The sequence below is a fragment of the Flavobacterium sp. IC2-16 genome (assembly GCF_055521455.1).
This window is the reverse complement of the sequence record NZ_CM145480.1, coordinates 1,384,115-1,614,800: the sequence shown is the minus strand read 5'-3', so window position 1 is coordinate 1,614,800 and position 230,686 is coordinate 1,384,115. Positions and strand designations below refer to the sequence as shown.

The window sequence follows — 230,686 nt, the reverse complement described above, 5'->3', positions numbered from 1 at the left end:
AGCAACCACGAGATTGGTCATTTCTTTACTGAAACGATAAGCGATTGGGATGCACATCTTGAAAAACTAACCGATTTCTGGGAAAACAATCTTTTTTCTGTACGTAAATATTATGGAAATCCCCTCGAGGCTCATGTGGCAGTCGATAAAAAATTCCACCATACTGTGAATCCAAATATTTTTGGTCTGTGGTTAAACTTGTGGTTTGAAACCTTAGAAGAACTGTTTCAAGGGGAAAATGTAGAGTTATTAAAACGTCGCGCTCGAAAAATGGGAACTTTTTTAATGATTTCCATTTATGAAAACCGTTCTAAAGATTAATCGGATTTCAAAGCACAAACCAGCATATAATTCTCAACCATTTCAAAAAAAGCAGTATAGTTCTCAACTGTGTTCTCAAAATGCAGTTGTGCTTTGCATTGTTTATCTGTTAGTAAAAACGCATCTTCAAAAATATGGTCCGGAAAACTGATACCCACTTTATTTTTCAGTTTAAAAACAGATTCCTTTATACCCCAAACCACCGTAGCTTTTTTCATCTGATCCTCTGGTGTTAATCCTTCTAAATGACTAACATTCATGAAACGCGGAGCAATTCGAAGTACTTTTTCTTTAATTTGTTCGATATCGATACCCACATTGATTGTGCTTAAGGCTATGGCAGAAAAATCAAACGAATGTGAAATTGAAATGTGAGTTCCATCTTTCAAATGCGGTTTTCCAAATTCGTCGTAAAACAAATCAAAATCGGTATACCCAACTTCCTGAAGCAACATTCTAACCGAAAGAAATCCTTTTTGATGGCTTTCCGATTTCATTTTTTCCATTCGAGCCATAGACACATCCTGCAGCCTAACATTTCGAAAAAGCTGATTGTAATCTTCGGTTATTTTCCAAAGAAACACCTTAGTGGAAGCATTGATATCGATAACTTTACAAAGCGGCATGAAGTATTTTGTTGTATTTCAAAAGTTTACCCATTAAACAAATCATAAAATAAGCAAAATGCTTTAGGAAAATAAAAGGAAATGCGTAATTTTGCAGTCCGAATTAATCGGATATTTTATTTTAAAACAAATATACTAAATAGATGAGTACAACAACAATTCCGTTTGTAGCCTACAAAGTAAAAGATATCAATCTTGCAGCTTGGGGAAGAAAAGAAATTGAATTAGCAGAAGCTGAAATGCCAGGATTAATGGCGCTTCGTGCTGAATATGGAGCAAGCCAACCTTTAAAAGGGGCACGTATTGCAGGATGTTTACACATGACCATTCAAACTGCGGTTTTAATCGAAACGTTAATCGCTTTGGGTGCTGAAGTTACTTGGTCATCATGTAATATTTTCTCAACTCAAGATCAAGCTGCTGCTGCTATTGCTGCTGCTGGAATCCAAGTTTATGCGTGGAAAGGTTTAAATGAAGAAGAATTTGACTGGTGTATTGAACAAACGTTATTCTTTGGTGAAGATAGAAAGCCATTGAACATGATTTTAGATGATGGCGGTGATTTAACGAACATGGTATTTGACCGTTACCCAGAATTAATTCCTGGAATTAAAGGTTTATCAGAAGAAACTACCACAGGTGTTCACCGTTTGTATGAAAGAATGAAAAACGGAACGTTATTCATGCCGGCCATCAACGTGAACGACTCGGTTACTAAATCGAAATTTGACAACAAATACGGTTGTAAAGAATCGGCGGTAGATGCAATTCGTCGTGCTACTGATGTTATGTTAGCAGGTAAAAGAGTAGTAGTTTGTGGATACGGAGACGTAGGTAAAGGTACTGCGGCTTCTTTCCGTGGTGCTGGTTCTATTGTTACAGTAACTGAAATCGATCCAATTTGTGCTTTACAAGCGGCTATGGATGGATATGAAGTGAAAAAATTAGATACTGTAATCGGAAATGCCGATATCGTAATCACTACTACTGGAAACAAAGACATCGTTGTGGGTAAACACTTCGAAGCGATGAAAGACAAAACGATTGTATGTAACATCGGGCACTTCGATAACGAAATCGATATGGCTTGGTTAAACAAAAACCACGGTGCATCGAAAATTGAAATCAAACCTCAAGTAGACAAATACAACGTGAACGGTAAAGATATCATCATCTTAGCTGAAGGACGTTTAGTAAACTTAGGTTGTGCTACAGGTCACCCATCGTTTGTAATGTCGAACTCTTTCACCAACCAAACGTTAGCACAAATCGAGTTATGGACTAACAGTGCAGCTTATAAAAATGAAGTGTATATGTTACCTAAACATTTGGATGAGAAAGTAGCTGCTTTACACTTGGCTAAATTAGGTGTTGAATTAGAAACATTGAACGCAGAACAAGCCGCTTATATCGGTGTTGAAGTTCAAGGTCCTTTCAAACCAGAATATTATAGATATTAATCAGACTTCTTAGACTGTTAGAAGTTTAGAATATTAGACAACTAGAAACCCTTACAGTGATGTGAGGGTTTTTTAATTTGTTGCATAAAATAAAATTTGAAAAAAATGCAACAAAAAGTGTTGCAAAAAAATATTTGCTATTGTTTTGCAACACAACTAAAACCTAAATTCAAAACATATTACAAACAAAAAACCCACTTCTTTCGAAATGGGTTTTTATATAATTTAAGAGTAATTCTTATGCTTCAAATGGAACTACAGAAACAAATGACTTGTTGTCACCTTTTTTCTGGAATTTCACTACTCCATCAACTTTTGCATGTAAAGTATGATCTTTACCCATGTAAACGTTTTCACCTGGATTGTGCTTAGAACCTCTTTGTCTTACGATAATGTTTCCAGCGATTGCAGCTTGACCACCATAAATCTTAACACCTAAACGTTTCGATTCTGATTCTCTACCATTCTTGGAACTACCGACACCTTTCTTGTGAGCCATGACGTACTAGTTTTTAATGTTACTAATTATTCTTCTGTAGCTTCCGCTTTTTTAGTCGCTTTTTTCTTTGGAGCTCCACCGCCAACGATTCCTTCGATAACGATTTGAGTCAAAGATTGTCTGTGACCATTTTTCTTTTTGTAACCTTTTCTTCTTTTCTTTTTGAAAACGATTACTTTATCACCTTTTAAGTGTTGTAACACTTTGGCTTCTACTGAAGCACCTTCTACAGCCGGGGCGCCTAAAGTTACATTTCCGTTATCGTCTAACAAAAGAACTTTGTCAAAAGAAACTTTCGCTCCTTCTTCAGACGCTAAACGGTGAACATAAACCTTTTGGTCTTTGCTTACTTTAAATTGTTGCCCTGCTATCTCTACGATTGCGTACATAACAATACTATTTAGTTAATTTTTAAGTGTGCAAATATACATCTATTTCTTAATCCCACAATAGCTTTTCTCAAAAAACAATACTAACATCCTAAATTCCAACCTTAAACCAAAAAAAACATCAGATATCTGTAACAAAATCCCGAAATTGCAGACTCATTTCTGAAATATTAAAATAATTAGTAACTCTTATGAAAAAATCTTTAATGGCTTTGAGTTCGCTTTTAATGCTTGGAGGAGCTGCTTCCGCGCAAAAAGTAGTATTTGAAGAATACAACCTAGACAACGGACTACACGTCATCTTACACCAAGACAAATCGGCACCTGTAGTTATTACTTCGGTAATGTACCACGTTGGCGCAAAAGACGAACAACCAAACAGAACCGGGTTTGCTCACTTCTTCGAACACCTTTTATTCGAAGGATCACCAAACATTGCTCGTGGTGAATGGTTTAAAATCGTTACAGCAAACGGAGGAAACAACAATGCCAACACTACAGACGACAGAACGTATTACTATGAAGTTTTCCCTTCAAACAATTTACAATTGGCTATCTGGATGGAATCGGAGCGTTTAATGCACCCAGTTATCAACCAAATTGGGGTTGACACGCAAAACGAGGTAGTTAAAGAAGAAAAGAGACTACGTGTTGACAACCAACCTTACGGAAATTTAATTAAAGCCGTAAAACAAAATATGTTCAAAGTACACCCGTACAAATGGACAACCATTGGTGAAATGGAACATTTAGATGCCGCTACTTTAGAGGAGTTTCAAGCATTCAACAAAAAGTTCTATATCCCTAACAATGCGGTTTTAGTTGTAGCAGGTGATTTCGATCCGGCTCAGGCTAAAAACTGGATTAAAGACTATTTTGGAGCAATCCAAAAAGGACCGGCAATTCAAAGACAAAAATTTGAAGAGGCTCCTATTAACGAAACGATTCATGCTACTTGGCAAGATCCGAACATCCAAATTCCAATGATGGTGGCTACGTACAGAACACCATCTATGAAAACTCGTGATGCACGTGTTCTAGATATGATTTCTTCATATTTATCGGATGGAAAAAGTTCGAAACTATACAAGAAAATAGTTGACGACAAGAAAATGGCGTTACAAATTGGCGCTTTCAACTACAGTCAAGAAGACTACGGTATGTATATTTTATACGGACTACCAATGGGTGACAACACTACAGAAGGCTTACTTAAAGAAGTTGACGAAGAAATTACTAAAATCCAAACCGATTTGATTTCTGAAAAAGACTTCCAAAAACTTCAAAACAAATTCGAAAACCAATACGTAAACAGCAACGCAAGCATTGAAGGTATTGCAGAAAACTTAGCTTCTTTCTATTTGTTATACGGTGATGTAAATTTAATCAACACCGAAATTGACATCTTCCGCTCTATCACTCGTGAAGAAATTAGAGACGTAGCCAAAAAATACTTAAATCCAAACCAACGTTTGATTTTAGATTATGTTCCTGCAAAAGACAAAGCACAAAACTAAGTTGACTAGTACTATGAAAAAATATTTATATATCGCAGCAGGTTTATTTTTAACAATGACAATGCAAGCACAAGACAGAAAACAACCTAAACCAGGACCTTCACCTGTCGTTAATATCGGCAAACCAAGCACTTTTACTTTAAAAAATGGCTTGAAAGTTTTGGTTGTGGAAAATCACAAATTACCTCGCGTTTCTTTTAACCTAACTATCGATAATGCCCCATACGCAGAAGGCGATAAAAAAGGCGTTGCTGATTTAACGGGAGAATTAATCGGAAAAGGAACCAAAAACATTTCAAAAGACGCTTTCAACGAAGAAGTTGATTTCTTAGGTGCTAATATCGGATTTAACGCTAGCGGTGCTTTTGCAAGCGGTTTATCGAAATACACCGGTAGAATCTTGGAATTAATGGCCGATGGTGCTTTAAATCCAGTTTTCACTCAAGAAGAATTAGACAAAGAAAAAGCTAAATTATTAGAAGGCTTAAAATCGCAAGAAAAAAGCGTTAATGCTGTAGCTGGTCGCGTTGAAGACGTATTGGCTTTTGGTAAAAACCACCCTTCTGGCGAATATTTAAGTGAAGCTACAATAAACAATGTAACGTTAAACGATATTACCGTAAACTACAACACGTATTTCGTACCAGGAAACGCTTACTTAGTTATTGTAGGTGATGTAAAACTGAAAGACGTTCAAAAATTAGTTGAAAAACAATTTGGTTCATGGAAAAAAGCAATTGCTCCTGCCTTAACGTATTCAGACCCTAAAAACGTTCAATACACACAAATTAACTTTGTAGATATGCCAAACGCCGTTCAATCGGAGATTGCTTTGGTAAACACTGAAAACCTAAAAATGACCGACAAAGAATATTTTGCAGGTCTTTTGGCAAACCAAATCCTAGGTGGTGGTGGCGAAGGTCGTTTGTTCATGAATTTACGTGAAAAACACGGCTGGACGTATGGCGCATATTCTTCTTTAGGTTCAGGAAAATACGTTTCAAAATTCCGTTCTGGCGCTTCAGTTCGTAATGCTGTTACAGACAGTGCTGTGGTTGAATTCTTGAACGAATTGAAAAAAATCAGAACTGAATTGGTATCGGATGAAGATTTAAAAATCGCTAAAGCTAAATACGTTGGTAATTTTGTAATGCAAATTCAAAAACCAGCTACTATTGCACGTTATGCTTTAAATACTGAAACGCAAAAATTACCAGCTGATTTTTACGAAAATTACTTAAAAAACATCAATGCCGTTACTGCAGAAGATATTAAAGCAGCAGCAAACAAATTTTTCTTAGCAGATAACACTCGAATCATTATCGTTGGAAAAGCTTCTGAAGTTTTACCTAACTTAGAGAAAATGAGTGCTAAAGAAAAATTACCAATCTCTTATTTTGATAAATTTGGTAATCCAACAGAAAAACCTAAAGTTAGCATTCCAATTCCTGCCGGAGTTACTGCTAAAACGGTTTTCGACAATTACATTAAAGCTATTGGTGGAGAAAAAGCAGTAAAAGCGGTTAAATCTGTTGTAACTGTTTCTTCTGGAACTATTCAAGGAACTCCTGTAGAATTGACTACTAAAGTTTCAGACAAAAAGTTATTTTCAGAAATGAAAGCAATGGGGATGTCAATGATGAAACAAGTAGTGGGGGATAAAACAGGATACCGTATTGTACAAGGACAACGTAAAGATTTAACAGCTGAAGAATTAAAAGAGCAAAAAGATGGCGCAATGCCTTTCGAAGAGCTAGCTTTAGCAACTAATCCTGCTGCTAAATTAGAAAGCATCGAAAACATGAACGGAAACGATGTTTATGTGGTTAAAGAAGGTAAAACAACGTATTATTACGATGTAAAAACCGGTTTAAAAACTGCAGAAGCTAAAGAAATGGAAAGAGGCGGACAAAAAATGACGCAAACTACATACTATAGCAACTATAAAGATGTAAAAGGAATTAAATTCCCATTTGAAACTGACATGAATGTTGGTATTGAAATCAAATTATTAACTACTGAAGTTAAAATTAACGAAGGCATAACTGCTGAAGATTTCAAATAAGAATTCGAGTTTACTATACCAATAAAGGCTGTCTTTACCGACAGCCTTTTTTTATTTTTTAGCCGATAAATACACGCCGAACAAAATAATTACAGCTCCAAAAAACTGAACTATCGACAGGATTTCCCCATCTAACAATCCCCAAAAAACCGCCACTATTGGGAACATGTAAGCGGATGATGAAGCAAAAACAGGCGATGTAATTTGAATAAGTTTAAAAAACAATATATTGGCAATTCCGGTTCCTACAATCCCCAAAACACCAACAAACAATAAGGAGTGCTGTACTTTTTCAACATGAACAACATTAAAAAAGCCGGTAAATATCAATATCAGAAGCGCCGGTATAGCCAATACTAAAAAATTACCGACTGTAATGCTTAAGGGCTTTATATCGGACAAATATTTTTTAATAAAATTCACATTAGCGGCATAACAAAAAGTCGCGACCACAACAAACAAGGCATACCAATAATTCTGATTGGGATTGTGCGATGCGCCATTTAATATTAAAACCAAACTACCCACTAACCCAATCAAAACACCTAAAATTTGATTTCGCTGAAACGTTAATCCAAAAAACAAAATCCCAAGCAACAGCGTATTTAATGGTGTTAAAGAATTTAAAATAGCACTAATTGAACTATCAATTTCACTTTGCGCAATGGCAAACAAAAACGCCGGAAAAAAAGTACCGGTAAATGCTGTTAAAGCAATAAACTTCCATTTGTGAAGCGGAATTTCGGCAATACTCTTAAAGAAAAACAACAACAAAAAAGTCGCGGCAAACAACATACGCAACGAACCCACTTGAAACGGTGTTAACCCCACCAAACTGCGCTTAATTAAAATAAACGAACTTCCCCAAATGAGCGCTAATACCGCTAACAATACCCATTTCAAATATTTTGAATCCATAGTTGTAGATTTGAAATGTCAAAATTCTGTTATTTAAGCGACATTCCGATATATTTTTCAATAATTTTGCAAAGACAAAATCGCAATGCATAATCTTAAAAATAAATACTCTATGAAATTTACAAGATCTTTACTTATCATAGCTTTTGCTACATTATCACTAACAAGCTGCAAAAAAGAAACTACAGCAACTACACCAGAAACTGCTGAAGTAGCGGCACCTAAAAAAGAAATTGCTGCCGAAAACCTTGAAAAAGCCACATTTCAAATTGAAGGAATGACTTGTGCTATGGGATGTGCCGCAACGATAGAGAAAAAATTAGCTGAAACCGATGGTGTTCAAGAAGCCAAAGTAGATTTCGATTCTAAAACCGCTACAGTAAGTTTCGACAAAACTGCCAACAACCAAGAATCGTTAACCAAATTGGTTGAAGGTGTGGCCGATGGCAAAACATACAAAGTAACCAATTTCAAATCGAACATTTGAATTGAAGCTAAAGCCACCAATTGTTGGCCTAGAATAAAAAAGGAACTCAAATGAGTTCCTTTTTTACTATCTCTTATTTCCACCTAACGGTTTCCATAATTTTTCGCATATCGTTTTTAATGTACGCAGCTGCGGGAAGTATAGAATCGTAATTCGGTTTTGCATAAAAATACACCGATCCTACTAAAAAATGTTTGGTGCTATCCGTCACATAAAATTGCGCATTGGTAGCAGCGTTACCTCCTACTTGATAAAACATTCCGTATACTTTATTCGGACCGTTAATAAAAGGTTGCTCTGCAATGTCATCTGCCTTAACCACATGTTCATAGGTAAGTTTTTGTGCGTCGCGTAACAGTTGCTCTATATTGCCATTAACCGTTTTATAGTTTACATAGATTGTGGCTTTCATGGTTGGATATTCGATTTCCAAAGAACAATCCTGCTTCATTTTAACTTTAGCACCTTCGTTTACATCAAACGAAAAAGCACAATTATCTGAAGTGTTAGAATACATTTTATACGATGCATTAGGGTAATCCAAACGCAATTGGCTCTTTGGTTTCGGAACCGTTTCGTCTTTACAACTCGTAAATAATCCAAAAAATGTTGCTATACAAAGAAAAAATACAACTCTACTTTTAATCATAACTATTCATTCACACAATTTTAGGTGTAAAGATACAATGTGTAACGTTATTTTTCGAAGATTATTTGCTAACCTTCAAAAATTAAACCTTCAAAAAACGGTTTTATTAAAATGGTAAATCTTCTTCACCGGAACTGGCAGGCGGCACTTCGAAAGAGGAAGATTTTGAAGCATCATTTCCTGGGGTAAACCCGCCTTGTCGTGGTTCAAATTCTTTTTTGGTTGTTAAAAAGGTAAATTCGGTAACTTGAATTTCGGTAGTATATTTTGTTGTCCCATCTTCGGTTTGCCACTGACGCGACTTAATTCTGCCTTCAACATAAATTTTATCTCCTTTTGAAAGATACTTTTCACATATTTCTGCGGCTTTATTTCGTACAACCAGATTATGCCATTCTGTCGAGGCAATTTTCTCACCTGTCGTTTTATTGATATACACTTCGTTTGTTGCCAAAGGAAAACGCCCTATGCAGTTGCCTCCTTCAAAATAATGCATTTTAACATCGTCGCCTAAGTGTCCAATTAAAATAACCTTGTTCAATGTACCGTTCATGGCTTGTAAATTTTAGTTAGTTTCAAATATAATGATTTTAGTTTCATTCGCCCCAATGCTTCATAAGAAAATTATGAATAACTATTGGAAACGGCAACCGAAGCACTTCTTCTATTGGCAGTGCTTCAGAAACCACATTTGGCGAGGTGATTTCCCAAAACCGAATATTCAAATGTTGATGGGATAACTTATGCAAAATAACTTCTTCATGCAAAAGCTTAACATCTGTTACATCAAACGAAAAACCATATTCTCGAACCGCTTCTTGAATTTGCATAAAATCCAAATTAGCTTCAGACTCCACCAAAGGGAATTCGTATAAATTATGCCAAATTCCTTTTGCCGTTCTTTTTCGAATGAGTGTATTACCCATTTTATCGTTCAAAATAAGATAATCAAAAAAACGCGATGAAACTTTTGTTTTCTTGGATTTAACAGGCAAAACAGCCACTTTGTTGTTTTGCAAAGCCCAACAACTTCCATTAAAAATACAAGAAGTACAATCCGGACTTTTAGGAACGCATTGCAACGCTCCAAATTCCATTATCGCCTGATTAAAATCTGAGGCTTTCCCGTTTGGAAGTACCGAAGCAGCCAATTCAAAAAACTCTTTCTTGGCAACCGAAGCAGTAATATCCGTTTGAATTCCAAAATAACGAGACAAAACCCGATACACGTTACCATCAACTACCGGAACGTTTTCTCCAAAAGCAATGGAGGCAATTGCCGCAGCCGTATAATCACCAACCCCTTTTAATTCTTTTAACCCTTTATACGTATTAGGGAAATTGCCCTGACATTCATAAGCAATATATTTAGCTGTGGTGTGAAGATTTCTGGCTCTGGAATAATACCCTAATCCTTGCCATAGTTTTAAAACCGTTTCTTCTTGAGCATCTGCCAAATCTCGAACCGTTGGAAAAGCCTCTACAAAAGCAGTATAATAGGGCAAACCTTGAGCAACTCGCGTTTGCTGCAACATGATTTCGGACAACCAAATATGGTAGGGACTAGTGGTTTTTCGCCATGGCAAATCCCGTTTATTTTGTAAATACCATTGTATTAACGAGTTAGAAAAAATCATGTTAAAAAAATTGGAAAACAAAAATAAAACTTTATGTGACTAAATTTTAATCGATTAGCTTGAAAATTTGTTTTTTTAATTCCTATATTTGCACACTCAAAAAAATACACACATTAATAACAAATAAGAAAGAAAATGACGAAAGCAGACATCGTAGCGAAGATTTCAGAGAAATTGGGACTTGAAAAAGGAGACGTACAAGCAACAGTTGAGTCTTTTATGGAAGAAGTAAAAAGCTCATTAGAAACTGGTGACAATGTATATTTAAGAGGTTTTGGAAGCTTTATCATCAAAACTAGAGCTGAAAAAACAGGAAGAAACATCTCTAAAAACACTACAATTAAAATTCCTGCTCACAACATTCCAGCTTTCAAACCGGCTAAGATTTTTGTTGACGGCGTAAAAACAAACACAGAAGTAAAATAACCAAATTATTAATCACAAACACTTAGAATTATGCCAAGTGGTAAAAAAAGAAAAAGACATAAGGTAGCAACTCACAAACGTAAAAAGAGAGCGAGAGCTAACCGCCACAAAAAGAAAAAGTAGTCTAATGCTACTTTTTTCTTTTTAAAAAAACAATTAAGTTCATTGAAAATGGAAAATCAGTTTCCAGTCTCAGTCTCAGTTAGCAGTTTATCTGAAAACTGAAAACCGAGGCTGTCTACTGAACTTCCTTCGGGTTTATACCTGTAAAAATTGTTTAATCCATCTGTACAAGTAGAATTCAGAATTTAGAATTCAGAATTTAGAATTTTTCTAACTTCAAATTTCTAACTTCTAACTTTATAAGTATGGATAAAAATATACTGCATGAACAAAGAGTTAATTATCAGAACTAGTTCAGACGCCGTAGATTTTGCCTTATTAAAAGATGGAAAACTAATTGAATTACACAAAGAAGAAGGCGGCGATGAAAAAGCCGGGTTTTCGGTAGGTGATATTTTTATTGCCAAAATCCGCAAGCCAGTACCGGGACTTAACGCTGCGTTTGTAAACGTAGGTTTCGAGAAAGATGCATTTTTGCACTATCACGATTTAGGTCCAAATCTTTCTTCGATGATAAAATTCATTAAACTTGTAAGCGCAGGTAAAATAAAAGATTTCACTCTCAAAAATTTTCCTTTTGAATCGGAAATTGATAAAGACGGAGCCATTTCCGATGTGCTTAGTGCTAATCAATCGATTCTGGTTCAGGTAGTAAAAGAACCCATTTCCACCAAAGGTCCGCGCATTAGTTCGGAATTATCTTTGGCAGGACGTTACGTGGTTTTAGTTCCTTTTTCAGACAGGGTTTCGGTTTCGCAAAAAATCGAATCTAAAGAAGAAAAAGATCGCTTAAAACGACTGGTTCAATCTATCAAACCTAAAGGATTTGGTGTTATTGTTCGCACAGTAGCAGAAGGCAAAAAAGTGGCCGAACTGGACAAAGACTTGCAAAACTTGCTCGACAAATGGTCGGCAATGTGCAAACGAATTCCAACTGCTCATCACCCCTCGAAAATTTTAGGAGAAGTTAACAAAGCTTCCTCTATTTTACGAGATGTTTTCAATGATACCTTTACGGGCATTCATGTGGATGATGAGGATTTGTATTACCAAACCAAGGACTATTTGCAAGAAATAGCTCCTTCTAAAGTCTCTATCGTCAAACATTATCAGTCGAAAGAACTTCCTCTATTTGAGAAATATCATATTGAACGACAAATCAAAACATCTTTTGGGAAAACGGTTTCTATGAGCAAGGGTGCCTATTTAATTATAGAACACACCGAAGCTCTTCACGTTATCGACGTAAACAGCGGTAACCGATCGAACAAAGCCACCAACCAAGAAGATACTGCTTTAGAAGTCAATTTGATAGCCGCAGCAGAAATCGCACGTCAATTGCGACTTCGCGATATGGGAGGAATAATTGTTGTCGATTTTATCGATATGCAAAATCCGGAAAACCGTAAAACATTATACGATTTTCTAAAAGAGGAAATGAGTGACGACAAGGCGAAACATAAAATCTTGCCTCCTAGCAAATTTGGATTGATTCAAATTACTAGACAAAGAGTCAGACCGGAAGTAAATATCAAAACACGAGAAGAAGACCCAAATGAAAATGGGGAAATTGAAGCACCAATTCTTATTGTTGATAAAATAGCGGCTGATCTTGAAAGAATTATTAAAGACCATAAAAAGATTGTATTAAACACGCACCCTTTTGTGGCAGCATACCTTACCAAAGGTTTTCCATCCTTACGTTCAAAATGGTTTTTTGAGCATAAGAAATGGGTGAAAATCATACCTCGTGACGCTTACACGTATTTGGAATATCATTTCTTCAATCAAGAAGGTAATGAAGTTAAATAACGATTGAAGTAATTCAATTTAAAAACAAAAACCGCTATCCTTAATTGAATAGCGGTTTTTTTTATGTTTTTTTTTGCAGCTTATTCCTGCTATCACTTTATCTTTTTTTTCGTTTAGAATTGCTAAAAATTAAAAAATTACAAGCAAAAAAGGATACCGTTACCATTGAAAACTGGCTAACGTCTTGATTTAAAAAACTCTTTCATCAACGATGCGCATTCGTTTTCCATTACACCACTTACAACAAGAGTTTTAGGGTGAAGCTGCGTTCCCATTTTCATAAAACCGCGTTGTTCATCTCGGGCACCAAATACTATTTTTGAAATTTGCGACCAATATAGCGCTCCGGCACACATTTGACAAGGCTCCAAAGTCACATAAAGCGTACAATCTTTTAAATATTTACCGCCTAAAAAATTAGCTGAAGACGTTATGGCTTGCATTTCGGCATGGGCAGTTACATCATTGAGCATTTCGGTTAAATTATGTGTTCTGGCAATAACTCTATTATCGATAACCACAACAGCACCTACAGGAATTTCTCCTTTATCAAAAGCAGATTCTGCTTCCTGCAAGGCTTTCTTCATGAAATATTCGTCGGTAAAAATATTCTCCATTTTGTAAAAGTAATGCTTCTTCCCTTTTTATTCGTTAACAAATTCAACCTTTAATCGAATTTCATTCCCTAAATCATCTACAACCGTAACAAGGTGTGTGCCTGTACTTGCTAGTATTGGAAGTTCATGAAATGTTTTTGTTGTTCCTAAATACTTCTCATCTAAATACCAAAACAATTCGGCGTTTTCTACAGAATGAGCCACTTTAAAAATCGCTGGCTGCACTTTCCCTTCAAAATTTTTAGTGAGGTATATTTTAGTCTTCTTTTTAGGATAAATAAAATCCATGCGCGCTTCTTCCATGCCGTCTTGGCAATCTTGTCGATAAGAAGGCAACGGTTTATAATTTGCGTTTTTACTTTTGTAATACCACTCCATAACTGGTGGCAACACAAACCACGAAGCATCAGTTATATTATCAAGACTTTCGCATGTAGAATTTACTCTGTATTGCCCAGTTTTATCCAAATGTATACGCTGATGATACGGACAAACACTGGTTTTTTTATTGGTTTTTGGTACCCATTCTTTGGTTTTCGGACAGTTTTCTTGTGCTAAATAACCCGACACTTTACAAACCTCAACAGCTTCCATATCTCTGTATGGTTTTTCAAACCATTTTCCATTGGGTAGTAAATGAAAAACATCGAATAAAATTGGGGCAGCGCTTTCCACACCAACTATAGAGGGACGACCTTCTCCCGTAGCATTGCCAACCCAAACACCTACAACATAATCGGGATTAACGCCTATTGCCCACGCATCACGACTCCCAAAACTCGTACCTGTTTTCCAAGCAATTTCCAGCGCAGAATCGTAAAAACGCCAAGCTTCATCCCCTTCTGGTCTATTTACTTCTTTCATGGCTGTAAATGTTTGCCAAATAGCCCCAGCTCCCAAAATGTTTTTTTGTTGAACGGATGTGCCAAATTCATTTTTGTTGGCTTGCACATAATTCAAATTTGACATTTCATGAATTCTATAAGCGTTCTTTTCCGTAAAATAATTTAAAGTACCTCCCATATAGGCATACGCTCGGCATAAATCCCATAAATTGGATTCGGCTCCACCTAATATTAATGACAATCCGTAATTAGAAGGTTGTCTATTTATATTTCGCAATTTCAACTGTTGCAGTTTTTCATAAAATTTATTTACAGAATAATCCTGAAGCATTAAAACTGCCGGAATGTTTAACGAACGGGCTAATGCTCTGCTCGCAGGAACTGCTCCATCATAACTCATAGTATAGTTTTGAGGAACGTAGCCCGATATTTGCGTAGGAATATCTGCAACTAATGTTTCAGGCAACAAGTAGCCTTCATCCAACATAGATGCATACAAATAAGGCTTTAATATACTTCCTGTGCTTCTGGGTGCTTCTATAATATCTACATCCTTTTGATGTTGTTTATCGGTTGGGCTATTGCCAACATAAGCCACAATATTTCTCGTTTTAACATCAACAATCAATACCGAAATATTATACACTTGATTTTGCTTATAAGAAGCATAATACTGCGATACGATTTCGTTTGCCCGTTGTTGAATCTCAAAATCTATGGTGCTTCTAATTTTATTTCCTCGATGTTCTTTACCCGTTTTTTGAACCAAATGAGGCGCTATATGAGGAACCTGAAATGGTTTTTGAGGCAAAGGCTCTTTTAACGACAATGCATACGTTTCTGCATCAATTATTTTGTCTTGAAATAACTTTTTAAGCAATCGATTTCTTTTAAGCAGTAATTTTTGCTGATTTTTACCGGGATAAATTAAACTCGGCGCATTTGGCAAAACTGCTAATGTAGCTGATTCTGCCCATGACAGTTGATGTGGCTGCAATCCGAAATACCGCCATGAAGCCATTTCGAGTCCAACAACATTGCTGCCAAAAGGAGCATGAGATGTATATAAATTGAGAATTTTTTCTTTGGGACACCTAAATTCCAATCGAGTAGCCAAAATTATTTCAATTACTTTTTCAAAATACGAACGCGATTTACCATTTCGATGCAATCGAATTACCTGCTGGGTTAAGGTGCTACCTCCACGCACTACTCGATTCGCCTTTCTATTTTGTTGAAAAGCATGAACCATAGATATTGGATTGAATCCGAAATGTTTATAAAAGTGCTGATCTTCAAATGCTATAATGCATTTTTTAAACTTATAAGGCACCGTATCACTTTCGGGAAATCGCCATTGCCCATCAGAAGCTATTTTAGCGCCAAGCAACTGACCGTTAGAGCTTTCTAAAACGGTTGAATAGTTATCGTCGAAAAGTTGTTTTGGAAGTAAAAAATAGTATCCCACCAAAAGTAACAACAAGACAATTGATTTTATCTTATTGTTTTTTACTTTTAGTTTGATGAAATTATAAAATTTTAGAAATAGTTCTTTCACTTTAATTATTTTCAAAAAATTGATCATAAAATTGATTCAACTTTTTACCACGAAACGATTTTTTAAACACCAATTGAACTGAATCTTTCTCCAGACTTAGATTTTCTGAATATTTGATATAATAATCATTATGTATCATGTCGGCTATTTTTAAGCCAACTTCTACTTCTTTAAAAGGAATCAACTTGTTGTTTTTCCAATAATAAATAGCTTTAGAACTTGGCATATACCAACTTCCTTCGTATTGAACTTCAACCCTACTTAATTGAGGTTTAAACTCGTAATTACTTGAAAAAAAACCACCTCCTTCAATAAACTTATTTTCAGCTTTAGAGTATCCATAGAAATTATTCGCATAATTTCCGTTCATATTAGGATAGCCGATTGATAGAATTTCTCTTACACCATCATTATTTATATCGATAATTTCAAAGTAATTGACTTCATTCGAATCAAATTTGGAAACCAAAACCCATTCACCATCTTTAATGGTGTAAAAAAGCACAGTAGGTTGTTGCTCATCATCAAGAGTATTGGGATAAACAATTGCAAACAATTCTTTATTTTCTATTAGTTTCACAAACGCAACTATTTGCCCGTTAGCAGTTCCGTAAAACTCTCTATTCCCTATAACGTAAACCAAACTATCGCTGTATTCTACTTTAATATTAATATTTGCATTTAACAAACTATCAATATTTATAGCCTTTTCTTTTTCAATTGCATCAACTTTTTCATGAATTACAGTTTCAGTATTCACTATATTGGTTGTATCAATAGTAGCATCACTATCAATCTTAGCTAAGTTGGGTTTATTGCTTTTACAACTCACTATTACTACCAATAAAAGTATTCCGATTTTAAGAGTTATTTTCATTTGGAAAGTAATACTACTTCACCATATAAATACAATGAAGTAGTTTTTAAATTTATTTCACAATTTGTACCCATTGCCCTTTGGTTCGAACCAAATAATTATCATCATACATTGCTTCACATTGAATTCCAGGATAGTAGTATGTTCCTAAGAATGACGCATTCAGCAATAGAGTAAACACTTTCGTTTCACCTGGTCGCATTCCGAAGTAAAACTGTGCTCTATCATCGCGAATATCTATGTAATCTGCTTTATTTTCGGCAAAATTTCCAAAATCGGTATATCGGGAATTCATAATTTCAAAACCAGATGGAATAATTTGTGCTAATGCTATATTTTCCAAATACTCGGAAGACTGGTTTTTCAATGTAACCTGAGCCACTATCTCGGTGCCTTGTTTCACCATAGCAAAATTAATGGGTTTACCAGCTCTATCTTTATAAACAATTCCGGCTGCTAAATTTTTCTGAATTTCCTTTTCTTGTCCAACAGGTAATATTCCGCTATTTAAAACGCGTATATAAAGCGTATTGGAATTGTTATTTTTAATTGTGATGCTATTTGAACCCATTCTAACTGCCAATTTTCTATCGGCAAACGATTTAGACGAGGTTATACTATTAGCTTTACCATCAAACGTATAATTTACATTGATTCCTTTTCCGCCATTGCGTAACGCAAACTTAGACATCGCGTACAAACAATAGGATGTGGTTTGCGTACTCATATACTTAGACGACGATAATTCTTTGGCTAGTTTATTCGCCAGTTCAAAAGACTTGGTTTTATTGCCTAACAACAAATAGGTTTCTAAAGCCATTGCTCTGTTACGCTCTGGCGAACCGTAATAATTGTAAAAATTCACTTTTTCTTCTTGAACTGTAATGGCATTCAATAAATTTTGCGAAGCCGACTTTTGACCTGCAATGGCATAAGAAGCAGCCAACCTCATTTTGGTTTCATTAGAAATTCCAATCGTTTCACGCAAACGGTTCATTGAGCCCATATCGGGAGTTCCTGCTAGCGCCAGAGTATACAATCGGTAAGCTTGAGCAAAATCGTTACCCGATTGAGGATTATAACGCCATCTTTTTGCTTCATTCTGCTGATAACTTATCCATTTCGATTTAAAACTAATAGGCAACACATAACCTTTCTTTTCGGCTTCCAACAAAAAGTGTCCTGCGTAAGACGTTCCCCAATCGTCGGCATAATTATTTCCTTGCCAATATCCCAATCCGCCATTACTCAACTGGAAATTTCCTAGTTTTTGAATTCCAGCATTTATGTTCTTTTGAATTTCGACTTTACGTTGTGAATCGATATCCGCCAAATCGGGCAAAAACAACTGTGGAAATACCGACGAAGTAGTTTGCTCTACACATCCGTGTGGGTATTGAATCAAATAACTCAAGCGGCCGTTGAAATTAATAGTTGGGAAAGAAGAAACTTCTAAACGGGAAATGTTGCTTCCGGCTACTCCAAAAGTATTCCAAGGAATAGTTTGAGAACTGTTTGGATCAAGTACCACATCAACAAAATCATTGGTCACAGGATTCGGGTTTGTCACATCGATTTCAACTTCATATTTTGCGGTTTCAGTACCCGATTTTGCTTCAACTACCACTTTACCAATTCCGGTTACATTAGATGTTTCCAAATTAAAATACACCATTTTTTCATCTGGTGATGCGAACGAAACTCCTTGAAATGCCGAGCCAACCACTTTAATCCCTTTAGATGTTTTCAATTGTACGGATACATCTTTCACTTTATTCTCCATTGCAAAAACAGTTACCGGCAATGTAATTTTTTCATTTGGTGAAATTTTTCGAGGCAAAGAAGCCAAGACCATTAATGGTTTTCTAACAAAAGAGGTTTTTTCAACATTTCCATAAGCACTTGTTTTACAATCGGATGCTACAACCATAGTTCGCACCGAACCAATATAGTTTGGTAAAGTAACCACATGTGTTTTCGATTGTCCTTTTTCCAATTTATATGGCCCAAGATAAATAACAACCGGTTTGAAGCGATTTGCTTTTTTAGCACTGCAGCCACCTAAATCTTCATCACCACCAATACTAAATATTTGATTAATTCTTCCTCCATACGCACCAATTACATCGTCATAAACATCCCATGTTTTTACCCCTAATGCCTGATGTGCATAAAATTTAGACCATGGGTTTGGTGTTTTAAAACGAGTTAAATCTAACAATCCATCGTCTACAATAGCAATGGTATACGACATCTCTCTTCCGGATTTCTCACTTACCCGTAATGTCGTTTTTTGTTCAGGTCGTAATACTTCTGGAATTGAAATTTGTGGTTCTAATACAGTACTTTTATCGACAACATCAATTGGCAATATTCCATACATTCGAATAGGAGTATCATTACTGGTTGACGCATGAGGCTTAAGCAATGAAATATGAACATAAACGTTCGGCGCCATATCTGGCGTTATCGGTACTTCTACTTGAGTCTCGCCTTTTTTAGTTTCAGCCCAAAATGTTTTAATTACTTTGGAACCGTTTTCTATAGAAAGTAGCGCTCGTCCACCTACACTTGACGGGAATGACACAATTGCTTTTTCTCCTACATTATACTGCTCTTTATTAGACGTAAACACAAGCATATTTGCTGTTTCTCCATTGCCTTGTTTGGTTTTTCCAGACCATATTGGCCAATCAATAACAGAAGTAATACTAGCAGCATGACCACCCATATTATCTACAACACGAATTAAATAACGGCCCCAATCATTTTCTGGAACACTAAAACGAATGTTTGCTTTACCGGAAACATTTGTAGACACCACATAACTTTTATACGCTGTTGTGGCATTATCTGCATTGTATTGTGACAAATCGTTATCTGATGCGTTCCACCACCAACGCCATTCTACTTTATATACGCGAACTTCAAGATTTTGCACTGGTTTAGGTCTTCCGAACTCATCGATAGTTAAAATATCAAATTGATTTATCTTATTCGTTTCCAACATCCCGTATTTATTAGGTTGCGGACTTTTAATCCCTACATACGTTTTATAAGGTGAGTACGTTGCAGTTGCTACATCGGTACTAAAATCGCCTCCGTTTTCAAAAACTTTCGTCTGCATTACCAATTTTAGCTTGCCGGGAGCTTGACTGGCTACTTTAGGCTGTATTGCAACATTTACTTTTCCAATTTCGTCGGTTTTTCCAGAAAACACATTCATTTCTTCCGTTTCGAAACTTCGCACGTCATCATCAAAATCATAGGTTTCAAAACCTTTAAAAGTGGTTTTTTGTGCCATAAATTTAGCCTGCATTTGCACTTTTAAATTTTTTGCAACAGCGCCATGAAGCCATGCAGCTTCAACAGTTCCGTTATTGGTTTGATTCCCGGAAAGTTGTTTGTCTGCAAAAGAATTTTTTACTTTTAATCGGTTTGGTTTTACCGTTTCAATTTTAATACTCTTATAAAAGTGTACTCCTCCAACAGAAACTTTAGCTTCCCAATTTCCGGTTGGATCGGACGATTTTGTAGCAACTTTAAAACGATAATGATTCCAGTTATTATATTTTTGAACAGCTCTATAACGCACTTTGCCATTAGGGTCTTTCAATTGAAAAGAAACAGGATGGGTTTTTTCTAATTTGCTTTCTAAATCATTCAACATAAAAGCGATATGAAGTGTATCACCAGGTCTCCACACCCCTCTTTCCCCATAAACAAAACCTTTCATTCCTTTTTGCAAGGCTTCACCACTTACATTAAAATTACTAACGGATAGCGACTGCCCTTCGTCTAAGCGAACATAAGTTGTGTTCTTTTCATGAGTAACAACCGCAAAAAAGGCATATTTATTAGGCTCGGAAGTTGCTATCCCTTCGTTGTTTGTACTGATAGATGCTAATTCTTGTTGTTGAAAATTGAACAATTTAACAACCGCTCCTGCCACAGGTTGTGTAGTAATTAAATTATTAACTGCAATAACATAAGAACCGTTTTCACCTCTTTTGGCAATCACACCCAAATCGGTTGCAATAACATTCGTAAATATTTTTTTATTATAATAATACGAGTTACTGCATGGGTCTTCGCGTTCATCCCAGTTGTAATCATCATAATATTCGTCATCATAATAATAATCGTCGCTGGAACGGACTTCTTCGTTGGCTTCATCTTGCTCATCACTGTTGTTTTCTTCAACGTAAGCTGTTGCACATTTGTATAGCGAATACTTACGTTTGAAGTTTAACTCAACTCTGTAAATTGCGCCAGGATTTGGCGTAATAATTTTTGAAAGATCTAACGCATATGCATTCCATTTGCTTAAATTTTGCAAATTATTTTTCTTAAGAATAATTGTTTTTTTAGCTATTGGCTGTGCTACACTTCTTAAATTATTCCCTCCATTCAAATCGTTACTTTGCAAAAACTGAAGGATATTGTTTTTATAGATTTGATACACTTTTACATCGACCGCACTTAAATTAACTGCTTCAAAATTTATTTTCAAGTTGTTGGAACTTGGAAGGATAGTTCCGTTTTTAATGAATCGAACATTAGGAAGCACTTGCTGAAAAGAAATTTTTTCGGCAAAATTTTGTTTCATTTTATATCCTTCATCACTCGAAATTCCTTGAAAAACTTCCACAAGCAATTCACCACTTAAAGGCTCTTGAAAGAAGACTTTTAACAAGTTTCCAGCTGTTGAAAATCTTAAATTTGATGCCGATTCAACCGAAACCAAACCAGAAAAATCTTGATCTCTTTTTAAAGGATCTGTAAAATTTATTAGTAAAACTTGATTGTTATTTTGTTCGACTTCGGCTGAGATAACCTTAAAATTGTTTTTGCCGGGAATTTCGAAATCTTCTTCACCTTTTTGATCGATTCCAAAATCACTTCCGTCCCAAGAAATTTTTATTTTACTATCATCAACAAATCGTTGAATACTGTCTATAACAAATTTAAATTCTTTAGTACCACTTAATTCTTTATCGATTTTAACTTTAAGTTTTTTACCATTTTGTTCTGCAACAACCAATTTTGAAGCAACGTCCAATTCCATATCGTCGCTTGAAGTAATCACCCCATTCAAGTATTGATAATCTTTGCTATACGATTGCAAATCGGCGGTAGTAACCAAAAAATCCTGCTTAATAGTTTTAACCGTGAAATTAAAATCCTTTAACTCCTTTGGCACATTGACAACCTCACTCAAATGAAGCGTTACTTGATACTCTTTATTAGGTTCAAGTTTTTTAGCCGGCACAAATGCAATCGTATTTGATGAAAGTGCAATTACTTTACCATCTACACTCGGACTAATAGAAAACAAATCGCTATCCAAAACCTCATTAGGTGTCCATTCTTTTTTATCAAATGCGAAAACTACCCGAATGTCACTTTTAGCCGGAATAAGTCCCGAGCTGAAATTGAGTATGTAATTTTTATAAAGCGAGAAATCTGAATTAAAATCTTTTGCTTTCTTAGAACAAGAGACAATCAAAACCGCTAAAAACAGCCCGAAAAACAAACGAAGTGATTTCATTTAAAAAAGAATTTGAGATGGAAAAAATTTTGTAGTAAATATACTAATTATAAAACGCGGATGTGGATGAAAAAATTGTTATGAAAAACAGTTTATCGTTGTAGAACTATTAAAATAATCCGATACGATATTGTACCTTTGTGGCATGTCTGAAAAATTGCTTTCCAACATTCAAAATCCTACAGATTTACGGAAACTAACTCCGGAGCAACTTCCTATTTTAGCTAAGGAACTTCGAGACTTTATTATAGATATTGTTTCGAGAAAAGAAGGACATTTGGGAGCTAGTTTAGGCGTTATCGAATTAACTATCGCATTACACTATGTATTTAATACTCCGGATGATTTATTGGTTTGGGATGTAGGACATCAAGCCTACGGGCATAAAATTTTAACGGGTCGCAAATCTGAGTTTCATACTAACCGACAATTGCATGGGATTTCCGGATTCCCGAAACGCGCTGAAAGCATTTTCGACACCTTTGGGGTTGGACACTCTTCCACTTCCATCTCTGCCGCTTTAGGAATGGCAATTGCTTCTAATTTACAAGGTGACACCGAAAAACAACATATTGCCGTTATTGGTGATGCTTCAATAGCCTCTGGAATGGCGTTTGAAGGTTTGAACCATGCAGGTGTTACCGATGCGAATTTATTGGTTATTTTGAACGACAACGCCATAGGAATTGACCCTAGTGTAGGCGCTTTAAAAAAATACTTGACCGCGGTAAAAAAAGGAGAAAACCCAAAAGAAAACAACATTATTAAATCGTTGAATTTTGACTATAGCGGTCCAATTGACGGTCATGATTTCGAAGCACTTTTAAAAGAATTAAACCGATTAAAAAAAACAAAAGGTCCTCGTTTTCTTCATATTATAACTACCAAAGGAAAAGGCATGCAATTAGCCGAAGAAGACCAGGTCAAATACCATGCCCCTGGGAAATTCAATCCAGAAACTGGAGAAATATTACCCAAAACCGAAGATAATTTACCGCCTAAATTTCAAGATGTTTTCGGACTTACTTTAGTTGAACTGGCAAAACAAAATGAAAAAATCATAGGAATTACTCCTGCAATGCCTACTGGTTCCTCCATGAAATTCATGATGGATGCATATCCTAATCGCGCTTTAGATGTTGGCATAGCCGAACAACACGCGGTTACATTAGCAGCGGGAATGGCAACACAAGGCATGACAGTTTTTTGTAACATCTATTCCACTTTTTTACAACGCGCTTACGATCAAGTAATACATGATGTTGCCTTACAAAATTTACCGGTTATATTTTGTCTAGATCGAGCGGGATTAGTTGGCGAAGATGGCGCCACACATCACGGTATATATGATTTAGCTTATTTGAGTTGTATCCCTAACATAGTGATTTACGCTCCAAAAGATGAAATCGAATTACGAAACATTATGTTCACGGCTCAATTGGGATTGCAACATCCTATTGCTATTCGATATCCAAGAGGCAGAGGAATTACTCAGAATTGGCAGCTCCCTTTTGAAAAAATAGAAATCGGTAAAGCGAAAGAACTCAAAAAAGGAAATTCTATTGCGATTTTATCGACTGGTTTTATTGCGAAAAATATTACTGAGGCACTTCAAAAAATTGAAAACGCAGATTTGTTTTCACATTATCACTTTCCGTTTGTAAAACCACTGGATACCGAAGTTCTTGACCATATCTGTCAAAATCATCAAAAAATAATCACCATTGAAGATGGTGCTATTATTGGTGGATTTGGAAGCCAGATTGCTTCATATTGTTCTGAAAAAAACTACGCCATACCTGTAGAAAAATTAGGCATTCCCGACGAATTTATTGAGCAAGGTACTGTAAATGAGCAGCAACAAATCTGTAAAATAGACGTTAATAGTTTAATAACTATTTTTTCAAGTCATTGAAATTGTTGATTTTTGCATCAAATTTAACCTATTCCCTACTATTATGAATTGCTTAAAGAGCTATCTAATTGCTGTTGCATGTTTGTGTTGCATTCAAGGCACTTTTGCACAAAATGTTATTCGCACTTCTCAAGAAGACACTATAAAACACTGGAAAAGTAAAAATACCGTAGGCTTGGATTTAACCCAAGTAGCCTTTTTAAATTGGAATGCCGGAGGTGAAAACTCAATTTCTGGAATTTTAAAAGGTAATTTCATTAGAATCTATAAAAAAGACCGTTTCAGATGGCACAATGAATTAATTGCCCGTTATGGTATTAACAAACAAGATGGCCGTGAAGAACGTAAAACCGATGATGCACTTCAGTTAAACTCTACCGCTGGTTACAAAACAGACACCATTTCCAATTGGTATTACTCGGCTAAATTTAGCTTTAACACTCAATTTACAAACGGTTACAATTACCCAAATACAGAATTAGCCATTTCAAAGTTTTTCGCTCCGGCGTATGTATTTTTAGGTGTTGGTGCCGAATACATTAATAAAGATGAAGGCTTTAAAGCGTATTTTTCGCCTTTAACACAAAAAACCACTTTAGTATTTGATAGCCGCTTGGCCAATCAGGGTGCTTTTGGTGTTGATCCGGCTGTTTATGACATCAATGGTGATATTGTTCGAAATGGTAAACACCATAGAACAGAAATCGGTTTATTATTTACCAATCAGATTAAAAGAGAAATTTTTAAAAATATAATTGTAGACCATCGTTTAACTTTATATAGCGATTACATCAATAAATTTGGAAATTTTGATGTAGACTGGCAACTACAATTCGACATGATTGTAAATCAATATGTACGTGCCAGTATTAACACACATCTTATTTATGACGACGATATTAAATCGAAAGAAGAAGTAGATGGAGTACAGGTAATAAAAGGCCCTAAGGTTCAGTTAAAACAGATTTTAGGAGTTGGGATAAGCTACACTTTCAAATAACAAAAAAGGTTCCGGAAATCCGGAACCTTTTTTTATTCTTTATCTTATCTCAATTAGTTAAGAATAACTTTTTGAGTATAATTTAGGTTTTCACCATTTACTTTGATTAAATACATTCCTGTTTGAAGAGAACTTAAATTGATTGTTTTCTCCATGTTGAACGCATTCACATCTTCTCCGTAAACTTTTCTACCATTCAAGTCATATACTTGAATAGATACTTTCCCGAAATAATTATTAATCGCAACATTTAACTGACCTCTAGTTGGGTTAGGATAAACGCGAATAGCTTTTTCATTTTGGAATTGGTCTACCGCTAATGTACAGTTTGGTCCTGCTGGTGGAACAGTAAAGTCTTCAACCTGATCTTGGATACCTGCTACTCCTGAATTACCTCCTGAAGATGCGTTCATTCCCAGTCCACGTCTTGCAAAAGTTTCCCAAATCATACAGTAATCTTGACCTCCAGTAGTGGCTTGATCAGCTGCAATAATAGCATCACGAGCCGTAACAAATGAAGGCGCACATCCGTCTAATTTAATTCCGTCTAATACCAACTTCATTACTTTGTTATTTCCTCCTGTTCCAGTGTAGATATTTGGATCATATCCGTATTTGTCAATATAATTCCAAGCTAAGTCCCACAACATTACACACCAAACTGAACCTACAGAATGCACATCAATGACATCTGCAGTACCGTTGTTATACCACATATCGTTAGTGTCAGCGAAAGTATGTGGATTTACAGACATATCTGTAGAATACTTGTATTCTCTAATTCCAACTCCGTTTGTTGGCTGATTAGCAGCAAATGTTGCAATACCTCTAGCATCATTACGTGTATCACCTGGTTTAATTTGCATCATCAACCAAAACCAATCTGACCATCCCTCACCTTGCTGCTCTGCACTACTCAAGCAGTTTCCAGATAAACGTGTAGAAATTCCATGACCATATTCGTGAGCAATAATTCCGTTATCAAAATCTCCATCAGAATTAACAAAACTTGATGCAGGTGCAGAAATAATACCTGTCATACTTCCAGAACCTAAAGCTGCAATTAGAGCTTCTCCTTCATCCATATTAATACTAACTGCAGGAATAGTGATTGTAGCATCAGCTCCTGCCATAATTATAGTTCCACTTGCATTATTAACGATAACCGCAGCAATTGCACCAGCATCTTGAGCAAATTTAACTTTCTCAACAAACGTACATGTTCCTCTACGGATTACAGCAATTTTACCGCTTAAAGCAGCAGCATTTACTGCAGCTGTACACGCGTCAGAAGTATCTGGTGTCGCATCTTGAAACAACACAAAAGTACCGCTAATTCCACCTGGAGAAGCAGGTAAGGCAACATGTCCTGGACTAAAATTATTATCTTTAACAGAATAAGTTCCAGCAGCAGGAGACGGTGCATTTATTGTGATTGTAGATGACGGACCTACATCCCACAAATACATTTGCATTCTTGGAGCTGAACCATCATTAGGTGTAGAAAAATTTGCATTATTCAAGTTAGGAGTTGAAAGTTGTGACCCATCTTGAGCATCAGCATTTACAGCATCATTTCCAGAACCACCACGACCATAATTTACAATTTGGAAGTTTTTATTAACTTCGTTAAAACCATATTGATACCACAAATCGTGCATGATATTATTCATGTAAAATAGATTTGTTGTAGCAGCAGGCAAATATGTATTTGCGGCAACTCCTGTGCCACCATAAGTGAAATCGAAAGTTAAATTAGGATATGTTCCTGTTCCAGTTGGATAAGTTCCACCCGCATTGTTACCGTCAACATCATCTTTAGCAAAAACGTTGTTACCTCTAGTATATGAAAATCTAGTAATAGCATCACCTCCACCAATAGTGTTATTGGTATTGTGCCAACCATTAGGTGAAGCATTTAAAACATATTCTGGATTGGTGATTAATTGACGAGCACTATGGTTCGGACTTTCATAATTCCAAGGAATAACACGGTAGTTAGTCGTTCCTGGATTCAACATTGTCATTGTTGAATTTTCTTTAAACAATGACTGGGTAAAGTATTTTGCAGAATGAGAATGAGAACCGTGATTCGAAGTGAAATTACATGAAATCACCATGTCTCTTTTTTCTAAAATCTTTCCATTTAAAGCATCTACTTTTAAATTCCACAAATGCTTCGTATCCTGAGAATAAAACTCATAATCCCAAGCTAACTTTAACGCATTTGGTGTTGTTTGAAAATAAACCAATTCTGCACGAATTGGATCTTCGTTCAAAATTCCATTACTTAGTTTGTAATCGTTTGCAATGTTCTCAATAATTTGAACACCAGATAATTGAGTGTTATCAATTTGAGACAAAACTCCCATCAAAGCGTCTTTTACGTTTAAAATTGGAGTTGATGCATTAACTTTTTGGTTGATGTTTGGAATGAAATCTTCACCTCCATTAATTACCTGACCGTTTTTAATCCAAAAGTTGGAATCGGAATTAAACACTTCAATTCCATTATAACGTTGTTTTACATGGTAATTATTAATTCCTGTATTTTCGGAACTAAATTCGTTTACAACCACTAAATCAGAGACATCTTGGATTGTTAACGAAAATTTCGAGCGATTTTCGCTCATATAGGATTTAATTTTTTCAATTGGCTCTTGAGAAAACCCCAAAAGCGGCATTAGAAAAAACAACCCCAAAGTAATTTTTTTCATACTTCTGCTGTTTTTGTTTTTTAGTTAAGTATCACAAAATTAAACTTTTAATTGAATTAACAAAAAAATAACGTTTTTTTCAACTAATGCCTTGAATAATTTTAAATAACTGCAATGCTTTCCCATCGGTTAACATTGAAACAAAATGACAAATATGCATTAAGCGTTCATAAAGACTCATTTTTTCGGTTACAAATTTTTCGGGAAGTAACTTTAAAATCAACGTATCGTAATTACTTGATTTTCCTTCAAATTTATTGTTATACGCTGTACAAAATTTATCTAAAAGTGTATTGATAACCTGATAACCCACCACTTCTTTTTCGATCACCTCTTTACTTTGGTAGATGTTTTTAATGCTAATTTTAATCACATCATTCATTTGTGCCTTAAACTCACTTTTATCGGTTAAGGCAGCATGAAATTGTCCTTTTAGAATTTCATCTTCGTTTTCAAGAAAAACTTTAACTGCATCATTAATTAAGCTTCCTATGGCCAAAGCTCTTAAATAGCTTATGCGATCTTCTTTTGTGGTTAACGATTTATACTTATCGGAATCAATATTATTTTTAACCAATTTGATAAGATACTCTAAAGCAAATTCTTCCTGTATTAGCCCTAAATTAATTCCGTCTTCAAAATCTATAATCGTATAACAAATATCATCGGCTGCTTCAACTAAAAAAGCCAATGGATGTCTTTCGAAACCAATGTCATCACCAGATTTATTGGGAATCATCCCCAATTCTGATGCTACATCTTTAAAAAAAGCTTTATCCTGCTGGAAAAAACCGTATTTTTTATCGGCTATGTGATGGGTAGGTTTTTTAGGAAGACTCTCTTTTGGGTATTTCATAAAAGCCCCTAAAGTAGCATAGGTTAATCGCAAGCTGCCTTCAACACCAGGGCGAGAACTTGTTACTACCGAAAATCCATTCGCATTACCTTCAAAATCAATTAAATCCTGCCATTCTTTCGCCGTTAATTGATCTTGAAACTGTTTCCCATTTCCTGTTTTAAAATACTCTCCGATAGCTTTTTCCCCTGAATGCCCGAAAGGCGGATTTCCGATGTCATGTGCTAATGCCGCTGCGGCCACAATAGCTCCAAAATCGTTCATATGATAACCGTGAACTTCTTTAAGATACGGATATTTTTCCAAGATTTTTTTTCCAACCAAACGCCCTAACGAACGTCCTACTACCGAAACTTCTAAACTGTGTGTTAATCTCGTATGGACAAAATCGGTTTTAGACAAGGGAATTACCTGAGTTTTGTCTTGTAAACTTCTGAAAGCCGAAGAAAATATAATTCGGTCATAATCTACTTCAAATCCCAATCGGGTATCGTCCTGTTCTTTTCGCAAACGCTTACTGGTATCGCCTTGACGTTTTAACGACAACAATTGTTCCCACTGCATCATAAACTTTATGCTTTTGAATTTTATGTTAACCTTTCAACTCTTTTCTCATACAAACACTACTTTCTACATTCACATATTGTCCGTAGCGTTCTGTGATTCGATATCCATTCTTCAAATACAACGAAACAGCATTGGTAAGCTCTTTGTTGGTATCTAAAATACAAGCTTTAAAATTGTTTTCTTTAGCCCATTGTTCCAATTCCTGCAAAACTCTCGAGGCTATTCCTTTACCGCGATAATCTGGCTTGACAAACATTCGTTTAATTTCGGCAACCTCATCTTCATAGGCTTTAAAAGCTCCACAGCCAACTGCTATATTGTTTTCGTAACACACCACTACATGTTTGATTGTATCGGTCTGATTGAATTGAGATAGAAAATCGAATTGATCCCCGTCAATTACTTTTAAGGTTTCATCTAATAAGAGAATAAGAGATTTGAAATCGGGGTTTTCAGAATTGGTACGAACGAGTTTCATTTTTTATCGTTGGCTAAAAAGAAGTTTCTGGATTTCTTAGGATATTTATCGTAGCTTTTATCACTTGGATTTTCAATCACGGTTTTAATGTTTACTTCATCGCCCACTTTAAAATTGGCAACCGTGTACTGATAATCCAATAAATATTCTCCACAAAAATAATTTCCGTCGGCATCTTTCTCGATTATACCTGTATATACTCCTTTTTTATCTTTTGACATTTTTTCTTATTTTTCCCAAATGTACGTATTTGAAACAAAAAAACCGTTTCGAAAAACGGCTATTACTTATTCTTCTGATTGTCCAATTTCATCGAACGAATAGAACAAAGTCATTTTTTCATCAAGTAAATCTTTACGAACCACATAAGTCTCGGAAATCGAGTCATGCCATCCGCGTGCATTTCCAAGAAATGAAAAATGATTAAACGGAATTATTCTGCATAACGTTCGTTTAATTATAGTAAGCGCATCGGGTTTTGTTCCATCTTCGTTAACCACTACCGTTTTTGTTATAAATTTTGCGATTGAGCGTGAAAAGAATATTTCGGTTAATGAATAATAAATTAACAAGATAGTATAGGCTATAGCATAACTTTCCAATGTAGAAATATTTTCTAACCAATATGCAAATTCATAATTACCTAATGCTTGCGCTATAATTGCCAAAAGAAACCCAAAAGCAAATATTATAATGTATTGAATAATTAAATCGATAATATAATTTCCAAAACGTTGGCTTTGCGAAGCGTATAAATCTGCTGTTACTCTAAACTTTGTTGTTCCCATAGGTATTGCTAATTATGAAAACAGCCATCAATTCAGACGGCTGTTTTTTTTATTTGATTTAAGCTTATTAATTAAGACCCACACATCTCGCAATCTTCCGGACCAGCATTTCTGGCTCTTTCAATCATTGCTCTGTATTCTTCTGCCGACATTTCAGCTGGTTCATCTAAAACCGCAATTGCTTCTACTTTTTTAACCTCTACTTGTGGTGCTGGTTGTGCTTCAATTGGCTCCGCTTTTTTGTCGTTATTCAAAGTAAACTTAATAGCATCAACAGCAGCTTTAGTTCTTAAATAATACATTCCTGTTTTTAAGCCTGATTTCCAAGCGTAGAAATGCATCGAAGTTAATTTTGCATAATTTGCATCTTGCATAAACAAGTTTAGCGATTGCGATTGATCAATAAAATAACCTCTTTGACGGCTCATATCGATAATATCTTTCATCGACATTTCCCAAACCGTTTTGTACAACTCTTTTAAGTCGGCCGGAATTCTATCGATATGTTGTACCGAACCATTGTGGCGCATGATTTCTTGCTTCAATGTTTCGTTCCACAAACCTCTTTCTACTAAATCGTTTAATAAGTGTTTGTTTACAACAATGAATTCACCCGACAACACCCTTCTTGTATAAATATTTGAAGTATACGGTTCGAAAGCCTCATTATTTCCTAAAATTTGAGAAGTTGAAGCTGTTGGCATTGGTGCTACTAATAATGAGTTTCTTACCCCACTTGCCATTACTTCTTTTCTTAAACTTGCCCAATCCCAACGACCAGAAAGCTCTTCATCTTTCAAGCCCCAAAGATTATGTTGGAATTCTCCTTTAGAAATTGGCGACCCTTCAAAAGTTGAATATGGTCCTTCTTCTTTAGCCATTTCCATTGAAGCGGTAACTGCAGCAAAATATAACGTTTCGAAAATCTCTTGGTTTACTTTTTTAGCCTCATCACTTGTAAAAGGCAATCGCATCATGATAAAAGCATCCGCCAACCCCTGCACACCTAATCCAACTGGACGGTGACGCATGTTTGAGTTTTCCGCTTCTTTTACAGGATAGTAATTTCTATCGATTACTTTATTTAAATTACGAGTTACACGTTTGGTTACGGTAAATAACAACTGGTGGTTAAATTCACCATTTTCTACAAACATTGGTAACGAGATAGATGCCAAATTACATACTGCAATTTCATCTGGAGAAGTATATTCTAAAATTTCCGTACACAAATTAGACGAACGGATTGTACCTAAATTCTTTTGATTTGATTTACGGTTTGCTGCATCTTTATACAACATATATGGCGTTCCCGTTTCAATTTGAGATTCTAGAATTTTCTCCCAAAGCTCACGCGCTCTAATAGTTTTTCTTCCTTTCCCTTGTGCTTCATACGAAGTATAAAGTGCTTCAAATTCTTCACCATATACATTATCAAGACCTGGACACTCGTTAGGACACATTAATGTCCAAGCGGCATCTTCTTCTACACGTTTCATGAATAAATCGGAAGTCCACATAGCAAAGAACAAGTCTCTTGCACGCATTTCTTCTTTACCTGTATTCTTTTTCAAGTCTAAGAAATCGAAAATATCAGCATGCCAAGTTTCTAAATAAATAGCAAAACTTCCTTTACGTTTTCCACCACCTTGATCTACATAACGAGCTGTATCGTTAAACACACGTAACATTGGAACAATTCCGTTTGATGTTCCATTCGTACCACGGATGTATGAACCGGTAGCACGTACATTATGAATAGATAAACCAATACCTCCTGCAGATTGTGAAATTTTTGCAGTTTGTTTCAATGTATCGTAAATACCGTCTATACTATCATCTTTCATTGTTAATAAGAAACAAGACGACATTTGAGGCTTTGGTGTTCCAGCATTAAACAACGTTGGTGTAGCGTGTGTAAAGAACTTTTTCGACATTAATTCGTACGTTTCGATAACCGCTTCTAAATCGTTTAAGTGGATACCGACAGACACACGCATTAACATATGCTGTGGGCGCTCTACGATTTTACCGTTGATTCTTAACAAATACGAACGCTCTAAAGTTTTAAAACCAAAGTAATCGTAGTTGAAATCACGTGTATATATAATATGCGAATCTAAAAATTCTGCATTAGCTTTAATTACTTCATACACCTCATCAGAAATTAGAGGCGCTTCTTGATTCGTTCTTGGATTAACATAGTGAAACATTTCACCCATAGTTTCCGAGAACGATTTGTTGGTATTTTTATGTAGGTTAGAAATTGCAATACGAGCAGCAAGTTGTGCGTAATCTGGGTGAGTAACCGTCATGGAAGCTGCGGTTTCAGCTGCTAAATTATCTAATTCGGAAGTGGTAACACCGTCGTATAATCCTTCAATTACACGCATTGCCACTTTAACAGCGTCTACCATGTCATTTAAACCATAACACAGTTTTTTAATCCTGTCTGTGATCTTGTCAAACATCACCGGCTCTTTATGGCCATCTCTTTTTACTACATACATAAGCTTTTTAATTTTTTGAAAACAAGCAATCCCTTCCTTGCTTTCGGTTAGTAATTATTGAACACAAGCACAAGTCTCCCGACATTTTATAGCGCTCTATTAATATTAAAAATCAGCGTCGAAACTAATTTTACTTGATTCTGAATCGGAATTCATAACTCCTGCTTTTTGATATTCTGCCACACGTTTTTCAAAGAAGTTGGTCTTTCCTTGCAATGAAATCATGTCCATAAAATCAAACGGATTTGAAGCGTTGTAAACTCTTTCACAACCTAATTCCACCAATAATCTATCGGTTACGAATTCTAAATATTGTGTCATCAACGTCGCATTCATTCCAATTAAACTTACCGGAAGTGATTCGGTAATAAACTTTCTTTCAATATCCAACGCATTCGTGATAATTTCGGTTATACGCTCTTTAGACACTTTATTTACAATATGGTTTCGATGTAAGTGCACAGCAAAATCACAATGCATTCCTTCATCGCGAGAAATTAATTCGTTAGAAAACGTTAATCCTGGCATTAAACCACGTTTTTTCAACCAATAAATAGAACAGAACGATCCCGAAAAGAAAATCCCTTCTACAGCAGCAAAAGCAATTAGACGTTCCGCAAACGAATCTGACTCAATCCACTTTAAAGCCCATTCTGCTTTTTCTTTAATAGCAGGAAACACTTCAATCGCATGGAACAACTGATTTTTTTCAGCCTCATCTTTCACATACGTATCAATCAATAACGAATAGGTTTCGCTATGAATGTTTTCCATCATGATTTGGAAACCGTAAAAGAATTTAGCTTCCGGATACTGCACTTCGTTCACAAAGTTTTCAGCTAAGTTTTCATTTACAATTCCGTCAGAAGCAGCAAAAAATGCTAAAATATGCTTGATGAAATATTTTTCATCATCATTTAATTTGTTGTTCCAATCAGATAAATCCTGATGCAAATCAATTTCTTCTGCGGTCCAAATACAGGCCTCTTGTTTTTTATACCATTCCCAAATATCTTGATGTTTGATAGGAAAAATTACAAATCGGTCTTTGTTTTCTTGCAATATTGGCTCGACTACTGACATAGTTATTTGAGTTTTACGGAATTATATTATAGATTTTTTAAGCAACTTGGGGATTACAAAGATTTAAATTTGAAACGTAAAAAGAAAGCTAAACTTATTCACAATCGGGGCGAGTTTTTAACAATCCTTATTTTAACCTGTTTAAAAAAATTGAAGTCTAAGTTACTGATTTTTAATAAATTATAAAAGAAGAAAAAACTGAAAAATTAGCCCTCAGCTACTGTAAAAACACTAACTGAAAGCTAATTTTAAAATATAAAATAACGGGATTATTTTTTGAATTCTTCGGCAACTTTTTCCAACTCGGCATACCAGTCGGAACCAAATTTTCGAATCAGAGCTTCTTTAACAAATTTGTATACCGGAACACTTAGTTCTTTTCCTAAGGAACAAGCATCATCACAAATATGCCACTTATGATAATTTACGGCCGCAAATTCGCTATATTCTTTAATACGAATAGGATATAAATGACATGAAACCGGCTTTTTCCAATCCACCAAACCTTGATTATAGGCTTGCTCAATACCGCAAAGTGCCGTTTCTCCATCAAAAATAACATAAGCACAATCGGCTCCGTCAATTAATGGTGTTTCAAGTTCTCCATCATCTCCGATAACAGAGGTTCCTTGCGCTTCGATGGCGGCAATGCCTTCCGAACGTAAAAACGGTTTCACCTTCGGAAAAATAGCCTCTAAAATTTTAGTTTCTTCTTCTGTTAAAGGTGCTCCGGCATCTCCATCTACACAACATGCCCCTTTGCAAGCCGAAAGGTTACATACAAATTCTTTTTCCAGAATCTCTTCTGAAACTATGGTTTTTCCTAATTGAAACATAGCTGCAAAGGTACGTTTTTAGAAAATGAAAACATACAACTGTTTTCGGAAAAATTACATGAATTTATAGTCGGCTTTTTTAAAGCTTTTCGCTTCTTTTTGCAAAGCCACACATTCCATGGTAGTTACTTTCCCACCTTTTTGAATATCTTTCATTTCAACCATCATTGTTAACGGTCGATCGGTTGGTTTAAAATAACCTTTGAAGAAATCTGGAGTAGCCGAACCTTGTTGTGCATTAAAGATATTGCCAAAACTTACTTTAGCGTCGTTGGTGTAATAAAACTTCATCACATAGTTAGCATTTGAAGCCTCAACCCCTTTGCATTTATACCCTAAAATAACTTTGTCTGGTAATGCCTTATAGGTAAATTTAGTGTATTTTGGATCGGTACTTTTTGTTTTAGAATTATCCGGCATTTTTGAAGCCATAGCCATTTTTTGTGCCTCTTGACCAAAAGCTGTTACCATCAATTTGTTTTTTTGATCGATAATCATGAACATGTCGGATTTTGCTTGTTTCATAGAAGCTCCAACATAATCAACATTGGGCTGAAGAAAATAATCGGTAGTCATTTCTTTACCTGCATCGGTTTTAACTTTCATGGTATATTTCCAACTAAACTCATAACTCGTAGGAACTTCAGAAACATCAGCTTTATTTCTTCCATAAGCCATTGCAGCAGCAGGGTTAGCCGTACTACTTCTGCGTTTATGTGTTTTAGACCCAACTTGTGCATCGGCAACAGAAAAAAACATTACGCCTAATGCTACTAGAGACAATTTTAAAGAATTCATATTCAATTGATTTTTAGATTTATAAAATATGTGTTCGACGAAGATACTAGAATTTACTAAATTTTCACCTATCGAAAATTAACGATTTATTAGCTATCTTCGGAATAAAATAAAATAGCTTTGCACCTTTAAAAAAAACACCATGAATTTTGACATCAAAGAAATTTTAACAGTAGGTATGGTTTTGTTTGCAGTTATCGATATTGTGGGCACGATTCCTATTATTGTTGATTTACGAACTAAAGTTGGCCATATTCAATCGGAAAAGGCTTCTCTTGTTGCCGGAGTGATTATGATTGCTTTTTTGTTTGTTGGAGATGAAATTTTAAAATTCATGGGAGTTGACGTAAAGTCTTTTGCCGTTGCAGGTTCGATTGTACTTTTCTTCTTAGCCTTAGAAATGATTTTAGGCATTACTCTTTATAAAGACGAAGAACCAAGCACGGCTTCTATAGTTCCTATTGCATTTCCATTAATCGCAGGAGCCGGAACCATGACAACATTATTATCGCTTAGGGCGCAATACCAACCTATCAACATAGTAGCAGCAATTCTTATCAATATTGTAATTGTTTATGCGGTTTTAAAATTGTCTTCTAAAATCGAAAAAGCCCTAGGAAAAACAGGTCTTGGGGTTATTCGAAAAGTTTTTGGTGTAATCTTATTAGCTATTGCTGTTAAATTATTTGCCGGTAATGTTAAAGGCTTGTTCATTTAAGCTGATTTTTAGTAATTTCACAGCCTGTTAGAACGATAAAAATAATGATGATGAAGACTTTTACCTACATTGTGATTGCCCTTGCTGCATGTTTAATACTTTTCAACATAACTCTTTTAGATTTCTCTAATCTTTTTGAAGGCAAAAGTATGGTTGCCTTAATTGGAATTGCGGCTTCTTTGTGTGCCATTTGCATTCTATTGATTTTCCGTATGTCGAAAATCATTGATGAAAAAACGAGAGACTAACCAATCATTAACTCCTTAGAAAGATGTTTGATGTTTTAATTATTGGCGGTGGTGCCTCTGGAGTTTCTTGTGCTCTGGTTCTAGGTTCTGCACATAAAAAATCGTTTGTAGCCGATAAAAAAATCGGAATTATCACCCATCAAAAAGCATCGTACTTGCAAGATGCCATTTTTCATAACGCTTACGGTATTCCTAACGGTACATTAGGCACTGATTTGTTAACGGAAAGCACAAAACATCTGCATGAGGTTTACCCACACATTACTCAAATCGAGAAAGAAAAAGTAATTTCGGTTTCGGGAGAAAAAGGAAATTTCACGATAACAACGAATAAATCTACATACCAAAGCAAAATTATTGTTATTGCTATTGGCTCTTCTAATCTATTTGCAATTGATGGTTTGATGCAGTATATCGAACCTCATAAAAAATCGCTGGCAGAAAAAAACAGAATTCAATTAATAAATGAAGACCAAAAAGTAGCCGAAGGCATTTATGTTTGTGGAACTTTAGCCGGACACCGCAGTCAACTTTCTATAGCAGCTGGTAGCGGTGCTGCAGTAGCTACCGATATTTTAGTACTTTGGAACAACGGCATTGAAACCCACTCCCACGATAGTATTCGAAAATAATTTTAATGTTCGTTTAAAATTGTTTTTATCATAGGGTCTTCTTTCAAAACAATTTTGAAATAATCTGTTTCCGTAAACAACTGTCGCGCAAACTCTGCCGTTATATATCGCTTTACGACTTCTTTTTGAGTATCTAAATTAAACATCAATCCGCTTTTTGCGATATAGCTTTTAAAATTCGTAAAATACATGTCGGTTGCATTTACTTTTTGAACCATTTGATTAAAAGTTAGGTTTTGAAATGCTTTTCGATTTGCATCCAATTGTTCAAAAACAAAATAACTCATTAAACCGGATTGCATTAACATCCCTAAGGCTTCATCACCATGACTTCCTTCAATAGGAACAAAAACATCGGGAATTATTCCACCGCCACCATATACAATACGACCTTTTTTGGTTTTATATTTTAAACTATCGGCCACTTTAATGCTATCGGCAGCTAACAATTCGCCACTTACAAATCGCTTTTCAAAATCATTAAAATATTCTTCATTACCGTGATCATATGGTTTTTGAATAGAGCGTCCTGATGGTGTGTAATACCTCGCCACGGTTAAACGTACCGCAGAACCATCACCTAATGGCATTTCTTTTTGCACCAAACCTTTTCCAAAAGAACGTCTCCCCACCAAAGTGCCACGATCGTTATCTTGGATTGCTCCAGCTAAAATTTCACTGGCCGAAGCAGAATTCTCATTGATTAAAACAAACAATTTACCGTTTTCAAAATTTCCGGCATCGGTAGCAAAGGTCTCTTCAATCTTACCTTTTTTGTTTTTGGTTTTTACAATAAGTTCTTTCTTCTTAAGAAATTCATCTGCAATTTGAGCCGCCATTTCCATATATCCGCCACCATTATCTCGAACATCTACAATCAGCTCGGTAGCGCCTTGTTTTTTCAAATCAAGCAAACCTTTTTTAAATTCCTTGTATGTGGTTTCGGCAAATCGGTTTATTTTAATATATCCCGTTTTCGGATTCAGCATAATGGCGATATCGACACTTTTTAGCGGAATAACATCGCGCGTAACCGTTACATCGAATTTTTTGTTTTCCAATTTTCGAAAAACCGTCAATTTTACTTCAGAACCTTCCTCCCCTTTTAACTTAGAAAACAAACTATCTGATGGTAATTTTCTTCCAAAAAGTTTTGTTTTTTCTGCAAATAAAATTCGGTCACCCGATTTCAAACCTGCTCGTTGCGAAGGTCCGTTTTCAACCGGTTTAATTATGGCAACCGTATCTTTATACATGTAAAAATTAACGCCAATCCCAACAAAATCGCCTTTCATGCTCTGAGAAACCTGTTCCATTTCGTTTTTGGCAATATAAACAGAATGTGGATCCAGCTTCTCTAAAATACCATTCACCGTTAAATCTACTATAGAATCGGTGTTTACATTATCGACATATTCGCTTTCAATAAGCTCCATTAACTTATTGAGTTTACTCCGACTGGAATTGCTGGCAAAGCCCGTTTTAGGACTTCCTGTATTTAAATACCCCCCAATAAGCACACCTACCGCAATTGCGGTAGCAACAATAATGGGCATGTATACTTTTTTTACTCTCATTTTAATCCAAATCGGCTATAAAATCAACCTCAACACCTGCTTTACGTAAAAATTCCAATCCCGAATCGTCTTTATAACCTTCATGGTAAACCACTCTTTTAATTCCGGATTGATGAATAAGTTTACTACAATCTTTACACGGAGATAAAGTTATATACAGTGTTGCGTTTTCACAAGATTGTGTTGAACGGGCAACTTTAGATATGGCATTGGCTTCTGCGTGAAGCACATACCATTTGGTTGTTCCTTCATCGTCTTCACAACAATTCTCAAAACCAGAAGGTGTTCCATTGTAGCCATCGGAAATAATCATTCTGTCCTTTACAATGATGGCACCTACCTGCTTTCTTTTACAATACGACAATTGTCCCCATTCTTTAGCAATTCGCAAATAGGCTTTATCGTATTTATTCTTTTTCTTTTCTTTCATTCGTATTATCTATTCCAAATAGGATTATTCACTATCATTGGCAAAATTACACCAATTACAAATGCCGACATAACCAAAGTCCAATCGCGTTTCGAAAATCTAAAAAAAGTTTGAACGATGTAAGCTACTATCAAAACCATCAAAACCACTATAATTTGAGCCGCTTCTATACCAACGGCAAACTCCAAGAGCGGCATTAGTTTGTCGGAAGCTGTTCCGGGTAAAATCGCTTTAAAATAACTTGAAAATCCTAAACCATGTATAATTCCAAAAAACGCTGTAACAATTGCAATAAATGTGATGCTTTCATTTTTTCCGGATTTCCCCGCTGTAAACAGATGGAAAAATGCAGTAATTAAAATCGTAATGGGAATTAAAAGTTCCACCAATTGCGGCTTAATATACACCACGCCATAAACCGAAAGCAATAACGACAACGTATGACCAACAGTAAACAATGAGACTAAAATAAACACGCGTTTCCAGTCTTTAAAAGCATACGGAGTAACCAAAGCAATTAGAAAAAAAACATGATCATAGGCCTTAACGTTCAAAACGTGATGCAAACCTATGTTGAAGTATGTTAAAAATTCAGACATTTTGATTTGTTTTTAGATTGGGTTCTCAAACATACAATTTATTTTGCTATTTGTGTTCGCAGCTTAAGAAAAGCTTATCATTTTTTGAAGTAAAATTCGTAAATTTGAGCAACACAAACACACATACATTATGTCTCTTTCCGATTTGTACGACAGCGAATTTAGAAGCAGAAACAAAGGTCATTTTTCTGCTATTGTTAGAGTAGCCATTGCCGATGGAGAATTAAGTTTTGAGGAAAAAACTTTTTTAGACAAACTGGCCATTCAACTTGAAATTTCCCCAGAAGAATACGAGGAAATTCTAGAAAACCCATTAAAATATCCAGTAAATCCTCCTTCGTTATACATACAACGCTTAGAACGACTGTATGATTTGTCTCGAATGGTTTTTGCCGATCACGTTTTGGGACCAAAACAAAAAGAAATTCTTCAAAAATTTGCTCTTGCGTTAGGATTTACGCCTGGCAATGTGAGTTATATTGTTGACAAGTCGCTTTCTTTATTGATTATGAATGTAGATTTAGACACATACATCTACGAAATGCAACACATGAATAAATAAAAAAGGGAGTTAGTTGTTAACTCCCTTTTTATGTTTTTATTTGTATTTAGCCATAAATTCTTCGGCTTTCAAGACCATATTCTTACTTCCGCAAAAGAATGGTACTCTTTGGTGCAATTCTGTTGGTTGAACTTCCATAATTCGGCCGTAACCGTCTGATGCTTTCCCGCCAGCTTGTTCCGCTAAAAAGGCCATCGGATTACATTCGTACAACAAACGCAATTTACCGTTAGGCGCTTTGGAACTGGTTGGATAAATATAAATTCCACCTTTAATTAAGTTTCTATGAAAATCCGACACCAAACTACCAATATAACGTGACGTATACGGTCTGTCGTTTTCTTCCATCTGACAGTATTTAATATAATCCTTCACGCCTTGTGGAAAATGAATATAATTCCCTTCGTTCACCGAATAGATTTTTCCGTCTTCCGAAAACTGCATATTAGGATGTGACAAATAGAATGTTCCGATAGCAGGATTTAAAGTAAAACCATTAACCCCATGCCCTGTAGTATAAACCAACATGGTTGATGTTCCATAAATTACGTACCCCGCAGCCACTTGTTGAGTTCCAGGTTGTAAAAAATCCTCTAAAGTTACCGGAGAACCCATTGGCGTTACTCTTCTAAAAACCGAAAAAATTGTTCCTACTGAAACGTTAACATCAATATTCGAAGACCCATCCAAAGGATCCATCAACACTACGTATTTATTATTATCGTCACCCGATTTTCCGTGAATGGCAATAAAATCATCATTTTCTTCCGAAGCAATTCCACAAACAATTTCACGGTTGATTAAGGTTTGAATAAATACTTCGTTAGCATAAACATCTAGCTTCTGTTGGTCTTCTCCTTGAACATTTTGCTCACCCGCAGCACCCACAATATCAACCAATCCCGCTTTGTTAACCTTGTAATTTACAACTTTAGCAGCCAACCGAATAGCATTGATAATTCGCGACAATTCTCCAGAAGAATACTTAAATTCTTCTTGCTTTTCAATGATAAATTCTCCTAATGTTTTATTACGTTCTTCCATTATTTGTGTGTTGTGTTTTCTAATGCAAATATTATGTTTAATTTTTGATTTTCCTTAAATCTGAAAGAGAAAATCGTTTTAAGCATTAAATCTCACCTAAAGTTATTTTATCTTTGAATCGAAATTCCAAAACCTTAAAAAAGAAAACAAAATGCTGATTCGTAAAGGAAATTCGAACGATATGCCAGCTGTTCTCGATTTGATTCGTGAATTGGCTGTTTTTGAAAAAGAACCTGACGCTGTTGTGGTAACAGTAACCGATTTGGTTCGCGATGGTTTTGGCGAAAACCCTTTGTTTCAAACGTTTGTTGCCGAAGTAGAAGGCGATATTGTTGGAATGGCTCTTTATTATTACCGCTACTCAACCTGGAAAGGAAAAACCATTCATCTTGAAGATTTAATCGTAAAAGAAAAAATGCGCGGGACAGGAGTTGGCATGGCTTTATATACAGAAATCATGAAACAAGGAAAAAAAGATGGCGTTCGCAGAATCGAATGGAATGTTTTGGACTGGAATCAAAATGCGATTGATTTTTATGAAAAATCCGGCGCAAAAGTTTTAAACGATTGGCGTGTGGTACAAATGACAGAAGAAGGAATAATTACTTTTTTAAACAATACAATAAACTCGTAAAATGAGAATTTTTAAATTTGGAGGTGCTTCGGTTAAAGATGCCGAAGGAATTAAAAACGTATATCGCGTTTTACAACAAGTAGGACACGATGATGTGTTACTAGTAGTTTCCGCAATGGGCAAAACCACCAATGCCTTAGAAGTAGTTATTAAAAACTATTTCGAAAAATCGAAAGAACTAAATGCTTCTATTCAGGAAGTAAAAAAATACCACATTCAAATTGTATTGGATTTGTTTGAAGATGAAAACCATCCTGTTTTTAAAGCTATAAACAATCATTTTTCAGATTTAGAACATTTCTTGAATTCAAATAAATCACCCAATTACAATTTTGTATACGATCAAGTGGTTAGTATGGGTGAAATCATTTCGACTACCCTATTGAGCCATTATTTCAATTATGTTGGATTAAACAATACTTGGGTTGACGTTCGTTCTTTAATTAAAACCGACACCACTTATCGCGATGCTATTGTAGATTGGGAGCTTACACAAAAAACGATTTCAAAAAACATAAAAAAGAAAATCTTAAACATCACGCAAGGGTTTTTAGGTTCGGATGAAAACAATTTTACCACTACTTTAGGCAGAGAAGGTTCCGATTATACTGCGGCTATTTTTGCATATTGTTTAAATGCAGAAAGTGTTACCATTTGGAAAGATGTTCCTGGGGTTTTAAATGCCGACCCACGTTATTTTGAAAACACCACACTGCTTAACCAAATTTCATATCGTGAAGCTATTGAGTTGGCGTTTTATGGTGCATCGGTAATACATCCCAAAACATTACAGCCTTTACAAAGCAAAGAGATTCCTTTGTATGTAAAGTCATTTATCAATCCGTTATTACCGGGAACAAGCGTTTCCAAAGGAGCGGCTTTGGAGCCACACACCTCTTGTTTTATTGTAAAGAAAAACCAACTTTTACTTTCGCTTTCTTCTATTGACTTTTCGTTTATTATGGAAGAACATATTAGTGAGATTTTTGCCCTTTTCCACAAATACAAAATGAAAGTGAGCTTAATTCAGAATTCGGCCATCAGTTTTTCTGTATGTTTAGAAGATAAATTCGAGAATTTTGGAGAATTACGGTCAATCTTAGCAAAAAAATTCAAAGTTACTTACAACGAAAACGTATCGCTTTACACCATTCGTCACTTTAGTGATAAAGCTATTAATATGGTTGAAAAAGGAAAAACGGTTTTAGTGAAACAAATGAGCCGTGAAACAATGCAAATAGTAACTAAAGAATAACATATTGAAGCACTTCGCTTAAGTGCATTAATTATTTCATATCAATTATAAATACTACTTTTGATGAATACGAGTTATTACTGTATGCTGAAAAGAGTAGTATTTTTATTTCTGTTCGTTTTTGTTTCTAGAGGTTTTGCTCAAGACAACAACCAACTTTATCATTCCAAAAAAATCACTACGAACGAAACTTTAATTGTAGTAGACAGCACTAGCATTAATAAAGCATTTTTCAAAGTTTTGACTTCTGCCGGAACTGAAATAGACACCACAAACTACAACGTTGATTTTCAAAAAGGAACCTTAACTTTTAAAAACAATTTTCAAACGTCAGATACTTTAACTGTTCGCTATTTAAAATTTCCTGAATATCTTACCAAAAAATACAGCATTTACAACCAGAGTAGAGTTGTTAGTAATGAAGCTGGAAGAAACCTGTACCAACTAACTAAAGAACCCATAAATACCTTCAAACCTTTTGACGGACTTAATACTTCGGGAAGTATTACACGAGGTGTAACTGTGGGGAACAATCAAAATACGGTTGTGAATTCCAATCTGGATTTACAAATTACTGGGAAGATTTCAGAAAAAGTTAGCCTAAGAGCCTCCCTTCAAGACAGCAACATTCCGCTTCAAGAAGGCGGTTATTCGCAGAAACTAGACGAATTCGATCAAATATTTGTGGAATTATTTTCTGAAAAATGGAGTATCCGTGCTGGAGATTTATTTTTAGAAAACCGTCAATCTCGCTTTTTAAATTTCAATAAAAAAGTTCAGGGCCTTTCCACTCACTTTATGTTTGGCGGTCCAGACAATAAAACCGATGTTTTTGCTTCAGGTGCTGTGGTTCGAGGACAATATGCACGAAGCACTTTTAAAGGTCAGGAAGGCAATCAAGGGCCGTACAAACTCAAAGGACCAAATGGCGAGCTTTTCGTTTTGGTCATTTCGGGTTCCGAGCGTGTGTATGTTAACGGAATTTTATTAGAGCGTGGTGAAAACAACGATTACATTATCGATTACAATGCCGGTGAAATACGATTTACTTCTTTATTTCCGATTACTTCCGAAATGCGTATTAATGTTGAATATCAATATTCCGACAGAAACTTCACCCGATTTGTAACCTATGGCGGAGTAACGCACCAACAAAAAGAATGGAATATTGGAACTTTTATTTATTCGGAAAACGATGTTAAAAACCAACCACTACAGCAAAACTTATCGGAAGAACAAACGCAAATTTTAGCAAATGCCGGCGACGATAGCAGTTTAATGACGGCTCCATCTGCCTACGAAGACAGTTATTCGGAAAACAAAATTCTGTATCGAAAAATCATTATAAGTGGCGTAGAAGTATTCGAATATTCCAATGACCCTAACGAAACCTTATACAATGTCCGATTTAGCTTAGTGGGCAACAACCAAGGGAATTATATTTTATCCAGCAATCAGGCCATTGGAAAAATTTACGAATATGTAGTTCCGATAGCCGGAGTACCACAAGGAAATTACGAGCCAATTGTGCGGCTTATTGCACCCACAAAAATTCAGATTGCTACTGTTTTAGGAGGTTATAATCCAAATGAAAAAACGGCCATTGACTTTGAAGCTGGAGTAAGCAATAACGATAAAAACCTCTTTTCTAATCTTGATGATTCAGACAACAAGGGTTTTGCAGCAAAACTAAACGCGAAACAACGATTGTCATCCGGCAAATGGAACATTGATGCTTTTGCAAACTATCAGTTAATCCAAAAACAATTTCGAACAATTGAACGTTTGTTTACTATTGAATTTAACCGAGATTGGAACCTAACCAACCCTATTGGCAATCAGAGTTTACTTATTACAGGAGTACAAGCCGAATTGCCCTCAAAAGGAATTGTAAAATATCAGTTAGAAAAGTTAGATTTTTCGGAAAGTTTTTCTGGAAACCGACACGTTTTAGATGCCAATTTCAATCTTGCTCAATGGCAATTCACAACATTTAACAGCGCTTTAAAAAGTAGTGGAACATATTCGGATTCGAAATTTATCCGAAGTCAAACCCGATCCAAATACCATTTCAATAAAAATTGGGTTGGTGGCAGTTTACGAATGGAAGACAATGAAGAAAAAATTAACGAAACCGGTGCGTTTTCTGCTTTAAGTCAGCGATTTAAAGAATTCGGAGCATTTGTTGGACGAGGCGACAGCACTAAAGTATATATGGAATTAGGCTATTTAAACCGCAGCAATGACAGTTTGCAAAATGGCTTTATCCAAAAGGTTAACACCTCCCATTCTTATTATTTAAAATCGAAAATTTTACAAACCGACAAAAGCGATTTATCGATATTTGTAAATTATCGAAAGCTAAAATTTGAAGACGCATCTCATCCTGATGAACCCTCGTTAAATTCTCGATTATTATATAACGATCGTTATTTCAATCAATTAATACAACTTACTACCGCATACGAAAATACTTCGGGAACCATTGCACAACAAGAATTCACCTATGTAGAAGTTAATGCTGGCCAAGGTGTTTATATGTGGAACGATTACAACGGCAACGGCATCCAAGAACTTCAAGAATTTGAAATTGCTCAATTTCCCGATCAGGCAAAATATGTACGCGTGTTTCTTCCAAATCAGATTTTCGTAAAAACACATCAAAACAAATTTTCACAGTCGGTTATTATTAACCCATTACAATGGCAAAACGATTCTGGATTCAAGAAACTGGCTTCCTATTTTTACAATCAGACTACATTTTTATCGGAACGAAAAATTTTAAGACAAGGCGACAATTTTGATTTAAATCCATTTTCTTCAAATGAAACCAATCTGTTAGGACTAAATTCCACGTTACGAAACAGTTTGTTTTATAATCGCGGAAAACAACACCATTCCATCACCTATACTTTTTTAAGAGCGCGAAACAAAAACCTATTGTCTACTGGAGCAATCGAAAATAAAAATCATGCCCATCAAGTACAATATCAGCATTTAGTAAAGAAAACATGGCTTTTCAATTATGGGATGAAAACTATTTTTTCAGAAACTACTACCGAAAATTACGCGAGTCGCAATTATAAAATTGAAGGCTATCAATTAAATCCGAAAATTTCTTATTTGTTTTCGAACAATGCAAGCTGGGATCTTTTTTACGAATACCAAAACAAAGAAAATAAAATTGGATTATTAGAAGTCTTACAACAACACCGCTTAGGAACTTCTTTTACCTATTCCGGCAAAAAACAATTCACAATGAATGGCGAATTCTCTTTTTACCAGAATCAATTTGATGGGAATGCGCTTTCACCTGTTGCATTTCAAATGCTTGAAGGATTACAACCAGGAAAAAACATGACCTGGAGACTCTTACTTCAAAAAAATCTAACACAATATCTCGATATTAATTTAACCTATCAAGGAAGAAAAAGTGAAACTTCACAGGCCATACACACAGGAAGCGTGCAACTTCGAGCATATTTTTAATGGCACACTATTTGTGATGTTATTTTTCATAACTTTAATATTAAATTAATCTGTAAAACAATGAAAAAAATAGTTCTATTAGGCCTTGCCATGATTATTTCCTTAGGAATCTCTGCACAAGAAGTAGCTGCTAAAAAAAGTAGCGCAAAAACTAAAACTGAAAAAACCACCAAAGAAGTAGAAGCCAAAGTTAAGAGAACAAAAGCTGAGGCTAAAGAAACTGCAAAAAAAGCAGACCCTAAAGTAAAAGAAAACTCAGCATCGGCTACTGGTGTTGTAAAATCTACAGAAGGAAAAACAAAAGCAGCAGCAAATAAGGTTGACGCTAAGATTAAAGACGAAGCACATAGCGGCGAAACCAAAACACATAAGGCAAAAACCATGACCAACAAAGCAGATGCTAAAGTAAAAGATGAAGGTAAAAGCACTGTAAAAAAAGCAAAAGAAAGAGCTAGTACAGAAAAAGCTCCTAATGTAGCCGATAAAGTAACCGGAGAGTACAACGGGAAAAAAGTATATACTGGACCTCGAGGTGGTAAATACTATATAAATGCTAACGGAAACAAAACCTATATCCAGGATTAAAGTATTCCAACCGTACAAAAACCGTACAATTAAAAAGCAAAAACCGTAACAGATTAAGTTACGGTTTTTTTTGTTTTGTGGAGAAGATGGGGCTCGAACCCACTCCATTATCTCTTTATTTACAGCACCTCACAGACATCCCATAAGTTTGTATGCCTATTTGTATGCCTTTTCACTAATATAAACTTCCTATTCCTTCTACAGCTTAAAGATTATTTTTGAATATATAACTGAAAATTAGTTAAGTTCCAACTGTACGATAATTAATAAAATTATTTAAAACACATTATCAATACTTTACTGGACTTGAACCACAATATTTGGATAGTTTGACCAAAATATTTTGAACTTTTTCAGCTTCCTTTTTATCTTTAAAACCATAGTAATTGAACCATTTTTCATTAATAGTAAATGCTTCTGAATGTGTATTAGTTCTTTTGTAGTAATTACCTTTTAAATAGATATTTACATAATAAGACTGGAATTTTTCATTAAAATCAATTACAACTGATTCAACTTTGCTTAAATCAATAGTTTCTTTTTCAACTGGATATTGATTTTTACCATATTTTTCATCATCATATCTTTCCCTAACCAATACTTTCCCATTCAGAGTAGTATTAATCCAAAAAGATTTTTCCATTTTTCTATCCACTGTTTTTAAAAAAAGAACACATTCACTTTTGGTTTGACCTAATGCAAGAGTGCTTGTTAAAATTAAAAAAGATAAAATAAAATACTTTTTCATAGATACATCTTTAAAGATTAGACTTGCCATATATGGCATAAAACAACACAAATATAAAACTTTACTTCACTTGCCAAATATGTCAAGTGTGCAAAAATCTGATTTTCAAAAAGTTTTAGGAAAAAGAATTCAAAACCTTAGGATTACTAAGGGTTTGACTCAGGTGGATTTAGCATCTAAAGTACCTGGAGATTTTGACACAACAAATCTTTCTCGTATTGAGTCTGGAAGAATTGGGACAACAGTTTATACTCTTTACAGGATTTGTATTGCACTTGAAATTTCACTTCACGAAATGATGGACTTCAATCCTGATGATAATTAAATTTGGCTATAATTATATTATCATAAACCATTTCAAAACAAAAAAAATCCATTAAAAAAGCAATTATTTTGCCTGTTGGACACATTCATATTTTCTAAAAACTCCCAACATAATAGATATATAATTGTATCACAGGATTCCTGAATCACTGAAACTATAATATCTTTCTTTTGTAATTACTAAATGGTCTAAAAGTGTCAGATCAAGTAAAGCACAGGCATTTTTCAATTTTTTCGTAATTACTTTATCTTGTTCACTTGGAACAATATTACCACTTGGATGATTATGAACCATAACAATACCTGTTGCATTGCATTTTAAAGCAACAGCAAGAATAATTCTGTTATCTACAACACTTCCTGTGATTCCACCTTTGGACATTTCGTATATACCAATAACTATATTGGCTCTATTGAGCAGAATTACCTTCACTTCTTCTTGCAACTCTATTACCCCCATATCCCATTGCCTTATAATTAGCTCAAATAAAATTTGGCTATTTGTTACTTTTATCCTGTCAGGATTATGATTAGTGTACGAAACTTTAATTTCTGATACTTCCATAAACTTAAAAAATTAAAATGCGCCCAAAAAGAGCGCATTCTTTAGTTATTTACATTGTTTGTTCTTCCAATTGCATACCATTTCGTGATAATTGGATTTCATCACCTAACAATTTTCGCAAAGCTTTATCTTCTTTAGACACAACCCCTTCTTCAGGAGTATACTGGTAAGTAAAATCCAAATTAAAAACTACACCTGTTTCTTTGTTAGTGTATTCGAATGGATCACAGTCTACTTTAACTATACTGCCACGCATTTCAGTTCCAATAAGTGTCTTACAAGCTGCTTCATCAAATGTAGATGATACATAAGCTTTCTTTGCTGTAGCATAATATTTTTGGGTACTTTGGCTTAATACCATTTCAATACCACCCTGAACCTCCAACACGAAGAATTCTTTTCCTTCCTCTGTTGCTCTTTTTTGATAGTTTACAATTTTTACCATTTTGTTTGATTTTTGAGTTGATAAACCCTAAAAAGAAAACACCACATGAACAGCAAAAAATTTCAGCTATCAACTTGAAATTTTAATACTGCAACAATTAATATTTTCTAATGAATTAGGGGCAGGGGGACTTCCTCTGCCAAAATGGGTGGGGGTGCTTTGTAAAGGAATGTCAGACAAGTGCAAACCAACTTTAAAAAATTTTTTTTTACAAAAAAAGTTTATCTTTGAAATTATCCTTATTATATAAGCATGCTATTAGCCAAGAAAGTTGAAATAAAACCATTTTTGAGGTGGACAGGGTCAAAAAGATGGTTTGTAAATCAACATATAAATATTTTTTTACCAGAATCCTTCAACAATTATCACGAGCCATTTTTAGGTGCTGGTTCAGTTTTTTTTCATTTAAAAAATTTAGATGAAAATTCCAATCACAAATACTATTTATCTGACAGTAATGAGGACCTCATAAACACCTATATTCAATTAAGAGACAATCCACAAAAGGTAATTCATTACTTAAAACAAATGTCTAATACGATTGAATATTACTACAAAATAAGAGATGAAAAACCCAGAATAAAAGAAAAAAAAGCTGCTCGTTTTATTTTTTTAAACAAAACCTCCTTCAATGGCATATACAGGGTAAATAGCAAAGGACATTACAATGTCCCATATGGTAAATGTAAAAATGTAGATTTTATAAATGAAAAGCTTCTACTACAAATAAGCAATCAGTTAAAAAATGTTTCATTAAATTCTTGTAGTTTTTGTGACTGTTTAAGTAACATTAAACCAAAAGACCTTGTTTTTTTAGACCCTCCTTATACAGTTGCTCATGAAAATAATGGTTTTATCGAATACAATCAAAAACTCTTCTCTTGGGAGGATCAAGTAAGATTAAAAGCTTTAATTGAACATATTATTAATGTTGGTGCATACTTTATATTAACTAATGCTAGCCACAGTTCTATAACTGAATTGTACAGTAATATTGGTGAAATAAAAACATTATCACGTTATAGCCAGGTTGGTGGCAGAATCAAAACAAGAGGAACGTATAATGAAGTAGTAATTTATAATACAAACAGCTTAAATGAGTAGTGAAAGAAAATTGAAGATTGCAATTATAAGTGATTTACATTGCCACCCAAACAATCCTAATGGAAATCAATCCACTTATTTACTAACTGATAAATTGCGCACACCAGTAAATGATCATCCAGTGGAACATCTTAAACAGATTATAAAAAAAGACAAGTTATCCACAGATCTAACCTTATGTCCTGGAGATTTTGCAGATAAGTCAAATCTTCAAGGGTTAATTTCAGGATGGGGATTCTCGATAGAAATAAGTGACGAACTAAAATCTAAAAACATAATTGCAACAATTGGAAATCATGATGTTGATGTTTTTGGGAACTCTTCAACCTATAGTTTACAAAATGTAAAAGGGTTAAAAAGAGGATTCCCCATTAAGGATGATAAGATATCTGACACTTTATGGTCAAAAGGCTGCGCATTTATAGAAGATAAAAACTATAGAATTTTAGTAATCAACAGTACTCATTTTCATCACAATCCAGCAAATTCACATAAAGGCAAAATTTCAGACGATGCTCTAGAATATATTGAACAATATTTAACCTCAAATAATGATGACAAAATAAAAATTGCTATGAGCCATCATCCTCCAATTTCACATCCAAATAAAAAATTAGGTGAAGATGACAAAATTGAAAATGGGGATGAATTACTTAATATTTTAGGCAATCACAGTTTTGACTTATTCATTTATGGTCATAAACACGACCCTTTTATAAAATACCACAACACAACCATTGGAAGCAACAAAATACCTCTTTTTTCATCAGGAAGTTTTTCTGCTCAAACTAATATTATGTTTGCTGGTCCAAGAAATGCATTCCATATTATGGAGTTAACAAAAAAAGGAAAAATATGTAAAGGTCAAATTTCAACTTGGACATTTTTGCCAAATGAAGGTTGGAAAAAAAATTTTGACGAAAGTGGTTTTGCACCTCAATCAGGTTTTGGCAATGAAAAAACAGTTGATCAAATTTTCGAAGACTTAAAAGTAGCTTTTGGAACACAAAAAAAATTAACTTGGAAAGAAATTTCAGAAAAAATAGAAGATATCAACTTTTTAATTCCTGCTGATTCTGAAAAATTAAATGAAAAATTAAAACAAAACAATTACAATCCTGACGAACATCTTTGGAAAGGTGCTAATGTAATTTATAATTTAAATAGCATCTAATATGAACAACGAAACTATTTTCCCATCATATAATGCTAGACATTATGGACCAAAAGAAGTTGCCAAAACCTTTATTTGGTCAGAAAGTTTTGAACGATTGTTACAGAATAATCACTCTGTAATATTAGGTGCGCGAGGGTGTGGCAAAACTACTTTGATGAAAATGCTTACTATTCCTGCATTACATTCATGGGAATCTGAAAAAGCAAAAAAAATAAAAAAAGAAATTCCATTTTATGCTGTTTATATCTCAACAGATATATATTGGGACGTAAAAAATCACACTTATAATGAACAATTAAAAAAATATGGAAATCTTTCTGAATTAGTTTCAAGATTTTCAGTTTCAACTAATGTTTTTACTTCATTATGTGACACTTTTTCTCATATAATAGAATTTGAACTTAATGAAAATTCTGAAGAAAAAGAATTTGAATTATGTAAAATACTTATTGAATCTTGGAAATTACCCCTTACAATACCTAAAATCAAGTTTATAAAGGAAGAATTAAACAAAAGGATTGATGTTGTTAACCAAATGATCCAAAACATTATCTTTAATTTTGAACCTGATAAAAAAATTGCTTACCCAGATTATTTCAATTTATCCTTTGAAACTTCAATAGAAGCAATTATTCCAATTTTTGAACGAATTTACAAAATAGAAAGCCAAAAAAAGTGGGCTCTATGCTTTGATGAGCTTGAATTTGCACCAATATGGCTTCAATCTGAATTATTCAAATCCTTAAGAAGTAGAAAGCAATTCATTATCTATAAATTAAGTGCTAGCCCAATACTTTCAATTGATCTTGAACTTTCATTACGAGGTGCTTATAGAGCAACTGCAGGAAATGATTATGAGTTAATAAAAATGTGGAATTTGTCTGATCATCAACAATTTTCCAAAGAACTTATAAATTCACTATTAAAACAAAAACATCCTTCTGCTAATGTTGAAAATTATTTTGGCAATAATGAAGTTTATAGTGGTAAATCAAATAGTTATGAAAAAGGAAGTGACTTTTATAAAGAAATTTTAGAATTAATAAAAAAAGATGATTCATTTAAAATATTTCTAAAGAACAAAAGTGTAAAAATCAGCAACCCCATACCAATTAATGATTCTCAAAAAGATACAGTTTTCAGGAAAATTAAGCCTATTGTATATTACAGAAATTTCTTCTTGAGATCTCAAAAAGAGCAAAAACAGAATAGTTTTAGAAGTAGAAAATCCAATGAATTATTATCAGGAATTGAAGTTCTATCTGAAATTTGTGATGGTAATCCAAGGTGGTTAATTGGTATTACAAGTTCTATCTTAAGCAAATCAAATGAACAATTCGCAGATAAAAGCATACAGTACAAAGAAATTATTTCTGCAGCTCAAAGATTCAAAAATGTTATAGAAAACATTCCAGTGGGTGAAGACAACAAACTTTCAATAATGCAAATAATTGACAAGATTGGACAACATTTTAAAAATGAAATCCTTGGGGCTAAATTCAAAATGGACCCCAAAGGCACTTTTGTTGTCAATGAAACAATACCAAAAAATATTATTGATTTATTAGAAAGAGGCATCTCACAAGGAGCTTTCATTTTACTAGATACTAATAATGACGCGTTTGATTTTGAAATTAAAAATCAAAGATTCAAACTTGCATATCTATTCCATGCTTTATATGATTTACCAATTAGAAAATACAACAAAGCACCCTTAAGTGATTGTTTAAAAGGTACTGATTTATCAATTGACCCCAACCAAACATCTTTATTTGAAAGCTATGGAAATTAAATATGGAGCACAAATAGCAATAACAGAATTATCAGAATCATTGATTGATATTTTTATATGTGCTCATAATCATGAAAAACGAGCATTTACATTATATAATAAATTAATTGAAACCAACACAATAACAAAAGCTTTTGCATTTTGTTATAAGGAAGAAGTTGCTAAAGAGACAATTGAAAATTTTCAAAAAAAATTAATAACTGATAACTCTGAAATTTACGCTTTTCTTGATGAGCAATTTGAAAACATCTTCAAAGAAGAAATTAATATTGTCATTGACTATTCTTGTATGACAAAACCTTGGTATTATTCCATGGTACTATACCTAAAAAACAGAAAAAGTAAATTCAAAAAAATAAATGCATTCTTTAGCTATACTCCTTCAAAATTTGTTGAACCAAAAGCCCCAAAACCTAACAAAGAAATTGGACCTCTTCCAGGAAAATATGTTATCCCAACAGATAAGCCAAAAGCACTTTTAGTTTGCCTTGGTTATGAACAAAATAAAGCAGAAGGTATTATTGATCACTTAGATCCAAAAATATCATACTTGTTTTACACAAATCCTGCTTCAGATAAGAAATTTGTAAAAAAACTCGAAAGCAATAATAAAAACCTTTTACAAGAAAGATCAGAAAATGTAATTAAATACCCATTTGATGATTTACTTTTTCTGGAACGAAAATTAACTGCACTATATTTACAATTAAAAAACGAATACAGTATTATTATTGCCCCTCTAGGGCCAAAACCTTTTACATTTATTTCCATAATGATGTCTGTAAAATACAATGATATAGATATTTGGAGAGTAGGTTCAGGATATGATATTAATGAGTACGAAAATGAACATTGTGACAATAAATCCTTCATCATTTGCAAAATAGTTTTTGAGGAAAATGAACATTAATTTTTATTAATAAAAAATTTAAACTACCCTTTTAGTAAGGGTAGTTTTTACAAAAACTCAAAAACCAATGGTAAATATTATCACCATTTAGTGCTTTCATTTTTTAAAATTGGCATTTTATACACATATTAAGCAACTGCTTTTAAAATTTTTATTTGCTTTTTGTCAGTTGTCAGCTTGTCAGTATTTAATAAAAAATGCATCTGTGACATAATTATGCCTTTGGCATAAAATTTGAATTTTCATACTTACCCTGCTTGGGTTACTTCGAAACAACATTTGAGTGCTGACTTTGCCTCAAAACACCACAAGAACTGATATTTTGTCTTGTGAATTTTCAATTTATTATATACCTGTGTAGTTTTCTCACTTGTAACCAGTTTGTTTGCTTTGTAAAAAAGTAAATCTCTCTGTGCATTACTATTTGGATTGGTAGTATATGCAAATATTTTTTTGTTCAGAACCATTTCCTGCTTTATAGCAGATTGACAGTGTGACCCTCGCATAGGAGGGGATATGGTACAAGTAACAAAAGTGGGAACTACTTCTGAAGCCCACTATAATCAGTCCAGTAGCCCAAGCCAAGAAGTAGTGCTTGTTAATGGCTACGAAAGAGTAGGTTCTTTGACATTATGGATTCCTGAGAGTTTAAATATTGACAGGATTTTACGTGAAAACCCTCCTGATTTCAGGTACAAAAGGGATAGAATGGTGTATATACTACATTTGATTTATTCCATTCCTTCTGCAAAGAAAGATTTAATTGACAATTATGCTGGCTACACCCCTATTTCAAGAGAAATACTTGGAGGTGTTGTAAAAAACAACAGGCAGTATATTAATTATTTAAAAAATCAAAACATTGTAGAAGAAGATCATTATGTGGTTGGGGTTAAATCAAGAGGGTTAAGATTTACCAGTAGGTACAAAGGTAAAATAGCACCAATTAAAGTTCATGACTGGTGTTTAATAAAAAACCTTATATACCTAAGGAAAAAAGTTGATAATGAAAACACAAAGAAATTAAGCTTTATGAAACAGTGGTTTTCTAACCTTACTATAGATTTGGAAGGGGCAAAAAAATATCTGGATAAAGAATATGAAAAAGATAAACTAAATCCTGAATGTGAGTATCCAGAATTGAGATACAATAGCAGATTGTTGACAATACAAAATTTGGAAAGCACTAAAAACAGACCTCTTTTCTTTGTTGACAGTACTTCAGGCAGGCTTCACACCTATCTCACACAGCTTAAATCTGAATTACGAAAATTTGTAAAATATAAAGGCAAAACCCTTTATAGCATTGATATTGTTAATTCTCAGCCTTATTTTTCAATATCACTATTAAACACCACAGAATATGAAACTAATAAAATGGTGGAAAGGATAACAACAGTATTAGCTAGACAGGAACATAATCCTGAAGTTATTACTATTATGTTGGGAGTTTTATTGAAAAGCATTGAAAATGAAGAAGATGTTGAACTTTTTAAAAGAATTGTAGAAAGTGGTAATTTTTACGAAGAATTTGGAAAAATACTTATTGAAAATGGAATTATTGAAAATGTTGAAGAAACTAATATTAGAAGTTTGGTTAAGAACATTACATTTCATACGCTTTTCAGCAAAAATTCTTCTGAAAAATACTCAAAAAACATCAAAGCCTTTGCACAGGTCTTTCCTAATGTATTCAAAGTTTTCAAGGCTACCAAAGAAACTCACCATCCAACATTAGCAATCATTTTGCAAAACTTAGAAGCCGATTTAATTTTGCATAAAATTTGTGTTTTTATTAATGCATATAAGCCACACATTCCAATATTTACGTTACATGATTCTATAATCACAACAGCTGAACATGTAAAATACGTGAATAAAATAATGCAAAGAATCCTTAAAAACCATTTAGGTACAGAACCTAAACTAAAAGTAGAGCCTTGGGAGTAATCCAAGGCTTTATTTTTTCAATCTTTCCTGAAGTTTCGAAATGTGCTCACTAACTTTCTTGTTTACAACCTTACCATAATGTTCCTGCGTAATGCTCATTTTGGAATGACCAAGCAATTCAGAAACTATTTCCATTGGAACATCATTATAAAGTAATACTGTAGTTGCAAAAGTTTTTCTTGCAATATGATGCGTGAGCTTTTTATCAATACCTATTATTTCAGCAATTTCCTTTAAATAAGAATTGAATTTCTGATTACTAATACGTGGCAATACATAACTTTCATCCACTTCAGAATATTTATCTATTATGTTGGCAGTTTTTATAAGTATTGGTATTGACAAAGGCTTCAGAGTTTTCTGCCTCTGCATTTGAATCCATGTATTTTCATCAAATCCCTTTACAAGATTTCTTTTCTTCAGGTTAAACATTTCCTGATATCCAAGCCCTGTATAACAACAGAACACGAACAAATCCCTTACCTGTGCTAACCTTACCTGCGCAAACTCATAATTTTCTAATTCGAGTAATTCTTCAGGGGTTAAAAAAACAATCTCTTTTTTAGCTTTAGTCACCTTATATAGCATGAATGGATCTTTTTGTAAATAATCCATCCCAATAGCCATTTTTATTATTTTCCTAAACCTTTGTATTGTCTTGTTAACAGTGGTTTGCTTAAATTTTTTCTCTGTTTTTAAAAAATACTCGAACTCATTCAAAAAGTTCAGGTTTAAATCCTTCAACAGAATATCCTTTTTTTTGAATTTATGCCACACGTATGCTAAAACATGCTTTTGTGTTTGGTCATATTTTTTCCAGCTAGTAAGGACTGTTTCAACTCCAATAAGTTTTTTCATCCTGTTATTGTGATAATTTAAAGCCTCTAGAAGGGTTTTTTCTTCCAAAAGGGGTTTTCCCACGTATTGAAGATAAATTTGCTCTACATCTACTCTTTTGGCTTGCAATTGCAGAAATAAAAAAGCCTGATTAATTTTATTCTTAATCAGACTCAATTCAGCATTTATAAAGTTATTTTCTTCATTTGGTGGCTCAACACACTGCTTTGCATTATTCCATTGCTCTGGTTTAATAAATAATCCAGTTGCAAATGGCTTTCTTTTACCCACATAAGTAAGCCTACAGTAAATTGGAACTTTTTTATCTTTACGCATCCTGCTCTTGGAAATAATGAACAGGATATTAAGTTTTTGAGTTGTAATGTCCATCATTTTATAAGTGTTTAAAAATGAAACAATTAAATAGCAACCCCTTCCAAAAAATAGCAACCCATTTTGTGTGCCTTTTTTGAATTCTTTTTGGGGTTTAAAGATGTAGTAATAAAAATTTAGGATTGGGGGTAATCCCCTGAAACACCAGTAAAATAAAGACATAAAAAAAATCCCAGCAGAATACCTGCCAGGACTTTAATTTAAACTGTGGAGAAGATGGGGCTCGAACCCACGACCTCTTGACTGCCAGTCAAGCACTCTAGCCAACTGAGCTACATCCCCAAAAGTGCCCAAATGTAAACAAAAGTTAGTTAAAAAAATAGCCGGCAGATATTTTTAATGTATTTTAGCATAATTTTTTTACTATGCGATTCAAACTATTCATATTACTCATTTTTACAAACCTTGCTTTTGGACAATTAAGCAAAAAACACTGGATCCCACCTATTCATGCGCGAGCAGGTGAAACTTATGTTTTAGACCATTATATCTACTTATCAACACCCGAAACGACCCCATTTCAGGTTACAATTACTACTGGAAACGGCGTTCCAATTAGCGGAAACCCCTTTACGATATCAAGCGGAAACCCTGTAAGGGTATTAATTGGAAACAACCAACCCTCATCTATGTTTGTTTCGTCTGATGAACTAAGCACTCCATTAAGCAATAAAGGTTTAATATTACAAGGAAGTAGAGAGTTTTATGCAACGTTTAAAGTTCGTGCCGAAAATCATGCCGAAATACTAGTGGCCAAAGGCTATCAAGGCATTGGAACTTCGTTCAGGCTAGGTAGTTTACCTCAAAACACAAACGGAGGCCTTCGTAATTTTTTTGCCAGTTTTATGGCAACAGAAGACAATACTTCAATTCAAATATCAGATTATGATACTGGTGTTGAATTCACAACACCTTTAGGAACAAATTCTGCAGATACCCAAAATTTCAATTTAAATGCCGGTCAAACCATTGTAGTATCAGGTTATACAGATGTGGCTTCAAATTTAGCAGGTTTTATTGGAGCTTTAGTTTCTTCAAACAAACCCATAGCCGTAAACACCGGAAACGCACTTGCAGGAATGTCGGATCCTTCATCAGGACAAGACTTCACTTTCGATCAAATAGTTCCTTTGGAAGAAGTAGGAAACGAATATATTGTGGTTAAAGCAAACGGCAGTGATAATGTAGAAAGACCATTAATTGTTGCAACCGAAGACAACACAGCAGTTTACATCAACGGCAATCCAATTCCCATTGCCACTATAAATGCTGGTGAATCCTATTTGGTTCCAACTAACATGTATCAGGGAACCAACAACAAAAACATGTACATTACCTCTTCTAAACCCATATACTTGTATCAAATTTTAGGAGGATCATCGTACGATGCAACATCTGGTTTAAATTTTATTCCACCATTAAGTTGTTATTTTCAAAAAACTGTCGATTTGATTCCAAGCATAAATGCCATTGGAAATGCAACTTACAATAGCGACATTATCGCTATAACCTACACTGGTTCGATACTTTCCATTAACGGAAGCCATGTAACTGCATTGCCTGAGCCAATTGCCGGAAACCCTCAATGGAGCACATATAGAATTTCAGGATATAGCGGAAACATCAAGATTGAATCTACCGGGCCGTTAGCAGTAGGCCTATTTGGCGCTAGTGGTGCAGTTGGCTTTGCAGGTTATTATTCTGGATTTGGATCCAACCCAAAAGACACTAACGCTTCTGTTTGTTCTGCAAGAAATACCGATTTATTCGACCTCATTGAGGGAAACCCAGATCCGGGTGGAACTTGGACGCCTGCATTAGCGAGTGGAACAGGAGTTTTTAACCCAAATATAGATCCTCCAGGCGAATATGTGTATAATTTTACAGGATTGTGTGAAGTGGTAAATGTTACTGTAAATGTTACTGTTGTACACGCTAATAATCCAGGCACAAGTACTCAAATAAACGTATGTAAAAACAGCTCTAATTTTGATCTTTTCCCGTTATTAGGACCTAATGCAGAAACAGGCGGAACATGGAGCCCTGCCTTAGCTAGCGGCACTAGTGTTTTCAACCCTTCTGTGGACCCTACAGGGGTATATACTTACACAATAATAACAAACGATGTTGTTTGTGAGAGTGTTTCGGCTACCGTTACCGTAACTGTTGATCCGTTACCAATTGTAAGCGCTATTTCAAATTTTGAAAAATGTGACGATGCGATTGACGGGGACGACAACAATGGAATGGTAAATTTTGTGCTAACCAGTAAATCAAGTGAAATTCTTAACGGCCAAACAGGTATTGCAGTTACATATCATTTAACAGCAAATGAAGCAGTGTCTGGAGCGAACCCCATTACAAGTCTTTATTCTGGAAACCGAACGATTCATGTTCGATTGCGAAATACTTCTTCAAATTGCGTATCTACAACATCTTTCAGCTTAATAGTCCGTCCTCTACCTGTTTTATCTCAAATTTCATTAAAACAATGTGACGATAATCAAGATGCTATTACAACTTTTAACCTGACAGAAGCAAATACTCAAATTAGTCCAGATACAAATTTAACTTATACTTATTTTGAAACACAAGCATTTGCTACTGCTAATACAAATCAAATTACAAACCCTATCACCTATACTTCCGGAAACAGAAGTTTATGGGTAAGAGCCACAAATTCTTATGGTTGTTATCGAATTGTTCGTTTAGATTTAATTGTTTCTACCACTCAGATTAGCAATGCTTTTGTAAAAGAATTATATGCTTGCGACGAAAACATTAGCCCTAATGAACCTGCAAATGACGGGTATGACTTTTTTATCTTAAACAATGCTAAACAAGATATTTTAAATCAATTTCCCACAAGCCAACAAGCTAACTTAGTTGTTACATTTTATGAAAATGCCGCAGATGCACTCTCAGAACAAAACGCTATATCTCCAACACAACCGTACAGAAATAGTATTCAAAATGAGCAATTAATTTATGTCAGAATAGACAACAACACCAATAATGACTGCATTGGTTTTGGACAAAATTTAAAACTTATTGTAACGCCAATTCCTGAAATTAATTTAGGTGACGATTTCAATCTTTGTCTCGACCCACAAACTGGTTTAGGCTCACAAAACATTGATGCTACAGTTGCAAATTCTGGAAATTACAGTTACAACTGGACCCCTGCAAACCCTTCTATCGACAGTAACGGAAACCAAAGTGCTGTTTATGATATCACACAAGCTGGAATTTATACAGTTTTAGCTACAAATACAGTAACAGGGTGTACCAATTCCGATACAATAACTGTAACTGCTTCATCTGAACCTTTAGTGGTTAATGTCAATTTGATAACTCCAATTTTCTCTAATGGTTTAGCATCAATAGAAGTTATTGCCAGTGGAGGTTATGGAGAGTACGAATATAGCATTGATGGCATTACTTGGCAAGAAAGCCCTATTTTTAGCGGACTTCAAAACAACAGCTATATTGCTCTAGTAAGAGATACAAAAGGTTGTGGTATTAAACCATCCAACGAATTTCATACAGTAACCTATCAAAACTTCTTTACTCCAAATGGCGATGGATATAATGATACATGGAAAATAAACAATTTACCAAAGTCGTACGATGCTAAAATTTTCATTTTCGATCGTTTCGGTAAACTAATTAAACAAATTTCATCCGACGGAAATGGATGGGATGGAACATACAATGGCAATCAACTGCCTGCAACGGATTATTGGTTTAAAGTTGAATACCTAGAAAACGATGCCAAAAAAGAATTTAAAAGTCATTTCTCTTTAAAAAGATAATTATGATTTCAAATAACGGAACCATCACTACAACTCTAAAAAACAACATTGCTACAATTACATTTGGTCACCCTGCAAGTAATTCCTTTCCTAGTGAGCAATTGAAACGGTTAACAGACGAATTCAATAAATTAAGTCTGGATAATACTGTTTCATTAATTGTACTTCAAAGTGAAGGTGAAGGTGCTTTTTGTGCTGGTGCTTCTTTTGATGAACTTTTAGCAGTTTCAAACTTAGATGAAGGTGCCGCATTTTTTTCAGGATTTGCTAATGTTATCAATGCTATGAGAAATTGCACTAAGTTGATTGTTGGACGTGTTCAAGGAAAAACAGTGGGTGGAGGCGTAGGTTTAGCCGCTGCTTGTGATTATGTTTTTGCAACAAAAAACAGCGCTATAAAATTATCAGAATTAGCTATTGGTATCGGACCTTTTGTAATCGAACCGGCTGTTTCAAGAAAAATTGGCAAAACTGCTTTAGCCGAAATGACTCTCGCCGCACACGAATGGAAAAATGCTACTTGGGCACACGAAAAGGGTCTTTTTTCACATCTAACAGATACGCTTGCAGAATTAGATATAGAATTAGACACGTTCACCGGCAAATTAGCATCATATAATCCTGAAGCGCTTACTGAAATTAAAAAAGTTTTTTGGGAAGGCACTGAAGATTGGAACACGCTCCTTTATAAAAGAGCTGAAATATCAGGGCGCTTGGTGCTGTCTGAATTTACTACAAACGCTTTAAATCAATTCAAGAAAAAGTAAATTACCTAGTTTTTAACCACCCTGTTATACTATATCGCGGCTGCTTTACTGGCTTTACTTCGTGCTCTAAAAGTTGACTTTCAAAAATAACCATTCTTCCTAATTTAGGAGTTATGGCAATTTCTTTTTCCTTACCCGAATCTTGTGGCAAATAAATAACCAATTCACCCCCAAAATCATCTTGCCAATTTTCGGTATTTAAATAACAAACCATCGACAATTTTCGACGCGTATCATTTTGAAAAACATCCAGATGTCGTTTATAAAAAGTCCCTTCCGGATAAAGTGCATAATGAAATTCACTCTCCTGAATTCCTAAAAAACAAGTTCTATTTAAATACGAAACAAACTCATTTATTTTAGAATAATATATCGCTTCAACATCATCCATTTGTGATTCATCAATCCAATGAATAAAATCGCCTCGAACAGCCTCCAATACTTTTTCATTATTCAAATTACCAATGGCCGACTTCTTAAAATCATTCTCGTTGTATTTTTTTAAAAGATTGTCTCTAAACTTTTGTACATCTTCTACTGAAAAAAAATGATCAACCACACTAAATTTTTGATCCATCAGGTCATCAATAATTTGTTCGTATTGTGGAATTAACTGAAACTCGCTCATGAGGTAAAATTATTTCACAAAGATACAAAATGTTGTGGCTTGGTTTTATTTACTAAATTTGCATTCTAATTACCTCGAAATGGCAAACATCCGAATTACAAAGCAGTTTACGTTTGAAACAGGTCATGCGCTTTATGGTTATGACGGAAAATGTAAAAATGTACACGGTCATAGTTACAAATTATCGGTTACTGTTATTGGACAACCCATTGTAGACAATTCCAATGTAAAATTCGGAATGGTGATTGATTTTGGTGATTTGAAAAAAATCGTGAAAGAAGAAATTGTTGATGTTTTTGATCATGCTACCGTTTTCAACAAAAACACCCCTCATATAGAATTGGCTAACGAATTAAAAGAAAGAGGACATCATGTTATTTTAGTCGATTACCAACCTACTAGTGAAAACATGGTCATTGATTTTGCAGAAAAAATAAAAAATCGCCTTCCTAACTCCATCCAATTACACTCATTAAAACTACAGGAAACAGGTACTTCATTTGCCGAATGGTATCAATCTGATAATCTATAAAAAAAGCACCCAATTGGGTGCTTTTTTATTTGCTATTTGGTTTGTGTTATTTCTTAACGATTAAGAATTCCGAACGACGGTTTTTCGCGTGTTCTTCTTCCGTACATTTATCGCAAGCCACTTTCGGTTCGGTTTCTCCAAATCCTTTTCCAGAGATACGATCCTTAGCAATACCTTTAGAGATAATATACTGTACCGTAGATTTTGCTCGTCTTTCCGATAAATCCATATTGAAACTGTCGCTTCCTCTATTATCCGTATGCGATTTAACCATAATTACCATCTCCGGTGAATTCTTCATCACCTGAACCAATTTGTCAAGCTCAAAAGCTCCTTGTTTGGTAATGTTGCTACGGTTGAATTCGAAATAGATATCGTTTAAGATAACTTCTGTTTCCGTAACAATTACGTCTATAGGGTCTAATTCTACCACAATCGGTAACTCTCCACCCTGACTCTTATCTACCGGAACCGTTTTGCTTACAAAGCCGTCTTTAGAGACTTGTAACGTATATGGTTTGTCGCAATCTACTGCATACCCCACAAATCCGTCGGCTGCAGTATATTTGGTTTCGATTAGGTTGTTGCGGTCATCCAATATCGCCACGGCTGCTCCTGAAAGCAATTCTCCTGTTTTGGCATTCTTGGTCGTGGTTTGTATTTCAACCCCACACACCGGAATTGCCATCATGATATCGTCTTGACCTCCGCGGTTACTCGAGAAGAATCCCAGTTTTTGATCTGCATTATAACTAAAGGCGAAGTCGTCTTTTTCCGAGTTTACCGGTTTTCCAACGTTTTTAACCTCCATGCCTTTGTTTAAATCCACCACGAAAACATCCAATCCTCCAAATCCTTGTCTGGCATCTGAAGCAAAATAAAGCTTGTTCTCGTCGGTAATAAACGGAAAGTTTTCTCTTCCTTCGGTATTGATTTCTCTTCCTAGGTTTTCAGGAGTACCATAATCGTTGTTCCCGTTTATGGCTACGCGCCATATATCCGACCCTCCTATTCCTCCAGGCATATCCGAAGCAAAGTAAAGTGTTTTTCCATCTTTGGATAAACTAGGGTTTCCTACGTTGTAGTCTTTGTTATTGAACGGTAGAGCTTGAATGTTACCCCACTTCCCATCGACTTTCGTAGCTTTAAAAAGACCTACGTTACCGTATTTCAACTTTTTGGCTTTGTCTTTGTCGAAAATCTTATCGCGGAACGTTTCACTGGCAAAATACATCGTAGTTCCATCGGCACTTACCGTTGCAGGGCCATCGTGCCATTTGCTGTTTACGCCTTGGGCTTCCGTAGGCTTACTGAAGGTTCCATCGGCATTTCGTGTCGCTTGGTATAAATCCAAGTACGGTTGGTCGTTATACCCGTATGTCTTTCTGCTGGTATTACGTGCACTGGCAAAATACAGGGTGTTATCGCTGGTTAAAACCGCTCCAAAATCCGATTTGTCGCTGTTCACATCCATACTCTTGGTATCGAACAACTTTTGTTGCGAGCTCAATCTCGGAATATAATTCGGCTCGGCTTTAAAAGTTATGGCACGCTGGTCGTTCGGAGCCAAATCGGCAAACTTCTTCATTTGCTTGTTTGCCTCATCGTACTTACCATCCGCTTTAAGCATTTGAGCATAACGGTAGTAGATTTCCGCTTCCTGTTCCTGTTCGGTAGCCTTGGCATACCATTTGGCTGCTTCCTGCGTGTTAAACACATTGTAGTAGCTATCGGCCAACTGACGGTAAACGTAATTATCCGCCTTGTTGGCACTTACCAGTTTTAAATAGGCATCTGCCGCATCAATATATTCGTAGCGGTTGTATAATTTATCCGCTTCCTGTGTGTCTTTGTTTTGTGCTGATAAGGTTAAACCAGCGAGTACAAGACTAAAAGTAATATATGTTTTCTTCATGTTCGTTTCGCTGTTAGGTTAGAAAAATCGTGGTGAGGTAGATACTTTCTTGTAGAAGTTAACATCCCACAACAACATAAACTCGTGTGAGGCCTTGGTTTTTGCCGATAAATCCGATACGATATAGTCGTAGGCGTACCCGATGCGAAGCTCCGGAGTAATCGAAAAGTTAACCATCGCTCCAAAGGAATCTTCCAAACGGTACGTTAATCCCAATTCAAGTTTGTTGTACAACAACGTGTTTAACGAAGCGTCTAATGAGGTCGGTGCATTGAAAGCCGATTTAAGCATCGCAAAAGGCTTTAATTTTACGTTCTCGTTAATATCGAAAACATATCCTCCCGTTAAGAAATAATGCGATACTTCCGAACCGAACTGCCTCCCGTTATAATCCAAATGTTTCGACTTCAATAAATTCGGAACCGAAAATCCAACATAGTATTTATTGGTGTAGTAAAACAATCCCGATCCTATGTTTAAAAACGTTCTGCTGCTGTTTTGAGAAAAGGCAGGGTCATTCAAATCCGGAACGTGGCCGTTACCAATATCGTCATACAAACCTACCTTGTGGAACGTAGCGCCCCCTTTCATACCAAAGGCCAACTTGTGGTCGCCTCCCAATTTCAACGTGTACGAGAAATCAGCATATGCATTGTTCTCCTCAACAGGGCCAATCTTATCCGATATTACAGATAGACCCAATCCCACATTCTTCCCAACAGGACTGTGACCGAAAAATGTTGCCGTGGTAGGCGCATCCTCTATCTCAACCCATTGCTTTCTATATAACAAACCAAGAGATAAACTCTCTTTTGAACCCGCATAAGCCGGATTCATAACACTCATATTATACATATACTGCGTGTAGTGCGGGTCCTGTTGTGAATAGCCCTCTGACAATCCCAAAACACCCAGCAAAACACCTAAATATAGTTTCTTCATTACTTGTATTGTTTAGCTTTTAGTAATACCACTCCCTCCCTTGAAAAGGAGTGGCATCCCTCTTTTTTTATCTCTCTTTGTTTATATATACCCAACCTGTCTTGATTTGTCCGTCTCCTGTCTCAACAACATAGTAATATGTACCGTCTGGTAACTCATGACCAGCATTAGACTGACCATGCCATTGCTTAGTATAGCCCGAACCAAAACTGTAAACCTCCATACCGTAACGGTTAAATATTTTTACGGAGTGAACATTCAAGCCTTCTAGATCCCAAGAATCATTCATACCATCTCCATTTGGTGAAATACCTTTAGGAATATCGCAAAATACTGTAGAAATAGTATCTGAAAATGTAGAAATACATCCATTACCATTATCTACTTCCAAAGTATAAGCTCCCGCTACATCAACAATAACGGAACTAGAAGATCCAACACTAAAACCTGATTCATCAAACCATTCATACGAATAAGATGAATTAATTGGACTAGCCGTCAAAGTATAAGCGCCATTTATACAACCTCCTACGAAAGAAACAGTTACTGGTGAATACATACCTTCAATAGAAAACATAGTACTCATTCCTGATGTACAACTACCATTATCAGCCGAAACGGTATAGTTAGTCCCTACAACCATCCCAGAAACTTCACCAGTTGATAAAACAGTTGGTCCTATAGGGTTAAAGTTATAAGTAAGAGTAGTATCATAATTTGTAATAGTACTCAATCCATCGACTAAACAACCTGCTGGATCAGTCATAATTATTGGAACTGAAGGCTCTAAATTAACTGTAATAGTTCCTATTGTTACTGCAGGTGGACATCCGCCGGTAGTAGTTACCGTATAGTTGAAGGTTCCACTTGCTGTTGGTGTACCACTAATGGTTACCGTATTGGCTGCCCATGAGCCCGTTACGCCTGCCGGTAAGCCCGAGAACGTTGCTCCTGTAGCGCCCGTAGTAGCCAACGTGATTGGCGTGATAGCCGTGTTGATACAAACCGTTTGGCTTGTACCCGCTGCTATCGTGTTTTGTGGTGTAACCGTAATATTGAAAGTACTACTTCCTGCTGCACCACAAGCTGATGCAGGATAAGTATAGGTAACCGTATAAGTTCCCGGTGTACTGGTACTTGGTGTTATTTCTCCTGTTGTTGAATTCAATGTTAATCCTACTGTAGAGGTATACGTTCCTCCAGTAGTAAACCCTGGAACCGGAACAGGCATCTGATTCGTAGCATCATAACACACAGGTGTTGTATAACTGAATCCGGTTATCGGAACAATTAAGGAATTAACCGTAATGGTTCCCGTGGTAGTAGCCGGTGGACATCCGCCGGTAGTCGTTACCGTATAGTTGAAGGTTCCACTTGCTGTTGGTGTACCACTAATGGTTACCGTATTGGCTGCCCATGATCCCGTTACGCCTGCCGGTAAGCCCGAGAACGTTGCGCCAGTAGCGCCAGTAGTAGCCAACGTGATTGGTGTGATAGCCGTGTTGATACAAACCGTTTGGCTTGTTCCTGCTGCTATCGTGTTTTGTGGGGTAATAGTAATATTGAAAGTACTACTTCCTGCTGCACCACAAGATGATGCAGGATAAGTATAGGTAACCGTATAAGTTCCCGGTGTACTTGAACTAGGTGTTATTTCTCCTGTTGTTCCATTCAATGTTAATCCTACTGTAGAGGTATACGTTCCTCCAGTAGTAAACCCTGGAACCGGAACAGGCATCTGATTCGTAGCATCATAACACACAGGTGTTGTATAACTGAATCCGGTTATCGGAACAATTAAGGAATTAACCGTAATGGTTCCCGTGGTAGTAGCCGGTGGACATCCGCCGGTAGTAGTTACCGTATAGTTGAAGGTTCCACTTGCTGTTGGTGTACCACTAATGGTTACCGTATTGGCTGCCCATGAGCCCGTTACGCCTGCCGGTAAGCCCGAGAACGTTGCTCCTGTAGCGCCCGTAGTAGCCAACGTGATTGGCGTGATAGCCGTGTTGATACAAACCGTTTGGCTTGTACCCGCTGCTATCGTGTTTTGTGGTGTAACCGTAATATTGAAAGTACTACTACCTAAAGCACCACATGCCGATGCAGGATAAGTGTAAGTAACCGTATAAGTTCCCGGTGTACTTGAACTAGGTGTGATTTCTCCAGTTGCTGCATTCAATGTTAATCCTACTGTAGAAGTATATGTTCCTCCGGTAGTAAACCCTCCAACTGGTACTGGCATTTGATTCGCTGAATCATAACACACCGGTGTTGTATAACTAAATCCGGTTACCGGTACAATCATAGAATTTACCGTAATAGTACCCGTTGTAGTTGCCGGTGGACATCCGCCGGTAGTTGTTACCGTATAGTTGAACGTTCCGCTTGCTGTTGGGGTACCACTAATGGTTACCGTATTGGCTGCCCATGTACCCGTTACTCCTGCTGGTAAGCCCGTTACCGTAGCTCCTGTTGCGCCCGTTGTAGCCAACGTGATTGGCGTGATAGCCGTATTGACACAAACCGTTTGGCTTGTTCCCGCTGCTATCGTGTTTTGTGGTGTAACCGTAATGGTTCCCGTGGTAGTAGCCGGTGGACATCCGCCGGTAGTCGTTACCGTATAGTTGAACGTTCCGCTTGCTGTTGGTGTACCACTGATAGTTACCGTATTGGCTGCCCATGATCCCGTTACTCCTGCCGGTAAGCCGGAGAACGTTGCTCCTGTTGCGCCAGTTGTAGCCAATGTGATTGGTGTTATAGCCGTGTTGATACAAACCGTTTGGCTTGTTCCTGCTGCTATCGTGTTTTGTGGTGTAACCGTAATGGTTCCCGTTGTAGTAGCCGGTGGACATCCTCCGGTAGTCGTTACCGTATAGTTGAAGGTTCCACTTGCTGTTGGTGTACCACTGATGGTTACCGTATTGGCTGCCCATGACCCTGTTACTCCTGCCGGTAAGCCCGAGAACGTTGCTCCAGTAGCTCCTGTGGTAGCCAAAGTGATTGGGGTAATAGCCGTGTTGATACAAACCGTTTGGCTTGTACCTGCTGCTATCGTGTTTTGTGGGGTAATAGTAATATTGAAAGTACTACTACCTAAAGCACCACATGCCGATGCAGGATAAGTGTAAGTAACCGTATAAGTTCCCGGTGTACTTGAACTAGGTGTTATTTCTCCTGTTGTTCCATTCAATGTTAATCCTACTGTAGAGGTATACGTTCCTCCAGTAGTAAACCCAGGAACCGGAACAGGCATTTGATTTGCAGCATCATAACATACTGGTGTGGTATAACTGAATCCTGTTACCGGTACAATCATGGAATTAACCGTAATAGTTCCTGTGGTAGTAGCCGGTGGACATCCGCCGGTAGTCGTTACCGTATAGTTAAAGGTTCCACTTGCTGTTGGTGTACCACTGATGGTTACCGTATTGGCTGCCCATGATCCTGTTACACCTGCCGGTAAGCCGGAGAACGTTGCTCCGGTTGCGCCAGTTGTAGCCAAAGTGATTGGGGTAATAGCCGTGTTGATACAAACCGTTTGGCTTGTACCTGCTGCTATCGTGTTTTGTGGAGTAACCGTAATGGTTCCTGTTATTGTAGCCGGTGGACATCCGCCGGTAGTCGTTACCGTATAGTTGAACGTTCCACTTGCTGTTGGTGTACCACTGATGGTTACCGTATTGGCTGCCCATGACCCTGTTACTCCTGCCGGTAAGCCCGAGAACGTTGCTCCTGTTGCACCCGTTGTAGCCAAGGTGATTGGCGTGATAGCCGTGTTGATACAAACCGTTTGGCTTGTTCCTGCTGCTATCGTGTTTTGTGGTGTAACCGTAATGGTTCCCGTTGTAGTAGCCGGTGGACATCCTCCGGTAGTCGTTACCGTATAGTTGAAGGTTCCACTTGCTGTTGGTGTACCACTGATGGTTACCGTATTGGCTGCCCATGACCCTGTTACTCCTGCCGGTAAGCCCGAGAACGTTGCTCCTGTTGCACCCGTTGTAGCCAATGTGATTGGCGTGATAGCCGTGTTGATACAAACCGTTTGGCTTGTGCCTGCTGCTATCGTGTTTTGTGGAGTAACCGTAATGGTTCCCGTTGTAGTTGCCGGTGGACATCCGCCGGTAGTCGTTACCGTATAGTTGAATGTGCCTGATGCTGTTGGTGTACCACTGATGGTTACCGTATTGGCTGCCCATGATCCCGTTACGCCTGCCGGTAAGCCGGAGAACGTTGCTCCGGTTGCACCCGTTGTAGCCAAAGTGATTGAGGTAATAGCCGTATTGATACAAACCGTTTGGCTTGTTCCTGCTGCTATCGTGTTTTGTGGAGTAACCGTAATGGTTCCCGTGGTTGTGGCCGGTGGACATCCGCCGGTAGTCGTTACCGTATAGTTGAATGTTCCACTAGCTGTCGGTGTACCACTAATGGTTACCGTATTGGCTGCCCATGATCCCGTTACGCCTGCCGGTAAGCCCGAGAACGTTGCTCCGGTTGCACCCGTTGTAGCCAAAGTGATTGGGGTAATAACCGTATTGATACAAACCGTTTGGCCTGTTCCTGCTGCTATCGTGTTTTGTGGAGTAACCGTAATGGTTCCCGTTGTTACTGCAGGTGGACATCCGCCGGTAGTCGTTACTGTATAGTTGAAGGTTCCACTTGCTGTTGGTGTACCGCTAATGGTTACCGTATTGGCTGCCCATGATCCCGTTACGCCTGCCGGTAAGCCCGAGAACGTTGCTCCGGTTGCACCCGTTGTAGCCAACGTGATATTGGTCATTGGAGTATTAATACAAACTGTACGATTAGAACCAGCCGTAATTGTATTTAGCGGATTAACCGTTACTGTAACAGTTGATGATGCTGTACATGTTGCAGTAGTTCCAGTTACCGTATAGGTTGTTGTTACTGCTGGAGAAGCAGTAACACTAGCACCTGTAGTAGAAGAAAGACCTGTAGCCGGCGACCATGTATATGTTATCCCAGCACAACTTCCCGAACAACTTGCATTAAGGACTGTAGATCCAGAAGGACAAATTGTAGGAGTAACTGCAGATGCAGTTACTGTAGGAGGCGTAACACAAGTACTTGCTGATGCTGAAACTTGAATATTATAGGTACATGATGTTCCTGCATATCCATCCAAGACAATTAAATAACACTGATTAGGATTGGCAGTAAACGTATAATTGTAATTTGTTGTTGCTCCTGGATTTTGACAGACCAGCGATGTAGCTGTTCCGGCAGTAATATCGGCACAGTTGGTTGTATCATCATAAATTGACAACTGTAAACCCTGCGTACTATTACAAACCTGATTATTGACATTTAAAAATGCTGTTTGTCCAGGTGTCCAAGTTGAAGGAGCACACCATTGGTACCAAACGTTATTTTCAACACTACCAGAAGCAGGGTTCTGACATACTGAAGGACCATCTGCAGTACTATCAGCATTTGTTGATGTATAGGTTACATTATTAGCCAAAACAAAAGCACCAGAACAATTGTTATTTGATGGTACATGAGGCACCGTACTTGTAATACAAGTCGCCACTCCATTTGCAGTTGGATAACCAGAATAAGCTGCTGCAGATTGAGACACCATAATATAATATGTTTGTCCTGCAGTTAAACCTGTAACATTCAAAGTACCATTTAAGGCAATACTAGCGCCACATGCTATTTGAGTTAAAGAACTACAAGTTCCAGAAAAAACAACATAATCACGTGTTTCAGCTGTTGCAGCACCAGGCCCAGTATAATCGGTAAGATTTGTAATTGTAAAAGACGTTGTTGTTGCCGTTACAGAAAGCCATTCAACTGGCTGAGTAGTTTCGTTATCTGTGGTACAGGCGGGATTAATTGTAGAAGTTCCCGCTAAAGTAACCAAGGATCCAGCAGCATTCTCCGATTGATAATGCCCAGAATACTGCATTCCGCTTGTATTCCCACAACTTGTGTACGGATACAACTGTAAAGCATTACATGGAGTACTACCCGCTTGTCCAAAAGCAGACTGAAAACCAACAACGCTAAACAAAACAAAAAGTAGTTTTTTTATCATATTAAAACGAGTTAATTAATGAAATTTTCCAAAACCACATACTCCTGTTGTTTGGATCTGTTCGTTTTTTTTAATTCATTCTTAGAAAAAACACGGATCCTGGTTTGGTCATTAATTACCAAGTAAGCATCTTGATCTTCTTTTCTAATAGTTTCGATTTTTTCGAGAATTTCATTGGTAACAGCGATGGGTTGTGTTGCTGTTTTTAGAAATTCAATCTGATAGGTTCCCTCTTTTCGATCAGCAAATTTTGCTTTCTCTTGTGAATACATAAAGAGCGGAAAAAAGAACACGAAGTAAAATAGTCGCCTCATTTTTATAACAATTATGTTGTTTTTGTGTATTTTGTCGATGATTTGTGTTTTTTATCGACAAAAGCAGTACTAATTTACAATATTTTAACAATTAAAAATTTTTTTTGATACTTTTTTTACAAAAAAAGAAATAATTTAAAATTTAGAATTGTATTTCATAGGAAAATAATAATTGAATAATTCGAAAAAAGCATTAAAAAAAGACACATTTTTTTATCTTTGACCTATATCATTATGAAACTGCAACAATCCAAAAAAATATATTTCGCATCCGACCAACACTTTGGCGCACCAACAGCCAAGGATAGCTTTCCGCGCGAGCAAAAATTTGTAGCATGGCTAGAAGAAATTAAAGCCGATGCTGAAGTCCTTTTTTTGCTAGGGGATTTGTTTGATTTTTGGTTCGAATACAAAACAGTTGTACCCAAAGGTTTTGTACGCGTGTTAGGAAAACTTGCAGAACTACGAGACAATGGAATCCAAATTTATTTTTTCGTTGGAAACCACGATTTATGGATGTACGATTATTTCGAAAAAGAGCTTAACATCCCCATTTTTCACAAACCAAAAGAATTCACATTCAACAAAAAAGTTTTTTTAATTGGTCATGGTGATGGATTAGGCCCAGGAGATAAAGGCTACAAACGTATGAAACGCGTTTTTACCAATCCGGTTTCGAAATGGTTTTTCAGATGGCTTCATCCAGACATAGGGGTTCGGCTTGCGCAATACTTATCGGTAAAAAACAAATTGATTTCTGGAGCGGAAGATGTTAAGTATTTGGGTGAAGAAAACGAATGGCTTGTGCAATATTCCAAAAGAAAACTTGAAAAAAAACATTACGATTATTTTGTTTTTGGCCATAGACATCTTCCTCTTGAAATTCTCTTAAAAGACAATGCAAGTTACTTCAATCTTGGCGATTGGATTGGATATTTCACTTATGGTGTTTTCGATGGAAATACTTTCGAATTGAAAAAATATCATTCGTGAGTTAAATGTCCGTCACGATACGTTTTCCCTTTCCAATATTGCATCAACGTAAAAGCCCCGATAGCCGAAGAAGCCAAACCTTCAAAAAGCAAACCAGCGCAATACTGATATACTGAAGGACTTCCACCAAACAAAAAGGCTTCCGATAAGGTTTTCACATATATCTCACCACCTTTTAAATGAATGTAGACATTTAGAGCAATGATACTCAATATCACCCCAACAAAAGCGGTCATGGCACCCGAAGTTAAATTGAACAAATAATCGTTTTGTCCATCGTGAATATTTGCCTTAATTGTTCTATTAATACCATAGAGTACAATAAAAATATTAAGGATTCTAAGATAGAAGTGATGGGACAAGCCCAATACTTCCATTAAAAGGAAATAAATTCCAATACCAACAAAAATTATGGTTCCGTTTCTGAATTCTCTTGACTTAACAAACATAGTATTTCATATTTATAAGGTTAAACACTATTTTTTATGAAGTTTTCAATCGAATGACTTATTCGAAACAAACTTGATATTTATTTAACAAAAATATGAAATATTTATCGAAGCAAAATTTAAAGCGACTTAAATATAAGTTAAATCGACCAAACGCATTAATCTTCGTTATCGTATAGCAAAATCCAATCGGAATGCCCAAAGTAATTCCAATCCGCTGAAGCTAAATCAACTTTAGAATCAATAAGCCGTTTAGCAGGCTGATTATTTATAGAAACCATGCAATCTACATAAACGCGAACATCCTTTCCTTTTTTTAGATATTCCTTTTTGATTCGCTGAGCCATTTGCCAAATCATATCTGGTTTTGCAGCCATACCACGTTCTTGCCAACGCGTAAGCACACGTTTATGATCGTAAACAGATTTCTCTCCTGTTTTCTTATCAACAACAGAAAACACAATATGTCCCTCTCGTTTACGCAACATCATACGCCAACTTAAACGATGCCCTTCTTCCGTCCAAAGCACATCTCCTTTAATAAACCAATGCCGAACCGGAAGCGCTACTTGCAGTAAAAAATAAGGAATGAAGAAAAAATAGAGAATCTTTTTACCCAAATACTCATTATGCTTTGCGCTATCAGGAATAGGTTTCTCCTTAAAAAAAAGCTTTCGAATTAAATCGGGATTGTAAAAAAACAAAGCAAAGCTTAGAGCGAAGTATGGAAAAATACCAATTTTTAGAGTAACTGAATTAAAAACATGAAAAAGCAAAGATGCAATAACAGCAATGTTTCGAGTTCTCGACCAAAGCAAAGCCGGAACAATTAAGGCATCGAACAAAATACCTGCATAAGCAATAAATACATAAAACCATTTTTGCGCAAAAACAGCATCAATTGTTTCATTTCCGGTAAGATTAGAGAACAAAGCCTTTGTAAAAGTCCCATCTAACCAATCGGGATAAAATTTAGCTACAGCTGCAAAAAAATAGACAATTGCCATTTGCAACATCATCACCCACGAACACCAAACCGGCATGGTTAAACGTTGTTTCTCAGGATTTCTTTTTACATCTAATGAAGCATAAGCATCTGCAGGAAGAAACCACATAATGACAGCCACCAACAACAGCAAATAATAATGATTGTTGTATGCTGTTTTTTGCATAAAATAAGCACCACTCCACAACAATGTGAGCAATGCCAAACTCCATCTATAATACAACCCCAACATGACCATTACAGAAAGAATTCCCATGGCTATGAAATAAAACACCATGCCATAACCCGGCAATGGCTGAAGCCAATCCATACCAAGATAGGAAAATGTAAAATCGGGAAGTAAAAAATTATCTTTAACCCAACCGGTAAAATTCGCCCCAAAGGTTTCAACGGCGAACAAAAAACCAAAAAAGATTCTAAAAAGAATCAGCGGTGCATTATCAACCTGCTTAAAGGGATTCATGATTTTTGTTTTCGAAATAACGCAAAGCATCCTTTTTATCTTTGCCCAATTGCTGAATCAACAATTCAATTGATCCAAAATCAGCTTCATCACGCAAACGCTCATGAATTGATACTTGAATAGTTTTTCCGTAGATATCATTAGAGAAATCAAAAAAATGAACTTCAATCGTTTTATCCAAACCTTTTACCGTAGGGTTAAAACCGATATTCATCATTCCATGAACCAAACTCCCATTAATTACTGAAGAAACAACATAAGCGCCAATTTTAGGAATCAGTTTATAGTTTTCATCCAATTGAATATTAGCCGTTGGATATCCAATGGTTCGCCCGAGTTTTTTTCCTTCAACAACTTGACCAGAAAAAAAATAATCATAGCCTAAATATTGATTGGCCAAAGCAACATCTCCTTCAGTAAGTGCGTTACGAATTTTGGTTGAACTAACGGAAACTTCATCTATTTCTTTTGCTGAGATTTGTTCGACTTCAAAATTGTACTTCTCCCCAAATGCAATCAAATCGGAAATTGTAGCCGAACGGCCTTTACCAAAACGATGATCGTAGCCTATAATAATTTTAGCTATATTGAATTGTTTAACTAAAATTTCTCTAACAAATTCTTCGGCTGTTAATTGAGAAAAATGAGAATCAAATGGGTGTATGACTAAATTATCGATTCCAAATTTTTGAAGCAACACACTTTTTTCTCCAATAGTATTCAAGAGTTTAATATCAGAATCTTGCTGCAGCACCATACGAGGATGCGGAAAAAAAGTCAATACCAGACTTTCGCAATTTAGGTTTTCTGCCGACTTGGTTAACTTAGACAAAATTGACTGATGCCCTAAATGCACGCCATCAAAAGTTCCGAGTGTAACTACGGTTTTCGAATCTGAATGAAATTCCTGAATAGAAGAAAATGTTCTCAAATCAATTTGTTTGTACAAAGATACTTATTGTTAGCAAAAATCAAATTTTAATAACCGGCAAATAGACAATCTTAAAAACAACTTGACATGGCTTTTTCGTTAAATTATTATGAATTTTTAATTTTTTTTTTATATTTGAGCTTCTAATAATCAACTCAATAGACTAAAAATGAAAAAAACATTACTATTGACCTTAGCGACGGCTTTTGCAATATCGTCAGGATATGCGCAAAATGACAAGTTTTGGTCCGCCAATAAAGGCGACGTCGGTAAAATGTCGAAAGATAAAGCCGTTTCAAGACTTTCTTTCCCTAAAACATTTGACTTGTACAATTTAAATACAGATCAATTGCGTCAAACATTGTTCTCACTTCAGAACAAAAACAAACAAAAAGTGATTATCACCTTACCTAACACACAAGGTCAGTTAGAACAATTTGAAATGTATGAAGCTTCAAACTTTGATGATGCGCTTCAAGCAAGATTCCCAGAAATCAGAGCTTATTCTGGAAAGGGTATCACTGACAAGTATGCTACATTAAAATTAAGTATCTCCCCTCAAGGAATTCAAACTATGGTTTTCAGAACGGACAAAGAAAACGAATTCATTGAGCCATATTCACAAGACCACCGTGTATATGCGGTTTTCAAATCACAACGTGAAAAAGGAAAATTAGGTTGGACTTGTTCTGTAGATGACCAAAAATTAGCTACAGATATTTCTACTCAAGTTCCTACAACAACAAGATCAAGTGCAGGGCAATTAAAAACTATGCGTTTAGCACAATCATGTACTGCAGAATACGCTAATTATTTTGGAGCAACCAGTTCAGCTCAAGTAGGCTTGGTTCTTGCAGCATTCAACAATACACTTTCTCGTTGTAATGGAGTTTATGAAAAAGATTTAGGTTTACACTTAAATTTAATTAACGAATCAACAAATGTAATCTATTACAACCCTGCAACCGATCCATATTCTGCTTCTGGAACAGGTGCTGGTGGCGCTTGGAATGCTGAATTACAAAACACATTGAGTTCTAGTCTAACTGGTCCAGCTACTTCTTTAGCTGCCAACAATGCCGCATACGACATTGGTCACCTTTTTGGAGCTGATGGTGGTGGTGGTAATGCAGGATGTATTGGTTGTGTATGTGTAAACGATACAGCAAGTACTACTGATAAAAATAAAGGTAGTGGATTTACATCTCCTGCAGATGCAATACCGCAAGGAGACAACTTCGATATTGATTATGTAGTTCACGAAGTAGGTCATCAATTGGGAGCTAACCATACGTTCTCTATGAATAATGAAGGTTCTGGTGTAAATATGGAGGTAGGTTCTGGTGTAACTATTATGGGATATGCTGGTATTACTTCACAAGATATACAAGCACACTCAATTGATATTTATCACGCTGCAAGTATCAATCAAATACAAACAAATTTAGCTGGAAAAACATGTCCTGTTACAACAGCAATCACAGCAAACAACGCAACACCAGTTGCTAATGCAGGTGCCGATTACACTATTCCAAAAAGCACTCCTTTTATGTTAATTGGTTCTGCAACAGACGCCAATTCTGGAGACGCGCTAACATATTGCTGGGAGCAATACGACAATGATTCTGCTTCACAAACTGGAGCAGCATCTGCAGCATCAGCTACTAAAACAGTTGGACCAAACTGGAGATCATACAGCCCAACAGCATCACCAATAAGAGTTTGCCCAACAATGGCTACTGTATTAAACGGTCAAACCACAACACAAGGTGCAGAAATCGCAGTTGAGGCATTAAGTTCAGTTGCTAGAACATTAAATTTTAGATTGACTGTAAGAGATAATGTTCCTTACAGTGCTTCAGCACCGGTAAAAGTTGGACAAACCAACAAGGACGACATGATTGTAACTGTTGATGGAACCAAAGGACCTCTTACTGTAACATCTCAAGCAACTGCAGGTCAAACTTGGCTACGATACACAACACAAACAATTACTTGGACAGTAAACAATACGAATACTATTGCTGGAGGTGCCAATGTAGATATTTTACTATCAACCGATGGAGGGCAAACTTTCCCTACCGTATTAGCTTCAAACATACCAAACAACGGTTCTGCAAACATTACTGTTCCAAACGTTACTGCACAATACGCACGTGTAATGGTTAAAGCAAATGGAAACATTTTCTTTAATGTTAACACTAAAGACATAGCTATCGGTTATACGGTATCTTCTACCTGTAATACATACACAAACAATACGCCTTTAGTAGTTCCTGATGGTACAGGTGCAAACGTTCCTGGGGCAGTTGTTAGTAACACTATTAACGTGCCAGACACAGGAAACATTTCAGATGTAGACATCGCTTTAAATGTTAATCACACTTGGCCAAACGACTTAGTTATTGCTATCAACCACCCAGACGCTACTCAAGTTCCAGTTTGGAACAGAGCTTGTGCTGGAAATGACAACTTTAATGTAACTTTAAGTGACGGAGCCGCAGCATTTACATGTGTTGCTAATATGACCGGTACATTTGCTCCATCTAGTCCATTATCTGCATATAACGGAAAAGTAGCCAATGGAACTTGGACTTTATTAACTGCTGATTATTATAATGCTGATACAGGTCAAATTAATTCATGGGGAATTACTGTTTGTACTCAATCTTTCACGTTAGCGTCTCAAAGTTTTGGGCTTGACAACTTCTCAATTTATCCAAATCCAAACAATGGTAATTTCACAGTTCAGTTTGATTCAAATTCTGGAAATGAAATTAAAGTTGGCGTTCATGATATGAGAGGTCGTTTGGTTTTTGAAAAATCATACCAAAACAATGGAACTTTCAACCAAAACATTCAATTAAGCAATGTTCAAACAGGAATCTACATGGTTACTGTTCAAGATGGCGAAAGAAAAGAAGTTAAAAAGATTTCTATCAAATAATTAACGAATAATTTATTAAAAAGGAGGCGATTGCCTCCTTTTTTTATTTATAAACCTGAAAATCAAATCTTTTTATATATTTGCAGCACTAACTAATCTAACTAAAAATGAAAAAAACATTACAATTGTGTTTACTTTCGGTTATGATTTCTAGTTTTGGTTTTGCTCAAAGCAATTCCAACTGGACAAAAACAACCGATATTAACATCAAAAAAGTAAAACATGTTGAGAGACTTTCTTTTCCAAAAGATTTTCAACTATTTAGAACTAATGTAGCAGAATTAAAACAACAACTAACACATGCTCCTAATCGTTTAAATACTCAAAAAAGCAATGTTATCATCAGTCTTCCTAATGCAGAAGGTAACATGGAACGCTTTCAAATGTTTGAAGCCTCTAACTTTGCACCAGAATTACAATCTAGATATCCTGAAATCCGCTCTTATGTAGGAAAGGGAATTGACGATCCAACAGCCCAAGTACGAATAAGTATTGATCCAAGCGGGATTCAAACCATGGTTTTACGTGCTGACAAACCAGCTGAATTCATGGAACCTTATTCAGAAGATGGAAGTACATACGTAGTGTACAACTCTTCAAGAAATAAAGGAGAATTACCTTTTACCTGTTCCACAGAAGACAAAAAGATCATGAATACTCTTTTTGCAAAAACAAAAAACACTGAGAGATCAAACGCTGAAGAATTGTTGGATTTCAGATTAGCAATGTCTTGCAACGGAGAGTACACTCAATATTTTGGAGGAACAAAACCACAAGCACTAGCTGCTATTAACGCATCGATAAATCGCGTTAACATGGTTTTTGAAAAAGATTTTGCAATTCATATGACAATTATTGCAAATACAGATGTAGTAATATACACCAATCCTACTTCAGACCCATATACTACTATGGCAAACTGGAACAATCAACTTCAAACAACATTAACTAATAACATTGGTGAGTCAAATTACGATGTTGGACACATGTTTGGGGCATCTGGTGGCGGTGGTAATGCCGGCTGTATTGGTTGTGTTTGCGTTAACGGTCAAAAAGGAAGCGGAATCACTTCACCAGCAGATGGCATCCCGATGGGTGATAATTTCGACATTGATTATGTTGCACATGAATTGGGTCATCAATTTGGAGCGAACCACACATTCTCCATGAATAATGAAGGTAGTGGAGTGAATGTTGAACCAGGTTCTGGTTCAACGATTATGGGTTATGCTGGTATTACATCTCAAGACATACAAATGCACTCAGATCCATTTTTTCATTATGCTAGTATCTATCAAGTACAAAGCAACATGGAAGGAAAAACTTGTCCTACTAGAACACCACTAACTAATCATGCTCCAGTAGCTAATGCAGGCAGTGATTATACTATACCAAAAAGTACACCTTTCATTTTAACAGGCTCTGCAACTGATGCCGATGGCGACACTTTAACCTACATGTGGGAAGAAGTAGACAACGCTGGATCAACACAAACTAATGCTGCATCTGCAGCTAGTGCTACAAAAGCAACAGGTCCGAATTGGAGATCATTTATTGCGACTTCATCGCCAAGCCGATATATGCCAATTTTAACTCGTGTAATTGCAGGACAATTATTTACAGCCGGAACAGAAATTAATGTTGAGTATTTAAGTTCGGTTGCCAGAACTTTAAACTTCACCTTAACAGTACGTGATAACGCAGTATTTGGTCAACAAACTGATACTGACGCTATGGTTGTTACCGTTAATGCCACAGCTGGTCCTTTCCAAGTTACCGCACCAAACACTGCAATATCTTGGGCGGTTGGAACCAACCAAACCGTTACTTGGAATGTTGCTGGAACAACTGCAAACGGTGTAAATACTGCTTATGTTGACATTTACTTATCTACAGATGGAGGATATACCTACCCAATATTATTAGCTAGTAGAGTACCTAATGATGGAACCGAAACAATTACAGTTCCAAACAATGTAGGAACTACAAACAGAATTATGGTAAAAGGTAATAATCACATCTTTTACGACATTTCAAATGCAAACTTTTCAATTACAGCTCCTATAAGCACATTTGGTGTAAGCTTTAATGGTGTTACTGGCGAACAAAACAAGTCAACATGCCAAGGGACTGATATTTCTTATGCAATTCCTTACACTACCTATGGTGGATTTAGTGGTACAACTACTTTTACAGCTTCAGGGCTTCCATCAGGTGCAACAGCAACATTCTCACCAAGCTCAATTTCTGCTAATGGAACTGTAACAATGACCTTAAGTAATACAAATGGTTCTCCGGTTGGCTTTTACACAATCACTGTTACTGCAACTTCGGGCGCTACAAACAAAACAGTACCATTATACTTAGACTTAGTTAGTGGGAATTTTGGAACACAAAACTTAACTTCACCTGCAAATACAGCAACTGCACAAAGCACAACAACCATTTTAACATGGCCAGCAAATGCAGCTGCAACGCAATATGTAGTTCAAGTAGCTTCTGATGCCGCTTTTACAACATTCATAGCAAACACAACAGTTACAACCACGACATATAGTGTTGCTGGTCTTGCAGAAGGGACTACATATTATTGGAGAGTTATGCCAAAAAATGCAGGCTGTTCAGGAACCTATAGTACCACCTACTCTTTCCAAACTGGACAATCAAACTGTAGTTATGTGTATTCGAATAATACAGCGCTTAATGTTCCTGATGGAACAGGAGCAAACACTCCTGGTGCTGAAGTAACTAAAACAATAATTGTACCTCCAACTCTTACAGGAAGTTTGAACGATGTTAATGTTAATCTGTCGTTTAACCATGCATACATCGATGATTTAGTAGTGTGGATGACACACCCTGACGGAACAAGTGTTTCATTATGGAACAGAAACTGTGAAAACGAATTTAGCAGTGTGAATGTAACTTTTGATGATGGAAATCCATTTATTTCAGCTACTTCTTGTAGTGCATCAACAGGAACTTTCTCACCAGATTCACCGTTATCAGTTTTAAATGGTAAACCTGCAGCAGGAACTTGGGTACTTCACGCTAGAGATTATTGGAATGGAGATATTGGAACAATTAACAACTGGGGTATAACACTATGTGTTGCTGAAAACCTAAGCTCAAATACTTTTGGAATTAACGACTTAGTAGTTTATCCAAATCCTAATAACGGTTCATTCAACATTAAATTCGATTCAAATTCAGGATCAGATATTAATGTTGCAATTTACGACATGCGAGGAAGAACGGTTTTTGAAAACTCCTATAAAAACAATGGATTCTTTAACCAAAATATACAACTTACTAATGTTCAATCCGGAATATATTTAGTAAATATTAAGGATGGAGATCGTGTAGAAACCAAAAAAATTGCTATAAAATAAAGCGTATTTTTATTAATAATACAAAATTAAGGTGTCAATATTGACACCTTAATTATTTTAACTTGAAAAAATTTGGTTATCCGCAAAAATAACATAATTTTGACGCAAACTTAACGATAACTAAAAATGAAAAGAAATTTACTTTTAACAGTAGCTTCTGCTTTCATGATTTCTCAAGGTCATGCACAAACAGAAAAACTGTGGTCAAGCTCACAAGGAGTAGACAATGTAAAGCTTTCTAAAAATGTTGAAAGACAGGCATTTCCAGAAACTTTCAAATTGTTTAAACTTGATTTTGCACCACTACAACAGGTGTTAAGAAACTCACCTGACAGATTAACTTCAAGAACATCTGGAGTTATTATCTCACTTCCTAATGCTAATGGAACATTAGAGCGTTTTGAAATGTTTGAGGCTTCGAATTTTACACCAGAATTACAAGCTCAATTTCCTCAAATTCGTTCGTATGTAGGTGTTGGTATTGATGATAAATATGCACAAGTACGTTTGAGCCTTGACCCAAGAGGTATTCAAACTATGGTTTTCAGAGCTGATAAAGCTGCAGAATTCATGGAACCATACTCTCAAGACGGAAGATATTATGCGGTTTATACATCACAAAGACAAAAAGGAAAACTTCCTTTTACTTGTTCTACTGTAGACAAAAAAATTGTTACTGATTTAGGTTCACAAATACCTACAACGGGAAGATCAAGCGCAGGTCAATTAAAAACCATGCGTTTAGCATTATCTTGTACTGGTGAATATTCAAATTATTTTGGAGCTACTAGTTCTGCTCAAGTTTCAAACGTTTTAGCTGCTTTTAACGCAACTATGACACGTGTAAACGGAGTATTCGAAAAAGATTTTGCATTACACTTAAACATCATTAACGAATCTCAAAACGTAATTTACTACAACCCTGCAACTGACCCTTATTCTGCATCTGCAACAGGTGCTGGTGGAGCATGGAATGCTGAATTACAAAACACATTGAGTTCAAGTTTAACTGGAGCAGCAACTTCATTAGCTGCCAACAATGCTGCTTATGATATCGGCCATCTTTTTGGTGCTGATGGTGGAGGTGGTAACGCTGGTTGTATTGGTTGTGTTTGTGTAAATGACACTGCTAGTACCACTGATACAAACAAAGGAAGTGGATTTACATCTCCTGCTGACGCTATACCATCTGGAGATAATTTTGATATTGACTATGTTGCTCATGAAATGGGCCACCAATTAGGTGGAAACCACACATTTTCAATGAGTAATGAAGGTACCGGTGTTAACGTAGAGCCTGGTTCAGGTGTAACAATTATGGGTTACGCAGGTATTACAAGTTACGACGTTGCATCACACTCTATTGATATTTTTCATGCTGCTAGTATTGCTCAAGTTCAAACTAACTTAGCAGGAAAAACATGTCCAGTTACAACAACAATTACACATGGAACTCCGGTTGTAACAACAACAGCATCATATACAATTCCTAAAAGCACACCGTTTATGTTAACTGGTTCTGCAACAGATTCTGGTGGTGGAGCATTAACATATTGCTGGGAAGAGATGGATAACGCTTCGAGTTTACAAACTAATGCAAACAGTGGCGCAATGGCTACTAAAGCATCAGGACCTAACTGGAGATCGTATTCACCTACTACTAGCCCAACAAGATATTTCCCTCAAATGTCAACTGTAATGGCTGGACTTACTGCAACTGCAGGTAACGCAATTGATGTAGAAGCGTTAAGTTCTGTTGCTAGAACATTAAACTTCAGATTAACAGTAAGAGACAATGCTGCAGGTCAAGGACAAACAAACTTTGCAAACACAGCAGTTACTGTTGATGCAACAAGAGGTCCGTTAACTGTAACATCGCAAAATACAGATGGAATCACTTGGAATGCTGGTGAAACACAAACTATTACATGGGCTGTAAACGGAACTAATACAAGCACAGGTGGAGCTAACGTAGATATCTTATTGTCAACAGACAATGGAGCTACTTTCTCAACTGTATTAGTTGCTAACACCCCGAATGACGGATCTGAAAATATTACTGTACCAAGTACATTAGCACCATACTGTAGAGTTATGGTTAAAGCTTCTGGAAATATTTTCTTCAATGTTAACGTTAAAAACATTGCAATTGGATATGTTGTTACTACAACTACAACATGTACTGATTACACAAGAACATTCTCTCCAGCTGTAGCAATGGCTACTGGATGGACTGCATACAATTTACCATCAGCTGCAGGTATTACAGATAGCTACACTATTTCTGACGCTAACTTAACAATTGTTTCTACTGCTGCAAGAGCAAACCAAGTTTCATTTGGATTGGTTAAACCAGGTTCTGGTGTAGTTGATTATGTTGCTTTTGATGGGCCTTCTTCTGGATGTAATAATTCAACTGCAGGATTAAACGTAAAATTTGATGACCAAGGAGCTACTTTCAGTTGTGCGGGTGCAAACTCAGGTGCTGCATACAAGCCAGTTTCTTCTTTCTCTACTTTAAACGGAATGAACTCTGCTGGTGTATGGCGTTTGGCTGCAAAAAGTACAGTTACTACAAACACTATTTCTAGTGCAACATTAACACTTTGTCACACAGACACAACAATCACGCTTGCATCTGAAAGCTTTAACTTAGAGAACTTTTCAATTTACCCTAATCCAAACAAAGGTAACTTCACAGTTCAATTTACTTCAAACACTTCAAATGACATCAAAATTGGTGTACACGATTTAAGAGGTCGTTTAGTATTTGAAAACGAGTACCAAAACACTGGAACTTTCAACCAAAATGTAAAATTATCTAACGTACAGTCTGGTATTTATATCGTAACTGTTCAAGATGGTGAAAGAAAAGAGGTTAAGAAAATTGTTATCGAATAATTACATATCGATATAAAATAAAAAAAGAGGCGTTTTAAGCGCCTCTTTTTATTTTCCGTTATATTCACTCATTGTGTTGCCCAAACCTGCTAAAACAAAAGATTGTATTGCTTTTGCAGCCATTTCTAAACGCTCTGGCAACTTACTTTTTTCCTCATCGCTCCATTCCCCTAAAACATAATCAACTTGCTGTCCTTTTTTAAACTCATCACTAATACCAAAACGGAATCTAGGATACTCTGTTGTGTTTAAAATTTGCTGAATGCTTTTCAACCCGTTGTGGCCCCCGTCACTTCCTTTTGGTTTGATTCGAATAGTTCCAAACGGAAGATTTAAATCATCTGTAATAACCAAAACATTTTCTTTAGCTATTTTTTCTTTTTCCATCCAATAGTGTATAGCTTTCCCACTCAAATTCATATACGTATTGGGTTTTAAGAGAAACAAGGTTCTACCTTTCATTTTACATTCCGCCATTGCCCCTAGCTTAACCGTTTGAAAGTCTACGCTTTCTTGTTTTGCTAAAAAGTCCACCGCTTTGAATCCAATATTGTGACGCGTGTTAGCATATTCAGAACCTATATTACCAAGGCCGACAATTAAAAATTTTTTACTCACTTCGTTTCTATTTTTGTTATGCAATTCGAGAGTCTCCGATTTCATAGAATCGCTAGTCTCACTAGAACGTTTCTCATTATTGAAGATGTTATTAAACCATTTCATTTGGCAAAAGTAATGCAATTTGGGAATTTGAAAATTTGAAATTTGAAAATGTTTCCAAAAAGGCACTCTCGCCAATCCAATAGCCCCGATGGTAGCGACATCCTTTTTTAGAAACTGAAGTTCAGTAAAGCTTTTGAAAAAGATATAGCGGACAGCGGGAAATACTATTCCTGAAAAATCACAAACACTCGCTTCAAAAAAATGTCATAAAAAAAGTCCCGATAAAAACCGGGACTTTTGATATAATTGGGATAGAAATTATTTTTTCTTTCCTTTTGCACCTTTTTCTGCTTTTGCAGCCTCTTGAGCAGCTTTCATAGCAGCACGTGAAATTCTCACTTGACAAACCACAGTATTGTCTGGGTGTAACAATTTAAAATTGTTAGTAGCAATTTTAGTTACATACAATTTGTTACCCATTTCTAATTCAGAAATGTTAGCCTCAACAAAGTCAGGTAAGTTAGCTGGTAAAGCTCTTACTTTTAATTTACGTTGGTTTAAACGTAAAACACCTCCTAATAAAACCCCTGGAGAAGTTCCAGTTACTTTTACAGGCACTTCCATAGTGATTTCCTTTTTAGGATCTAATTGATAGAAGTCGATGTGTAAAATTTGGTCAGAAACTGGGTCCATTTGAATGTCTTGAAGAATAGCTTCAAACGATTTACCACCAGCCAAATCAAGTACAACTGTGTGTACGTTTGGAGTGTAAACTAAACTTTTAAACGCTTTTTCTTCAGCGATAAAATGTACTGGTTGATCTCCTCCGTATAACACGCAAGGTACCATTCCAGCATTACGTGCCGCTTTCGTTGCCGATTTGCCCACGCTTTCTCTTTCAGATCCTTTGATCGTAATTGATTTCATTTTGAAATATTTAAAAATTAATAAAATTCTACATTAAAAACTTCCCGCTAATGGAGTTGTTATTTTGCACCATATGCATCACTTCTGCAAATAAAGGTGCACAACTTACAACTTTAATCTTCGGACTTTGTTTTTTTAACGGAATCGAATCGGTTACGATTAATTCCAAAATTTTGGAGTTCTCAATTTTTTCATAAGCCCCTCCTGATAAAATAGCGTGTGTACAAATCGCTCTAACGCTTAATGCCCCACGTTCCATCATCATATCTGCCGCTTTAGCCAATGTTCCTCCAGTATCGATCATGTCGTCTACCAAAATCACATTTCTTCCGCGAACATCACCAATCAACTCCATCGTATCAATTACATTGGCAGCTTTACGTTGCTTGTAACAAATAACCACATCCGATTCTAAAAATTTAGAATACGCATAGGCTCTCTTCGATCCACCCATATCTGGCGATGCAATGGTTAAATTTTCTAAATTCAACCCTCTTACATACGGCAAGAAAATAGTAGACGCGAACAAATGGTCTACCGGTTTTTCAAAGAATCCTTGAATTTGATCCGCATGTAAATCCATCGTCATAATTCGAGTAGCTCCAGCCGCTTCTAATAATTTAGCTACTAATTTAGCCCCTATCGGAACCCTCGGCTTGTCTTTTCTATCCTGACGTGCCCATCCAAAATAAGGAATAACCGCAGTGATATGACGTGCCGAAGCTCTTTTGGCTGCATCAATCATCAATAAAAGTTCCATTAAGTTGTCGGCGCTGGGAAAGGTAGAACATACCAAAAAAACGCGTAAACCACGAATGGATTCTTCAAAAGAAGGCTGAAACTCACCATCACTATATTTTGAGAACGTAACCTTACCAAGCTCTACACCGTAGTGTTCAGCAATTCTTTCGGCAAGATAGACACTCTGAGAACATGCAAAAATCTTTGCTTCCGGTTCAATGTGTGACATTTTATTTCGTTGTTTTTACTCCGCTTCGCTACATACAATTCGGCTAAATTTTCATCAAAAGCCCAATATAGGTAAACGCCTCGGGTGTAGTTAGTTAGTGTTGTGTTGTTTTAACGAGGTGCAAATTTAGAAATTAAATTCAACTCTGAAAGCAATTTTTTCTTTTATTTTTTTATTCTTTGAAGAATTTTTATTTACATTTGCAGCCACAAATTGAAACAATCAATTTCAGAGATGCTCACAAAAACATCTCAGCCCGCAAGCCGCGGTGGCGGAATTGGTAGACGCGCACGACTCAAACTCGTGTACTTAGGTGTGTGGGTTCGATTCCCACCCGCGGTACTTAAAAAGCATAACTACATGTAGTTATGCTTTTTTATTTCTAAATTTAGCCAACCATTAGCCGACAATTTAATTATTATTGTTATTTAGATAGCCCTGCAGTTAAAACAAGATTATAAAATTCTTCACTAGAAACAATATTGAATTTTACTCTTTACTTTGTAATTTCTCTTACTTTTTAATTGCAATTAATCAAATAAATTACAATCTACAACTCTTATATTTTTGATGAAATATCAATTTACTAACCATATTTATTATATCAAGTTAATTCCACTAAACTATGTTGATCATCTATTTTAGAATGATTAAAAAGTTTGCCAAATAAATTTATGGCTATTTTATTTAGCTTGAAACATATTCACATCTATTGCAACCTTTTAAAAAAAAAATTAAATGCGCTTTTTTCTATATTTTATAAAGGTTGCAAAATAAGTTGCACTTCAGAAAAAATGCTTATGTGTTAAAGAAAAGCCGTGCGTAACCTATTGCAATACATCAAACACCAATTTCACAGTACCTTTTTTCAATTCATTCACCAATATGTATTAACGAGTTATACTTAAATATCTTGAATATTTAAGGAATGTTCTTAATTTAATAAGTTAGATGAGATTTTAAAAATCACTAAAATTAGTGACCCAAATATCACTAAATTTAGTGATGTAATTATATCGGTTATTATGTTATTTTTGCTGCCGAAAAATAACCATTTGATAAAAGGATTCTTTTTTTTATCAAATGGTTGTCTTTTATTTTTGAGCCTTAAATTTCGAATTAACCTAGACATATGTATCATACTACACGTTTAACTATTAAAAAAAGTTTTTTAATGGTTTTTTTAATGGTTTTCACTTCCATGTTTTCTCAGGATATTCTTTGGGAAAAATCATACGGAGGCAAACACGCCGATTACTTATTTGATGTTCAACCCACTCCTGACTATGGTTTTATTATAGGCGGCAGCTCTGTATCAGGTAAAAATGGCAATAAAACAGAATCCAATCAAGGAAATCTAGATTATTGGATTTGGAAAATGGATGAAAAAGGTGGGCTTGATTGGCAAAAAAGTTTTGGCGGTCAAGGAATGGATTTTCTACAATGCATTTTATTAACTCAAGATGCCGGTTTTATTTTAGCAGGAACTTCAAATTCCGGAAAAGGAACACAAAAAAAGGAAGAGTCCAGAGGTCAAGATGACTTTTGGATTATTAAACTTGATGCCAAAGGTGGAGAAATGTGGCAAAAAACCATTGGAGGTAACGGCTCAGACAAATTGAGTTCCATAGTACAAACCCAAGATGGTGGTTATTTAGTGGGTGGTTCCTCAAGCTCAGACAAATCTGGAGAAAAAGAACAAGACGGACGCGGTAACTTAGATTACTGGATTGTTAAGTTAGACCAAAACGGTAAAATCGAATGGCAAAAAGTATATGGTGGAGCCCAAATGGACCTATTAAAACGCGCCATACAAACCAAAGACGGAGGCTACCTTTTAGGAGGTTATTCGACTTCTAGAGCATCTGGGGAAAAACAAGAAAACAATACAGGGCAAGGAGATTATTGGGTTATAAAAACAGATGAAAAGGGAGAAATTGAATGGCAAAGAACCCTTGGCGGAGACAAAGACGACCAACTAAGCGCCCTTATCCAAACCCAAGACGGCATGTATGTTCTGGGAGGCAACTCTAATTCGGGAGCTACAAACAGCAAAAGCAAAACCAGTAAAGGAACTGATTTTTGGGTACTCAAATTAGACCAGAAAGGTGAAATTATCTGGCAGGAAACATACAATTATGGTCAAGTAGACATCTTAACCTCCATTATTGAAAACAAAGACAAAACGATGCTTATTGCTGGATATGCCAAAAGTGAAGTTACTGGATCACTTAAAAAAGACAAAGAAGGCATAAACGATTACATCGCTTTAAAAATAAACGATAAAGGCGAAGAAATCTGGACACAAACTGTTGGAAGTAACGGTGAAGACTTACTAAAAAAACTTATTGAAACACGTGATGGCGGCTATTTATTAGCAGGAACCTCTAATGGAAAAATTTCTAGAGACAAAAATACCAATAAAGGAAGCAATGATTTTTGGGTAGTAAAACTTAAAGACAAAGACAAACCCGAAAAACCAAAAGCACCAATTGAAGCAGCACCAAATCCTACCGCTGCCTTTACCAATATAATTGTTGGGTTTGAGTACGATTTTGGAACCGCAACACTTTACGATTTATCGGGCAGACAATTACAACAGTTCGAAGTTAAAGACCGAATGATTCCTATGGATTTAAGCAACTATCCCGAAGGAATATACATCGTAGAAATTAGAACGAATACGCACACCAACTCTATTAAAGTTATTAAAAGAAAATAATATGAAAATATATATAATATCATTTTTATCTACTATACTTTTTTCTACTATTACCTACGGCCAAGGTGGCGTAGAAGAACCGACTGTGGATACAAGCTTAGGGATGAAAAACACTGTTCCCAACTTTACCCCACCTTCTCCCGAGGCTTTTAGAATGACTCAGTATGGAGACATACAGATTAATGATTATATCGGTAATGTCACAGCATCTATCCCAATCCATAATTATGCTGTTAGAAATATTAACATCCCTATTTCCCTGGAATATAACGGCTGCGGTATTAAAGTAAACGATTTACCAACATGGACAGGTATTAATTGGACTTTAAATGCTGGCGGTCTTATATCTAGAACTGTTAAAGATAAAGCAGACGAGGTAGTCCCTACTGAAAAACGAATCATATTCGAATATAACGATTTGATGAGTAAAACCGCTTCGGATTGTGCAGATGGTTCACAGTTCATTTATCAATTATGTACAGATGATACATATGATACCGAATTTGATAAATTTGATTTTTCATTTTTAGGATATTCAGGAAGTTTTTATTTAAATGAAAATTTTGATGCAGTTTTATACAAAAGAAGTCAAAATTTAAAAATTGATGCTAGTAGTTTTAAAACAGAGCATTCATTAGTTATAACTACTCCGGATGGTATGAAATACTACTTTGGTGGAACAAGCTTTACCGAAAACACTACGGTACTATCAGGCTCTAGAACCACTGAAGATCCCGTTCCTACGTCATTTTATCTATCTAAAATAGTTGACCCAGCAGTTGGATGTCAAATTAACCTAGAGTACATTACCAGTTTCGACCACAACTACACATACAGTTTGAGTTCTACACAGACTGCAACTTATACAGTTAATAGTGAAACTGGATTATATATGCCGCACATGGGGCAAATAAAAACTACTGGTTTTACCACAAAAGTAATAGCTCCTAAATTCTTAAGTAGAATATACAATACATGTACAAATGAAGTTGTAAATTTCATTTCAACAGATCATAGCAGCAATCCAAATTTCTCTAGAATATTAAACTCTATTAATATAAGCAATGGACCATCGTATCACAAAGAGGTTTCTTTAAGTTACATTGGTCTAGAAGAAGATATAAATGAAACTCAGAGATTCTTCCTTGAAAAAGCGGAGTTCTTTACAAACCTAACAGAGTTAGAATTTCAAAACAAAAAGGAAGTATATCGTATGGAATACAACCATCCAGAACTTCTTCCTGAGCGATTGTCATTTGATCAAGATTTAATGGGATACTACAATGGCAACAACAACAATACAGCTTTAATATCTCCATGTGATTATGAATGGAGTCCGAATATTAATGGTTATTCTAATCGTTATCCAAATTACGAATATGCGTCTTTAGGTGTTTTAACAGACATCTATTATCCTACAGGAGGCAAAACACATTTCGAATATGAGCCAAACTTTTTTAAAGAAAAAGTTTATGACACTTTTCATTTTGAAGCCTACCGTAATCGAGGGGAATTCCACGAAAACTTATATTCTAATGGACTTCCCGATTATCAAGAAGATGGAACATTACTATTTGGAGGCCCAATACCTTTTGACCAAGACGTTGACATTAATGTAGTTCTGGATGCATCGCAAGACCCTGGAGTACAAATTACTCACAATAATGAAAAAGCTACCTTAACAGTATGGGATTGGGATCAACCTATAACACAAGGCCAAACTTTTTTGTTTGAAATGAGTAATGGTATGACGCCAAGAGTTGAAACAGGCATCCCTGCGCAATATCATTTCGAACAAGGTAAACGTTATGGTGTTAAAATAGAAATTTACAACCCTAACATTACAAATCCTGTCCCACTAACAGCTGGGGTTACATTTAGTATTATATCTGGATATCAAAAAGTAAATGGTTTTGGCGTAAATTTAAAAAGTGTTGCTGATTTTACCGATGATGAGAACACCGCAGATTATAAGCGCTATTTTTATACTGATATTAAAAATGCAATAAATGAAGACATTACATTACTGCCAGAATTAGTCCCAATACAACCCAAATTTAATACTTGGATGGATTCTTGGGGCAATACAGCACCTTATTATGCCACATATTTTCTAGATGAAGATTGCGGGTATTCCGACACGCATTCTAGAACAAACGGCAAAAAACCACATGAACATGTTACCATAAGTTACGGGGGTGATCACTTTGAAAAAGGGGGGATTGAAAAAACATATGCAATGATGCCCAATATGATTAATACTAGAATTAGACCCCTTGCCGGACAATTTTACAATCCTTCTCATCAACCAATTCTTCCTTCATCTGGCCCAATTGTTACTCAACTTACTTTAATGATGGATAATGCATCTTCAAAAGAAATGGATAATCATTTTTCTCAAGCTGGAAACTTATTATACTTAAAAAAATACAAGATAAATAACGGTGTATTGAGTAAAATTGAAGAGACTTATAACGAATATGATATAACCATCTTCTCAGAAGAGGTTTGTTTTGTAGGAAAACCACTTGTAGGTATGAGCGATTTAGATGTCATTTGTAACAATGAATATGTTAGACCGATAAATAGTTGTTATGTAGGGTATTATAAAACCTATTCCTTCAATGATAAATTAGGCTCTATTAAAAACAAAACCTACATTGATCCAGTTCCCTTTAATGTCGAGGATGACTCAACATATAAAAAAATTGAAACAATAAAAACTTTTAAATATGGTGATTTATTAGGTCTTCCTACAAGTGTTGAGACCTATACAAGTGGTGAAAACTTAAAAAAGACTCGATATTACTATCCGGACGAAGCAGTTAATTTCAATGTTGATTCGCAATACATTAATGGATATCAAAAGTTAATGCAGCAAAACAGAGTTTCAACCCCAGTACAAATTGAAAGTTATGTAGATAACGAATTAACAGGCAAACAGCAAACCCTTTATAAAGAATGGTTTGGTAGTCAAAACTATATTTTGCCTGAAAAAATACTTACTGCTAAAGGAAATAATGAATTAGAAGAACGAATTTTATTTACGCAATATGATTTAGCAGGAAATCCAGTTGAAGTATCTTTAGTAGACGGGACAAAAACACGTTATTATTACAACACACACAATCAAGTAGTTGTAAAAATTGAAAACTATCAAGCTCCAACTAATGGTTTAGAACTTCCGCTTGAAGATACTGTAATAGTACAAAACAATTGTTCAATACATGAAGCTTTCCCAAATTCACTTGTTACTACTTATACATACAATGAACATAATCAATTGAAAACGGTAAGAGATCCTAATTGCATGAAAGTAACTTATGATTATGATAGAAAATATCAATTAATCAGTATCAAAGACAACGAAGGGAATATTATAAAAGAATTTGATAACAATTATCGTCCTCAAAACTAAAGTAACCATGAAGAAACTAGCTTATATTGTATTGCTAATGCCCTTGTTTGCTTTAGCTCAAAGTGCCAATCAAAATTACACCAAAGTAACCACATACAAAAAAGCGTCAACAGAAGTAAGTGTTGATGTGACCGACCCAACCAATGCCATCCAAGAAGTAGTATATTATGATGGTTTAGGCAGACCTATTCAAAAAGTTGCGCACAAACAATCCAACACCGGAAAGGATGTTATTACCCATATCGAGTACGATCAATTTGGCCGTCAAACCAAAGATTACTTACCATATGTAAACCAGTCTTCGGCTTCGTTAAACTATAATTCATCGGCTAACACAGATGTATTGGGTTTTTATAACAATTCGTATTATGAAAACACCCAAAATCCGTATAGTGAAAAACTAATAGAATTATCTCCATTAAACCGAGTTTACAAACAAGCTGCACCCGGAACGGACTGGATGCTTAACCCAACCGGAACAGACCATAGTATTAAATTCGAATATCAAACCAACGCTTCTGAAGAAGTTCGTTTTTATGGTGTTACACTATCATGGGATGCTACCAATGAAGTTTATAACCCTACATTAAGTTTTGCCAATGGTAGCCGATTTTATGAGCCTAGCGAATTGTACAAAACCATAACTAAAGATGAAAACTGGACTTCCGGAAATGATAACACTACCCAAGAGTTTAAAGACAAAGAAGGTAGAGTAGTTTTAAAAAGAACCTACAATTCGGGTAATGCACATGACACTTATTATGTTTATGATGTTTATGGTAATCTAACCTACGTAATTCCACCCATAGTGGATACTGAAGGTTTAATAGATTCTCAAGCTTTAGAAAGATTTTGCTACCAATACAAATACGACTACAGAAATCGCTTGGTTGAAAAAAAATTACCCGGTAAGCAATGGGAATTTATCGCTTACGACAAACTCGACCGTGTTGTAGCTACAGGACCTGCCCTATCTCCTTTTGGCGGCACTAACACCGGTTGGTTGGTTACCAAATACGATGCTTTTAACCGAGTAGTTTATACCGGTTGGTATTATGGTATTGATGCAACAGCCTTAGGCAGAAAACAAGTTACAACCGCTCATTTGACTTCCGATTTGGCCGAGCTTAACCATGAAGGAGTCGCAATCGATGGTACTATTATTGGTTATGCCAATAATGTTTTTCCAAAATCAGAATATTATCTTTTAACCATCAATTATTACGATAGTTACGACTATCCGGGAGCTCCAGACCCGCTACCAAGTTCGGTATACGATGACGAAGTATCGGTTTATTATAACACTACCATTAAACCCAAAGGATTACCAACTGGTGTGTGGTCACGTGTACTTACATCAGACACCGAATCGTTCTGGGAAAAAAGCTATATGCTTTACGATAAGAAATCACGAGTAGTGCGCAACCATACTTTTAACGAGTTTAACAGCAGTATTGTTCAGCTTGATACTAAAATGGATGCTTTCACCGGCAGAGTGGAATCGACAAAAACCTATCATCAACGTACAGACACTAACACCGAGTTAGAAGTAACCGATACTTTTCAATATTCCGACCAAGACCGTTTGGTATTACACACCCAACAAATTGGAGAGGGTGTAGAACAATTAATTACCAAAAACACCTACGACGAACTGGGCCAACTAATTACTAAAAATGTAGGTGGTGAGGATGTAACCGGTGCTTTGAGTCTGCAAAAAGTAGATTACAAATACAACATTAGAGGTTGGTTAAAATCTATTAACGAATACGACGAGTACAATAATTTTACCGAAAACGACTTGTTTGCATTCAAGTTAAATTACAACACGGTAGAAAACTCAAACAGCGGACAAATTAAAGCCTTATACAACGGAAATATTTCTGAAACGTTCTGGATGAGCTCCAGCGATAACATTCTTAGAAAATACGGTTACGAATACGACCATTTAAATCGACTTTTAAACGCAGTGTACCAAAAACCAGGAGGTAACATTGCTATTCCGAATTCGTACAATGAAAGCATGACCTACGACAAGAACGGAAACATCATGACATTACAACGTAACGGATACCGCGATAGCGACCAAGAATACATTAGTGCTTTGCCAATTGATGACTTAACGTATGCGTACAAAGGAAACCAATTAACCAAAGTAACCGATAGTACCTTAATGCCCGAAGGCTTTAAAGATGATAGCGATCCTAATACAGGAGAAGACCCAATCGATGATTATACGTACGACGATAACGGAAATATGATTACAGACGACAATAAAGGCATAAGCAATATCGTTTATAATCATTTAAACCTACCGGTTCAAATTGAGTTGAGTAACGGTACAATTAAGTATATTTACACGGCTTCGGGACAAAAAGTTAATAAATCCGCTCCTGAGTTTGTTGGAGGGTTTATGGGTTATGAAACCAAAATAACCGATTATATTAGTGGATTTCAGTACAAAAACGGTTCGCTTATGTTCTTCCCTCATGCAGAAGGGTATGTGAATGTAACCGACAACAATGGGATAAACAATTACAATTATGTATTTAATTATACCGATCACTTAGGCAATATTCGTTTAAGTTACGGTGTAGACCCAAGTACGCAAACATTAAAAATTATAGAAGAAAACCATTATTATCCGTTTGGTTTAAAACATAGCAATTACAACAGCGATTGGCAGATGTACCAAAAAGGAAGTACGGGAGGAATAACATTAAAAGGCCCACCGCCAACTGCACCACCAGTACCTGCTTATAAGTATAAGTTCCAAGGCAGAGAGTGGCAAGACGAGCTAGGACTTAACGTTTATCCATTTAAATATAGAACTTATGACCCAGCGATTGGAAGATTTTGGTCGATAGACCCTATTGCTGAAAGTTATGTGTATAATTCAACATATGCTTTTGCTGAAAATAGAGTTGTAGAATCAATTGACCTTGAAGGGAAAGAATCATGGTATACACAAGATGGAAGTTTAGCAACTAAATCTGGACCATTAAGTAAAGAATACAGACAGGCAAATAATTTATATAGCCCATCAGAAGCCATGCAAGTGAAGGCTAAATCTGAAAGTCAACATGGGCCTGTTTTTAGACAAGATAACAGGACAGCACAGGAAATAAATGAAAATAATGCGAAGTGGAGAAAACATTATAACGATGTTGAAGTAGCGAAGAAAACTTTAGAAAATCACGAAAATTTAGGAAGTCCATATACTGCAAAATCTGTTATGGAAGGTGTTGCTTATGGAGCGGCTGATTTAGTAACTGGAGAACTTGCAGGCAGAGCATTTCAAGGCCTTAGAGCTTTTGGAAGTTTTTCAACTGCCGAAATCACTACATACGCTAGAATAGGTTCGACAGGACAAGTTGGAGAGAATGCCCTTAAATTATTAGGTGGAGAATCTCAAGTTTACATGAAAACATCACAAGGCGGTCGTTTTATAGACCAATTAGTAAATGGTGTTGCTAACGAATCTAAAGTAGGTTATACTACCTTAACTAAAGATGTAGCTACTCAAATTGCTAAAGATGCTGAACTGATTGGTAAAGGAAAGATTGATGGAGCAGTTTGGCATTTCTTCCAAAGTCCAGTAACGGGACAAGGTGGCGCATCAGCACCACTATTGAAAGCACTTGAACAAAACGGAATAAAAGCGGTTATTCATTAAAAATAAAGTATGTATCAAACAATTGACAATCTACCCATTGATTTTGAATTTAGTACCAAGACAAAGGACGAGCTAAAATTATATGGGACTTGGTTTAAGGAAAATAAAACTTTAAGGTTAACATACCTAAAGGCATGCATAAAAACATCTATAGGTTTTGAAAATTGGGAAGCTGATTTTACAGCTGATTCATTAAAAGAACTTGGTAAATGGTTAGTACAAAATGTAGAAACTGAAAAAATACCTGAAGCTGAATATGCTAAAAAGAGAGCTGAAACCCCAAACCACATTGATTTAAACGATTGGGATTTAACTACTAAAACACGTTCATTATTGGTAGATACAGGGATTTATTTTGGAGAGGTTTTCACGCATACCCATAAAGGCTTAAAATGGGAACAATATTTTTCCAAAGTAAAAAAAGATGTTGATAATGGACACATGGTCATTAAATTCAGTAATGACCAACTAAATCCAATATGGTTATTGTACATATTAGGTTTAGGATTGGCTAATAAAACAAAAGGAGAAAACAGTTTATATGATTTATATAAAGTCTGGGAAAAGTATCTTTAATTATGATATTAATTGATTTAAAATTTTTGAAAATAAAAAAATGAAAAGAATACTTGCTTTAATTCTACTTTTATTAATAACAGATGTACAAAGTCAGACAAAATCAAATGAATTTGTTGGTAAGGTTAGTTTTATTCATAAAGTAATAGCTAAAGAAAAAAATTATGATGTAAACTATGATTATTCAGGTATTGGAAAATCATCAGATTTTTATTTTAAAAATGGCAATATAAAATGGCTAACGTATAACTGTTATTTTAAAATGAATTTATTCATTGCGAATGAAAATAGGGATTATCTTTTGACTAATACTTCCGACACAATATTTACTTCAAAGAATAATGTTAGGGATTTTGACATTATTGATTATAAAGTTATTAAATCGACTGAAAAAGTTTTGGGACATAAATGTAATATTCTCGAATTAAAGTTAAAGCCAATAAATGCTGACACCCCTATTACTTTTAGAAGATATTATTTTTCAAATGATTTTTACATAAACCCAGATAAACTTTCAAATTGTACTTCAAATGCTTACAATATAATATATGGTCAAATGAAATCCATCCCACTAAAGATTGAATATGAGTTTGCTAATAGAATTGTTATTTGGGAAGCAACAGAAATTAAACCAATGGAATTAGACAGTAATTTCTTTGAACTAGATAAAAATATTCCTATTGGATATTGGTAAAAAGAAATAATAAAATCAATAATCCGTTTCCAACGGCATTCGGGATAAAGGGATGGGCGCATAATCGTGTCCATCCTTTCCTTTTCCACCAAAAATACCTACACAATTACATTTGAATCCTTACTCCTTGTTTTTGTAATTCTAACATCTCAACAATTTTTGACATATCCCTACCCTTAACTGAACAAAAATTTATCATGTCATATTGTATTTCATCCTGAATACTTTCTGCTTTGTCTGAAATGGATTTAATTTTGCTAAATAGCTTTTCCTTTTTATCATTGTTGTATAAATCATCTCGGCTTTCAAATATAGCTTTGTGAACTAACCAATTTCTTTGCACTAAAAAATTATCAAGCTCTTGCTGTAGCTCCAAAGAATATAAGTTTTCTTTAGTTGATAATTTAATAGCCTGACCTAAAGTTAATCTTTGTTGCTGTTTTAAAAATTCATCGGCTATTTCCATTGTCACATCTGGATTCATTTTAAGTGTAGTCGAACAATTCAAAGCTTGTTCAACATGTTGTATTTTACATATGGCTTCTCCGATGAAACAGTACAATGTAATTTCATCTTGGTTTGCTGGTATTTTTATCGTGTTTGCCATCATAATATTTTTTTTGAATAACTAATCGTAAACTAGAGAAATATAATTATTTTTTCAGAACAAGACTATTTAACTATTTATAATCTCATTTAAATAAACTAACAACCAAATTGTTATTCCAGTTTTGACTTTTAAACTTCGGACTTGGTTTTCAGTAATTCCTATATTGGGTTGATGAACGCTGCATAAAATCGAATAACAATCACAAACATATTTAATTTCATTTTTAGTGAAATCTTCTAACACGCCAAACTTGAATTGTGATGTAAAAAACTCAATCTTTTGCTCTCTTTTGATTCGTATATGAATTAGTTCTTGTTTTCCATTTTTATATTTCCTGAATTCTTTTTCAAACATTTCAGCATCTTTAAGTTTTTCGATTGGAGCTAAAACGTCATCTATTAAATACTCTAAAATTGTTCGTAAAGAAATTAAACAATGCCTTAGCCTATCTGGATTCAATTCGTTTTCAAGGACATAATTTGCACCAAACCAGAGGGTGTCAAGCTCAAGTTTTTCTAAGTATGGTATCAAGTTTTTATTAAGAATTTCTTCTTTAGCGTTTATGTCTTCATCCGTTAAGTCACTTACCAAGCTATCTTTAAATTCTTCTGCGGATTTTAAATTAAGAATTTCGAGGTCAGTTATAAAACTAAATTGTAATTCTGGATTGTTTTTTAATCGTTCACCATACTCACCTATTTTTCTTAAACTTTCAAGTAATTCTAAATTTAAAAACGGTTTAAATTCAGGTATGTTGAATTTAGGAAAAGTGTAGGAAGGGATTTCAATTTTTGGAAAAAATATTTTCATTTTATTTTGTGTTTCAATCATTTGACGAACACTTTCAGGTAATGTAAAACCATTAGCTATTTTAGCCATTTTCATAAGTTCTGAATTCACTCCAGCTAATTTTGATATCTTGTCCCAATTTGTTCCTTGCATTGCTTACAACTTAATAATGAATCATAAAACTAAATAAAAGTTTTGAAATCAAAAAGCAGTATAAATACGTATTATGTACCATTAAGGAATTCATTTCCTTGTTATAGTTTTCCGTAATGGAATAATGGATTTGTTGACATTATTTGTTATTTAGAAATAATTTGCATCACCAAATTTAGTTAGATAAAAAATCACCAAATTCAGGGATTGTTTGATGTATATTTATTGTTATACATTGTTCGAGAAAGTACTATAAGCAAAGTTAATGGCAAAAAATCACTTCGAAAAACCTTTTGATGACGGCACAAAAGCCAAATTAGAAATATTTAGAAATTATCTTACTGAATGGTTGCCAGTTTTTATAGCATCAAATGAAACTACTTATTGGCAGAATATTTTTATTTATGATTTTTTTGCAGGTGAAGGGAAAGACATAAACGGGACTTTAGGGAGTTCATTAATTATTTTAGATGTATTAAACGAATTTGAAGATTTAATTTCAAAAACACAGGTTACAATAAATATTATTTACAATGAAAAGGATGAAAAGACATATCAAAAATTGATGAATAATATAAGTACAATAAAATACAATACTGAAAAAATCAAAATACACCCATATAATAAACCCTTTCAAGAACTATTTCTAGAGCTATATCCGAAAATGATTGTTCACGACAAGCTTCCAAAACTTATGATTCTAGACCAATTCGGAATTAAAGAAATAACCAATGATATTTTCAAAAAACTGATAAGCTTCAAAAGAACAGACTTTATATTTTTTATATCGTCTTCATATCTAAGAAGATTTAATGAGCTCCCTGAATTTAAAAATTATTTATCTATTACAAAGGAAAGTTTTGAAGATACTAAACCGTTTCATTCTCATAAAGTTGTATTTGAATATTATAAATCGATGGTAGATACAAGCTATATGTTAGCTCCTTTTTCCATTAAAAAAGGGATTAATATTTATGGTTTGATTTTTGGTTCAAACCATACTTTGGGGTTAGAAAAATTCTTAAAGGTAGCTTGGAAGATAAACCCTCACACTGGAGATGCAAATTATAATATTGATGAGGAAAAGATTGTTGATGGACAATTATCTGTTTTCGAAGAAGAAAATACAATCAAAAAGCTAGGACTACTTGAAAACAAATTAAAACATTTAATTTTGAATGAAAAAGAGACCTCATTGTATAAAATTTATCTTAAAACCTTAGATTTTGGCTGTCAGCCAAAACACTGTAATGACGTTTTAAAGAAATTAGAAAAAGAGAAGAAAATAAGTGCTATTAAAACGAAAACTGAAAAAATCCATACCTTAGCACCGCCAAAAGATATTAAATTGGAAATAAAGTGAAATATTCAAAAATAGAATGGACTGATGCAACTTGGAACCCATCAACTGGATGTAACAAAGTTACTTCAGGATGCAAAAACTGCTATGCTGAAGTGATGGCGAAAAGATTGCAAGCCATGGGGACTCCTGGCTATGAAAATGGTTTTGAATTTACAATAATGCCTGAAAGGTTGGAAATTCCTAAAAAAATTAAAAAACCTACAAAATTTTTTGTCAATTCAATGAGTGACCTATTTCATGAGAATATGCCTTTTGAATTTTTAGATAAAGTATTTGAAACTATAAGACAAACTCCAATTCATCAATATCAAATTTTAACCAAAAGAGAAAATATTTTAAACGAGTATTTTAAGACAAGAACTGTACCTAAAAATGTTTGGTTAGGAGTTACAGTTGAGAATGCGAATAGTAAAAACAGAATTGATATCTTACGAAATATTGATGCTGAAATAAAATTTTTATCAATTGAGCCATTAATAGGTGATGTAGGAGTTTTAGATTTAAAAAATATACATTGGGTAATCGTTGGTGGTGAAAGTGGTCATAAAGCTAGGCCAATGAATCCAGAATGGGCGATTGATATACAAAAACAATGTGATGAGCAAAATGTAGCCTTCTTTTTCAAGCAATGGGGTACTTGGGGTGAAGATGGAGTTAAAAGAAGTAAAAAAGCTAATGGTAGAATTCTTTTGGGTAAAGAGTGGAATGAAGAGCCTGAAATTGAACTTGTTCTATAATATTTCATTTGTTTAGATGCTCTTCCATATGAATACTAATTCATTTAATTCTTGGTGCTTCACCTAACAATGGTTTACATTCTTCCCACATGACTTTTTCAATATCTTCAAGATATGGTTTCATAGCTCCCTCAAGTTTCAAGAATTGAAAAGAAAGTGAAATATCTTGAGGTAACCAACGCTGTAATTTCAATGCAGTTGTAAAATTATGACCAAGTCCAATATGTTGAATAAATCTATTTTCAAAACCTGTTTCGATTTTCCCTAAGTATAAAACTTGGGTGGCGTTATCTTTTTTTGAAGGATTTACCTTTGTCCACCAACCTGAACCACTTTTTTTAGCATTATAATAATATTTTATTATTTCTTCATTAGTAGTATTAGATGAATGATTTATTTTAAACCAATAGATTGTAGGGCCTCGATGTTCAAAGACAGGTAAAGCTTCAGGATAATGTTCTTTTATTAAGTTTTTAAAAGCCTTATTATCTTCACGACTGAATTTTTCATTTGCTAATCGTTTATCTATGAAATGGCTTAAGTGTGTGTTTAATTTCTGAATAAATTTAGTGTCGATTTTTATTGGGGTGCTAATTTGTGATGTGTTGATTGAAAATTGGGATAGATTGTCATAGAAATTTTTCCTTTTATCCGAATACTCCTTAAAGTTGACTTTTGAAAACATATTAATCTTTATTTATATAATATTCAACACAATATTCACATATATCCATTTCATCAAATCGTTTTTCGAATAGCTGACCACAGTTATTACAACTATTAAGTTCTAAACTCTCATTTGTTTCGAAGCAACTGAAGCAAACATAACCATCAATTCCTTTGTCAACAAAAGTATCGGCTGATTCACAATGAATGCAGTCGGTTACTGGATATTCTCCACCATCTGTCATGCAGATATGATAACTCTCACCTAAAATATTTTCCGCATAAAGTCTCGCTACGTTTTCTGGTCCATCTGAAAAACCACAAAACAAACATGTTAAGTCTTCATTTAAAACAAGTGCAGCTTGTCTACATAATGGACAATTTTCTATTGTATGTTTTGTTTGTGCAATAAAAATTTGTTCCTTAATCTGTGCATTACGTAATACTGTAAATTCTTTGAATCCTGTTGCTATAGTCCTTAATTTCTCAATACCTTCTTTAGAGTTATCGGATAGGGATTGATGGTTGAAATTTTCATTTATAAAATTAAGAAGTAAACAAATTACTTTTGAACTAAGTGATTTAATCGCTTCTTGATTCTCATTAAATTCAAAATGCTCAATTTTATTTCTAACCTTCTTTAGCTGTCTTAAAATAGATGTTTCTTTACCAGATAATTCAATTTCACATATATTGGTTAATCTTATAAGTAACGTTTCAAAGTCTACACTTCTAAACTCCCCAGATTTTAATAATTCATACTTCGCATTATTAGGACTTTCAAAAATTAAAGACCAATGCTCATTTTTAAGAACCTCTTTTAATAATAATTCTGTTCCAGCAGATAAATGTAGAATTGCATACTTTAATAAGTATGGAGATTTGTCTTTAAGAATATGTTCAACTCCAGAAGTAACGAAATCAAGACCATTTTCAACTAAATCAAATTGAATGTTTTCAGAAGTGTGGTGTTTCATGAAATTATTAAATAATACCTCTATTAATAAGTTAAAATGTTTATTAGCAATCAATATGATTTTGAGAATACTTGTGTCACTCAAAAATAGTGATTAATTACAATTTTTATCATTGAAAAACTCATCGAATTTTATTATTTCTATTGTTCTATTATCTTTACTATTTTTTAATTCGATGAAAATATACTTATCATTAAAATATAAAATATAAAATTCGGAAGAATTCTTTTTAAGTAAACATCTTATGTATTCTGTATTTTTCAATCTTTCAGGAATGAACCAGCTATTATGAAACTTGCTGAACATACTATGTAAAGACATAATTAATATTAGAAATAAACTCAATAAAACTACAACTGCAATATCTTTTAGCCATTTAGCATCAAGAAGTTCTAAAACCAATTCTTTCCCCATTAAATCTAATAGCATATTCCCAAAGACAATAATCAATAAAATAAAAAAGCTTAGACCAAGAACTGTTATTTTTTGATTTTTAGAAAACTCATATAACATCATAATGATTAAGAGTAAAGTTAAAAAAAGTCTAATATATTTAGTATACTTATTAGTCTCAACATCTTTTCCCTTTCTTGTTGACATATAAATTGCGAATTTATATGACATAAATAATATTGCTATAAAATATAAAATTATTAAACCATCAGAAATCACTTGTGTAACTGAAAAAAATCTCAAAAGTGAAGCGTCAATGCTAACAAGTTCGAACAACTGCCAAAAGCCACCTAAAATTGTGGGAATCAGTATAATTAAATTTAGATTATCCTTAAAGGTTTTAAACATTTTGTTCATTCTCAATTAATTGAAGTTTTTCAATGAAATTATAAAATATTATTTCTGAACTTAATATAGAAATCAATTCGTTTTCTGACAAGTCTTTGTTTTCATGAGTAGATTTTAGTAATCAAGAATATCCAAAATTCTCATTCTATTTAAATTTTCAATATCGATTTGATTTAGTATTACAACCTTAATATTATTTTTATTTTCAAATGGAATATTAACATAATCAAAGACTTCGTTTATGTCTCCTTCTATTTTTGTCTCTTCATTTAAAATAATAAACAAAATTGGTTTCGCTTTACGTTCGATGGTGTTTTTATAAACTTTAGCCATTAAATCAAGCTCAGTGCCAATATCTTTTAAAATACTTTTATTAAAATTATTTGGAAAATACTTAACTTCTAGTATAAAATCATTTTCTCTATGATTTTTTGTTTCTATAATTAAATCGTATTCATAACCTTGAAGCCTTCTATTTGAAAGAATTTTATAATCAGGATATAGATTTTTCAATAAAACTTCAAACAATCTTCTTTCAATATGTACATATTTAGGAATATACTCTTCTTTAGAAATTGTTGCTTTTTTATCTTCTACTTTATCAGCAAATTCTTCATAAGCTTTTTCAGCCTTGTTATTAACCTCTTGACTATTGAGCTCTTGACTCATTTCAATACCGTCTCTACTTAATTTAATTCGGTCTCCATTCTTAATTCGGTCTCCAATACTATCAACAATTTTTTGAAGTTGTTTTTTAAAGACAAACAAGATTATCAATACTGTTAATGGCCACAATAAATCAGACAATAATTTACAATCACAGATATTAAATAAACAGTTATTCTCATCTTTAGAAGTTATTGTCTCAATTGTAACATGATTTTCGGACAATATGTTTTTCAATGTATCCTTTTTCTTAATTAATGTATCATGCTTAATAATTGTCTTCAATGTATCCATATTATTGATTGTTTTACGTAGTCAATTATACAAATCTAATCAAAAGCTTTGAAATCAAAATCGGTATAAATACGTGTTAATGCAATTATTTTATTTTCCAAACAGCTTTTGGATATCAAGAATTTAATTGATATCCATTTTCAACAATTCTGCTCAAACTATAATCAAAGTCAAATTGACTTGATTTTCTTCTTAAACTATTTACATTACCTTTTTTGGTTGAAATTGCTCCCCAATTCTCTTTAAATAAGTTAGGAACTAAAAATCTTTGACCGCTCATGTTCGCAAATTCTACATCTGAATACCCCAATCTTCTAATTTTTGAAATTATATCCTCATTGGCATCACCAAATTCATCAATTTCAGTTGAATCAGATATTTCATCTGTTTCTGATTCAATTGTGCTATTATACTCTAAAATCAGTTTGTTGATTTTTTCAAGCATATCCCAATTAATAAAAATGGTTCTTAATTTAGCCTTTTCATGTATTTTGAATGTTGATACGTTGATATAACCTTTGTTTTGTAGCCTTTGAATTATTTTGTCAATTGCCGTAGGTGTTGTGAAAATATGCTTTGAAATATTTTCGGATGACCAAGTGATGTTTTCTTGTTTTTTTGAGTAATGTAAAAGTTTTTCTAAAACCCTTAATTCTGAAAGCGGTAAATGGAATTTCTTTTTTTCATTAATTGTTGCAGTTGCAAAAAACAACGCATCATGGTAAGTTTCTTTAATTGTTAAAGTTGAAGTTTTCAATTCATAATATTTTATTCTCTTGTTATGTTGCTCTCTTGTTTTGACTTGGTAAGAGAAGCTGGGCAGTATGCCTACCGTTTATCCCAGCACCCAAGGAAATCATTACTGATTACAATAATAATTATCGGACTTTTTTTGAAACTAAAATAATTGATAAAATTTTATTCCTACGTATTCGCCAGTACTACTGTTTTATCAATATATTCAATTGTACTTCTTTTTTTGGATTAAGTCAACAGTAAAATCTTTCAAAATGACATAATTTTCAAAAAAAATTGAAGTGCTTGCTGGAATTGATATATGGCTAACTTACTACGAAAAAGCTTTGCCGTCAAGTTGAAATGGATGTTTTTTTTGCGGAACAGTTTAGTCCATTTTTAGATTATTTAGTCTTTTTGTATACTGTTTAGTCTAATGTTGGACTATTTAGTCTAATGTTGGACGGGTTTGGGAGATATTACTATACTTCTATTATATACTATATTCTTTTAAATACTAAAGAATTTAAATACTAGATTATATTATATACTATATAGCAATTTCAAGAAATACTTATGAATTAACTTTAATAAAAATCCATTTCAACTTGAAATAAAGCCTTATCTTAACTTAAATTTATTTTTTAATAAAGAGCAACATCAACTCGAAGAAGATGGCGTAGCCAACCTATATTCAACTTATAAATAAGTCTTCACATCAACTCAAAGAAATATACAGTTCAACTGCCAAAGGAAACACTCAACCCCTACGGGAAGAGGACCCAGCCCGCCAGCCATTCAACGAGTAAAATTAATGCTATTTAAGACTACTTGAAATAAAACTGATGTTTGTTAGAGAAGTTAAAAAAAGTAGTGTGATTGCCATTAAACCTCTTTAAAGTCATCGAAGAATTCTGCTAGAGAAACATTCATCGCTTTGAGAATCTTTATAAGGGTATTCAACTGAATATTTGCACCAGCCTCATATTTTCCATATTGGGCTCTGCTTATATTTTTTTCGTATGCAAAAAGTTCAGAGTTTGCATATCCTGCTTTTTTTCTAAAATGCTTTAATCTTTCACCAATTTTTTTAAGGTAAATCGATTCGCTAGTCTCTGTCATTTTAAACTCTTTTTATAGAGTAAATGAATAGAATGTATTGAAGTTTGACAACTCCAAATAAAACCACTCTTTATATGGAGATTTTTATATATTTGTGAGGCGAATAATAATTTGAATCATGGATAAATACGACAAACTCAAAGAACTAAAAGAGATGTTTGATAATGGTTTGCTTGAAGAAAGCGAATTCACCACTCTAAAAAATCAAATACTTTTCAAAACCGAAACAGATATTGAAAGTGATTCGGAACTACCTCAAAAATATGTTTCAGATTATCAGAGTAAGAAGTCAAAAAGAATGAGTACAGGAGCAACAATCCTTTACAGTATTATAGGCATTATTCTTTTTGCTTTTTTCAAAGGAACTTTCTTTAAAGCAGATGAGCCGATACAAATAACAACCAAAAGTAAAGAAGCCGAATTAGAGAGTAACTATCATGCAAATGAATATAATGAGCCGAAAGGCAATACGAATGAAAGCAATAGCAATCAAAACAATACCAATGGTAATATGAATAACAGTGGCTATCACATGGGACGTGATGGTCGTGTCTATGAAAATGGTGCCTGCTCGCTTTGCAAAGGCACTGGGATAGAAACGGGTCGAAATATTGCGACAGGAGAATTAGAAGGCAGAATTTGCCCTATGTGTGACGGTAGAGGTGTTAGAAGCTATTAAAATCAAATTGTATGAACAAAATAGATGAAATTTTAAAGTTAAAAGAACTACTTAATTCGGGGGTTATTACTCAAGATGATTTCACCGAATTAAAAAATAAATTATTAAAGGATTCCAATTTTAAAAATGCTCAAGTTAAAGTCGAAATAGGTATTGATGAAAAAGAATGTCCGAATTGCAATGTTATTCTAAATAAAGACATTGAAAAGTGTGAGTTTTGCGATTATGATTTTATTTCAAAACAGGTAAAAATTGAAAATGATAATGCAAATACTGGTGGCAAGTCCAGAAAAAAAGTATTTGTCTTCTCCATCATTATGCTGCTCATTTTGTTTGCTATGTGGCTTGTAGTTGATTATTTGTCACATCAAAATGCTAGTAAAGATGGAGTGTCGCCAATGGCTAAAAACGATTATAACGTTCAAAATCTGATAAACCAAAAAAGTGAAATCGATAGTTTAGTAGTGAAAAATAAATTATCAGTTGAAACCAAATCAAATTATAATGAAGATGATTTGGAGAACCTAAAGTTTGACGGAAGCAAGTTAGACTTTGAAATTTATCACGATTCTAAATCCCACGTCAGTTTAATTGTAGAGACTCCCCGATTAAGTATGAACGATGGAAAATATAGTGAGAAGCATAAATATTATTTTAATTCAAATAATGAAGTTTTCGCCCAAGAGTCAAATTTCTATAATGCCAATTTTAATGAAGATTTGGGTGAAGTGATTACGAAGAAAACAATACTTACCAACTATTATGTTGAAAACAGATTAGTAAAAAGTGATACGGTATATCCAGATAAGGATAGAAAACCTGTATCATGTAAACATTATGATAATTTAACCCGATACATCAAAAGAACTGGATTAAAGTTAACTTTTAAAGCAAAATAAAGGATTTTATTGTTCCTTTTTACACTCCTTTTGTACCCTTCATTAGCCCCTGGAAGTGAAGGGTCTAAAATACAGAATAGCCCCCCTTGGGGGTAAAACTGCCCCTTCCTGCCTATAAGCAAAGTGATTTTTTGGAAAATGTGTTTTTACCGTTACCAGCCTCAATAGGTGAATAATCGATTTAACATTATACCGTGCTTGAATTGCTTCAAAAATTTTCTAGAAAAAATTGAGAAATGAATTTTGGAAGATATTTATATGTAAAAAGGCGATGAAAATAATTTTGACATTGAAACAGCTCAAGCAGATTTTAAAGTCTGAAGCACCAAAATACCCGATAGTTTTTGAAGTGGATAATTTCACAGCTAAAGAACTCAAGGAGTTCTCAGAAATGTTACAACCAAAAAAAGAGCGAGACTAAATATCTCGCTTTTTTTGTAACAGAGAAATTAGCTAAAAATATGCGCTAATCCCTTTTTAAATTGCCCAATAACCCAGCAACCACATCAACAGAAAAAGCCAAGCCTAAAACTTTGAGTTTGTCGGTTTTTGAAATCTTTGGAACGCCATCAACGTAGTTATCAGGTACTGTCATCATTCGGGAATATTCTTTAATACTAGGTTGACGATAACAGCCATTGGGAAAATCCAATTCATCAGGGTTACTGCCAGATTTACCCACATATCCCGATTGCTCCAATATAGCAGGATATTTCAATAGCTTTTCTTCTTTTGGTAATTATGCAAAATCTTTATCCTTATATATAATGTTACCGATATTCATCTTGAAATGCCTAAATATTCCATTGGTTAGGGTTACGTTTCCAGATAATAAAACATTGGCTTTGTCTCGGTCCACAAATCCATTTTCAAGTATATCCGAGTACTTTATATCAATGGACTCAGGAACACAAACATTAGGAATATTGGTCCAGTATAACCTTCTTCGATGTGCTGGTGTTACCAGTGCCGAATCGATTTTTAACAACTGTACATCATCAAATATATTGGATAACTCTTCTGTGATTTTATCTCTGTCAACCGCTTTCATGCTGGCTACATTTTCCATCAAGAAATACAGCTTTTTACCAAATGGTTGAGCAACATAGATTTCCTTTAAGATTCTTAATGCTTCATAAAATAATTTAGATTCTTCACCCTCTAACCCACGCCTGTCTACTGGATTGATACTGCTTAAATTAGTACAGGGACTTCCAAATACCACCAAATCAATTTCATCTGATAATTCAATACCACTAATATTTTTAACATCACCCAATTGAATAAAGTTTGTATCATTTCCGTAATGGTAACTTTGAATTGCTAAAGCTGATTTATCAATTTCCGAGCTGCAATATTTGTTGATTTTAACCCCTGCTCTCTCCAGTGCTAATTTGGCACAACTGATGCCGTCAAATAAGGAAAGTACATTGATTCCCTCTTCATTAAAATTTTTCATATTTATCGTTTTCAGATAAATATTTCGCCATGGGGAAAAGGACTGATTTTGCTATGGGGAAAAGCAGGCTGTTTTTATTAATCTCCCTATTCACGGGACTTTACAAGTGAAAATTTTTAAAAATAATTGCAAAAAAGCTGGCACGGGAATAATATTCCTTGTACACTCGTGGTGTACAAGGAATATTAAAATATACAATCATGAAAACATCAGAAAGAACAATGGAAATCGCTCAAACAATTATGGACCAAATCAAATATGCAGACCGTTCGGCACTTATGGCTTGGGGAGCAAGACATTTCGTAGCGATTAGTGAATCAAAAGAGTTTCAAGGTGGTTTGGCTTTCCAAGTAAATGGATTAACCCATAAGGGCTGGGTTAAGGTTTGTTTGAGATGGGTTGATGATTATACAATTATATTCATCAATAAAAATCGTGAAGTTGTGAAAACGGTTGAGGGATGCTATTGTGATATGCTTGTTCCTGTTATCGACTTTATTGAAGGAAAATGATTTTAGGTTTTAGTTTTAGACTATAACCATTTTCTAAAGCAACATTGAAAACTACAAAACCAATGAATTCAACAAAATGTTTTAATAAAATCCGAACTCTAAAAATAAAACAAAAAACAGCCTAAAAAGAATATTATGAATTATTACTTCTACTCAAGAACTTCAACAGCATTACAAAATTCTGCCAGACAAATCGAAAACTTCAAAAATCACGTTGGATTTGATTCGTCAAAATTATTTATTGAAAAAATACAAGGTAACATACCATTTATGGAAAGACCAGAAGCCGTCAAAATGTTTGATGAAATAACCAATTCTACTTCTAAGTGTACCGTAGTTGTGGATAGTACTGACCGCCTCGGCAGGAATCTACTTGATATCCTCAATACAATCGAACTATTTAAAAAAAACAAAATAAATTTAAAATCGTTAAAAGAAGGATTTTCTACATTTTTAGATAATGGTCAAGAAAATCCAATGGCAAACCTAGTAATTTCGGTTATGGGTAGCATAAGTGAGATGGAACGTACTAGAATAAAATCAAGAACAGCTGAAGGGGTTTTAATTGCAAAGGCTCTTGGAAAATACAATGGCAGAAAAATTGGGAGTGTCCAATCCGATGAAAAACTACTTCAAAGACATCTGACAATTCAGAAAAAGTTACAGAAAGGTTTAACCGTAAGAGAGATTACCGAAATTTCAGGGGCATCAAGTGCAACAATCATTAAAGTTAAAAAAGTGATGAAATTAAGAAATATGATTTAATCAATAATCATAAAGAATCTCCTCGAATATATTCTTTCTTACCTTTCCTTTAAATGAATCAGTTTTATAATCGATTTTTAAAAAATCGAAAAGTTGCCTTGTACTTCTGAAATTGTAGTGTTCTTTCAATTTTTGAATAGTTTGCTTGTGGTCGCCTTTTATTTCAATGATTTTCCGCCCATACATGATTAATGTTGAATAGGTTTCGAATCTATCGGTATGAGGAAAATTCATGAATTTTAATGTGTTTTTAATTTCTCGTAATAAACTCGGTTGGGTCAACTGTCGGTCAGTATTTGTAACAAAAACGTAACCGTCCAGATTAGGCTTCATATCAAACTGTCTTTTTTTTGCATTTTTATAAAACAATTCAATTTTAAGAGTTCTCTCCAAAAACAATTTCAAATGGTCGAATAATTTTGAGTGAATTTCATGACCAATTTTAATTGTAAATCTATCAATTGTCACAAACTTTCGGATTTCTACAGTTTCTTCTTCTTCGTTGATTTCAACAATATCTTTCCATTTTAACTTAATTAGCGTAGAAGGACGAACTCCATTGTATAAGCTTATTAGTAATAAAATTCTAACGCTATTTATAACTGGTTTTTCATAAAAATTATTCCCTGAAATCAGAAAATTTGAAAAGGCTGAAAATTTTTGAAAATTACATTCATCTTTTTTATTGTTGAATTTAGTGTTGAAATTCTTGTCCTGAAGCTGAAATAATCCAACATTTACTTTTAATGTGTCCTTACCCAATAAATACTTAATCCCTTCTTTGTCAGCAATATTTATATCACTCAATTTAAAGATTATATCATCTTTGGATTTGTATCCCAAAAAATTGAATAACTCTTCATTAAGCCTAAATTCAAAATGCTGTTTTAACTTTTTGCTTATTTCATTAGAATATCCGCAAACCTCAAGTACCCTTCTGCCAAAAACTACCTGAAAGAATGTATCGTAATCAACATTTTTAAAAAGAAAATTATATTCGTTAAATATGGCGGCACCATTATATATTGTCAATCGGACAATACTTTTAAAGTCCAAATCTTTTTCAGATAAGCTATTAGCTATAGATGAATTTAAGTCAGGGTAGCCTAATTTTCTGTAAACTTCTGCAAGTTGATTTTTTATACTTGGATTAATAGGGATTATGTATTTTCTAATTGTGATTTCATTTTTGACATCCGCTTCATTTTCAGAACCAAGCGATAGAATATCAGCCCATTTGAAATTCATTACCTCGCTAATCCTTAACCCAGCTGTAATACAGAGCAAATTTATTGCTACATACACCAATTGTCGGTCACTTGCATTTATCAAATCCCTTAAAGCAAGCTTCATTTTATCATCAAATTCATAAATGTCAGTTAACGGATGCGTGATTTTATACATAAAACAGATTTTATTAATTTTTTTTCATTTCAAATATAAGCAAAATTACCAGTAAAATAGGCACTTTAATTAATTGCGTAAAATTATGCACAATTCGGAACAGGTTTTTTTAGCTCGTTTTGCCACCGTATATTTGTCTTATCAAAATGGATGTAACAATCTTTAAAACAGAATAATAACTTTTAAAAACAACATTATGGATTAAGATTAATTAGCAATCAGTTTCAAGGTGAAACGAAACATCAAACTAACGGGAGATAGTTGGTGAACTTCAAAAGACTTTCCGAATCTGGAAAGCATTAAATCAAAAATAAAATTTATAGGTTTTAAAAAGCTCAATAATTGGGCGTGGAAATCTATTGCATTAACTAATCTTAAAAAAATAAAAAAATGGAAAAATATACAGTAAACGTTTATATCGACAGAGTTAACAAAAAAGGTCAATTAACTGAAAGCAACAATTTTGAATTTGAATTTTCATCTGGAAACTTGATTAAAGACAGGAAAAAAGCAATTAAAAAAGCTAAGAAATTATTAGGAAACATTGAAGATTTCTTACCCAAAGGTCAAACATTTTCAAGCCCTAGAGAAGCAGAAATGAAAGGATATAAAGATTATAATTGCTTTATGCTAGATATTAATTTTATTAATGAAGAAGGTGAATCGAGTCCTATATTCGGTTGTGATTATGAAGAAATTTTTGACTGGTTAGAATATGAATACCAAGTCTTCAAACGCAATTCAATATGTGTGAAATCGGTTGAAATAGAAAATCTGTATGGAGAACGAATTAAAGTTATTTCTGATGATTTAGATTTTCTGTTACGTTAAAAATTATATCACATTAACTATTAATCATTAAAAAAAATATTTATGAATAAAATCAAAACAAATAAAGTAGAGTTGTCCAAAATCCAATGGACTGGACCAACATGGAATCCGTGGCATGGTTGCATAAAAGTAAGTGCAGGTTGTAAATTTTGTTATATGTTCAGGGACAAAGAACGTTATGGACAAAACCCAACAACCGTTCTTAAATCCAAAACAATGTTTGACCAACCTTTGAAATGGCAAGAACCCCAATTGATATTTACTTGCAGTTGGTCAGACTGGTTTATCAAAGATGCTGATGAGTGGAGAGCTGAAGCTTGGAAAACAATTAAGAACACACCACAGCATACCTATCAAATCTTAACTAAAAGACCTGAAAGAATCCTTGAATGTCTTCCTGATGATTGGGGTGATGGTTATCCAAATGTTTGGATTGGGGTTAGTGTTGAGAGCGATGCAGAAAAGCACCGAATCGAAACCCTTTCAAAAGTTCCTGCTAGAATCCGATTCATTTCCGCAGAGCCATTGATTGGGGAACTCAATCTAGAAGATTATTCTGAAGTCCTAACAGAAAAATTTCACTGGATTATCCTTGGTGGTGAAAGTGGTAACAGAACTGGAAAGTACCGCTTCAGGGAATGCAAATTGGAATGGTTTACCAAACTGATTGATATTTCAAGAAAAACCAATATGAAAGTATTTGTGAAACAGTTGGGAACACACTTAGCAAGTGAATTTGGAATGAAAGACCGTCACGGTGGCAATATTGAGAAATGGGAAGAATCTTTGCAGATAAGGGAATTTCCTGAAAGTATTGAAAGATACAAAGTTGCATAGTACTTCTAAAAGCTTCTTTTCAATACAACGGAGAGGAAAAACTCAAAAAAGCTGGCGAGAATCAAATTTTCCTTCTATCCTCGCAGTAATTAAGCAATCGAATTGCTTATCTATTTAAGTTCAAAATGTGAAAGAAAGATAATCTTTCACGAAAATCAAAAAAAGTAAATAGCTGTTTATCAGCAATAATAATTCGATTATACACTCGGACAGGGACTCTTTTGTCCTAATTAAATTGAATTATTAATTAAAAAGTAAACTATGGAAACACTTGAAACACTATTTCAGTCTTTTGAAACGGGCATCCGAAACGGGAAAGCCATAAAACCGAAAGAATATCTAAAGGAAATTGGATTGGATTACAATGAACTTCGAATCGGTTTCAACTCTGGCCAGTTCCACCATCGGGAAAGCCAAACCACCAAAGACCAGTTTGAGGCTCTGGGTGTTCTTAAAAAAAGTGATGCTGGAGTAAACAAAGAAGGATTAACAGCCTATACAGTATTTGGAAAGTATGGGCTGGTATTCCCCCTACTGGATAATCAAAACAGGATTGTAAACCTCTTTGCTTTGAGGTTCGACATGGAATCAAAAAAGATGGAATATCTAAACAGCGAGGGTATTTATCCAAGTCACCCAAACAAGAATACCAAGAGACTCTATCTGACCACAACGATAATGGAATGCGCCAGCTTATTGCAAAGCAAATCGTTGGAAAACAGGGATGCCGTAATGGCTATGCACAATGGAAAGCTATTAGCTCAACATCTGGAAGCCATTAAATCCCTTCACGAATTGGAAGAAATAATAATCCTTAAAAACTAAAACTATGGAAAATATAAAATTGCAACTTCAAAATACAAGACCTGATTTACCTATCAATACAATTGAACTTCCCGAAGGTGAAAACCTAAACACAATGCTAGTCAACTATGGACCCGATAGCATTGGTGAGTTTTTGAACAACCCAAAAGGTAAAGAAGATAACAATGCCCTAGAAATCATTGGGGATTTCAAAATCGGTTACAAAGGGAGAACAGGTATGTTTTATGTCATCGGAACCTTGCCAATGGATTTGGGAAACCTTAGGGTATCTCTTCAAATCGTAGAAAAAAATACTCAGAAAAAACACCGACTTAAAATCGATTTGTTTGATTTTGTGAATGTTCAAAACCAATGCAGGGAGCTCAATGAAAAGCAGGGATTTGATGCAAACCTTTTGGAAGCCGATTTGATACGGTTTACCGATTTATTGGAAGAATATAGAGAGAGTCTTTTCAATGAAGAAATGAACCCAATTACCGACCAATATTCGGAAAAAGAACTTACACCATCAGCCCATGAAAAAGCAATAGAATTTTTAAAGAATCCTAAACTATTGGATAATGTAAACAAGCTTTTAGGTCAAAGCGGAATTGTCGGAGAAGAAGACAACAGGCTTTTAATGTTCATCATTGCCAGCAGTTACAAGATGCCGTATCTACTTCATGGACTAGTTCAAGGGGCATCGGGAGAAGGAAAATCACATCTTATTAATGCCATTGCCGATTGCATGCCTCAGGAAGATTTGATGAATATGACTAGGATTACCAGTAAATCACTTTACCATTACAGGGAAAAGGAATTGATGAACAAACTTGTCATAGTCCAAGATTTTGATGGGCTTGATGAAGACGCTCAGTTAGCCTTTCGTGAAATGCAGTCAGCCAAATTCCTTTCAAGTTCTACCGTAGTAAAAGATATGTTCGGTAACACCAGAGGCAAGATGAAGACTGTTCAGGCTCATTTCGCCAGCCTTACAGCGACTACCAAAGCCGATGTCTATTTCGACAACATGAGCCGCTCGGTAGTTCTAGGAGTTGACGAAAGTAAAGAACAGACCCTTAAAATCATTGAAGCCCAAAACAAGCGTATTGCTGGGCTTCACGATAAAGATAGCGAACAACAGGCCAAGCAGCTTATTAGAAACTGTATGCGGGTATTGAAATCCTATGAAGTGGTAAATCCGTTTGCCAATCAATTGATGTTACCATTGGAAGCCAAAATGCTTAGAAGGCTTAACAGTCATTTCCAGCATTTTGTTTCACAGATTACCATTCTGAACCAATATAGAAGAAAAATTGATGATAAAGGAAGATTGATTGCTACCAAAGAAGATGTTGAAAAAGCAGTTGAGGTTTTCTTTGGCTCCATTGTTATCAAAGTGGATGAACTGGACAAAAGCACAAGGCAGTTCTTTGAACAGCTTAAAGGTTATGTAAAAGGTCAACCAAATGGAACTACTCACAGGTTCACTACTAGAGAGGTTCGTCAGACCTTAAACATGAGCAAAACATCAGCATTCAAGTATTTTGAATTGTTGCAGAAACTCGAATACATACAAGCCGTGGAAGGTTCTCCCAATAAAGGATTCAAGTACGTTATCAGCTATTGGGACAATATGGAGAAGATGAGGTCAAAAATCAGGAAAGATTTGAATGACCAGCTAAAGAAGTTATAAAACACCAAAAAGAACGCTAGAGCACCAATAAAATAAGGTCATATAACGCTAGTGTTCGCAGTTTTGAAAAGTATGCATAAGGACAGTTTTCCTAACCACTAATTTAAAACCGATAAAAACATGAAAAAAACAATACAAACACCCGCTTATGAAAACCTACTTAAAGAGTTCGACAGCTTTGTTATTGTAAGAAGCTACAAGCAAGGAAAAGGTAAAATGTACCAAAATACAGTAAAAGAATTTCTGATTTGGTTAGAAGATTCTGGAATAACCAAGATAAAAGATGTAGGTAGTGAGCAAACATTAAATTATTTCGAATATCTGACAACAAGACCCAAGCAAAGAGGTGAAGGAACCTTATCCGAGAAGACCGTTAAATTTCATTTATTCGTTTTAGGTCTTTTCATGCTGAACCTTTTGGAGAACAAAGAAATTGATAACGGTTTTTACATTCCAACTTATGGAAGTGGTATTCAGAATCCAAGAAATACACTAAGTGTTGATGAGGTTAAAATACTCTATGAAAGCTGTCAAAATGAATCGGAACGAGCATTGTTGTCGATTGCCTATGGATGTGGTCTTAGAAGGTCAGAAATCGAGCGATTAAATGTAAAAGATGTACAACTTACCAGCGGAATGCTCATTGTAAGAAGTGGCAAAGGAAGTAAAAGACGTGAAGTGCCAATGAGTGATTCGGTTGTGAAATGTTTAAGGCTATACATTACCGAAGAACGCTATCAGAAACTTGTTGGACGAAATCAGTTGGAAGAGGCTCTTTTTCTAAACATGTTAGGAAAAAGGGCCAGTGGTCAAATCTTGAATGAACTACTTAAAAAGATTATCGAACAGACTGATAGCTACGAACTAATTCAGAAAGAGATTACGTTGCATTGTCTTCGTCACAGCATTGCACACCACCTATCTGAGAACGATGCTGGTATTGAATTCATCAGGCGATTTTTAGGGCATTCAGAAATTAATACGACCTACATCTATGCTATCAAGAACAAGAAAATAAAACCAGTTGTAAATTTTTAAATGAAGAGCTTATGGAGAAAGTAACCTTAGAACAATTCCTGAAACAGAGACTAGCAGTGAAAACAGCCGAGAGCTATCTCTATACTATCAATAATTTCATAAAGACCAATCCAAAATGCAAGCGGTATAAGTTTGCTGATATTATCAGATATATGGATGAGGTAACACAAAAACAGACCAATGTTCAATACCGAATCCGAATCCTATCAGCCATCAAAAGATATTATGAATATTTAGTAATGACTGGAGCAAGAAAAGACCATCCCTGTAAGAAACTGAACATCAAAAACAGAACGAATCAGGATATTCAATTGCAGGATTTGTTCAGTAGTGAAGAATTGCAATTATTGCTTCAAAGGGAAAACCGTTACTGGTTTTTGGAAACTCGAAACAATGTACTTCTGTCGCTTTTGATTTATCAAGGACTTACCAGCGAAGAAATCACGAATCTGGAATTGAAAGACATTGATTTGGAAAATGGAACCATATATATCAAAGCTTCTAAAACATTAAACAGAAGGACTCTTGAACTGTTAAATAAACAAATACTACCATTAACTAAATACATCGATGAGGTAAGACCAAAGATACTCCGATGTACAAGCGATAAATTGATTTTGAATAAACTAGGAAAACCAATTTCGGTTGATGGTATTCATTCGGTAACGGAATCGTTAAAAAGCCTTTTTCCTGATAGGAAACTGAACCCTCAAACCATTCGAATGAGTGTTATTTGTAATTGGTTGAATGAAAAGAAGTATGACCTAGTTAAAGCTCAAGAATTGGCTGGTCACAAATGGCCAGGGACAACGGAGAAATACATTCGAATTGATATGAAAACTGAACGAGAGCTTATAAACAGGTATTTTCCCCTGATGTAGATTTATACGAATCACTAAATTTAGTTAGTAAGAAAATCACTATAAATAGGGATTGTTTGGTATTGAGTTTTGTAATAAATTTAATCAAAATTCCTTAATAATACTAAAATCTAACTATATGAAATACAACTCCGAACTAAAGAAAATAATGGAACCTAACAAATCCTTAAATCGAAATTATCAATTAATATGGGATAAAGACTCAATACAGAATGGTAGAATACTAATTAATCATTTAAAGACAAATAAGGAAGCTCATGGAAACTTCAAAGTTGAAAATGATATTCTTAAAATCAATATTAATGCTACAACTTATAGTAAGTCTTATTTAAAAAAAAACATTCTTAACGATTTAATAAATTCAACAGAAATACCTCTGAAAAATGTTTTAATTGAATTTAATATCCCAAGTATAAATAAAACAGTATCAACTAAATTATATATTGACAATCCACCTGCACATGAGATTGACTTAAACACAGATACATATTATTATTCTGTAAATAATCATGATATGGTTGATTGTAATGGTTGGCCGTTAAGAAAATCTTATAAAGCAAAGTTTCAATACCAAATTGATGACAAAAAATGCGATAGTATAAATCTTCCAGCGCTTTCCTACACGGTTTTTAAATTAATATCAGAAATCTAAATGATTAAATTATGAAAAAAAATATTTGTTTATTCGTAGTTATAATACTTTTATTTTCAAGTTGTGCAACTCCAAAATTAACAAACAATGACAGGGGTAATTATGGATATAAAAAATTAGTCGAGCCTGAAAAGATTTTAGATATAAATGTAAGCAGTTTGCCTTTACCAGATGCGCCTAAAAAACAGCAAGAAAAGGTTAAAACATTTTTTGATTTAAGGGATTCTATACCAAATACTTTTTTGAGAGTTGTAGCGCAAAGAGCTAAAAACACAAAAGAAATTACTGATGCAATTAAAGAGTCTTTTTCAAAGTCAGATAATCCAGCTCCAGCTTCAGCTTCAGTGATTACTACAAATATCATTAATTCCAATGTGATTAAAATTAGACTCTTGTTCTCCAATATAAAGAAGTATTATAATGACGAAAGGCTAATGCACCCAAATACTCGTCTAGAATTTTTAACAACTACTCTAAAACTTCAAACAAACAACTTTTCAATCGTTTCTATAGATAAAATAGAAAATGAATTTGAAAATATAGATTTAGGAACTCTTGAGCGAACTCAGAATGTAAGTTTCAATTCGAAATTATCTGTTGAAGGAAATTTAGGAATGACTTCAGAATCTAACAAGGTAAATTCAAATACTACAAACAATGAAATAAAATCTGGTGATATTAAAAACGTTTACGATGAGAATGGACATATTATAGGAACAATTTCAGCATCTGATAATTCAACTGACTCAAGTACAAAAGGCAATACTTCTAATAATAAAATAGCTAACAATGTTGGAGCAAAGGGAGAATTAGCATATGCAAATAGTGAAGTCATTAAAGAAGCATTGCAAATTAAGTTTAAAAAAATAAAAACAGGGTTTAGCTTTTCTACAAACAGCATTACTATTGGTCAAAGAAGTCTTCCTTTATCTGACATTTCAGATAATATAATTATTACTGCAACTTTAAAGGTTAATTCGACCAATACTCAATTAGACACAAAAAGAGTTATGGAATTTTCAAAACTATTAGATAGTCATGGAAATCCTAATTCGATAAAAGACATTAATTCAAATATCGTTTATGTTCATTATCCACCATGTTATTCAGCTTCAGATATAAATTTTAATTTAGATTACAGTGGAGCAATTCGTGGTGTGAAGAATTTAAAACAAGGAAGAAATGTTCTTGAATATGATGATAATGTGGTTTATTACCAATTTTCAAAGGAAAATGTACAATCAAACCCAATAACAATTGATAAAACAGAATATTGTCATGATGTTTTCAAAATTATTGCAAAATTTGATGATAATGATGAGTATGTTCTTAACATTATAGATACTAATCAAAATGAAATTTTAATATATGACGAACATAATCCAAAACAGTTTTTAGAATGGTTGGTTAAGTTAATAAGTGAAAAAAATATGTCAAAATTCATAGCTCCCACAAATTTAGCTTTTATAAACAAGGATGGGAGCAAAATAATTTACCTTTCTAAACCAAATTTTTCTCAAGTTGATTTAGACAAATTGAACAAAATAAAATCTATTGAATATCATATTCGTAAGGACCAATAATCATTATGGAAATAGAAGAAGTAATCGAAAAACTAAAGGATTTAGACCTAACAACTTATCCAGAGAAAGAAATCAGAGATTTATTCAACAATGTAAGGCATATTGCTTCTATGGTAGTAACATATCACAGAGGAAAGCCTGTGATGAGAGCTCGTCCCAACAGAGATGGAGAAAGGTTTTCGTTAAAAAAAGAGTTATCATTTAAGCCTCAAGAATACAATAGCACATTTCAGAGGGCTAGTACTCCCTATCAAACAATGTTTTATGCTACAGCGGTTCCTGACAAAGTACTACCTCAAGAATTAGACAATTTAAGAATTATTGGTATAGCCGAAACAATTCCAATGATGAGAGACCTTCAAAAATCAGGTTATCAAAAAGTTTCTTTTGGAAAATGGATTGTTAAAGACAACATTGACTTACTAGCGATAATTCACAAGGATTCATTTTATGCTGAAAGTAGTTTTACAAAAGAATTGGTAGATAATTTTAATGAATTCAGTAAAAATGTGCCGAAAGAAATTGTTGAAAAATCATTATTATTTCAAACTTTTTTAGCTGAAGAATTTGGTAAAGAGAAAATTAGAGGTGATTATGATTATATGATTTCTGCTATTTTTTCAGAAATAGCAATAAAAAATGGATATGATGGAGTGTTTTATCCAAGTGTTAGAGTCGGTGGAAGAGGTTTTAATATTGCAATAACACCAGAGGCTACTAAAAAACTTGGTTTATATGTAGCTGGGGAATGTTCTGTTTATAAAGTAAAGGACCAAACGGTTGTAGGAAATGATGCAATTGTTCAACTAAATGATGAAGATGAGTTTACATTACAAAATATTCCAAATCATCAAAAAGAATGTTTAGCTCAATTGGGATTGACATCAATTGAAGAACTTAAACAGATTGAGTTGATGGAATAGTTTTATTTATATTTGAGTAGATTTTAAGTAAAGTAATTTAATGATAAAATAAATATAATGTCAGAAGAAGAGTTAATTGAAGAATTTGATAGAGCAAAGAAGTTAGAAATAAATTTGTATGATGAAATTTTAGAACTGAGAAAGTTTGAAATTGAAAATTTTTGGAAAAGAACCTTGTTTTTTTGGGGTACAATCGCAATTATACTTGCAGGATATTTTAAAGCCGATATAAATGATAAATACTTAATATTTATCTCTTTTTTAGGTATTATTTATAACTCAATTTTTTCTTTAAGTATTCGAGGTAGTAAATTTTGGCAAGAACATTGGGAAACAATGGCGGTAGTGTATGAAAACGCATTAAAATTTAAATTACTCCAAACTGAAACCAGTAAATTGATTGCTAAAAACAATAAATCAATATTTACCCATCCTTATAGATTTTCGGTATCAAAATTAACAATGTTATTAAGCGATATAACGGTTATACTTTGGATTTTGTTTTGGTTTAAAGACATTTATAAATTAATACAAAACAAAATGATTTTTTTTGAGTTTTGCTGCCATAGTGAAATTCATTTTTTTACATCTTCAGTAATATTGTTTCATTTTATTTTAATTATTTATATATATCTGTTCTTCAAAAAAGGAAAAGTATTTTATAAAAAAAATGAAGATTAAATCCCAAGCTCTCAAGTGAGAGCTTTTTGTTTCTAAAAAGGACAAATTTTGTTTTGGCCGATTTGTCCCCCACAGACCCCAGTGTTTACTGGGGTTTTTCGTTATGCCAAAACGATATAAAAAAAGAAAAACCTTTATTCACGGGCTTTTCCAATGTTTTTTTCGTCAACTTTCATGTCCTTTTTTAAAATTCCCACAATTTTCACTTTTGAACCGCTAAAAAGTTCATGTCTTAAATAAAAAAATCGATTGAATTTACTTAGCACTCGAAATCATGAGTTATTGATTTTACTGTGTTTTTTCTGTCCTATTTTTTTAGAACTCCAGTAAATACTTTAGCTGAGCAATAAAGGCAACTTTATTGTATAATGATGTGTACAAACATTTTTTAATTTATTAAAATTTAAAAATCAGCAGTATGAGCGATTTTCAATCAACATTAGCTTTCAGTGCATTAATGATTTTTGCTTTTATGATGTTTCCAAAGAGAGCATTATTGGCATCGAAACCAATAGTAGCTATTTTAAAGGCATTACCTATGTACGGTTTGTCAAAAATAGCTGTTGCAGCCATAAACAAAACCAAAAAATAACCTTCGCTTTCCATTGAAAAATACTACATTTGAATCGCTGGTTGGTGATGAAAAAAGGTCGTTCTTAAACCATTTGGACAGGTTTGCAAAGTCGTATAAGTATAAGTACAATGGTAAAGAATGGCAGGACGAACTAGAGCTGAACATGTACACTTATGGCTTTAGAGATTATGACCCTGCAATTGGTAGATGGGTATGCATTGACCCACTGGCTGAAAAATCAAGAAGATGGTCTCCATACAATTATTGTGTTGATAATCCTGTTCGTTTTATTGACCCAGACGGTAGAGAAATAATTAATATTCAAGGTGGGGTTAGTTTTACTGGTAACGATGCAAAAATTGCCTTTATGGCAATTAGAGATGAAATTAGAGCAACAGGTGGAGTAAAAGTTCATTTTGTTGAAGAAGCTAAAACACCTAATATTTACAAGCATACTTTAAATTCATTTAGAAAAGGCAAACCAGAAGTTTTACATTATGATTCTGATAAAACTCGTGCAGCTGAAAGAAGAAAAGAGGCTATTTCAGGATATCCAACGAAACCAGGTTTTCAAAGAGATGAATATCCTTATGCATCGACATTTGAAGGAGGTAAAGGGGCTGATGTTGCTTATGTTCCAAGTAGAGAAAACAGTTCGCAAGGAGGAAGTTTAGGAGCTTTATATAGAACACTTAAACACGGAGAATCATTTTTAGTAATGCCAGTTCCAAAGGATAAAGAACCCGACCCAGAACCCGACCCAGTTCCAGCTCCATCTGTTTCTCCTAGAGATGTCGGTGTTGGTGTAGTTGCTGGAATAATTCTTTATGAAGTAGTTAAATGGGGAGGTGCAATATTATTAGCGCCAGAAACACTGGGAGCATCAATACCAGCTGCTGCTGCTTTACCGTAATTTATTTATATAAAAAATTTGAAATGAGAAATGCTAAATTATTTGTGATAATTTTACTTTTGTTAAATACAGTTCAATGTTATTATAAAAAAAACAGCAACATGAAATACAATCTAAATTTTAGCACATCATATCAACAGTTTTATTTAGCAGATAAATCACATGAAGGTAGTACTGATTCTGATAAATTCTGGACTGATGATAGCCATGAAGATAGGCTAGCAATTGAAAAAGGAATTTTGGGGATAGGAACTGAATCCTATGGAACAATAAAAGGTGAATTAATTGTTTTAAGTAAAGTTGATGATTGCATTGATTTTAGTTCATATGACCATGTTGTTGAAGGTGGATTAGAAATTAAATCAGGTGTATTACAGGTGTTAGATTGTCCTAATAGCAGTTTAGAATTAGAAATTAATTTAAAACCTGGAAAATATAGAGTTAGAATTTATGGTTCAAATTTTACAAGTGTAAAAGAACCTGACTTAGCTAATGATACTGATAACGATTTCTACAGGATAGAAATTTGGCCTGATGATAATTTGGAGCGAAAAGTTTTAAAAAGATACAACAGAAATTAATAATCAGTTTCCAACGGCATTCGGGATACAGGGATGGGCGCATAATCGTGTCCATCCTTTGTTTTACCACCAATATCCCAAATCAATCAAAAACTAAACAGTTTTATAGAATTTTTTCTTTAGATAACTTATAGTTTTGTTCTGAACTATTTAATATCATTTGGAATACACTGATATTTTTTCCTTTAGCAATATCCAATAATTTCTTTCTATCATCCTGACTAATTTGACTTCCCAAATATATTTCTTTAGGTTTAATATTATCAATGAAAACGTAATCTGGTTTATCGTCTTCAATATCTAAATTTGTTTGTTTAATTATTCTCCATTCCTTTTCATAAGACCAATCTGTTGATTTGTAAAGTAAACATTTATAATAAAACAGTTTATCATAAAAAGAATAAGGAAAAGATATTCCCATTCGTCTATATAAATCATCCATAAAATGAAACTCTGCATAATAAGTTGCATCGAGGCGTTTATCAGAATATATAACAGGAAAAATCTTTTTATCTACAAATTCACTACCTCTAGTTCTTCCTAAACCAATATCTATATTAAATAAAGATTTGAAATCATAACATAATGCAAATCCACTGTGGTTTAAACTATAATGTGACCACATTAGAATTGAATTTATGTCTTCACTAAAGCAAGCTACTAAAGATGATTGCTTTAAAGCTTTAATTGCCAAATCGACTATTTGATTTACCCTTTCTGCATGTGATTTTTTTGCTAATTCTATTTGAAATGGACTTAATTTCGTTACTTTTCTACCATCTGTCCAATTTTGTAGCATCGCATTTACAAAATCTTCTCCCATACGTCTAATTTCTTGTTCTTTAAAAGCAGGGTCTTTTAATAATTTTTCAAAGTGATTGTAGCTTTTTTCAGTATTTGAATTTGCAATTTCATGTATTATTTTTTCTTTATTTATGTACAATAGGGCATCGTATGGGTCATTAAATTTAATTGGCTTGGTAAGAAGAAGTTTATCATTTTTTAATGTTTCGATGTGATTATCAGAACAGGTTCTGTATCGATAAAGATTTTGAGGTGTTATTTTTTTTGTATAAGCATAAATACTTGAGGCTATTCTCCCTTCCTCATGAGAAGACAAATCTTCAGGGATTTCAATCCCCATAATGAACGCTTCAAAATCGCTTCTTATATTATCCATAACCTTGATTAAATACTGTGTTGTGAACAACAAAACTATGTAAAAGTTCTAAAATTAAAACACAGTATAAACACGTATTGTGCAAAACTTTGGAATTCGTTTTCTTGTTGCGGTTTTCAGTAATGAAATAATGGATTTATTGAAGTCATTTGTTATTGGGAGTTAAGATATATCACCAAATTTAGTGAGTAAGAAAATCCCTGTAAATGGGGATTGCTTGGTGTAATGTTTTGAGTTATATTACATGCCTTTGCAATTATAAAAATATATAAATGGAAGTTAGGACAATTGATGAGTTTTATGATTTTTTGAAGATTCAGTCTGAAGATGATAGTAATCTGATTTTCAGAGGTGTTCGTAATTCAACCTATAAACTGGTTCCTTCGATAGGTAGACTCAAAACTAAAAGAGGCGAAATTTTAAATTTAGACGATGAGGTCAGATTATTTGATATTTTTAAACATAGAGCACATCCTTTTATAAAAGAATATAAAGAAGATACTCTCGAATTACTTTCCATAGCTCAGCACCATGGCTTACCAACTCGACTGTTGGATTGGACGAAAAACCCTTTAGTAGCTACATACTTTGCAGTAGAAGAACCTTTTGCGAAGGAAGATGAAAACAACACTGAGTATAGCTGTGTTTATATTTATAAAGCAGATAAAAAAGTTAAGCTTAGTGAAAAATTTGACCCATTTAAAATAGATGAGGTTAAACGTTTTGTTCCTAAACATTGGGATAATAGAATAATAGCTCAAGGAGGTTTGTTCACTATTCATCCTGAACCTAATAAAGCATGGGAGCCAGATGGTTTAACTAAAATATTAATACACAAAGATGTGAGGAAATCGATTAAAAAAACATTAAATAGATTTGGAGTTAATCCTGGAACCATCTATCCTGATATTGATGGAATTGCAAAACATATAAAATGGCTACGTTCAGACCAACATTAAAGTAAAAACAAATGAAAGGTATTAAATTAGTACAGGATAAAAAAACATCAACCAAGACGACTTTTTTAGTTGAAATTGAAGGTTCTAAAACTAGATTTTTAGCAAAAGAAATTTTTAAAAATGGGACAATAAAGTATTATCCATTCTATGAAAAGAACGGCAAAATAGAGCGCAAATATAAATCGATTAATTGTATAACTATTGAACAAAATGTTATCTTAAAATCTGGTATTTCAGCTACAGAAAGTAAAGGCTTTGGTTTTACCAATCCAAAAGGAGTCTCTAGCTTATTTTATTTTTTTCAGGATAAGTTTCCAACAATTAATGAAGTGGTTATTTCTTCCAAATCATCTACCGACATTGTTGGAAAAAGATTTATAATCAATATAGTAGATTTTGAGAAATTAGAGGAACAAACTGGCAATTTTGTTGAGAATAAAAAGAATGAAAGCCAAAGTCTATATCAATTGATTTTAAATAAAGTAATACCATCACATATTGATGCTCCTGCAAAATCGAACTATGTTAGTGGCTCATTAAAATTATATGTTGACCAATTTTCAAACATTAAATTTTCAAACGAAGAAGCTGAAGAATTAACGAATCTTTTAATCAATTCAGGTTTGCCTCAGGAAATATTAATATCAACAAAAGCAGATATTGATATAATTTATATTGAAGATATTATTGCGGAATATAAAGAGAATCTTAAACAGGTTACAGATACAACTACATTAGAAGAAAAATGGCATCAGTTCTTTAAAAGACATGCTTGGATATTCTCACAGATATTTTCTTTTCCAGCAATATTTTTAGATGATAAAGTAAATGTAGGAGGTCATAATATTGGAGGAAATAAAGATAAAATTGTAGATTTTCTTTATAGAAACAAAATAAACAATAATATAGCATTTATAGAGATAAAGACCCATTTAACTCCACTCGTTCTTAATTCTGCATATCGTAACGATTTATATCCTATCAATAATCAATTGACTGGAGCAATAGTTCAAGTTCTTGACCAAAAAAATAGTTTGCTTAAAAATTACCATTCAATTGTAGGTAGTGAAGCAGAATCATTAAATTCTGTTTGTGTTGTTATTGCTGGAGATACAACAAAATTTACTAAAAAAGGGCAAGATTCTTCATTTGAACTTTTCAGATGGAGCAATAAAGATGTCTTAATCATTCCCTACAATGAATTACTTGATAAAATTGAAAATCTTGTTGAATTATTTAAGAAGAAATCTCTTGATTAGATTTATATTATAGTTTACAATTTTGAGAAATAAAAACTTACATGAGAGACAATTTTACAAAACAAACAGTTGAAATTTTAGCTAAAAGAGTTGGTTATATTTGTTCAAATCCTAGTTGTCGTAAACATACTGTAGGGCCAAATTCTGCCGCAGATAAAGCTGTTGTTGTTGGTATCGCAGCTCATATTACTGCAGCATCTGAAAATGGCCCAAGATTTAATTCTGATTTAACAGAAGCTGAAAGAAAGTATCCTGACAATGGAATTTGGTTGTGTGCAAACTGTTCAATAATGATTGATAGAGATGTAGAAAAGTATACCACAGAAATCCTTAAGCAATGGAAAAAATCCGCTGAAGATGAAATGTCTACTGAAATTGAAGGCAAAGGCATTAGAGGAATAAGACCTTACCTTGAAGCCGAGCTAATTTGGTCTCACCATTCAAGAGCACATAATGGATATAGCTCAAAAAATTTAGAAGTATTTGAACAGCCAATACCCGCTGGAACAGACTTATATGTACATTGGGGATTAAGATGGAGTTTCTCAGTTATAATTCATAACAACTCTGAAACCCCAGCATATAATTTACAATTATCAAAAATAACCAAAGGTCATGGCTTCACATTTATTGAAGAATTACCTAAAATTAATAATCTTCAACATTTTCAATCAAGGGATTTAGAAGCTAAATTTGAGAAATATTTTCATGGAACATCTGAGGAGGCGGATGAGGAGTTAACAATAGTTCCAAAAGATTTGATTGGATTACAATTGGAATTAAAATACACAGACAACCAAAGAACTGAAAACATATCAATTATTACTGTTACTGAAGGTGGATTTGAAAATATTAAAACCAAATAGAAATGAGTAATACAAAAAAAGAGCTACTCTCAACTTTAATATTTCTAGTTACTAATGTTGTGATTATTGCTCTTAGTTTTCTCGCAATGTTTTTGATAGAAAATTCATCAAATGTTGAATATTTGGGTTTGAAAATTATGCTTTATGTTATTTTAAGCATTGTCATTTTTCAGATTAAAAAAAGATATGAAACAAGAGTACTAAACATTATTGAATTCATAGTTTTATTACCCTTAACATTGTTAGGTTTATTTATAACAGTTGCAATACCTGTTCTTTCTATACAAATCAGCATATACTTATATCTGGCAATTTCGTTTATTTTACCCGTGACATTATATCGAATTGATGACTATTTTCAGATATCGGGTTTTAATTTTGAAACATGGATTTATATTATTAATACATGTGGAGTTGTTTTTGCTTTTATATTTCACAAACAAATTAGATTTTTAGTTTATCAAGTTCTGCCATTTACAGCTAAGAAATCAGAAAAAATGAAAAAATTTAAATTGGTAGAACTAAGCAATTATGTGTTGTCAGAAAATAATATAAGATTTGTGATTTTTCTTCTCTACTTTTTATACATAATCATTGTTAATGTTATCAGTTTGCAAGGAAATAGTTTTTACGAGAATAGTAATATTGATAAAGCTGTTCTCCAATCATTTGTTACGTTCGTTGCCTTCGATAGGGTTATAGCAAACCTAAAAATAAATGAATTTAGACCGTCAAATCTGGTAGAACATTTAAGGAAATCACTTTTACACGTTTTTGAAAAATGATTTGAAAAACAATTTATTTATTTTAGAAAATAACCATTATGGATGAAACAGTTGAAAGAATAATTAAGCAATTAGGGGAAAACTATATACCAATTAAGCAACTTCATTTAAATGAAGATAGATTTATTTATCTTGGTGATAAGAATGATAGAATATGTCGATTTTGCAATAAAAAAGACCCTGATACAAGTTTTAACAAAATAGCTCATGCTATTCCTGAATTTACAAATAATCACAGATTAATTAGTTATTATGAGTGTGATGGTTGCAATGAAAAATTCTCTAAGTCGATAGAAACTCATATGGGGGATTATATGAATATTCACCATTCACTACTACAAGTCAGAGGCAAAAAAGGTGTTCCTTCTTTTAAAGTTGGTAAAGAAATGTCTCGAATCGATATGAAAAAAACTGGTTTGAGTTTTAAATCTTATGAAGAAGATAATGGGCTAGATTTAGTAACTGATGAAGAGAATAAAACAATTACAATTAAAGGCACAAGAGCAACATATGTCCCGATTGCCATTTATAAGTGCTTAACAAAAATGGCATTAAGTATAATGCCTGAAGGTGAACTGCACAATTATTCAGAAACATTAGATTGGATAAATGAAGAAAATCATCAAGAATCAAAATATAAAATTCAAAATCTACACTCATTATTTTCATTTGCACCAGGGCCTCTTCCTTACCACTTTACTAGTTGTTTCTTGTTTAAAAGATTAGAGGAAGCAAAATTGAATGTCCCTCATATGCTTTTTTTACTGGCTTATGGGAATTTTACATTTCAAATTTATTTGCCTTTAAGTAGAGGAGATATAAGTTTAAATAAAACTACTGTTAGCATTCTAAAAATCCCATCTTGGTATGAAATGGAAAACGGTATGTTGAGACGGCAAATCTTGGATTTAAGTTCCAAAGAGAAAGTTAAAGGCGAAAAAGTAAGTATAAAAATGCAATTTGATGAAATGAAAGAAATTAACCTTGATTAAGATAATGAATAGTTCTTATTTGTAAAATAAAACATTGGAGTTTATGGAAAATCCTCTTATTTTCATCAGAGAATACGTTCTTATTAATCACAGATTGAAACTGTTTGCATTACTGTATTAGGAAAATTTCGCAAAGCTTTATAAGTATAAGTTCCAAGGTCAGGAGCGTCAATACGAGGTGGGGCTTAACTGGGACAGTTTTAAATATCGTAATTACGATTATGCAATAGGACGTTTTATGAATATTGACCCATTGGCACAGGACTACACACATAATTCTCCATATGCTTTTGCGGAAAATAGAGTTGTTGATGGAAGAGAAATTGAAGGTTTAGAATGGAGTTCTAGTACTTCAAGTGATGGTAAAACTGTTAATTTGACTTTAAATGCGAGATTGGTTAATAATTCTGCTGGAACTATAACTAATGACCAAATGAAAACTTTAGCAGATGAAAGTGTAACTGAATTGAAATCTTCGATTGGCGGAACAGATTCTCAAGGAAGAACAGTGAATGTTTCTGTAAATTACAGTGATAACGCTACAATGATTTGGGAGTACAATAATTCTATCGACACAAGTACAACTGTACCTGACGGTAGAACGAAAGCGGAAATTGATGCTGAAGCCAGTGTTGCTTCTGGCTGGACTAATGAAATTGGGAATACTCAGGTTAACAGAACTCAAGTAAACTTATCCTTGCCTATGGAAGGAGCTTGGGATAATAAAGGACAACTGAAATATGGTGATAAAAATGTTAGAGGTTTAATATCCAGAACAGGGGCTCATGAAGACGGACATACTCTAGGCGGTAGACATGAGACCAATAAAAAATTGGCTGGTGCTTTAAAAGCAATTCAAGCTGTAGTAAATAGCTTGATGAATACTGGGGCTCCAGGTAATAAAGTTTCAAAAGAACAGAGGACAGAATTTGTCAAAAAAGTAGAAGAACAACAATAATAAAGTATTATAGATGAGAAAAATTATCATTTTAAGCTTTTTAGCAATTGCATTTAGTTGCTCCAATGTTAAAACCACCTACAATGAATTGCCTTATAATGAAGAGTTGAATCATGACCCAACTCTAAAAAAAATAGGAGCAACAGATAAAAATAAAGGTGTTTTGTATTTTACTGGTGGCTTCGAGAAGGACACAGTTCAAATTGAATGTGATAAAGTGCAATTGGTTAAGAAAACGATTACTACTGGTAGTAATACGGGTTTAGCTGCTTTTGAGGTTATATCTAACGAAAAAGATGTTGAAATTACATTTTTTTCAATTGGCGCTAAATTTGTTCTTCCAGCAGAGAAATTAAAAAAGTATAAATGCATTTACATAAGCGGAAACGGAAAAAAAGTATTAATAGAATATTCGAATACTTTTAAACTTTTTGTTTAAATTTTGAATGTTTTAAAAGTAATTAATCCGTTTCCAACGGCATTCGGGATACAGGCATGGGCAAACAATCTGTCCATCCTTTTTGTTTGGAAATACATTGTTATTTTTGTAGTTTAGAAAAACATAATTGTATGACTGACTTTGACTTTGAAGAATCAGAAAGAGAACAAGAAAGAATTGATAGAAATTTTACCAGAACAGAAGAAGAAGGTTTAAAGAATATTCTAAAACACTTTGATAGAATACATGACAAACTTTTTACTTTCAACAATATTTTGATTGCGGGTTTTTTTGCTCTTTCTAAAATCGAAAATCCAATTCCCGTGAAAACGATTTTCATTCCAATCTTAAATCTCTGTTTTTTAATCTTTATTGAATATGAGATGATGGAAAAAAGTAGATTCGAAGCTTCAATTAAATCTCAGCCATTCGATAAATATGATTCACATGGAAGAAGAATAAATAGAACTAATTTGTATTCTTTATTGAGTATTTTGACAACTTTGATTGTGACAAGTATTTTTATCTACTATTTGATGTATTATTAGTTTCGATATAAAAACTATTCATAACGGCATTCAGGATACAAGGATGGGAACAACATAACGTGTCACGTGTCTCCATTGTTTTTTCACCAAATCCAAACCAATCAAATTCAGTATAAAAATATGTATTGAATTGTATTTTGAAATTCACTTTCTTATTAAAGTTTTCCGTAATGTTATAATGGATTTGTTGTTAGGAACCAAAATACGTCACTAAATCTAGTGAGAATAAGAATCATTAAAATTAGGGATTGTTTGATGGTTTTATTTGTAATATTTTGCAACAATTAACATTAACCGAACTAAACTGTTATGAGCTGTAAAACTAGAATTTTACTATTTTCTTTAATTACAATTTCTTTTATATTTCCAAGCTGTTCTACAGCATACTATGTTGGAGAAACAACTGAGCCCACAAATATCTATGCGACGCAAGAGGGCTACTCAAATTTTATTTATGTTGTCCCAGTTGGATCAAAATTGTTAATCAAGAAAAAATACAAGAATGGCTATTATGTAGTTTATGATAACTATCAAGGCTATTCAAAAAATACTATTTTAAATAATTACAGGAAGTTCAATTCTGGTAATGACGGAAATCTTTATGGATATTCGACAAATATGGCGTCGAAATCATCATCAACTTCTAATAGTTATAGATCCAGTTCAAGTTCGGGAGGATCAGTTAATGTAAAAGGATATTATAGGAAAAACGGAACATATGTAAAACCTCATACCAGAAGCAGTCAAAAAAGAAGATAATAATGGAAGGAAAATACACTAAAGCTGGAACTGTAATAGGATTGATAGGTTTACTTATAACTATTGTAGTAACTATAATAAGTTTTATTCCAAAATCATCTAATAATTTAGCTGGAGAATGGCTTATGACATCTAAAGTAGAAGCATCTGACCTGAGTGCTTATGTAGGTGCTGAGATCGAATGGAGGATGTTTATAACTGAAAACCAGAATACAATTAAAGGAACTGCTGAAAAAGTTAAAATCAATGGAAAAAAATTAGAATACAAACAAAGAACCTCTTTAGAATTTGAAGGTGTTGTTGATGGAAAAACTTTAGTCATCAACTATATTGAAAATGGAAAGATTAGAAAAACATGTGGAATTATCAAAATGGAATTTGATGATGAAAAATTCAAAGGAAAATTTTCACAAACTGCTTCTAGTGCTATGGGAAGTGTTGTAGGTTTAAAAATCAAATAACATAATTGAGATCTATCCATAAATCAAATTTTAACACTACATTATTAATTCAAATTCAACAAGAATCAAAGACAAACATAAATTTTCCTGAGCAGTCATTTCTTAGACATTCTAACTATACTCAAAGTTCATATAATTACTACCTTTTTTGACCCTATAATTAAACTGTCAATTTGGGTAGTCGTACCAATTAGAAAATCTATCTTTTCACCCATTATTTCGGCTATCACTCCTTTTATGTTTTTTGAGCTTGATAATATAAGTTTTTGCATTTGTTTTTTGTGGTACTTGAAATTTTCGTTTTGACCATTTTCAATTAAGCTAGTCCAAAATATCGGATTTGAATATTTTAGCAATGCTTCTTTTTGAGTATTTTTACATAAACTGTCAATTCGGGTAGTATTATCAAAAAAAAGCACATTTTGCCACTCATTTAACAGCTCTCTTTTAAAAGCATGCAATTTTTTTTTACTTATATCTTTAAGCGTTTCAATACCAAACTTTTTAAGTTTTTCCATTTTGGTATATTTTATTTCAAAACGCATTACATCATTTGAAATATTAAACCCTCTGGAATTGTATTGCAATGCTTTGTTATACAGTTTCACAATGTATTGCGAGTGTACCACTTGTTTATATTTGCCCTCAAATGAGTTTTTTTGATATTCAAACGGCTTTGTTTTATGAAATAAACAACTTTCAATAACTTCGTTTGTTTCAATCATTGGGTTAATATTTATTCCTACTTCTAAACACTTTAAAATACAGTTGCCTGAATCAATATTAAACTTTGTTTGAAAGTCTGTTAAAACCGATAAAAAAGCCTTAAAATCAAAATCGTTATAGTTTTGCGCTCCGGCGTTCCAGTATTTATGCAAGCTTCCCTGTGTTGTAATAGTCCCAGTATCATAAATTCTAAATTCTAAACCTTTGTAAAATGCGTTTTTGTATGGCGTTGTTTTTTTACCGTTTCTGTTTATGGTTCTTATTTCTCCTGTTAGTAGATTGATTTTATCATAAAAATCTAAATAGGGATTTTGCTCTAATTCAATAGGACAAACGCCAGTTACTAATATTTTTACGAAATCAACCAAAAGATTATATTTGTATAAGTTTTTACAATTCCAACGTGGAAACGGACTTTGAACAAAAAAGGGCGTGATGACATTACGCCCTTTTTCAATTCAAACCCATTAAGTTTAATAATTCAAAAAGTTACTTTTTATCCATTTAAAGGGATTAAACTTTTCTCAATGTCTGATTTAAGGAAGTAAATTCGACCGCCAAATGCAATCGGCTTAAGTCGTCCAGATCGCTGCCAATTACTAACAGTCGAAATATCCACTTTAAAAAGTTCCGCAACCTCTTGGCGTGTTAAATACTCGTTTGGTTGCTTTGGTTTGAAATTTTGCAAAAACTCGTCTAAGTGAACTTTTACACCTTTTGTAATTTCGCTTTGTAGTTGTTCGGGCGAAATTTGAATAAATTGAATTGTACTCATAAGTTTTATTTTTTAATTGTTAAACTTGAATACAAATATTTTGCTATTTCGTTGGTACTCTATTGCAGTACCAGTACTAAAAAAGTACTATTTACTTAATCAAATCCTTTTTGATTGTGTTTCTTAATTTCAATTAAAAAAGTTTTGTTTGTTTCAATTTCTTTAGAACTACAATATTTTAGTACATTTTGGATTAAACCATGATTCAAATACAGGTTTTTATTTTTGTTGTATTTATCATCTGATTTATTAGTATAAGTGCATTTTATATATTGATAACTTCTCTTTGCATCATATTCATTTACAAAGAGTTCATTTGATTTTTTTGTATGAGAAAGCCCCTGATTATGTAATTCGTAAACTTTACCGTTAGCAAAATTTACCAGCACCTTGAATTTTATATCATTTTCATCGATTGTTTTTTTTGAATTGCTTTTTTCTTCGGGTCCTTTTGTTTCTGGAGCTTCAATTTTCATATATTCTTTAACATCTTTACTCCAATCTATTTTTGATTTCTTTAATAATTGTATTCCTTCTGTTAATTCATTCTTTATACTTGTAAATGAGTTTGAAAAATCTTCAATAATTTCTCTTATTTCATTTTTTGCAGGTTCAAATTTATCAACCACATTGTTTTCGATTTTTAAATATTCTCGAAACTCTCTTTCAATTTCTAAATAGTTAGGCAAAAGCTTATTTTCGGCAATCGTACAATTATTCTCTAATTCAAAATCAAATGCATTTTCTAATTCACTATTTCGTGAAACATTTAGCCTTATTAACTCATTTTTAAACGCAAAAAGCAAAGTATTTAACCGTTTAGAATATCTAAAAAAACGATGCTTTACCCTTTCTTTTAAACGGGTGGTTATGAGATAGTCTAATATATTTTGTAGCTCTTCTTCAATAAGAGGAATTTGAAATTGTAAAAAACTAATATAAGTATCTGTATCACTCTCTTGCTTAGTTTTAGAAAGAGCTTCTAAATCTTCAACGTATGTAATAACCTGACTCAATTTGTTTAAAAATATTTGATGTAAGTTTTCATTCTCCATTTTGATTGAAATTAATTGTTAGCTCCGCTTTTAATTACCTTTAATTCAGGGGTGTTGTCTTGGTTCATTTTTTCAAAAAAAGTCATAAATAAGTCTGCATTTGCGTCTTTATCGTCCCTTTGGTTAATGTATTTTAAAAACATACTTTCTGTACTGTGTCCAGTTATTCCAATTAATACCGCTGTTGGTATTCTTTTATAAAAATTAGTTGCGAATGAGCGTCTTAAACTATGAGAGGTTATAAAATTGTGTTTCGGTAAATCAATCTGTTTTCTTTTGCCGTCCTTGTCGATAATATAGCCTTTTACTACTTCATTTATTTTTGCTAATTCACAAACTTTTGAAATGTGAGTATTTATTTTATTTAAAGAAACTTGTTTCGGAAAATCATTTAGTAAAATGTTTATTACATAGTCTTTCATAACTCCAATTGTTACGCCTTTATTTGTTTTTTGCTGTATAACATCAATATAAACGCCTTTTGCGGTCTGTCTTATATTTTCGGGTTTAAGATTTAATAAATCGCCACCTCTTTGTCCTATGAATGCACCAATTAAAATCCATTTTTTAACCTCGTTTAAATGTTCCGAGGCTATTTCTGTATTATAGATTTTGTCAAGTTCTTCAAATGATAAAGTATGTATAAACCTATCGGCGTTTTTTTCTTTTGCAATTCTAAAAGTAGTTGAATAAGGAGTTACTTTAATTTCTGACTTTTGAGCGTCTTTGCAAATTGTCTTAATAAATTCAAGTTGCTTTGCAGTGTAATTGGGTGTATATTCTTTTTCAGTAAGCAACCATAATTTAAAATTCTCTATAACCTCTTTTTTTAAGTCCTTAAACAAAATTGTCTTGTTAATGGAGTTTTGATATTCGAGAATAATTTTTCTGAACGAATTGTAATTCTTAATTGTTCCTCTGCTTAGCTCATTATTTAATTTAGCATTATCAATTAAAGAACTTAGATAATTTTCAAATATTGCTAGGTCTTTCTTTTGAACTTTGTCAAAACATAAGTTAATACAGTTTTCCAGCCAATTAGCATCTATGTGGTTGCCGTTTGCTAAATCTGAATTGTAAGTTCTTTTTATGAATGCTTCAAGTTTATCTAATTCTACTAACGTTTTTTTGTTTTTGTCAATAGTCGATTTGGGTAAACTCTTTGTTTTACTCCAATCTTTTGAATTAATTAAAAGTCCTGTTTTCTTTTTTAAATCTAATTGTCTACCAGTTGAAAACCTTACATAAATTTGAGCATTTTCGGATTCACTTTGTAATAAAAACTTAATCTTTGCCATACATAATAACTTTTGAACAATTCAAATGTAATTATACAAATTAATTTTAGCCAACATTCAGCCAACATTTAGCCAACAATATTAGATTTTATTAGTTTATATTAGATAATAGATTAAAATTAAAAATCTTTTTAAGCGTGTATTTTGATGAATTTTTGCTATTTTTTAAAGGTTTTAGAAATATTCAAAATTATATAGTAGTTGTGTGGGTTCGATTCCCACCCGCGGTACAAAGCCTCTCAACTCGAGAGGCTTTTTTTATTTAACTACTTGCAACAAAATTTTTTACTTCCTATCGAATTCCCTATTTTTGAACCGAACAAACTAATGACGTATGAGTACACCAACTAGACACAACTGGACAAAAGAAGAAATCATTGCGATATATAACAAACCCTTGATGGATTTGCTTTTTGAAGCTGCCTCCATTCACCGCGAACACCACGACCCAAATGTGGTTCAAGTTTCTACCTTGTTATCTATCAAAACCGGAGGATGCCCCGAAGATTGTGGATATTGCCCACAAGCAGCGCGTTATCATACCGATATTGAAGGTAATGATCTAATGTCTGTTTCACAAGTAAAAGCACAAACGTTACGCGCAAAAGCAGGAGGTTCTTCTCGTGTTTGCATGGGTGCTGCTTGGAGAAACGTTAAAGATGGCCCTGAATTCGATCAGGTATTGGAAATGGTACGAACCATCAACAAACTAGACATGGAAGTTTGTTGTACTTTGGGAATGCTTACCGAAAACCAAGCACAACGTTTAGCCGAAGCAGGTTTGTATGCTTACAATCATAACTTAGACACATCTGAAGAATATTATAAAGAAGTAATTTCAACACGTGGTTTTGAAGACCGTTTGCAAACTATCGAAAACGTTCGTAAAACCAACGTTACGGTTTGTAGTGGTGGAATCATCGGAATGGGTGAAAGCATTGAAGATCGCGCCGGAATGCTGGTTGCGTTATCCACATTAAACCCACAGCCGGAATCAGTGCCAATTAATGCCTTAGTGGCTGTTGAAGGCACTCCAATGGAAGATGAAAAACCAGTAGAGATTTGGGAAATGATTCGAATGGTAGCAACAACCCGTATTGTTATGCCAGAAACTCAGGTACGTTTGTCTGCGGGAAGAACTCAAATGTCGAGAGAAGGACAAGCGATGTGTTTCTTTGCAGGAGCGAACTCTATTTTCGCGGGAGACAAACTATTGACAACACCAAACCCAGATATAAACGAAGACATGAAAATGTTTGAAATGCTAGGACTACAACCCCAAAAGCCGTTTATCAAGCTTATGCAACCTGAAACAGTGGAAGCAGAAGATTCTAAATTCCAAGCTTTGGGTGAAAAACCAAAATGGTCGAGACCAGGTCATAGTATTGAAAGAAACCTTGAAGCACAAGCAAAGGGAAAAGAATGTTGTTAATTTAACACTGTATAAAATAAAATTTATTTTACGATAACATAAAGCTTTCTTAAATTTGCCCTCACTTTTTGAGGGCATTTTTTTTAACTTATATCCTTCGTTAATGAAGCTACATCTCACAGAAATTGAACGTGTAAAAACAATCTCTAAAAAAGATTTCTACACAAATTATGTTGCCAAACAAAAGCCTTTGGTTATAGAGCAGCTCACATCGGATTGGCCCGCATATGAGAAATGGAAACTCAATTATATCAAAGAACTCGCTGGCGACAAAACGGTACCACTCTACGATGACAGACCGGTATCCTACAAAGATGGGTTCAACGAAGCTCATGCCACCATGAAAATGAGCGATTATATCGACTTATTACAATCGAAACCAACCAATTATCGCATCTTTCTTTATAACTTAATGAAACAAGTGCCGCAATTGCAAAACGATTTCAAATGGCCCGATTTAGGTTTGAAATTAGTAAAACAACTTCCAATGTTGTTTTTTGGTGGTGAAAATTCGAAGGTTTTCATGCATTATGATATTGATTATTCTAATATTTTACATTTTCATTTCCACGGGAAAAAACAATGCATCCTATTTGAACCGAATCAGACGAAATATTTATATAAAGTACCGCACGCTTTAATTTCGAGAGAAGATATTGATTTCGACAATCCAGATTTTGAAAAATGGCCCGCATTACAGTACGCCAAAGGCTTGATTTGCGATTTGAATCATGGTGAAATGCTGTACATGCCGGAAGGATATTGGCATTATATGAAATATGTAACTCCAGGATTTTCGATGAGTTTAAGAGCATTTCCAAGAAAACTAAGCAATCTTTCTAAAGCAGCATACAATGTCTTTATTATGCGTCACTTTGACAACATAATGCGTCGTTTTAAAGGACAAGCATGGATAGACTACAAAAACGAGCAAGCCATTGTAAAAACCCACAAAAACATAGCCTTATTTAAATAAAAAAATCCCGAATTATTCGGGATTTTTTATGTTTAGTAAATTACTTTTTTGGTGATTTCCATTCCGTTCTCCAGGAGAACTTTTACCAGTAAAACATTCTGAGTAGATCGAATATTTTGTATTTGTGTTTTTGTCTCGCTTATGTTAGTCTTTTCTGCAATAACTCTACCTAACACATCATAAACAAAAACATTCTTTATACGTTCACTAGATGAAGTTACGTGAATGCCATCGTTACCATAAACTACAACTTGATTTGAAATTGTATTAAATGAATCGGTATTTAATGTAGTGTTCGTAAAACGTAACACAAAACGATCATTAAAATCGCCGGAATTTGTTGTGAAAACATAATCCGAATTTTTCAAATCATGAATAACAGACAACAATCTATCTTCTAAGTATATTGTTTGATCCTTCAATACCCCTTCGGCTTTATCAATAGAGATAGTATACAATCCGTTTGCGGCTGCATTATACCCTAACAAAACTTGTTGTTCTATATCAAACGATCCTTTCCCTTGAATTTTATATTTCTCACCGTCGATTAACGAATAAAATGTTATTGGCGTATTGGTTTTGGTATACTGACCATCATAACCGTAATCAACACCATTACTAGCCTGTGGAAAGAAACCAATTAATTGCTGATTAAACAATCCTTCGTCATTTGTCATATTCAACCAAACTCTATCTTTTTGAGATTCATTATCTTGAGCCCCTCTATAAAAATTAGAATTACTATAAGCCGAACTTCTCATGTTGTTTCTAAAGATCACATTACTATTCATACTAGCATCAACTTGAAACCCTTGCCCAGAAGCAATAAGTCCGTTAGGCTGCGATGTATTTCCAATTCCTGAAGCCGATGTAGCTGTACCTCCAGATAAATTATAATACGCAAAGTCATTTGGACTATATCCCGAAGCCGTTAAGTTTCCTACATGCGTCCAAAAATAAAGCGTTCCTGAAATTGAACTAAAATTGGTGTTGATAAAATCATCTGCTTTAATAGCTGAAGGATACGGATTCCCGATTAAATTAAAATCGTCGTTACTTTTTGTATTATCCAAACTCAAACGAACCGGAACATTAATTAATCCATTGTTCACTTTTCCGGTAAAAACAACATTTTCGGTTCTAGGAAAAGAACCTGCGCTATTTGCCATAACCGCATATCCTAAACCAGATTGCATAACATCTGTTTGTGGCACAAAAACCCACGCATCACCATTATCATCGTTAGCATCGTTGTTATCGTCTCTAAAATTAGAAGCATCCAATCTATACACACGGTTATGATCCCATGCCGATAATGCGCTTCCAATAGTTGTATTCAAAATAGGTGAAGACCAAAAAGTAAAATCATAACGCTCAAAAGGTGCAGTAGTTTTTCGAACATTTATTGTTCCATTGTTTGTTACTACTCCTGTATCGCTTTGCATTACCAATGAACCATTGTTTTGAACATCTAAAACAGCAGTAGCATTTACCGTTAAATCGTTAATAATATCCACATAAGTATTTGGAGCTATGGTCATCGTTTGCCCTCCTACAACTGTTAAACTACAACAATTAAAACTTCCGTTAACTCCAGTATTATAATTTCCATTAATAACTGCTAACGTATTTTTTCCAGGCAAACCATTAGACCATGATGTTCCGTTCCATGTAGAAATAAACGAACCACACACTACATCTAATTCGGTAAACGATTGCGAACAAATAGTTAAGGTATACGAATTAACCGTACCAGTATCTGCTGCACCCAAATCTCGAATTCCAACCAACCAGTTGCCTTGTTGATTCATTCCGTTATATACTGAAAGAGGTTGTGCCGGAACATAGGTTCCATTAATAGGCGAAGCACAAACCATTGCAACACCTTGATCATCAAACAACACATTCATATTGGTGTTATTAGTACAACTTCTATTAAAAATATTGATTTGATTTGATCCAGAAGGATTAGACAACACAACTTGCAAATCGGAAATATAACTATGATTCAAATTCACACGCAAATTAACATCTGAAATAATGGCACTCGTTGGTACATTAATAGATTTAACTGTATAAGTTGTATTGTTATCCGGAACAGAAAAAGGTCCGTTAAATGTATAATTGGTACAACTCGACGTCATTGAATATCCAATTGCAAACGAATTTGTATTAATTGCATAATAATCATTTCCTGTTGGCTCGATTAACAAACGACAGTTGGTTGACAAAACATCTGGAACAGTTATCGTTTGCGAACCATCGTTAGGTGTATTAGCGAGCAAAGTAATCGGGAAAGTAACGCCACCATCTAAAGACAATAATATATTTACATTAGCCGATCCGGCAAGAGCTGTAGTGTTATTTACTGTCCAAGTAATAGTTTGTGTGCTTCCAATAGCCCAACTGATTCCAGATGTTGCTTGCGATGTTACAGCGAAAGGTCCGTAAGCATTATTAAAAACCACGTTCATATCATCACTTTCATTACACGCCCCTCCAGCAACATTATCACGAACGGTGAATCTGAATTTTAAAGTACGACTTACACCAGGAACAATTTCCCACATATTTCCGCCAACACCATGCGCAACATGATCGGCCAAATTTGGAAACCTACGCATTGTACTACTTGTTGGAGTAAACGAACGAAAATTAGGTCCTGTTGTTTTCGTGGTATTTGGATACGTTGTAGTTGCATCGCCAATGTCCATTTGTTCCCAACAATAGGTTAAAGAGGCATTCCCATCAGCATCTGTTCCACTACCAATTAATTTAAAAGCAGTTCCTATTGGCAAAATTTTATCGGCTCCAGCATTTGCCGTTGGAACCGAATTTCCCGTGTTTACAATAGTTGGGCAAGCTTTTGCTTTAATATTATTGGTAACCTGTTGAATACTAATCGCGTGAAAATAAGCATCACTATGCGGTTGAACATCGGTTGCCCCGGTAATTCCTGCATACCCCATAATTGTACTTCCACTTCCTGGCTCAAGCTGAGCAACAGCCACTTGTGTTGAATGTGTAAAAGTATGATTTGCACCAAACTGATGTCCAATTTCGTGCGCAACATAATCAATATCAAAATTGTCACCCATTGGGATGCCATCAGCTGGAGAAGTATAACCACTTCCTTTTTGACCATTCACACAAACACAGCCAATACAGCCTGCATTTCCTCCGCCACCAGTAGCACCAAATAAATGGCCAATATCATAATTGGCTTCACCAATAACTGATGTCAATGTATTTTGAAGTTCAGTATTCCAATTGGCCATACTTGCAGCAGGCGAATACGGATCGGTAGTTGCATTGGTATAAACCACATTGGCATTAGTGGCAATAAGTATCAAGCGAGCATTAAAATCGTTTTCAAACACACTATTAACACGCGTTACTGTAGCATTGATTGCTGCCATGGCACCCGCTACAGTACCTCCATGATAAACTGCATATTCGCCGGTACATGACATTGCCAGACGAAATCTACGCAATTTAGAATCATCGGCATTGTTTAAAACAGCTCTAGATGTTATTAAACCTGTTAATTCTGCCTCATCGGTTGAGCAAGTAAAAGGCAATCGCCCTCCAGCGTTTTTTCTATTGAAAACCACATAGGTATTATCCGACAGACGGATAGGATCAATAATTGTTGTACCCGAATTCGAATTTCGTATGGTTGCACTAAAACCTTTTTCGTTCGAAACACTAAAACGAATAGTCTCGAAAGGCTTAGCTATATTTACTCCGGCATACGAACGCATTTCAGGAAATTGCGCTTGTAATTCTGGCTCCATTACTGATGCTTCAAAAACACGATAGGTTTCCATAGCCCCATCATCATTAGGAATGGAAATCATTACATTTTCAGACTGTCTCTTTGTGGTGGTTACTTTTTGAAGTTGTTCTTTAAGACCCGAAAAATCTAAAGTTGCCAGTGTAAATTTTGCTGGTAATTCTTTTTTGAAATCATTGGGTTTTTTCTCAAAAGAATTTGGGTTAATAACTTTCCAGACATTTTTTTGTTGGGCACATAGGGATAGTGCTGTTAATTGCAAAACTGCAATCAGCAGGTACTTTTTCATTATAGTTTTGTTAGTTTGTTAGTTGGGTGCAATATTATTTTATTTCTAACAAAACACAAAGTAATTGTTTCAAAAATAACCTGCAGTTTGACGATTTTAAGCAAAAAATAAGCCAAACGAATCGTTTGGCTTATATATTATAAAAGAAAACTTATGTTCTTAATAAATAACTTTCTTTTCTATTTGCTGACCGTTCTCTAAAGTTACCTTAACAATTAACGCACTTTGAGTTGGACGAACATTTTGCAATACCGTTGTGTTTTCAGACACATTAGTTTTTTGGGCAATTACTCTACCTAAAACATCATAAACCACAACATCTTTAATTCTTTCTAAAGCAGAACTAACTGTAATTCCATCATTACCATAAATATGTACTGCATTAGAAACCGCAGTAAACTCATCGTTGTTCAAAGTTGTGTTTGTATATCGAAGAACGAAACGGTTATTGATTGGTCCAGTTTGTGAAACTGTAAACATGTATGGGTTTTGTTTCAAATTATGAATTACATTCAACTCACGATCTTCTAAATAAATATTCTGACCTAAAGCGAATAAACCATCTAGATACGAAATAGCTATTTTATAACTTCCAGTTGCAGTAACTTCCATTCCTAGAGGAACCATATCGGTATCCACAAATGGTAAAGCTCTACCTTGGATATGAATTGGCTTATCGGCTATTAACGAATACAGCGTCATTCCGGTGCCTGTTTTAGCAAAAGCGTCATATCTGTTATCCTTATCCATTGTAGCGCCAGAAACATATCCAACAACCGCTTTACTTATTTGATTAGAACTATTGATTAAATCCAACCATATTCTGTGTTTTTCTATAATTCCTTGTTGTGCAGTTGCAGCAGTATTTGATCTAAAGAACTGTGTATTATCCAACACGGTTGCCGTTGTAGCATTACCACGCATTGCATTTTGGAATACAATATTTTGTGATGCTGCACCACTTTCCAACATTGTAATAAAGAAACCTTGACCAGAGGCAATTTTCCCATCAAAAGCACCCGGTACTGTGGTTGCAGTTCCGTTGTAAACGATGTAATCATTCGCTGTATAATTAGCCACAAAGTCCTGATAGAAAGGATCTACAATTGCTGAACTTGGTAATGTCCCGTGTGTCCAAATTCTAACAGCTCCTTCAATATTTGGATTAGCTGTGATAAACTCATCGGCATCAATTGCACTTGGATAAGGATTACCAACTAAAATTAAATTATCATCAAAAGAAGCAGCATTAGTACCTCTTGTAATAGGATAATTAAATTGACCGTTGAAAGGTTTTCCGTTAAAATCAACATTTAACGTTTGAGGTGTTGTAAAGGCAGAAGGTCCTCTTACAATATACCCTTGACCTTTATTCATAGCACCAGAAGCGGTTAACCAATACCCTTGCGTACCGTTAGGATTTGCCGCAGTTGTATCCCAATAAAAACGCAGTGAACCATTAATAGTTGAAATATCTGTGTTTGCAACTGGTGAAGACCAATATACATAATCCAGTTTTCGTAAATTATCAACAGAACGTTTCACTTGGAATTTAGTCCCTGTATATGTTCCAGCGTTGGCATCTGTTTCATTGATTTGAATGAATTGTCCATCGTTTTGAACCACAACATTACCACTATGATTTAACGCATTATTCACCTGAACATAACCATTAGAATCTACAGTAATTGTTTTTCCAGCATTAACCGTTAAATCCCCTGAAGCGATTAAATCATTCGATACTGCAGTATCAAAATTGTTATTCATCACTACATTATAAAATACTTCTGTTCCTAATGGTGTAACATTATTGATAACTTGTGGTGTTGAACCCGTAAAATGAACTGTTCCATTCCCTTCTTCAAAAGCAGTATTCCCTAGAGCATTAGTCCAATCACCATATAAATAGATTTGACCGTCAGCAGTTCCCGGATTACTATCATCCATATCGACAGCACCAGTACCACTAATTGACAAATCACCATAAACCTCAAGTTTGTTATTTGAATTCCCTTCAACAACTAATTTGTTTCCAGAGATTGAAATATTGTTTGACTGCGCAATGTTACCATAAATGGCAGCATTTGGAGAAGTTATATCTACAACTGCATCACGAATTCCGTAAGTCGTATTAATATCTACATCAACAGTTGGTGTTGGCACTTCTAAAGTTTGCCAGTTAGAACAATCAAACCAGTCGGTATTTTTAGAGCCTGTCCATACTCCATTAACATAAGTACCTCCTGTTAAAACGGTGTACATCATTCCGTTATGCATTTGCGTATAGCCAGCACAACTAGCTCTATTAGTCCAGTTTAACGGATTATTTAAACGAGCAATCCAATCCAGCTTAACCGCTGGTGTAGTTGGACCCGTATATTCTAAATAATCGGTAGCCGAACCTGGCATCAAACTAAAACAACGCAATTCGATTGGCAATCCTGATTGTTGCGTACTTGCTCCAAATGAATTCCAAGCCGAATTGGTGTTAAATGCATACAAGAAAGTTCCCGGAGTATAGGTTGCATCATGCGTTCCTCCAGGATTATTCCATACCCCACCTTGCATAAAAAAGATTTGATCACCTCCAGCATTCATAACTAAACTTCCTGTAAATCCAGGAGCTTTTGAAAAAGACCAGTTGGTATCTGGAGAAACAAACTCCATAATAGGCGCTGTATTTCGTAAACGAATCGTAATAATTGTTCCCGCAGGAATAGTACCTCCTGTTCTAACAATTCTTGTTACCCCTTCGGTATCTCCCCACAAACCAGCGGTTGTTCTTTCATAACCATTATCTGTAATATAAAAAGTATCACCGTTTTGAATGTCTTTAAAAATCATAAAACTGATTTCATCATCTCCTGCAGAATAAGCACCGTTAGGACCCGCAGGGTAACATGTAATGTTTGAATTTACAGCAATAACCGCAAAATCTCCAGGTGTAAACACCGTTACCGGTGTGATATTAAATGCAGAACTCACTGCAGTAGTAAGACCTGGTGATGTTGCTGACAACGTTAATCCAGTACCTAAAGCGGTATGAATTACGCTTGAATAAGTTGCAGTACCCGCTGTAGCTGCTATAACCAAAGGAGCACCCGTCATGGTTCCTGTACTGGTTAATGTAACTGTTCCTGTAAAATCTAAATCTACATTTCCACATGAATCTATCGCAGAAACGACAACATCAGACATTGGATTCCCTAAACCAGTTGTATTAGGCTGACTTGTAAATGATAGTGCTGTAGCAACTACCGCAATTACGTTTTGTCCATTTGTAGATGTTTGTGCCGAGAAAGCAGCTTTTCCAGAACCAAGTGCCGAAAAAGTAGTATTGGCATTACTTAATGAGAACACAAAATCTTCACCATCAAAAGCATCAGCTCCTAACGGACATTTTAACGACATACGTAACGAAAGTGTTTTTTGTGTATTATCGGCCACAGTTACATTCAATCCTGTAAACTGAATTTGATTTGCTGTTACTGTACCGGCAGCAATTCGGGTTATGCCATCAAACAATTCTACAGTATTAATAGCATCTGACCATGTACCTACTTGATTTCCTGCACCTTGCGCTAAAGTAAAATCTGTTAAAATTGTTGGAAATGTATCCGAATCATTTAACCCAGCTCCACCATCTCTAACGGTAAATTGCCATACTTGCACTCCAGTTGCCGAAGTTAACGGCGCAGGATTATTAACTGTACTTGATATTGTAGTCGATTCGGAAGCTGCTACCGCAACGATATCCGATTGCATAGAACCTGTAACATTGATTTGAACCCGGTTACTTGTAGCTGTTCCACAAGAAAATGTTGAAACACAAACCACATAATACGTTCCTATTGCAGCGAAATTAGGAACATACGTTGTTCCAGTTTGACCTGCTAAAATAGTGCCGTAAGGCCCACCACTCAACGTTCCATAATACCATTGTCTGCTCACTGGAGTAGATTGCTCGGTTACAGTAAGCGTTGTACCATTAGCCCCAACTGCAATATTTTGTGTTGTTGTTGGCGCTATACTATTTGATGCTAAATTGATTGTTAAATTGGAACCATTATCTGCACCTACGACCAAAGGATTACTCGAGATTACTCTAATTCTATAACCAGTACCCGTAGCTGTATTAGCCGGTATTGTCGCGGTAATAGTTCCTGCATTAGCCGTACTTGAAAGCGTTCCAATAGCTGTTGGTGAAGCAAAGCTTCCCGCAGCATTTGATAACTGTGCTGTATATATATTTCCTGCGTTAAAAGTACCTGTACTTGTAAAACCAACACTTACTGCTGACCCCACTGTTGATGTTACACAAAACGGACTTCCAACAATTGCTGAAGTTGAAATTGTATTTGAGGATGTAGTTGTAACTGTTCCATTTAAAGTAAAATCATCTAATCTAAAAGTACCAGTACCCGTAGCACCACTCAAAGACATAACAACAGTCACTGTTCCTGTCATTCCTGTTAAAGGAAGTCCTGTTGTAATCGAACCAGTATTTGCCCCAGTTGTTGGTACAGTTCCGCTACCAACATTGTTTCCATTGATAGTCATACTCCAGTTTTGAGCACCTGTACTACTTCTTTGTCTCCAAAAACTATATGAATCAATTTGTAATTGATACCCTGGATTAACAGCAAATGTCAATGTAATTGTTGGTGTCCCTCCTGAATTATTCAAAGAAATTGCCTGACCAGCACTTCCAGCAAAACTTGTCCAAGCACCAGTACTGTTGGACCAAGAAGACGAACTCAAATTCGCATCAAATACACTTGGAGCAACTGTATAAGGATGTGTTGAAATTGTAGTTGTACCAAAATTATGCTGATAAACCTGTCCCCAGCCAATCACTGTCAACAATAAAGTAAAAAGTAAAAATCTTAATTTCATATTAATTTGGGTGTTTTTTCGGTGAAATTTCTTATATTTACATTTCCAGTTCTCGACCAATGGTAAAAAACGGGGGATAAAGGTACGAATTTCTGGGAAATATTTAACACTTGATTATTAATTTACGGTTAATTTATGAACACTAACTCATTGAAAATCTACACCGTAGAAGAAGCGACCCGTAAACTAGAATACTACTGCGGCTATCAGGAACGATGCCACTTAGAGGTTGTCGAGAAGTTAAAATCGATGAAAATGATCCCGCAAGTTATTGACAATATTGTAGTTCACCTTATTGAAAATAATTTTCTAAACGAAGAACGTTTTGCGTTGAGTTTTGCCAGAGGCAAGCATAATATTAAAAAATGGGGTAAAATTCGCATTGTTAACGAACTGAAGTTTCGAAATATTTCCAAATACAACATTGAAAGCGCTTTGAAAGAAATTCCTCAAGCAGAATACATAGCTAACTTTCATGAATTGGCTGAAAAGCATTGGGATTCCATTTCAGAAAAGAGTCTCCCTAAAAAAAAGAAAAAGTTTTGCGATTTTTTACTTCGCAAAGGGTATGAGACACAGTTTATCTTTGAAAAATTAAATGAGTTAACCGAAGAATAACTTACTTAGAAAGCAATATACTCACTGCATTGCCTCCAAATCCAACGGCGTTTACCAACACTTTCGTCATCTTACGCGCTTTATTTTCAGATTTCACATAAGGAACTCCAATAAATTTTTGATGCTGTAGCATTAAGACCGCTAATTCGACATTCAAAATTCCCGACGCTCCAAACGTATGACCTGTTTTCCACTTATTGGTAGTTAACAGTGGCATTGCTGAACCAAAAACTTTTTGAATTGCTTTATACTCCGACAAATCACCGGCAATAGTTCCTGGGGCATGCATTACAATCGCATCAACATCTTGAGGACTATTTTCTCCCAAAGCCATTTTCATCGATTTTTGAAAACAATCTGCTTCAGTTGAAATTGAAATACCGTGTTCCAAAATATCCGTAGCATAACCAATGCCTTCAATAAAAGCTAACGCTCTTTCATCTGCATTAGTTTCCAAACAAACAACTCCGGCACCCTCCCCCAAAACCATCGTGTTTTTGGTTTTGTTTAAATCGAAAGCACGACACGGAAACTCAGAGTGCTCGGAAGCATAAATTTTCAGAGCTTTCATCTGCGCAAAAGTAAAAGGCGTTAAAGGTGCTTCACTTCCACCAACCAAAAACTTATCTGCCATACCCGATCGCAACCAAGCAACGCCATTTAGCAATGCATGAAGCGCGGTCGAACAAGTAATCGAATGAGAAATTTCGGGTCCAGTTGCTTTTAAATCGTGCGCCACCCAGGAAGAAATATTACCCATAGTAGTGGTTGGCGAAGTTAACGTTGCTGTTTTACCTGTAGTTACAAATTCTTTATGAAAAGTCTCAAACAGTTCGGTAGCTCCTCGAGAAGAACCAATATTAATTCCGAAAACATCCGATTCGCCCCAGCCAGCCTGCTTTACTGCTGCTCTAGACACCATCATCGCATACAACACCGAATTATCTAACGCGCGATATTTGGCATTCGATTTGCGAAAAATTTCAACTTCGGCTTGCACAAAATCTGGCAAAGAAGCCATGGGCAATTGCTCTCCATTAACTTCCTGAAATTTAATTTTTGACTTCGGATTCAAATATTCATTCCAGATTCCTTCCGAATCATTTCCGAGTGAAGACAACGAGGCTAGTGCTGTTATGGCGATGGATTTCAATACTTACTTTTTTTTACAAAGTTAACATTCTGAAAGAGCTTCATCTATGGTATTGTAAATTTTTTCCAATTGCGAATCAGAAATAACATACGGTGGCAATACATACACAATATTACCAACCGGACGCAAAATCACACCCTTTTCAATAAAAAATCGATACAGTTTATTTCTAAAATCACCATAATACGATTCCTCGTCTTTAGTATGAATTTCTAAAGCAAAAATAACACCTAAAACGCGAGTTGTTTTTACTCGAACATGATTTTCAACACGTTTCTGAAATTCCAGATGTTTTGCATGAATCCGCTGAATATTGGATTGCATTTCAGGCATTTCCAACAAAGTCATACTCGCTAAAGCTGCAGCACAAGCGGTTGGATTAGCCGTAAAGGTATGACCGTGAAACAAGGCTTTATTAACATCATCGTCGTAAAACCCATCAAACAACGTTTGCGTGAAAGTGGTAATTGCCATAGGAATTGTACCTCCTGTTAAGGCTTTAGACAAGCACATCATATCGGGTTGTTGCTGCAAATAATTACACGCAAAATTTTTACCCGTTTTACCAAATCCTGTCATTACTTCATCCGCAATAGTAAAAACCCCATGATTTTTACACAAACTCATTAGCTTGTCGAGTTCAACAGCTTCATACATCACCATGCCTGCCGCGCCTTGAACCAATGGCTCGAATATAAACGCTGCAAATTCATTGGTTTCTATCAGTTGCTTAAGAGCGTCTAAACTAGCTTGTTCGTTCCCTTTTGTTGGCACAGGGATGCGCACCACTTCAATCATAGAACCTTTAAACGCTTCGGTAAAAAAGGAAATCCCACTAGCCGCCATAGCAGCAAAAGTGTCACCATGAAAAGCATTTTCGAAAGCTATAATTTTGGTTCGTTTCTGACCTTGATTATAGTAAAACTGTAAAGCCACTTTCAAAGCTACTTCAACAGCTGTTGATCCATTATCTGAAAAGAATAATTTCTTTTGATTGGACGGCAAAATCCCCATTAATTTTTCAGCTACCAAAACGGCAGGTTCATGAGTAAACCCTCCAAACAAAACATGTTCTAAGGTGGTTAATTGTTTATAAATAGCGTCGGCTATAAATGTATTTGAATGCCCATACGGATTTACCCACCATGAAGCAATGGCATCAATATATTCTTTACCATTTTCATCCCACAATAACGCTCCTGCTCCTTTTGTAATAGCAATATGAGGTGCTGCGGTTTTATGTTGGGTATAAGGATGCCAATTGTATTGGATATCTCTTTCAGAAAGCTTCATTTTACTTTAGTTAAGAATTAAAAATGGTGCGTTATTACAACGCAACCAAGTTTGATTTGAATTTATCTGCATAATAGCGGATTACATTTTGGTCGAAATACGGTTCATTTTCGATTCGTCCTAGCATTTTCAGACCAGTTTTTTCTAAAATAATTTTTTCAGAAGGATGATTTTCATCGCCACTAAATACTATTCCAGCAATAGAACAATTTCTGTTTTTAAGAGCTTCAACCGTCAATAGTGTATGATTGATACTACCTAAATAATGACGAGAAACCACAACCACTTTGTAATCGGATTGTATTAAGTCTATTATAGAATCCGAATTATTTAACGGAACAAAAATTCCGCCAGCGCCTTCTATGACAAGATGGTTTTTGGTTTTGGGTTCTTTGATTTTTTTTAAGTCGATTTCAACATTATCCAGCTCTGCAGCCCAGTGTGGACTAGCTGGCGTTTGCAAAGCATAGGCATTATCAAAAATGCTTGTTTTGGAATTCGAAATGTATCTTTTGATTTTATGCGAATCGGAATTGTCCAAGTCACCGGCCTGAATAGGTTTCCAGTAATCGGCTTCCAAGGCTTCAGTAAGTATTGCTGAAACAATTGTTTTTCCGACATCAGTCCCTATTCCGGTTATAAATAATTTCATTTTTAAAATTTAAAACACAAAAGTACTCAATAAGTGTAGGACTTCCGAAATTTCATCTTTCGAATTATAACTATGAATACAAAAACGCAACCGCTCTTGACCTTCCGGAACCGTGGGTGACAAAATAGCCTTCACATCAAAACCTTTATCCTGAAGCTGTTGCGCAATCGTTTTTACCTTTTCATTACCCGGAATTATTGCCGATTGAATTGCCGATTTACTATAAACAAAAACAGGCTTTAAACCCAATCGAGTCTTTTCCTGATTGAAATGAAGAATATTAGCCCGAAGGTTATTGATTTTTTCGGCTTCCAAATGCTGATATGCCACCAAAATTGTTGCTACGGAATGAGGGGAAAGCCCGGTTGTATAGATAAAACTTCGAGCAAAATTCACTAAATACGACTTCAAATCGGCACTCCCTAAAATGGCTGCACCATGACAACCTAAGCCTTTTCCAAAAGTCACAATACGAGCAAAAACTTTATCCTGTAAATTTAAATGTTGTGCGAATCCTTCACCATTTTGTCCAAAAACTCCTAACGCATGCGCTTCATCTAAAATTAAATTAGCATCATATTTCTCTGTTATTGTGGTTAATTCTTCCAGATTGGGACAATCACCATCCATGGAAAAAACAGTTTCTGTAACAATATAGATTTCGGCAGCCTCTGTTTTGAATCGTTTAAGTAATCGTTCTAAATCCTCAAAATCATTATGTTGAAACTTATACGCTTTGGCATTAGAAAGTTGAATTCCATCACGTATGGAGGCATGACTTAACTCATCATATAAAATAACATCATTTCGCTGTGGTACCGAGCTAAAAAAACCTACGTTGGCATCGTAACCCGAATTAAACAGCAAGGCATTTTCCGCTTTATGAAAAGCCGCAATGAACACTTCAGCTTCATGATACAGCGGATGATTACCCGAAATTAATCGCGATCCCGTTGCTCCATTAATTTTACAACTTCTGCTTTGGAGCAATTGATGAGTCTTGTCGAAAATTTCTTCTGATTGAGCGAATCCTAAATAATCGTTGGAAGAGAAATCTATTACATTTTTTTGATCAGGCAAGTTCCGTAAGGCGTTAGCCTTTACCCTTAGAGTTAACTTTTCTTGTAATGATTTTGGAAGCGATTTCATAGTTTCAAATGTACTAAAAATAGTAAAACGTCCAGCCCGGATAGCAGTGGCATCCTTTTAGTTTTTTAAACTAAAAGATAAAACGAATAGCCGGAAAAGCTGCAAAATAAAAAAAGCCTAACAAATCTGCTAGGCTTCTCTTTTTATTTAGAACTGTTTTAGTCGGCTAAAACAATTACTTTATTGTCGTTCATTTCGATAGTTCCCGATGTGATTGGCAACCAATAGGTTTGATCATTCACTTTGTTGAATTTGTCTGCAAATTCTTTAGCGATTTTAATGTTTGACCCTACGATTTTCACATTTCCTTTTGCTAATAACGACACGATAGGCGCGTGGTTGATTAACATTTGGAACTCACCATTTACTCCAGGAACCGATACCGAAGTAACTTCTCCTTTGAATAATGTGGCTTCTGGTGATACAATTTCTACAATCATATTTCTTTAGTTTACAGTCTCAGTGTACAGTCTCAGTTCTGAATACTGCGACTGACAACTGAATACTAAATTATGCTTCTGCTAACATTTTTTGACCTGCTTCGATAACATCTTCGATGGTACCTTTCAAGTTGAAAGCAGCCTCAGGTAAGTGGTCTAACTCACCGTCGATAATCATGTTAAATCCTTTGATAGTATCTTTAATATCAACCAATACTCCAGGGATACCCGTAAACTGCTCTGCTACGTGGAACGGCTGAGACAAGAAACGTTGTACACGACGTGCTCTTGATACAGATAATTTATCTTCTTCAGACAACTCTTCCATACCTAAGATCGCGATGATATCCTGTAATTGTTTGTATTTCTGTAAAATCTCTTTTACTCTTTGTGCACATGCATAGTGCTCTTTTCCTAAAATTTCAGGAGTTAAGATACGAGAAGTAGAATCCAATGGATCTACCGCTGGATAAATACCTAACTCAGCAATTTTACGAGACAATACTGTAGTAGCATCTAAGTGGGCGAAAGTTGTAGCTGGCGCCGGATCCGTTAAGTCATCCGCAGGTACGTATACCGCTTGTACAGATGTAATAGATCCTGTTTTTGTAGATGTAATACGCTCTTGCATAGCACCCATTTCGGTTGCTAATGTTGGTTGGTAACCTACCGCAGATGGCATACGACCTAATAACGCAGACACCTCAGAACCCGCTTGTGTAAAACGGAAGATGTTATCTACGAAGAAAAGTACGTCTTTCCCTTGTCCTTCACCTGCTCCATCACGGAAATACTCTGCGATAGAAAGACCTGATAAAGCAACACGAGCACGAGCACCTGGCGGCTCATTCATCTGACCGAATACGAAAGTAGCTTTAGACTCTCTCATACCTGGCTTATCTACTTTAGACAAATCCCATCCTCCATTTTCCATAGAGTGCATGAAATCGTCACCATATTTGATAATACCTGACTCTAACATCTCGCGAAGTAAGTCATTTCCTTCACGTGTTCTTTCTCCTACTCCTGCGAATACAGAAAGACCACCGTGACCTTTTGCAATATTGTTAATCAACTCCTGGATCAATACGGTTTTACCTACTCCGGCACCACCAAACAATCCAATTTTACCTCCTTTTGCATAAGGCTCAATCAAATCGATTACTTTGATTCCAGTAAATAAAACTTCTGTTGAAGTTGATAAATCCTCGAATTTTGGAGCTGGTCTGTGGATTGGCAATCCGTTTTCACCTTCTTTAGGTAAATCTCCAAGACCGTCAATAGCATCACCGATTACATTGAAAAGACGTCCATAAATATCTTTCCCAATAGGCATTTGAATTGGATTTCCAGTTGAAAGTACTTCAGTACCTCTACTTAAACCATCTGTTGAATCCATTGAGATAGTACGAACAGTATCTTCTCCAATGTGAGACTGTACTTCAAGTACTAATTTTGAACCATCATTTTTAGTAATTTCCAATGAATCATAGATTTTTGGAAGTTCGGCGTTTTGTGTGTTGAAAACTACGTCAACAACAGGCCCGATAATTTGTGCAACTTTACCTGTAACTTTAGACATTGCTTATGTATTTATTAAACAGCTATTTACGTTTTATGAAAAAACCTCTTTTTTCAGAGCGCAAAGATAGTTTTTTATCACTTAATAATCCAACTTAATTTTTGAATTTTTTGCAATAAAAAAGCGGATGTGAGAATCCGCTTTACTTTTTATTCGACTGTAACCGACTTTGCAAGGTTTCGTGGCTGATCGACATTACATCCTCTCATAACTGCAATATGGTATGATAACAGTTGTAATGGTATCGTTGCCAACAAAGGCGTTAATGCTTCTGCCGTGTCTGGAATTTCAATAATATGATCTGCCAGTCCTTTCACTTGAACATCACCTTTGGTAACAACAGCAATAATTTTCCCACTTCTGGCTTTAATTTCTTGTATGTTACTTACTACTTTGTCGTAATGATTTTGTTTAGGCGCAATTACTACTACAGGCATTTGCTCATCAATAAGCGCAATAGGCCCGTGTTTCATTTCGGCAGCCGGATATCCTTCTGCATGAATGTATGATATTTCTTTTAGCTTTAAAGCCCCTTCTAAGGCTACCGGGAAATTATATCCGCGACCCAAATACAAACAGTTTGTTGCATCTTTATAGATAGAAGCTATGGTTTTAGCCACATCGTTTGTTTGTAAAGCCTCTTCAACTTTTTCCGGTATTAATTCCAATTCCAACAAATAACGTTGGTAATCTGAATTATTCATAGTCCCTTTAGCTTTAGCTAAACGAAGAGAAATCAATGTTAATATTGTAATTTGAGTTGTAAATGCTTTTGTTGAAGCTACTCCAATTTCTGGACCTGCATGGGTATATGCTCCTGCATGAGTTTCACGCGAAATAGAAGACCCAACTACATTACACACCCCAAACACAAATGCACCACTTTCTTTTGCCAACTTAATCGCGGCTAAAGTATCTGCCGTTTCACCCGATTGCGAAATAGCAATAACAACATCTTTCTTGTTGATAATTGGATTTCTATAACGGAATTCTGAGGCGTATTCTACTTCTACAGGAATTCGAGCAAATTCTTCAAAAATATATTCAGCTACCAAGCCCGCATGCCAAGAAGTACCGCAGGCAACAATTATAATACGATCTGCATTAAGGAACTTTTCGATATTATCTTCGATACCCGCCATTTGAATAATTCCTTTACTGGTAAGCAAACGACCTCTATAGGTATCTTTAATTACGCTTGGCTGCTCATAAATTTCTTTTAGCATGAAATGATCGTAGCCTCCTTTTTCAATTTGCTCCAAATTCATTTGCAATTGCTGCACGTATGGATTTACAAGCGAATCGTCTTTAATTCGGCGTACTTTCATTGGTTTATCCAAACGGACAATAGCCATTTCTTCGTCTTCTAAATAAATAGCATTATTGGTATATTCGATAAAAGGCGACGCATCTGAAGCAACAAAAAACTCACCTTCACCTATTCCTATAGCCAATGGACTTCCTAAACGTGCCACAACCATTTCGTTAGGCTTTTTCTTATCCATTACCGCAATAGCATAAGCCCCGACAACTTGATTAAGTGCAATTTGAACAGCTTTTCCTAGCTTTAAGTTATCTTTTTTCTGAATATCTTCAATCAAATTCACCAACACTTCCGTATCGGTATCTGATTTAAAAGTATATCCCCTATTTATCAATTCTTTTTTAAGAGGCTCGTAATTTTCAATAATTCCGTTGTGAATAATTACCAAATCTCCGGAATTCGAAAAATGCGGATGTGAATTTACATCATTAGGCACACCGTGAGTTGCCCAACGCGTATGACCCATTCCCATAGTTCCCGCTAAAGAAATCTCTTTTTGAGCTCTTTCTTCAAGATCTGAAACTTTTCCTTTCGTTTTTGAAAGACGAAAATCACCTTGATCGTAAAGCACAACTCCAGCACTATCATAACCACGGTATTCTAAACGTTTTAACCCTTTAATAATTACAGGATAAGCCTCTCTGTAACCAATATATCCTACGATTCCACACATATTTAATCAGGTTTTGTGTAATAAATCTCTAATTTAAGTCTTTTTTCCGAATCTTCACTAGTTGGACTATGCAAAACGGTTCCTAGCGGATTCATTACAGAACCAACCGGAATTGATTTTTTAGGCTGCATGCCAGGTTGCGGTTTTAAATAAGCGTTTGATGACGTATTGATATCTTCAGTAACAACTAACCCTAATTTAAAATTAGTAGAGTCGGTATTTTTAATACAACTTTTAAGGTATTCAGTAATTCTAATTTTGTATTTTATCCCTCTACCAGTATCATCTTTACTAATAATTCCACCAAATGTAGTTTTGTTCAATTTAGTATTTGATGAAATAACGGTTGGATCTGACTGATAATCAACTAATGGCTTTTGATTTTTAGCATCAAAAAGATATATCCTAACAGGTTCGGGTTGGTTTCCAAGCGCATCTTTATCAACATAGAATGTCAAATTCGCCTCATTGATCAACCAGTTTTTAGAACGAATTTCATCCAAATCGTCTGGTGTTGTTCCATCATCAGGGCCATCTGTACCAAACAAATTAATATAAGTAACAGCTCCATTACCTCCATTCAAATACAAACGAGTATCTCCGGTTGGTAATGCAAAATCTGTATCAAAGAAGTTTGCCGTATTACCACCTAGTTTGAAAGTATAACTTTTTTTAAGTTGAACAAGCGCTGTCGCTGGGTCATTATCAGTATCAAAATCTGCTTTGTAACGAATATTGATATAGCCTTTAGAGAAATCCAACATGGCCTTAGCTCCTTGTCCAGGATCAATTTGCTCTACCTGAAAATACAATCCTCTAAAATAAGTAGCAAAAGCATTGTCATTAAGCAAGTTTTCAGACGAGGCTTCTAAAATTCTTTTTTTGATGTACTCTTTATTCAAATTAATCCAAATTCCAGGAGTAAATCTTTCCTTAACAACCCTTTTTGTCAAATCACCTTGATCTGTTAAAACAACACCTGAAGAATTTACATAAAGTCCCGATCCGTTGGTTTTGTATATAATTTTCTCTTCGGGATTAAACCAAAACTCTTCATTTTCACTTGTAGATGTAGCATCATTAAGATATGCGCCATTAACTATAGAATTCCCTGAGCCATCATTCCCTCGTTTAAAATTTTCAACTTTTGCCTTTTCATTCGAATAATGACGTTGCACACCATTGGAATCATTCGGATCAAAATCGGCTAAATAATATCCGTTTTCGTAAACTTTAAGTTTAAATTTTTGATCTCCACCATAAATAGAATCCAACTCATATTGTCTAACACCATCTGTTGTTCCGGTTTGTTTACTAAAATATGGAACATAGAGCCAAACCGAATCAATTACAGCATTTTGTCCAAAATCAATACTATTCGCTGGTAATTTAACTTGAGTAACAAAATGAGAAGCAGACGTTCCAAAAGGAGGATTCGAATAAACGCCCAATGAATTCACTTTCAAATTACTTGACTGAACTGGACCTGTAATTGAATCATACGCCTCTACCTCATAGTCAATTTTATCAAAATCAAAAAAATTCTCACCGACAATATCCGAACCTATGGTGTTGAAGTCTTTATCACAAGAAAACAAAGAAACTGCCAATACAACAAAAGACAGTTTCTTAAATAATGAAATTTTATTCATATTTTTTAATTATAAAACGGTGTTTTTATAGAAATCTGTATACGCTTCCGCAAATTTTTCTTTGGGAACGAAAGGTAAAAAAGGTTTACCTGAACTTTCTATAAATTTTGTTAAACTTGAAGACACCTGTTCTGAAGCTAAAATAACCGCATCGGAATGCAATATTGAGGCTTTCATTATATTTTCAAAATTTGGCACACTCAAATCTTGCACTGCATCTTCTGGTACATTATCAAATGTAACTTTCTTTATCATTGAAGAATCCAAAGTTCCATCAAAAGACTGACTAAATACAGAGGTCACAATTTTTGTATCGGCAAAAAGCGCTTCATTTTTATAAAAATGCTTCATGTAAACCGGCAACATTGCTGCCATCCAACCATGAACATGAATAATATCTGGGACCCAGTTTAATTTCTTAACCGTTTCCACCACACCTTTTGCAAAGAAAATAGCTCTTTCGTCGTTGTCTGGATACAAAACCCCTTCTTCATCAGTAAAAGTCGCTTTTCTCTTAAAATATTCGTCGTTGTCAATAAAATAAACCTGAATACGCTCTTTCGGTATTGATGCCACTTTAATAATTAATGGCATATCCATATCGTTAACAACCAAATTCATACCTGACAAACGGATAACCTCGTGTAACTGATGTCTACGCTCGTTAATATTCCCGTAACGAGGCATAAATATACGTATTTGCCCCCCTTGATCATTAATCATTTTTGGCACATCATACGACATTAAAGAAACTTCATTTTCAGCTAAATAAGGCACTACCTCAGATGATACATACAATATCCTCTTATCTTCCATTTGTATTTTCTATTTTAGTAATGAGTATAAAAAACATGCAAAATTACAAAAATTTATGCAGTTATTTGACAAAATAGTAAGTTTGCAGTCAATTTAAACCCGAAGAAAATGTTAATCTTCAGTAATAAGTCGGATTTAATCGCGCATTTATCAACATTAAATCCTTCAAAAATAAAAGTTGGTTTTGTTCCAACAATGGGCGCTTTACATGAAGGACATCTTTCGTTAATGAAAGAATCACTACAAAACAACGATTGTACTGTTGTAAGTATTTTTGTGAATCCAACTCAATTTAACAACCCTGAAGATTTAGAGAAATACCCTCGTACCTTAGATCTCGATGTCGAAAAAATAAAGTCACTTTCGGACACTATCATAGTTTATGCACCAACAATATCCGATATTTATGAAGGCAATGTCAAATCGACACCTTTCAACTATGATGGTTTGGAATTTCAAATGGAAGGCGCTCACCGACCAGGACATTTTGACGGCGTAGGTACTATTGTAAAAAAACTTTTTGAAATTGTTAAGCCAAACAATGCCTATTTCGGGGAAAAAGATTTTCAACAGCTTCAAATTGTAAACAAAATGGTAACAAAACACAAAATCCCTGTTACTATTCATGGCTGCCCTATTTACAGAGAAGCTAACGGTTTAGCTATGAGTTCTAGAAACGAACGTCTTTCTGCCGAAGCAAGAAAAGAAGCTGCATTAATATACCAAACACTAAAAACTGCCAAAACAAAATTTGGCACACATTCTGCTAATGAAGTGATAGCGTTTGTAGAAAGACAATTTTCAAAACATCCGAATTTTAAATTGGAATATTTTGAAATTGCAGACGAAGCCACTTTATTACCTTGTAAAAGAAAAAGTAAAGCTAAAAAATATCGTGGTTTTATTGCCGTTTTCATAAACAACGTAAGATTAATTGACAATATTTCACTAAATTAATTTAACTTTGCACCATGCAAATTCAAGTTGTAAAATCCAAGATTCACCGCGTAAAGGTGACTGGAGCCGATTTAAATTACATCGGAAGTATTACCATTGATGAAGCTTTAATGGAAGCTTCCAATATTTACGAAGGCGAAAAAGTATCTATTGTTAACCTTAACAATGGTGAACGTTTAGAAACTTATGCCATTACTGGACCCAGAAACAGTGGCGAAATAACCCTTAACGGACCTGCCGCTAGAAAAGTTCACAAAGGCGACATCATTATTATCATTTCATACGGAATTCTAACCTGTGAAGAAGCCAAAACCTTTAAGCCTTCAATTATTTTTCCAAACGAAGAAAACAACACACTAACCTAGTTTTGAACGAAAAAACAAAAAAAATAATAAGTATAGGACTCCCTCTTTTGTTGGGAGTCTTTTTAGTTTTTTACAACTACAATAAGTTCTCACCGGAACAAATTGAAGAAATGAAAGGCTACTTTAAAAATGCTAATTATAATTTCATTATTATTTCATCTTTTTTCTCAATAGTTAGTTTAGCCGCAAGAGGATACCGATGGAGGTATAGTCTTGAACATATGGGCTATCTGTCTCGTTTCTCAACCAATTTTTCGGCTGTAAACATCGGGTATTTAATGAACTACACCGTTCCTCGCTCCGGAGAAGTTTCACGAGCCCTTGTGCTAAAAAAATACAACGACATTCCTTTCGATAAAGCTTTCGGGACTATTATCGCCGAGAGAGTTATTGATTTATTCATCTTAATCGGATTTATTTTAACTGCTTTTATTCTTCAGTTTAACCAATTACAGTCTTTCATTTCGAAATACATCCCAGTTGAGAAGATGATTTACCTGGGACTGATTGGTTTTATTGGATTAATTGCTGTTACATTGCTTTTCTTTTATTCCAATTGGAAACCCATTCTGTTCATAAAAGAAAAAGTTTCCGGTCTTATTGAAGGGCTATTGAGTACATTCAAAATGCCAAAGCGAATTCCTTTTCTTTTTTTCACTGCGGTAATATGGATCTCGTATGTACTAACTTTTTATTCAGCAGTTTATGCTCTTCCTGAAACCAGCAATATTGGTTTTGGAACTATCGTAACTGCTTTTGTAGTAGGAAGCTTGGCAGTAACTTTTACCAATGGTGGATTTGGAGCCTTTCCTTTAATGATTGCCCAAATTTTGGTTTTATACAATATTCCCGAAACGGCAGGCACTGCATTCGGATGGATTTTGTGGACTTCACAAACCGCTCTAGTTGCAATTTTAGGAGGACTTTCTTTTTTACTTTTACCGATACTGAATCGAAAAAAATAATTTGCTATATTGCTGTTCTATTTTTCAACAGCTAAAAAAGTAACTTATGAAATCGAAATTGCTTCTGTTATTGGCATTTATTACTAGTTCTGCATTTGCACAACGTTATGACGAACCCTTCGAGTCACAAAAATTAGGCGAAGCACGAGACGTAACTATTGTACTACCTCCATCATACGAATCTAATAAAGATAAAAAATACCCTGTTTTTGTTGTATTAGACAGTGATTATCTGCTTGATCCGATTATGGGTACCATGAAGTATGGCGCGTATTGGGACGACCTCCCGGAAGTTATTCTTGTTGGGATTAATCAAAACAAAAACAATGAAAGAGAATACGATTCTCAATTTGACGAAAACGGGATCCCTACCGAAAGTGGTGCTAAATTTTTCGAATTCATTGGTATTGAACTGCTTCCATATATCGAAAAGAAATTTCGTGTAGCTCCTTACCGTTTAATTGTAGGACACGATTTAACTGCTGGGTTTATGAATGCCTATTTGTATAAAGACAACCCTGTTTTCAACGCATACTTGTGTTTGAGTCCGGATTTACCTGCAGAAATGGAAACTCGTCTACCGGAGCGCCTTAACATAATGAAAAAACCAATTTTCTTTTACTTAGCAACCGCAGATGGTGATTTGAAAAAAGACAGAGAACGTATCAAAACATTAGGTGAAGGTTTAAAGACAGTTAAAAACGATTTTGTTAAGTTTGGTTTTGATGACTTCAAAAACACATCACACTATTCGTTGGTTCCAGGAGCAATTAACAGTGCTATTTTTGCAATTTTTGATGGCTACCAACCAATTTCCATGAATGAATTCCAAGAGAAATTGGGCAAAATGGACAAAGGTCACACGCAATATCTAATTGACAAGTACACCGCTATTGAGAAAAAACTAGGATTCATGCCAAAAATTCGTTTGAGTGATTTCAAAGCGATTGAAGCTGCCATCATGAAAAACAAAAACTACGAAGACTTCGGACCTTTATCTGATTTGGCTAAAAAGAATTACCCTAAATCCATGCTAGCTAATTATCATTTAGCCATGATGTATGACAACACTGGCGAGCCTGCTAAGGCACAAAAAGCATTTATGGCTGCTTTCGGTCAAGAACCAATTCGTGACTTAACAAAAGACATGATGTTGGAACGCGCTGACGCTATAAAAGGGCAATTGAAAAAAGGTAAAGAGAAAAGAAAAAAGAATCAGGAAGAAACCGTAGAAGAAACTCCTACTGAAGTACCTGCTGAAGCTCCAGCAGAAGAACCAAAACAATAAAATGGCCAAAATAAAAACTTCCTTTTTTTGCCAAAGTTGTGGTACTCAATTTGCTAAATGGCAAGGACAGTGCACTTCTTGCAAAGAATGGAACACAATTGTTGAAGAAATTATCCAAAAAGAAGAAAAAGTTGCTTGGAAAACCGAGACCTCTTCGGTCAAAAAAGCAGCCAAACCCCTTCGAATAAAAGAAATTGATTCTGCCGAAGAAATCCGGTTAGACACCACAGACGGTGAGCTGAACCGGGTTTTAGGTGGCGGGTTAGTCCCAGGCTCCTTGACGCTTTTAGGTGGCGAACCTGGTATTGGAAAAAGCACACTTTTGCTTCAAATTTCACTCAAACTTCCTTACAAAACCTTATACGTTTCGGGAGAAGAAAGTCAGAAGCAAATAAAAATGCGCGCCGAGCGAATTACCGCCAATACCGACAATTGCTATATTTTAACCGAAACCAAAACGCAAAATATTTTTCGTCAAATCGAAGAAATTGAACCGGAAATTGTTATTATCGATTCCATTCAAACCCTTCATACGGATTATATTGAATCGTCTGCAGGTAGTATTTCTCAAATTCGGGAAACGACTGCCGAACTAATCAAATTTGCCAAAGAAACTAATATTCCTGTTATTTTAATAGGCCATATCACCAAAGATGGTAACATTGCAGGGCCTAAAATATTAGAGCACATGGTCGATACTGTGTTACAATTTGAAGGTGATCGTAACCATGTGTATCGTATTTTGCGTTCTTTAAAAAACCGTTTTGGATCAACTGCCGAATTAGGTATTTATGAAATGCAGGGTTCGGGTTTACGCGAAGTTGCCAATCCATCGGAAATACTAATATCCCACAAAGACGAAGAGCTTTCCGGAACAGCAATTGCTACTACTTTAGAAGGCATGCGTCCTTTGATGATTGAAATTCAAGCATTAGTTTCCACAGCCGTATACGGAACTCCACAAAGAAGCACAACAGGATACAACGCAAAACGTTTAAATATGATATTGGCGGTTCTAGAAAAGCGTGCAGGGTTTCGATTGGGTGCTAAAGACGTTTTCTTAAATGTAACTGGCGGAATTTCGGTAGATGACCCCGCTATCGATTTAGCCGTTGTTGCTGCCATTTTATCTTCAAACGAAGATATTCCGGTAGGAAAAAATTATTGTTTCGCTGGTGAAGTTGGTTTATCTGGAGAAATTCGTCCTGTAAACCGAGTGGAACAACGCATCCAAGAAGCCGAAAAACTAGGGTTTTCAACCATATTTATTTCAAAATACAATAAGATTTCGCTTAAAAATACGTTAATCGATATTAAGATGGTTGCAAAAATTGAAGACGTTGCAGAGCAATTGTTTGGCTAATTTTAAAAAAAGTAATTATGAAAATTAAATTTCTACTTCTTATTGGCTTATTCTCGCTTTTCATTTCATGCAATAAAGATGAAGTATTTAGTCAGTTTGATACCGATTTCGAAAGCAATCGTTGGTTATCAAAAAATGTAAAAACGTTTGAATTTTATATTGAAGATGACACCAAACCTTATAACTTAAACTTGAAATTCAGTCATGTGTACGATTATCAATATGATAGTGTACCCTTGAAAATAACAATAACCGATTCGGATAGAAATGTTGAAGAAATCTCTCTTAATCTTAAAATAAAGGATGCCAGCGGCAAACAATTGGCAGAGTGTACCGGTGATGTTTGTGATTTAACTGTTCCTATTAAAGAAAAAACAACCCTAGCAAAAGGTGCTTATAAAATTAGTATAACTAATGCATTTCACGGGCCTTATTTACCCAATGTAATAGGTTTAGGTATTTCTGTTGAAACTGCACAATAATTATAATGAAATCTGAGGTTGAAATACTACAAATTATAAACAATTTTCACGAATTAGGCGAAACCGTTCAGGCTGCCGAATTTGTGGTAAAAGAATATGGTTTGTCGCAACCTAATTTCAAAGGATTTGAATATCGGGAAGCCGCAAAACCCGACTACATTCTAATGACCACCGAAGGTACTTTTGGTGAACAGCAGATTATTCGTTTACCCGAAAACACTTTTGCGTTTCCATTTCCATTAATCATGAACCTCATCGCACACGAAATGGTGCATGTAATACAAAAGTCGAAGGAACATTTGGTTATGGACAAAAACGAACGGGAGTGGCAAGCCTATTACGAAATGCTTTTTCATAAAATTTTCCCACTAATCCCAATTTGCACCGTTTACCATCAAAAATTCTTTGCTGAAAAGGCAATTGAATACTATAACCGAATGGGTGAAGGCTCTGAGCTACAACAAAAATATAGTGAACAAAGAAAAGAGGTGGAAAATTTACTAGCTTCGCTTACGAATCCTGAAAAATGAAAAACAAAAAACAAAAACTAATACTTTTTTTAAAAATTGTAGCACTTCTTGTGGTGCTGGTATTGGGTACGTTATATTTTTTCAGAGACACTTTATTACAAAAAGCGATTGCGAAGGCTGAGACGAAGTTCAAAAACGAATACAATTGTGCGTTTTCTGTAAAAAAGGCAAATTTCAACGGCATATCTGGCGTAGAAATGACAGACATTGTTTTAGTTCCTCAGGATGCGGATACACTTCTAGCTGTAAAAAAAATAAAAACCACTTATAGTCTTAGTCAACTGCTTACCGGCGATCTTCAATTAAACAATCTCGAAATGAGTACCGGTTTTATCCAACTGGTAAAAAACAATAAAGGCCGAAATTTTGATGCTTTTCTAAAAAAAGACCGTACTGAAAAATCTACCGAAAAAAGAAATTACGCCAAATTGGCCTACAGATTACTAAATACTGTTTTGAATTTGGTTCCAAGTGAAATGAAGTTAGACCATTTGTCTTTACGAATGGATGATATGGGTAGAAAAGTCACGCTGCAAATGGGAAATTTACAGCTTATTGACGAGCAACTGGAAACCACTATCAACGTAAAAACAAACACTTTTACACAAAACTGGAGCATCAAAGGATATGCAAATCCTCGAGATAAAAAAGCCGATTTACAGTTTTCCAGTACCGACACCGCTAAAATTCAGGTTCCATACATCGATGAACGCTTCGGATTAAAATCGGGATTCGACAAAATTCACGTGAAGTTAGATCGTCTTGAAATGGAAAGTGGCAAACTGCATATTGAAGGTTTTAGTTCTATCGAAAACTTTACTATCAACCATCCTAAAATAGCATCCAAAGATGTTGTAATTGAAAATGCGCAATGGGATTACCGTTTTGTATTGGGTAGTGATTTTATTGCTATCGATAGCTCTTCTACTGCAAAATTAAACCACATTACAGTTCAACCCTTTGCAGAGTACAACACCGAAAATGACACGGTATACAAATTGAAAATCGGAATTCCGAAGATGAAAGCACAAGATTTCATTAATTCACTTCCTAAAGGATTGTTCACCCATTTTGAAGGTATGGAAGCCGAAGGCAATTTTGAATACGCTTTAAATTTCGAATACAACAAAAACAAACCAAACGATTTAATTTTTGATAGCGAATTAAAGAAAGAAAATCTTAAAATCACCAAATACGGGGAAGCTAACTTATCAAAACTAAATGGCGAATTTACGTATCGCGCCATCGAAAAAGGAATTCAACAAAGGCCCATTTTAGTTGGTAATGCCAATCCTTATTACACCCCTTTAGATCAAATATCACCCTACCTGCAAGCATCGGTTTTAACCAATGAAGACCCTTCTTTTTTCTACCATCATGGTTTTATCAACGAGGCTTTCAAACAATCCATCGTAAAAAACATTCGAACTAAAAAATTTGCTCGAGGCGCTAGTACTATAAGCATGCAATTGGTTAAAAATGTATTTCTAACCCGAGAAAAAACACTTTCCCGAAAACTGGAAGAAATTCTATTGGTTTACATCTTAGAAAACAATCGTATTGTTTCTAAATCTCGTATGCTTGAAGTATATTTTAACGTAATTGAATGGGGACCCAACGTGTATGGAATTGGTGAAGCTTCGGAGTTTTATTTTCAGAAAAAACCAAGTGAATTAACCCTTAACGAATGTTTGTATTTGGCTTCTATTGTACCAAAACCTAAGAAATTTATGTGGCAATTTGACGGGGAAGGACATCAGAAACCGTATGCGTTGAAAAACCAAAAATTCATTCGTAATTTAATGCTGCGAAGAGCGCTAATTACCGATCAAGACACCCTTAACAGTGGTATTCCGTTACACATATCAGGTCCGGCGCGTTTATTTTTAAAACTAAAAACCCCACAAGATTCTACTGCTGTCGAACCGATAGAAGTTGAAACAGAAGAATTTGATTTTTAAATCATTTGAAATTTTTTAAAAAATCATCTTTATAAGTAGATGACAATTCAATTTCGGCACCATCATTCAACATTATATAGCCACCTTTATTATACGACTTCACATAATTTACATTGATGATATGCGATTTATGGACACGTAAAAAGGGAAAAGGTAAGATTTCAGAAAAGTGCTTTAAAAATCGGCAAACCATTTTCTTGCTTCCATCGGCCAAATGTAAATCGGTAAAATTACCATTGCCACGCAAACGAACGATATCTTCCATTTTAACCACTTCAAAACCTTCTAGTGTTGGCAAAATCACCTGCTTTTTGTCTGGTTGTGTTTCCCTGAAATTTTCTACTATAATTTTATTTCGGTTAAAAAGTTCGTGATTCACAATATGCTGCTGAACTTTATTTACAGCAACTATTAATTCTTCAATACTAATAGGTTTCAGCAAATAGTACGCAGCACTTTGGTTGAGTGCTTTGAGGGAATATTCAGAAAAAGCCGTTACAAATATGGTTTCAAAATGCAAATCTTTACACGCTTCTAATACATCAAAAGCATTTCCAAAAGGCATTTCAACATCTAAAAAAACCAATTGAGGCCGAAGCTCATGCAATAATGGAACTGCTTCTTTTATATTTTTGGCCTCTCCTATAACTTCAACCTGTGGGCAGTATTTTGTCAAATAGTTTTTAAGCACTTCTCGTGCTGCCAATTCATCTTCTACAATTACCGCTTGTATTTTATGTAAGGTCATCATATTTTATCAAACAAGGGAAACGTTAGTGTTACAATAGTTCCGGTTGTACCGCTGTTTTTTTCATGAATATCAAATTCAATTGCTGTTTTATACAGTTCGTTTAACAAACTTATTCGCTCTTTTGTATTGGTTACTCCTCGAGACTGATGTACTTTCTGATTGCGTGTTTTTAGTGCTGCGCTTTCTGTTAACCCAATCCCATTATCGTCTACTATCACCGAAACCTTACCGCGATTTAATTCGAACTTCAACAACAACAATCCTTTCGTTTCTCTGTACCGCAAACCATGCCAAATAGCATTTTCCAAATGCGGCTGAATAAGCATATTGGGCACTAAAGTAGTCTCGGTATCTAAAGCATCGTCAACCACAATTTGGTAGTCGAATTTATCCTGAAATCGCAAATGCTCTAAATCCAAATATTTTTTCAACTGCTCAATTTCATTACTTAAACTAATGAAATCTTTATTCGAATTTTCCATCATAGTACGCATCAAATGGGAATACGATGTTAAATATTTATTGGCTTCCAATTCTTTATTTTGAGAAATAAACTGATTCACACTATTCAAACTGTTAAAGATAAAATGTGGATTCATTTCCCGACGCAACGATTGCAATGCAATTTCTTTATTCTTGGTTTTGATAGAATATAAAGCCTTTACGATTAACCCGAAGAACAACAACAAAAGGGCTATCGACCCTAAAAGCACATAATTAAACGTGTTTTTTTTAGCAATTAATTCGTCTTTCAAGAGTTTTTCTTTTTCCAACTGACGAATTTTATCTTCAGTTATCTGAAAAGTTTTCTCATCAATTAAAGAGCTATCGTTTTGTATAAGCCTATCGAAATTTTGAAAAAAAGTATCGTATAAGGCAATACTTTCTTTATCCTTACCGTGAGATTTATAATATTCAAGCAATTGCGTTAGGCTATTCTTAACCTCATTGGTGTTTCCTTGTGCAGTTGCCAATTGATAGGCCTCTTTTAACGATTGAATGGCTTTTTCGGCTTCGTTTTTCTTAAAATAAATTGTAGCCAAAACCTGTAGCTGAGTGATTTGAGTATCTACATCATTATTTTTTTGAGCATCATGCAATACTTTTTCGCTTATAGCTAGAGCTTTATCAAAATCATTTTCTGAAACATACACTTTCGCAATTTCATTTTTAATTTTTGCTACTTCTTCCGGTTGGTCTTTCACATACGTAATAGCTTTTTCGTAACTCTGAATGGCTTCTTCTGTATTTTTACGTTGTAAGTTTACCTCGGCATTTTGCATGTACGCATCGGCTACTTCAGCTTTTTTATCTTCTTTCTGCAAAAGTTGAATATTCGACTGAACATACGACGATTGTGCTGCTGGATTGTCCATATTTCGCAAACGATTTGCATCGTTTTTATTTACTTGCTCAATGCTTTTATCATTGGCTATGGCTCCAGCGGCTTCATAATTTTTTATAGCCGCACTTACTTTGTTACGCGATTCTTGAACTTTAGCCAAATTACGGGTTACCCGAGATTTATCAGAAGACAAATTCAATTTCTTATAGGTCAACAACGCTTTATTTAAATATATTTCCGCTTTTGCATTATCTCCTTTTTCAATAAAACCATCGGCTAGTTTTTCATAATTTTTAGCGATTTGAAGTTCATTATTCGCATCTAACGACTCTTTCAAATCATCGGCCGCTTTACTCAATTTAACTGTTGATGCTTTTTTCGATTTTGCAGGAACCGGTAAAATAGTATCCTGTGCTACAGCCCTGTTGCTTAGGCTAAGCATTAAAAAAAGCAATCCGAAAAAAGTTAATTTCTGTACCATTTTATTAGGTTCTATGTAAATGTAAAGTAAATATTTTAAAAAAGAGTTTCCTATACATTTCACCAAGTCAAAAGCCAATTTCACCCATTCTGCAAAAAAAGCATGATTTGGCCTGCTACTTTTGAAGTGTAATCATAAACCAAGAAATCATGAAAACGGAAAATCTATTAATAGCATTAAGTGTTTCGGCACTAATGGCCGGTACGATTTTGAAAGACAAAATCAAATCCGACAATACATTACGCCCTTGCTGTGAAAAAACAACAACCGCTGAAAAACCTTGTGTGTTTTTATCGATGATGGGCGAGCAATCTGTTAGCAATTATGCTATATACAAAAATGATTCCAAAATTACTTCCGCTATTTCCGATGGCGAAAAATGGTTAATTGAAGCTCAAAATCCCGATGGAGGCTGGGGAGCGGGATCACACAACCGTCAACAAGAACGCAATCCACATGCCGTAAGTTCTGACCCCGCTACCACTGCAATGTCGGCCATGGCAATGTATCGTATGGGATATTCCATTGAAAAAGGAAAATACAAGAAAGAACTTTCAGACGCTCTAACTTTTCTTCTGGACGAAATCGAAAAGAATAAAAACAATGAATTTATTACTCAAGTCCGTGGCACACAAATTCAAACGAAACTAGGACAAAATATTGATGCTGCACTTACCTTACAATTTTTAAATCAGATTGTACCCACAATTTCAGATCATAATCTTAAGAAAAGAGTCGAAAACGGAATCCAAAGTTGTGTCGATAAAATTGAAAAATCATACGACAGTAGTGGCCGTGTTTCCGGAGCCGGTTGGGCAGGGGTTCTTCAATCTTCTTTTGCCAATGCAGGATTGGAGCAAGCATCAAAAAACAGCAAAATTAAAGTGGATAAATCTAAAATTGAAGCCGCAAGAAAATACCAAAAAGACAATTACAACCCACAAGACAACAGTGTTAAAACCGCAGATGGAGCCGGAATTATGTTATATGCCGTAAGTAGTTCTGTTCGAGGAAGTGCTGAAGAAGCTAAAGAAGCCGAGGATCTTTTTGAGAAAGCAAAAGCAGATGGAAAAATCAGTAAAAAAGCTGAAATGAATCAAGAAAACTTACAAAAAATAGGATTGTCACGTGAAAAAGCTACTTCGTACGATGTTGCCAACAAAGTTTATGCAGCCGCCAAAGTAAAAGCTATGGATGATACTGTAATGAATGGATTCGGGAATAATGGTGGTGAGGAATTTCTAAGCTTTTTACAAACCGGAGAATCCATGCGAGTAAAAAAAGATGATGATTGGAAAAAATGGTATGATAATGTAAGTGGAAAAATGATTAAAATTCAAAATACTGATGGAAGCTGGAATGGCCATCATTGCATTACCAGTCCGGTATTTTGTACTGCCACTTGCCTCCTTATTTTATCTATTGAAAACGATATTAAAACACAACGCTAATCTTAAATCAAATCATATGAAAAAGTATATCACCTCTATTTTAATAGCAACAACTGTTTTATTTGCCAATTGCACCAACGCTTCAGGCAAAAAGCCTAAACAAACAACCATTGAGACAACACGAATCGAAGAAAACACTAAAATTCAAGTTGCCATTTTATTAGACACATCCAATAGTATGGACGGACTGATTGAACAAGCTAAATCCCGTTTATGGAATATCGTAAATACGCTTACTACATTAAAATACCAAGGGAAAACTCCAGATATCGAAATTGGCTTATATGAATACGGAAACGATGGATTAGCCGTGCAATCCAATTACATCAGACAAGTGGCGCCTTTAACGACCGACTTAGATTTGATTTCCGAAAAACTTTTCTCACTTCGCACCAATGGCGGTTCTGAATACTGTGGCGCTGTGATAGCCGATGCTACAAAACAATTAAATTGGGGGAAAGAAGCTGCAAATATGAAATTAATCTATATTGCCGGCAACGAACCATTTAACCAAGGAACCATTAATTATAAAGAAGCTATTAGCGATGCGTTGAAAAACAACATTTACGTAAATACTATATTTTGTGGCAATCAAGAAGAAGGTATCCGTACGTTTTGGAAAGATGGTGCCGATGCTGGTCAGGGAAAATATTTCAATATCGATTCGAACAAAGCAGTTATGTATATTGCTACGCCTTACGACGTTCGTATTACCGAATGCAATGCCAAAATAAATACTACCTATGTAAGTTATGGCAGTAAAGGATACGAAAAGAAAATGAACCAAGAAGCACAAGACAAAAATGCCGAAGCTGTTTCTGCTGCAAACTTTACAGAACGTGCCGTTAGTAAATCGAAAGCTGTATACAAAAATGACAGCTGGGATTTGGTCGATAAAGTAAAAGACGATAAAGAAGCCATTACCAAGCTAAAAAAAGAGGAATTACCAAAAGAATTGCAAAACAAATCCAAAGAAGAAATTAAGGCTTATGTAGCTCAAAAATCTAAAGAACGTGAAGCCATTCAAAAAGAAATCTCCGATTTGGCAAAAAAACGTCAAGCATACATTGACAATGAAATGAAAAAAACAAAATCACAAGACGATTTAGGAAATGCCATAAATTCTTCGTTGGTTAGTTTTGCCAAAAAGAAAGGTTACACCATGGTGCAATAAAAAAATCCCGACCAATTGGTCGGGATTTCTATTTTAAAACTAAGGCGCAGGGTTCGGAATTTTTTCTTGTATTTTATTGATTTCCGCAAGAACCTCATCGGTTAAACGCACCTCAAACGCATTTATATTCTCTTCCAACTGATCCAAGGATGTTGCTCCCACAATCGTTGATGTTACATACCGTTGATGATTTACAAAAGCGATGGAAAGTTCTGTTAAGGTTAACCCCAAACTATGTGCTAAATTCTGGTATAAACGGGTTGCTTGGAAACAATTTTCGTTGGTATATCGAGTAAAATGTGGAAATAATCCTAAGCGTGAATCCGGAAGAATTCCATTTAAATGTTTTCCGGTTAAAAATCCAAAACCTAGTGGTGAATACGCCAATAGCCCAACTTGTTCGCGTATACAAATTTCCGACAAGCCCACTTCAAACAAGCGATTTAACAACGACAATGGGTTTTGAATAGTCGCTATTCGAGGCAAATTGTGTTTTTCACTTTCCGATAAGAACTTCATCACACCCCACGGATTTTCATTGGAAACCCCAATATGTTTAATTTTACCCGCTTTGATTAATCCGTCGAAAGTAGTTAAAACCTCAACTATATTATCTTGCCATTGTGGGTCAATTTCAGAAACACCGCGTTTGCCGAACATATTCATAACTCGTTCAGGCCAATGCATCTGATATAAATCGATATAATCGGTTTGCAGGTTTTTCAAACTCAAATCAACCGCTTCATGCAAGCTTTTTTTGGAAAAATCCAATGGCTCACGAATGTAACCCATTCCCCTATTGGGGCCAGCAATTTTCGTTGCCACCACTAATCCGTCTCTTTTATGCTTGTTTTTGGCCAACCAGGTTCCAATATGGCGCTCAGTACTTCCAAAAATATGTTCATTTCCGCCAATGGGATACATTTCCGCCGTATCTATAAAATTAATTCCTCGTTCCACTGCATAATCCAATTGATTATGTGCTTCGGCTTCAGAATTTTGATTTCCAAATGTCATTGTTCCTAAACAAATCTCGCTAACTTCTATATTGGTATGCGGTAAAGTTGTGTACTTCATGGTATTTTGAGTTGTTATCCGGCAAAGATACAAAGTTGAAAAGGTTCAATAAAAAAGGTTCAGCGTTTAATCTGAACCTTTTCATCTAATAAATTGTTTTTATGACCTAAGTTACTATGTAACTCAGAGACTTATCCTTTTTAGATTTCATTCAACAATTTCGAAATTTCATCCAATTTCGGTGTTAAAATGATTTCAATTCTACGGTTTTTAGCTTTACCATCTGCCGATTCATTAGAAGCTAAAGGCGCATACTCGCCTCTACCCGCAGCAGTAAGATTTTCTTTATGAACCATTGGGTTTGACGTTAAAATATTTACAATAGCCGTTGCACGTTTTGTAGATAAATCCCAGTTGTTTTCTACACCACCGCCAATAGTTCCTGTAATTTTATCGTTATCGGTATGTCCTTCAATCAACACAGCGATATCTGGATTGTCTCCTAAAACTTTACCTACTAAGTCAACTGCTTTTTTTCCTTCAGAACCAACTGTCCAACTTCCCGATTCAAATAAAAGTTTGTTTTCCATAGAAACATATACTTTTCCGTTTTTATGTTCTACTGTCAAACCTTTTCCTTCAAAAGCTTTTAACGATTTTGATAAGGTTTCTTTTAATTTATTCATAGCCGCTTCTTTAGAAGCAATCATGCTTTCCAATTCGTTAACACGATCCGAACGGTCTTTTAAATCTTTACTTAATTTATCCAAACGGTCACGTTCTGCTGCAAGCGCTTTTTCTTTGGCTTCCAACTGCGCTAATAACTCGCGGTTTTTATCCATATTCGCCTTCAAAGCTTCGTCGCTATTCTTCTCTAAAGCTTTATATGACGATTGAAGTGTTTTTAAGTTATTACTTGCCGCTGCATAATCTGAAGCCAATTTATCGCGTTCAGCTTTTAATTTATCCAATTCAGCTTGTAACGATGTTTTATCCAGTTCCAATTGGTTTTTACCCGTTTTTAAAACATCATTTTCATCTGCCAATGAACGGTTTTCTTTTTTTAAATCGGCGAATTTGTTTTCTAGGTCGGTGTACATCTTTTTAGACACACATGAGGTCGTTAAGGCCAAAGCCAAAATCCCTACAGATACTTGTTTTATCATTTTTTAGTGGTATTTAGCATTATTAATTTATTCCATTTCAACCAGCACAGGGCAATGGTCGGAGTGTTTCGCTTCGGGCAAAATCACGGCGCGTTTCATTTTATCTTTTAACGGATTACTAACTAAATTGTAATCAATTCTCCAACCTTTATTGTTGTTTCTTGCGTTTGCACGATAACTCCACCAACTATAGTTATGAGGTTCTTTATTAAAATGACGAAAACTGTCTATGAATCCGCTTTTCATGAACCGATCTAACCATGCTCTTTCTTCGGGCAAAAAACCAGACACTTTAGCATTTCGAATTGGATCATGAATATCGATAGCTTCATGGCAAATATTATAATCGCCACCAATAATCAAATTCGGAACTTCATTTTTAAGATTGTCAATATAGCTTTGGAAATCGTCCATATATTGAAACTTATGACTCAAACGATCAATATTGGTTCCTGAAGGCAGGTACAAACTCATTACCGAAAACGAATCGAAATCCGCTCTTAAATTGCGCCCTTCTTTGTCCATATAGTCAATTCCTGTACCGTAAACTACATTATTAGGCTTTACTTTCGATAGAATAGCAACACCACTGTAACCTTTCTTTTCTGCTGGAAAGTAGTATTGATAAGGATAACCCGCCATTTCAATTTCCATAACAGGAATTTGATCTTGAGTAGCTTTAATTTCCTGAAGACAAATTACATCGGGATTTGCACTTTTCAACCAATCTAAAAAACCTTTGGTAATAGCCGCTCGAATTCCGTTAACGTTATAAGAGATAATCTTCATTCTTTGGTTTAATTTTTTCAAAAATAGCTAAAAAAGGCCGACTTTTCTAACCGCTTATCATAAATATTATAAACAATTCACTGTCAATTACCTATCAAAAAAAGAACGGCAATACCTCACAATAATGTCGATTTTTCTTTCGGCATTCGGCAGATTTATTATCTTTGTTTTTATCGCTTAAATTATAAAATAAATGGGGTTAGTTACCGCTAAAGAAGTTGCAAAAGCCATCAAAACAGACAAGTACGGTGTTTTAGGAACATTTTCAGGCTGGCTATTGATGAAGGTACTCCGCATTTCCACCCTAAACGACATCTACAACAGAAACAAACATCTTAAAGATTTGGAGTTTCTGAATGCTATATTGGATGAATTTCATATAAAATTTGAAATCCCCGAAGAAGATTTAAAACGCTTGCCCAAAGAAGGTCCTTACATTACCATTTCCAACCACCCATTGGGAGGAATTGATGGAATATTATTATTGAAATTAATGCTGGAACGCGAACCTAATTTCAAGATAATTGCCAACTTTCTATTGCATCGAATTGAACCGATGAAACCGTATATCATGCCGGTTAATCCGTTTGAACACCATAAAGATGCAAAATCAAGCGTTATCGGATTAAAAGAAACGTTTCGTCATTTAAGTGATGGCAAGCCTTTGGGTATGTTTCCGGCTGGAGAAGTATCTACTTATAAAGACGGAAAATTAGTTGTGGACAAACCCTGGGAAGAAGGTGCTATCAAAGTTATCCGAAAAGCCCAAGTTCCTGTAATTCCAATTTATTTTCATGCGCAAAACAGCAAGTTGTTTTATTCGTTGTCTAAAATTAACGACACCTTGCGTACTGCAAAGCTACCATCTGAATTACTAACGCAAAAAGATCGAGTGATAAAAGTTCGTATCGGGAAGCCAATTTCTGTTGCCGAACAAAACGAACACCAAACAATTGAAGATTATTCGGAGTTTCTTCGTAAAAAAACATACATGCTTTCTAATGTATATGAAAACGAAAGCAAACTTATTACCACTCCAAATTTAAAATTACCTAAAAGTCCGAAACAAATTGCACTACCTGCCAATCACGAGCAAATTTTACAAGAAGTAGCCGAATTGCGCAAAGGGGATTATCGTTTATTACAGAGTAAAAACTATGAGGTTTTCTTTGTAAAAGCCGATAAAATCCCGAATGTATTGCATGAAATTGGCCGTTTGCGTGAAATTACTTTTAGAGAAGTTGGCGAAGGCACAAACGAATCGTTAGATTTGGATAAATACGACAACTACTACTACCATATGTTCTTATGGGACGAAGAGGCTCAGCTGATTGCCGGAGCCTATCGTATGGGATTAGGAACCGAAATATTTGCTTCTCACGGTATCGATGGCTTTTACCTTCAAGAATTGTTCCGCTTTGAGCCGGAATTGTATGATATGATGGGCAAATCGATTGAAATGGGACGTGCTTTTATCGTTAAAGAATACCAACAAAAACCAATGCCCCTTTTCCTTTTATGGAAAGGAATTGTTCATACTACCTTACGCTATCCGGAGCACAAATTTTTAATTGGCGGGGTAAGTATCAGCAATCAATTCTCTGATTTTTCGAAATCGTTGATGATTGAATTTATGAAATCGCATTATTATGACCCTTATGTGGCACAATATGTACATCCTAAAAAAGAATATAAAGTAAAACTAAAGGATGCCGATAAAGACTTTGTTTTTAATGAAGCTGAAGCCGATTTAAACAAATTCGACAAAATTATCGATGAAATTGAACCATCAAGCCTGCGTTTACCGGTATTAATTAAAAAGTACATTAAGCAAAATGCCCGTGTAGTTGCGTTTAACGTTGACCCATTGTTTAATAATGCTGTAGATGGCTTGATGTACATCCGCATTGCCGACTTACCCGAAAGCACGGTTCGCCCAGTAATTGAAGAATTGCAAGCCGAATTAGAACGCAAAGAAAAGGGAATGCAATAATTTAGAAACCAAAAACCAATTATATATGAATTATTATTTAGATGTACTTAAAAAGTACGCTCAGTTTACTGGAAGAGCAAGAAGAAAAGAGTATTGGATGTTTTTCCTATTCAATATTATTTTTATCTATGGCCTATTAGCTTTAGGAACATTAGTATCAGAATACTTTATGATTGCTTATGCAATTTATGCATTAGGAGTTTTAGTTCCATCATTAGCTGTTGGAGTTAGACGTATGCATGATGTCGGCAAAAGCGGGTGGTTCTTATTAATTCCTATTTACAGTTTAATTTTAGCTGTAACTGAAGGGGAAAAAGGAACTAATCGATATGGAAATGACCCTAAATCTCCAGGAGATGAAATGAATGAAATAGGAATTCCTCAAGAATAAATTACACAAACAAAAAGTCCCGAAAATTCGGGACTTTTTTATTAAAACCAAGGTCTTTTATTAACCTGATACGTTTCATAAAACTCTTGATCGGATTTGGTTAAATAGATGATTCCTTCAATAAAACCAATAAGACTACCAATACCACAGGTTACAACACTAATAACAAGTTGAAGTATACCTTCCTTAGTATATCCTAAAATAAACTTGTGAATTCCTAATCCACCAAATAAAATACCCATTACCCCAGCTAAAACTTTTTTATTGTCTTGCATTGGCTGTTGAGGCTTGTTCCAATCTTCTGTTGGTCGTGTAACTTCCATAATTTTCAATTTGTTTTTGGTTATTATTTTTTGTTTTAAAGTGTTTTTTCGTCTGTTGGTTCCCAAAGTTCAATTTTATTTCCCTCTGGATCAAGTATCCATCCAAACTTACCATACTCATAAGTCTGCATTTCACCCAAAATTGTTACACCTTCTTCTTTTAAAGCTTCCAATAAGGCTTCTAAATCATCCACTCGGAAGTTCATCATAAATTGTTTCTGACTTGGCTCAAAATATTTTGTTTGTGCATCAAAAGGTGACCATTGTGTAGCACAATCGTTTCCCTCCTTGTCTTTCCACCAAAATGTACAACCGTATTGGTCTACCGGAAGTCCTAAATGATTTTTATACCATTCTTTAGTAGCTTTTGGGTCTTCACTTTTAAAGAAAAAACCGCCTAATCCTGTTACTCTTTTTAAATCTTGTTTACTCATGATGATGATGGTGTGCTTTTGTGAAAAATAATGTTGTTGCTGCAATTAAAAGTAATCCCTCTATGGTAAAGGCGAACATTGGATCTATTTTGCCTGAAATGTATGTACACCCCAATCCAAAAAAAGCCAATCCTAAGCCTAATATTAAAACTTGTAGTTGGGCTTTATGACTACCTAATTCAATAGGTTTTGCCAGAATTAACAACCACAAACCCGAAACCAACATCATAACTGAAGAATACAGCCAAATCATTCGCATTCCATTTGCAGCAGGCTCTTGAATTTCACCTTTTTCGATATGTTCCATTACGGCTTGCATTCCAAAAAAAGCATGCGGAAAAAAACTCAAACACGTGATAACTCCAACAATAATTACCAAATAGTAGCTTACTTTATTCATGCGTATAGATTTTAATTATTTTATCAACTATCGTCTGTGCCAATTTTTCTTTGCTCTCAATAGTCCAACCTGCAATATGTGGCGTTAACAGAACCGAATCGGATTGCAAAAGATATTGTAAAGGTTCGGGAGTGTCGCCTTCAAATAAATGTTCGAAAGACAACTTCTCGTATTCCAACACATCTAAACCTGCACCCAAAATTTTACCACTTTGTAAAGCATGAACTAAATCTGCCGTTACTACACTCTTACCTCTTGCCGTATTGATAAACCAAAACGGTTTGGAAAAGTTAGCAATAAATTTTGAATTTATCATTTTATCGGTTTCTGGAGTCCAGGGTGTGTGTAAACTTAATACATCCGATTTTTCTTGAAGCTCACTAAGACTCACTTGACGCGCATTTTCATCGCCAACAGCATTTAAAATATCATAACACAGGACATCCACTTCAAACCCTTTAAGCTTCTTAGCAAACGATTTCCCCATATTTCCATAACCAATAATGCCAACTGTTTTTCCGTCAAGTTCATGACCTCGGTTACTTTCGCGGTTCCAATGACCATTTTTTACTTCTTTATCTGCTGTATTTAACTTGTTAAAAAGCGACAACAACATTCCTAAAGCATGTTCACCAACAGCATTTCGATTACCTTCTGGAGCAGCTATCAAATGAATACCTTTACTTTCGGCATATTCGCAATCAATGCTTTCCAAACCAGCCCCAACACGGGCTATAAACTGAAGATTTACAGCTTTATCCAAAAAGGTCTTATCGATTTTAAATCGGCTTCGAATAACAACACCATGATATTCCTGAATTTTAGATTCAACATCTTGTTTCGACGAAGTAAAATCTTCAAAATTTTGAAAACCAGCTTGCGTTAATTGATTCCATAGCAACGGATGATTGCTGTCTATATGAAGTATTTTAGTAGCTTGAATTGGCTGCTTCGAATGGTTTAAAAATGACATCGGATTGCATTAAAGTACTAAAGATAATTATTTTCAATTAATTTATAACATATCGTCACAAACTGAAAGAAAAAACACCAAGAATTAAAACCCGAGAATTAGGCGAGCAATACTAAAATAAATTAGAATCCCAACAATGTCGTTGCTAGTAGTAATAAACGGCCCGGTGGCCAATGCGGGATCGATACCGTATTTGTTTAAGATAATTGGGATGAAAGTTCCGTTTAAAGAAGCTATAATAATTACAGACAAAAGAGCAATAGTAACCGTAATGCCAATATGAATTTCGTAACCTAATAAGAAATAACTTCCTGCAAAAAGAATAGCAGAAAGAATAAGTCCGTTTAACAAACTAAGTGACAGTTCTTTCAGTAAACGCTGAATAATACTTCCGGTTATGGCATTGTTGGCCAAACCTTGCACAATAATCGCCGACGATTGCACCCCAACATTTCCGCCCATAGCAGCAATTAAGGGTGTGAAGAAAAACAACGCGCGGTGTCCTTCCATAGCGGGTTCGAAAAGACCTAATACTTTTACACTAATAAAACCACCGAACAAAGCCAATACTAACCAAGGTAAACGCGCTTTAGTCAAATCAAGAATACTATCATCGGCCTCAACATCTTGTGAGATACCCGCTGCCAACTGGTAATCTTTGTCTGCTTCTTCTTTAATTACGTCTACAATATCATCAATGGTAATACGTCCAACTAAACGACCCATTTCATCTACAACAGGAATGGCTTCCAAGTCGTATTTTTGCATAATTCGCGCCACCTCAACATCGGGGGTATCCACCTTAACGTAATCTACTTTTTTGATGTAGACATCGCTAATAGGAGTTTTGGTAGATGTGGTTAACAAATCTTTCAACGACAACCTTCCCTTCAACCTGTCTTCATCATCAACTACATAAATAGAATGTACTCGGGTAACGTGTTCGGCTTGCTGACGCATTTCTTTTACACAGGTAAGGACATTCCAGTTTTCGTTTACTTTTACAAGCTCTTTACCCATTAAACCTCCGGCAGTATCTTCGTCGTAACGCAATAAATCAACAATGTCTTTTGCGTGTTCAACATCTTCCAGCTCGGAGATTACTTCTTCTTTTTTAGATTGCGGAAGTTCGGCAATAATATCGGCCGCGTCATCCGTATCCAACTCATCCAATTCCTCCGCAATTTCTTTTGCCGAAAGGTTACGTAAGATTTTCTCACGAACTTCTTCATCCAATTCCAAAAGGATTTCGGCAGTTTTTTCGGAATCTAAAACCTTGAATATATAGCTTGCTCCATAATCGTCAAGCTCTTCCATGATTTCGGCAATATCAGCAAAGTGAATATCCTGCAACAAAGCTTCAAGCTCTTGTGCATTATTTTCACTAATATGTTGCTCTATTTGAGCAAGAAATTCTCTGCTGATTTTAAACTCCATCGGCGGCTATTTTTTGCGTGAGTTCTATAAATTGTTCGACCGAAATTTGTTCCGGACGGAGGTCAAAGATACTATCTTCCCTTAAATTATCCGAAAGTTGAAACGATTTTAAACTATTTCGCAATGTTTTTCTTCTTTGGTTAAAAGCAGTTTTTACCACATTGAAGAACATTTTTTCATCACAAGGCAGCTTATAGTTTTCTTTACGCTTCATTCGCATTACTCCCGATTTCACTTTAGGTGGCGGCGTAAACACGTGTTCTGAAACCGTAAACAAATACTCGGTATCGTAAAAAGCTTGGGTTAAAACCGATAAAATTCCGTAGGTTTTACTGCCTTTCTTTTCGCAAATTCGTTCAGCAACTTCTTTTTGAAACATTCCCGAGAACTCAGGAATTTGGTTGCGAAGTTCTAATGTTTTAAATACAATTTGAGAAGAGATATTATACGGAAAATTTCCAATGATTGCATAAGGTTCTTCTCCAAAAACTTCTTTTAAATTGTACTTTAAAAAATCTTTGGAAATAATTTTATTGTGAAGCTTTGTATAATGCGTATTAAGATATTCTACCGATTCGGTATCAATTTCAATCACATAAGTTTCAATGGGTTTCTCCAAAAGGTATTTTGTCAAAACACCCATTCCTGGACCAATTTCCAACACTCGACTATAGCCTTCCAACGTTAACGAATCGGCGATTTTTTGCGCTATATTTTCATCGTTTAGGAAATGTTGCCCAAGGTGTTTTTTTGCTTTTACTTTATCCATATTTGTAGACTTCTTAGATTGATAGCGTTCTAGACTTCTTAGATCATACCATTAATTTGGCTATGAGGTTGAGCAAGTCTACTAATCTTGTTAGTGCTCAGAGATTAACTCCAATTCGGTACGAAAGGCAAGCATTTTGTCGCCAAAAAGTTTCAGTCCTTCTTCACGTAAACGAGGTGCATCTTCGTTATAATAGCGTTCTAATGTTTCTTTACAATCGGTTGTATATTGAATCGAGTATGTTATTCCTCCCATTTCTTCATCCACTAAAACTTTAACCATTCGCGCTGAAGAAAATTTTCCAGTAGCCAATACATCGGCAATATGTTTGTTTTGCATCCAATCCATCCATTGGTCGTGTACGCTTTCGTGAATATTGATGGTTACGTTGTATATTATCATATTAAGTTATTTAAGAATTTAGTTGTTTAACAGACATAATGTATTTATTACAGATTTGTATCGCCACGAAGTTTTCTATAATTGGTTCGTGCATCAACAAAATAGATACTGTCTTGATGATGAAACAAAATTTGTTCGTACAACTGCTTCGCTTTTTCAGGATTATCGAGTTTCTTTCTATAAATCTCAGCAGAAAAAAACAAAGCCTCATCGGTATAAATACTGTCTTTATGTGCGTCTATGATTTTTTGATAGGAGTCTAGCGCTTTAGCATAATCGTTTTGTTTTTCATAGACTTCACCCACTTTAAGCAAGGTTTCATCCTCTATACTTTGCCCTTTGTGTTCCTCCAAAATTTTTTGAAACTGTTGCAATGCAGATTCGTTTTGGTGTTGAAACAATAAAAAATCGGCTTTGGCAAATTTTCGCAATGCTACTTGCGTTGAATCTTCAACCGTATTATCACTAATTAATAGAAAAAGTTCAAGAGCATCGTTAGCAATAAGTTGGGATGATGACGATTTTAGCACTTTAAATTGTTTCTGGGCCCAATCGAAATCACCTTTAAAATAACTTGCCCTTGCCATTTTAAAACTCGCTTCATGCCCTAATTCGTCGTTTTTTAAATCGTCTTCAATTTGGGCGTAATATATAATGGCCTGATTGAATTTTTCGTTTAACAACAACAATTCGGCCAATTCGGTTTTTACCTCAGCTTTTTGATATTTATTAATAGGCAAGTCTAATGCGTTTTCCAGAATATTTCGAGCCGATTCAAAATTTTTAAGATAAAAACCATCAAAATGAGCTTTTGCAATTTGAAGCTGGACCGAATACGGAGAAACTCCATATTTTTTTAGCAACAATTCGAACTTATCACGAATTGAAGGATATTCTTTTGGAGAAGCTTTTGCCATTTCCATAGTTAGCAATTGATGATGCGCCTCGATTTGAAGTTCGATGTCTTGCGAGTTTTCCAAAATAAAATTGAGGATTTCTGTTGCAACGTCGTTTTCATCTTCTTGCACAGCCAATTTCGCCAAATTAATAATTGTATAGAAATTATCTGGACTTCTTTTATAAATGGCTTTTTCCTGAAGAAACGCTTTTTTGTAGTCTTTCTGCTGTACAAAATACCAACTCAAAAAAGAATACCAGAATATATCTTGATTCTTTTGTGTTCGAAGCAACAAGGTTTTTCGCAATTGAGCCGTAAAGGTTTCTTGAGCATCTTCATTCATAAACCGCATTAGCTGATTTTGCACTAATGGCAGATTAGACGGATTTGAATAGGCAAAATCAAGAAGTTTTTCGGTCATTAAATCCATATTACCGAGTTGCCCTTGCAGTAACGCCAATTGATAGTCGAAGTTGAAATTAGGATTTCCCTGCTTTCCCAAATCATAGGCTTCAATGGCTTTTTCCACCAATGTTTTTTGCTCAAAGGCAGCCGCAACCGCATAAACATTATTTGGATTTTCTTTTATTTTCGATAAGGCAATTTCATAATTTTTTTCGGCTTTGCTTTGGTTTTTCTGCAGTTGAAAATTGTATCCCAATTCAACAAACAAATTAACCATTTTCAATTTGTCGATTTTATCCAGAAGCAAGCGTTCCGCCTTATCGTATTGTTGAAGTTGTTGATAACAGGCCACGGTTCTTTGAAGCGCCTGATAATTATAGGGTTGTGTTTTCAACACCTCTTCATAGACTACAACCGCTTTATCGAATTCCCCACGATCAAAGTAATTTTGAGCCAACTGTTCGTTTTGAGAAAAAACAGTTAGTGAAAAAAAAATTAGTATAAAAGTGACAAGATTCTTCATTGATATTAAAACAAGTTACGAAATAATAGCTTACCTTATTTCTTCACAATTGAATTTAACGCTTTATATCTTCATTGGTTTAATTTTTATAAACCACCGGACTGCATTGTGCGAAATTTTCTGAAGCATTTACAGTAATAGAATAATCCTTTATAAACAAATTTAAAAGACGTTCAAAATCATCTTGTTTAAAAGAAGTTAAATTGTCTTCAGGATGTTCTAGATTATCATAAAAGTGAAAAAGAAAATAATCAATTTTCCCATTCTTATTGATATAAACCCGATTGAAGCAACGTTGTGGTTTATCCCAAACAAATTTGTTTTGTTTTAAAAAAACTGATAAATCATTAAGCAGTTTTGTATAGGCATTGATAAATATTTTTTGCTCGCTATCTGTTTTAAAAACAGCTAATTCAGGATCGTTATTTAACGCCCCTTTATATATTTTATCTAAAACTTCGGCAGAGTGATTAGTTTGCTTAGCTTTTTCAAAGGGCATTGCTTTTGACTGCGCTAAGCACGGTAAAGCAAATAATAATATTAAAAAAAAATATACTTTTTTCATGATTTTCAGCTTTAAAAAAAACACCAACTTACTAACGCAAATTGGTGCTTTTAAGTATTATTCGCTTCTTAATTTATAATATCAAAGCCTGTATACTTACGCAACACTTCCGGAATTACAATTCCTTCTGGAGTTTGGTAGTTTTCTAAAATTCCAGCTAAAACTCTTGGTAATGCTAGCGAGCTTCCGTTCAACGTATGTGCCAATTGTGTTTTTCCGTCTTTTCCTTTGAAACGCAATTTCAAGCGGTTGGCCTGGAAGGTTTCGAAATTAGAAACTGAAGATATTTCCAACCAACGTTCTTGTGCTGTTGAATACACTTCGAAATCGTACGTTAACGCTGAAGCAAAGCTCATATCGCCACCACACAAACGCAAAATACGATATGGTAATTTCAACTCCTGCAACAATGTTTTAACATGTTCAACCATGCCATCAAGTGCAGTATAAGAATTATCTGGGTGTTCAATACGAACAATTTCAACTTTATCAAATTGATGCAAACGATTCAATCCACGAACATGAGCTCCATAAGAACCCGCTTCTCTTCTAAAACAAGGGGTATATCCTGTAGCTAATATTGGCAATTCACTTTCTTGTAAAATAACATCGCGGTATAAATTAGTTACTGGAACTTCGGCTGTAGGAATTAAATACAAATCATCGATACCAACGTGGTACATCTGACCTTCTTTATCAGGCAATTGCCCTGTTCCATATCCAGAAGCTTCATTAATTAGATGTGGGACTTGAAATTCCTCATAACCAGCATCTGTATTTTTATCTAAAAAATAGGTAATCAACGCACGTTGTAACTTCGCTCCTTTTCCTTTGTAAACTGGGAAACCTGCCCCTGTTATTTTAGTTCCTAACTCAAAATCGATGATGTCGTATTTTTTAGCCAATTCCCAATGCGGCATAGCGCCATCGTGCAATTTTGGGATATCACCTTCTTGAAAAACATTTAAATTTTCTTCAGGAGTTTTACCTTCCGGAACAATTTCAGCTGGTAAGTTAGGCAACTTATACAATTCTTGCGTTAAAGCGTCAGCAACAATATTCAAGGCTTCTGTTAACTCTTTCCCTTTTTCACGAAGTTGTGTGGACTTTTCTTTTAAAATTTCGGCTTTAGCTTTTTCCCCAGCCTTCATCATTTCACCAATATCCTTGGATAGCTTATTGGATTCGGCCAAAACGTTATCTAATTCAACTTGAGTTGCACGTCGTTTCTCATCTAAAGCAACAACGGTTTCAATCATCTCTTTAGCATCTAAATTCTTTTTTGCTAAAGCTTGAATCACTTTTTCCTGGTTTTCTCTGATAAATGCTATCTGTAACATATGGTTATTTTTTAAGTGAGCAAATTTAAGCATTTGTTTCCTAAAAAAACAGCTGTAATAAAACTTAAAACATTTCTTTCATGAGCTATTTTCTACGCTTTTAAAAAGGCACAAAAAAGCTAGTGTTTAAATATTTTTTTTACATTTGGTAAATTTTGTAAAAATCATGAAAAAGTCTGCCCTACTTTTTGCATTATTCGCAACCTTATTAGGTTTTTCACAATCAGAGAATTCCGATCATAGTCGTATGATTGAAGCCGAAATGAAAGCGGCCTCTTCGTTATTAAACTTTCGCGTTAATCCGAATACTTTAAATTATGATGTAACATATCATAATTTAGAATTTACAGTTGACCCTGCGGTTTATGCTATTTCCGGGATAGTAACCACCAACTTCACTGCATTATCCGACATGAATACGGTTACTTTCGACTTAACCAATCAACTTACCGTAAGCAGTGTTATGCAAGGCGCTACAAGTTTAACTTTTGTGCAAAACACCAATAATGAATTGGTGATAACATTGCCTAGCACCCTGACTACTGGAAATTCAACTAGTGTAAAAATAACTTATTCTGGAGCTCCAGCTACTGGAGAGGCTGCTTTTACAGCTACAACTCACAATGGAATTCCTGTAATCTATACCCTTTCGGAACCTTTTGGCGCTCGTGATTGGTGGCCTTGCAAACAAGACTTAAACGACAAAGTAGATTCTATTGATGTTTATATCACTGCACCATCATCGTATGTAAGTGTTTCCAATGGCTTAGAACAATCACAAACTATTAACGGCGGAAATAAAACCACACATTTCCATCACGGTTATCCTATTCCAGCCTATTTAATTGCCATTGCCGTTACAAACTATCAAGTATACAATCAGCAAGGAGGATTAGGAACTGCTCCGAGTCCATTTTTCCCAATAGTAAACTACATCTATCCCGAAACTGCCATTTCTACCCAAAGTAGTCTTGCAGTGACGCCGTCTATTATTAATTTTTACGAAAGTATATTAGGCGCTTATCCTTTTAGAACCGAAAAATATGGCCATGCACAATTTGGCTGGGGCGGCGGAATGGAGCACACCACGGTTTCTTTTATGGGCGGATGGTCACGTGATTTAATTTCACACGAAATGGGTCATCAATGGTTTGGCGACAAAATCACTTGTGGAACTTGGAAAGACATCTGGTTAAACGAAGGTGTTACCGAATACATGTCTGGTTTAGTTGTTGAAAATTTTGATGGCGCTGCCGCTTTTGTCGCTTGGAAAGGCAATAAAATTAACAACATCACCTCGCAAAATGCAGGGAATTTATATTTAACCGATGCGCAGGCAACCAATGTGAACCGAATCTTTAGTAGCCGATTAACCTATGACAAAGGTTCTATGGTTACCCATATGCTTCGATTTAAAATTGGAGACACTAACTTTTTTCAAGCGCTTCGCAATTACTTATCCGACCCTACTTTAGCCTATAATTATGCTTTAACTCCGCAATTTCAAGCACATTTAGAAGCAACTTCAGGAATGAGTTTAAATGAGTTCTTTAATGATTGGGTTTATAATCAGGGGTATCCAATTTATACTATTACTGCCTACAATTCGGCACCAGGTGAAGTAAAAGTTACTATTAATCAAACTACTTCAGACTTATCTGTTCCGTTTTTTGAAATGCCAGTCCCAGTTCGATTTAGCGGTTCTGGAGGACAGACATTCGATGCAGTTTTAAATAACACCGTAAATGGAGAACTTTTTACAGTTTCAGTACCATTTGCTATAACAGGAGTTCAATTTGATCCAAACAAACACATTATTTCTAGAAACAGTACTGCAACATTAAGCAATACTTCATTTGAGTTAGACAATTCTGTAGTATTGTACCCAAATCCTGCAAGTGATAAATTATCAATAACACTACCATCAAACGTAACACTAATCAAAGCTGAACTATACAATGCTATCGGACAATTGGTTGCGACAGAAAAAAACACAACTTTTAATGTTAACCGATTATCGAATGGTGTACACTTGGTAAAAATCACAACTTCGGAAGGTGTAATTCATAAAAATTTTATAAAAAAATAACCAAACCTAAATAAGATTGCAGAAAGTAAGGTGAAAACCTTACTTTTGTCGTTTATAATACACATACAATGGAAATCGTTATTAAACTTTCTCAGTTTTTATTAAGCTTATCGTTACTAATCGTTTTACACGAATTAGGTCATTTTATACCTGCAAAACTATTTAAAACCCGAGTTGAAAAATTTTATCTTTTTTTCGATGTCAAATATTCTCTTTTCAAAAAACAAATTGGCGAAACAGTATACGGTATAGGTTGGCTTCCACTTGGCGGATATGTTAAAATTGCCGGAATGATTGATGAAAGTATGGATACCGAGCAAATGAAAGGTGAACCTCAACCTTGGGAATTCCGATCAAAACCAGCATGGCAACGCTTAATTATTATGATTGGCGGTGTTACTGTAAACTTCATTTTGGCATTCATCATTTACATTGGTATCACCTATGTGTATGGCGAAAAATACATTGCTACAAACGATTTAAAAGACGGAATTTGGGTAACCAATCCCTCTATTGAAAAAATCGGCTTAAAAACAGGAGATAAAATTGTATCTGTAGATGGTAAACCTGTTGAAAAATTCAACGACATAAATGAACGATTACTTTTTTCAAAGGAAATTTTAGTAAACAGAGATGGAAACGAGATTAAGATTAACGTTCCTGTGGATTTTATCGATCAGGTTTTAAAAACCGAAAAAGCACCGCCTGTTAGCTTACGTTTGCCATTTATTGTTACAGGAACATCAGACGATTCTAAAAACAAAGACATTGTTAAATCGAAAGACATTCTTGTAAAGCTTAACAACAAACCGGTTACTTATGCCGATGAAGTTATAAATGTATTTAAAGAATCTAAAAACCAAACAATACCAGCTGTTGTTAAAAGAGACGATCAGCTAATCGATGTAAACATAAAAGTAAACGACAGTTCTAAAACCGGAATTAGTTATGCGGCTATGCTGCCATACAGCAATTTAGAAGAACTTAAACTGTACACTGTAAAGAAACAAGAATATGGATTCTTCGAATCGGTGCCTATTGGACTTTCTTTAGGAATGGAAAAGCTAAGCGGTTACGGAAAACAATTAAAGGCTATTTTCAACCCGAGCACTGGCGCTTATAAAGGTGTTGGTGGTTTTGCAGCTATATTTAATATTTTTCCAAATGTGTGGAGCTGGGAAGCGTTTTGGAACATTACCGCTATTTTATCAATCATGCTTGGAGTTATGAATTTGCTACCAATTCCTGCCTTAGATGGTGGTCATGTATTGTTTTTATTATATGAAATGATCTCAGGAAAGAAACCAAGTGATAAATTTTTAGAAAAAGCGCAATTGGTTGGTTTTATACTACTTATAACACTTTTGGTTTTTGCAAACGGAAACGACCTGTATAAAGCTATCGTCAAGTAGAAAAAAAACTCATTTTTTTTTATTTTTTTATTTGTGAATATAAATTTTAAATTATATTTGCACTCGCTAAAAAGATATTAATCTTCCTCCTTAGCTCAGTTGGTTAGAGCATCTGACTGTTAATCAGAGGGTCCTTGGTTCGAGCCCAAGAGGGGGAGCAACTTTTTAGCAAACATATACACCATATAGGTGATTCCTCCTTAGCTCAGTTGGTTAGAGCATCTGACTGTTAATCAGAGGGTCCTTGGTTCGAGCCCAAGAGGGGGAGCAATAACAAAAAAGCATCAGTAATACTGATGCTTTTTTAGTTTTGATATGATTATTATCAAAATCTTGAAAGCATAAATGCCAATTCTTCTTTTGTGATACTTAATATCTTTCTCACTTTATCAAGCATATCTTCTTTTTTGCCATCAATATAAAGCAAATCAGTTTCACATAAAACTGAATATCTTTCCAATAACTTTTCCTTTTGTTCACCCCAATTCTCATTCAGAGATTCAGACGTATCGTATAAATTTTTCATATTTTTTTTGGTATATTTTGATATCTATTTCTAGATGATTTATAATTTTTCATTTGAGAAACTAATGCCGCCAAATAACTAATCAATTCTGTATTGGTGACCACATTGCTTTTGCTTATTTCAAACGAATCTGGCGTTTCGTTCAAATGGTCATAAAGCCAAGGAAAGTACCGTTGAATTTTTTCTGTTACAGAAAAAATTTTATTGGACAATATGTTGTATAATGTCATCATTTTATATGATTTCTGAAATTATTAATTAAACCTTATGCTATAATCTCTGTTTCTAATAATTATATTTTATTTGAAAGCCTAACGACTTCTATAAAATCATAAAGTATTAGTGTCGCAATTGGAATCAACATTAAATGTATCAAAGGCTTAGTGTTGTCGGAGAAAAATTTAACCGCCCACAGTACTACAAACATTACTGCTATACTATTAAAAAAAGTTTTCATGATATGCATTTAACTGTTCTTTAAAAAATTCTGAATTGGCCTTGGACTCTACCAATGTATTCCTCTTTACTTTCAAAAAACTTTCAGCTAAATAATATAAGGAAGTGATTATCGAATGAAGTAATTGTAAGTTATTAAAACTCTCTCATAAAGGTAAGTCATTTTTAAAGATAATCAACACAAATGATTGATTATTAATTATTTAAAGTGTTTTAAGCCTATGAAATTGCAAAAATAGATGTACCTTTAAGTAATCAAAGACTTTAAAACATTATACCTTAATTCAATAGAAAACATTTATGGAGTTTTTTTCAACTTCAAACTTGTAAGCTGACAAAACTAAAACCGATAAATTCTTTAAAAAAAGCAAAATGAAACAACAAGAAATTATAACCGTTTTTACAAGTATCCCTGAAGACATGAAAAAAAAACATGCCATAATAAATACTTATCCAGAACTTGACACATATTTCGAAAAAGGAATGTACGTTGAGAACATAGTACAAAGTTGCCTAAACGACGGAAGATGTGTAATAACATTTGTTTTAAGACATTATAGCCAATCGCAATCCAAAACTTAACTAAATAACAACTGTGCTATCTCGAATTTGTAACTAAAGTTACACCTTGCTTTTTATCAATTTCATACCTTTACTCATTATAAAAATATATGAAAAATAGTATTAGCAACTGGCATTTTATGCGCTATTTCAGATTAGCATTAGCCATTTTTTCTGGCTATCAGGCAGTCGAAAGCGACCAATGGTTTTTTTGGATTTTTGCCGGATTTTTTTTAGCCCAAGCCATTTTTAATTTCGGTTGCGGACCAAAAGGTTGTTCTATTCCTAATTCAAAAAAATAATATTATGAGCACATTTTCTGAAATCATCAATAAAGAACAACCGGTTTTAGTCGATTTCTTTGCAACATGGTGCGGACCTTGTCAAACCTTAACCCCTGTTTTAAAACAAGTAAAAGACGAACTTGGCGACAACGTTTCTGTCATAAAAATAGACGTTGATAAGAACCCTTCAGTTGCAGCACAATTTCAAGTTCGTAGTGTACCCACTATGTTATTATTCAAAAACGGACAACAAGTTTGGCGGCAATCCGGCTTGCTTTCTAAAAACGATCTTATTTCAATTATTAATCAATACAATTAATATGAGCTATGAAAAAAAACATGGGAAATCTTGACCGAACCATACGTGTGGTTTTAGCGTTAATTATGGTTGTTTTAGTTGGTACTGATGTAGTAACCGGAACATTAGCTTATGTCATGCTGGCTTTTTCAGCAATATTTGTACTAACCAGTTTGATAAGCTTTTGTCCGTTGTATCCTATTTTAGGAATTAACACTTGTTCAAAAAAGTAATGGTTTCTAAAATATCATAAAACTGAAGCAAGCTTGAAAAGCGGTATACTGTTTTTCTTAAAAAACACTAACTTTACTACTAGAATTTCAAGCACATGCAAACCAAAATTAATACTGCTCAAGAAGCTTTCATATATTGGAAAGAACTTCCAGTACATGAACGAATTGAGTATGTTCGACAACTTCAAAATACACTTTCACAAAACAGGTTACAGTATGCTACTTGCATTACTACCGAAATGGGAAAACCCATTACACAATCGTTAGCAGAAGTTGACAAATGTGCACTTTTATGCAATTATTATTGCGCCAATGCTTTCCAGTTTTTGACAGCTAAAACCATAAAAACTGAAGCTTTTGAAAGCTACATCACTTACGAGCCTCTTGGTGTTTTATTAGGCGTTATGCCTTGGAATTTTCCATTTTGGCAAGTATTTCGTTTTGCTATTCCTTCAATTTTAGCCGGAAATACGATTGTGCTTAAACATGCGAGTAATGTTCCTAAATCGGCCGAATTACTCGAAAGCCTATTTTTAGAAAGCAATTTTCCAATTGGTATTTATCAAAATTTAGCCGTTTCAAGCGACAAGATTGCTGAAATTATTGCCCATGATGAAATCAAAGGCATTTCGCTAACAGGAAGTGAAGCTGCCGGAAGTGCCGTTGCAAAAATTGCAGGTGAAAACCTAAAAAAAACGGTATTAGAACTAGGGGGAAGTAATGCTTTCATCGTATGTGAAGATGCCAATATAGACAAAGCTGTTGCGATTGCCGTTAATGCCAGAATGCAAAATGCCGGACAAAGCTGTATTGCTGCCAAACGTTTTCTAATTCACGAATCCGTTTACGATGTGTTTATAGATACGTTCAAAATTGCTGTAGGAAATTTGATTTGTGGTGACCCATTATTATCTGAAACTCAAATCGGCCCAATGGCAAGAATGGATTTGGCCATAGAATTAGAAAATCAAATGAATAATTCGGTAGCGATGGGCGCTAAAATTGCTTTAGGTGGAAAAAGAACCGATGCTTTTTTCGAACCTACCATATTAATAGATTGCCATACCGAAATGCCTGTTTTTAAAGAAGAAACCTTTGGACCTCTAGCCGCTTGTATGTCATTTAAAACCCTCGAAGAAGCTATATCTATAAGTAACACATCCAATTTTGGGTTAGGTGTATCTGTTTTTTCAGAAAACATCAATCTAATCAAAAGTAAAATCAGTAGCTTTAACGAAGGAGCTGTTTTCATCAACGAAATGGTAAAATCCGACCCAAGAATGCCTTTCGGTGGTATTAAAAAATCGGGATACGGCCGTGAGTTATCCGAAGAAGGCATTAAAGAATTTGTTAATTGTAAAACCGTGATTATTCATCAATAAAATAATGAAAAAAGTATTCATCGCCTTTATTGTTTTAGCGCTGGTTTCATGTAAGCCGAGCCTTAAAAATGAACAAACAGAAAAAATGACCGTTAATTTGATTTTGAACAATTGGCATAAAGCTGCTGCAGAGGCTAATTTTGAAAATTATTTTGCTGTCCTTTCAGACGAATCGATTTTTATTGGTACCGATGCAACGGAAAATTGGAACAAAAAACAATTTCAAGATTTCGCCAAACCTTTTTTTGATCGTGGTAGAGCTTGGAATTTTACAGCTCTAGAGCGCAATATTTATTTCTCAAAAGATGGTAAAACAGCTTGGTTTGATGAATTGCTGGATACTCAAATGAAAATTTGTCGTGGTTCAGGCATCTTAATCAAAGAAAAGGATGGATGGAAAATAAAACACTACGTGCTTTCGATGACAATTCCTAACGACAACACCAACGATATAATAAAAATTAAGGCACCTATTGAAGATGTTTTGATTCAAAAATTAAAACATTAATTCAAAACAAACTTGCTTTAAAAACAACATTTCAATTCTTTTTTCAATTAAAGAAAACCAACCTTTCTTTTTTTACGTACATAAACGTAACAACAAAAAAGAAAGGCCATGAAGATACCTCGTACTTTAAAATGGATTATAGGCAGCACGACTGGAATTGTCGTCTTGCTTTTTGTGGTATTGATTATACACATAGCCACAGCAAAACCAGTAACTTGTGACAATGCCACATTACAAATTAGTAGAATCGACTTTAAAGAAACCATAGATTCACTAAAAGCGAAAGAAATACATCGCAACCTAAAAAGCATTCCTGGAGTCAAAACCGACCGATTAAATCCTGAAACTGGTGTTTTGGTTTTCTTTCATGATAACCGAATAGCCTCTGCAGAAAGCATCTACAATCAATTAATGGCTAAAGGAAACTACAAAGCCAAACAATTTACCATTTCTCAAGATTTGGCAAACAAAAAAGTGTGTCCAGTAATGAATACCAATAGTTTTAGCTATAAGTTTTCTCGTGGCATACAACATCTTTTTAATTAATCAATAAATCCAAATACTATGAAAACCTTTTTTAAAATTGCCCTTTTTATGGCATTTACTGGAAGTTTTGTCTTGATTTCATGCAACGACAATGACGATTCGGCTATGCCTGTACAAAAATCATTGTATCAAAAATTAGGAGGTACTACTCTTGTAAGTGACCCTAACAATCCTGATGTAATGATCGAACAAGGTCGTTTAAGCTATCGCTCTGTTGTTGATAGTACAATTACTTTAATTGTTGCAGATATTGTGGCGGGTTCTGAAGGCAACTTTGGCGCTCATTTTGCGCCGCTAGTTAGTGAAGTAAGCTCTGGAAACACTACCAATGTTGCCGAATTAAGCATGAATTTAACCGATTTCTTTTCGGCTAATACCGGAGGTGGTGCCACAAATACGTATTCAGGCTTAAGTATGGCAACAGCCCACAATCCAATGTTAAACTCGCGAATGGGAACAACCGTTTCTAATGCCGATTTTGATAAGTTTATTGGCTATGTAGGAACAGCCGCCGGTTTAAACGGAGTAACGGACACAGAGATCATCAATGAAGTCGTAGCCGTTTTAGAATCACTTAGAAGTACTATTGTTCAGGGATAACAAAAAAGCCGCAGTATACACTGCGGCTTTTTTTATTTTTTAGCAAGATTTTCCAACATTACCGATGTCATTCGTTCCATATCAAAATCATGTTTCCAACCCCAATCATTTCTAGCTACTGTATCATCAATACTTGCTGGCCATGAATCGGCAATTGCTTGGCGAAAATCAGGCTCATAACTGATTGTGAAATCTGGAATATGTTTACGAATTTCGGCTGCAATTTCGTTAGGCGTAAAACTTATAGCCGACAAATTGTATGAAGAACGCACTTTAATTTTTTCTACAGGTGCCTGCATGATGCTAATTGTTGCTTTTATGGCATCATCCATATACATCATAGGTAAAGCCGTGTTTTCCGAAAGAAAACAAGTGTATTTTTTATCCGATAAAGCTTTGTAATAAATATCAACCGCGTAATCTGTGGTTCCTCCACCCGGTGGCGTAGTCCAAGATATAAGTCCAGGATAACGAATACTTCTTACATCAACACCATATTGTTTGTTGTAATATTCGCACCAACGTTCTCCAGATTGTTTCGAAATTCCATAAACCGTAGAAGGTTCCATAACGGTGTATTGCGGTGTATTGTTTCGAGGTGTAGTTGGACCAAAAACAGCAATACTTGAAGGCCAAAATATTTTTTTAATCTTACCTGCTTTGGCCAAATTCAATACATGGAAAAGTGAATTCATATTTAAATCCCACGCAAAAGCTGGATTTTTTTCAGCTGTAGCCGAAAGCAATGCAGCCATTAAATACACATCAGTTATTTGATATTTCTCAACCAAATGCTCAATCTGATTGTAATCAAGCGCATTAACCACTTCAAAAATTCCATTTCGAACTACATCGTTTTCTAATTTTCGAATATCCGAAGCAATTACATTTTCGGTTCCGTAAGTAGCTCTAAGTTGAGCGGTTAATTCGGTTCCAATTTGCCCACAGGCGCCAATGATTAATATTTTAGTACTCATTTTGGTTGATTTGTTCTCTACAAAGATAATCTTTTGGCTAAAAAGTAGAATTGGAAAAATCCTGAAAAAAAGCAATTCACAAAAAATCGAATTTTAGTTAACATATTCCTATCAAAAAAAGGAGATTAACAGAACATTTGTACATTTGCTTTACCAATTAAAAATCATGAAAAAGATTATTTCATTTGTTCTACTGGTTTCTTTAGCTTTTATAAGCTGCAATAATAAAGATGAGCGCATAGCGGATAGCGATAGAGCCGCAAAGCATAACGATTCGGTTTTTGCGATTATCAATAAAAACTGGGTTTTCAATGTTCCAGCTACTAGCCCAAAGGTGCAATCTAAACTTCAAGGCTGGAATGAATGGCGTGTTTTCAATCAGGAATTAAAACAAAAACCTAAAAACACGTTGAATGCATTCCGAGTAAAATCTAAAAACCTAACCTTAAAAGGACAGGATTTAGAAGTGAATATCCCGAACCTATTCAACAAACCGGCTGTAAAAAGTAGAATTTCGACTTTAAACACAAAATTAAAATCGTTAGAAACCTACATGAATTTAGAATACATACAAACGGAAAAAGTAATTACGCTAATTCATGAAATATCTAGCGAGGTGATTTCGGTACAAAATCAAATGAATGAGATTATTGTTAAAAGTGAAATCCCTAAAGAAGAAGGCGAAGCCATCATGCTACAAGCCTTAGACACTGTTAGACATGCAAGAAGACAAGCGAATGAGCCTTTAGAGTTAAAAGAATAAACCTGCAGTAGAGAACTTTTGAAAAACGAAATACAACATAATTACAACCAATCGGCTAAAATTACAACCATAGCCGAACACCTTAAAAAAAGAGAGTCCAAAATCCAAATGAAAGGATTGATTGGATCGTCGTTATCATTTGTTTTAGAAGCACTTTTTCAAAAAACAGAGCTCCCTTTTTTAGTTTTGTTTCAAGACAAAGAAGAAGCCGCCTATTACTTAAACGATTTAGAAAATCTGATAAACGATCAAGATGTATTGTTTTATCCGGGTTCATACCGTCGTCCCTATCAAATTGAAGAGACCGACAACGCTAATGTTTTATTACGTGCCGAAGTTTTAAACCGAATTAATTCCAGAAAAAAGCCTGCAATTATTGTTAGTTATCCCGATGCGCTGTTTGAAAAAGTAGTCACACGAAAAGAATTAGACAAAAACACGTTGAAAGTAGCGGTTGGCGACTCCATTTCTATCGATTTCATCAACGAAGTTCTTTTCGAATACAACTTTAAACGTGTGGATTTTGTTTCGGAACCTGGCGAATTTTCAGTGCGTGGCGGTATTATTGATGTTTTTTCATTTTCCAACGACAATCCATACCGAATTGAATTTTTTGGTAATGAAGTCGATTCCATACGAACTTTTGATGTAGAAACACAACTTTCACTGGAAAAGCAAAAAAAAATTGCCATCATTCCCAATGTTGAAAATAAATTTCTAAAAGAAAACCGAGAAAGCTTTTTGGATTATATCAATCCGCAAACCGTAATTTTTATTCAGAATACCGAGTTGTTAACCAACCTGTTGGATAAACTTTTCAATAAAGCAACAGAAGCCTTCGATAAATTATCCAAAGAAATACAACACGCTTCACCCGAAGCCATGTTTTTAAATCAGCAATCGTTTCTAAAAAAAGCATTGGATTTCACCTTGGTCGAATTAGCTTCACAAGCTGTTTTTAAAACCGAAAAGAGTTTTGAATTCCATATTCAACCACAGCCATCGTTCAATAAACAATTCGATTTGTTGTTAAACAACCTGAACGAAAATCATTTTCACGGTATTAAAAATTATTTATTCTGCGCCAATGACGGTCAGGCGAAACGTTTTCATGATATTTTTGAAAGTATTGATGAAGCCAATCACGAAAACATTCGAAAGCAATACCACACCACGGTTTTTCCACTCTTTCAAGGGTTTATTGATGAAGAAAGTCAGATTGCTTGTTATACCGATCATCAAATTTTTGAACGTTATCACAAGTTCAATATCAAAAATGGCTATTCAAAAAAGCAAACCATTACTTTAAAAGAGCTTAACACACTTTCGGTAGGCGATTATGTCACTCACATTGATCATGGTATTGGAAAATTTGGAGGTTTACAAAAAATCCAGGTAGAAGGCAAAACACAAGAAGCTATAAAGTTAGTATATGCCGACAACGACATCGTTTATGTTAGCATACATTCCTTACATAAAATATCGAAATACAACGGAAAAGACGGAGCGCCTCCAAAAATTTACAAATTGGGCTCCAATGCCTGGAAAGCTTTAAAACAAAAAACAAAAGCGCGTGTAAAACACATTGCTTTCAACTTAATTCAATTGTATGCGAAACGCAGGCTAGATAAAGGTTTTGCGTTTGCACCCGACAGTTATTTACAAGCCGAATTAGAATCGTCTTTTATCTATGAAGACACACCGGACCAATTAAAAGCTACACAAGAAGTAAAAGCCGACATGGAAAACGATCGTCCAATGGACCGATTGGTTTGTGGTGATGTTGGTTTCGGAAAAACAGAAGTAGCCATTCGTGCCGCTTTCAAAGCAGTAGACAACGGGAAACAAGTGGCTATTTTAGTCCCTACAACTATTTTGGCTTTCCAACATTATAAAACCTTTCGCGAGCGTTTAAAAGATATGCCGGTTAATGTGAACTATGTTAATCGCTTTCGAACCGCAAAACAAAAAACAGAAATTTTAAAAGACTTAGAATCGGGGAAACTCGATATCCTTATCGGAACACATCAATTAGTCAATAAAAATGTTGTGTTTAAAGATTTAGGCCTGTTAATTGTAGACGAAGAACAAAAGTTTGGTGTAAATGTAAAAGACAAACTAAAAACGATCGCACATAATGTAGACACTCTTACACTAACGGCGACGCCTATCCCAAGAACCTTACAGTTTTCGCTAATGGCTGCTCGCGATTTGTCGGTAATCACCACACCACCACCGAATCGATACCCAATAGAAAGTCAAGTTGTTGGGTTTAATGAAGAAGTGATTCGAGACGCCATTTCGTATGAAATTGAACGAGGCGGACAAGTGTATTTCATCAACAATCGTATTGAAAACATCAAAGAAATTGCCGGAATGATACAGCGATTAGTTCCTGGCGCCAAGGTTGGTGTTGGGCATGGTCAAATGGAAGGTAAAAAACTAGAAGAACTAATGTTGGCTTTCATGGATGGCGAATTTGATGTTTTAGTTGCCACCACAATAATTGAAAGCGGGTTGGATGTTCCGAATGCGAATACAATCTTTATCAATAACGCTAATAATTTCGGATTGTCCGATTTACACCAGATGCGTGGACGTGTGGGGAGAAGTAATAAAAAAGCCTTTTGTTATTTTATTTGTCCGCCATACTCTGCAATGACGGAAGAAGCCCGAAAACGAATTCAGGCTTTAGAGCAATTTAGTGAATTAGGAAGTGGTTTTAATATCGCTATGAAAGATTTGGAAATTCGTGGCGCTGGTGATTTATTAGGTGGTGAACAAAGCGGCTTTATCAATGAAATTGGCTTTGAAACCTATCAAAAAATCATGAACGAGGCCATTGAAGAATTAAAAGAAAACGAATTCAAAGACTTATATCCAGAGGATAACGACATCGAAACCAAAGAATATGTAAAAGATTTACAAATTGACACCGACTTCGAATTGCTCTTCCCGGATGAATATATTAACAACATTTCGGAACGTCTGAATTTGTATAACGAATTGAGTCAAATTAAAACCGAAGAGGAACTAGAACGATACGAGCAAAAATTAATTGACCGTTTCGGAGCTCTTCCAAAAGAAGCTATAGCTTTATTAAATAGCATCCGAATTAAATGGAAAGCGACGCATTTAGGAATTGAAAAATTAGTTTTAAAACAACATAAAATGATTGGTTATTTTGTTTCCGATCAGCAATCGGATTACTACCAATCTGGGAAGTTCATGAAGGTTTTAAAATTTGTACAGCAAAATGGAACTCTTTGCAAAATGAAAGAGAAAGAAACCAAAAATGGTTTACGCTTGTTGTTGACATTCGAAAACGTCAAATCGATAAAACGCGCTTTAGAACTAATCGAAATGATGTAATCGAGAATTATTTCAAGAATTCTTGAATTAGAAATGCTGTAGATGAGTCGTGTGGTTTAGCTTTTTTCGCTTCTATTTCATCTAAGATAACACTTGCCAACTGTTTTCCATATTCTACTCCAAACTGGTCGTAGCTGAAAATATTCCAGATGACACCCTGAACAAATATTTTATGTTCGTACATAGCAATAAGCGATCCCATCGATTTTGGCGATAGTTTTTCGATTAGCAAAGTATTTGTGGGTTTGTTGCCAGAAAAGGCTTTAAAAGGCGTTAAAAATCCATTTGAGCCACCTTCTTGCAATACTTCGTCTTTTGTTTTACCCATTAGCAATGCTTCTGTTTGAGCAAAAAAATTAGACATTAGTTTCAAGTGATGTTCTGTATTTCCGTGAAGCGACTTTTTGAAACCAATAAAATCTGCAGGAATTAATTTAGTGCCTTGATGAATTAATTGAAAAAAAGCGTGCTGCGAATTAGTTCCAGGTTCGCCCCAAATAATATTTCCGGTTTGGTAATGAATCTCTTCTCCGTTTCTATCGACACTTTTACCATTGCTTTCCATTACTGCTTGTTGCAAATAAGGAGCTAATTTTTTTAGATATTGTGAATACGGAATTATTGCTTCGGTTTCGGCACCAAAAAAATTATTGTACCAAATGCTGAGCAAAGCTAAAACCACAGGAATATTTTTTTCGAATGAAGCCGTAGTAAAATGCTCATCCATATTGTTAGCACCTTCAAGCAGCTCCGTAAAATTATCAAACCCAACAGCAAGTGCTATGGTTAATCCGACTGCGCTCCACAAAGAAAATCGACCGCCAACCCAATCCCACATTGGGAATACATTTTCGGAAGCAATACCAAATTCGGAAACCTTTTCCAAATTAGTGGAAACTGCTACAAAATGTTTGGCTACATCCTTAGTATTTGCAGTTTTTAAAAACCAATTTTTTATTGTTGTAGCATTGGTTAATGTTTCCTGAGTTGTAAAAGTTTTTGAAACAATAACGAAAAGCGTGGTTTCTGGATTTAGCTTTTTAAGAACCTCTTGCACATGATCTCCATCTACATTCGATATGAAATGAATATTCAAATGGTTTTTGTAGAACTGTAGCGCTTCAACCATCATATCCGGTCCTAAATCAGAACCTCCAATGCCAATATTAACCACATCGGTTATTTTTTTTCCAGTATAACCGGTTTCTCTACCCGAAATAATTTTTTCAGTAAATACTTTTATTTTTTGTTGTGTGTCTTTAATAGTTGACATCACATTTTCATTGTGTATTTCAATGCTTTCTTGAGAAGATCGCAATGCGGTATGTAAAACGGCTCTGTTTTCGGTAACATTAATAGAATCACCAGACACATACTTTTGAATAGCCGCTTTCAAATTAAGCTCATTTGCTAATTCGATCAAAAGCGTTAATGTGGTTTGATTGATTCTGTTTTTAGAGAAATCCAGTAAGAAATCATTCCATTGAATATGAAACTTTTCTGCTCGCTTTGGATCGTTCGCGAACATTTCTTTCATGGAAACGGATTGCATTTCCGCAAAATGCTTTTGCAGTAGTTTCCATGCTTCCGTAGTGGTTGGATTGCTATTTTCTAACGCCATTATTCTCCAAATTTAGCTAATGATACACTGTCCAATTCTTTCTTCAAAGGCGCAATATACTCCAAATACTTTTGTTTGTATTTTGGGTTCATAGGCTCCGAATTAGGTAATTTTTGTCGTAATGGATCGACCTGAATTCCATTCTTCCAAAAACGGTAACAAACATGTGGTCCTGTAGCTAAACCTGTACTTCCTACTCTACCGATGACATCGCCCTGTTGGACACGTTGTCCTTGACGGACAAGAATTTTCGACATGTGTAAGTACTGTGTTGAATATGTTGCGTTGTGTTTTACTTTAACAAAATTTCCGTTACCTCCAGTGTATCCTGTTCTTTCCACCACACCAGAAGCTGTAGTCATGATAGGAGTTCCGGTTGGTGCGGCGTAATCGGTACCGTTATGCGCTTTCCATTTTAATTGAACTGGATGGAATCTGCTTCTAGTGAAACGCGAGGTAATGTTCACAAATTTTAGTGGTGCTTTTAAAAACATATTTTTCAACACCTTACCCTCTTCATCATAGTAATCGTATCGTTTAGTATCTGGATTTTGCTTGTAAGGAAAAGCATATATTTTTTTTCCTTTGTATTCAAAATAAGAAGCGTCTACACTTTCAACCCCAAGATATTCACCGTTTTCAAGATATTTTTCGTTGATGGTTACTGCAAATTTATCTCCTTTTTGAATTTTAAAGAAGTCGATTGACCAAGCGTATATTTTAGAAAGTTCGGGTGCTAATGCTGGTGACACACCTGCTTCGCTTAAGGTTGATGAAACCGAGCCGTCTATTGCCGCAGCAATAGTTCTTCGTTTGATAACAACCGGGCGTGTTTTTTTATAAGCCACAGGAATAGAATCGTGTAAATCAACCACGTAATAGCTCATTCTATCGGGTTGATACACAAATGCCTTTAGTTTATTTGGCGCTGTTTTATCTTGAAGTAATGTATATGCTTTTCCGATTCTAATGTCGCGAACATTGAAAGAATCTTTTACTTTTTGGTTGATTTCGTGAACTTCGGCAGCATTAAAGCCTTGATCTCCTAAAATTTTACCAAAACTGTCTCCGGATTTAATGGTATCGTGAACCACTTTGTAATCATTAAGTTTAAACCCAAACTCATAAATGATTTTTTCTTTTTTTACTTCCGGTTTATTAGCGTTCTTTTTTTCTTCTTTATTGTTACAAGCAAATAGTATTAGTGATAATAATATGATTGCGGTGTATTTCAAGTCAGTTAATTTTCAATGGTTATTGTTCTATTCTCCCCAGTGCTCCAATTCTTCTTTAGTCCAAAGTTCGGGAAAAAATATTCTTTTTTGGTATTTCGGAAGCATGTATTTCTTCCAATCGCTTCCTCCGGTTGCTTCATGATTACCCGGAACGCTTTCAATGTACTTAACGGCAGCATTATAATGCCCCATTACCCATGTAATGTTAACCGTTTTATCGTAATGACGCATTGCGGCAATTAACTCTGGGTTTTGTTGGTCTTCTTCCGGCAATTGTTTGAATTTTCGCCATAAGTTAATGGTGTTATATTCTTCCATTAAGCTCAAAAATTCTTTTTTATATTTACTTTCAAATTCTTTCAGTAAATACGATTTCTCCCCTGTTTGGTAATCTTTTCCGGCAGCTTGCCAATATAAATGTTCGAAAGCGTGTTCGTAAGGAGTGTTACGATCTATGGTTGCTCTGAAACGATTATCGATTAGGTTAATTAAATCGGTTGATGCAAATTCAATCATTCGATATTGCGCACTTTGAAAACCAGATGCAGGAGTTAGTGTGTTTCTGAATTTCAAGTATTGTTCAACTTCCATACCGTCTCCCATAATATCGAAAGAGGTTGTTAGCATATCAAAATAACGGCTGATGCGCATTAAGCGTTCCGCAAAAAATGTAGTGGAAAGTTTTTCGCAATGCGCCACTTGATTCATCTCCCAAAGAATCATTTTAAACAATAATTCATTTACCTGATGGTACATGATAAAAACCATTTCATCAGGCAGGGTCGTGCGTTGAATTTGCAAATTCAAAAGCGCATCGGTTTGGATATAATCCCAATACGTAATGGGTTTCGACCATAAAAGCCCTTCTAAATGCGTTTCGGCTTTCTGATTGATTGCTTTGTATTTTTTTTCAATCTGAGTGATTTTTTCCTGTAGCTCAGTTTTGATTTCCATTGTGTTATTTTGCTTTTGCTTTAACTTTAAAAGAATTTTGCAATCCTTTAAAACCTTCTAAATCTGCTTTTAAAGAACCAACTGCTAAACTAGCTTTAATACGCAGTGGTACTTTATTTTCATCATCTGAAATCCAAACTGTTAAACTTTCCTCTTCTTTAAAAACCCTTCCGGATTGCACGTAAGGTCTAAAAACCATTGCTGGAACAGTTCCAAATTTGGTGTTGATGTCTTCATTTCCGAGAAATTTCAATTTGAACTTGTAAATTTCATCGTCAAAAAACATATCAATAACAATCGATTCACCCTTTTTCATTTTATCAATTTGAGGGTGATTTCTCAGATAATAAAACGAAGATACAATATCCTGAACATTTTCGGTAACTGCAAACGTTTTTTCGGTATTATTTTTATAGTCTTTAACTAAAACTGTGTTTTTTGTTTGATTAAAAAAGCCTTCTTGATTTTTTGTATAACCTCCTTCATCAATTTTTCTAACAAACTGATAAGGTTGACCGGTTTCTTTATCAAAATAACTTTGGTAATCATCTTCTACTTTGAAGAAAAACTTTGCCATACCAACGGTATAACCTTTACCTACAACATGATGCACTTTTTTATTGTTGCGAACCGCTTCTTTAATTTCTAGGGTAGCGTAACCGGCATTAACCAGTCCGTAATGAATTCTAAACTTAAAAAACTCTCCGGTATCAAAAGTTATCACTTGCTTGGAAGGCATCGCAAAAGAAGTTGTAAAAAGGAGCAATCCAAGAAACAATAAAGGAAATATAATCTTTTTCATGGTCTAATCTTTTGGTATTTACAACTACTAATACAATTTTCATTCCAAAATTAAGAAACAAAAAAACCCAGCCAAAATAATGACTGAGTTTTTATGCTATTAACCAACCAAAAAACTATAAATTATGAAAAATTTACCGCTAGATGAGATATGGTAGTACCTCATTTTTGCGAGTGCAAATGTACGTTGTCTTTTTGAAGATTTACAAACAAAAAATCAACTTTAACACATTTTTAGCAAAATTTAAGTTTTTTAAAAGGCTGTTTTTGCGTTTTATCCAATAAAAATTGCTTTTTACAGTGTTCCTCTCAATTCTTGCTCTCTTTCGATTGATTCGAAAAGTGCTTTAAAATTACCCGCTCCAAAACCACGAGCACCCATTCTTTGAATGATTTCGAAGAAAAGTGTCGGTCTATCTTCTACCGGTTTGGTAAAAATCTGTAACAAATACCCCTCTTCGTCAGCATCAATCATGATTCCTAATTTTTGAAGCTCAGCAATATCTTCTTTGAATTTTGACATATGATCTTTTAAACGCTCCGGAATCGCATCATAATATGCTTGAGGCGGCGTGCTCAAAAATTCAACACCACGAGAACGCATATCTGCAACCGTTTTGATAATATCATCTGTCGCTACAGCAATATGCTGTACGCCTTCATCCTCATAGAAATCTAAATATTCTTCAATTTGAGAACGTTTTTTACCGTTTGCAGGTTCATTGATAGGAAATTTAATTCTACCGTTACCATTCGACATTACTTTTGACATCAAGGCAGAATACTCTGTTGTAATTTGTTTGTCATCGAACGAAAGGAAATTCACAAATCCCATTACGTCTTCAAACCATTTTACCGCTTCATTCATTCGGTTCCAGCCGGTATTCCCTACCATGTGGTCAATGAATTTTAACCCAACTGGTTCAGGATTGTAATCCGATTTCCATTCGCTATATCCCGGCATAAAGATTCCGTTATAGTTTTTACGCTCCACAAAAATAAAAACAGTTTCTCCATAAGCGCCGTAAATACCGGCACGTACTACTTCACCATTTTCATCTTTTTCAACTACTGGCTCAAAATATGATTTTGCACCTCTTTTTGTGGTTTCTTCGTATGCAGAACGTGCATCTTCTACCCAAAGAGCAATTACTTTAACACCGTCTCCGTGTTTTTTTACGTGTTCACCAATTGGCGAATTACTGTTTAGAGCCGTGGTCAATACCAAGCGGATTTTATCCTGCTTCAACACATAAGACGCTCTGTCTTTTACTCCGGTTTCTAATCCTGCGTACGCTAACGATTGAAAGCCAAATGCTGTTTTGTAAAAATGAGCCGCTTGTTTTGCATTACCAACGTAAAACTCAACATAATCGGTTCCTAGTAAGGGAAGGAAATCTTGTGCTCCTTCAAATATTTTTTCTAATCCGTATTCTACTGATTTTATTTCTTGTGACATGATATTATTATATTTTTAAGACAAAATAACTTGTCTGAGTTGTGTTTATTATTTAATCTAACCAAGATTGAAAATACTTCTCATCGGCAATTTTCATAGCTTCTTCCGTAACCATTAAAGGTTTAAACGTATCCACCATTACAGCCAATTCTTGAGTGTCAACCTTACCAATACTTCTTTCGGTAGCTCCAGGGTGTGGTCCGTGTGGAATTCCAGCCGGATGCAACGAAATATGACCTGCTTCAATATCGTTACGACTCATAAAGTCTCCATCGACATAATATAAAACCTCATCACTATCAATATTACTATGATTGTATGGCGCAGGAATAGATTCTGGATGATAATCGTATAAACGAGGCACAAATGAACACACCACAAAAGCATCGGTTTCAAAAGTTTGGTGTACCGGAGGCGGTTGGTGGATTCTTCCGGTTATCGGTTCAAAATCATGAATGGATAAAGCATACGGATAATTGAAACCATCGTATCCTACAACATCAAACGGATGCGTTGCATAGACCATTTCAAAAATTTCGTCTTTCTTTTTAACCTTGATAACGAAATCTCCTTTTTCGTTGTAAGTTTCTAGTTCTTGTGGCTGACGAATATCGCGCTCACAGAAAGGCGAATGTTCTAATAGTTGTCCGAACCAATTTCGATAACGCTTTGGCGTATAAATTGGACGATGAGATTCTACAATGAACAAACGATTATCTTCGGTATCAAAATCGATTTTATAAATCATACCGCGAGGCACAATCAAATAATCGCCATATTTAAAATCTAAGTTCCCAAGCATGGTTCTTAGTTTTCCGGTTCCTTTGTGAATGAAAATCATTTCATCGGAATCGGTATTTTTATAAAAATAGTCGGTAGTTGATTTACGAGGAGCCGCCAAAGCTATATGACAATCCGAATTGGTTAAAACAATTTTACGGCTTTCCAAATAATCGTCTTGAGGCGTTACTTGAAAACCGCGTAAACGATACGATTGAATGTTGTTTGCTTTAGCAATTTTGGGCGCAACACTGTATTGCTTACGAATTTCTTTAACCTGAGTGGGTCTGTGTTCGTGATACATGTTGGTAGACATTCCGTCGAACCCAATAGTTCCGAACAACTGTTCGTAATATAAATCACCGTTTTCTTTGCGGAATTGTATATGACGCTTATGAGGAATCTTTCCTAATTTATGATAAAATGGCATTTTTTATTTGTTTAAAGTTTAACGTTGTTTAAAAGTTTAAAATGTTTAAACTCGCTCATACCAAATAAAAACGGCTCATTCAGGATTTCTCTTGATGAGGAATTTTAAATGTATTAATAAATCTTTCCAATGCTTATTCATACTACTACAAATATCGGAATTTTAATTCAAAGTTACGCAAAACAAAAAATCCCAAAAAAATCATTTTTTTGGGATTTTGTTATATAACGTACTTATCTTATTTTTTTGAAGCTTACAAAATAAATAATTGCATGCAATGCAGAAAACAATAATGAAAAATAATACAAGAACGTATCGTCAATTGCAGGATCTGAATGGTGAACAACTGCAACGCACAGTAAACCAACAACCATTGCAAGTCCAGACAAAGAAACTACTTTATAGCTTTTAGCATCAAAAGCTCCTTTGTTCAATATACTGTTTTTCATTCCGTAGAAAATATACAAGTCGAATCCAATCATCATCCAAACAATAAGACGAATCCATGTATCTAGCGGAAGGAAAACCATCATAAACAAACAAACCAAGATACCAAGAATTGGCACAATTGGAACTAAAGGTGTTCTAAAAGCTCTTGGTGCTTCAGGCATTTTTTTTCGCATTACCAACACACCCAAACACACTAAAATAAAAGCGAACAACGTTCCTATACTGGTCATTTCACCAACAACTCTTGCAGGAACAAAAGCAGCGAACAAACTTACAATCAACATGAATAATAAATTGTTTTTTGCAGGTGTTCTAAATTTAGGGTGTATTTCAGAAAACACTTTAGGCATTAATCCATCTTTACTCATCGAGAAAAACACACGACTCTGTCCCATTAACATTACAAGAATTACAGATGCATATCCTCCTAAAATCGCTAAAATAATCGCTTTATTCAACCAAGGATAAGCTGGAGTAATCATACCTGAAGCATCAGCATGCCCCATATTATCAATTGCAATAGCAACAGGAGCAATACCATCTGCCCCAGCAAACGCCGAGTAGTTTACAACCCCAGTCATTACATGAGCAAACAATATATATAATACGGTACAAATTCCTAGAGATAAAAGAATTCCAATTGGCATATCTCTTTTAGGGTTTTTAGCTTCCTGAGCAGCTGTTGACACAGCGTCAAAACCAATATAAGCAAAGAAAACAATAGCAGCAGCACGAATGATTCCACTAAAACCAAATTCTCCAAACACGCCTGTATTTTCTGGTATGTAAGGTGTATAATTTTCTGGTCGGATATACTGCCATCCTAAAGCAATAAACACCAATACAACCGTAACTTTAAGCAACACAATGATTCCGTTAACAAAAGCAGACTCTTTAGTACCTCGTATTAACACCAAAGACATAATCATAACGATTAATACGGCTGGTACATTAATAACACCACCTTCAAAAGGAGAAAGCATATAGGCATCATCAAGGTGTATCCCATATCCACTGAGGAATTTTCCAAGATATCGGGACCAACTTATAGAAACCGTTGCGGCACCTACTGCGTACTCTAAAACCAAATCCCAACCGATAATCCATGCAACAAATTCTCCCATTGTGGCAAAAGAATAAGTATAGGCACTTCCTGCAACAGGTATCATTGAAGAAAATTCAGCATAGCATAATCCGGCAAAAACACAACCGATTGCAGCCACTATAAACGAAATTGTAATTGCTGGCCCAGCATTAGTTGCGGCAGCCATTCCGGTAATAGAAAATAATCCAGCACCGATGATTGCACCAACTCCCAAAGCTGTTAAACCTGGGGCGGTCAATGTTTTCTTTAATCCTTTCTCAGACTCTGATGCTTCTTCAAGCAACAAATTCAAAGGTTTTCTTTTCCAAATAGACATAAGTATAGTTTTGGTATTTTAAGTTTTCAAAAATAGACTTTTTTAAAAACATTCGCATAAAAAATGACATAATAAAACAGAAAATTGATTTTTAAGCACTTTTTTTAGTGTTAAAACCAGAATCCAACACTAAACCAAGTGTAATGTGTGTGCGTTTCGGGAGACCAACTGTGTTTGATTTCTAAGGGACCAATTAAAGTTTCCATTCCATAGCCAACAGCATATCCAGAATATTTTGGTCTGGATATCCAATTGTCTGATTCAAAAATATTATTTCCAATATTCGCAAAATTGGCCGCTATATTAAAATGATTTTTTTTGTAAAATTCATAATCTAAACCTATTTCTCCTTTAACGTAGCTATCACCCGAAACGCTTAAAAAGTCGTAACCGTAAAAATGACGGAAATTATTAATCATGGCATAACCATAGCCTCCCAAAACAAAATCATGAAATGGCACGCTACGTTCACCCAAGGCAAAACCACCTTCTGATTGCAGCTTTAAAGTAACTTTCTTGTAAAAAGTCTGAACAAATTGAATGTCGGCCTTTGCAATAGAAAAAGGTGTAAACCCACCATTATAATCTGTGGAATAAAGAAAGGATTTAAAATCCCCAAAGAAGTGAAATCCTTTTTTGGGAAAATAATTTTTATCTTTTGAATCAAACTTAAGATGCCCAAAAACAGATAAATAACCGCTATTTTCAAGAATTGGATTGGTATTCTGAAGTGTTTCCGATTGAATTTTTAATTGTTTGTATTCCACACCTCCACCTATCAAATATTTCTGCGCAAATACAGTTTGTGCGAAAACCTGATTGGTAAAATCCGAATAGTCAACGTTGAAGGATTTAATATTCAATTCCGTCAGATGCAATCCATCACTAAAATCGGTAGCAATATTTTTATTAAATGTAGTATAGCGCGAGTTAAATCCGAAACTCCAATAAAAACCATTGTCGTAATAATAGTTAAGATTGTATCGAATATTATCCCCTAAAATAGCATCGAAAGAAATGTTGTCGTTTTTGAAGAAAAGCTTCTTTTGCGTTACATTTATCAAAGCTGCACTTTTAAACAAATCGTCATAATGCACTCCCAACTTCAAATATCGGTTTATTGGATTTTCTCGTAATTGAATTTGCAAACGATCTTTATCGGCCGTTTTTTCAAAAGAATAAGAAATGGAACTAAAATTTTGTGTAGCGTTTAGATTTCCAAGCCCCGCATTAAGTTTTTCGTAGGTTATTTTAGAAGAACTTTTAATTTTCAGTTTACCTAAAACATAAGGTCGTGTAAAATTTTTAAGCTCATTAACTTTCACATCGGCAATTTGCAACACATCTGTTGGTAGCGCGCCTAAATTATTTTGATGTACTTTTTTAGGTCCGCCATATTTTTCGAGCTCTTCATACACTGCAAAAGCTGCCTCTTCTCCTTTTCGAATAATTTCAGCACCTTGATCGAATGAAATAACAGAAAAACCTTTAATATCGGGCTTGATATAAATATCTGTAGCTCTTTTTTTCTCTTCCATTTTTTCAATCATTCCAAAGTTGGTTATCTGAACCAAAACCCCAGAAGCGCCTCCAATGTGTTCACGGTCTTTCAAACCGTCTTGCACATCGACCCCAATAATTATATCGGCCCCCATTTTTCTAACTTCTTCAATAGGGTAGTTGTTTGTTACCCCGCCATCGATTAATAATTTACCATCAATTTCAACTGGAGAATACAACGATGGAAAAGCGCCACTAGCCAAAATAGATTGAGCCAACACGCCATTTTTCAATACAACTTCTTCACCGGTTTCAATATTTGTAGCAATACAAACAAAAGGAATTTTAAGTTCATCGAAGTTTCGTATGTAACGAACATGATGCGTTAAACGACTCAATAAATTAAAATTATATAATCCTTTAGACAGTGCTGTTGGAACGCCAACGCGAAAATTATTAAACGGGAGTGTGATTGCATAAACTTCGTCGTTTCGCTTCTCGAAGAAATTTTTGGAAGTACGAGGTATATAATCTTGTAAAAGCGCATCAGAATCGACCACTCGGAATATCGAATCCAACTCACGAGCGGAATATCCAGAAGCATACAAACCGCCTACAATTGCACCCATACTGGTTCCTCCAATATAAGAAACCTCAATCCCGGCCTCTTCCAGAACTTTCAAAACCCCAATATGTGCCAAGCCTTTTGCGCCACCACCACTCAAAACAACTCCAATTTTAGGCTTCGGAGTTTCCTGAGCCTGAACTGAAAAAAGAAAAAGAAAAGCAAAAATAATCAGATAGCTTTTTTTCATTCTGGTTGAGTTGAATTGTTGTTTTGGTAAAATTCGACAATTTTTTTGGCTTTTGAAAGTCCGACAACCTCCGAAATTTCTTTTTCAGTGGCTTTTGACAATCGCTTAACCGATTTAAAATGTTTTATTAACGAAATCATGGTTTTTTCTCCAATACCAGGTATTGCTTCAATAGATGTTTGTATCGCCGCTTTACTCCTCTTATCTCTATGGAAGGTGATTCCGAAACGGTGCGCTTCGTTTCTAAGATGTTGAATGATTTTGAGTGTTTCCGATTTTTTGTCCAGATACAACGGTACCGAGTCTCCGGGATAGTACAATTCTTCCAGTCGTTTTGCAATTCCAATAATGGCTATTTTACCTCGTAGTCCTAAATCTTCTAAACTTTTTAACGCAGATGAAAGTTGTCCTTTTCCTCCATCAATAATAATTAATTGTGGTAATGGTTCGTTTTCATCCAACAGTCGCTTATATCTTCTGTAAACCACTTCTTCCATCGATGCAAAGTCATTCGGCCCTTCTACGGTTTTGATGTTGAAATGACGGTAATCCTTTTTACTGGGTTTTCCATCTTTAAAAACCACACAAGCTGAAACCGGATTGGTTCCCTGAATGTTCGAATTGTCGAAACACTCAATATGACGCGGCTCAACCGACAATCTCAAATCTTTTTGCATTTGTGCCATGATACGATTCGTATGTCTATCCGGATCTACAATTTTTATTTGTTTCAGCTGATCCATGCGGTAGAACTTGGCGTTGCGTTCCGACAAATCAAGAATTTGTTTTTTGTCGCCTAATTTAGGGACAGTCACTTTAATTTTATCGCCAAAATCGAGTTCGAAAGGCAGAATAATTTCTTTAGAAAGCAAATGAAAACGCTCTCGGAGTTCCACCACAGCTAGTTCTAAAAGCTCTTCATCGGTTTCTTCAAGTTTCTTTTTGAGTTCCATGGTATGCGAACGCACAATGGCTCCATGTGAAATTTGAAGAAAATTGACATACGCCATGCTTTCATCAGAAACAATAGAAAACACGTCTATATTGGTGATTTTCGGATTCAAAATCGTTGATTTAGCCTGATAATTTTCGAGCACTTCGATTTTTTCTTTGATTTTCTGTGCTTCTTCAAACTTCATATCCATCGCTAAATCGGTCATAAGTTTTTTAAACTCTTTCAGACTCTCCTTGAAATTTCCTTTAAGAATTTCGCGAATTGCCTGCACCTGTTTTTCGTAATTCGTTATGGTTTCATAACCTTCACATGGTCCTTTGCAATTACCGATATGATATTCGAGGCAAACCTTATATTTTCCGCTATCGATGTTGGTTTTGCTTAAATCGAAATTGCAGGTTCGAAGCGGATATAATTCTTTTACCAAATCCAGAATGGTATGCACGGTTTTAAAACTGGTATACGGACCAAAATATTCCGAACCGTCTTTAATCATTTTTCGGGTAGAAAAAATTCTGGGGAAACGTTCGTTTTTAATACAAATCCACGGATAAGTTTTGTCGTCTCGAAGTAAAACATTATACCTTGGCTGCAATGTTTTAATCAAATTGTTTTCCAGCAAAAGCGCATCGGTTTCGGTAGGCACAACAATATGTTTGATGGCTACTATCTTTTTAACCAGCACATTGGTTTTAGCATTGTCGTGTACTTTATTAAAATAGGAAGAAACGCGTTTTTTTAAATTTTTAGCTTTACCCACATACAGGATTTTCCCGTCTTTATCGTAGTATTGATAAACACCGGGATTATCGGGCAAGGTTTGTATTTGGAGTTCTAAAGCAGAAAGCGACATTTTGTGGAATTGTTCTTATCTAGTTTCAAAGTTACAAATTCCATTAACGCAAATGAAGTCTACTCAAAATTTATAATTTACAACTCATAATTATTCTTATTTTAGCGTTTTAACTTGCTATGAACTACCCAAATAACGTTTTAAGATTATTAAAAGAAGATATCTTACCCGGAGAAAGCAAAACCATCAATATGGAAATTGCCAAGCTCCACACCATGACCAAACTTAAAATTCCGATAATTGTTGAGCGTTCCAAACAACCTGGCCCCACAGTTTTATTTTCTGCCGGACTTCATGGCGATGAAGTAAACGGAATAGAAATTGTACGTCAGTTAATTGTTCAAAAAATAAACAAACCTAAAACAGGAACTATCATTTGTATTCCTATTATTAATGTTTTCGGTTTTGTTAATCAAACACGAGAATTTCCAGATGGTCGTGATTTAAATCGTGTATTTCCGGGTAGCAAAACCGGTTCGCTGGCCAGTCGTTTTGCTTATCATCTACTTAAAGACATCATTCCTCATGTAGATTACGCCATCGATTTTCATGCTGGTGGCGCCTCTCGTTTTAATGCAGCACAAATTAGAATTGCACCTAACAATACTGATTTAAAAGAACTCGCCGAAATTTTTCATGCTCCTTTCACCTTATATTCCAACAACATCACCGGATCGTTTCGAAATTCTTGTGATAAACTAGGAGTGAAAATGCTTTTGTTTGAAGGCGGAAAATCGATTGACATTAACGAAGAAATCACACAACAAGGCATTGAAGGTGCTAAACGCGTTTTGGAGCACCTAAACATGCTCAACAACAGAAGAAAAGCTTTCCATCCAGAAAACAAGAGTATTTACATTGAAAAATCGGCTTGGATTCGCGCCCGTTATTCGGGAATGTTTCACGGATATACCAAAATTGGAAGTTTTGTAAACAAGGGCCAATTATTAGCTACGATTTCAGATCCGTATGGGAAAATAGAACACAAAATGAAAGCGCCAAATTCTGGATATATCATCAATGTTAACGAAGCACCAATTGTGTATCAGGGTGATGCCATTTACCATATTTCGACAGAATTGGAATAGAAACCTAACAATTGTCATATTTTCTCTTATGAAAAGCCTCTAGTTTTGGTCAAAAATCAAGACTATGATTCCTTGGAAAAAACTATCGCAACACGAACGACAATTTCGAATTGAAGAAGCATTAAAAGAAAACGTAAATTTCACTCATGATACTTCATTAGGATATCCTGCCTCTAAATTAGACAGCAAAGTATTCAACAGTGAAATGCCATTTTTAAAGGATGCTCCAGTTTTACAAACCTATGTTGCCAATCCTAATCATATTGGTTGTCACACGTATGGTACTTCAGAAAAAGCGTTTAGTGGCACACAACAATTAGAACGCGAAGTATTGAAAGTGTTGGCTGTTGATGTTTTTAAATCAGAACCAAACGCTTACGACGGTTATATTGCTCCCGGCGGAACCGAAGCCAACCTACAGGCGATATGGATGTATCGCAATTTCTTCATGAATAATCATAACGCTTTACCTGAAGAGATTGTGATTATCGCATCCGAAGACACGCATTATTCCATTCCGAAAGCCTCTAATTTATTACTCATTGATAGGTATGCTATTCCTATAGATTTTGAATCTCGAAACATTGACAAAATTGCATTAAATCACATTGTCGAAGAAGCTAAAAGTCAAGGAAAAAAATACTTTATTGTTGTAGCCAACATGGGAACAACCATGTTTGGGGCTATAGATAACCCAGACGATTATACTGAAATTCTGGAAAGACACAACCTAGAGTACAAACTCCATATTGATGCCGCTTACGGTGGTTTTGTATATCCTTTTAGCAACCGAAGTAATGCTATCAATTTTGAAAACCATAAAATAAGTTCCATTACTATAGATGCTCATAAAATGCTGCAAGCGCCTTACGGAACCGGTGTATTTATTTGTCGAAAAGGATTAATAGAAAATGTATTGACTAAAGAAGCAGAATATGTTGAAGGCATGGATTTAACGCTTTGCGGCAGCCGAAGTGGTGCCAACGCTATAGCAGTCTGGATGATATTATTCACCTACGGACCTTACGGATGGTGTGAAAAAATTAGAGTTTTGCAAATGCGAACCGATTGGTTTTGTGAACAATTAGAAGCTTTGAATGTTGAGTTTTTCCGCGATCCCTTTATGAATATTGTCACTATTCAATCGAAATTCATTTCTAAAACATTAGAAGAAAAATACGATTTGGTTCCACAGAAGCATGATGAAAATAATTTATGGTATAAAATTGTAATTATGGACCATGTTGAAGTTGATCATTTGAGTATTTTTACAGAAGATTTGAAAAATGAACTTCATGCAGAAAAAAGAATTACGTACGAAATATAAAAATCTTCGAAAAGAAATAGGTTTTGAAGAAATTCAAGCACTTAGCTTAGAAATTGCCAACAATTGTCTTCAACTGCCAATTTGGGAACACACCTATTTTCATCTTTTTTTACCCATTGAAGAACAAAACGAAATTAATACCGAATATTTGCTTCAAATTTTAGCCGGAAGAGATAAGGAGATTGTGATTTCGAAATCGGACTTTGAGACGACAACCATGACCCATTATCTTTTAACAGATAACACTAAAATAAGTGCTAATTCGTACGGTATTCCAGAACCGGTTGATGGATTAGAAGTGCCATCCAAAAAAATTGATGTTGTTTTTGTACCGCTATTGGCTTTTGACAAAAAAGGACATCGGGTTGGGTACGGGAAAGGATTTTACGATGCTTTTTTAAAAGAATGTAAACCAGAAACCATAAAAGTGGGTCTTTCCTACTTTGAAGCAGAAAACAGCATTGAAGACAGCAACGAAAATGATGTGAAATTAGATTTTTGTGTTTGTCCGTTTGGCATATACGGATTTTAATTATATTGTGGTTCCAAAAACAAACATCATGAAAACTATAAAAACCCAAAAATTACCTTTAACAATGGTACTTCTAGCAATTGTTTTATCCGTTAGTAGTTGCAAATCAAGTCGCGGTGGCGTTAGCGTTGGCGTTGGCCGTTCTGCTGGAAAAACATCTACGACTTCGGCTAAAAAATTACCGCCAGGACAAGCTAAAAAAATATATGGTGGCAAAAGCGCCAAAAAATATGCTCCAGGACAACAAAAATAAAAAAAGACCCAATGGGTCTTTTTTTATTTTTATAACTACTAGAATTATTTACCAAAAGCCTTTTTATTAAAAACAATTAAAATCCCAACCCCTGTAGATATAGCTACATCGGCAACATTAAAAATAGCATTGAAAAACGTAAAATGTTGTCCGCCCCACATAGGAAGCCATGATGGTAAATTTCCTTCCCAAATTGGAAAATAAAACATATCTACCACTTTACCATGAAACCATTTTCCATAAGGGTCATCACTAAAGATGGTTGCAACTTGTCCGTAACTATCGTTAAATATTTTACCGTAAAATACAGAATCAAAAATATTTCCTGCCGCTCCTGCTAAAATTAAAGCAACGGCAACAACTAAATAAGCTGATGCATTTTTCTTAACAGAATCATACAACCAATAACAAATACCGCCCACTGCAACAATTCGGAAAACCGTTAAAAACAGCTTACCATATGCTCCTGGAATTTCGGCTCCCCAAGCCATTCCTTCGTTTTCAATAAAATGAATACGAAACCAATTAAAAACAAGAACTTCTTCATCTAGTTCGAAGTTCACTTTAATGTATATTTTGGAAATCTGATCGACAATCAGAATTAAAACAACCAGTAAATAGGCTTTTTTTAACGACATTTTGAGCAATTTGATGACAAAAGTAAACTTTTTACCTCATATAAAAAACGCTCCAAAAGGAGCGTTTAGTAAAATTTTGAAAAGATTAACGTTGTAAGTTCTTCGCTTCAATACTCATTGTAGCGTGAGGAACCAGTTTCAATCTTTCTTTATTTATTAATTTTCCAGTCACCTTACAAATTCCGTACGTTTTGTTTTCAATACGAATTAATGCGTTTTTCAAATCTCTAATGAATTTTTCCTGACGAATGGCAAGCTGTGAATTGGCTTCTTTACTCATGGTTTCGCTACCTTCTTCAAATGCTTTAAATGTAGGCGATGTATCATCGGTACCGTTATTTAAATCATTAAGGTAAGCACTCTTTATCAAGTCCAAATCGTTTTTTGCTTTTTCCAGTTTCTTCTGAATCAATTCTTTAAATTCCGCTAAATCCGCGTCGGAATATCTTATTTGTTCATCTACCATAATTCCCTCATTTTGAAATTAATATTCTTGTTTTTAGGTCATCAAACTCAATTTCCGTACCATTTTCGATACGTTCTGTAAAAACAAGCTCTTCTGTTAGGGTTTCCGATTTAATGTATGCTTCGTTATCGTTTACGGCTTCTTGAATAATACCGTCTTGTAGCATTGTCACTTTAATCTTGTCCGTCACTTCAAAACCTGAATCTTTGCGGATATTTTGAATTCGGTTGACCAATTCGCGGGCGATACCTTCTTTTCGTAAAGCATCGTTTATTGTGATATCTAAGGCCACTGTTATACCTCCGGAATTAGCTACCAACCAACCTTCAATATCCTGTGAAGAAATCTCCACGTCTTCAGTTGTTAAGGTAACACTATTTCCTGAAATAACAAGCGTTAATGCGCCTTCTCTTTCTAATTTATTTATCTCTTCTTGACCAAAATTTTGTATTTCTTTGGAAATCAGACCCATGTCTTTTCCAAAACGAGGTCCTAAAGTTTTAAAATTGGGTTTAATTTGTTTTACTAACACGCCGGAAGCATCGTCTAACAACTCTACTTCTTTTACGTTTACCTCAGCTTTAATCAAGTCGGAAACCGCTTCGATTTCGGCACGCTGATTTTCGTCAAGTACAGGAATCATAACCTTTTGCAGCGGTTGACGCACCTTAATCATCTCTTTCTTACGAAGGGATAATACAAGCGACGAAACCGTCTGTGCTTTCAACATTTTGCTTTCCAGTGATTTATCAACAAAATTGTCAACAAATTGCGGGAATTTCGCCAAGTGCACGCTTTCGAAGTTTTCCTTAGTTGTCGCGGCATTCAAGTCTTTGTACAAGCGTTCCATGAAGAATGGAGCTATCTGTGCCGATAATTTTGCAACGGTTTCTAGACACGTATACAACGTCTGATACGCAGCAATCTTGTCGGTTCCATACTCGCCTTTCCAGAATCTTCTACGGCATAAACGCACGTACCAGTTACTCAAATTCTCCTGTACAAAATCGGAAATCGCTCTGGCTGCTTTGGTTGGTTCATACTCTTCATACGCCTCATCTACCAACTTAATTAGCGTGTGCAATTCCGATAAAATCCAACGGTCGATTTCTGGTCTTTCGTTCAACGGTACTTCTGCTTCACTATAGGTAAACCCATCAATGTTAGCATATAATGCGAAAAACGAATAAGTATTATAAAGGGTTCCGAAGAATTTTCGTCGCACTTCGGCCACGCCTTCAATATCAAATTTCAAGTTATCCCAAGGATTCGCATTGGCAATCATGTACCAACGCGTCGCATCCGGACCGTATTCTTTTAAGGTTTCGAACGGATCTACCGCATTTCCTAGACGTTTGGACATTTTTTGTCCGTTTTTATCCAAAACCAAACCATTCGATACTACATTTTTATAAGCCACCTGATCGAAAACCAAAGTTCCGATGGCGTGCAATGTATAGAACCAACCTCTGGTCTGGTCTACGCCTTCCGCGATAAAATCAGCCGGGAACGACTTGTGACCATCAATCAATTCTTTATTTTCAAACGGATAATGCCACTGTGCATATGGCATCGCACCCGAATCAAACCAAACGTCAATCAAATCCGTTTCGCGTTTCATCGGTTTCCCTGAAGCAGACACCAAAACGATGTTATCCACTACATTTTTATGCAAATCCACCAAATCGTAATTCGACTCGTCCATGTTTCCGATGACGAAACCTTTGAACGGATTTTCAGTCATGAAACCTGCCGAAATCGCCTTTTCGATTTCGTTGTACAATTCTTCTACCGAACCGATACAAAGAGTTTCAGTTCCCTCATCATTTCTCCATAACGGCAATGGAATTCCCCAATAGCGTGAACGCGACAAATTCCAGTCGTTGGCATTTTTCAACCAGTTTCCGAAACGTCCTTCTCCTGTAGCTTTTGGCTTCCAGTTGATGGTTTCATTCAAATCGAACATGCGGTCTTTTACTTCCGTTACCTTGATGAACCAAGAATCCAACGGATAGTATAAAATTGGTTTGTCCGTTCTCCAACAATGTGGGTAACTGTGGACGTATTTCTCTACTTTAAAGGCTTTGTTTTCTTCTTTTAAACGAATCGCGATTTCCACATCTACAGATTTCTCCGGCGCATCGCCTTCGCTGTAATATTCATTTTTTACATATTTCCCAGCCATGTCACCCATTTGCGACACGAAACGCCCTTGCAAATCTACTAATGGCACTGGATTTCCGTTTTCGTCCAACACCAGCATTGGCGGCACTTCCGGTGTAGCTTCTTTCGCTACTTTCGCGTCATCCGCACCAAAAGTCGGCGCCGTGTGTACAATACCTGTTCCGTCTTCTGTAGTTACGAAATCTCCAGAAATTACACGGAAGGCGTTTTCAGGATTTTGGTATGGCAGCGTGTATGGTAACAATTGTTCGTATTGAATACCCACCAAGTCTTCCCCTTTACATTCGGCTAAGATTTCGAAAGGAATTTTTTTATCCCCTTCTTTAAAATTTTCAAAATCAGCAGCATCACTGGATTCAAAATAGTTTTTCGACAATTGTTTGCCTACCAGATTTTTCGCTAAAATGATGTTGATTGGCTGAAAGGTGTATTGATTGAATGTTTTTACCAACACATACTCTATTCTAGGTCCAACCGTTAACGCGGTATTACTTGGCAAAGTCCAAGGCGTTGTCGTCCAGGCTAAGAAATGAATTTCATCCAATTCTAAAGTCTCAAACTTGTATTGTTTTAAATTGTTGTTCGTAATATAATCGTAAAACTTCGCGAACGTTAGTTTCCTTTGGTTCTCCAAAACCTTGAACTGCGCCACAATAGTCGTGTCAGTTACATCGCGGTACGAACCCGGCTGGTTTACTTCATGAGAAGATAATCCAGTTCCCGCTTTTGGTGAATACGGCTGAATGGTGTAGCCTTTGTATAATAAATCTTTGTTGTAAATCTGTTTCAACAACCACCAAACCGACTCCATGTATTTGGATTTGTAGGTCACATACGGATCTTCCATATCAACCCAATATCCCATTTTTTCGGTTAGGTCGTTCCACACGTCGGTGTAACGCATAACGGTTCTTTTACACGCTTCGTTGTATTCGGTTATGGAGATGGTTTTTCCGATATCTTCTTTGGTGATGCCCAATTCTTTTTCGGTACCTAACTCAACAGGCAATCCGTGAGTATCCCATCCTGCTTTACGCTTAACCTGATATCCTTTTTGAGTTTTGTAACGACAAAAAATATCTTTAATTGCACGTGCCATTACGTGGTGAATACCCGGTAAACCGTTTGCTGAAGGGGGACCTTCAAAAAACACATACGGGGTCGCGCCCTCACGGGACGTTACACTTTGCTCAAAGATGTTTTGTTTTTTCCAGAAATCAAGTACTTCAGAGGCCACGGTTGGCAAATCAAGTCCTTTGTATTCAGTGAATTTTGTAGTCATTTTGTCGTTATCTAAAATCAATGCGCGAAAGTACGGAATTTTACAGAAATTAGAGAACAGAAGTGCGAAAAAAGACGTTTAAACCGTAGAGTTTTAAGACTTTGCTAACAGAACCACAAAGGTTTTATGAAAAAACCTCTTTAAGCACCTCTAACGACTTTGGTTTTTTAAAACCCTCGAGGTGAATGGAATAGTAATTCAAAAGGATTTTTAAAAGAATTTGTCGCTCGATACCCGAGAAGATTTTTTGATTGGAATCGAATTTCAAATCGATAAGTTTTTTAAACAAAATCGTTTCGTGTTCCGACAAACAACTAAGCGCATGGAATTGTGAAAAAACACCTTCATTCATTTCGAAAAAAGGAAGATTGGCTTCTGAAACATCAGGATAAAAACCGAAGAACTTAGTTATTTCAAATAGTAATATTAAATGGAAATTAGCGGTTTCTTCATGAGTATCTAACCAAAGCAAAGCGGTTTCCAAAAAAGTAAACAACTCCTGATTTTTCTCTTCTTCGCGAATACTATAATGCAACACTTCCGACAAGAAAATGGCAATGGTACTTTTTACAACATCAAGATATATGGAATGATATGGAAATGCTAATCTAATCTCTTTAAAATACTCAAGCGTCCCTTTATTTTTGTGATTCGCTTCGATTTCCAACAAGGATAACGGTTGAAAATACGCGATTTTTTGATTTGATTTTTTTGAGGAAAACGCACTGGGAACAAAGTACGATTTCAAACCATCAGATTCGGTGAAACATTTTACAATCAGTGATTTTTCCTGATATTTTAGAGCGCTTAAAACGATAGCTTTGGTTTTGACCAGCATTAACGAACAATCATTACTTTTTTAACCGTAGTGTCAATTCCGTCTTGAGCCGCAATTAATATCATATATACCCCCGAAGCAACTTTGTGTTTTCCAAAAGCTTTTGTATCCCATTCGATAGTTCCTCCTTCGGAAGTGGTTTCATACACTAGGTTTCCTTCTATATCGGTAATCTTCACATTCGCTTTGTCGATCAAGCCACTAATTTTAACGGTACCGTTGTATCCTGGACGAACTGGGTTTGGATACACAAAAACGTTGCTCAAATCTTCTGATGGCTTAGTAGCAACTCCTTTAAAAGACACTAAACCTCTGTCGGTAGCAAAAAACACTTCCCCAGTAACACCATCAATTTCAATATCATTAATATTATTACTTGGTAATGGCGAATTTTCCATGGTGAAATGATAAATAGTTTCTTGTCCGTTTGGTGAAACCAGAAAAACTCCTGAATCGGCTACAGAAACCCATTTTCGATTGGCTCCATCAACGGCAATGTCCCAAATTGTTTGTTGAAAGAACAATTCTTGTGGCAAACCATCATCTATAATAATAATTGAATTGGATTCTAAAGTCTGATCTGTTATAAAACGATCTACACTCGGAATAACACGCAGTCCTTTAAAAGTACCTATCCAGAGTTGATTCCTATTGTCAACAGCAACACATCGAACATCGGGAATAGGCAAGTTTCCAGTTCCTTCCCCTTCATTAACAACTATAAATTTATTGTTGTAATTTTCATTAAAACCAATCACCCCATTTCGATAGGACGGTATCCATTTTGTGTTGTTTTTATCAATAGCAATAGACGCATAACTATCATCAACTGGAGCCGTAGTAATATTGTTTAGTGTATATGATTGCCAATTTCCATCGGCCTTCATTACTTTTATAGCTCTTTCAATTCGACTAACCGTCATCCAAAGATTATTGTTTTTATCGAAAGCAGGACCATTAACTCTAATATCTATATATGACGGATTTCCACTGTCCAATGATTCTAACCCATTGGGTCCTGTATTGGCTTGATTAAAAAGTTCAACATTATTTTGGTTGTCTACTTTTAACAATCCCGAGAAAAAAGAACTTACATATGCTTGATTTGTGTTATTTGGATTCAAAGTAATTCTAGACAAAGATTTTGCTCCTAATAAATTATCGTAAGGAATAGAGGTCCAACCTTGTTGTTCAGAAAACAAACTAATTTCATACGCATCAAGAGGATACGGATTATATTCTTTGGTATAATCTCCATATACTGCCCAAAGTGATGACGCCCCTTTTTTAATACAAAAAATGTTATTTTTAAAAGGCCCGTCCGGTGTATTGTCTTCAAATGTTGATAAATTGTTTGTAGTTGTTGCGTACAAACCTTTATCGTTTGTACCAATAAAAACTTTATCTTGATTTGCTATTGCACAGGTAAAGTTGGAAACTACATCTGGAATTTGAGCAATATTTGCTAATTGCATAAAATTCTCATCATAGACATAAACATGATTCGCTGATGTAATAGTCAATCTATTTTCAAAGGTTTCCAAATCTAAAACAGATTGCCCAACAGATATCAAAAGCTGAAAAACGCCTCCAGTAGAAGTATAAACTGTTTGATTGGAATTTGCAGCTATTAATTTATTTTGAAACGTTTCAATATGATTCCAATACCCTCCATCAAACATTATCCATTGACTAAAATCAACTAAATTAGGGTTATTAACATTAGCTTTTCGAATACCGTTCAATTCAGTAACAGCATATATTTCATCATTAAAAACAGTAGTTTGAAATGTTTTCACTTCTTCACCTGCAGGCCCAATAAAATAAGTATCTCCAAATTCATTAATCGTTAAATCAAAAACACAAATTCCAAAATCACAGGATAGATAAGCTTTTCCATTGTATTCGTAGATATCATTAATTTTTTTCTTGTTAGGCTCAATTGTCGGTTTATTAACAATATCTACTGCGGTACGGATACTTCCATCATTATGATTTACTACCAAAAGCAATCCGTTACTATTTCCAACTAATGTTTTATTAAAAGTTTCGCTATGATACATAGCCGTAATTGTCTCAGCCTTAAAGCCTTCTATAGAAGTTATTTTTTTTATTTCACTGGTTTGAAGATCTTTAGAAAACAAAACATTTTCTGCAGCAGCGAATACTTTCTGAGTCGAAGAAGAAACATCTTTAATAGAGTTGTATGAAAAATACCCTTCCCATAACTGAGTCTGTTGGGAATTACAAATCCAAGTAAACCATAATAGCATTAAAAATGCCGTTTTCTTTTTCATCTAATCATTGATTTTTTACAAATATAAACTAAAACGCTGATATTTCTTTTTTTGTATAAAGTGAAGTTTTTTTTGATTTGACTCATTATAAATAAGACTATTAATATAATTATAACACGTATTTTTTTCTTTTTTTTTTTGATGTCTAGTATGTTTTTATATATTTGTCGGGAATTGACCTAAAAAGAGTAAAAATGCCCAAAAAAATTCTAATACTACTGTTAGCCATTATAGGACAGAGCGGTTTAATGAGAGCACAGTTTGGTTTCTCTCATGAAATTGGTGCTATTGCAGGACCTGTTATGTTTATGTCAGATTACGGTGTGAGATATGATTTTAAAACCAACTCGGGAAATACCGGTTATGGGATAGGTCTTGTTCACTATCTTAATTTTTCATACCGCGCGGAATGTAACTGTTATACTCCTGAAACTTATTTTAACGATCATTTCAAGTTACGCTCTGAGTTATCGTACAACAAGACCAATTTACAGCATTTTGGACAATGGGTAGATCCCAAAAAACAATCGATAACAGCTCAACAATTACGTGCTATGCGTGGTGTAGCTTCTGTTACTGATATTGGTATGCAATTGGAATACTTCCCGTTAAGTATTAGAGACTTTACAGCAACCAATGGCTCTTTTGGTCCTTTTGTAAGTTTAGGAGCTCATTATTCTTACTTTACTCCTGAATCATACTCACTTATGGGAAGACTTGATCAGCCTGGAGTTTTACCAACAAAATATATTGGTGGAGTTTCAAATGACAGTGGTAGTACATGGTCGGTTGTAGCTTCTGTAGGTACACGATACAAGTTAACCGAATTATCTGACTTAATGTTAGACTTACGTTGGCAATATTACTTTTCTAACTGGGTTGATGGTTTAAATCCAAATCCGGATGTTTATAAAGAAAACAAAGCTAACGATTGGTTAGTGTGGTTAAACTTTGGATATATTTATTACTTAGATTAATAAACAAAACTTTATTAGATATAAATAAAAAACCCGAGTATAGTACTCGGGTTTTTTATTGTTATAGTTTTTCCAACATGTTTATGACAAAGCTTGTTTCAAATCGTTTATCAAATCCTCAACATCTTCAACACCAACACTTAAACGAACCAAATCATCGGTAATTCCAATTTCCTTACGTTTATCTTCAGGTATAGAAGCATGAGTCATTAAAGCTGGATGATTAGCCAAGGATTCTACTCCTCCTAATGATTCAGCCAAAGTAAATACTTGCACTTTTTCTAAAAACGATATCGCGTCTTGTTTCGCTCCAGATTTAAAAGTAAAAGTTACCATTCCTCCAAAACCACCAAGCATTTGCTTTTTAGCAATTTCATGAAACGGATGGTTTTCCAATCCGGGATAATACACTTTATCAACTTTTGGATGATTGGACAAAAACTCAGCCACTTTTGCACCATTTTCGCAATGACGCTGTACTCGCAAATGCAATGTTTTAATACCTCTCAAAACCAAAAAACTATCCATTGGCCCTAAAGTACCTCCAGTAGCAAATTGTTTAAAATGTAATTCATCTCCTAGTACTTTATCCTTAATCACTAACGCCCCCGCAATTACATCACTATGTCCTCCTAAATATTTTGTAGCCGAATGCATTACAATATCAGCCCCTAAGTCTAACGGTTTTTGCAGATATGGTGTAGCAAACGTATTGTCTACTGCAAATAAAATATTATGCTTTTTTGTGATTTTAGCTATCTCGGCAATGTCGGCCAACTTCATCAAAGGGTTGGTTGGCGTTTCAACCCAAACTAATTTCGTGTTTTCGTTTATCAACTTCTGAAAACCTTCCAAATCATTCATATCAACAAAATGGAACTTAATACCGCTATCTTTATACAAACGAGTAAACAAACGATAAGTTCCACCGTACAAATCATCCATGGCGATAATTTCATCGCCTGCTTTAAACATACGCAATAAACAATCTGTTGCCGCTAAACCAGAAGCAAAAGCCAAACCACGAGCTCCGTTTTCGATAGACGCTAACGCATCTTCTAAAGCCTGACGAGTTGGATTAGCAGCACGGCTATACTCATAATCACCTACAGGTTGACCTGGAGATACTTGAGCAAACGTTGAAGTTTGAAATACTGGAGGCATTACAGCTCCCGTTACTTTTTCATGATGTTGCCCACCATGTATTGCTTTTGTATTGAATTTCATTTTTATTATTTTTTTACAAAGGTATTAAGTTTATTCGTTTTTTGTTATTTTGCATAAACAGGAATTAAAACACATTCCAATACTAACAAACAAATTCCAAAAGGTTAAAAATCTCTTTCATGAAGAAAATACTTTTAGTTGAAGATGAAATTCATGTAATCTCTTTTATTAAAAAGGGTTTAACCGAAGAAGGTTTTGAAATAACTGTTGCATTGGACGGAAAATCAGGATTGCAGTTGGCAACCAATAATTCTTTTGATTTGATTATTTTAGACATCATGTTGCCCGAAATTAACGGCATAGAGCTATGTAAGGAAATACGTCTAGATAACAAACTAACACCAATTTTATTCTTAACCGCACTCGGAACTTCTGAAAATGTTGTGTTGGGTTTAGAAAGCGGTGCCGATGACTATTTAATAAAACCTTTTAAATTCATCGAGTTGGTTGCTCGTATCAAATCTTTATTAAGACGAACGGAAAACAACATTCATACTTCGGAAACTGCAACGGAAATTCCGAACGAATATATTTACCATTTTGCAGAAATCAGCCTAAACGATTATACCAAAACCGTAAGCGTTCAAAACCAAGAAATATCTTTAACATCTACCGAATATAAACTGCTTTTGTATTTCTTAAAAAACAAAAACAAAGTCGTTTCGCGTTTAGACATTCTTGAAGCTGTTTGGGGTGTAAATTACGACTTGGGAACAAATGTTGTGGATGTATATGTAAACTACCTGCGTAAAAAAATCAATCCTAAAACCTCCGAAAAATTAATTCACACTGTTATTGGTATGGGATATGTAATGCGTGAAAATCAATAAAGGAGTAATTTAATCATCATGAAATTCCATTCTAGAACAGTACTTTTACTATTAATACCATTCCTGATTGTTATTTCACTTTTCAGTGTCTTTATCTATTTATCGGTTTCCAATTATTCGGAAAACTATCTTTTTAAATTATTAGAAGCCAGAGCGTTCAAAGTTGCCAAAGAACAATTGGATGAAAAAAAAACCATTTCTAATAGTTATAATTCAGACAAATTACCGCACGAAAAAGACTTTTTCATTCCCATAACTTCTGAAATCAACATCCCTTTAGAATCAAAAAAAATTGGTCTACCAAAGAAATTTTTCGAACAGGTTATCCAAAAAAATGAAGCCCAATTTGTTACCAAGAAATACCTATACAAAGGCATTCGATACGCGTCTAAATCGGGAGATCATATTGTAATTACGGCAGCAGAGAACTATTTCGAACTCAACCAAGCAGAAA

General features: G+C 34.9%; 197 protein-coding genes, 4 tRNA genes and 1 pseudogene (2 of these 202 cut by a window edge). 102 read left to right on the top strand and 100 right to left on the bottom strand.

What is annotated here, in order from left to right:
* Positions 1 to 321 carry the 3' portion of a group III truncated hemoglobin gene (locus ACZ1JT_RS07265; protein WP_465093176.1) on the top strand. The gene continues 69 nt to the left of window position 1, outside the view, so the window shows 321 of its 390 coding nt (coding positions 70-390); its start codon lies beyond the left edge, outside the window; it ends in the stop codon at positions 319 to 321.
* On the opposite strand, the gene ACZ1JT_RS07260 is transcribed toward ACZ1JT_RS07265, so the two are convergent.
* Entirely contained in the window at positions 318 to 947 is a 630-nt protein-coding gene (locus ACZ1JT_RS07260; RefSeq protein WP_465093175.1) for a 4'-phosphopantetheinyl transferase family protein, read from the bottom strand. The genes ACZ1JT_RS07265 and ACZ1JT_RS07260 overlap by 4 nt on opposite strands.
* 143 nt (positions 948 to 1,090) lie before the next feature.
* Here ACZ1JT_RS07260 and ahcY point away from each other — a divergent pair, with 143 nt between their 5' ends.
* Positions 1,091 to 2,407 carry an adenosylhomocysteinase gene (gene ahcY / locus ACZ1JT_RS07255; protein ID WP_465093174.1) on the top strand — a complete coding sequence of 439 codons (1,317 nt, stop codon included), beginning with the start codon at positions 1,091 to 1,093 and terminating at the stop codon, positions 2,405 to 2,407.
* Between the two features lie 238 nt (positions 2,408 to 2,645).
* Here the strand turns inward: ahcY and rpmA are convergent, their stop codons facing one another.
* Positions 2,646 to 2,906, bottom strand: coding sequence for a 50S ribosomal protein L27 (gene rpmA / locus ACZ1JT_RS07250; RefSeq protein WP_023573269.1), 261 nt, complete (start codon positions 2,904 to 2,906; stop codon positions 2,646 to 2,648).
* Positions 2,907 to 2,932: 26 nt separating this feature from the next.
* Complete coding sequence (gene rplU / locus ACZ1JT_RS07245; protein WP_465093173.1) at positions 2,933 to 3,295, bottom strand: 50S ribosomal protein L21; 363 nt, start codon at positions 3,293 to 3,295, stop codon at positions 2,933 to 2,935.
* A 191-nt stretch (positions 3,296 to 3,486) separates the two neighbouring features.
* On the opposite strand from rplU, the gene ACZ1JT_RS07240 reads away from it, so the two are divergent.
* On the top strand, positions 3,487 to 4,812 hold the full coding sequence (locus tag ACZ1JT_RS07240; protein WP_465093172.1) for a M16 family metallopeptidase: 1,326 nt from the start codon (positions 3,487 to 3,489) through the stop codon (positions 4,810 to 4,812).
* A gap of 13 nt (positions 4,813 to 4,825) precedes the next feature.
* Positions 4,826 to 6,877: a M16 family metallopeptidase gene (locus ACZ1JT_RS07235; RefSeq protein ID WP_465093171.1), complete on the top strand. Its 2,052-nt coding sequence runs from the start codon at positions 4,826 to 4,828 to the stop codon at positions 6,875 to 6,877.
* Positions 6,878 to 6,928: 51 nt separating this feature from the next.
* Here the strand turns inward: ACZ1JT_RS07235 and ACZ1JT_RS07230 are convergent, their stop codons facing one another.
* A complete protein-coding gene (locus ACZ1JT_RS07230; RefSeq protein ID WP_465093170.1) occupies positions 6,929 to 7,795 on the bottom strand; it encodes a DMT family transporter in 867 nt (288 codons plus the stop codon).
* A gap of 112 nt (positions 7,796 to 7,907) precedes the next feature.
* Here ACZ1JT_RS07230 and ACZ1JT_RS07225 point away from each other — a divergent pair, with 112 nt between their 5' ends.
* Positions 7,908 to 8,282 carry a heavy-metal-associated domain-containing protein gene (locus tag ACZ1JT_RS07225; protein WP_465093169.1) on the top strand — a complete coding sequence of 125 codons (375 nt, stop codon included), beginning with the start codon at positions 7,908 to 7,910 and terminating at the stop codon, positions 8,280 to 8,282.
* Positions 8,283 to 8,355: 73 nt separating this feature from the next.
* Here ACZ1JT_RS07225 and gldD read toward each other — a convergent pair whose 3' ends face one another.
* The 3 genes from gldD to mutY form a co-directional block, all read right to left on the bottom strand.
* Positions 8,356 to 8,931: a gliding motility lipoprotein GldD gene (gene gldD / locus ACZ1JT_RS07220; protein ID WP_465093168.1), complete on the bottom strand. Its 576-nt coding sequence runs from the start codon at positions 8,929 to 8,931 to the stop codon at positions 8,356 to 8,358.
* Positions 8,932 to 9,037: 106 nt separating this feature from the next.
* Positions 9,038 to 9,484 (bottom strand): single-stranded DNA-binding protein, encoded by a 447-nt coding sequence (locus ACZ1JT_RS07215; protein WP_465093167.1) that lies wholly within the window; start codon positions 9,482 to 9,484, stop codon positions 9,038 to 9,040.
* Positions 9,485 to 9,527: 43 nt separating this feature from the next.
* A complete protein-coding gene (gene mutY / locus ACZ1JT_RS07210; RefSeq protein ID WP_465093166.1) occupies positions 9,528 to 10,568 on the bottom strand; it encodes an A/G-specific adenine glycosylase in 1,041 nt (346 codons plus the stop codon).
* Between the two features lie 135 nt (positions 10,569 to 10,703).
* Between mutY and ACZ1JT_RS07205 the strand changes: the two genes are divergently transcribed.
* Both ACZ1JT_RS07205 and ACZ1JT_RS07200 read left to right on the top strand, forming a co-directional pair.
* Positions 10,704 to 10,994, top strand: a complete 291-nt coding sequence (locus tag ACZ1JT_RS07205) for an HU family DNA-binding protein (protein WP_465093165.1) — start codon at positions 10,704 to 10,706, stop codon at positions 10,992 to 10,994.
* 387 nt (positions 10,995 to 11,381) lie between these two features.
* Positions 11,382 to 12,929, top strand: coding sequence for an Rne/Rng family ribonuclease (locus tag ACZ1JT_RS07200; RefSeq protein ID WP_465093164.1), 1,548 nt, complete (start codon positions 11,382 to 11,384; stop codon positions 12,927 to 12,929).
* A 176-nt stretch (positions 12,930 to 13,105) separates the two neighbouring features.
* Here the strand turns inward: ACZ1JT_RS07200 and ACZ1JT_RS07195 are convergent, their stop codons facing one another.
* From ACZ1JT_RS07195 to ACZ1JT_RS07180, 4 genes are read right to left on the bottom strand one after another with little or no spacing between them, the layout of a single operon-like run.
* A complete protein-coding gene (locus tag ACZ1JT_RS07195) occupies positions 13,106 to 13,546 on the bottom strand; it encodes a nucleoside deaminase (protein WP_465093163.1) in 441 nt (146 codons plus the stop codon).
* Positions 13,547 to 13,573: 27 nt separating this feature from the next.
* Positions 13,574 to 15,976 (bottom strand): penicillin-binding protein 1C, encoded by a 2,403-nt coding sequence (gene pbpC / locus ACZ1JT_RS07190; protein WP_465093162.1) that lies wholly within the window; start codon positions 15,974 to 15,976, stop codon positions 13,574 to 13,576.
* Entirely contained in the window at positions 15,951 to 16,826 is an 876-nt protein-coding gene (locus tag ACZ1JT_RS07185) for a hypothetical protein (protein ID WP_465093161.1), read from the bottom strand. The genes pbpC and ACZ1JT_RS07185 overlap by 26 nt, the downstream gene beginning before the upstream one ends.
* A gap of 52 nt (positions 16,827 to 16,878) precedes the next feature.
* Positions 16,879 to 22,377: an alpha-2-macroglobulin family protein gene (locus ACZ1JT_RS07180; protein WP_465093160.1), complete on the bottom strand. Its 5,499-nt coding sequence runs from the start codon at positions 22,375 to 22,377 to the stop codon at positions 16,879 to 16,881.
* A 145-nt stretch (positions 22,378 to 22,522) separates the two neighbouring features.
* On the opposite strand from ACZ1JT_RS07180, the gene ACZ1JT_RS07175 reads away from it, so the two are divergent.
* Together ACZ1JT_RS07175 and ACZ1JT_RS07170 are read left to right on the top strand one after the other, a co-directional pair.
* Complete coding sequence (locus ACZ1JT_RS07175; protein WP_465093159.1) at positions 22,523 to 24,292, top strand: 1-deoxy-D-xylulose-5-phosphate synthase; 1,770 nt, start codon at positions 22,523 to 22,525, stop codon at positions 24,290 to 24,292.
* Between the two features lie 43 nt (positions 24,293 to 24,335).
* On the top strand, positions 24,336 to 25,292 hold the full coding sequence (locus ACZ1JT_RS07170; RefSeq protein ID WP_465093158.1) for a DUF3078 domain-containing protein: 957 nt from the start codon (positions 24,336 to 24,338) through the stop codon (positions 25,290 to 25,292).
* 53 nt (positions 25,293 to 25,345) lie between these two features.
* Here ACZ1JT_RS07170 and ACZ1JT_RS07165 read toward each other — a convergent pair whose 3' ends face one another.
* The 9 genes from ACZ1JT_RS07165 to ACZ1JT_RS07125 form a co-directional block, all read right to left on the bottom strand.
* On the bottom strand, positions 25,346 to 28,009 hold the full coding sequence (locus ACZ1JT_RS07165; RefSeq protein WP_465093157.1) for a T9SS-dependent M36 family metallopeptidase: 2,664 nt from the start codon (positions 28,007 to 28,009) through the stop codon (positions 25,346 to 25,348).
* 79 nt (positions 28,010 to 28,088) lie between these two features.
* The gene (locus ACZ1JT_RS07160) at positions 28,089 to 29,429 is read right to left on the bottom strand and encodes a deoxyguanosinetriphosphate triphosphohydrolase (RefSeq protein ID WP_465095280.1); all 1,341 of its coding nucleotides are present in this window, start codon (positions 29,427 to 29,429) and stop codon (positions 28,089 to 28,091) included.
* Between the two features lie 28 nt (positions 29,430 to 29,457).
* Entirely contained in the window at positions 29,458 to 29,910 is a 453-nt protein-coding gene (locus tag ACZ1JT_RS07155) for a GNAT family N-acetyltransferase (protein WP_465093156.1), read from the bottom strand.
* Positions 29,907 to 30,131 carry a hypothetical protein gene (locus tag ACZ1JT_RS07150; protein ID WP_465093155.1) on the bottom strand — a complete coding sequence of 75 codons (225 nt, stop codon included), beginning with the start codon at positions 30,129 to 30,131 and terminating at the stop codon, positions 29,907 to 29,909. Before ACZ1JT_RS07150 ends, ACZ1JT_RS07155 begins: the two co-directional genes overlap by 4 nt.
* Before the next feature lie 66 nt (positions 30,132 to 30,197).
* Positions 30,198 to 30,698, bottom strand: coding sequence for an RDD family protein (locus ACZ1JT_RS07145; RefSeq protein ID WP_465093154.1), 501 nt, complete (start codon positions 30,696 to 30,698; stop codon positions 30,198 to 30,200).
* Between the two features lie 71 nt (positions 30,699 to 30,769).
* A complete protein-coding gene (locus ACZ1JT_RS07140) occupies positions 30,770 to 33,208 on the bottom strand; it encodes a ribonucleoside-diphosphate reductase subunit alpha (protein WP_465093153.1) in 2,439 nt (812 codons plus the stop codon).
* 105 nt (positions 33,209 to 33,313) lie between these two features.
* A complete protein-coding gene (locus ACZ1JT_RS07135) occupies positions 33,314 to 34,291 on the bottom strand; it encodes a ribonucleotide-diphosphate reductase subunit beta (RefSeq protein ID WP_465093152.1) in 978 nt (325 codons plus the stop codon).
* Positions 34,292 to 34,560: 269 nt separating this feature from the next.
* On the bottom strand, positions 34,561 to 35,127 hold the full coding sequence (locus ACZ1JT_RS07130; protein WP_465093151.1) for a DUF3109 family protein: 567 nt from the start codon (positions 35,125 to 35,127) through the stop codon (positions 34,561 to 34,563).
* Between the two features lie 54 nt (positions 35,128 to 35,181).
* Complete coding sequence (locus tag ACZ1JT_RS07125) at positions 35,182 to 35,925, bottom strand: hypothetical protein (protein ID WP_465093150.1); 744 nt, start codon at positions 35,923 to 35,925, stop codon at positions 35,182 to 35,184.
* A 142-nt stretch (positions 35,926 to 36,067) separates the two neighbouring features.
* Here ACZ1JT_RS07125 and ACZ1JT_RS07120 point away from each other — a divergent pair, with 142 nt between their 5' ends.
* Genes ACZ1JT_RS07120 through ACZ1JT_RS07110 form a run of 3 tightly spaced genes read left to right on the top strand, consistent with a single transcriptional unit; the run spans position 36,068 to position 37,523 of the window.
* Complete coding sequence (locus ACZ1JT_RS07120; RefSeq protein WP_465093149.1) at positions 36,068 to 36,643, top strand: MarC family protein; 576 nt, start codon at positions 36,068 to 36,070, stop codon at positions 36,641 to 36,643.
* A gap of 50 nt (positions 36,644 to 36,693) precedes the next feature.
* Positions 36,694 to 36,891, top strand: coding sequence for a hypothetical protein (locus ACZ1JT_RS07115; RefSeq protein WP_465093148.1), 198 nt, complete (start codon positions 36,694 to 36,696; stop codon positions 36,889 to 36,891).
* Positions 36,892 to 36,914: 23 nt separating this feature from the next.
* Positions 36,915 to 37,523 carry an FAD-dependent oxidoreductase gene (locus ACZ1JT_RS07110; protein ID WP_465093147.1) on the top strand — a complete coding sequence of 203 codons (609 nt, stop codon included), beginning with the start codon at positions 36,915 to 36,917 and terminating at the stop codon, positions 37,521 to 37,523.
* Positions 37,524 to 37,525: 2 nt separating this feature from the next.
* On the opposite strand, the gene ACZ1JT_RS07105 is transcribed toward ACZ1JT_RS07110, so the two are convergent.
* Genes ACZ1JT_RS07105 through ACZ1JT_RS07095 form a run of 3 tightly spaced genes read right to left on the bottom strand, consistent with a single transcriptional unit; the run spans position 37,526 to position 40,129 of the window.
* On the bottom strand, positions 37,526 to 39,100 hold the full coding sequence (locus ACZ1JT_RS07105) for a S41 family peptidase (protein WP_465093146.1): 1,575 nt from the start codon (positions 39,098 to 39,100) through the stop codon (positions 37,526 to 37,528).
* A 1-nt stretch (position 39,101) separates the two neighbouring features.
* A complete protein-coding gene (locus tag ACZ1JT_RS07100; RefSeq protein WP_465093145.1) occupies positions 39,102 to 39,530 on the bottom strand; it encodes a deoxycytidylate deaminase in 429 nt (142 codons plus the stop codon).
* A 5-nt stretch (positions 39,531 to 39,535) separates the two neighbouring features.
* The gene (locus ACZ1JT_RS07095; RefSeq protein WP_465093144.1) at positions 39,536 to 40,129 is read right to left on the bottom strand and encodes a HupE/UreJ family protein; all 594 of its coding nucleotides are present in this window, start codon (positions 40,127 to 40,129) and stop codon (positions 39,536 to 39,538) included.
* Positions 40,130 to 40,259: 130 nt separating this feature from the next.
* Here ACZ1JT_RS07095 and ACZ1JT_RS07090 point away from each other — a divergent pair, with 130 nt between their 5' ends.
* A complete protein-coding gene (locus ACZ1JT_RS07090; RefSeq protein WP_465093143.1) occupies positions 40,260 to 40,691 on the top strand; it encodes a tellurite resistance TerB family protein in 432 nt (143 codons plus the stop codon).
* Between the two features lie 36 nt (positions 40,692 to 40,727).
* Here ACZ1JT_RS07090 and fbp read toward each other — a convergent pair whose 3' ends face one another.
* On the bottom strand, positions 40,728 to 41,735 hold the full coding sequence (fbp, locus tag ACZ1JT_RS07085; protein ID WP_465093142.1) for a class 1 fructose-bisphosphatase: 1,008 nt from the start codon (positions 41,733 to 41,735) through the stop codon (positions 40,728 to 40,730).
* A 151-nt stretch (positions 41,736 to 41,886) separates the two neighbouring features.
* Between fbp and ACZ1JT_RS07080 the strand changes: the two genes are divergently transcribed.
* From ACZ1JT_RS07080 to ACZ1JT_RS07065, 4 genes are all read left to right on the top strand, one after another.
* Positions 41,887 to 42,369, top strand: a complete 483-nt coding sequence (locus ACZ1JT_RS07080; RefSeq protein ID WP_465093141.1) for an N-acetyltransferase family protein — start codon at positions 41,887 to 41,889, stop codon at positions 42,367 to 42,369.
* Position 42,370: 1 nt separating this feature from the next.
* Positions 42,371 to 43,624, top strand: a complete 1,254-nt coding sequence (locus ACZ1JT_RS07075; RefSeq protein WP_465093140.1) for an aspartate kinase — start codon at positions 42,371 to 42,373, stop codon at positions 43,622 to 43,624.
* 84 nt (positions 43,625 to 43,708) lie between these two features.
* Complete coding sequence (locus tag ACZ1JT_RS07070) at positions 43,709 to 47,113, top strand: hypothetical protein (protein WP_465093139.1); 3,405 nt, start codon at positions 43,709 to 43,711, stop codon at positions 47,111 to 47,113.
* Between the two features lie 60 nt (positions 47,114 to 47,173).
* Positions 47,174 to 47,698 (top strand): hypothetical protein, encoded by a 525-nt coding sequence (locus ACZ1JT_RS07065; RefSeq protein ID WP_465093138.1) that lies wholly within the window; start codon positions 47,174 to 47,176, stop codon positions 47,696 to 47,698.
* 289 nt (positions 47,699 to 47,987) lie between these two features.
* On the opposite strand, the gene ACZ1JT_RS07060 is transcribed toward ACZ1JT_RS07065, so the two are convergent.
* Complete coding sequence (locus ACZ1JT_RS07060; RefSeq protein ID WP_465093137.1) at positions 47,988 to 48,446, bottom strand: hypothetical protein; 459 nt, start codon at positions 48,444 to 48,446, stop codon at positions 47,988 to 47,990.
* An 88-nt stretch (positions 48,447 to 48,534) separates the two neighbouring features.
* Here ACZ1JT_RS07060 and ACZ1JT_RS07055 point away from each other — a divergent pair, with 88 nt between their 5' ends.
* Positions 48,535 to 48,771 carry a helix-turn-helix domain-containing protein gene (locus ACZ1JT_RS07055; RefSeq protein WP_465093136.1) on the top strand — a complete coding sequence of 79 codons (237 nt, stop codon included), beginning with the start codon at positions 48,535 to 48,537 and terminating at the stop codon, positions 48,769 to 48,771.
* Between the two features lie 129 nt (positions 48,772 to 48,900).
* Here the strand turns inward: ACZ1JT_RS07055 and ACZ1JT_RS07050 are convergent, their stop codons facing one another.
* Together ACZ1JT_RS07050 and ACZ1JT_RS07045 are read right to left on the bottom strand one after the other, a co-directional pair.
* On the bottom strand, positions 48,901 to 49,335 hold the full coding sequence (locus ACZ1JT_RS07050; protein ID WP_465093135.1) for a JAB domain-containing protein: 435 nt from the start codon (positions 49,333 to 49,335) through the stop codon (positions 48,901 to 48,903).
* Between the two features lie 49 nt (positions 49,336 to 49,384).
* Entirely contained in the window at positions 49,385 to 49,780 is a 396-nt protein-coding gene (locus tag ACZ1JT_RS07045) for a hypothetical protein (RefSeq protein WP_465093134.1), read from the bottom strand.
* Positions 49,781 to 50,032: 252 nt separating this feature from the next.
* On the opposite strand from ACZ1JT_RS07045, the gene ACZ1JT_RS07040 reads away from it, so the two are divergent.
* The 5 genes from ACZ1JT_RS07040 (at position 50,033) to ACZ1JT_RS07020 (ending at position 56,713) form a co-directional block, all read left to right on the top strand.
* Entirely contained in the window at positions 50,033 to 50,884 is an 852-nt protein-coding gene (locus ACZ1JT_RS07040; protein ID WP_465093133.1) for a DNA adenine methylase, read from the top strand.
* Entirely contained in the window at positions 50,877 to 52,058 is a 1,182-nt protein-coding gene (locus ACZ1JT_RS07035; RefSeq protein ID WP_465093132.1) for a metallophosphoesterase family protein, read from the top strand. The genes ACZ1JT_RS07040 and ACZ1JT_RS07035 overlap by 8 nt, the downstream gene beginning before the upstream one ends.
* A 1-nt stretch (position 52,059) precedes the next feature.
* Positions 52,060 to 53,853: an ORC-CDC6 family AAA ATPase gene (locus ACZ1JT_RS07030; protein WP_465093131.1), complete on the top strand. Its 1,794-nt coding sequence runs from the start codon at positions 52,060 to 52,062 to the stop codon at positions 53,851 to 53,853.
* The gene (locus ACZ1JT_RS07025; RefSeq protein ID WP_465093130.1) at positions 53,834 to 54,763 is read left to right on the top strand and encodes a hypothetical protein; all 930 of its coding nucleotides are present in this window, start codon (positions 53,834 to 53,836) and stop codon (positions 54,761 to 54,763) included. Before ACZ1JT_RS07030 ends, ACZ1JT_RS07025 begins: the two co-directional genes overlap by 20 nt.
* Positions 54,764 to 55,279: 516 nt before the next feature.
* Positions 55,280 to 56,713, top strand: coding sequence for a hypothetical protein (locus ACZ1JT_RS07020; RefSeq protein ID WP_465093129.1), 1,434 nt, complete (start codon positions 55,280 to 55,282; stop codon positions 56,711 to 56,713).
* 9 nt (positions 56,714 to 56,722) lie between these two features.
* On the opposite strand, the gene ACZ1JT_RS07015 is transcribed toward ACZ1JT_RS07020, so the two are convergent.
* Positions 56,723 to 57,943, bottom strand: a complete 1,221-nt coding sequence (locus ACZ1JT_RS07015; protein ID WP_465093128.1) for a site-specific integrase — start codon at positions 57,941 to 57,943, stop codon at positions 56,723 to 56,725.
* A 208-nt stretch (positions 57,944 to 58,151) separates the two neighbouring features.
* Positions 58,152 to 58,225 (bottom strand) — tRNA-Ala (locus tag ACZ1JT_RS07010).
* 83 nt (positions 58,226 to 58,308) lie between these two features.
* Between ACZ1JT_RS07010 and ACZ1JT_RS07005 the strand changes: the two genes are divergently transcribed.
* A complete protein-coding gene (locus tag ACZ1JT_RS07005; RefSeq protein ID WP_465093127.1) occupies positions 58,309 to 61,758 on the top strand; it encodes a T9SS type B sorting domain-containing protein in 3,450 nt (1,149 codons plus the stop codon).
* A 2-nt stretch (positions 61,759 to 61,760) separates the two neighbouring features.
* Positions 61,761 to 62,525, top strand: coding sequence for an enoyl-CoA hydratase/isomerase family protein (locus tag ACZ1JT_RS07000; protein ID WP_465093126.1), 765 nt, complete (start codon positions 61,761 to 61,763; stop codon positions 62,523 to 62,525).
* 1 nt (position 62,526) lies between these two features.
* Here the strand turns inward: ACZ1JT_RS07000 and ACZ1JT_RS06995 are convergent, their stop codons facing one another.
* A complete protein-coding gene (locus ACZ1JT_RS06995; RefSeq protein WP_465093125.1) occupies positions 62,527 to 63,153 on the bottom strand; it encodes a 2OG-Fe(II) oxygenase in 627 nt (208 codons plus the stop codon).
* A gap of 79 nt (positions 63,154 to 63,232) precedes the next feature.
* On the opposite strand from ACZ1JT_RS06995, the gene ACZ1JT_RS06990 reads away from it, so the two are divergent.
* A complete protein-coding gene (locus ACZ1JT_RS06990) occupies positions 63,233 to 63,685 on the top strand; it encodes a 6-pyruvoyl trahydropterin synthase family protein (protein WP_465093124.1) in 453 nt (150 codons plus the stop codon).
* 46 nt (positions 63,686 to 63,731) lie between these two features.
* On the opposite strand, the gene ACZ1JT_RS06985 is transcribed toward ACZ1JT_RS06990, so the two are convergent.
* From ACZ1JT_RS06985 to ACZ1JT_RS06970, 4 genes are all read right to left on the bottom strand, one after another.
* Positions 63,732 to 65,600 carry an OmpA family protein gene (locus tag ACZ1JT_RS06985; protein WP_465092943.1) on the bottom strand — a complete coding sequence of 623 codons (1,869 nt, stop codon included), beginning with the start codon at positions 65,598 to 65,600 and terminating at the stop codon, positions 63,732 to 63,734.
* 18 nt (positions 65,601 to 65,618) lie between these two features.
* Positions 65,619 to 66,542 (bottom strand): PorP/SprF family type IX secretion system membrane protein, encoded by a 924-nt coding sequence (locus tag ACZ1JT_RS06980; protein ID WP_465092942.1) that lies wholly within the window; start codon positions 66,540 to 66,542, stop codon positions 65,619 to 65,621.
* Between the two features lie 67 nt (positions 66,543 to 66,609).
* Positions 66,610 to 72,606 (bottom strand): T9SS type B sorting domain-containing protein, encoded by a 5,997-nt coding sequence (locus ACZ1JT_RS06975; protein ID WP_465093123.1) that lies wholly within the window; start codon positions 72,604 to 72,606, stop codon positions 66,610 to 66,612.
* Between the two features lie 11 nt (positions 72,607 to 72,617).
* Complete coding sequence (locus tag ACZ1JT_RS06970; protein ID WP_465093122.1) at positions 72,618 to 72,920, bottom strand: hypothetical protein; 303 nt, start codon at positions 72,918 to 72,920, stop codon at positions 72,618 to 72,620.
* Between the two features lie 234 nt (positions 72,921 to 73,154).
* On the opposite strand from ACZ1JT_RS06970, the gene ACZ1JT_RS06965 reads away from it, so the two are divergent.
* Positions 73,155 to 73,913 (top strand): UDP-2,3-diacylglucosamine diphosphatase, encoded by a 759-nt coding sequence (locus ACZ1JT_RS06965; RefSeq protein ID WP_465093121.1) that lies wholly within the window; start codon positions 73,155 to 73,157, stop codon positions 73,911 to 73,913.
* On the opposite strand, the gene ACZ1JT_RS06960 is transcribed toward ACZ1JT_RS06965, so the two are convergent.
* The 3 genes from ACZ1JT_RS06960 to ACZ1JT_RS06950 all read right to left on the bottom strand — a co-directional run bounded on the left by ACZ1JT_RS06960 (position 73,904) and on the right by ACZ1JT_RS06950 (position 76,762).
* The gene (locus ACZ1JT_RS06960; RefSeq protein WP_465093120.1) at positions 73,904 to 74,362 is read right to left on the bottom strand and encodes a hypothetical protein; all 459 of its coding nucleotides are present in this window, start codon (positions 74,360 to 74,362) and stop codon (positions 73,904 to 73,906) included. The two genes, ACZ1JT_RS06965 and ACZ1JT_RS06960, sit on opposite strands and share 10 nt — an antisense overlap.
* Positions 74,363 to 74,520: 158 nt before the next feature.
* Positions 74,521 to 75,831: an HTTM domain-containing protein gene (locus ACZ1JT_RS06955; RefSeq protein ID WP_465093119.1), complete on the bottom strand. Its 1,311-nt coding sequence runs from the start codon at positions 75,829 to 75,831 to the stop codon at positions 74,521 to 74,523.
* Entirely contained in the window at positions 75,818 to 76,762 is a 945-nt protein-coding gene (locus ACZ1JT_RS06950; protein WP_465093118.1) for a bifunctional riboflavin kinase/FAD synthetase, read from the bottom strand. The genes ACZ1JT_RS06955 and ACZ1JT_RS06950 overlap by 14 nt, the downstream gene beginning before the upstream one ends.
* 169 nt (positions 76,763 to 76,931) lie before the next feature.
* On the opposite strand from ACZ1JT_RS06950, the gene ACZ1JT_RS06945 reads away from it, so the two are divergent.
* From ACZ1JT_RS06945 to ACZ1JT_RS06935, 3 genes are all read left to right on the top strand, one after another.
* Positions 76,932 to 79,709, top strand: coding sequence for a zinc-dependent metalloprotease (locus ACZ1JT_RS06945; protein WP_465093117.1), 2,778 nt, complete (start codon positions 76,932 to 76,934; stop codon positions 79,707 to 79,709).
* 107 nt (positions 79,710 to 79,816) lie between these two features.
* Positions 79,817 to 83,101, top strand: coding sequence for a zinc-dependent metalloprotease (locus tag ACZ1JT_RS06940; protein WP_465093116.1), 3,285 nt, complete (start codon positions 79,817 to 79,819; stop codon positions 83,099 to 83,101).
* Between the two features lie 126 nt (positions 83,102 to 83,227).
* Positions 83,228 to 86,002: a zinc-dependent metalloprotease gene (locus tag ACZ1JT_RS06935; RefSeq protein ID WP_465093115.1), complete on the top strand. Its 2,775-nt coding sequence runs from the start codon at positions 83,228 to 83,230 to the stop codon at positions 86,000 to 86,002.
* Positions 86,003 to 86,050: 48 nt separating this feature from the next.
* Here ACZ1JT_RS06935 and pth read toward each other — a convergent pair whose 3' ends face one another.
* The 3 genes from pth to ACZ1JT_RS06920 form a co-directional block, all read right to left on the bottom strand.
* Positions 86,051 to 86,665: an aminoacyl-tRNA hydrolase gene (pth, locus tag ACZ1JT_RS06930; RefSeq protein ID WP_465095279.1), complete on the bottom strand. Its 615-nt coding sequence runs from the start codon at positions 86,663 to 86,665 to the stop codon at positions 86,051 to 86,053.
* A gap of 318 nt (positions 86,666 to 86,983) precedes the next feature.
* Positions 86,984 to 87,592: a 50S ribosomal protein L25/general stress protein Ctc gene (locus ACZ1JT_RS06925; protein ID WP_465093114.1), complete on the bottom strand. Its 609-nt coding sequence runs from the start codon at positions 87,590 to 87,592 to the stop codon at positions 86,984 to 86,986.
* Between the two features lie 28 nt (positions 87,593 to 87,620).
* Positions 87,621 to 88,562 (bottom strand): ribose-phosphate pyrophosphokinase, encoded by a 942-nt coding sequence (locus tag ACZ1JT_RS06920; RefSeq protein WP_465093113.1) that lies wholly within the window; start codon positions 88,560 to 88,562, stop codon positions 87,621 to 87,623.
* 262 nt (positions 88,563 to 88,824) lie between these two features.
* Between ACZ1JT_RS06920 and ACZ1JT_RS06915 the strand changes: the two genes are divergently transcribed.
* The 6 genes from ACZ1JT_RS06915 to ACZ1JT_RS06890 all read left to right on the top strand — a co-directional run bounded on the left by ACZ1JT_RS06915 (position 88,825) and on the right by ACZ1JT_RS06890 (position 99,648).
* Positions 88,825 to 88,904, top strand: a tRNA-Leu gene (locus ACZ1JT_RS06915).
* Positions 88,905 to 89,694: 790 nt separating this feature from the next.
* The gene (locus ACZ1JT_RS06910; RefSeq protein WP_465093112.1) at positions 89,695 to 91,284 is read left to right on the top strand and encodes a T9SS type A sorting domain-containing protein; all 1,590 of its coding nucleotides are present in this window, start codon (positions 89,695 to 89,697) and stop codon (positions 91,282 to 91,284) included.
* A 1-nt stretch (position 91,285) separates the two neighbouring features.
* The gene (locus ACZ1JT_RS06905) at positions 91,286 to 94,702 is read left to right on the top strand and encodes a hypothetical protein (protein ID WP_465093111.1); all 3,417 of its coding nucleotides are present in this window, start codon (positions 91,286 to 91,288) and stop codon (positions 94,700 to 94,702) included.
* 7 nt (positions 94,703 to 94,709) lie between these two features.
* A complete protein-coding gene (locus ACZ1JT_RS06900; RefSeq protein ID WP_465093110.1) occupies positions 94,710 to 98,378 on the top strand; it encodes a DUF6443 domain-containing protein in 3,669 nt (1,222 codons plus the stop codon).
* A gap of 9 nt (positions 98,379 to 98,387) precedes the next feature.
* Entirely contained in the window at positions 98,388 to 98,954 is a 567-nt protein-coding gene (locus ACZ1JT_RS06895; protein ID WP_465093109.1) for a hypothetical protein, read from the top strand.
* Positions 98,955 to 98,994: 40 nt separating this feature from the next.
* On the top strand, positions 98,995 to 99,648 hold the full coding sequence (locus ACZ1JT_RS06890; protein WP_465093108.1) for a hypothetical protein: 654 nt from the start codon (positions 98,995 to 98,997) through the stop codon (positions 99,646 to 99,648).
* Positions 99,649 to 99,754: 106 nt separating this feature from the next.
* On the opposite strand, the gene ACZ1JT_RS06885 is transcribed toward ACZ1JT_RS06890, so the two are convergent.
* Both ACZ1JT_RS06885 and ACZ1JT_RS06880 read right to left on the bottom strand, forming a co-directional pair.
* A complete protein-coding gene (locus tag ACZ1JT_RS06885) occupies positions 99,755 to 100,258 on the bottom strand; it encodes a hypothetical protein (protein ID WP_465093107.1) in 504 nt (167 codons plus the stop codon).
* Between the two features lie 66 nt (positions 100,259 to 100,324).
* Positions 100,325 to 101,200 (bottom strand): pPIWI-associating nuclease domain-containing protein, encoded by an 876-nt coding sequence (locus ACZ1JT_RS06880; protein WP_465093106.1) that lies wholly within the window; start codon positions 101,198 to 101,200, stop codon positions 100,325 to 100,327.
* 265 nt (positions 101,201 to 101,465) lie between these two features.
* Between ACZ1JT_RS06880 and tcmP the strand changes: the two genes are divergently transcribed.
* Together tcmP and ACZ1JT_RS06870 are read left to right on the top strand one after the other, a co-directional pair.
* Positions 101,466 to 102,563 carry a three-Cys-motif partner protein TcmP gene (tcmP, locus tag ACZ1JT_RS06875; RefSeq protein ID WP_465093105.1) on the top strand — a complete coding sequence of 366 codons (1,098 nt, stop codon included), beginning with the start codon at positions 101,466 to 101,468 and terminating at the stop codon, positions 102,561 to 102,563.
* A complete protein-coding gene (locus tag ACZ1JT_RS06870) occupies positions 102,560 to 103,300 on the top strand; it encodes a DUF5131 family protein (protein ID WP_465093104.1) in 741 nt (246 codons plus the stop codon). The genes tcmP and ACZ1JT_RS06870 overlap by 4 nt, the downstream gene beginning before the upstream one ends.
* Positions 103,301 to 103,340: 40 nt before the next feature.
* Here ACZ1JT_RS06870 and ACZ1JT_RS06865 read toward each other — a convergent pair whose 3' ends face one another.
* From ACZ1JT_RS06865 to ACZ1JT_RS06840, 6 genes are all read right to left on the bottom strand, one after another.
* Positions 103,341 to 103,985: a hypothetical protein gene (locus tag ACZ1JT_RS06865; RefSeq protein WP_465093103.1), complete on the bottom strand. Its 645-nt coding sequence runs from the start codon at positions 103,983 to 103,985 to the stop codon at positions 103,341 to 103,343.
* Between the two features lies 1 nt (position 103,986).
* Positions 103,987 to 104,943 carry a hypothetical protein gene (locus ACZ1JT_RS06860; RefSeq protein WP_465093102.1) on the bottom strand — a complete coding sequence of 319 codons (957 nt, stop codon included), beginning with the start codon at positions 104,941 to 104,943 and terminating at the stop codon, positions 103,987 to 103,989.
* A 93-nt stretch (positions 104,944 to 105,036) separates the two neighbouring features.
* Positions 105,037 to 105,753 carry a hypothetical protein gene (locus ACZ1JT_RS06855; RefSeq protein WP_465093101.1) on the bottom strand — a complete coding sequence of 239 codons (717 nt, stop codon included), beginning with the start codon at positions 105,751 to 105,753 and terminating at the stop codon, positions 105,037 to 105,039.
* Between the two features lie 105 nt (positions 105,754 to 105,858).
* Positions 105,859 to 106,704 carry a hypothetical protein gene (locus ACZ1JT_RS06850; protein ID WP_465093100.1) on the bottom strand — a complete coding sequence of 282 codons (846 nt, stop codon included), beginning with the start codon at positions 106,702 to 106,704 and terminating at the stop codon, positions 105,859 to 105,861.
* A 115-nt stretch (positions 106,705 to 106,819) separates the two neighbouring features.
* On the bottom strand, positions 106,820 to 107,461 hold the full coding sequence (locus ACZ1JT_RS06845) for a hypothetical protein (protein ID WP_465093099.1): 642 nt from the start codon (positions 107,459 to 107,461) through the stop codon (positions 106,820 to 106,822).
* 863 nt (positions 107,462 to 108,324) lie between these two features.
* The gene (locus ACZ1JT_RS06840) at positions 108,325 to 108,561 is read right to left on the bottom strand and encodes a helix-turn-helix domain-containing protein (protein ID WP_465093098.1); all 237 of its coding nucleotides are present in this window, start codon (positions 108,559 to 108,561) and stop codon (positions 108,325 to 108,327) included.
* Positions 108,562 to 108,679: 118 nt separating this feature from the next.
* Here ACZ1JT_RS06840 and ACZ1JT_RS06835 point away from each other — a divergent pair, with 118 nt between their 5' ends.
* The 3 genes from ACZ1JT_RS06835 (at position 108,680) to ACZ1JT_RS06825 (ending at position 110,560) form a co-directional block, all read left to right on the top strand.
* The gene (locus ACZ1JT_RS06835; protein ID WP_465093097.1) at positions 108,680 to 109,240 is read left to right on the top strand and encodes a hypothetical protein; all 561 of its coding nucleotides are present in this window, start codon (positions 108,680 to 108,682) and stop codon (positions 109,238 to 109,240) included.
* An 11-nt stretch (positions 109,241 to 109,251) separates the two neighbouring features.
* Positions 109,252 to 110,139: an SHOCT domain-containing protein gene (locus tag ACZ1JT_RS06830; protein WP_465093096.1), complete on the top strand. Its 888-nt coding sequence runs from the start codon at positions 109,252 to 109,254 to the stop codon at positions 110,137 to 110,139.
* A 271-nt stretch (positions 110,140 to 110,410) separates the two neighbouring features.
* Entirely contained in the window at positions 110,411 to 110,560 is a 150-nt protein-coding gene (locus tag ACZ1JT_RS06825) for a hypothetical protein (RefSeq protein WP_465093095.1), read from the top strand.
* A gap of 45 nt (positions 110,561 to 110,605) precedes the next feature.
* Here the strand turns inward: ACZ1JT_RS06825 and ACZ1JT_RS06820 are convergent, their stop codons facing one another.
* A complete protein-coding gene (locus ACZ1JT_RS06820) occupies positions 110,606 to 110,857 on the bottom strand; it encodes a hypothetical protein (protein WP_465093094.1) in 252 nt (83 codons plus the stop codon).
* A 21-nt stretch (positions 110,858 to 110,878) separates the two neighbouring features.
* Positions 110,879 to 111,598 carry a DNA cytosine methyltransferase gene (locus ACZ1JT_RS06815; protein ID WP_465093093.1) on the bottom strand — a complete coding sequence of 240 codons (720 nt, stop codon included), beginning with the start codon at positions 111,596 to 111,598 and terminating at the stop codon, positions 110,879 to 110,881.
* A gap of 200 nt (positions 111,599 to 111,798) precedes the next feature.
* On the opposite strand from ACZ1JT_RS06815, the gene ACZ1JT_RS06810 reads away from it, so the two are divergent.
* Together ACZ1JT_RS06810 and ACZ1JT_RS06805 are read left to right on the top strand one after the other, a co-directional pair.
* Positions 111,799 to 112,110, top strand: coding sequence for a hypothetical protein (locus tag ACZ1JT_RS06810; RefSeq protein ID WP_465093092.1), 312 nt, complete (start codon positions 111,799 to 111,801; stop codon positions 112,108 to 112,110).
* A 135-nt stretch (positions 112,111 to 112,245) separates the two neighbouring features.
* Positions 112,246 to 112,875, top strand: a complete 630-nt coding sequence (locus ACZ1JT_RS06805; RefSeq protein WP_465093091.1) for a recombinase family protein — start codon at positions 112,246 to 112,248, stop codon at positions 112,873 to 112,875.
* On the opposite strand, the gene ACZ1JT_RS06800 is transcribed toward ACZ1JT_RS06805, so the two are convergent.
* Positions 112,876 to 114,279: a site-specific integrase gene (locus tag ACZ1JT_RS06800; protein WP_465093090.1), complete on the bottom strand. Its 1,404-nt coding sequence runs from the start codon at positions 114,277 to 114,279 to the stop codon at positions 112,876 to 112,878.
* A gap of 390 nt (positions 114,280 to 114,669) precedes the next feature.
* Here ACZ1JT_RS06800 and ACZ1JT_RS06795 point away from each other — a divergent pair, with 390 nt between their 5' ends.
* From ACZ1JT_RS06795 to ACZ1JT_RS06735, 13 genes are all read left to right on the top strand, one after another.
* The gene (locus ACZ1JT_RS06795) at positions 114,670 to 115,110 is read left to right on the top strand and encodes a hypothetical protein (protein WP_465093089.1); all 441 of its coding nucleotides are present in this window, start codon (positions 114,670 to 114,672) and stop codon (positions 115,108 to 115,110) included.
* Between the two features lie 42 nt (positions 115,111 to 115,152).
* Positions 115,153 to 115,947: a DUF5131 family protein gene (locus ACZ1JT_RS06790; protein ID WP_465093088.1), complete on the top strand. Its 795-nt coding sequence runs from the start codon at positions 115,153 to 115,155 to the stop codon at positions 115,945 to 115,947.
* Positions 115,948 to 116,208: 261 nt separating this feature from the next.
* On the top strand, positions 116,209 to 116,772 hold the full coding sequence (locus ACZ1JT_RS06785; RefSeq protein WP_465093087.1) for a hypothetical protein: 564 nt from the start codon (positions 116,209 to 116,211) through the stop codon (positions 116,770 to 116,772).
* 4 nt (positions 116,773 to 116,776) lie between these two features.
* Positions 116,777 to 118,447, top strand: coding sequence for a P-loop NTPase family protein (locus ACZ1JT_RS06780; protein ID WP_465093086.1), 1,671 nt, complete (start codon positions 116,777 to 116,779; stop codon positions 118,445 to 118,447).
* Between the two features lie 120 nt (positions 118,448 to 118,567).
* Positions 118,568 to 119,485 carry a tyrosine-type recombinase/integrase gene (locus ACZ1JT_RS06775; RefSeq protein WP_465093085.1) on the top strand — a complete coding sequence of 306 codons (918 nt, stop codon included), beginning with the start codon at positions 118,568 to 118,570 and terminating at the stop codon, positions 119,483 to 119,485.
* Positions 119,486 to 119,496: 11 nt separating this feature from the next.
* On the top strand, positions 119,497 to 120,366 hold the full coding sequence (locus ACZ1JT_RS06770) for a tyrosine-type recombinase/integrase (RefSeq protein WP_465093084.1): 870 nt from the start codon (positions 119,497 to 119,499) through the stop codon (positions 120,364 to 120,366).
* A gap of 118 nt (positions 120,367 to 120,484) precedes the next feature.
* Positions 120,485 to 121,018, top strand: coding sequence for a hypothetical protein (locus tag ACZ1JT_RS06765; RefSeq protein WP_465093083.1), 534 nt, complete (start codon positions 120,485 to 120,487; stop codon positions 121,016 to 121,018).
* A gap of 11 nt (positions 121,019 to 121,029) precedes the next feature.
* Positions 121,030 to 122,601: a hypothetical protein gene (locus ACZ1JT_RS06760; protein ID WP_465093082.1), complete on the top strand. Its 1,572-nt coding sequence runs from the start codon at positions 121,030 to 121,032 to the stop codon at positions 122,599 to 122,601.
* Positions 122,602 to 122,606: 5 nt separating this feature from the next.
* On the top strand, positions 122,607 to 123,524 hold the full coding sequence (locus tag ACZ1JT_RS06755; protein WP_465093081.1) for a hypothetical protein: 918 nt from the start codon (positions 122,607 to 122,609) through the stop codon (positions 123,522 to 123,524).
* A 57-nt stretch (positions 123,525 to 123,581) separates the two neighbouring features.
* A complete protein-coding gene (locus ACZ1JT_RS06750; protein WP_465093080.1) occupies positions 123,582 to 124,205 on the top strand; it encodes a RipA family octameric membrane protein in 624 nt (207 codons plus the stop codon).
* A 418-nt stretch (positions 124,206 to 124,623) separates the two neighbouring features.
* Positions 124,624 to 124,797 carry a hypothetical protein gene (locus ACZ1JT_RS06745; RefSeq protein ID WP_465093079.1) on the top strand — a complete coding sequence of 58 codons (174 nt, stop codon included), beginning with the start codon at positions 124,624 to 124,626 and terminating at the stop codon, positions 124,795 to 124,797.
* Positions 124,798 to 124,810: 13 nt separating this feature from the next.
* Positions 124,811 to 125,692 (top strand): RHS repeat-associated core domain-containing protein, encoded by an 882-nt coding sequence (locus ACZ1JT_RS06740; protein ID WP_465093078.1) that lies wholly within the window; start codon positions 124,811 to 124,813, stop codon positions 125,690 to 125,692.
* Between the two features lie 101 nt (positions 125,693 to 125,793).
* Positions 125,794 to 126,273, top strand: a complete 480-nt coding sequence (locus tag ACZ1JT_RS06735) for a hypothetical protein (RefSeq protein WP_465093077.1) — start codon at positions 125,794 to 125,796, stop codon at positions 126,271 to 126,273.
* Positions 126,274 to 126,376: 103 nt separating this feature from the next.
* On the opposite strand, the gene ACZ1JT_RS06730 is transcribed toward ACZ1JT_RS06735, so the two are convergent.
* The gene (locus tag ACZ1JT_RS06730; protein WP_465093076.1) at positions 126,377 to 127,453 is read right to left on the bottom strand and encodes a DUF2971 domain-containing protein; all 1,077 of its coding nucleotides are present in this window, start codon (positions 127,451 to 127,453) and stop codon (positions 126,377 to 126,379) included.
* 272 nt (positions 127,454 to 127,725) lie between these two features.
* Here ACZ1JT_RS06730 and ACZ1JT_RS06725 point away from each other — a divergent pair, with 272 nt between their 5' ends.
* The 10 genes and pseudogenes from ACZ1JT_RS06725 to ACZ1JT_RS06680 all read left to right on the top strand — a co-directional run bounded on the left by ACZ1JT_RS06725 (position 127,726) and on the right by ACZ1JT_RS06680 (position 135,479).
* The gene (locus ACZ1JT_RS06725; RefSeq protein WP_465093075.1) at positions 127,726 to 128,412 is read left to right on the top strand and encodes an FRG domain-containing protein; all 687 of its coding nucleotides are present in this window, start codon (positions 127,726 to 127,728) and stop codon (positions 128,410 to 128,412) included.
* A gap of 11 nt (positions 128,413 to 128,423) precedes the next feature.
* Entirely contained in the window at positions 128,424 to 129,671 is a 1,248-nt protein-coding gene (locus ACZ1JT_RS06720; RefSeq protein ID WP_465093074.1) for a Shedu immune nuclease family protein, read from the top strand.
* A gap of 41 nt (positions 129,672 to 129,712) precedes the next feature.
* The gene (locus ACZ1JT_RS06715; protein WP_465093073.1) at positions 129,713 to 130,537 is read left to right on the top strand and encodes a hypothetical protein; all 825 of its coding nucleotides are present in this window, start codon (positions 129,713 to 129,715) and stop codon (positions 130,535 to 130,537) included.
* A 2-nt stretch (positions 130,538 to 130,539) separates the two neighbouring features.
* Positions 130,540 to 131,322 carry a hypothetical protein gene (locus tag ACZ1JT_RS06710; RefSeq protein ID WP_465093072.1) on the top strand — a complete coding sequence of 261 codons (783 nt, stop codon included), beginning with the start codon at positions 130,540 to 130,542 and terminating at the stop codon, positions 131,320 to 131,322.
* 38 nt (positions 131,323 to 131,360) lie between these two features.
* The gene (locus ACZ1JT_RS06705) at positions 131,361 to 132,314 is read left to right on the top strand and encodes an HNH endonuclease (protein ID WP_465093071.1); all 954 of its coding nucleotides are present in this window, start codon (positions 131,361 to 131,363) and stop codon (positions 132,312 to 132,314) included.
* Between the two features lie 154 nt (positions 132,315 to 132,468).
* Positions 132,469 to 133,272: pseudogene (locus ACZ1JT_RS06700) on the top strand (RHS repeat-associated core domain-containing protein); the annotation flags it as partial.
* Between the two features lie 13 nt (positions 133,273 to 133,285).
* Entirely contained in the window at positions 133,286 to 133,711 is a 426-nt protein-coding gene (locus ACZ1JT_RS06695; protein ID WP_465093070.1) for a hypothetical protein, read from the top strand.
* Between the two features lie 131 nt (positions 133,712 to 133,842).
* Complete coding sequence (locus ACZ1JT_RS06690) at positions 133,843 to 134,259, top strand: hypothetical protein (protein WP_465093069.1); 417 nt, start codon at positions 133,843 to 133,845, stop codon at positions 134,257 to 134,259.
* 309 nt (positions 134,260 to 134,568) lie between these two features.
* Positions 134,569 to 135,018, top strand: a complete 450-nt coding sequence (locus ACZ1JT_RS06685) for a hypothetical protein (RefSeq protein WP_465093068.1) — start codon at positions 134,569 to 134,571, stop codon at positions 135,016 to 135,018.
* 2 nt (positions 135,019 to 135,020) lie between these two features.
* Positions 135,021 to 135,479, top strand: coding sequence for a hypothetical protein (locus ACZ1JT_RS06680; protein ID WP_465093067.1), 459 nt, complete (start codon positions 135,021 to 135,023; stop codon positions 135,477 to 135,479).
* 128 nt (positions 135,480 to 135,607) lie between these two features.
* Here ACZ1JT_RS06680 and ACZ1JT_RS06675 read toward each other — a convergent pair whose 3' ends face one another.
* The 4 genes from ACZ1JT_RS06675 to ACZ1JT_RS06660 all read right to left on the bottom strand — a co-directional run bounded on the left by ACZ1JT_RS06675 (position 135,608) and on the right by ACZ1JT_RS06660 (position 139,333).
* The gene (locus ACZ1JT_RS06675) at positions 135,608 to 136,573 is read right to left on the bottom strand and encodes a hypothetical protein (protein WP_465093066.1); all 966 of its coding nucleotides are present in this window, start codon (positions 136,571 to 136,573) and stop codon (positions 135,608 to 135,610) included.
* Positions 136,574 to 136,701: 128 nt separating this feature from the next.
* Positions 136,702 to 136,980, bottom strand: coding sequence for a helix-turn-helix domain-containing protein (locus ACZ1JT_RS06670; RefSeq protein ID WP_465093065.1), 279 nt, complete (start codon positions 136,978 to 136,980; stop codon positions 136,702 to 136,704).
* Positions 136,981 to 137,075: 95 nt separating this feature from the next.
* Entirely contained in the window at positions 137,076 to 138,035 is a 960-nt protein-coding gene (locus ACZ1JT_RS06665) for a hypothetical protein (RefSeq protein WP_465093064.1), read from the bottom strand.
* Between the two features lie 11 nt (positions 138,036 to 138,046).
* Positions 138,047 to 139,333 (bottom strand): tyrosine-type recombinase/integrase, encoded by a 1,287-nt coding sequence (locus tag ACZ1JT_RS06660; protein ID WP_465093063.1) that lies wholly within the window; start codon positions 139,331 to 139,333, stop codon positions 138,047 to 138,049.
* A gap of 334 nt (positions 139,334 to 139,667) precedes the next feature.
* Between ACZ1JT_RS06660 and bioB the strand changes: the two genes are divergently transcribed.
* The gene (gene bioB / locus ACZ1JT_RS06655) at positions 139,668 to 140,765 is read left to right on the top strand and encodes a biotin synthase BioB (protein ID WP_465093062.1); all 1,098 of its coding nucleotides are present in this window, start codon (positions 139,668 to 139,670) and stop codon (positions 140,763 to 140,765) included.
* 103 nt (positions 140,766 to 140,868) lie between these two features.
* Positions 140,869 to 141,741, top strand: coding sequence for a cupin-like domain-containing protein (locus ACZ1JT_RS06650; RefSeq protein ID WP_465093061.1), 873 nt, complete (start codon positions 140,869 to 140,871; stop codon positions 141,739 to 141,741).
* A gap of 32 nt (positions 141,742 to 141,773) precedes the next feature.
* On the opposite strand, the gene ACZ1JT_RS06645 is transcribed toward ACZ1JT_RS06650, so the two are convergent.
* Both ACZ1JT_RS06645 and ACZ1JT_RS06640 read right to left on the bottom strand, forming a co-directional pair.
* Positions 141,774 to 145,826, bottom strand: a complete 4,053-nt coding sequence (locus ACZ1JT_RS06645) for a reprolysin-like metallopeptidase (RefSeq protein WP_465093060.1) — start codon at positions 145,824 to 145,826, stop codon at positions 141,774 to 141,776.
* A gap of 159 nt (positions 145,827 to 145,985) precedes the next feature.
* Positions 145,986 to 150,722: a T9SS sorting signal type C domain-containing protein gene (locus tag ACZ1JT_RS06640; protein ID WP_465093059.1), complete on the bottom strand. Its 4,737-nt coding sequence runs from the start codon at positions 150,720 to 150,722 to the stop codon at positions 145,986 to 145,988.
* Between the two features lie 135 nt (positions 150,723 to 150,857).
* Between ACZ1JT_RS06640 and ACZ1JT_RS06635 the strand changes: the two genes are divergently transcribed.
* Positions 150,858 to 151,340 carry a regulatory protein RecX gene (locus ACZ1JT_RS06635; protein WP_465093058.1) on the top strand — a complete coding sequence of 161 codons (483 nt, stop codon included), beginning with the start codon at positions 150,858 to 150,860 and terminating at the stop codon, positions 151,338 to 151,340.
* 1 nt (position 151,341) lies between these two features.
* Here the strand turns inward: ACZ1JT_RS06635 and ACZ1JT_RS06630 are convergent, their stop codons facing one another.
* The 9 genes from ACZ1JT_RS06630 to ACZ1JT_RS06590 all read right to left on the bottom strand — a co-directional run bounded on the left by ACZ1JT_RS06630 (position 151,342) and on the right by ACZ1JT_RS06590 (position 162,074).
* Entirely contained in the window at positions 151,342 to 152,493 is a 1,152-nt protein-coding gene (locus tag ACZ1JT_RS06630) for a beta-ketoacyl synthase N-terminal-like domain-containing protein (RefSeq protein WP_465093057.1), read from the bottom strand.
* 21 nt (positions 152,494 to 152,514) lie between these two features.
* On the bottom strand, positions 152,515 to 153,786 hold the full coding sequence (gene bioA / locus ACZ1JT_RS06625; RefSeq protein WP_465093056.1) for an adenosylmethionine--8-amino-7-oxononanoate transaminase: 1,272 nt from the start codon (positions 153,784 to 153,786) through the stop codon (positions 152,515 to 152,517).
* Positions 153,787 to 153,820: 34 nt separating this feature from the next.
* Positions 153,821 to 154,438, bottom strand: a complete 618-nt coding sequence (gene bioD / locus ACZ1JT_RS06620) for a dethiobiotin synthase (protein ID WP_465093055.1) — start codon at positions 154,436 to 154,438, stop codon at positions 153,821 to 153,823.
* A gap of 9 nt (positions 154,439 to 154,447) precedes the next feature.
* Positions 154,448 to 155,587, bottom strand: coding sequence for an aminotransferase class I/II-fold pyridoxal phosphate-dependent enzyme (locus ACZ1JT_RS06615; RefSeq protein ID WP_465093054.1), 1,140 nt, complete (start codon positions 155,585 to 155,587; stop codon positions 154,448 to 154,450).
* A gap of 158 nt (positions 155,588 to 155,745) precedes the next feature.
* Positions 155,746 to 156,027, bottom strand: coding sequence for a F0F1 ATP synthase subunit delta/epsilon (locus ACZ1JT_RS06610; RefSeq protein ID WP_465093053.1), 282 nt, complete (start codon positions 156,025 to 156,027; stop codon positions 155,746 to 155,748).
* A gap of 70 nt (positions 156,028 to 156,097) precedes the next feature.
* On the bottom strand, positions 156,098 to 157,609 hold the full coding sequence (gene atpD / locus ACZ1JT_RS06605) for a F0F1 ATP synthase subunit beta (RefSeq protein ID WP_465093052.1): 1,512 nt from the start codon (positions 157,607 to 157,609) through the stop codon (positions 156,098 to 156,100).
* A gap of 149 nt (positions 157,610 to 157,758) precedes the next feature.
* Positions 157,759 to 159,606: a glutamine--fructose-6-phosphate transaminase (isomerizing) gene (gene glmS, locus ACZ1JT_RS06600; RefSeq protein WP_465093051.1), complete on the bottom strand. Its 1,848-nt coding sequence runs from the start codon at positions 159,604 to 159,606 to the stop codon at positions 157,759 to 157,761.
* A gap of 2 nt (positions 159,607 to 159,608) precedes the next feature.
* On the bottom strand, positions 159,609 to 161,258 hold the full coding sequence (locus ACZ1JT_RS06595; protein ID WP_465093050.1) for a DUF4270 domain-containing protein: 1,650 nt from the start codon (positions 161,256 to 161,258) through the stop codon (positions 159,609 to 159,611).
* Positions 161,259 to 161,267: 9 nt separating this feature from the next.
* Entirely contained in the window at positions 161,268 to 162,074 is an 807-nt protein-coding gene (locus ACZ1JT_RS06590; RefSeq protein WP_465093049.1) for a glycogen/starch synthase, read from the bottom strand.
* Between the two features lie 108 nt (positions 162,075 to 162,182).
* On the opposite strand from ACZ1JT_RS06590, the gene panC reads away from it, so the two are divergent.
* Genes panC through ACZ1JT_RS06550 form a run of 8 tightly spaced genes read left to right on the top strand, consistent with a single transcriptional unit; the run spans position 162,183 to position 169,985 of the window.
* Positions 162,183 to 163,031, top strand: coding sequence for a pantoate--beta-alanine ligase (gene panC / locus ACZ1JT_RS06585; RefSeq protein ID WP_465093048.1), 849 nt, complete (start codon positions 162,183 to 162,185; stop codon positions 163,029 to 163,031).
* Between the two features lie 14 nt (positions 163,032 to 163,045).
* Positions 163,046 to 163,396: an aspartate 1-decarboxylase gene (panD, locus tag ACZ1JT_RS06580; RefSeq protein WP_465093047.1), complete on the top strand. Its 351-nt coding sequence runs from the start codon at positions 163,046 to 163,048 to the stop codon at positions 163,394 to 163,396.
* A gap of 2 nt (positions 163,397 to 163,398) precedes the next feature.
* Positions 163,399 to 164,361 carry a lysylphosphatidylglycerol synthase transmembrane domain-containing protein gene (locus ACZ1JT_RS06575; RefSeq protein ID WP_465093046.1) on the top strand — a complete coding sequence of 321 codons (963 nt, stop codon included), beginning with the start codon at positions 163,399 to 163,401 and terminating at the stop codon, positions 164,359 to 164,361.
* A 46-nt stretch (positions 164,362 to 164,407) separates the two neighbouring features.
* A complete protein-coding gene (locus ACZ1JT_RS06570) occupies positions 164,408 to 165,649 on the top strand; it encodes an alpha/beta hydrolase (RefSeq protein WP_465093045.1) in 1,242 nt (413 codons plus the stop codon).
* 1 nt (position 165,650) lies between these two features.
* Positions 165,651 to 167,012 carry a DNA repair protein RadA gene (radA, locus tag ACZ1JT_RS06565; RefSeq protein WP_465093044.1) on the top strand — a complete coding sequence of 454 codons (1,362 nt, stop codon included), beginning with the start codon at positions 165,651 to 165,653 and terminating at the stop codon, positions 167,010 to 167,012.
* Positions 167,013 to 167,029: 17 nt separating this feature from the next.
* Positions 167,030 to 167,494, top strand: a complete 465-nt coding sequence (locus ACZ1JT_RS06560; protein WP_465093043.1) for a gliding motility lipoprotein GldH family protein — start codon at positions 167,030 to 167,032, stop codon at positions 167,492 to 167,494.
* A 5-nt stretch (positions 167,495 to 167,499) separates the two neighbouring features.
* Positions 167,500 to 168,024 carry a hypothetical protein gene (locus tag ACZ1JT_RS06555; RefSeq protein WP_465093042.1) on the top strand — a complete coding sequence of 175 codons (525 nt, stop codon included), beginning with the start codon at positions 167,500 to 167,502 and terminating at the stop codon, positions 168,022 to 168,024.
* On the top strand, positions 168,021 to 169,985 hold the full coding sequence (locus ACZ1JT_RS06550; RefSeq protein ID WP_465093041.1) for a transglycosylase domain-containing protein: 1,965 nt from the start codon (positions 168,021 to 168,023) through the stop codon (positions 169,983 to 169,985). The genes ACZ1JT_RS06555 and ACZ1JT_RS06550 overlap by 4 nt, the downstream gene beginning before the upstream one ends.
* A 1-nt stretch (position 169,986) precedes the next feature.
* On the opposite strand, the gene ACZ1JT_RS06545 is transcribed toward ACZ1JT_RS06550, so the two are convergent.
* Both ACZ1JT_RS06545 and ACZ1JT_RS06540 read right to left on the bottom strand, forming a co-directional pair.
* Entirely contained in the window at positions 169,987 to 170,736 is a 750-nt protein-coding gene (locus ACZ1JT_RS06545) for a LytR/AlgR family response regulator transcription factor (RefSeq protein WP_465093040.1), read from the bottom strand.
* Entirely contained in the window at positions 170,733 to 172,562 is a 1,830-nt protein-coding gene (locus tag ACZ1JT_RS06540) for a tetratricopeptide repeat-containing sensor histidine kinase (RefSeq protein WP_465093039.1), read from the bottom strand. The genes ACZ1JT_RS06545 and ACZ1JT_RS06540 overlap by 4 nt, the downstream gene beginning before the upstream one ends.
* A gap of 149 nt (positions 172,563 to 172,711) precedes the next feature.
* On the opposite strand from ACZ1JT_RS06540, the gene ACZ1JT_RS06535 reads away from it, so the two are divergent.
* Together ACZ1JT_RS06535 and ACZ1JT_RS06530 are read left to right on the top strand one after the other, a co-directional pair.
* Complete coding sequence (locus ACZ1JT_RS06535) at positions 172,712 to 174,013, top strand: prenyltransferase/squalene oxidase repeat-containing protein (RefSeq protein ID WP_465093038.1); 1,302 nt, start codon at positions 172,712 to 172,714, stop codon at positions 174,011 to 174,013.
* Between the two features lie 16 nt (positions 174,014 to 174,029).
* Positions 174,030 to 175,187, top strand: coding sequence for a VWA domain-containing protein (locus ACZ1JT_RS06530; RefSeq protein WP_465093037.1), 1,158 nt, complete (start codon positions 174,030 to 174,032; stop codon positions 175,185 to 175,187).
* Between the two features lie 39 nt (positions 175,188 to 175,226).
* Here ACZ1JT_RS06530 and ACZ1JT_RS06525 read toward each other — a convergent pair whose 3' ends face one another.
* The 3 genes from ACZ1JT_RS06525 to ACZ1JT_RS06515 form a co-directional block, all read right to left on the bottom strand.
* Entirely contained in the window at positions 175,227 to 176,264 is a 1,038-nt protein-coding gene (locus tag ACZ1JT_RS06525; RefSeq protein WP_465093036.1) for an aldo/keto reductase, read from the bottom strand.
* 140 nt (positions 176,265 to 176,404) lie between these two features.
* Positions 176,405 to 177,370: an OmpA family protein gene (locus ACZ1JT_RS06520; protein ID WP_465093035.1), complete on the bottom strand. Its 966-nt coding sequence runs from the start codon at positions 177,368 to 177,370 to the stop codon at positions 176,405 to 176,407.
* 27 nt (positions 177,371 to 177,397) lie between these two features.
* On the bottom strand, positions 177,398 to 178,159 hold the full coding sequence (locus tag ACZ1JT_RS06515) for an exodeoxyribonuclease III (RefSeq protein WP_465093034.1): 762 nt from the start codon (positions 178,157 to 178,159) through the stop codon (positions 177,398 to 177,400).
* Positions 178,160 to 178,352: 193 nt separating this feature from the next.
* Here ACZ1JT_RS06515 and ACZ1JT_RS06510 point away from each other — a divergent pair, with 193 nt between their 5' ends.
* Together ACZ1JT_RS06510 and ACZ1JT_RS06505 are read left to right on the top strand one after the other, a co-directional pair.
* Positions 178,353 to 180,152, top strand: coding sequence for a GNAT family N-acyltransferase (locus ACZ1JT_RS06510; RefSeq protein ID WP_465093033.1), 1,800 nt, complete (start codon positions 178,353 to 178,355; stop codon positions 180,150 to 180,152).
* A gap of 25 nt (positions 180,153 to 180,177) precedes the next feature.
* Positions 180,178 to 180,543, top strand: coding sequence for a DUF805 domain-containing protein (locus ACZ1JT_RS06505; RefSeq protein ID WP_465093032.1), 366 nt, complete (start codon positions 180,178 to 180,180; stop codon positions 180,541 to 180,543).
* Between the two features lie 41 nt (positions 180,544 to 180,584).
* On the opposite strand, the gene ACZ1JT_RS06500 is transcribed toward ACZ1JT_RS06505, so the two are convergent.
* The 10 genes from ACZ1JT_RS06500 to serS all read right to left on the bottom strand — a co-directional run bounded on the left by ACZ1JT_RS06500 (position 180,585) and on the right by serS (position 189,012).
* Complete coding sequence (locus tag ACZ1JT_RS06500; protein ID WP_465093031.1) at positions 180,585 to 180,866, bottom strand: TM2 domain-containing protein; 282 nt, start codon at positions 180,864 to 180,866, stop codon at positions 180,585 to 180,587.
* Between the two features lie 35 nt (positions 180,867 to 180,901).
* Positions 180,902 to 181,300 carry a VOC family protein gene (locus ACZ1JT_RS06495; protein WP_465093030.1) on the bottom strand — a complete coding sequence of 133 codons (399 nt, stop codon included), beginning with the start codon at positions 181,298 to 181,300 and terminating at the stop codon, positions 180,902 to 180,904.
* The gene (locus ACZ1JT_RS06490; RefSeq protein ID WP_465093029.1) at positions 181,293 to 181,700 is read right to left on the bottom strand and encodes a hypothetical protein; all 408 of its coding nucleotides are present in this window, start codon (positions 181,698 to 181,700) and stop codon (positions 181,293 to 181,295) included. Before ACZ1JT_RS06490 ends, ACZ1JT_RS06495 begins: the two co-directional genes overlap by 8 nt.
* Positions 181,693 to 182,673: a 2-hydroxyacid dehydrogenase gene (locus ACZ1JT_RS06485; protein ID WP_465093028.1), complete on the bottom strand. Its 981-nt coding sequence runs from the start codon at positions 182,671 to 182,673 to the stop codon at positions 181,693 to 181,695. Before ACZ1JT_RS06485 ends, ACZ1JT_RS06490 begins: the two co-directional genes overlap by 8 nt.
* Positions 182,674 to 182,757: 84 nt before the next feature.
* Positions 182,758 to 184,110 carry a magnesium transporter gene (mgtE, locus tag ACZ1JT_RS06480; protein ID WP_465093027.1) on the bottom strand — a complete coding sequence of 451 codons (1,353 nt, stop codon included), beginning with the start codon at positions 184,108 to 184,110 and terminating at the stop codon, positions 182,758 to 182,760.
* On the bottom strand, positions 184,100 to 184,879 hold the full coding sequence (gene rsmA / locus ACZ1JT_RS06475) for a 16S rRNA (adenine(1518)-N(6)/adenine(1519)-N(6))-dimethyltransferase RsmA (protein ID WP_465093026.1): 780 nt from the start codon (positions 184,877 to 184,879) through the stop codon (positions 184,100 to 184,102). Before rsmA ends, mgtE begins: the two co-directional genes overlap by 11 nt.
* Before the next feature lie 90 nt (positions 184,880 to 184,969).
* Positions 184,970 to 185,281: a DUF4286 family protein gene (locus ACZ1JT_RS06470; RefSeq protein WP_465093025.1), complete on the bottom strand. Its 312-nt coding sequence runs from the start codon at positions 185,279 to 185,281 to the stop codon at positions 184,970 to 184,972.
* A 47-nt stretch (positions 185,282 to 185,328) separates the two neighbouring features.
* On the bottom strand, positions 185,329 to 187,107 hold the full coding sequence (locus ACZ1JT_RS06465) for a tetratricopeptide repeat protein (protein WP_465093024.1): 1,779 nt from the start codon (positions 187,105 to 187,107) through the stop codon (positions 185,329 to 185,331).
* 79 nt (positions 187,108 to 187,186) lie between these two features.
* Entirely contained in the window at positions 187,187 to 187,672 is a 486-nt protein-coding gene (locus ACZ1JT_RS06460; RefSeq protein WP_465093023.1) for a hypothetical protein, read from the bottom strand.
* 68 nt (positions 187,673 to 187,740) lie between these two features.
* Positions 187,741 to 189,012, bottom strand: a complete 1,272-nt coding sequence (serS, locus tag ACZ1JT_RS06455; RefSeq protein ID WP_465093022.1) for a serine--tRNA ligase — start codon at positions 189,010 to 189,012, stop codon at positions 187,741 to 187,743.
* 166 nt (positions 189,013 to 189,178) lie between these two features.
* Between serS and ACZ1JT_RS06450 the strand changes: the two genes are divergently transcribed.
* The 4 genes from ACZ1JT_RS06450 (at position 189,179) to ACZ1JT_RS06435 (ending at position 192,781) form a co-directional block, all read left to right on the top strand.
* Positions 189,179 to 191,101, top strand: coding sequence for a M1 family aminopeptidase (locus ACZ1JT_RS06450; RefSeq protein WP_465093021.1), 1,923 nt, complete (start codon positions 189,179 to 189,181; stop codon positions 191,099 to 191,101).
* Between the two features lie 68 nt (positions 191,102 to 191,169).
* Entirely contained in the window at positions 191,170 to 192,513 is a 1,344-nt protein-coding gene (gene rseP, locus ACZ1JT_RS06445) for an RIP metalloprotease RseP (protein ID WP_465093020.1), read from the top strand.
* 84 nt (positions 192,514 to 192,597) lie between these two features.
* Positions 192,598 to 192,671: transfer RNA gene (locus tag ACZ1JT_RS06440), tRNA-Asn, on the top strand.
* Positions 192,672 to 192,707: 36 nt separating this feature from the next.
* Positions 192,708 to 192,781: transfer RNA gene (locus tag ACZ1JT_RS06435), tRNA-Asn, on the top strand.
* Positions 192,782 to 192,838: 57 nt separating this feature from the next.
* Here the strand turns inward: ACZ1JT_RS06435 and ACZ1JT_RS06430 are convergent.
* Both ACZ1JT_RS06430 and ACZ1JT_RS06425 read right to left on the bottom strand, forming a co-directional pair.
* Positions 192,839 to 193,039 carry a hypothetical protein gene (locus tag ACZ1JT_RS06430; protein WP_465093019.1) on the bottom strand — a complete coding sequence of 67 codons (201 nt, stop codon included), beginning with the start codon at positions 193,037 to 193,039 and terminating at the stop codon, positions 192,839 to 192,841.
* A gap of 292 nt (positions 193,040 to 193,331) precedes the next feature.
* A complete protein-coding gene (locus tag ACZ1JT_RS06425; RefSeq protein WP_465093018.1) occupies positions 193,332 to 193,496 on the bottom strand; it encodes a DUF5670 family protein in 165 nt (54 codons plus the stop codon).
* Between the two features lie 371 nt (positions 193,497 to 193,867).
* Between ACZ1JT_RS06425 and ACZ1JT_RS06420 the strand changes: the two genes are divergently transcribed.
* From ACZ1JT_RS06420 to ACZ1JT_RS06385, 8 genes are all read left to right on the top strand, one after another.
* Positions 193,868 to 194,077, top strand: a complete 210-nt coding sequence (locus tag ACZ1JT_RS06420; RefSeq protein ID WP_465093017.1) for a hypothetical protein — start codon at positions 193,868 to 193,870, stop codon at positions 194,075 to 194,077.
* Positions 194,078 to 194,166: 89 nt separating this feature from the next.
* The gene (locus ACZ1JT_RS06415) at positions 194,167 to 194,358 is read left to right on the top strand and encodes a hypothetical protein (RefSeq protein WP_465093016.1); all 192 of its coding nucleotides are present in this window, start codon (positions 194,167 to 194,169) and stop codon (positions 194,356 to 194,358) included.
* 4 nt (positions 194,359 to 194,362) lie between these two features.
* Positions 194,363 to 194,659, top strand: coding sequence for a thioredoxin (trxA, locus tag ACZ1JT_RS06410; protein WP_465093015.1), 297 nt, complete (start codon positions 194,363 to 194,365; stop codon positions 194,657 to 194,659).
* Between the two features lie 8 nt (positions 194,660 to 194,667).
* Positions 194,668 to 194,871 (top strand): YgaP family membrane protein, encoded by a 204-nt coding sequence (locus tag ACZ1JT_RS06405; RefSeq protein ID WP_465093014.1) that lies wholly within the window; start codon positions 194,668 to 194,670, stop codon positions 194,869 to 194,871.
* 95 nt (positions 194,872 to 194,966) lie between these two features.
* Positions 194,967 to 196,253, top strand: a complete 1,287-nt coding sequence (locus ACZ1JT_RS06400; protein WP_465093013.1) for an NAD-dependent succinate-semialdehyde dehydrogenase — start codon at positions 194,967 to 194,969, stop codon at positions 196,251 to 196,253.
* Between the two features lie 4 nt (positions 196,254 to 196,257).
* Positions 196,258 to 196,761 carry a nuclear transport factor 2 family protein gene (locus ACZ1JT_RS06395; RefSeq protein ID WP_465093012.1) on the top strand — a complete coding sequence of 168 codons (504 nt, stop codon included), beginning with the start codon at positions 196,258 to 196,260 and terminating at the stop codon, positions 196,759 to 196,761.
* 108 nt (positions 196,762 to 196,869) lie between these two features.
* Positions 196,870 to 197,307, top strand: a complete 438-nt coding sequence (locus ACZ1JT_RS06390) for a hypothetical protein (protein ID WP_465093011.1) — start codon at positions 196,870 to 196,872, stop codon at positions 197,305 to 197,307.
* An 18-nt stretch (positions 197,308 to 197,325) separates the two neighbouring features.
* Positions 197,326 to 197,907, top strand: a complete 582-nt coding sequence (locus ACZ1JT_RS06385; RefSeq protein WP_465093010.1) for a globin family protein — start codon at positions 197,326 to 197,328, stop codon at positions 197,905 to 197,907.
* A 32-nt stretch (positions 197,908 to 197,939) separates the two neighbouring features.
* Here ACZ1JT_RS06385 and ACZ1JT_RS06380 read toward each other — a convergent pair whose 3' ends face one another.
* Positions 197,940 to 198,884, bottom strand: a complete 945-nt coding sequence (locus ACZ1JT_RS06380) for an L-threonine 3-dehydrogenase (RefSeq protein WP_465093009.1) — start codon at positions 198,882 to 198,884, stop codon at positions 197,940 to 197,942.
* A 166-nt stretch (positions 198,885 to 199,050) separates the two neighbouring features.
* Here ACZ1JT_RS06380 and ACZ1JT_RS06375 point away from each other — a divergent pair, with 166 nt between their 5' ends.
* A complete protein-coding gene (locus ACZ1JT_RS06375) occupies positions 199,051 to 199,647 on the top strand; it encodes a hypothetical protein (protein ID WP_465093008.1) in 597 nt (198 codons plus the stop codon).
* 108 nt (positions 199,648 to 199,755) lie between these two features.
* Entirely contained in the window at positions 199,756 to 203,019 is a 3,264-nt protein-coding gene (mfd, locus tag ACZ1JT_RS06370) for a transcription-repair coupling factor (protein ID WP_465095278.1), read from the top strand.
* Positions 203,020 to 203,026: 7 nt separating this feature from the next.
* Here the strand turns inward: mfd and pgi are convergent, their stop codons facing one another.
* The 9 genes from pgi to uvrC all read right to left on the bottom strand — a co-directional run bounded on the left by pgi (position 203,027) and on the right by uvrC (position 216,293).
* On the bottom strand, positions 203,027 to 204,640 hold the full coding sequence (gene pgi / locus ACZ1JT_RS06365) for a glucose-6-phosphate isomerase (protein ID WP_465093007.1): 1,614 nt from the start codon (positions 204,638 to 204,640) through the stop codon (positions 203,027 to 203,029).
* A complete protein-coding gene (locus ACZ1JT_RS06360; RefSeq protein WP_465093006.1) occupies positions 204,640 to 205,875 on the bottom strand; it encodes a peptidoglycan DD-metalloendopeptidase family protein in 1,236 nt (411 codons plus the stop codon). Before ACZ1JT_RS06360 ends, pgi begins: the two co-directional genes overlap by 1 nt.
* A 27-nt stretch (positions 205,876 to 205,902) precedes the next feature.
* Complete coding sequence (locus ACZ1JT_RS06355; protein WP_465093005.1) at positions 205,903 to 206,829, bottom strand: tryptophan 2,3-dioxygenase family protein; 927 nt, start codon at positions 206,827 to 206,829, stop codon at positions 205,903 to 205,905.
* 4 nt (positions 206,830 to 206,833) lie between these two features.
* A complete protein-coding gene (locus ACZ1JT_RS06350) occupies positions 206,834 to 207,631 on the bottom strand; it encodes a DUF3108 domain-containing protein (RefSeq protein WP_465093004.1) in 798 nt (265 codons plus the stop codon).
* 294 nt (positions 207,632 to 207,925) lie between these two features.
* Positions 207,926 to 209,089 carry a 4-hydroxyphenylpyruvate dioxygenase gene (hppD, locus tag ACZ1JT_RS06345; protein ID WP_465093003.1) on the bottom strand — a complete coding sequence of 388 codons (1,164 nt, stop codon included), beginning with the start codon at positions 209,087 to 209,089 and terminating at the stop codon, positions 207,926 to 207,928.
* A gap of 52 nt (positions 209,090 to 209,141) precedes the next feature.
* Positions 209,142 to 210,299 carry a homogentisate 1,2-dioxygenase gene (locus ACZ1JT_RS06340; protein ID WP_465093002.1) on the bottom strand — a complete coding sequence of 386 codons (1,158 nt, stop codon included), beginning with the start codon at positions 210,297 to 210,299 and terminating at the stop codon, positions 209,142 to 209,144.
* A 233-nt stretch (positions 210,300 to 210,532) separates the two neighbouring features.
* The gene (locus ACZ1JT_RS06335) at positions 210,533 to 212,170 is read right to left on the bottom strand and encodes an amino acid permease (protein ID WP_465093001.1); all 1,638 of its coding nucleotides are present in this window, start codon (positions 212,168 to 212,170) and stop codon (positions 210,533 to 210,535) included.
* Positions 212,171 to 212,280: 110 nt separating this feature from the next.
* A complete protein-coding gene (locus ACZ1JT_RS06330) occupies positions 212,281 to 214,485 on the bottom strand; it encodes a patatin-like phospholipase family protein (protein WP_465093000.1) in 2,205 nt (734 codons plus the stop codon).
* A complete protein-coding gene (gene uvrC / locus ACZ1JT_RS06325; protein ID WP_465092999.1) occupies positions 214,482 to 216,293 on the bottom strand; it encodes an excinuclease ABC subunit UvrC in 1,812 nt (603 codons plus the stop codon). The genes ACZ1JT_RS06330 and uvrC overlap by 4 nt, the downstream gene beginning before the upstream one ends.
* 119 nt (positions 216,294 to 216,412) lie before the next feature.
* Here uvrC and ACZ1JT_RS06320 point away from each other — a divergent pair, with 119 nt between their 5' ends.
* From ACZ1JT_RS06320 to ACZ1JT_RS06305, 4 genes are all read left to right on the top strand, one after another.
* Positions 216,413 to 217,381, top strand: a complete 969-nt coding sequence (locus ACZ1JT_RS06320) for a succinylglutamate desuccinylase/aspartoacylase family protein (protein WP_465092998.1) — start codon at positions 216,413 to 216,415, stop codon at positions 217,379 to 217,381.
* 64 nt (positions 217,382 to 217,445) lie between these two features.
* A complete protein-coding gene (locus tag ACZ1JT_RS06315) occupies positions 217,446 to 218,708 on the top strand; it encodes a pyridoxal phosphate-dependent decarboxylase family protein (protein ID WP_465092997.1) in 1,263 nt (420 codons plus the stop codon).
* Complete coding sequence (locus tag ACZ1JT_RS06310; protein ID WP_465092996.1) at positions 218,677 to 219,240, top strand: 5-formyltetrahydrofolate cyclo-ligase; 564 nt, start codon at positions 218,677 to 218,679, stop codon at positions 219,238 to 219,240. The genes ACZ1JT_RS06315 and ACZ1JT_RS06310 overlap by 32 nt, the downstream gene beginning before the upstream one ends.
* A 28-nt stretch (positions 219,241 to 219,268) precedes the next feature.
* Positions 219,269 to 219,493: a hypothetical protein gene (locus ACZ1JT_RS06305; RefSeq protein WP_465092995.1), complete on the top strand. Its 225-nt coding sequence runs from the start codon at positions 219,269 to 219,271 to the stop codon at positions 219,491 to 219,493.
* A 44-nt stretch (positions 219,494 to 219,537) separates the two neighbouring features.
* Here ACZ1JT_RS06305 and ACZ1JT_RS06300 read toward each other — a convergent pair whose 3' ends face one another.
* The 5 genes from ACZ1JT_RS06300 to porZ all read right to left on the bottom strand — a co-directional run bounded on the left by ACZ1JT_RS06300 (position 219,538) and on the right by porZ (position 227,198).
* Complete coding sequence (locus tag ACZ1JT_RS06300; protein ID WP_465092994.1) at positions 219,538 to 220,131, bottom strand: lipoprotein signal peptidase; 594 nt, start codon at positions 220,129 to 220,131, stop codon at positions 219,538 to 219,540.
* 85 nt (positions 220,132 to 220,216) lie between these two features.
* On the bottom strand, positions 220,217 to 220,597 hold the full coding sequence (locus ACZ1JT_RS06295; protein ID WP_237790972.1) for a TraR/DksA family transcriptional regulator: 381 nt from the start codon (positions 220,595 to 220,597) through the stop codon (positions 220,217 to 220,219).
* Between the two features lie 7 nt (positions 220,598 to 220,604).
* Positions 220,605 to 224,063, bottom strand: coding sequence for an isoleucine--tRNA ligase (gene ileS / locus ACZ1JT_RS06290; RefSeq protein ID WP_465092993.1), 3,459 nt, complete (start codon positions 224,061 to 224,063; stop codon positions 220,605 to 220,607).
* A gap of 124 nt (positions 224,064 to 224,187) precedes the next feature.
* Positions 224,188 to 224,901, bottom strand: a complete 714-nt coding sequence (gene recO / locus ACZ1JT_RS06285) for a DNA repair protein RecO (protein ID WP_465092992.1) — start codon at positions 224,899 to 224,901, stop codon at positions 224,188 to 224,190.
* Entirely contained in the window at positions 224,901 to 227,198 is a 2,298-nt protein-coding gene (gene porZ / locus ACZ1JT_RS06280; protein WP_465092991.1) for a type IX secretion system anionic LPS delivery protein PorZ, read from the bottom strand. Before porZ ends, recO begins: the two co-directional genes overlap by 1 nt.
* A gap of 194 nt (positions 227,199 to 227,392) precedes the next feature.
* Here porZ and ACZ1JT_RS06275 point away from each other — a divergent pair, with 194 nt between their 5' ends.
* Positions 227,393 to 228,175, top strand: a complete 783-nt coding sequence (locus ACZ1JT_RS06275) for a THC0290_0291 family protein (protein ID WP_465092990.1) — start codon at positions 227,393 to 227,395, stop codon at positions 228,173 to 228,175.
* A gap of 81 nt (positions 228,176 to 228,256) precedes the next feature.
* Here ACZ1JT_RS06275 and ACZ1JT_RS06270 read toward each other — a convergent pair whose 3' ends face one another.
* Positions 228,257 to 229,402, bottom strand: a complete 1,146-nt coding sequence (locus ACZ1JT_RS06270; RefSeq protein WP_465092989.1) for a cystathionine gamma-synthase — start codon at positions 229,400 to 229,402, stop codon at positions 228,257 to 228,259.
* Between the two features lie 119 nt (positions 229,403 to 229,521).
* Between ACZ1JT_RS06270 and ACZ1JT_RS06265 the strand changes: the two genes are divergently transcribed.
* Positions 229,522 to 230,232, top strand: coding sequence for a response regulator transcription factor (locus tag ACZ1JT_RS06265; protein WP_465092988.1), 711 nt, complete (start codon positions 229,522 to 229,524; stop codon positions 230,230 to 230,232).
* An 18-nt stretch (positions 230,233 to 230,250) separates the two neighbouring features.
* Positions 230,251 to 230,686, top strand: the start of a protein-coding gene (locus ACZ1JT_RS06260) for an ATP-binding protein (RefSeq protein WP_465092987.1). 911 nt of this gene lie beyond the right edge of the window; the window shows 436 of its 1,347 coding nt (coding positions 1-436); it begins with the start codon at positions 230,251 to 230,253; its stop codon lies off the right edge, out of view.

Excerpts from the sequence above, each read along its gene's own strand:
- ACZ1JT_RS07260 (WP_465093175.1), bottom strand. The coding sequence starts at position 947 with ATGCCGCTTTGTAAAGTTATCGATATCAATGCTTCCACTAAGGTGTTT.
- ahcY (WP_465093174.1), top strand. The coding sequence starts at position 1,091 with ATGAGTACAACAACAATTCCGTTTGTAGCCTACAAAGTAAAAGATATC.
- rpmA (WP_023573269.1), bottom strand. The coding sequence starts at position 2,906 with ATGGCTCACAAGAAAGGTGTCGGTAGTTCCAAGAATGGTAGAGAATCA.
- rplU (WP_465093173.1), bottom strand. The coding sequence starts at position 3,295 with ATGTACGCAATCGTAGAGATAGCAGGGCAACAATTTAAAGTAAGCAAA.
- ACZ1JT_RS07240 (WP_465093172.1), top strand. The coding sequence starts at position 3,487 with ATGAAAAAATCTTTAATGGCTTTGAGTTCGCTTTTAATGCTTGGAGGA.
- ACZ1JT_RS07235 (WP_465093171.1), top strand. The coding sequence starts at position 4,826 with ATGAAAAAATATTTATATATCGCAGCAGGTTTATTTTTAACAATGACA.
- ACZ1JT_RS07230 (WP_465093170.1), bottom strand. The coding sequence starts at position 7,795 with ATGGATTCAAAATATTTGAAATGGGTATTGTTAGCGGTATTAGCGCTC.
- ACZ1JT_RS07225 (WP_465093169.1), top strand. The coding sequence starts at position 7,908 with ATGAAATTTACAAGATCTTTACTTATCATAGCTTTTGCTACATTATCA.
- gldD (WP_465093168.1), bottom strand. The coding sequence starts at position 8,931 with ATGATTAAAAGTAGAGTTGTATTTTTTCTTTGTATAGCAACATTTTTT.
- ACZ1JT_RS07215 (WP_465093167.1), bottom strand. The coding sequence starts at position 9,484 with ATGAACGGTACATTGAACAAGGTTATTTTAATTGGACACTTAGGCGAC.
- mutY (WP_465093166.1), bottom strand. The coding sequence starts at position 10,568 with ATGATTTTTTCTAACTCGTTAATACAATGGTATTTACAAAATAAACGG.
- ACZ1JT_RS07205 (WP_465093165.1), top strand. The coding sequence starts at position 10,704 with ATGACGAAAGCAGACATCGTAGCGAAGATTTCAGAGAAATTGGGACTT.
- ACZ1JT_RS07200 (WP_465093164.1), top strand. The coding sequence starts at position 11,382 with ATGAACAAAGAGTTAATTATCAGAACTAGTTCAGACGCCGTAGATTTT.
- ACZ1JT_RS07195 (WP_465093163.1), bottom strand. The coding sequence starts at position 13,546 with ATGGAGAATATTTTTACCGACGAATATTTCATGAAGAAAGCCTTGCAG.
- pbpC (WP_465093162.1), bottom strand. The coding sequence starts at position 15,976 with ATGATCAATTTTTTGAAAATAATTAAAGTGAAAGAACTATTTCTAAAA.
- ACZ1JT_RS07185 (WP_465093161.1), bottom strand. The coding sequence starts at position 16,826 with ATGAAAATAACTCTTAAAATCGGAATACTTTTATTGGTAGTAATAGTG.
- ACZ1JT_RS07180 (WP_465093160.1), bottom strand. The coding sequence starts at position 22,377 with ATGAAATCACTTCGTTTGTTTTTCGGGCTGTTTTTAGCGGTTTTGATT.
- ACZ1JT_RS07175 (WP_465093159.1), top strand. The coding sequence starts at position 22,523 with ATGTCTGAAAAATTGCTTTCCAACATTCAAAATCCTACAGATTTACGG.
- ACZ1JT_RS07170 (WP_465093158.1), top strand. The coding sequence starts at position 24,336 with ATGAATTGCTTAAAGAGCTATCTAATTGCTGTTGCATGTTTGTGTTGC.
- ACZ1JT_RS07165 (WP_465093157.1), bottom strand. The coding sequence starts at position 28,009 with ATGAAAAAAATTACTTTGGGGTTGTTTTTTCTAATGCCGCTTTTGGGG.
- ACZ1JT_RS07160 (WP_465095280.1), bottom strand. The coding sequence starts at position 29,429 with ATGCAGTGGGAACAATTGTTGTCGTTAAAACGTCAAGGCGATACCAGT.
- ACZ1JT_RS07155 (WP_465093156.1), bottom strand. The coding sequence starts at position 29,910 with ATGAAACTCGTTCGTACCAATTCTGAAAACCCCGATTTCAAATCTCTT.
- ACZ1JT_RS07150 (WP_465093155.1), bottom strand. The coding sequence starts at position 30,131 with ATGTCAAAAGATAAAAAAGGAGTATATACAGGTATAATCGAGAAAGAT.
- ACZ1JT_RS07145 (WP_465093154.1), bottom strand. The coding sequence starts at position 30,698 with ATGGGAACAACAAAGTTTAGAGTAACAGCAGATTTATACGCTTCGCAA.
- ACZ1JT_RS07140 (WP_465093153.1), bottom strand. The coding sequence starts at position 33,208 with ATGTATGTAGTAAAAAGAGATGGCCATAAAGAGCCGGTGATGTTTGAC.
- ACZ1JT_RS07135 (WP_465093152.1), bottom strand. The coding sequence starts at position 34,291 with ATGTCAGTAGTCGAGCCAATATTGCAAGAAAACAAAGACCGATTTGTA.
- ACZ1JT_RS07130 (WP_465093151.1), bottom strand. The coding sequence starts at position 35,127 with ATGTTTCAATTAGGAAAAACCATAGTTTCAGAAGAGATTCTGGAAAAA.
- ACZ1JT_RS07125 (WP_465093150.1), bottom strand. The coding sequence starts at position 35,925 with ATGAATTCTTTAAAATTGTCTCTAGTAGCATTAGGCGTAATGTTTTTT.
- ACZ1JT_RS07120 (WP_465093149.1), top strand. The coding sequence starts at position 36,068 with ATGAATTTTGACATCAAAGAAATTTTAACAGTAGGTATGGTTTTGTTT.
- ACZ1JT_RS07115 (WP_465093148.1), top strand. The coding sequence starts at position 36,694 with ATGAAGACTTTTACCTACATTGTGATTGCCCTTGCTGCATGTTTAATA.
- ACZ1JT_RS07110 (WP_465093147.1), top strand. The coding sequence starts at position 36,915 with ATGTTTGATGTTTTAATTATTGGCGGTGGTGCCTCTGGAGTTTCTTGT.
- ACZ1JT_RS07105 (WP_465093146.1), bottom strand. The coding sequence starts at position 39,100 with ATGAGAGTAAAAAAAGTATACATGCCCATTATTGTTGCTACCGCAATT.
- ACZ1JT_RS07100 (WP_465093145.1), bottom strand. The coding sequence starts at position 39,530 with ATGAAAGAAAAGAAAAAGAATAAATACGATAAAGCCTATTTGCGAATT.
- ACZ1JT_RS07095 (WP_465093144.1), bottom strand. The coding sequence starts at position 40,129 with ATGTCTGAATTTTTAACATACTTCAACATAGGTTTGCATCACGTTTTG.
- ACZ1JT_RS07090 (WP_465093143.1), top strand. The coding sequence starts at position 40,260 with ATGTCTCTTTCCGATTTGTACGACAGCGAATTTAGAAGCAGAAACAAA.
- fbp (WP_465093142.1), bottom strand. The coding sequence starts at position 41,735 with ATGGAAGAACGTAATAAAACATTAGGAGAATTTATCATTGAAAAGCAA.
- ACZ1JT_RS07080 (WP_465093141.1), top strand. The coding sequence starts at position 41,887 with ATGCTGATTCGTAAAGGAAATTCGAACGATATGCCAGCTGTTCTCGAT.
- ACZ1JT_RS07075 (WP_465093140.1), top strand. The coding sequence starts at position 42,371 with ATGAGAATTTTTAAATTTGGAGGTGCTTCGGTTAAAGATGCCGAAGGA.
- ACZ1JT_RS07070 (WP_465093139.1), top strand. The coding sequence starts at position 43,709 with ATGCTGAAAAGAGTAGTATTTTTATTTCTGTTCGTTTTTGTTTCTAGA.
- ACZ1JT_RS07065 (WP_465093138.1), top strand. The coding sequence starts at position 47,174 with ATGAAAAAAATAGTTCTATTAGGCCTTGCCATGATTATTTCCTTAGGA.
- ACZ1JT_RS07060 (WP_465093137.1), bottom strand. The coding sequence starts at position 48,446 with ATGAAAAAGTATTTTATTTTATCTTTTTTAATTTTAACAAGCACTCTT.
- ACZ1JT_RS07050 (WP_465093135.1), bottom strand. The coding sequence starts at position 49,335 with ATGGAAGTATCAGAAATTAAAGTTTCGTACACTAATCATAATCCTGAC.
- ACZ1JT_RS07045 (WP_465093134.1), bottom strand. The coding sequence starts at position 49,780 with ATGGTAAAAATTGTAAACTATCAAAAAAGAGCAACAGAGGAAGGAAAA.
- ACZ1JT_RS07040 (WP_465093133.1), top strand. The coding sequence starts at position 50,033 with ATGCTATTAGCCAAGAAAGTTGAAATAAAACCATTTTTGAGGTGGACA.
- ACZ1JT_RS07035 (WP_465093132.1), top strand. The coding sequence starts at position 50,877 with ATGAGTAGTGAAAGAAAATTGAAGATTGCAATTATAAGTGATTTACAT.
- ACZ1JT_RS07030 (WP_465093131.1), top strand. The coding sequence starts at position 52,060 with ATGAACAACGAAACTATTTTCCCATCATATAATGCTAGACATTATGGA.
- ACZ1JT_RS07020 (WP_465093129.1), top strand. The coding sequence starts at position 55,280 with ATGGTACAAGTAACAAAAGTGGGAACTACTTCTGAAGCCCACTATAAT.
- ACZ1JT_RS07015 (WP_465093128.1), bottom strand. The coding sequence starts at position 57,943 with ATGATGGACATTACAACTCAAAAACTTAATATCCTGTTCATTATTTCC.
- ACZ1JT_RS07005 (WP_465093127.1), top strand. The coding sequence starts at position 58,309 with ATGCGATTCAAACTATTCATATTACTCATTTTTACAAACCTTGCTTTT.
- ACZ1JT_RS07000 (WP_465093126.1), top strand. The coding sequence starts at position 61,761 with ATGATTTCAAATAACGGAACCATCACTACAACTCTAAAAAACAACATT.
- ACZ1JT_RS06995 (WP_465093125.1), bottom strand. The coding sequence starts at position 63,153 with ATGAGCGAGTTTCAGTTAATTCCACAATACGAACAAATTATTGATGAC.
- ACZ1JT_RS06990 (WP_465093124.1), top strand. The coding sequence starts at position 63,233 with ATGGCAAACATCCGAATTACAAAGCAGTTTACGTTTGAAACAGGTCAT.
- ACZ1JT_RS06985 (WP_465092943.1), bottom strand. The coding sequence starts at position 65,600 with ATGAAGAAAACATATATTACTTTTAGTCTTGTACTCGCTGGTTTAACC.
- ACZ1JT_RS06980 (WP_465092942.1), bottom strand. The coding sequence starts at position 66,542 with ATGAAGAAACTATATTTAGGTGTTTTGCTGGGTGTTTTGGGATTGTCA.
- ACZ1JT_RS06975 (WP_465093123.1), bottom strand. The coding sequence starts at position 72,606 with ATGATAAAAAAACTACTTTTTGTTTTGTTTAGCGTTGTTGGTTTTCAG.
- ACZ1JT_RS06970 (WP_465093122.1), bottom strand. The coding sequence starts at position 72,920 with ATGAGGCGACTATTTTACTTCGTGTTCTTTTTTCCGCTCTTTATGTAT.
- ACZ1JT_RS06965 (WP_465093121.1), top strand. The coding sequence starts at position 73,155 with ATGAAACTGCAACAATCCAAAAAAATATATTTCGCATCCGACCAACAC.
- ACZ1JT_RS06960 (WP_465093120.1), bottom strand. The coding sequence starts at position 74,362 with ATGTTTGTTAAGTCAAGAGAATTCAGAAACGGAACCATAATTTTTGTT.
- ACZ1JT_RS06955 (WP_465093119.1), bottom strand. The coding sequence starts at position 75,831 with ATGAATCCCTTTAAGCAGGTTGATAATGCACCGCTGATTCTTTTTAGA.
- ACZ1JT_RS06945 (WP_465093117.1), top strand. The coding sequence starts at position 76,932 with ATGAAAAAAACATTACTATTGACCTTAGCGACGGCTTTTGCAATATCG.
- ACZ1JT_RS06940 (WP_465093116.1), top strand. The coding sequence starts at position 79,817 with ATGAAAAAAACATTACAATTGTGTTTACTTTCGGTTATGATTTCTAGT.
- ACZ1JT_RS06935 (WP_465093115.1), top strand. The coding sequence starts at position 83,228 with ATGAAAAGAAATTTACTTTTAACAGTAGCTTCTGCTTTCATGATTTCT.
- pth (WP_465095279.1), bottom strand. The coding sequence starts at position 86,665 with ATGAAATCGGAGACTCTCGAATTGCATAACAAAAATAGAAACGAAGTG.
- ACZ1JT_RS06925 (WP_465093114.1), bottom strand. The coding sequence starts at position 87,592 with ATGAAATCAATTACGATCAAAGGATCTGAAAGAGAAAGCGTGGGCAAA.
- ACZ1JT_RS06920 (WP_465093113.1), bottom strand. The coding sequence starts at position 88,562 with ATGTCACACATTGAACCGGAAGCAAAGATTTTTGCATGTTCTCAGAGT.
- ACZ1JT_RS06910 (WP_465093112.1), top strand. The coding sequence starts at position 89,695 with ATGTATCATACTACACGTTTAACTATTAAAAAAAGTTTTTTAATGGTT.
- ACZ1JT_RS06905 (WP_465093111.1), top strand. The coding sequence starts at position 91,286 with ATGAAAATATATATAATATCATTTTTATCTACTATACTTTTTTCTACT.
- ACZ1JT_RS06900 (WP_465093110.1), top strand. The coding sequence starts at position 94,710 with ATGAAGAAACTAGCTTATATTGTATTGCTAATGCCCTTGTTTGCTTTA.
- ACZ1JT_RS06895 (WP_465093109.1), top strand. The coding sequence starts at position 98,388 with ATGTATCAAACAATTGACAATCTACCCATTGATTTTGAATTTAGTACC.
- ACZ1JT_RS06890 (WP_465093108.1), top strand. The coding sequence starts at position 98,995 with ATGAAAAGAATACTTGCTTTAATTCTACTTTTATTAATAACAGATGTA.
- ACZ1JT_RS06885 (WP_465093107.1), bottom strand. The coding sequence starts at position 100,258 with ATGATGGCAAACACGATAAAAATACCAGCAAACCAAGATGAAATTACA.
- ACZ1JT_RS06880 (WP_465093106.1), bottom strand. The coding sequence starts at position 101,200 with ATGCAAGGAACAAATTGGGACAAGATATCAAAATTAGCTGGAGTGAAT.
- tcmP (WP_465093105.1), top strand. The coding sequence starts at position 101,466 with ATGGCAAAAAATCACTTCGAAAAACCTTTTGATGACGGCACAAAAGCC.
- ACZ1JT_RS06865 (WP_465093103.1), bottom strand. The coding sequence starts at position 103,985 with ATGTTTTCAAAAGTCAACTTTAAGGAGTATTCGGATAAAAGGAAAAAT.
- ACZ1JT_RS06860 (WP_465093102.1), bottom strand. The coding sequence starts at position 104,943 with ATGAAACACCACACTTCTGAAAACATTCAATTTGATTTAGTTGAAAAT.
- ACZ1JT_RS06855 (WP_465093101.1), bottom strand. The coding sequence starts at position 105,753 with ATGAACAAAATGTTTAAAACCTTTAAGGATAATCTAAATTTAATTATA.
- ACZ1JT_RS06850 (WP_465093100.1), bottom strand. The coding sequence starts at position 106,704 with ATGGATACATTGAAGACAATTATTAAGCATGATACATTAATTAAGAAA.
- ACZ1JT_RS06840 (WP_465093098.1), bottom strand. The coding sequence starts at position 108,561 with ATGACAGAGACTAGCGAATCGATTTACCTTAAAAAAATTGGTGAAAGA.
- ACZ1JT_RS06835 (WP_465093097.1), top strand. The coding sequence starts at position 108,680 with ATGGATAAATACGACAAACTCAAAGAACTAAAAGAGATGTTTGATAAT.
- ACZ1JT_RS06830 (WP_465093096.1), top strand. The coding sequence starts at position 109,252 with ATGAACAAAATAGATGAAATTTTAAAGTTAAAAGAACTACTTAATTCG.
- ACZ1JT_RS06825 (WP_465093095.1), top strand. The coding sequence starts at position 110,411 with ATGAAAATAATTTTGACATTGAAACAGCTCAAGCAGATTTTAAAGTCT.
- ACZ1JT_RS06815 (WP_465093093.1), bottom strand. The coding sequence starts at position 111,598 with ATGAAAAATTTTAATGAAGAGGGAATCAATGTACTTTCCTTATTTGAC.
- ACZ1JT_RS06810 (WP_465093092.1), top strand. The coding sequence starts at position 111,799 with ATGAAAACATCAGAAAGAACAATGGAAATCGCTCAAACAATTATGGAC.
- ACZ1JT_RS06805 (WP_465093091.1), top strand. The coding sequence starts at position 112,246 with ATGAATTATTACTTCTACTCAAGAACTTCAACAGCATTACAAAATTCT.
- ACZ1JT_RS06800 (WP_465093090.1), bottom strand. The coding sequence starts at position 114,279 with ATGTATAAAATCACGCATCCGTTAACTGACATTTATGAATTTGATGAT.
- ACZ1JT_RS06795 (WP_465093089.1), top strand. The coding sequence starts at position 114,670 with ATGGAAAAATATACAGTAAACGTTTATATCGACAGAGTTAACAAAAAA.
- ACZ1JT_RS06790 (WP_465093088.1), top strand. The coding sequence starts at position 115,153 with ATGAATAAAATCAAAACAAATAAAGTAGAGTTGTCCAAAATCCAATGG.
- ACZ1JT_RS06785 (WP_465093087.1), top strand. The coding sequence starts at position 116,209 with ATGGAAACACTTGAAACACTATTTCAGTCTTTTGAAACGGGCATCCGA.
- ACZ1JT_RS06780 (WP_465093086.1), top strand. The coding sequence starts at position 116,777 with ATGGAAAATATAAAATTGCAACTTCAAAATACAAGACCTGATTTACCT.
- ACZ1JT_RS06775 (WP_465093085.1), top strand. The coding sequence starts at position 118,568 with ATGAAAAAAACAATACAAACACCCGCTTATGAAAACCTACTTAAAGAG.
- ACZ1JT_RS06770 (WP_465093084.1), top strand. The coding sequence starts at position 119,497 with ATGGAGAAAGTAACCTTAGAACAATTCCTGAAACAGAGACTAGCAGTG.
- ACZ1JT_RS06765 (WP_465093083.1), top strand. The coding sequence starts at position 120,485 with ATGAAATACAACTCCGAACTAAAGAAAATAATGGAACCTAACAAATCC.
- ACZ1JT_RS06760 (WP_465093082.1), top strand. The coding sequence starts at position 121,030 with ATGAAAAAAAATATTTGTTTATTCGTAGTTATAATACTTTTATTTTCA.
- ACZ1JT_RS06755 (WP_465093081.1), top strand. The coding sequence starts at position 122,607 with ATGGAAATAGAAGAAGTAATCGAAAAACTAAAGGATTTAGACCTAACA.
- ACZ1JT_RS06750 (WP_465093080.1), top strand. The coding sequence starts at position 123,582 with ATGTCAGAAGAAGAGTTAATTGAAGAATTTGATAGAGCAAAGAAGTTA.
- ACZ1JT_RS06745 (WP_465093079.1), top strand. The coding sequence starts at position 124,624 with ATGAGCGATTTTCAATCAACATTAGCTTTCAGTGCATTAATGATTTTT.
- ACZ1JT_RS06735 (WP_465093077.1), top strand. The coding sequence starts at position 125,794 with ATGAAATACAATCTAAATTTTAGCACATCATATCAACAGTTTTATTTA.
- ACZ1JT_RS06730 (WP_465093076.1), bottom strand. The coding sequence starts at position 127,453 with ATGGATAATATAAGAAGCGATTTTGAAGCGTTCATTATGGGGATTGAA.
- ACZ1JT_RS06725 (WP_465093075.1), top strand. The coding sequence starts at position 127,726 with ATGGAAGTTAGGACAATTGATGAGTTTTATGATTTTTTGAAGATTCAG.
- ACZ1JT_RS06720 (WP_465093074.1), top strand. The coding sequence starts at position 128,424 with ATGAAAGGTATTAAATTAGTACAGGATAAAAAAACATCAACCAAGACG.
- ACZ1JT_RS06715 (WP_465093073.1), top strand. The coding sequence starts at position 129,713 with ATGAGAGACAATTTTACAAAACAAACAGTTGAAATTTTAGCTAAAAGA.
- ACZ1JT_RS06710 (WP_465093072.1), top strand. The coding sequence starts at position 130,540 with ATGAGTAATACAAAAAAAGAGCTACTCTCAACTTTAATATTTCTAGTT.
- ACZ1JT_RS06705 (WP_465093071.1), top strand. The coding sequence starts at position 131,361 with ATGGATGAAACAGTTGAAAGAATAATTAAGCAATTAGGGGAAAACTAT.
- ACZ1JT_RS06695 (WP_465093070.1), top strand. The coding sequence starts at position 133,286 with ATGAGAAAAATTATCATTTTAAGCTTTTTAGCAATTGCATTTAGTTGC.
- ACZ1JT_RS06690 (WP_465093069.1), top strand. The coding sequence starts at position 133,843 with ATGACTGACTTTGACTTTGAAGAATCAGAAAGAGAACAAGAAAGAATT.
- ACZ1JT_RS06685 (WP_465093068.1), top strand. The coding sequence starts at position 134,569 with ATGAGCTGTAAAACTAGAATTTTACTATTTTCTTTAATTACAATTTCT.
- ACZ1JT_RS06680 (WP_465093067.1), top strand. The coding sequence starts at position 135,021 with ATGGAAGGAAAATACACTAAAGCTGGAACTGTAATAGGATTGATAGGT.
- ACZ1JT_RS06670 (WP_465093065.1), bottom strand. The coding sequence starts at position 136,980 with ATGAGTACAATTCAATTTATTCAAATTTCGCCCGAACAACTACAAAGC.
- ACZ1JT_RS06665 (WP_465093064.1), bottom strand. The coding sequence starts at position 138,035 with ATGGAGAATGAAAACTTACATCAAATATTTTTAAACAAATTGAGTCAG.
- ACZ1JT_RS06660 (WP_465093063.1), bottom strand. The coding sequence starts at position 139,333 with ATGGCAAAGATTAAGTTTTTATTACAAAGTGAATCCGAAAATGCTCAA.
- bioB (WP_465093062.1), top strand. The coding sequence starts at position 139,668 with ATGAGTACACCAACTAGACACAACTGGACAAAAGAAGAAATCATTGCG.
- ACZ1JT_RS06650 (WP_465093061.1), top strand. The coding sequence starts at position 140,869 with ATGAAGCTACATCTCACAGAAATTGAACGTGTAAAAACAATCTCTAAA.
- ACZ1JT_RS06645 (WP_465093060.1), bottom strand. The coding sequence starts at position 145,826 with ATGAAAAAGTACCTGCTGATTGCAGTTTTGCAATTAACAGCACTATCC.
- ACZ1JT_RS06640 (WP_465093059.1), bottom strand. The coding sequence starts at position 150,722 with ATGAAATTAAGATTTTTACTTTTTACTTTATTGTTGACAGTGATTGGC.
- ACZ1JT_RS06635 (WP_465093058.1), top strand. The coding sequence starts at position 150,858 with ATGAACACTAACTCATTGAAAATCTACACCGTAGAAGAAGCGACCCGT.
- bioA (WP_465093056.1), bottom strand. The coding sequence starts at position 153,786 with ATGAAGCTTTCTGAAAGAGATATCCAATACAATTGGCATCCTTATACC.
- bioD (WP_465093055.1), bottom strand. The coding sequence starts at position 154,438 with ATGAAATTATTTATAACCGGAATAGGGACTGATGTCGGAAAAACAATT.
- ACZ1JT_RS06615 (WP_465093054.1), bottom strand. The coding sequence starts at position 155,587 with ATGAAATCGCTTCCAAAATCATTACAAGAAAAGTTAACTCTAAGGGTA.
- ACZ1JT_RS06610 (WP_465093053.1), bottom strand. The coding sequence starts at position 156,027 with ATGATTGTAGAAATTGTATCACCAGAAGCCACATTATTCAAAGGAGAA.
- atpD (WP_465093052.1), bottom strand. The coding sequence starts at position 157,609 with ATGTCTAAAGTTACAGGTAAAGTTGCACAAATTATCGGGCCTGTTGTT.
- glmS (WP_465093051.1), bottom strand. The coding sequence starts at position 159,606 with ATGTGTGGAATCGTAGGATATATTGGTTACAGAGAGGCTTATCCTGTA.
- ACZ1JT_RS06595 (WP_465093050.1), bottom strand. The coding sequence starts at position 161,258 with ATGAATAAAATTTCATTATTTAAGAAACTGTCTTTTGTTGTATTGGCA.
- ACZ1JT_RS06590 (WP_465093049.1), bottom strand. The coding sequence starts at position 162,074 with ATGGAAGATAAGAGGATATTGTATGTATCATCTGAGGTAGTGCCTTAT.
- panC (WP_465093048.1), top strand. The coding sequence starts at position 162,183 with ATGTTAATCTTCAGTAATAAGTCGGATTTAATCGCGCATTTATCAACA.
- panD (WP_465093047.1), top strand. The coding sequence starts at position 163,046 with ATGCAAATTCAAGTTGTAAAATCCAAGATTCACCGCGTAAAGGTGACT.
- ACZ1JT_RS06570 (WP_465093045.1), top strand. The coding sequence starts at position 164,408 with ATGAAATCGAAATTGCTTCTGTTATTGGCATTTATTACTAGTTCTGCA.
- radA (WP_465093044.1), top strand. The coding sequence starts at position 165,651 with ATGGCCAAAATAAAAACTTCCTTTTTTTGCCAAAGTTGTGGTACTCAA.
- ACZ1JT_RS06560 (WP_465093043.1), top strand. The coding sequence starts at position 167,030 with ATGAAAATTAAATTTCTACTTCTTATTGGCTTATTCTCGCTTTTCATT.
- ACZ1JT_RS06555 (WP_465093042.1), top strand. The coding sequence starts at position 167,500 with ATGAAATCTGAGGTTGAAATACTACAAATTATAAACAATTTTCACGAA.
- ACZ1JT_RS06550 (WP_465093041.1), top strand. The coding sequence starts at position 168,021 with ATGAAAAACAAAAAACAAAAACTAATACTTTTTTTAAAAATTGTAGCA.
- ACZ1JT_RS06545 (WP_465093040.1), bottom strand. The coding sequence starts at position 170,736 with ATGATGACCTTACATAAAATACAAGCGGTAATTGTAGAAGATGAATTG.
- ACZ1JT_RS06540 (WP_465093039.1), bottom strand. The coding sequence starts at position 172,562 with ATGGTACAGAAATTAACTTTTTTCGGATTGCTTTTTTTAATGCTTAGC.
- ACZ1JT_RS06535 (WP_465093038.1), top strand. The coding sequence starts at position 172,712 with ATGAAAACGGAAAATCTATTAATAGCATTAAGTGTTTCGGCACTAATG.
- ACZ1JT_RS06530 (WP_465093037.1), top strand. The coding sequence starts at position 174,030 with ATGAAAAAGTATATCACCTCTATTTTAATAGCAACAACTGTTTTATTT.
- ACZ1JT_RS06525 (WP_465093036.1), bottom strand. The coding sequence starts at position 176,264 with ATGAAGTACACAACTTTACCGCATACCAATATAGAAGTTAGCGAGATT.
- ACZ1JT_RS06520 (WP_465093035.1), bottom strand. The coding sequence starts at position 177,370 with ATGATAAAACAAGTATCTGTAGGGATTTTGGCTTTGGCCTTAACGACC.
- ACZ1JT_RS06515 (WP_465093034.1), bottom strand. The coding sequence starts at position 178,159 with ATGAAGATTATCTCTTATAACGTTAACGGAATTCGAGCGGCTATTACC.
- ACZ1JT_RS06510 (WP_465093033.1), top strand. The coding sequence starts at position 178,353 with ATGGGGTTAGTTACCGCTAAAGAAGTTGCAAAAGCCATCAAAACAGAC.
- ACZ1JT_RS06505 (WP_465093032.1), top strand. The coding sequence starts at position 180,178 with ATGAATTATTATTTAGATGTACTTAAAAAGTACGCTCAGTTTACTGGA.
- ACZ1JT_RS06500 (WP_465093031.1), bottom strand. The coding sequence starts at position 180,866 with ATGGAAGTTACACGACCAACAGAAGATTGGAACAAGCCTCAACAGCCA.
- ACZ1JT_RS06495 (WP_465093030.1), bottom strand. The coding sequence starts at position 181,300 with ATGAGTAAACAAGATTTAAAAAGAGTAACAGGATTAGGCGGTTTTTTC.
- ACZ1JT_RS06490 (WP_465093029.1), bottom strand. The coding sequence starts at position 181,700 with ATGAATAAAGTAAGCTACTATTTGGTAATTATTGTTGGAGTTATCACG.
- ACZ1JT_RS06485 (WP_465093028.1), bottom strand. The coding sequence starts at position 182,673 with ATGTCATTTTTAAACCATTCGAAGCAGCCAATTCAAGCTACTAAAATA.
- mgtE (WP_465093027.1), bottom strand. The coding sequence starts at position 184,110 with ATGGAGTTTAAAATCAGCAGAGAATTTCTTGCTCAAATAGAGCAACAT.
- rsmA (WP_465093026.1), bottom strand. The coding sequence starts at position 184,879 with ATGGATAAAGTAAAAGCAAAAAAACACCTTGGGCAACATTTCCTAAAC.
- ACZ1JT_RS06470 (WP_465093025.1), bottom strand. The coding sequence starts at position 185,281 with ATGATAATATACAACGTAACCATCAATATTCACGAAAGCGTACACGAC.
- ACZ1JT_RS06465 (WP_465093024.1), bottom strand. The coding sequence starts at position 187,107 with ATGAAGAATCTTGTCACTTTTATACTAATTTTTTTTTCACTAACTGTT.
- ACZ1JT_RS06460 (WP_465093023.1), bottom strand. The coding sequence starts at position 187,672 with ATGAAAAAAGTATATTTTTTTTTAATATTATTATTTGCTTTACCGTGC.
- serS (WP_465093022.1), bottom strand. The coding sequence starts at position 189,012 with ATGTTACAGATAGCATTTATCAGAGAAAACCAGGAAAAAGTGATTCAA.
- ACZ1JT_RS06450 (WP_465093021.1), top strand. The coding sequence starts at position 189,179 with ATGAAAAAGTCTGCCCTACTTTTTGCATTATTCGCAACCTTATTAGGT.
- rseP (WP_465093020.1), top strand. The coding sequence starts at position 191,170 with ATGGAAATCGTTATTAAACTTTCTCAGTTTTTATTAAGCTTATCGTTA.
- ACZ1JT_RS06430 (WP_465093019.1), bottom strand. The coding sequence starts at position 193,039 with ATGAAAAATTTATACGATACGTCTGAATCTCTGAATGAGAATTGGGGT.
- ACZ1JT_RS06425 (WP_465093018.1), bottom strand. The coding sequence starts at position 193,496 with ATGAAAACTTTTTTTAATAGTATAGCAGTAATGTTTGTAGTACTGTGG.
- ACZ1JT_RS06420 (WP_465093017.1), top strand. The coding sequence starts at position 193,868 with ATGAAACAACAAGAAATTATAACCGTTTTTACAAGTATCCCTGAAGAC.
- ACZ1JT_RS06415 (WP_465093016.1), top strand. The coding sequence starts at position 194,167 with ATGAAAAATAGTATTAGCAACTGGCATTTTATGCGCTATTTCAGATTA.
- trxA (WP_465093015.1), top strand. The coding sequence starts at position 194,363 with ATGAGCACATTTTCTGAAATCATCAATAAAGAACAACCGGTTTTAGTC.
- ACZ1JT_RS06405 (WP_465093014.1), top strand. The coding sequence starts at position 194,668 with ATGAAAAAAAACATGGGAAATCTTGACCGAACCATACGTGTGGTTTTA.
- ACZ1JT_RS06400 (WP_465093013.1), top strand. The coding sequence starts at position 194,967 with ATGCAAACCAAAATTAATACTGCTCAAGAAGCTTTCATATATTGGAAA.
- ACZ1JT_RS06395 (WP_465093012.1), top strand. The coding sequence starts at position 196,258 with ATGAAAAAAGTATTCATCGCCTTTATTGTTTTAGCGCTGGTTTCATGT.
- ACZ1JT_RS06390 (WP_465093011.1), top strand. The coding sequence starts at position 196,870 with ATGAAGATACCTCGTACTTTAAAATGGATTATAGGCAGCACGACTGGA.
- ACZ1JT_RS06385 (WP_465093010.1), top strand. The coding sequence starts at position 197,326 with ATGAAAACCTTTTTTAAAATTGCCCTTTTTATGGCATTTACTGGAAGT.
- ACZ1JT_RS06380 (WP_465093009.1), bottom strand. The coding sequence starts at position 198,884 with ATGAGTACTAAAATATTAATCATTGGCGCCTGTGGGCAAATTGGAACC.
- ACZ1JT_RS06375 (WP_465093008.1), top strand. The coding sequence starts at position 199,051 with ATGAAAAAGATTATTTCATTTGTTCTACTGGTTTCTTTAGCTTTTATA.
- mfd (WP_465095278.1), top strand. The coding sequence starts at position 199,756 with ATGAAAGGATTGATTGGATCGTCGTTATCATTTGTTTTAGAAGCACTT.
- pgi (WP_465093007.1), bottom strand. The coding sequence starts at position 204,640 with ATGGCGTTAGAAAATAGCAATCCAACCACTACGGAAGCATGGAAACTA.
- ACZ1JT_RS06355 (WP_465093005.1), bottom strand. The coding sequence starts at position 206,829 with ATGGAAATCAAAACTGAGCTACAGGAAAAAATCACTCAGATTGAAAAA.
- ACZ1JT_RS06350 (WP_465093004.1), bottom strand. The coding sequence starts at position 207,631 with ATGAAAAAGATTATATTTCCTTTATTGTTTCTTGGATTGCTCCTTTTT.
- hppD (WP_465093003.1), bottom strand. The coding sequence starts at position 209,089 with ATGTCACAAGAAATAAAATCAGTAGAATACGGATTAGAAAAAATATTT.
- ACZ1JT_RS06340 (WP_465093002.1), bottom strand. The coding sequence starts at position 210,299 with ATGCCATTTTATCATAAATTAGGAAAGATTCCTCATAAGCGTCATATA.
- ACZ1JT_RS06335 (WP_465093001.1), bottom strand. The coding sequence starts at position 212,170 with ATGTCTATTTGGAAAAGAAAACCTTTGAATTTGTTGCTTGAAGAAGCA.
- ACZ1JT_RS06330 (WP_465093000.1), bottom strand. The coding sequence starts at position 214,485 with ATGAAAAAAAGCTATCTGATTATTTTTGCTTTTCTTTTTCTTTTTTCA.
- uvrC (WP_465092999.1), bottom strand. The coding sequence starts at position 216,293 with ATGTCGCTTTCTGCTTTAGAACTCCAAATACAAACCTTGCCCGATAAT.
- ACZ1JT_RS06320 (WP_465092998.1), top strand. The coding sequence starts at position 216,413 with ATGAACTACCCAAATAACGTTTTAAGATTATTAAAAGAAGATATCTTA.
- ACZ1JT_RS06315 (WP_465092997.1), top strand. The coding sequence starts at position 217,446 with ATGATTCCTTGGAAAAAACTATCGCAACACGAACGACAATTTCGAATT.
- ACZ1JT_RS06310 (WP_465092996.1), top strand. The coding sequence starts at position 218,677 with ATGCAGAAAAAAGAATTACGTACGAAATATAAAAATCTTCGAAAAGAA.
- ACZ1JT_RS06305 (WP_465092995.1), top strand. The coding sequence starts at position 219,269 with ATGAAAACTATAAAAACCCAAAAATTACCTTTAACAATGGTACTTCTA.
- ACZ1JT_RS06300 (WP_465092994.1), bottom strand. The coding sequence starts at position 220,131 with ATGTCGTTAAAAAAAGCCTATTTACTGGTTGTTTTAATTCTGATTGTC.
- ACZ1JT_RS06295 (WP_237790972.1), bottom strand. The coding sequence starts at position 220,597 with ATGGTAGATGAACAAATAAGATATTCCGACGCGGATTTAGCGGAATTT.
- ileS (WP_465092993.1), bottom strand. The coding sequence starts at position 224,063 with ATGACTACAAAATTCACTGAATACAAAGGACTTGATTTGCCAACCGTG.
- recO (WP_465092992.1), bottom strand. The coding sequence starts at position 224,901 with ATGCTGGTCAAAACCAAAGCTATCGTTTTAAGCGCTCTAAAATATCAG.
- porZ (WP_465092991.1), bottom strand. The coding sequence starts at position 227,198 with ATGAAAAAGAAAACGGCATTTTTAATGCTATTATGGTTTACTTGGATT.
- ACZ1JT_RS06275 (WP_465092990.1), top strand. The coding sequence starts at position 227,393 with ATGCCCAAAAAAATTCTAATACTACTGTTAGCCATTATAGGACAGAGC.
- ACZ1JT_RS06270 (WP_465092989.1), bottom strand. The coding sequence starts at position 229,402 with ATGAAATTCAATACAAAAGCAATACATGGTGGGCAACATCATGAAAAA.
- ACZ1JT_RS06265 (WP_465092988.1), top strand. The coding sequence starts at position 229,522 with ATGAAGAAAATACTTTTAGTTGAAGATGAAATTCATGTAATCTCTTTT.